Raw genomic sequence first — 212,686 nt, 5'->3', positions numbered from 1 at the left:
CTTGATTACAAGGGAAAGCGGCATTTCTTACCCACAGGGATGCCAGAAGAGCCATAAATTTAGGAACCGATGGATGTGTAAATACGTGGTTCAAGTATTCAGTAGGAGTATTGAGTGCTTGTTTTATAATTCATTTAGTTTATACGTTAGTAATGGATGAAAATATTAAACAATTGGATAATCCTTCTCGGATACTCATGTTCATGCCTTTAGCATTTTATGCGTGGAATAAAAAATCTACTTTATCTTTGCTGAGAGGAGCAACATGGGGAGCTATTATTGGTGGATGTATTGCATCGTATGGGGCATATGTTTTAGGTTCTTCACGAGGGTTCCCAAGGGGGTATATGGTAATACAAGCCGGTGATATGGCAATGTCCTTAGGTTTATTTGCATTGATAGGCTTTTGGTATGCATATAGAAAAAATATAAAGAGCAAGTATATATTCTTATTAGGATATTTCTGTGGTATTTGGGGAAGTTTATTGTCCGGATCTAGAGGTGGCTGGATAATTTTGGTTCCTGCATTAGTGATAATATTCGTAGCTTACCGCCAAATGGTTACTAAGTCCCTATTAACCGTAGTTATTATTGGAACGGTGGGGCTGGTCTTTATTAATGGAATAACATCACAACATAGTGCTATAGCAAGATATCAACAGATGGAGAAACAGGTTCAATCTTATGAGCATGAAAATAATTCTAAGACGTCTGTCGGAATACGATTTAATATGTGGAAAGCGGCCGCTTTGGCGATTAAAGAAAGGCCTTTAGTTGGTTGGGGGTATTCAGGTGCTCAGTCTAAAAAAGCCAAACAAGCCGAGGAGGGAATACTGGAAAAGGAAGCTGTAAAGTATAATCATGTACATAACCAGTATTTAAATGATTGGTTAGAAAGAGGCATACTTGGACTAGTAACCGGATTAGGCATATTTCTTGTACCGTTATGTTATTTTTGCCAAATTGTAAAAGAGAAATCTACTGAAAATTCATTATATGCAGTTGCTTTAATCGGAGTTGTTCATGTGCTTGCTACCTTTTCTTATGGATTAACCCAAGGATTTCTTGAGCATAACTCAGGAAGCGTGTTTTATTTTTTTGTACTAATGTTATTATTGGGGATTACAAGAAGTGTATACTCTAGTGATGAAAGATAAATGAGCGATAATAATGTTTTAAATGATTATGGGGGAATAGTTTATGAAAAATATTGATGGGAGTGTAAAATAGTTTGTGTAAACAGGTTAATATACTAGTCTCAATTATTCCCCTTATAATTGAGAAAACACATAGCAAGGATGGTACTCATGACAAAACGTAAAGAAACTATACTAACTCCCGGTGAAAAAATAGCTCAGCAAATTCTTGATAATTACGATCTAAAAAATACCCAGGATGTACAAGATGCTTTAAAGCAGGTGTTTGGCCCTATTTTTGAAGCTATACTAAAAGGTGAAATGCAAAATCATCTCGGTTATGAAAAGAATGGGCATACAGGAGAGTCTACAAATACTCGCAATGGATATTCAAAGAAAACATTGAAAACATCACTGGGAGAAGTCCCTATCTCTGTTCCGAGAGACCGTCAGGGGCAATTTGAGCCTCAAATAGTAAAAAAGTATCAGCGTAATGTATCCTCGATTGAAGGCAAAGTGCTGGCCATGTATGCGCGCGGGATGAGCCAGCGTGACATTGCTGCGACCATTGAAGATATGTATGGATTCCAGCTCTTGCATGAACAAATTTCGAATATTACCGACTGCGTTATGGAAGAAGTAGACCGCTGGCGTACGCGACCATTAAAGCCGTTCTATCCGCTTTCCTTCGTAGACTGCATCTATGTATCTATGCGGACAGAACGTGGCGTTCATCAGGTCGCTGTTTATGTGATGCTTGCTTACGACACCAATGGATACAAAGATGTATTAGGTCTTTGGATTAACGAAACGGAAAGCAAGCATGTATGGATGCAGATTTTTGATGAGCTCAAAGCCCGCGGTATTGAGGAGTTAGGTATTCTCTCGATTGACGGCGTATCCGGACTGGAAGAAGGTGCCAAGGCTATTTTCTCGAACATCACCGTGCAACGTTGCATCGTCCATCTCATACGAAACTCAATTCGTTATATTCCGCGAAAAGGATAGAGTTCTTTTACTAAGCAATTGAAAAGCATGTATGGTGCTGTAAATGTGGAAGAAGCACGACGTGCGTTCGAAAAGTTAAAAAAAGACTGGCAGAAGTATCCTGGTGCTATCGCTGTTTGGGAAAACAACTTTCAGCACGTGGAACAGCTCTTTCACTATGGTAGTGCAGTACGAAAGGCAATGTACACGACCAACGCCATTGAAAGCGTAAATGCCAGTTTTCGCAAGGTCACGAAGAAAGGTTCCTTCTCTAACGAGGATGCTATTTTTAAAATTTTCTATCTTCGTATTCAGGAACTCTATAAGAAATGGACTTCACATCGTCTGGCGAACTGGGCAATGATCCGTAACCAGATGCTTATTGATGAGCAGCTGGGACCTTTGATGGAAAAGTATGACAAAGATTTTTAAGAGTTTACACAAAATATTTGATATGCCCTACTATACTTCATTACAGGTATGTAGGATTTCTCATTTTGATTTGTACTATTTATATACTAGCTCCAATGTTGGGGAGATGGTATATGGTATGGTATAATTGCTATATTAGAAGGAGCATATTTTTATTATTACATTAAGACAATATTATAGAAAAAGACTTCTTCGTTGAAGAAGTCTTTTTTATTCTACTGGGAGGAGTAATAATCAGCATGGACAATGTAACTGTTGTTGTCTTGACTAAAAATGAAGAGCGTAATATACGTGAAGTAGTGAATAATGCTAAGGAATGCACTGAGTATGTTTTAGTTGTTGATTCAGGAAGTAATGATAATACGGTAGCTATCGCTGAATCATGTGGAGCTAAAGTTGTGTATAGACAATGGGATAATGATTTTGCTGCACAGAGAAATTTTGCTATAAATATGGTAAAAACTGATTGGATATTATATTTAGATGCAGATGAACGATTAAGTGCTAGTACCATACAAGAAATCAAAAAGGTTACTGCTCATAATGCTATTCCTTATGCATATGAAATTAAAAGAGAAGGATATGCCTTTGGTCAACGGTTTAAACATGGAAGTATGCGTCCCGATTATGTACAACGATTATTCCCTACAAAATCAGTAGAATGGGTTGGTAAGGTACATGAGCATCCAGAGACAGGGTTATCAATAAGACGTCTTAAAGGACATCTAAGACATTACACATATGAATCGTGGGAACAGTATTGGAATAAATTTAATTCATATACTACAATTTGGGCAAATGATGCATATAATAGAGGGAGAAAAGTTTCTTACCCATCTGCATTTGGGCATGCGGTATTTGGCTTTCTAAAAATTACGTTTTTTGATAAAGGTATTTTAGATGGCTGGCTAGGCATGGTTATGTGCTTGAATCATTTTATGTATACTTTGATAAAATATATTAAGTTGGCCGATTTGTATAAGGAACATGAGAGATAATGGAAAGAATTTCAGTAACTATGGCATGTGATTTGAATTATGCTCAACATACTATAGTAGTAGCAAAATCAATTTTAGAGCATACTAGCTCACCGGTAGATTTCTATATCTTAGGGGACAAGCTACCTCAAGAGCTAAAGCAGAGTATGGCTGATGCTATTGAGTCTTCTATTTCGCATGTCGTATTTTATGATATGGATAAATTTTTATCGGATGATATGTACACAAGTGATCATATTAGTAAGGCAGCTTATTTTAGGCTAGCGATAGGTAATATAATACCTCCTACGGTTAAAAAAATTATATATCTGGATGTGGATTTAGTAGTGTGTAAGGATATATCTATTTTGTGGAGTGTTGATTTGAAGGGAAAAGTAATTGGTGCTGTGCCGGATTATGGGATTTTATCTTCAAGAAAATCGTTAAAAGAAAAAGAAAAAAGCTTTGGATGGAAGCCTAGTCAAGGATATTTTAATTCGGGTGTATTGGTCATTGATCTAAATAAATGGAGAAAAGGGGATTACGGAAATTTGGTGTTAACTGCAGCAAAGGAAAAATCATTTAGGCATCACGATCAGGATGCGTTAAATGCTGTTTTAGGAAATAGTTGGGAAGCTTTGGATATATCATGGAATGTAATACCGCCTGTGTATATGATGAAATTTTCGATTCTATTTTCTAAGGAATTAAGGAAAAATGCATTAAGAGCAGTTAAAGATATCGCTATACTTCATTGGGCAGGCAGAAGAAAGCCATGGCAGTATAAACCTTATAAACCATTTAATGGAATATACTATAAATACGAAATGAACAGAGATAATGGCAAACCTGAATATCCTTGTAGAAAAAAAATAGCGTTTAAGTTTAGGAGTTTCTTATTACATATTATGTGCTAGAGGTATATTATGGGTAGATATCAAAATATATTAATAGAAGCTATTATGAATTTAGGCGATTTAGTGGCGCTTACAGCTGTTATCCCATTAATTAAAAAGAAAAATCCGACGTGTGAGGTCAGATTTTTAGTTAAACCAGGTTTTGATGATTTATTAGATAATGTTCCTGGATTAGATGGGTATATAGTATATGGCTATAAGAGTGGTGGAGGAATTGGTGGGGTCTGGAAGTTGTCTCAACTACTGAAATCATACCAATTTGATTGTTTTATATCATATGACTCCAGAAAGAGAACAGAAATTGCAGCCTTTTTGGCAAGAATTCCTAATCGATTTACAGTAGGCTCTGTTTTTGGATGGAATACCAGGACCCATCTTTTCACTAAAAGAAGTGATTTTACAGATTACAATTTAGATACTCATAGAACAGCAGAGGCATTTTTGGAAGCTACAAAAAGGATGTTGGATATATCTCTAAATATAAATAATAAGACATATATTCCGTTAGTTCGCTCCAAAAGAAAATCAGCTTTAATAGATTTTGAAAAATATATTGTCATTTCTATTGCAACAAAGTCAATTGAACGTTCTTGGGCTACTGCCAATTGGATTAAACTAATGAATTATTTATTACAACATAGTAACACTAATATTATCATTGTAGGAGTGCAAGACGATTTTGAACAAGCGAATGAAGTAGTACAATCGCTAGTAAGTAAAGAAAGAGTTAAAAATCTTTGTGGTAAAACTTCACTTGGAGAACTAATAGAAGTTCTTTCTCATTCAGATATATGTGTTAACATTGATAATGGAATAGGTCATTTAGCAGCAGCACTGCAAAGAGGTACTGTAACGCTGTTCCCAACAGCCAATCCACAGAGGTTTCTGCCAGTCGGTCCCGCCTCTCTCGCTGTATCAAAAGAAAAACAGGGAAATATAGATGTTGAATCTGTATGTAATGCTATTATAAAATCACTTTAATCTTCAGGCATGGTCTATTATGGATATAGTGATGATAATTAAAAAAGGTGGTATTAGCATATGTATAATCATTACGTAGTTAATTTAGAGACATCAATTGATCGAAGAGAGCATATAACTAAAATATTTGAAAATACATGTATAACTCCTCGATTTTTCAAGGCTATAGATGGTAAGTTTATAACAGATGATGATAGACGTGTTGATGATGATGGCTTATTGAGGTTAGGCGAAAAAGGATGTGCATTAACTCATTTGAAAATACTAGAAAATTTCTTAAATGGGTGTGAAGAGTATATTATTATTTTTGAAGATGATATAGAGCTTGATTCAAGGTTTGACACATATCTACCAATTTTAGTAGATTTTGTAAAAAAACATAAAAAAGCTTGTTCTTTGGCGCTGTATAATGGAAACAATCCTCATAAGATGCATAGCGTAGTTGATCAGCATCTGAGTATTCGTAGAAGTTTAGGCTTTTCAGGTACGTATGCATATATTATTAACAAGGAAGCTGCTAAAAATATTTTGTGGGCTCAACGGCCACTACATTTTGAAATAGATAGCTGGTATACATATATGAAATTGGGATTAATTAGACTCTATGATATTAATGTAAATCTTGTGACACCGGAGGCTCCCAATTTAGCATCTACTGTAGATATTAGAGGAACACGTACAGGTCAAGTAGCAGAAGACTTAGGTAGAATAAAGGATAGGAATATAAAAAAAATAGTTAATAAATTTACGTTTGAACAAAAGGTCCTATTTTATAGGCAGCGAATTAATAAATGGTTTTGGGAATTAATGTGGTGTAAATGATTAATTAACTTAATTTATTGTATGCAGGAAATATATATGAACCGGGTATTAAAATATAAAAATGGTAGCAAAATAATTTTATGGTTTCTTGTTGGGGTGATTTTTTTTCTAAGCATCAATCTATTTTTTTGGAGAGACTACCAAAGTATTAATGCGACTACAATGGCAGTTGTTAGTTCGTTATTGTTTTCGATGACACTATCCATCTGGAATTATGAGTCTCGGATTTTTTTTATTCTATTAGTAGGCATGCTATTTTTTGGAGGATTACCTCTTATTAATCTCTTAACAGGCTATGCTGTAACGCCGGGAGTGATAATCAATAACTTAGGAATAGGTCTGATACTAGTCGCAGTATTTCTTATGCTTTTGTATTTATTTCAGAATAGAAGAGGTGGAGTCGCCTCAATAATGACATTTTCTACTGTCCTCCTAGGGGGGGGCATTAATATTTATAGTTCTTCCGTTTTGGTTATATTTTATCGTAAGCCATGAAGCTTTGAGGGCAGATATTGTATTAACAGTATATCAGACGAATTATCATGAAGCGTTATCATATATTGCTGGTCAGTCCAAACTTTATCTTATAATAGCAGTGATTGTTGTGTTGTTGTTTGTATATGGATATATAAAATTTCTACAACTTACAAAGAGTATAGACCATACTGAAAAAAGCAAAAAATTAAACTATTTGGTGGTCGGATTCATTATTATGGGGATATTTTATGGATATAAATATTTTGTTTACTATGAAGTAAATACGGTTATAAATAGAGTGGCAGAGGCGGTGCATTCGTATGAAGCATTTAGGGATAATCGCGAGATTAGACTACAACGTTTAGCACAACTTAAAGGATTATATCAGGACGAGTCTAAAAAAGGTGTATATGTATTAGTTATAGGTGAGTCCCAAGCCCGTGACCACATGGGAATATACGGTTATTCACGACAGACAACACCGTGGTTGACTGGGCTTAAAGAAAAAAATGAAACGTTGCTATTTAGAAATGCATATTCCAATTATGTGCATACGGTTCCTTCACTGACATATGCACTTAGTGAAAAAAATCAGTATAATATAGTGTCTCTTGCTGAGGCTAACTCAATCATTGATATGGCTAATGCGGCCAATATGGATACATATTGGATTAGTAATCAAGAACGATATAGTGTTTTCGATACACCAGTTGCAGAGATTGCATCTATGGCTAAGCATCAAATTTGGATTAATGATAATATAGGAAATACGGCAGAAACAAGATTCCATGATGGAATGTTAGTTGAAAAATTACCTAATGAAAAAGAAGTAAAGAATGCACTAATCGTGGTTCACGTTATGGGATCACATGCAACATATAGGGACCGATATCCCAGCGGTTTTACTAGGTTCTCTGATGGAGATAAGTTAGTTGATAATTATGATAATGCTATTTTCTATGGAGATGATGTTTTAGGAAAAATTTATAATAAGATGAAGAATAATCCTAATTTTATGGGATTTATCTTTTTCTCTGATCATGGGGAAGAACCTCAAGGAAATCTTGCGCATGAAAGTAGCAAGTTTACTTTTAATATGGCTAGAATTCCGTTAATAATGAATTTCTCAGATACCTTCATACGTAATAATCCAGAAACATTTAATAGATTACGCCTCCATGAAGATTATTTTTGGACAAATGATTTATTGTACAATATGATGATTTCCATTCTGGGAATAGAGGGTGCACCGATAGTAGAGCCACAGCTTGATTTATCTAATGATACATATGATAGAACTAAAAACAATTTAACAACGTTACATGGAGAGAAGAGGATAGTTGATGATAATGAATAGGAGAATACCATAAGTGTGAACATTCAAGATACTAAGGAAAACAGACTCAGCAGACCTAAAGTTTATCTGAAAAGCATTGCGTTTAATGATGATACTCAACTAGAACTTGAACCGGGAAATATTATTGTGTTTACAGGAGCTAATAATAGCGGTAAAAGTCAAGTACTGAAAGATGTAGAAATCAATTTAGATCCTTCTGACCAAAGGCGCGGAATTGTTGCGAAAAATATTATTTTTGATTATTATGGAAAAATTAATGATAGCACTTTTCTTAAAGAAAATTTTATTCAATCTGGAAATGGTGGTTATCAATTATTGGGAGTAGGAAGTAGCTTTGAAGAGAATACTTTACAGGGATACTGGGAAAATCATACCACTGTATAGTGGTTTAGATAAGCTATTTATCAAACGTCTTAATACAGAAGCGCGTATGTTTTCATCAAATGCCTTAAATAGAAGTGATTTGCATGAAAAACATCCTATTTATAAGTTGAATAAAAGTGAACAGCTAGTAGATAAAATTTCAAATTTATTTCATCAGGCTTTTGGTGTTGATTTAGTTCTTAACAGTAATGAGATGAAAACAATCCTTTTACATATTGGGCAAGCTCCTGATAAGAAATCTTATACTATGGACATAAAGGATGAGTATTATAGTCAGGTTGATAGATTACCAAAACTAGAAGAGCAAGGGGATGGTATGCGTAGTTTTGCAAGTATTCTACTTGATATATTTACCTCCGAATATTCCATTACTCTTATCGATGAGCCGGAAGCTTTTTTACATCCACCACAAGCAAGAATTATTGGAAAAATGTTAGCACAAAATAATCCTGAGAATCGGCAACTGCTCATATCAACACATAGTGAGGATTTTCTTCAGGGGTTAGTTGACGCAGATAATAAAAATGTAATAGTTATTAGAATAGATCGTGAAAAAGATATTAATAGGATGAGAATCCTGGAAAGTAACAAAATCAAAGAATTATGGGGTAATCCTATTATGCGTTATTCAAATATTTTGAGCGGTCTCTTCCATGAGAAGGTTGTTGTTTGTGAAAGTGATTATGATTGCTTATTTTATCAGGCATTAATCGATGCAATGTATGAAAATAGAGGAGAAATTTCTCCTGATATATTCTTTACGCATTGTGGAGGTAAGTCACGTGTTAAAGATATTGTTAGTGCCTTAAGAGCAGTAGGAGTTCCAGTAGTTGCAATTTGTGATTTTGACTTGCTTAATTCTAGTTCAACTTTTAAACCTCTGGTTAAAGCGTTTGGTTTAGATTGGGAGACTGAGTTAGCCAAGGATATGAAAGTTGTTTATGATACTGTAAACTCTCAAAGTAATGTGGGGTGGGATATACTTAAAAATATAGGAAAACATGGGTTACCAAGAGAAGCATTAAGAGCATACGAAAACGTGGAAGCAACTTGTAAATCTAATGGATTGTTTATTGTGCCAGTAGGGGAAATGGAAGATTTTGATAAAACACTGGTACAGGAAAAGAAGGAATGGGTTTACAAGGCTTTAGAAGTGTATAACTTAGCCTCAGAAGAAAAACTTGAGGGTGCCCGTCAATTCGTACAATCAATCATTGATTATAAATTATAAATGAAAATATGATAAAATTAACTATATACCTTCATTTATAGTTTTAGTTTGCATTTTTATAGTAAAGGGGAGACAGTTATGTATATCTTATACATGCCAAAGGGACAATCAGAAAAAAAAGACTTTTTGATTACAGAGGCAATAAAAGTTTACATGCAAAATACTTGGTATAGATGTGGAATTATTTGCGCACCTGGATATAGAGGAACTACGGAAGAGACAATCAGAGAGTTTATGCACAATTTATCCAAACTTTTCAAACCAGGCGGCAAGCAATCTAAAGTAATAAAGTTTAAATCTGATTCCTCAAAAGAAGATATTAACAACTTGTACAATGAGATTGGATTTGATCCCTCTTTAGTCGAGCAAATTAGACGAAATCCTTGTTTGCGTGATACTATTAAAATAGGTATATTAAGAGGAATGGGGAAAATTTCAGCTGACAACAAAAGCGATATAATTGATGAATTATATAGCAGAGCCATATGTAGTATTAACAATTTAGAGGAAATACTCATTGTACAAAATGATAATAATAGAGACCATAGGAAAATGATGATTTTTTTTGAAATTAAAGAAGATATGGATTTTGCAAGCCATGGGCCATTATATTATGAGAATATTGAGCAAATATTAAATTCTATTAAACCAAAAGCTATTTTAATTGGTTCTAGTAATCAGAATTTAAATACATATTATGGTGGTAAGAATGGTACTGCAGATAAAGGAGAGGCTGATGTACTTTTATTTGATGACATAAATGTTTATAATGCAATACTTAAGGAAAAAGATGGATATTGTAAAAGGTTAATGGACGACGGAATCTTAGCAAAATCAGAAAAATTAAAAGATGGTGATACAGAATATCTAATAAGAATTTTAAAAAATATATTACGGCAAAATTTAGGGAAAAAGTCTTAAGATTGATTTATCACGGCGTGAGATAGATTCATCTCGTAAGTCGATAGACTTTCCCAGATGCTTTTTGTATATGCGTTCTCACCTTACAGGTTAAACGGCGCACCATTAGTGGCAAGTTGATAGCACCAGCTTTCAGAATGTTGAAAGAATCTTTCATAGATGTGTTATAAATTAGTGTAGTCCATGGTGGTACCTCGTGTGTTGGTTTTTGATTAGGAACTTTAACTATAACACGACGGTATCCACTGTGGATTTTTATGTGTTCAATTTCATTTTACAATTAACTATAAAAATATTATTTATCACTATAGGAGATTACATCATATGCCATGGAAAATTATAGCAGTTATTTATCTTTTAGAAACTATGCAAGTGATAATATTCGGAAAGAATGATCTATTTGAATTCGGAGCATACAAGAATAGAAGGAAGATAATGATAGCTATAAAGGAGAAAGATAGACTGACCTTATTAAGGTGTATTCCAATACTTGTGTTTTCAATTCTGTTATTAACTATGGTGATGGTAGCCGTCAAAGATAGTATTATAGCTGTAGTTTCTCCTTACACCTATATGAGTGTTTTTAAAGCTTTGATTGTATTAGGCATTATTTTTGAAAGTGTCTATTTATATTGGGGAACTAAGAATGGATTTACTATAGGAAATACTCGGTTTTATATTATATTCAGTAAAATTTTTATTTTTGTGATAATCACTATAGTTGGAATGTACGTTGATAAAGGAGCCTTAGAAGTGTTGAAGCAATCGTATAAATTAGTTGATACTTCGCTAAATATGACTAAGTTTGATGATGCAACGAAAATTGCTGCAGATATATTTAACAAAGATGCTTTATAACTACTAGATCTCCTAATAACAATACAAAATCGAATACGCCATTTAAGCCGCCAAGGCAGAGGTTATCTATATCCTCTCCGCCTTGGCGGTTTATTTTTATCGTATGTTAGAAAGGATATCTTTACTGCACAGAGAGCTACCGTACTGAGAATTTTAGCGTCGCGACACTATGGATTATCTTATTGCATATTGCAATTTAGGAAATTTTTTAAAAATTTTTGAATTTTGGTTTACAAAATCGCCTCTCGAGGGATTGTATATAGTAGAGGGGTATATAATTTCCCTGATTATGGAGGCGATATACAATGAATTATCTAAAAGAGGTTAATGCATTTCACGTGTGGAGTATGCTACATCCGGAGATGTCGATGTCGGCAAGAATCTTATGGTATGTGCTCATGCATTTTAACAATATAGGTTTTTGGCAGAAAACATTTTCGCTTTCAATGGACACATTGGCCTCTGCTACCGGTTTATCAAGAGCTAAGTTAACAGAAGCACATGTCGTTTTACAAAAAGCCGGTCGCATCCGTTACATGCTGTGCGATGACAAGAAGTCTGCGATATACGAAATCATTCCGCTGACAGATGGAGGAATACAAAGTACATCGCAAGAACCGTTGGAAGAAAAGTTAGAAGAGGAATTACAAAATCCGTTGCCGGATACGTCACATAATGAGTCATGTGATATACCAAAAGCTAAGCCGCAAGGTGAGCAACAAGATGGGCAGAAATGTGAGTCACAAGATGAGCGGCGAAGTGAATCACGAGATGGGCGGCAAAGTGAATCACGAGATGGGCGCATACATAGACAAGACAAGACTAGACAAGACATATCTAAAGAAACCACAGTAAAGAAAGGTGAAGTTGCGAAAGGCAAAATGAAGACAGAACCGAAGCGTTGTTTCCCACCGCCTTCGGTTGCGATGGTGCGTGCCGGCTGTGAAGAAAGGATCTGCTGTATTGTTGGACAGGGGATAGTAACTGCTGCGGAGTATAATCGATTCATGCAGAGGGAGACAAGAGGGCATGAGCCATAGCCTCTACAGAAGGAGGAGTGTAAGCCCTACTTGGCTTCACTGTACTCGAAATTCTAAAGGATTTGGGTGTGGTATAGGGGCATTGTTTGTACTAATCAATACAAAAAGCACGTAGTAGCACTGGAAGCACGTGGTAGTACCGGGAGTGCGTAATACTACTGAGGACATATATTAACACTGAGCGTAGAATAATGAACAGCTGAGAAGTTGGACAGGAAAGCCGTACTCCTTCCTCGTATTATTACGGCAAGGAGGGATTTTATGATTACCAAACAATTTTCTTTTAAAGCAGATAGCATTATATCTGATACGATAGACACAACATCAAATATATCCGCAGGTGAAGCCACCAACACCAATACCCATTTTTCTTACGCATGCCCTGCTGGATCATTATTAGTCCATGAAGATGTAATCGATTACGAAACGCAACTAGCCTTGCGCGAAAAATGGAGGAACCTAACCATTACAGATAATTTTCTTTTTGAAAAAGTAATGCGCAACAAACGGATTTGCAAACGACTGATAGAAAAAATTCTTGGCATGACTATCGCGGACATCAGCTTTCCCGAGTCGGAGAAAGTCATCGACATGCGTCGTGACAGCAAAGGGGTTAGACTAGACGTATATGTAACCGATATGGATGGCAACATTTATGATATAGAAATGCAATGTACTAATGAGGGACCGGAAGCGTTAGGTGGACGGACACGTTACTACTAAAGCATGATTGATGCCGATACGTTCAGCAAGGGCAGCGACTACCGAAATCTTCGCACGACGTATATCATTTTCATATGTACCTTTGATTTTCTTGATCATGGTGAGCCTTTATATGAATGCAAAACATGCTGGACGAAGAAATCACGAGATATTATTCAAGACAAATCAACCAAAATTTTTCTAAATAGTACGGTAGGGACTGCCGATGCTACACCGGATCAATATCCCGAGGTTGATAAAGACCTCTTTTATCTTTTACAATATATACATACCCATACTGTACATGGTGACTTTGTAAAAGAGATTGATGAAGAATTAACTAATATAAAATTCAGTGAAACACAGGAGGTGGCCTATATGACCTACGAAATGGAATTACTGGTGCGACATAATGATGGCATTCGTGAAGGAATCGCCATCGGACGCGAAGAGGGATTGTCTGCTGGCCGTAAGGAAGGATTAGCTGCTGGACGTAAAGAAAATTCAAGAGAAATAGCCGTATCTATGTTAAAGAAAGGACTAGCCATTCAATTGATCAGTGAATGCACTTCCTTGACTAAACAAGAAATTCTTGACCTCGCCAAAAAGCATAATCTGTTGTAAGGTAAAGAAATACCTTATACCGCCAAGATAGAGAGTAAGTAAGTATATTTTCTCCGTCTTGGCGGTTTATTGCATAGACGAAACGTTGTTTCACACCACCTTCGGTTGAGTTGGTGTGAGTCGGCGGTGAAGAAAGTAGTCATTGCATCGATGGACCGGCGATAGTAACGGCTGTGGTATATAATCGGTTAAGCTCGGTCTATCGAAGAGCATTTCTTATACTGATAGTCTACTCTCTTTTCTCTCCCTCCAGGGGAAAGAAGCGATGCCCATATATCGCAAGAGTGTCATTCGCAAGACCTGACCTCTGAGATATATGGACATCGCTTGTAAAAAATCTGTTTTATCTTTTACAATATATACATACCCATACTGTACATGGTGACTTTGTAAAAGCGATTGATGAAGAATTAACCAATATAAAATTCAGTGAAACACAGGAGGTGGCCTATATGACCTACGAAATGGAATTACTGGTGCGACATAATGATGGCATTCGTGAAGGAATCGCCATTGGACGTAAAGAAGGATTAGCCGCTGGACGCAAAGAGGGACTGAGTCAAGGGCTGCGGCAAGGGCTAAAGCAAGGCCAAGCTGCTGGCAGAAAAGAGGGATTATGTCAAACTGCTCTATCTATGTTAGAAAATAATGTGCCTGTCGAATTGATAAGTAAATATATTTCATTAACTGAACAAGAAATCCGTGCTCTCGCTAAAGAACATGATTTACTATAAGATATAAACTATACAACCAAGAGGACAACTCATGTCTCGGCAACCAAGTCCCACGAATGACGTGCCTACGACATGAGTTGCCCTCTTTTACTCCTTCCGAGAGAGAAAGACCCCTATGATAGTGATGTAGAATGCCCTTCGCAAGACCGGGCTTCAAAGCACTATCATAGGGGTCTTTTTGTATCATGGATTCCTTCGCAAGACCGGGCTTCAAAGAGCCATCGCAGGATGCTTTCAGTTCGCTATTCGTTTGTAAGACCGAACTTTTGAGATATAGGGATATCACTTTATTATTCTATGTGTACTACACTGGGACATCCTTTTCCAATTAGTAACGTTTATTTTTGAATTATTATTATCGTTTAAGCTATGACAACCATTACAAACATATATAAACAGTTATAAACAGTCGTTTGTAAACGCGTGGAAAATTCTTGTTATCTCTATGCAAAAGGAGTATAATCACGGTAAGAAATAGGGAAAATTTTTAGGCTTTGGGATTGAAATTTTGAAATTAATGGGTCGTGTATACAAGAAAACGACAATAGAGTGATGTAATTTGACAAATGTGTGTGGAGATTAGCAAGATGTATGAGAGAAGAGGTTCCTTTACGGAAAAGTTTTTGTTTGATCACCGGTATTGTGAGCGCGAAGTGCGCATGTTTGAAAAAGGGGTCATCCTATGAATAAGATATTTAAAGTTGTTTGGAGTAAAACGAAAAATTGTTATGTGGTTACGTCGGAGCTGGCGAAGAATCATACGAAGAACAACCAAACGAAAGCTGAGACGTCTGCAATAGGGCGTTTTTTTAATGCTGCCTTTGTTAGTAAACGCTGGAATACAATGACAGTCCGAGCGGTCGTGGCAGTGTTAGCATTAACCGGACTTACCGGTATTACCTTTAATGTGAGTGCAGCGGATACAGATGCTAACACGAATCCGACAAGCGAACATTTTGTGTCGGTTAACTTTCAGCCGACTACAACCTATAGTGGTGTGGCGTTTAACAAGGATTATAAAACCTTTGCCACCAATGTGTATACGGCCTATGTAAATAAAATAGTGCAGTACGAAACAGCGATTGCGCAGAATGTGTACAATGGGACAACTACCGATGCGGCTACGCTGGCTACTTACGCTACGGATTTGCAGAAGTATGAAACGGACTTGCTGAACTTAGGCTATAATCAGACGCAGATTAATAACCTTAAAGTAAATAACATTAAAGGGATTACTCGTACATATGATAATGGTAAGTTAATTTTAACTGTTGATGCCAATGCGATGAAAACAGCCTACGCAGATGCGAATACGGCAACCGGCGCAGTAACATCGGCACAGTCAAGTGATACGGATCAGACGGCGATAGATACTGCAACAACCACTATGTTGGGGAGCAGCAACTATGATAATAATCAAGCGATAGGCAAGCAGAGTATTGCTATTGGTTTTGCTGCGTTGGCGGACGGAAGTTCTCCCAATGCGGTTGCGCTGGGAGCGAACACACAGATTACCGATTCTGATTCTGCCGTTGCCTTAGGGGCGAATAATGCTATCCAAAAATCAAAAGGCGCGCTGGCGATGGGGAATAATGTCACCATATCTAACTCTTCCGGTGCCATTGTTTTTGGTGATCGTGTAGCGGGAGGCGATGGTAAACTGTGGGCAGCTGTTACCGACAATGCAAAGGAATCGGTTGCCATCGGCTTAAATGCCTATACAAGTAATGCACCATATGCGGTAGCCATTGGTTCGAATGCTCGAGCTTATAATACGGGTACCAAAAGTGATGGGCAAGAGTCAGTTGCAATCGGTTATAATGCGAGAACAAGAAATATGTCCTATTCTATAGCTCTTGGTTCCAACGCACAGGCAGAAGATACGAGTAATACCTCTGCTTACGGTAATAGTATCGCTATAGGTAGGCAGGCAACAGCAAATACTTCAAATTACTCGATTGCTATTGGTAGTGATCCAACACACCAACAGGGAGCTAATGCAACTGGCTCTACAAACTCAATTGCTATCGGTCATAAAGCTAAAGTAACTAATGCTACAGATTCTATTGCATTCGGAAGAGAGGCAAATGCAAATGGTAAAACAGGAGCTTTGGCAATTGGATCAGCTACAACAGCAAATTCGGATTACTCCATTAGTATGGGGTATAACACAAAGAATAATGGTACTTCTTCGATTGCGATTGGTAATAATGTACAGTTTGCTAATACTAGTAACGAAAGTATCGTTATCGGTAATAACATAAAATTAGAAGGTGGGAGTAAAACATCTACCAGTTCTATTTTGATAGGTGGAACTGCTTCGGATGGCTCGCGACCATCTATTACAAAAGTTAATGGTGGTGATATGAACTATTCCGTAGTCATCGGTGCCGGCGCAAGAGTATCTGATGCGCTACTGGGAACAGATGCAAAATATTGGATAAAAGGCATTGCTGATGAGACCGTTTTTCCTACTATGCAATCTGTTACTAATGATGATGACGGTATTATCGGTGGTAAAGGCGAAGGTACCGCCGTAGGTAACTCTACTTGGGCTTCCGGACAAGCAGCGGCTTTTGGTAATAATGCCTATGCTTTGGGTCGTTCTTCGATTGCCATCGGTAATGACGACAATGCCGCTTATTATGACTCTCGATATAACGTATCAACCTATGATGCAGAGCATTACTATAATAGCTTGTATAAGCAGATGTTACTGCAAAAGTCTAATCCATATGATGTAAATAGCTCTGTTAATGGGTATATATTAGATAAGAATGGTAATCTCATTCGAGCTAACGATAGTATGGGGCGTATACGATATTCTCCGACTATGGCAGTGGGACAAGGATCCATGGCTATTGGTTCTCGTTCCATGGCCTATGCGGATAATGCAACAGCCATCGGTGCATTAACATTCGCTATCGGGAAGGGTTCCACTGCCTTAGGTACCCTTACTCGTGCCGAAGGGGCTGCCTCCATGGCAATGGGGAATAACTCCTACGTATTTGCGAATAACGCCATTGCATCAGGTTCGAGTTCGCAGGTATTGAGTGAAGGTGGTAATGCCTACGGTTACAGAACATACGCCGGTGGTAAAAATTCATTAGCAGTAGGTAGTAATGCCTACGCGAATGTAAAAATAAACTTTGGTACAAAGGATGGTCATGCCGTTTTTGATGCTAATGGATTATATAACAGCGATCCCTCTCGCTATGCAAAATCAATTTTAACCGGCAAGGATTTAAAGGAGATTACTGCAAATGATGATTTAATTACTGCTGATGGACTTAATGGCGATAAAAGCTATCTGGATAACTTAGATGATTTGCTGACGGCGGATACCAATCCGGGGTTAACGACGGCGAAGGCGGAAACAACGACCTTCCACGGTGTAAGTGGTGTAGTCGTTGCTGCTAAGGGAGAAGATGATCCTAATAAAAATGCAGAGAACTCTATTGTAATCGGTAACAATGCGATTGCCACTGCCGGCAATGCCATTGCTATGGGTAAGGGGGCTATTATAACAGATGATGCCACCAACGGTATGGCTCTTGGTTCGTACTCCATGACGACAGGGCGTAACTCGGTGGCATTAGGCTTGGCCTCTCGCGCTACCGGTATCAACTCGATGGCAGTAGGCACCGCATCATCTGCCAATGCTGAAAATGCGTTGTCCGTAGGTATTGCCGCTATCAACGAAGGGAAAAACTCCTCAGTTATCGGCTTCTCCTCAGGTGTTGCTCATGATTCGGAAAACTCCATTATTTTCGGTACTAACTCTGTTATTGATGCCGGGGTAACGAATTCAATCGTAATTGGCACCGGCTCCAGCATCGGACGCTACTTAATGGATGATGGCCACTTGCTTCGAGAAATTAATACGGAAGTAGGCGGCGTGACCGGTGATTCCGTAGAATCTTTTAAGCAGGTTAAAACTGATGAAAATAAAAAGATTGACGGCGCTATGGCAATTGGTGTTAATGCGCGTGTATATAATGCTGAGTCAACGACAGATTCTACGGCAACGACACGTACCAGTGAAGAAGGGAAGACATTGGCCCGTGAAAACGGTAATAATGCTATGGCCATCGGTAATGGTGCGGAAGCATGGTTGGAAAATTCAGTTGCCTTAGGGGTAAATTCCGAAACGGATTACACACCTGAACAGATGGCGATGGTTGCTTGGCGTACGCCGGGGGCCGTAGCGGCTTCTACCGATGTAAATACAGGCATTATCTCTATCGGCAAAAAAGGAATGGAACGCCGTCTTGTTAATGTAGCAGCCGGTGCTTATGATACGGATGCCGTTAACGTGAGCCAGCTCATGCAGTTATGGGATTCCATACAGCGCGAAATGAATCCAATCGATTTAAATAACGGTGTTCACTTCGTGGCTACTAACTTCCAGCAGATTAATTCTACTCCAACGACTGACTATGCGACTAAATACGGGGCGCAAGTTACCTATGATCGCTTTATCAGAACATTAAGCGAATACAAAGGGTATTTGATCAAAGCAGAATATGGTGGATCTACCTTAACAGACAAAGCAAATACTAGCTATCGTAAAGAATTAACACAGTTGCGTAATGATTTAGTTAATACATATGGTATTTCCCTAGATCAATTAAATGCTGATTCGAAGTTAAGTAATTTCTACGGCACGTTGACAGAAAATACCACCGATCACTTGTTACAGGTAAATTTAGATGCCGATGGCTTACATGCAAAATTTGATTTGCCTGAGTATGCATTACAGGATTTAGTAAAAGCCCGTGATGCTGATATTAGTGTATTAACGCAAGATGGTAATTATATAACAGGGATGACGAGTGATGCACTTACTGCCAAGCTTACCGAAATCAACTACGATAACTCCCAAGCTCTTACCGAAGGTAGTATCGCCATCGGCTATAATGCGCGTGTCGGTGAAAAGACAACTGACAATACCGGTGCTACTGCAATTAAGGGACAAAAGGGTGGTGTAGCTATCGGTTACGAGGCGCGCAACATGGCCGAAACGGATAATTTGAACGGTGCCAGCGTAGCCTTGGGTGATAAGTCTATCGTTACCGAAGCTGATGCTACGACAACAACAAAAGGCGTTTACTACACTAATGAAGCCAAAGATGGTATTACCGCTACTCCGAATGCCGGTGTTGTATCCGTCGGTACAAGTGCTGAAACAAAGACGGCTGACGGTATTACCTACAATCCTAGTACACGCCGTATTATCAACGTGGCTGCCGGTGCTCTCGATACCGATGCAGTAAACGTATCGCAGCTGAAATCGTTGGCAGCGCAGACAATTAAATTTACTGCTAATGGTACAACGACTGCTAGTGGTGAAGGAGAAACTGCAACAACGACTTCCAATGCAGCAACGGATGCTGTTAAAGTAGGTACCGAAAACGGTATGAACTTCAGCTTAAAGGGTGCCGATAATGGTAAGGACATTACTACTACGGCTTCGGGAACGGATGTTACCTTTACCTTGAATAAGGCAACGACAGTAACCGGTACAGGTGACGATGCTGATAAGGCAGTAACCTCCGGCGCCGTTAATACCGCTATTACAACAGTTAAAAATACAATTAATGCCTTGGATGGTAGGGTTACAACCAATACTTCCAGTATCGGTACGTTAAATGATCAGATGGCCCATACGATTGGGGTAACCGGTAATACAACTCCGGCTGGTACATCGAATGCAAAATCCTTAACAACCGGAGATATTTCCTTTGCTATTAATGGCGATGGTACAGATGTTACAACAACGACTACGGCAACCGGTGTACGTATTGCTATAGATAAAACCGGTAAGGTTGCAGAAGGTGATACTAAGCTTGTTACCGGGGATACGGTCAACACAGCGATTACTAATGCAAAGAATGCCGCAACTACGACACTGACCGAACATGCAGATAGTCCTGTTACAGTAACTAAGACGACAGCAGCTGATGGCCACTTCAACTACAACGTAACCTTTAATGGAACAAAAGCAGCTGAGCAGATTCCACTTACTTATAAGGCAAATGGAACTAGCAGCACAACTACGCCTACAGTTATGTTGTCTGACGGTTTGAATTTTATAAGCACCGATAACCTGACAGCTTCCGTAGAAGCAAACGGCGTTGTGAAGTACACTTTGAACAAAGCCCTTACAGGCATTAGTTCTATTAGTAATACTGCTACATCCGGAGATACAACGACAGGTACTACGATTACATTGAGCCCAACATCCAAAGAGGTAAATGTTGGTGGTGCCAAGATTACCGGTTTGGCTAATGGTAGTGCTGATAGTGATGCTGTAACGTACGGTCAATTTAGTAATCGTAAAATTAGTTTGAAGGGTAATAGCAATTCTTCTACTACAGAAAAAACATTGGCCAATGATGTATCTTTCAATATTGTCGGAGCCGAGGCAGCACAGGGTTCTACCGGCTCAGATATTACTACCGCTGCCAATGGTGATAATGTAACTATTACTTTGAACAAGGCAACAAGTATTGCTTCCGGTAATACGCAGGTAGCTACGTCTGGTCAGGTGTATGATGCAGTAACTAAGGCTAAGACAAAAGTAGCAGTAAATCCTGCCGAAAACGGAATTTTAACGGTAACAAATACTCCGGGCGAAGGCACTGCAGCTGATACATATACATTATCTATTAATCAGAAAACATTGGAATCGAATACGCAGTTATCCTATCAAGCATCGGGAGATAGAAAGGAAGGAACAACGTTACCGGGGAAAACTTCGCTGGCTACAGGTTTGAATTTCAAAACTGCAAATAACAACCTTACTGCGACCACCGATACAGATGGTGTAGTTACCTATGGCTTGAGTTCTACCCTGACTGATATTACAAGTATTACAGGCCCTAAGGGCAAAGATGGTCAAACAACGACAATGACTTTCGGGGGAGATAAAGGTCAGACGATTACTCTTACGGAAGGTACAAAGCTAACCGGTTTAGCTGATGGTGAAAATGGTAGTGATGCTGTTAACGTATCGCAGTTGGATAACTTAAAAAATAAAGTAGGTGCTGAAAATGCCGTATCCAGCAAAACGGATGCAACTCCGGGCGCTGCCGGTAAGGACGGTCTTGATGGTAAAGACCTCGGTACTCAGATTGCTGCAATTCGTGAAGGCGAAGCGGGACCGATGATTTACACCGATGGAGAAGGTAACCGTGTTGTAAAAGACGGGGATAACCTCTACACGAAGGATAGCTTAGCCGGTGCTGAAAAAGCAGCTGACGGTGCATATTACAATACAAATAAGTTAGCCGAAGCCGGAGCTAAGATTGAAAACGGTAAAGTCGTAGGCACAGACGGTAATGAAATTACTGACCCAGCTATCTTGGATAAAGTAAATGCAGCTAAGGTAGAACAGGTAAAAGACGTACAGATTAGTGCAGTCGATCCTAAGACAGGCGAACCGAAAGCACCGACCACGATTGGTAATGTTCAAAGTACGTTAGTGGCAACAAATCCTGAAGCTATAAAAGATCCTAACAAGACAGCAGGCGACATAGCATCTACGGCTATGACCGGTGATTCAAATGCTGAGGCCGGTACCATTGCCAATACCGGTTTGTTAAAGGCTGAAGGTTCCGTATTGAACAATGCAGCAACGATTCGTGATTTACAAACAGTAGCTAATGCAGGACTTACTTTCCAAACAAACAATCTTAAAGAGGAAGGTAACGAAGCGGGTAAAGTGCGGACGGTTCATAAAGCATTAGGTGAAACCTTGAATATTGAAGGTAAATCAGGTGCTACATATAGCGATAGTGATTATAGCTTCGACAATATGGTGACAACCGTTGACAGGGATATAGTTCGTATCGGTATGAAGAAAGCTCCGGAATTTACCAGCATAACCTTGAAGAATGGTACAGAACCGGATACTAACACCGTTACATTAACACCGGGTAAGGATACTGAAGATGGTACAACCACATTAACGTTGAACAATGGGAAAGATTCGGACAATACTGGAAATGTAAACACCAGTGTTAAGATTACCAATGTAGCAGCCGGTACTGATGCTAACGATGCTGTTAATGTATCGCAGTTGAATAACTTAAAAGAAAAAGTGGGTGCTGAAAATGCCGTATCCAGCAAAACGGATAAAACTCCGGGTGCTGCCGGTAAAGACGGTCTTGATGGTAAAGACCTGGGTACTCAGATTGCCGCAATTCGTGAAGGCGAAGCCGGATCTATGGTCTATACCGATGGTGAAGGCAACCGCGTTGTAAAAGACGGCGATAAGTTCTACACGAAGGATAGCTTAGCCGGTACTGAAAAAGCAGCTGACGGTACGTACTACAATATAGATGAATTAGCCAAAGCTGGAGCCAAGATTGTAGACGGTAAGGTAGTAGATAAAGACGGTAAAGAAATTACCGACCAAACTATCTTGGATAAAGTAAATGAAGCTAAGGTAGAACCGAAGTCTGTAGAAAGTAAAGATGTACAGATTAGCGCAGTCGATCCTAAGACAGGCGAACCGAAAGCACCGACCACTATCGGTAATGTGAAGAGTACTATTGGTCTTGATGGAAATGTAGGTACTGATGGTAAGACTCCTGTGATTGGAGAAGACCAAGCTAAAACCAATGTGTCTAATTTAGTTAAGGGCGATAGCAAAACGTCTCTTAACACAGTAGCTACTGTTGGTGATTTACAGGCTGTTGCACAAGCCGGACTTGATTTCAAAGGAAATACCGGTGATGCTATTCATAAGGCATTAGGTTCCACCTTATTAATTAAAGGTGAAGAAAATGCTAATTTTGATGACGGTAGTTTTGAATCTAAAAACTTAGCGACTAAAAATGATAATGGTACTCTTCGTATCGGTATGAAGAAGACACCAACCTTTGACGGTGTTAAGGTAAGCAATGGAACAAATACGGTTGAATTGAAACCGGGGGAAGAAGCTAATACCTTAACATTGACCAATGGTACTGATGGCGATAATAGTGCAATTAAGGTTACCAATGTAGCCGCCGGTTCTAATGACACGGACGCAGTAAACTATTCCCAGTTGAAAGACCTCATTGATAAAGTAGGTGCTGAAAACACCAATGCCGGTACAGATGGTAAATCTCCATCTACAAATCCATCCGGCAATGATGGACTTGACGGCAAAGATATGGGTTCGCAAATCCAGGCTATCCGTGATGGTGAAGCCGGACCGATGGTGTATACCGATGGAGAAGGTAACCGTGTTGTGAAAGATGGCAACACTTACTACAAGAAATCTGATCTAGTCGGAATGGAAAAAGCCGGTGATAGCTATTACAATATCGAAGCGTTAGAAAAGACCGGTGCCAAGATTGTGGATGGCCAGATTGTTAACGCCGACGGTAAGGTGCTTGAAGGCGATGAACTGAAGAAAGTACAGGATGCTGCTAAGGTTACAACCATGCCTAAGGCTGTAGATGCTAAGGATGTACAGATTTCTACGGTTGATCCTAAGACAGGCGAACCTAAAGCACCGACCACTATCGGTAATGTGAAGAGCAACTACGGTTACGATGGTATTGGTGAAAATGCTGAGGGCGTTACTAAAGCAATTGATGCTGCTCATGCAAAAACAGCTATGGATGGCGAAGATGGAAAATCTGGCTTGCTCAATGCGAAAGGTGCTGACCTTAACAAAGTAGTGACTGTCGGTGATTTACAAGCAGCCGCACAAGCCGGTCTTGATTTCACAACGAATGATAAAGTTACAGATACAGCAGGTACTATTCATAAAGCCTTAGGTTCTGCATTGGCTATCGAAGGTAAATCTGGTGCTACGTATAAAGATACTGAGTATGGCTTCGATAACATGGTAACAACTATTGATGGTGATAAAGTTCGCATCGGTATGAAAAAAGCTCCGGAATTTACCGGCGTAACCTTGAAGGATGGTACAGATTCCAATGCTAACACTGTTATACTAACACCGGGTAAAGATACTAATAATAGAACTACCTTGAACTTAACCAATGGTACTGATGGAAAAGATAATCAAGTCAAGATTACTAATATAGCCGCCGGTACTGATGCTAACGATGCCGTTAACTACTCGCAGTTACAAAACTTGGATAATCAGGTTAAGGAGTTGCAGAACGGTGAAAACGGTCCGATGGTGTATACCGATGGTGAAGGCAATCGCTTGGTTAAATCCGGGGACACTCTTTATAAAGCATCTGATGTAAAAGCAAGTGACTTGGTAACAAATGATGGCACACATTATGATGCAACGAGCTTACCGGAAGGGGCTAAGTTGAGCGATGATGGTACGACAGTTGTATCTAAGGATGGTTCTGCTATTTCTGAAGATGAGTTGTCTAAGGCTAAGCTTACTCCTGTAACTTCCAACGTACAGATTAGTGCGGTCAATCTTACGACGGGTGAACCGAAAGAACCGACAACTATCGGCAATGTGAAGAGTACTATTGGTCTTGATGGAAATGTAGGTACTAATGGTAAGACTCCTGTGATTGGAGAAGATCAAGCTAAAACCAATGTAGATAAGTTAGTTAAGGGCGATAGCAATACATCTCTTAACACAGTAGCTACTGTTGGTGATTTACAGGCAGTTGCACAAGCCGGTCTTGATTTCACAACCAATGATACAGTTACAACTACAGCAGGTACTATTCATAAAACCTTAGGTTCTACATTGGCTATCGAAGGTAAAGATGGTGTTACGTATAGCGATACCAATTATAGTTTCTATAACATGGTAACAACTATTGACGGTGATAAAGTTCGTATCGGTATGAAGAAATCGCCGGAGTTTACCGGTATTACTTTAAACAACATTTCTAGCAAGGTTGTCTTCGCTCCTGTTAAAGATGGAGCAGGCAATACTAGTTTGAAGGTATCCAACGGAGATACAACACCAGATGCAGATACGCGCGTAATCATCGACAACATTAAAGATGGCGAATCTCTGAACTCGGCAGTAACGAAGGGCGCTTTGGATAAAGCTGTAGAAGAGTTACACAATCGTGAAGGCGTAGATAATGGCACCATGGTGTATACCCATGAAGGTAAAACGCTTGATCGTGATGGTAGGAACTTCTATGAAAAGGGGTCGATTGCTCCGGATAAAGCTGAAAAAATAGGTACTACATTCTACAGCAAGGACGCTATGGCCAAGGATGGGGTAACGATTTCCGTTGAAGGTAAGGTAATCGATAAAGACGGTAATGAAATTACCAATCCTGACATCTTGTCTAACTATCAAGTGAAACCGGTTGATCCGTCTACGATTGAAATTTCTACCGTAGATCCGGCAACAGGCGAGCCGAAAGCACCGCAGACGATTAGTAGCGTAAAGAGCAATTACGGTTATAACGGTATCGGTACGGAACTCAATGACAAAGGCGAAAAAGTTCCGGCGAAAGGTGCCAATACGTTTATTACTAAAGGCGATGCACAAAAAGCAATGGGCTCCGTTGATAAAGATGGCAAGGTTATTAGCGAAGGTTTATTAACTGCCAAAGGTGCCGACCTGAACAAGGTAGCTACTGTTGGTGATTTACAGGCAGCCGCACAAGCCGGTCTTGATTTTAGTACCAATAATGATAAAGATAACAAGGAACAGACGATTCATCGTGCCTTAGGCTCCAAATTATCTATCAAGGGCAAGTTAGATAGACAATACAGTGCTGACTATGACTCGGATAATCTGGTGACTACGGTAGCTGATGATAACACCATTCAGATTGCGATGCTTCGCAAACCGGCTTTCGAAGGTATTACGGTTGAAAACGGTACAGACGGTGGCAGCGGGAAAGTAGATATTACTGCCGTGCCGGTAAATGGTAAGGATGCTACCGAAGGCATGACAATCAATCTTGCCGGTAAAGATGGTAAGAATGGAACAGCAGGCAATAACGGCGATATTCGTATTTCCGGTGTAGCCGATGGTGTAAGCGGTAATGATGCTGTCAACTACTCCCAGTTGAAAGATCTTATCGACAAGGTAGGTGCAGTGAATGCAAACGCCGGTTCGGATGCTAAATCTCCGGCAAATACCCCGGCCGGTCAAGACGGACTTGACGGCAAAGACATGGGTTCGCAGATTCAAGCTATCCGCGACGGTGAGGCCGGTCCGATGGTGTACACCGATAAAGATGGCAACCGTCTTGTAAATGATGGCGGCACTTACTATAAGAAATCTGATTTAGCGGGAATGGAAAAAGCCGGCGATAGCTATTACAACACCGAAGCATTAGAAAAGGCCGGTGCCAAGATTGTGGGTGGCCGGATTGTTAATGCCGACGGTAAGGTGCTTGAAGGCGATGAACTGAAGAAAGTACAGGATGCTGCCAAGGTTACAACCATGCCTAAGGCGGTAAATGCTAATGATGTTCAGATTTCTACCGTCGATCCTAAGACGGGCGAACCGAAAGCACCGACCACTATCGGTAATGTAAAGAGCAATTACGGTTATAACGGTATTGGAACGGAAGCCGATGGCAAAACTCCGGCGAAAGGTATTGTCAACGCAATTACGCCTAAAGATGCTAAGACAGCTATGAACGGGGCAAAAGATACTGACGGAACAGTAACCGGTGGGCTCCTCAACGCAAAAGGGGCCGACCTGAACAAGGTAGTTACTGTTGGTGATTTACAGGCAGCCGCACAAGCTGGTCTTGATTTCACAGGCAATAGTTATACAACTACGCATGATGATGAAAAAAATCAGGATGTTAAGACTCTTGATACAGCCCATACTACCTTAGGTGGTACGATTGCTATCCAAGGTGGCACCGAGTACAATGCAAATGATTTCTCCGATAAAAATATTTCCACTAAGGTTGATCCGAAGACAAAAACAATTTCGATTAACATCAAGAAGAATCCGGAATTCGACTCGGTCATCCTCGGTCAGCCGGGAGAAAATGGTCAGCCGGATAAGCAGGTAACCATCAGTACTGCGAATGGCAACGAAGTCAACTTTACTTCAACACATCCCCAAGACGGAGATACGAATGTAGTTCTCTCCGGCATCAAGGATGATCCGGCTCGTCGCGATACGGCTATTACCCGCGGTGCGTTGGAAGATCTTGGTATTCTCGAAGGTGAAGTAGGACCGAGCCATATTGCCGGTTCGGATGTTGGCGGTAACCTTTCCAACGGAGATAACTTGAATGATTACTCCTTGACCAAACAGGTACAGGCGCAGCGTGAAGGGTTATCCGGTAACGTGGTGTACACCGATGCAAAAGGTAATCGTTTAGTCAAAGCCGGTACAGATTCTACAGTGCGGCACCGTTGAATAAGTATATCTTGGAAAGCAAGCTTCGTCAGGATCCGTTGACCGGAATGTGGTTTAACATTTCTGATTTCGATGAAGATAACAAAGTTAAGGAAGACGCTAAGAGCAACGGACTGACTGCCGAACAGTTAGCTAAAAAGGCAGGCGTGTCGGAAACGCAGGTATCCGATATCAAGCTGTCCGCAGTAAACATGTCCGGCGATACCAATACTCCGACCGAAATCGGTAATATCAAGAGCACTATCGGTCTTAACGGAACTTCGCCGAAGCTTGATGACAAGGGGCAAATTGTTCGTGATGATACAGACATGCCTGTTATGGTTCCGTCCGTGGCGATTAGTGCAAAGGATGCTAAGACGGCTATGGACGGTGGTACTGATAGCTTCGGTGTAGAAAAAGATGGTCTCCTCAATGTAAAAGGTTCGCAGCTTAACACGGTGGCTACCGTTGGTGATTTGCAAGCTGTGGCACAAGCCGGTCTTGATATTACTGCGAATGCGAATACCGAAAATACAAATGCAGATCCTGCTAAGGGTGAAGTAAGTAGCAAAACTCCGATGCATCGTACATTAGGTAGCCAATTCGCTATTAAGGGCTCTGATAATAATGATAATTCTGATTTCAAGACGAACTTCAGTACAGAAAATATCATGACCCAAGTAGAAGGCAATATTGTTCGCATCGGAATGAAGTCGACACCTGTATTTAAAGAAGTTCATTTTACTGATAATGGTAGTATTAAGCTAGGAACTAACCAGAACGGTAACTTGACGTTGACACAGAATGGGGCAACCTATGAAGTGGCTACAAAGAATGATGGCTTCTACATCAAAGATGCTAATGGAAATAAAACCTTAGTACACATTAACAATGAAGATGCTATCGAATTCAATAAGTACTTAACGGTAACAACAGCAAATCCTAAATCTGATGATACATCTGCTACCGGCAACACCGGCACAACAGGTAGTACCGGTTCCGGCACATCTACTGGCGAAAATGTAAATGCAGGTACCACTACAGGCGGTAATACAACAGGAGCCCCCACTTCTGATACAACACCGAAGGCGGTAGGCACTGTGGATGTAATCGTAAAAGATGTTCCTAAAGATGATAATGATATTGCCAATAAGAAGTATGTAGATAAGCAGATTGGCGATATTATTAATAACTTCAATACGAAAAATGAATTGGAAGGTCAAGGTACTATTGCTACCAATACGTCCACCGATAAATTGGCAGTATCCGGTGTTACGGTTAAGCAGTATTTAGATGATAACTACATGACGCGTCCGGAAATCAACCGTCGCTTTACGGAAGTATCCAAACAGGCAAATGCCGGAACAGCAGCGGCTATGGCTGCCGCCGGTATTCCGCAAGTAACCAATATGTATGATGATAATCTGATGATTGGTGCCGGTGTTGGTTCTTACGGTGGTGAATCGGCTGTTGCCATCGGTGTATCCGGTACGAATGACGATCGTGATATTACCTACAAGATTGCGACTACCTATGACAGCCGCGGTAAATGGGGCTTATCTGCCGGTATTGGCTTCTCCGTAGGTTCAGGTCGAGATAATCCGACGAAGCCGGAACGTAAGACGATGTCCGAACGTATCGATCGCTTGACCGCGGAAAATAAAGAGCTTCGCAAGGCTAACGAAGATACATTGAAAGCATTGGATGAAGCTAACAAGAATCATTTGATGTCCTTAGAAGCAGCGAATAAAGCACAGTTGGCTCAGCTTCAAGAATCCGGCCAAGCCAAGATTGATGTCATCAACGCCACCAGTCAGGCTAAGCTCGATGCGATGAAGAAAGCAAACGAAGCGGAACTCGATGCACTTCGCAAAGCAAATAAAGCAGAGCTTGATAAACTCCGCGCGTCCAATCAGGCTGAAATTAAATCATTGACGGAAAAGAACAATCAACTTCAACAGCAAGTTGAAAAATTAGAAGCAATGATGAATCAGTTGATGGCGCAGAATCAAGCAAAGGAAACAACCGCCGCACCAACAACTAAATAGGTATAATCATTAAAGGTATAGCCATTAAAGGCATAACCATTAGAAGATAACTATTAAAGGCGTAGCCGGTTCAGTAATGTTTCTAATTATAAAGGCCCTGTCCTATAGAAGTATCTATGGGGCAGGGCCTTTTGTGACGGTTCTGACACATCGGTAAAATAAAAACTGACCGAGCGATGAAGTGGTGGGCGTATAGTCCACCACTATTTTTTTGGAGAAGCCATGAATAGAAAACTATTCTATAAAAATAAATGTTCGGTTAAGACTCTTAGTGCTTAACCGAACATTTATTTTATTCTATCATTGTTTTATTGTTAGATGTGATCGCGGATAAGACCGATAACTTTTCCTTCGATAATACATTCTTTGGTAATAATCGGCTCAAAATCCTCGTTCTCCGGCTGTAGACGGATGTGATCTCTCTCACGATAAAACCGTTTTACCGTTGCTTCGTCATCAATACGCGCTACTACGATATCTCCGTTATTGGCAGTAGACTGATTGCGAACAATGAGCAAATCCCCTTCGAACATGCCCACATTCCGCATGGATTCTCCTTGTACACGCAGCAAGAAGCATTCCGAATTGCCAATTAACGAAGCAGGCAAGGGAAGAACGGCTTCTTGATTTTGAATAGCTGTTACCGGAGTACCGGCCTGAACGACACCGATAAGCGGTACATTTCGAAGCTGGCCACTGCGAAATTCATAGGGGTCGGACGATGTCACTTCATCATCCTTGGATATTTCCAGTTGCTTCGGCGTCGAAGACGGCGTCATGCCTACAATAGTAATAGAGCGATTCTTATTGCGATCGCGTTTAATATAGCCGAATCGTTCCAATGTATCTAAATGGCTCTGCACCGTAGAGGTGGAGCTGACACCGATATAATCACAAATTTCACGAACGCTGGGGCAGCGGAATTGAGTAAGCTGACATTCCTTGATAAAGTCTAAAATAACCTTTTGTTTTGTATTAATATCCGTAGCCGGTCGTCTCATGGGGATTCCTCACAATCTAAAAAACTATTTATTACTGTATACTAATCAATCACAATACATATGTTATATATATCTTATCATTCATTATAAAGCGCATCCCATAGCAATGTCAAATAATTGTTCGAACGAAACTATTGACCGAACATTTATTCTTGTGCTATACTAAGCACGTAAACAAACATACATACGTTGAATATGTTCGAAATATAATGGGGTGATTTCTCATGAGACGTAATTTATTAGCAATAAAGAGAGATATGACAGTTGTATTAGGGATGTGTTTACTTATGTTGGCGGGATACTTTCTTATTCCCGGCACGCCTACACTGGATACGACCAATACGCAGCAGATTACCGTACAGCGAGGTGATACGCTTTGGAGTATTGCTCAACGGGTAACGCATGATACGATGGACATTCGTCATTATGTATATACGGTAAAGCAATTAAATAATTTAGCGAATGAAGGTGATTTACAACCGGGTATGGTTCTTCAAGTGCCTAAGCTACTTAATCATTCCGACAAAGGCTCTACGTATATGGCTCAAAACTGACGAGAGCACATAACCTTAAATAAAAAAACAGCGCGATTTCCATGGTGACCGGAGACGCGCTGTTTTTTGTTTTATGTTACCGCTTATTAAAAATCGAGCTGATCGGATTGTCCACAAATTTATTGGCCTCGTTGATATAGCGGCGAACCATGGCCACGCTGTGATGACGGGTTTGACGCATAATGTTACGTTCTTCCACGCCAAAGGCGGCAGCCGTAGTGGCAAAGCCGTGACGCAAGCTATGCGCACCGTACATATCCGGGTTAAGACCGATAGCAGCGACATATTTTTTTACAATCTCCGCAATACTTTTATCGCTGATTGCCGTCTTGCGCAGGGTCATTGTCTTCGTAAAACCTCTGAAAATCGGGCCTTCTTTAATACCGGAATACCTAAGCCATGCCTTGAGGGCCCTTACAGCGCAAAATTCGGAATTTTCCACATAGGGGATAGCTACAACAGCGCCTTGACCTTCCTGGTCGGCTTTAGATGCCTTTACAAAGATTTCAACACCTTGCGGTGAGAAATGAAGGGTTTCTACGGTAATCTTGCTCAGTTCGCTGCGACGAAAGGCACCCATAAAGCCGATTAATAGAATCGCTTTATCACGAAGCAGTTGAATTTCGGACAGGCCCAGCTTCGGCATTTCTTCAAAGATATCTTCCAGATCTTCCAGGAGAATGGGTGTCTTACCTTGTTGATAGGTGCCTTTAAGGCGGCGAATCCCGCGAAGTGCTTGTTTAACCAAGATGGAGGCACAAGGGTTTTCGGCTATACCGGAGGCATTAAAATTTTCGGAAATAGCGCTGATGCGACGGGAAATCGTATTGGCTTTGGCGTAATCGGCCAAATCGTTGATATAGTTGACAATAGTTTCGGGAATCGCCGGAAAGGCCGTAACGTGATGGAAATTACACCAGTCAACAAAATCGTTCCAATCGGATTCGTACGCATCAATGGTATTTTCCGCTTTGGATAATAAAATACTTTGTTTAGCTTTGGCGGTTAGCTTTGAACTGGCGGCCAAGCTGTTGTGATCGCGTAAATAAAAATGTTTGGATGCATCAGTCATGGGGGAACCTCGTCAATTAACTTCTTATAAAGAATTGCATAATGTAATAAATGGACACCGATTTGTCTGTGTATATATGAACTTGGTTAAGTGCCCGATTTTATACAAAAAATTACTTCCGATAATATATCGTTATCGGAAGTAATTATAGCATATTCGGGAGAACCCGTCTATACGGTATATAATTTTATATGTGTTATCACGCATACATTACAGCTAATCGCAGTAATCTCCACTGCTATCTTGGCAGCTACCAATTCTATACTGATACATAACTAACACATATTCTAGTTATCCCATGTACCGCACGACCCCAATGCGTCAAGGTCAAGGCCATTATTGACCTTGACTGGTTTAATTAGCAAATGATCGGCAAATACATTTGATCTAGCAAATATGTTTTAGTTTGCAAATACATTATGAATTGTAGCAATTTCCGCACGTAACCGTTCTTCGTCAATCGTAAGCAATTCACGATGCTTCATAAGAACCTTACCGGCTACAACTACGGTATCGGCGTCGGACGAATTGGCTGCGTATACTAATGACGCTACATCGTTGTAACGTGGCATCCAATGCATGCCGGTTGTATTATATAATACAATATCTGCCCGCTGTCCGGATTTTAATACCCCTAAGTCATCATAACCGAGTACGCGCGCGCCTTCAATGGTTCCCATGTTCCAAGCCGTTTGTGCCGGAATAGCTTTGGGATCATAGAGTCGAGCTTTATGCAGTGTCGCAGCCAAACGTACTTCTTCCAGCATGTCCGCATTGTTGTTGCTGGCGGATCCATCCGTACCGAGACCTACTGTAATGCCTTTGGCAAGCATTTCCGGTACCGGCGCAATACCACTGGCCAGTTTAAGATTAGATTGCGGATTATGAGCCACCCGAACATTTTTTTCTCGCATAATGTCCATATCTTCATCGGTTACATGTACGCAATGAGCAGCCACACAACCGCGATCGAACAGGCCTAAGTCATTCATGTGTGCAATCGGTGTTTTGCCGGTTTGCTTCATCACATTTTCCACTTCGCCCTTCGTTTCGGACAGATGCATATGAATTTCTGCACCGATTTCTTCACTTAACGCAATGACACGGCGAATATAGTCGTCAGGACATGTATAGGGAGCGTGTGGTCCCAGCATTACCTTAATGCGATTATCGTCATAGCCGTTCCATGTTGTAAATAATTCCTTATTTTCTACTAAGGCTTTATCTGCTGTCGGTGCTACACCGGCAAGACCACGGGACAATACGGCACGAATGCCTGTTTCTTGTACGGCCTTAGCGGTTTGTTCCATAAAGAAATACATATCGCTAAAGCACGTAGTACCGCTGCGAAGCATTTCGGCAATGCCCAGCTGTGTTCCCCAGTATACGATATCGTCGGTCAGCTTGGCTTCGGCCGGCCAGATGGCATGTTCCAACCAGTCCATTAATTCCAAATCATCGGCGTAATTACGCAACAATCCCATGGCGATATGTGTATGCGTATTTACGAGGCCCGGTGCAGCCAGCATGCCTTTGCCGTCAATTGTTTCTTTGGCGGCTTCCTTCGGTGCTTCCGTTGAAATTTCGGCAATGTGTCCGCCATTAACCGAAATGTAGGCATCGCGTATAACCGTATCATCGGAGAGTACGTCTACATGTTGTATTACTAAATCTATCATTGATACATCCTTTATCTTCTTCGTTTATTGGTTATCTGCCTAACAGTAACTTTTGAAAAATAATTACCGAATTGAAATACTCCAAAACATAGTATTACTACTATTTCCGCAGTGTCAATTGCAGGATTGCCTACTTACGGAAAAGTGATTAGGTAATCGTAGTCAGGCAATTGTTTAGGTAATCGTAGTCAGGTAATTGATTAGTTAACCTTAGTCAAGCGATTGATTAGTTAACTTTAGTCAGGTAATCGATTTGTTCCTGTGTTAAATGATCGACTTCATATCCCATAGATGCCAATTTAATCGCAGCCATGCGCGTATCCAATTCATGAGGCAACACATGAACATCATGTTCCATAGTCGTACCGTGTTTCAGTAAGTATTCCGCAGCCAAGGCCTGCATCGCGAAGGAAAGGTCCATGATTTCTGCAGGATGACCGTCGCCGGCAGCCAAGTTAACAAGGCGCCCTTCTGCCAATACGTACAAAGTGCGTCCATCGGCCATGCTATAGCCTTCAATATTTTTGCGTACATTTTTATGGCTCTTCGCTACTTCGGCTAATTCTTTCGTGTTTACTTCGCAATCGAAGTGGCCTGCATTACACATGATAGCTTTATCCTTCATCACATCAAAGTGTTGACGGCGGATAACATCCTTGCAACCGGTTACGGTAATAAAGATATCGCCGATGCGCGCTGCTTCAATCATAGGTAATACTTTGAATCCGTCAAATACAGCTTCAATAGCTTTAATCGGATCTACTTCGGTAATATACACGTGAGCACCAAGTCCCTTGGCACGCATAGCTACCCCTTTACCGCACCAGCCATATCCGGCTACGACAACATTTTTACCTGTTACGGTAAGATTGGTGGTACGCATAATACCGTCCCATACGGATTGACCCGTACCGTAACGATTGTCGAAGAGATATTTGCAATACGAATCGTTAACGGCAATCATCGGGAATGCCAACTTCTTTTCATTGGCCAACGCGTGTAAGCGATGTACACCGGTTGTGGTTTCTTCGGAACCGCCGATCAAGCGTTCTCGTGCATCCTGACGCGTCGTATGCAGCAAATGAACCAAATCGCCGCCATCGTCAATAATGATATGCGGTTTATGATCCAATGCCTTATTAAGGAACATGGTATATTCTTCATCCGTGCAATTATGCCATGCATAGACGGTAAGTCCCATATCAACCAAAGCAGCTGCTACATCATCCTGTGTGGACAGCGGATTGGAACCGGTTACGATTACATCGGCACCGGCTTTTTTTAATATCGTAGACAAGTAGGCTGTCTTTGCTTCCAAATGAACGCTGACTACCACTGTTTTGCCTTCAAAAATTTTGCTGGCTTTAAAGTCATCTACCAAGCTGTTCAGGGCAGGCATGAAGTTAGACACCCATTCGATTTTTTTATGGCCTTCCGGGGCCAACGCAATATCTTTAATTAATGATTTCATCTCTCTTGAACCTCCTTGTGAAGTCTTGCAATGGACTTCGTATAATCGGGATATAACACACCGGCTTCGGTTATGATGGCGGACACGTACTCATGCGGTGTCACATCAAAGGCAGGATTGAGGACGGGCACGCCATCCGGTGCCGTCTGACATCTTTGAAAATGAGTAACCTCCCGAGAGTCGCGAATTTCGATAGGAATATCCTTGCCGGATGCCAGTGTAAAATCAAAGGTGCTGTACGGTGCTGCCACATAAAATGGAATGCCATGTGCTTTGGCCAGTACGGCTACGCCGTAGGTTCCGATTTTATTGGCCACATCCCCCTCTGTGGTAATGCGGTCGGCACCGACGATAACTGCATCGATAAGTCCTTGCTGCATCGCATAGGCAGCCATGTTATCCGTAAGTAATGTAACAGGAATACCATCTTGATGCAATTCAAAGGTGGTGAGCCGTGCACCTTGCAATAGCGGACGGGTTTCATCGGCATAGACCATGCTCAGCTGATTGTTCGCATGTAACTCACGTATTACGCCTAATGCAGTACCGATGCCTGCAGTAGCCAATGCGCCGGCATTACAATGCGTTAAGATACGCAGACCCCGGCGTCCTTCAAAAATACCGACTCCGGCTTTGGCCATAGCACTGTTTAACGCCAGGTCTTCCTTGTTTATGGCAATAGCTTCTTCTTCAATGCGATCCAGACAATCAGCCAGGTATACAGCATGATTATCGGCGCCATCATTGCCGTTGTTTTCTATGCAGGTGCGCACTAAGGTGCAAACGCGCTCTACCGCCCACGCTAAATTAATAGCGGTCGGACGGGTAGCCTTTAAGGTATTCGCAAATTCGAAAAAGGCAGAGAATTGTCCGTCCCTATCATCTTGAGCGGTCGCTTCGCGAGCAGCTAAAATCAATGCGTACCCGGCAGCAACGCCGATGGCCGGAGCGCCTCGAACACGAAGCATTTTGATGGCCTCCGCCACTTGTCGCCAATCGGTGCAATGTATGTACTCTTCACTGACGGGCAGCTTGGTTTGATCCAATAAAATCAAAGATTGTCCGTTCCATTCAATACTATTCATAACAGGCTGTTCAACTCCTATAAGGTAAATCCGCCGTATTCGGCCAAGCGATGATGACAACTGCAGTCCGCATTGGGATCTAAGCGATCGATAGTTTTAAGAATGAGTGCTTTAAAGCTATCGGATAATTGTTTCATCACTTCCGTTACCTCGTGATGAGTTAACGCTGTTTCGGAAATACCCGCAGCAAAGTTGGTAACCATGGAAATCGTAGCGTAGGCAATTTCAGCTTCCCCTGCTAAAGTAACTTCCGGCACATTTGTCATACCTACCGTATCGCCACCGAGCATGTGGAACATCTTAATTTCCGCCGGCGTTTCAAAACGCGGACCTTCGGTGCATACATAGGTGCCACCGTTATGCACGTTCAGTCCCAATTCCTTAGCCGCTGCTTCGATGTGGCCGCGCAATTCCGGACAGTACGGGTCTGTCACGTCAAGATGAACAACGCCCTTCTTTCCACCGTCATAGAAGGTATTAACCCGCGATTTTGTAAAATCCAAGAACTGATCGGTTAATACAAAATGCCCCGGTTTGAATTCCGGATTTAAGGAGCCTACGGCCGTAGTAGAAATAATCATGGTTACACCTAATTTTTTAAGGCCCCAAATATTCGCGCGATAATTAATCAAATGCGGCGGAATGGAATGCTTGCTGCCATGGCGTGCCATAAAAATAACCGGCTTGCCATGATAGCTTCCCTGTGTATATGTAATTTCCCCATAGGGAGTCATCAATTGCTTTTCTTCAATCGATTCTAACATGGACGGATCGTACACGCCGGTCCCTCCAATAATGGCAATGATTCCCATACTATCACCTCGAGTTACATAAAATAAAAAAACTCACTACCCTCTTATTATAACAGGCAGTGAGTTTTAATCAAGGCACGGTCGGCATATTGACGACTGTCATCACTTTATTTCATATCAAACAGCGAGGCTAACTCGTCACGGCTGAAGTGATAGGCATTATTACAATAATGACATACCAGCTCCGTCGTTTCATCCTCTAACAAATCTCGTTTATCCGTATCGGATAATGTCATAAGAACCTGTTCGAATCGCTCGCGACTGCAGGTACATTGAAAGCGCACCGGCGCATTATATACTTCTTGCACGGTCAATCCGTCAAGGACGTGTTCCACCAAACCTTCCCCGTCGGGATGTTCGGATAAGTAGGTCGTAATAGGACCCAAGGCATTAATGTTGGCTTCTACCTTAGCCAGTGCTTCATCGGTAGCATCCGGTAAAGCTTGTACGAGGAAGCCGCCGGCTACACTGACGGTGTTATCCGTTCCTACTAACACGCCGAGGCTGATGGTAGCCGGAATTTGTTCGGAAATATAGAGATAATATGCCAAGTCCTCAGCGACTTCGCCGCTTTGCAAGGGACTTTGCGATGTGTAATCTTGACGAAGCTTGGTAAAGCGCGTTACCTGTACTTCGCCGTTATGACCGACAGCACCGCCTACATCAAGCTTGCCGGCACGCTTTAGCGGAATATCCACGTGCGGATGATCCACATAGCCGCGTACCGTAGCATCGCTGAATGCATCAACATGGACAACGCCTATCGGCCCGTCACCTTTTAAGCGAATACTTACATTCTCTTCATTTTTAAAATCACCGGCCATCAGCAAGGCACCGGTCATGGTACGACCTAATGCAGCCGTAGCCACCGGCCACAAATCATGACGATGACGCGCTTCTTCTACGGTGGCTGTTGTAACAGCTACCGCCATGCGTACGCCTTCGCGTGTCATATACCGTTTAATATAATCCATATATTACTGTAATTCCTCCAATAAGTTAATCATTTCGATAGCACCCATAGCACAGTCAAAGCCTTTATTGCCTGCTTTCGTACCGGCGCGTTCGATAGCCTGTTCGATATTTTCCGTCGTTAAGATGCCGAACATAACCGGCACTTCGGTTTCCAAGCTAATATGGGCAATGCCCTTGGATACTTCGTTACATACATAATCATAATGTGAGGTAGCACCGCGAATAACGGCACCTACACAAATTACCGCATCGAACTTACCGCTTTTGGCTGCCTTTTTAGCAATTAACGGAATTTCAAATGCGCCGGGCACCCAAATTGTAGTGATGTCTTCATCCTTCACATCGTGGCGAATCAACGCATCTTTGGCACCGGCAATCAATTTACTGGTAATAAATTCGTTAAAACGAGAACCTACGATAGCAAAACGTTTTCCTGTTCCGACTAAATGACCTTCTTTAACCATGAGTATGGCCTCCTTATATTTCTTGCGTGGTGTACACAATATATAACCTAATTATATAGTATAGAGACATATATGTTGTTTCTATATATTTAAAACCAACATGTTCTTCTTATATATTAGAAACGAATCAGTTGTTCGTATGTTGCGCTGACATACAGAGCCGTGTGACGAAGCGATGCGTCGTTAGATTTGATCGAAGAGATGACCCATCTTTTCTTTTTTCGTACGCAAATACGCAGCATTAACACTGTTGGCTTTGACAATAACCGGCACGCGCTTATCCACCTGAATACCCCAATGTTCGAGGTTTTCTTTTTTCGATGGATTATTGGTAAGTAATTTAATACTCTTAATACCGAGGTAGCGAATAATCTGTGCCGCCAGAGAGTATTCACGCATATCTGCCGGGAATCCCAATTCCACATTCGCTTCTACCGTATCAAGGCCTTGTTCCTGTAGCGCGTACGCTTTGATTTTATTGGTTAAACCAATGCCGCGTCCTTCTTGACGCATGTATACCACAACACCGCGACCGGCTTTTTCGATAGTAGCCAGTGCATTAGCCAATTGCTCGCCACAGTCACAGCGTTTGGAACCAAATACATCACCGGTCAAACATTCGGAATGAACCCGTACTAATACGTCTTCCCCGTCTTTTACATCACCTTTGACAATGGCCAAGTGTTCCTTATGGTCCAAGTCGTTTTTGAACACGTAAATATGGAAGTCGCCGTACTTGGTAGGCATATTGGCATCGGCAGCCAATTTAATCAATGGTTCGTGAATTTTGCGATATTCGATTAAATCAGCTACGGAGGCCACCTTTAACCCATGTTTATCGGCAAAGGCCAACAAATCATCAAGGCGAGCCATGGATCCGTCATCCTTAGTGATTTCACAGATAACGGAGGCTTCCTTTAAACCGGCCAGACGGCATAAATCAATAGAGGCTTCCGTATGACCCTGGCGAACCAAGACGCCCCCTTCTTTGTAACGAAGCGGAAATACATGACCGGGACGACGGAAATCTTCCGGACGAGCATTATCGGCAATCAAGGTACGAATCGTCAAGGCGCGTTCGTACGGTGATACACCGGTAGTTGTCGTCACATGGTCTACCGTAACGGTAAAGGCCGTTTCATGATTATCGGTATTTTTTTCTACCATCTGGTCAATACCGAGTCGTTCCAAATCGGCGGCTAACATCGGGGTGCATACGATACCGCGGGCTTCTTTTACCATGAAATTAATATTTTCCATGGTCGCAAATTCTGCGGCAATCACCAAATCGCCTTCGTTTTCGCGTTTTTCATCATCTACGATGATCACCGGTTTGCCAACCTTCATATCTTCCAATACTTCTTCAATCGTATTCAACTTGTGTCCCATATGGATCACTCCTTTTTATATAAATCCGTTCTTTGCCAATAGTTCGCTGGTAATGCCACCGCTTTGTTTACCTGTTGCCGGTACGGCAGTGTTCTCTGCCGGAGGCAATGTCATAAACTGCCGTATATAGCGCCCGAATATATCGGTCTCGATATTCACCTTTGTGCCCGGCTTAGCATAGGCTAGAATTGTTTCCTTAATCGTGTGCGGAATGATAGAAATCGTAAACTGTGTATCGCTGCGTCCGGCTACGGTTAAGCTGGCGCCGTCGATAGCCACCGATCCTTTATAGACAATGTATTCCATAACCTCCGGGGCAGCCGCGATGGTGAAGACCACTGCATTGTCCTGTTTCTCTATGGTTCGTATCGTACCGATGCCGTCAACATGTCCGGCTACCACATGTCCACCGAAGCGTCCGCCTACGGCCATGGCCCGTTCCAAATTGACAGGACTACCCGGTTTTAAATCGGCCAGTGTTGTCATTCGTACGGATTCAGGCATTACATCTGCCGTAAAGCTATGCGCATCAAAGGTGGTTGCCGTCAGACAGACACCGTTGACCGCAATGGAGCAACCGATTTCTATATCGGATAAAATTTTATGGCCCGAAATTGTAATGCGCAAGGATTGCGCACCTGCAACGATGCGTTCTATGCGACCGGTTTCTTCAATAATCCCTGTGAACATAGCGTCCCTTCCTTTCCGTGTAGTAGGATTCTACGCGCACATTTCCATCTAACAGGCAAGCATCACAAATGGTAAGCGGCACTGCTTCGGCTAAGGTAGAAGCCCCTATGCCTCCGATGGCCGGTATGGCATCGCTTCCACCGATAAGCATGGCCCCCATATAAGTAATCAGCTTATCGAACAATCGTTGCTCCGTAAATGCAGCAATAACTTGGCTGCCTCCTTCAACGAGTAACGACTGATAGCCTTTTTCGCCGAGCATGTCCAACAAGGCGGTTAAGGAAAGCTGTGTTGCGTTAGCCTCCGTCGGTTCCGGCGCCGTGTCGTAAGGTAAGGTAACAATCTCGGCACCGGCCTTTTCTAATTCATAGCGATGGGACGGCGGGCAATCGGGACCGACCGCAATTAGCAAACGACGTTCCTTGTTACTAAACAAGGCAGCATCCGTCGGTGTCCGTCCGTGACTGTCCAACACAATAACATCCGGCTGAGCAAACTGCGCCGAGTCCGTTAACCGATGTGTCAAGGTTGGATTATCCGCCAAGACGGTACCGATACCAACCAAGATGGCGTCGTGATACTGTCGCAAGCGATGTCCGTCAGTCCTGGCAGATTCATTGGTAATCCATTGTGAATCACCGGTGCGTGTAGCAATTTTACCATCCACCGACATGGCCGACTTCAAGGTAACAAAGGGTCGACCCGTCAGCATGTACGTAATGAAAGCATCATTTAATGCTGAGCATTGCGTACCCAGTACACCTACCTCTACCTGAATACCTGCGTCGCGCAACATAGCAATGCCTTTACCGGCTACCAACGGATTAGGATCTACCATGCCAATCACAACGCGACTTACGCCGGATGCAATCACTCGTTTGGCACAGGGCGGTGTTTTACCGTAGTGTGCGCAAGGCTCTAAGGTTACATACAGCGTAGCACCTACTGCGTTCTCGCCGGCTTCGTCCAAAGCATACACTTCTGCGTGAGGACCGCCTGCTTTATGATGATAGCCTTGTCCGACGATGACGTCGTGTTTCACCACGACGGCTCCTACCATGGGGTTGGGAGCGGTATGACCTTTAGCTTTTTTGGCTAAGGATAAGGCAGTCGCCATATACTCTTCATCCGTCATGTTGCTCTCTCCTAACACTATACTAAAAAAGGACTACAGCATAGCCATAGTCCTTAAGATATCTTGAATATTACGGTCGCATCAAAACGACGCAATCAAACCGTGTCTTTTCCCATCCAGACTATACTGTCGGTCTCGGAATTCAACCGAGTCAACCCATCGCAGGGCTTGCGGACTTTACCGCCGGTCAGGAATTGAGGAAATCTCCTCGCACCTTGCCTCAAAGACTATCGTATGCAGTTACATTTTAAAACTAGCAAGCAATCACTAAACTAATCATTGCATGCGCAATACGTTTTACAATTTGATTATACTAGTAATGTACAAAAAAGGCAAATCGGGATTTATCTATTAAAAACGCTTACCCCGTTCGTAGGCTTCGTTGAATACCTTGTAATTGTTGATGGTGCCCAACTCACGCGCTGCATGCCACAACCAGTTCGGGTTGGATAAGAGAGGTCGTCCTAAGGCGATAAGATCGGATTGGTTGCTACGCAGAATATACTCTGCCAGCTCCGGCGAGCCTAAAATACCAACAACGCTAATCGGTATGCCGATTTCGTTTTTGATACGGTTACCCAACTGTACTTGATAACCCGGATAGATAGCATCCGGTACCCGATTGATAACACCGCCGGAGGATACATCGATGAGTTCAACACCATCTTCTTTCATCCATTGTGCGATAGTTACAAATTCATCCGTCGTAGTTCCCGCTTCGTCGTATTCGGCTCCGGAAATCCGTGCCCACACCGCACCGGTGAAGACGCTTTTCACCGCGTGAATCACTTCGTGGATAATTCGGTATCTATTTTCCAAAGAACCACCATAATTATCGGTGCGTTTATTTACCAGCGGAGTGATAAACTGGTTAAGCAAATAGCCGTGGGCTACATGAATTTCCAACACATCAAAGCCGGCTTTTTCAGCCAATGCGGCAGAGGTTTTAAATTGCTCTACTACCGCTTGAATATCCTCTACCGTCATTGCTTCCGGCTGACGGTACTCATCGCTATAAGCAATGGCGGACGGGGCAATGACACGGCCGGGCACCTCGGATTTACGACCGGCGTGACTAAGCTGTACGCCTACCTTACTGCCATAACCGTGGAGAAGGTCAACCAAACGTTTCATGCCGGCCATCTGTTCTTCATTCCATAATCCCAGGTCTGTTTCAAAAATACGACCTTCCGCACTAATGCCGGTGCCTTCCAGTAAAATAAGGCCGACACCGCCCAAGGCGCGAGCACCGTAGTGAATCATGTGAAAATCGGTGGGAACACCATCCCTTTTGTGTACTTCGTTCGTGAGCATGGACGGCATCATAACTCTATTTTTTAATTCTAACGACCCAATGGTAATCGGATCGAATAATATGCTTTTTCTCAAATTGTCTGCACCTTCTTTAACAATTCGTCTGCTGCCAAGATACCTAAATTGTTAGCTGCCAACGGGCTGTCACCGGTAAGTAACATACGATCCTTGTGAACAAAACCGGTAATATCGCTGTTGAGAATCTTAGCACCCAATTTTACCAAGCTGTCAGCTAATAACCATTTTAGACGACCCGGCATATATCCGATATCCTGATTGGCTCCTTCATCAAGCGCATCCGGGAATACGGCCATTTCAAATCCTTTAAACAAGAAATCTTCCGGTTTTTCATCGACAGCCGCTGCGAGTAATGCCGCCGGCCCGTGGCAAAGGGTAACAACAAAACGATCGTTTTTAACAGCCCACTGCAATAATGCTTTCACTTCACGGCTTTCCGGCAATGCATGCAAAGCACCGTGACCGCCCGGAATAAATACAGCAATATACGGAGAATCTTCGGCCGTAGCTGCTTCTAAGATATCCGCTAACTTTTTAGGCTGTTCCAATTTAGGAAGATAGGTGTTATATAAATCCATAACTGCCGTATCCTCTTCCGGCATAGCCCACATTTCTAATTTTACGGAGTTACCGGACAAGGTGGCAACGTCGATTTCAAAACCGGCTTCGTGCATATGAAGCATAGGCAATAACGTTTCTACCGGATGGTTACCCGTGGAAAACAGCTTGCTGTTTTTCATTTGTACGTACCGTTCATCGGACCCTACCATCAATACTTTATATTTTTTACCGGTATACGGCGCATCGAACTTTACACCGTCAAAATCCGTTGTTTTGCTGGTATATACACTTAACGAATAATCGGATGGGAAATACGCATTGTGTTCTGCACGATCTCGTACCGGTACTTTACTTAATTCTGCCATGATAAAAACTCCTTTTCTTTCATTACCCTATAATACACAAATCACACACTTTATTTGCTTGTGCATGCAAGTAAATAAGAAAAAAGAAAACTCTACTGCTTGTAGAGTTTCCCGGCCAATCCCCATTACAATAAATCTGCTTCGTAATTAGCCAGTACCTCATTTACTTTTTTTAGTGCTTCTTCTAATACATCCTGACCGACTTGTGTCAATCGCACTTCAACGCCGCGCTTATCATCGGCGCAGGCAATGCGTTCGATGACGTGACAATTCGTTTCAAAACGCGATAGTAAACGTGAAGTGGCACTCAAGCTAAGGCCAATCTTTTGACTTAAATCGGACATGCGAAGTTCTTCGCTTTCCGATTTATGCAGAAAGTACAACGCATAGAATTCATTAACACTAATGCCGTGGCTTACTCCCCGTAAGGCTTCTTCCAAAGCTGCAGATATTTCACGCTCTTTATCGCGTAAAGATAACCATTGCTTAATGTAATTACTCACGCAACATACCTCCTGCATTAAATTTGCTTGCACAAACAACTAAAATTATAATATCCAAAACTTTCTATCTTGTCAAGACATAAAAAATGTCTCGCCGATAAAAATATCTCGCTGATGAACATATCCTGCCGATAAAAATATTTTGCCGATAAAAATATTTTGCCGATAAAAATGCCTCGCCGAAGAATATTCCCGGTGTAACAAAATATATTGTTACAAACTCATTCGGAACATCTCCTGCGAGGCTATTACCAACGAAACGATTAAATTAATCCGATGCTGTGCTGTACCAACAAGGATACGGATGCAACGGCGAACCAACATACAAAGCCGAGAGCGATTGGCTTTACACCATTTTTCAATAGATGAATAAGATTAGTATTCAAACCGATGGCAACCATAGCCACGATAATGAAGAATTTACCGGCCTGTCCGAGAAAATGTGATACAGACGGAGCCAATATACCGGTGGTGTTAATGATAGAAGCGACTACGAACCAAAGAATAAACCACGGGAAGATCCGACTTACCTTAAAGTTGCTGTCTCCTGCTCCACCGGCTTTCTTTTTGGACCAAATAACAATACCGGCGATAATCACACAAATCGGTACAATCATGAGAGCCCGAGTCAATTTAACGATGGTTGCATAATCACCGGCTGCATTGCTGTAGGAATAACCGGCAGCGACTACCGAGGATGTATCATTAATGGCTGTGCCGGCCCACATACCAAAACCGGAATCACTCAATCCCATCCAATGACCAAGGAATGGGAAGATAAATACGGCCAGTACATTGAATAAAAATATGGTAGAAATGGAAAAGGCAATGTCCTTATCCTCTGCTTCAATAACCGGGGCTACCGCTGCAATGGCCGACCCGCCGCAAATAGCAGTGCCTGCTCCGACCAACGTGGTCATTTTCAAATCAAGACGAAGGAGACGCCCTACTACCAATGCTACTACGAAGGCGGTTAGTAAAGTAAAAATCATAACGCTGAAGGAGGAAGCACCGACGCTGATAACATTGTATAAATTCATTTCAAAGCCCAACAAAATAATCGAATATTGTAATACCTTTTTACCGGAATATTTAATCCCCGGCTCGAATGTGTCCGGCCGTTTAATACCTGCCAAAATCATACCTAACAAAATACCGAATACAGGACCGCCGATAATCGGAAAGGTGTTTCCTAACCAATAAGCGGGAATGGCAATAAGTAATGCCAGTATTATACCGCGAGCATATTTTCCCATAAACTCCACTCCTTATATACTAGTTACATAACGAATTTGTTTATTTCTTTTGATGCATCACTGAAAATTACAGGCTCATTGTACCATCTTAGCGAATGTACGTAAAATTGCATTGTATGATATAATCAATAGGTAATTACCTATCTTTATTTTTATATGCATTTGATTTATCTATAAAATCATAGTTGTTGTATGGGAATAAACCGATGCACTACTCAAATTCCGGAAATATACACTACCAAGGAGATGTCACCTATTATGACGTTACGCCACTTTACTATATTTTTAGCTGTTTGCGAAGAAATGAATATGACCAAGGCCGCTGCCAAATTACATATGACTCAACCATCGGTAAGTCAGGCTATCCGTGAGTTGGAAGACTATTACAACTCCCCTTTGTTCGAACGACTGGGACGCAAATTATATCTTAGCGAAAGCGGGAAACGATTACAGCCGTATGTCAGTCAAATACTCACTTTAAATCGATTTATTGATTCTATGATGCACGGTCATAATGAAAACTTTCCCATTCGCCTGGGGGCCAGTTTAACCATCGGTGAAACCTTATTGGTACAGGTGATGAAAGATATTACTACCTTGGCTCCGCAGCAGGAGATCGTTTCGGAAATACATAATACGGACGAACTGCAGGCAATGCTGTTAAATGATACATTAGACATTGCCCTCATCGAAGGACAAATCACCGCCCCAACCCTAGTGGCAGATCCCTTTATGATTGATGAATTGATATTGGTAGTTCCCCGTGCATGGCAATCGATGGTGCCATCGACAATTACAACGGAGGAACTTCCTTCCATTAAATTATTTCTCCGCGAAGAAGGCAGCGGTACCCGTAGCTTGTTCGAAGGTTTGATTAAGGAACGCCACATTCCTTTGCAAATCGTTGGCAACTATAACAACACAGCGTCACTCAAGCAAGCCGTCATTGCCGGTTTCGGCGGTACGGTTATATCTCGCCGTTTGGTTACCGAAGAGTTACAAGCGGGATTGATGACACACATCCCTATTACCGACTTATCACTGCAGCGTTTATTCAGCATTGTGTATCATAAAGATAAGTACATCAATAAAAGTTTGCAACGAGTGATTGACGTAGCCCATGACTTAATTAATAAATAAACATGTAATGAAGCTTTCTTATTCCATTGTATTGCAGTTACATCTATTGCAGTTACATATATTGCAGTTACATCTATTGCAATTACATCTATTTTAATTACATATAACAGTAATTTAGATCTTATAATAGGTAAACAATACCTGTATTCGAGTAATAAAAAGAAGCGTAGACAAAATTTCGTCTACGCTTCTTTTGTTGTCATCAACTATTCCACATATACATGCGATAGGCTGTTGGCATGTAATTATACGTGTACTATTTTATTTACGTTTTGCCGTGGAGCAACGATCCAGTAAGTAAGCAATGCTTACGAACGGAATACCACCGTTTTCTCCTAAGCCGATTTCGCAGGTTGAGCTGGAGCTTACACCCAGGGTGCAACCGTATTCTTTTACTTCCGCTGCTAAATCCTTAGTGGCACATTTATTTAATTCCGGCGTAAAGAACCCTTTCTGTCCGGCAAAACCATCGCAGGCAAAGCTCTTGATGTTGAATACTTTGTCCGTGCAAGCACGTGCCAACAATTCAATGTATTTCTGTTTGCCGAGAACCTTAACCTTACACTGTTTATGAACCAACACAGATTCATTGCATTTAGTAACTTCCAAATCAGGCAAAATGCTATACAAGAATTCGGAAATATCGAGAATCTGTAAGCCTTTTATATGTTTGAACGCATGATTGAAGCAAGCGGAGTGATCGATAACGATCGGATAAATACCGCCTTCGCTGGCTTTTGTCAAAGCTGCCGTCAAATCTGCCAATGCCTGACGATCGATATCTTCGTAATTTTCAAAGCTCAAGCCACAGCAGAGATTTTCAATGTGCGGCGGATAAATTACATTGTAGCCTGCTTTTTCGCAAAGACTTTCAAATACCTGCTGTAAGCTGCGGGTATCGTCATATCCCTGGTTCTGACGGAATGCACGGTTAGCGCATGTGCTGAAGTATACTACATTCTTATGGAATTCGGGACGACGTTTATTGCGTAATTTATAGGTATTTGCTTTCGGCATCGTCGTCGGCATGTACGGAGTTAAGCCGGTGAAGTCATGCGCATCTTCACTAATCTTAGCTAACAATGTCTTCGTAGCGATTTTACCGGCTACACCACCTAAGGTTACGCCAACACGAGCCGCATTGATGGTAGCGTTGAAGTTGTTGTAGATGGCATGAGCCAAGCTGGCTCCTTTAGCATTGATTTTACGCATGGACAACGCGATTTGTGCCGTATCGATGCCCAACGGGCAAAGCTGGCTACACATGGAACAAGCCGCACAAGTATCAACACCGTAGTATTCATAACCTTTGCGCAATTCTTCCGCCATTTCCGTGTTGCCATCTTTTAAGAGACGTTGTTCTTCACGAAGTAAAGAAATGCGTTGACGCGGTGTCAAGGTAAGATTACGGCTCGGGCAATTCTTTTCGCAGAAGCCGCATTCCATACACATATTGAAGAGCGGATCGATATCGCTCATGGCTTTTAAATTCTTTTTATAAATGTCCGGATCATCTGTAATCATTACGTCAGGATTCAACAAACCGGACGGGTCGAAGATGTCTTTAATCTTGCGATTTACCGCATAGGCCTTCTTGCCCCATTCCATTTCAACGAACGGTGCAACCATACGGCCCGTACCGTGTTCGGCCTTAACGGAACCTTCAACGGCGGATACGCGTTCAGCCATTTCTTTGACAAGACCGGTGAAGTTATCCATTTCCGTTTTATCGTTAAAGTTAGGTGTAATGATGAAATGAACATTACCGCTCAAAGCATGACCGAAGATGATACCGCTATCTACAAAACCGTATTTATGGAACAATTCGGTAATCATTTCGATACCGGATGTGAAGTCTTCAATCTTGAAGCATACGTCTTCCGTAATTACCGTGGTACCCGGTTTGCGCAGGCCTGCCGCAATCGGTAACAAGCCTTTACGGATAACCCACCATTTGTCATATTCCGCAGCATCCTTGGAGTACAAGCTTGGAATAACGGTCGGAATATCTTTTAAGGTTTCCTGAATGTACGCTAAGTTCTTATCCAAGGTAGCTTCATCATTGCTTTCGGACTGGAACAAAATGCAGCTGGTGCCTTCCGGAATGCCGCGAACAAAATCAGGTACTTCGTCAAGCTGCTGAACACTCTTCAAGCTGAGGTAGTCCATCATTTCTGCTGCCACCACAACATCGCGGGACATACCTGCCAAAGCAACAACGGCTTTCGATGCATCTGTCAATTTGCCGAAGAACAACAAACCACAGCCCTTGTATTTAGCATCATCCACGCAGTTATACGTAACTTCGCTGACGAAGCCCAACGTACCTTCACTACCTACAAAGAGGTGATTGATGATATCTACGATATCTTCAAAATCTACCAAGGAGTTAAGGCTGTAACCGGTGGTGTTTTTAATTTTGAATTTACGATTGATGAGGTCAACCAATTCGCTATCGGCCATAATATCCTTGCGCAAGGATACTAGCTGATCTACCAAGTGTTTCTTTTCTGTTAAGAAACGTTCTACACTGGCACGATCGGATGTATCGAGGATAGTACCGTCAGCCAATACAACGCGAATGGAACGAATGGTTTTATATGAGTTCTGTGCCGTACCGCAGCACATACCACTGGAGTTATTGTTTACAATCCCCCCAACAAGAGCCGTCGTAATCGTTGCCGGGTCAGGACCGATTTTTTTACCGTACGGTGCTAATTTTTCGTTAGCATCGGAACCGATAACACCGCAAGACAAGCGAATCGCATTGCCGTTTTCCAATACATGTGCATATTTAAAACCGTCATTAGCCACGATCAATACATCTTCACTGGATGCCTGACCGGACAAGGAACTGCCAGCAGCGCGGAAGGTTACCGGTGTACCACAACGATTAGCCAATAAAACCAATTCCACCACTTCTGCTTCGTTATTTGGTTTTACAACCACTTTCGGTAAGTAGCTATAGCAGGATGCATCAATACCGTAGGCATAACGACGTAAATAATCTGTAAATACTCTATTAGGGCAAATCTTTTTCGCCTCTTCAGCGAAGGTGTCATAATCCCTTGTTAGCATAGAACCCATGTTAGGACCTCCTAATACTTAAACGCATATTATATGCGGACATACACTTTATTAAAAGGATACCATATATCAAGCTACAATGTAAATCTAGCAATACATGTATATAAAATTAGTATAATCATTAGTTTCTTATCTCAATAGCGTATACCATTTATAACTTTATATAGTTCTATAATAATTATTGTTAAGTAGGGAGTCCATCATGTATAATAGATTCGATAGATGTTAGCGACACATACTATACCTAGTACAAATAGAAAGAAGGTGACATTGTGCCAGATTCGTTAGGCCATCATTTACTTATTGACCTATATGCTTGTTTGGAGGATGCTTTGTCATCCCCTGTTATTATTCAAGAAAGTGTAACAAATGCATTGGTAGCAGCTAATCAGGAAATTGATGAAATAAGTTGCCAGGTGCTGGATGATGAAGTTGTATTATTAGCGGTTTCGCCGCATTGTCATGTGGCTGTTCATGCGTACCCGCATATGGGATATGCCGCGGTAGATATTTATGCCTTTGCTATTGATGTACGCTCTGCCCTTCTCATGAAGGAGTTAAAGCAAGCCTTCGGCGCAGAACGTGTTAAGGCCACCAGTGTACAACGCGGTGATTTTGGTTCCGAACGCGATATGAAGCCCCGCAAACGAACCTCTCTTTCCCCAATGGCACGCGTGACGCGTACTCGTACCAGTCTTAAAAAGACGGGCACCAAATTAAAAACGACGGGAGCTAAGGTATTCCGTGTAATTGCTAAAAAAAATAAATAAGACACTTTGAACTGAACCCCTTTCGTTAGATTTTGTCTAACGAAAGGGGTTTTGTTATGTCAAGAAAAAGAAAAAGGACAGACACCAGTACAGTTATCTGTAGTAGTTCCTGTCCTTTTATATTATCTCTTTCTATGTTATATCTTCCTATATTATGTTCTTTGACATTGTGATACAGTAGTAAGCCCTACCTTCGAAGGGATTATAGTGAAGGATTACAACAAGGTGTCCACTGCGATATTCAATACTACATCGGACGGTGTATCACATATATAATCGGCACCGGCAGCTTCCAATTCTTCACGGCTGCCATATCCGTAGGCAACCCCTACTGCTTTACAACCTAATTCTTTGGCTGCCACCATATCATATTTACGATCGCCTACCATGTACCAACCGGTGATACGTTTCTTTGTACCGTCATCGGAAAATTCCTTCATGGCTCGTACGGCTTCTGCCAAAATCTGCGGCTTATGTACAATGCCCTTCGCTTGATCGGCACCTTTAATCACTTCAAAATATTTGGTAAGACCGAAATGCTCCAATACCTGTTCTGCCAAATGCTGCGGTTTTGCCGTAGCCACTGCTACATACGTATTGGTTTGACGCAAGGTTACCAACATGCGTTCCACATCTTCATATACTTTATTTTCAAATTTACCGATGGTATCATATTGTTCTTTAAAGAAGCCGTACATTTCCTCTGCTTCTGCCAAAGTCATGCCGCACTGCTCCTGCATAGAATCAATAATCGGCGGTCCGATAAATAAGCGAAGCGTATCTGCATCCGGCGTGGGAATCCCCTTTTTTTCAAATGCGTACTCCAAGGATTTATAAATACCTTCGGCGGAATCGGTCAACGTACCGTCAAGATCAAATAATACACAAATCATATAGTTATCCTTTCCTCTTACAAACTACGTCTTTATATGCTAAAATAGATACACCTATATTATATAGGAAAAAGTTTAGGAAGAACAAGTTATCAGGTGATATCGCTGTACATAAGGAGGTTATCATGGAGTTTGAAGAAAATAAAGTCCCTGATTCGATTTTAGATAAATACACTAAGGTTTGTACTTGTCGCAGCATTAGCCGCAAAACAATCAAAGAAGCTATTGCCGACGGCTGTGATACAATTCCCAAAATAAGAGAACGTACGGGTGCCGGCACCGGCTCATGCGGTGGAAAGAATTGCGGTGTGCGTATCGTTAAACTATTGCAGGACATGGGTAAGCTTCCCAAGCCTGCCTCCAAATAACTGTAATACAAAGCCCCTGCGGTTGCTTTTTATAAACAACCGTAGGGGCTTTTCTTATTGTTATATCTGTATACGTACTACTGGTATCGATATCAGTGCTGTTCTTTTTTCAATGCTTCCTTCAGTGTATGCCAAGCCAATACAGCGCATTTAACACGAGCCGGCATATTGGAAATATTTTTTAATGCAATAGCATCTTCCAATTCTTCCAACTCATCATCATCGGTAACTTCCTTTTTGATCATACCGAGGAAGAGCTCTACCAAGCGCATAGCCTCTTCCAATGATTTACCTTGAATGATATCAATCATCATGGAAGCGGATGCTTGGCTGATTGCACAACCGGAACCGGTATACGCTGCATCCTTTACAATGCCATCTTCCACATTAATCTGTAGGGTCAAATCGTCACCGCAGCTCGGATTGTGTCCGTGTTCGGATGTTGTAAATTCCGCTAACTCACGTTTATTTCGTTTATCCTGATTATGCTCCAAAATCAATTCTGTATACAGCTGATCCATTTCCATGTCGAACGATTCCTCCTTAGTCTTTAAAACCCATTGTCGGGCGTACCTTCTTCAAGGCTTCCAAGAAGGCATCTAAATCTTCCTTGCGAGTGTAAATATACATGCTCAGTCGGCTCGATGCAGGGACTTTGTAATACGCCCCCAACGGCTGCGCACAATGATGACCGGAGCGGACACAAACACCGTAGCTATCCATGATAGTAGCTACATCGTGCGGATGTACATCATCAACGGTAAAGGCCACTACACCATGCTTTTCTGCCGGATCGGCAGAGCCTAACAAATGAATATGCGGAATAGCTGTCATCTTAGGCAACAAATATTCTACTAATTCATGTTCATACGCCTGAATTTCATCCATGCCATAGCTTTCCAAATATTCAATAGCGGCCTTGAGCATAACAGCGCCGTGAGCATTTGGTGTACCGGCTTCGAATTTATACGGTACTTCGTTATACGTAGTAGATTGTTCCTGTACGTATTCGATCATATCACCGCCTAAAAGGAACGGAGGCATGTCTTCCAACAAGTGACGCTTGCCGTACATAACTCCAATGCCTTGAGAGGCACACATTTTATGACCGGAGAACACAAAGAAATCACAATCCAATGCTTGCACATCAATTTTCTTATGTGGTGTTGATTGTGCTCCGTCAAGCACTACTACGGCACCTACTTCATGGGCCCGGCGGATTAATTCATCCACCGGGAATTCCATGCCAAGCACATTGCTTACATGGGCAAAAGCTACAATCTTAGTAGTTGCATCAATTTTATCCATTTCACCGGGCAATAAATGGCCTGTTTCATCCAGATACATATATTCCAAGGTAGCGCCGGTGCGTTCAGCCACACGCTGCCAAGTTACCAGGTTAGCATGATGTTCTGCAATGGTAATGACAATCTTGTCACCCTTTTTCACATGGTTCATGCCATAACTGAAAGCAATTAAATTTAAGCTTTCAGTTGTATTTCGCGTAAACACGATTTCTTCGCGTTGTTTTGCATTGATGAAGCGTTGTACGGTATCTCGAGTGCTTTCATAGGCCTCGGAAGCCTCTACTGCCAATATATGTGCCCCTCGATGCGGATTACCGTTATGCTTTTTCAAATGGGTTTCTAACGCATCCATAACAGCCTGCGGAATTTGCGTAGTCGCACCGCTGTCCAAATATACGAGGCGATGGCCGTTATGCGTCTGATTTAAAATTGGAAAGTCCTTATAGGCCTCTGCAATCGATTTCATAGTACACCTTCTTTATAACTGTTAAATTTTTGCTCGAACAGCAGCCAAGGCTGTTTCTTCGATGTCTTCGTTGCCAATGCGATCGATAATCGGACGCAACATAGATTCTACGATGATATGTTTAGCTTCGGATTCGCTAAATCCGCGACTCATCAAATAGAATAACTTCGTCTGATCGAGCTGACCAGCGCTGGCAGCATGATTGCCTACTACATTGTCTTCTTTACAGAGCAATAACGGTAACGATACGGATTTAACTTCCGGATCGAGTAACAAGCATGTATCTTCTTCGGCACCTTCGGAAGCTACACTGCCGCGGATGAAATCAAGGGTGCCTCGGAAGGCTTTCTTCGATTTACCGCTGAGTGCACCTAAGGTGTGAATATCGCTGACTGTCTTCTTGCCAATGTGCGACATAAGCATTGAAATATCAAAACGTTGCTCTTTTTCGCCGAGATATGCTAAATCATGTACTAATTCAGCGCGTTCACCGATGAGGTCTTCGTCATAGTAAAGAATATTTTCCTTGCCACCCAATTCAACGTTAATATATTCTACTTTGCTGTCATCCTCGAATTTAGTGTAGCGATGTTCAATCTGCTGCACCCCTTCACTTAACAGCTGCACCTTCTTAATCGTTACGTTAGCCTGTTTTTTTGCCAATACCTCTGTCAACAAGGTAACATTACCGCTTTCGGCGCGCCCCTTCAAATGATATAACAATTCAAGTGTCGCATTTTCACCGACAGTGGCCACGATTCTCGTTTTTTCATTTACTGTATCAGCATCGGCATCAATAACAACTTCTACTTTTTCATGAGCTCCGTCCGGTACCGTTACCGCAAAGCCTGCTGTATAATGTGCAGTTACGGCTTCCAACGATTCCTTATTAGCGCCCAAAAAGCTTTCCTTTAATAATTCGCGTTTACCAAGCGGTGCTACAATTCCCTCTTCCGAGAAAACAGTAACCATTGCCGGATGTTGCCCTTCTTCAATCTGGCTTTCCGTATAATTTACCTTTAGCCACCGGAAAGTCGGTCTGGGCAATTCATTAAATATTGCACGTTTTTCCATCAGTACCTCCTAACCGATAGAGCCTTCCAGCTCTAAGGTAATCAAATTATTCATTTCAACAGCATATTCCAACGGAAGTTCCTTGGAAATCGGTTCAACAAAACCACGTACTAGCATAGCACGCGCTTCCTCTTCACTGATACCGCGTGTCATGAGATAGAAAATAGCTTCATCGGATATACGGCCGATTTTTGCTTCATGACCGAGGTCAACATTATCGTTTTCAACGGTAATGGACGGAATGGTATCGGACTGAGAAATATCGTCAAGCATCAAAGATTCACAAGATACGGTTGCTTTAGAATGTTCTGCTTTCTTACCGATGTTAAGAACACCGCGATAAATAGCAGCACCACCGCTCTTGGAAATAGATTTGGAGTTAACATTACTTGTTGTGTACGGTGCTGCATGAACAACTTTAGATCCCGTATCCAAGTACTGACCTTCACCGGCAAAGGTAACACCGGTAAATTCACAATGAGCGCCTTCACCGCTGAGGATACTCATCGGATACAAACAAGATACTTTGGAACCGAAGGAGCCGCTAACCCATTCGATTGTACCGTGCTTACCAACAACACAGCGTTTCGTATTCAAGTTATACATGTTCTTAGACCAGTTTTCGATGGTAGAATAACGCAATGTTGCATTGTCCTTTACAAACAATTCAACGCAACCGGCATGAAGGTTAGCTACGTTATATTTCGGTGCGGAGCATCCTTCGATGAAGTGTGCCTTCGCCCCTTCTTCTACAATAATCAATGTATGTTCGAACTGACCGGCCCCCGGTGCGTTCAAACGGAAATACGATTGCAACGGAATATCAACCTGAACACCGGCCGGAACATATACAAAGGACCCACCGGACCATACAGCACCGTGCAAAGCAGCAAACTTATGATCCGTAGGCGGTACCAATGTCATGAAATACTTACGAACAATGTCTTCGTAATCATGAAGCGCTGTTTCGATATCGGTATACACAACACCTTGTTTTACCAAATCTTCCTGAATACTGTGATAGACTACTTCAGAGTCATACTGCGCGCCTACGCCGGCCAAGGATGTTTTTTCCGCTTCCGGAATACCCAAACGATCGAAAGTGCTCTTAATATCTTCCGGCACTTCGTTCCAATCACCTTTCATATCAACCTTCGGCTTAACGTAGGTTACGATATTGGACATGTCCAAACCGCTAATATCTGGAATCCAACTAGGGATGTCCATTTCGTTATAAATTTTAAGAGATTTTAAACGGAAGTCCAACATCCATTCCGGTTCGTTTTTGTTTTCCCAGATTTCACGAATGATATCTTCCGTCAGACCGGCATCGGATTTATAGGAATATTCGAAATCATTTCGAATATCATAGACGCCACGGTCCATATCCTCCACATATGTTTTCTTTCTTGTTTCCATGAATGCCTCCTAGACTAAAGCCTTGTAAGCGTCATAGCCCTGTTTTTCGATTTCTGCTACCAACGAAGCGTCACCCGTTTTTACGATGCGACCGTTAATTAAAATGTGTACGAAATCAGGTTTTAATTTCTGTAAAATAGAATTGTGGTGTGTAATAATCAACACTGCATTATTTTCGTTATGGAAACGACTTACACCTTCCGATACGATACGAACAGCGTCAACGTCCAAACCGGAGTCTGTTTCATCGAGCATAGCTAATTTAGGATTCAAAATGGACATCTGCAAGATTTCATTCTTTTTGCGTTCGCCACCGCTGAAGCCGTCATTTACATAGCGCTGTGCATAGGAGCTGTCAAAGCTGAGTTCATCCATTTTGGACTTCAATTCTTTTTTGAAAGCCAATGCACGTTGCTGTTCACCGGTAATCGTGGTTTTAGCAGTACGGATAAAGTTTTCCACCGTAATGCCAGGAATAGAAATTGGACTCTGGAAAGACATAAAAATACCTGCTTTGGCACGATCGTTAACGGCATCTTCCGTAATGTCTTTACCATCGAAGACGATTTTACCTTCCGTCACTGTATAGGCCGGATTACCCATGATAGCATTAGCCAAGGTGGATTTGCCGGCACCGTTGGTACCCATTACCACATGAATTTCCCCTGTATTTATTGTTAAGTCAATCCCCTTGAGGATTTCTTTCTCCTCTACCGCTACGTGTAGATTTTCCACTCTAAGTAGCTCTGCCACAATACGTCACTCCTTCGTTTAGTTATATATTTGATATCGATTATGGTATAAAATCAGAATATAAAAAGCGGTACTCCACCAAAGTGGAATACCGCATAATATCTAGTAAAATCTTAGTACCACTTTGGTAAGTAATCATAAAGATGTTTATATCCATTTCCTATTATACAATCTAAATGATAACTCTGCAAGCTAATTTCTACTATTTTACTATGATTTTCTCTATAGTTTCTATTTTTTTTGAAATATCTAACGATTTCACTAAATGACGTAGAACATTATATCATAGAATTAATTTTTTCGATACCCTTTAGCAAGATTAAATTCTATGTTTTTGATAATTTTTTACAATTTACTAAAATCCAAGGTGGCAAATAAATCATCTAACGTTTCTGCACGACGGATGAGTTCTACCTGACCATCTTCGTGAAGCAACAGTTCCGCAGAACGAAGTTTACCGTTGTAGTTGAAACCCATCGCATGACCATGTGCACCGGCATCGTGAATAACAATGCGATCACCGATATCAATCTTAGGCAGCTTGCGATCGATGGCGAACTTGTCGTTATTTTCGCAAAGCGATCCCGTTACATCGTACACATGATCTGCCGGTGCCTGTTCCTTCCCCATTACAGTGATATGATGATAGGAACCATACAGCGCCGGGCGCATGAGGTTAGCCATACACGCATCCAAGCCAATGTAGTGCTTATAAATATCTTTGCGGTGAATGGCGGTAGCTACCAAATATCCGTACGGCCCTGTTACCATACGACCACATTCAAAGGCTAAGGAAATAGGACTGTGTCCGTTACCTTCGATTTTTTCTTCATAAGCTTTCTTAATACCGGCGCTTAATGCTTCATAGTCAACCGGTGTTTGCTCAGGTTTATACGCTACCCCAATACCGCCGCCAAAGTCAATGAATTCTACTTCCACACCTGTTTTTTCCTTCACGAGAAGCGCCAAATCAAACATGAGTTCCGCCGTACCGATGAGTCCGTTAATGTCAAGCTCGTTTGATACAACCATTGTGTGCAAACCGAAATGCGATACCCCATGATTCTTACAGTACGTTACAGCTTCAATAATTTGATCCTGCGTCATACCGTATTTAGCTTCTTCAGGCAAACCGATAATGGTGTTGCCTCCCTCTTTAAGTGATCCCGGGTTATAGCGGAAGCAAAGTCGTTCCGGCAAGCGCCCGTTATGTTTTTCAATATACGCAATGTGTGTAATATCATCAAGGTTAATAATAGCACCCATTTCCAATGCTTTCGCATACTCTTCATAAGGTGTATCATTGGAGGAAAAAATAATATCACTACCTGTAATCCCCACCTTTTCACAGAGTACTAATTCTGCCAAGGAAGAGCAATCGGCACCGACCCCTTCTTTTTGTAAGAGACGCATAATATATGGATTAGGAGTCGCCTTTACCGCAAAGTATTCTTTAAAATCCTTTGCCCAAGAAAAGGCCTTAATAAAACGACGAATATTTTCTACAATCCCCTTAGCATCGTAGATGTGAAAAGGCGTTGGGTACTGAGCAATGATAGTCTCCAACTGTTCACCGGTAAACGGTACTTTTTTTTCGTTCATAATCTCTCTCCTTATTTTTTATTCTGATTATTGTTTTTTGTATGCATGTAAGATTAACTATACTTATTATATTGATAAAGATTCACACTGTCAATTCTATAGAAAGTCATAATATGCATACTAACATCTCTTTTGTGCATACTCTATAGATAAATAAAAACCGTTGCCTGCTGTTAGCAAAGACAACGGTTTTTGTTTTATTTATATGAGTTGAATGAAACGGATCACTCAGCGAGACATTACATCATGCCACCCATACCGCCCATGCCACCCATTGGAGGCATTGCCGGTGCGGCAGCTGCGTTTTCTTCTACCTTATCAGCTACGATAGTTTCCGTAGTCAATACGAGAGATGCAATGGATGCAGCGTTCTGCAACGCAGAGCGAGTTACCTTAGCAGGATCCACGATACCTGCTTTTACCATATCCGTATATTCTTCGGTCAAGGCGTTGAAGCCGATACCTGCATCGGTATTCTTAACCTTTTCAACAACTACAGAACCTTCAAGACCTGCATTGTAAGCAATCTGACGAAGCGGTTCTTCAACAGCACGTTTTACAAGGTTAATACCTGTCTGAACATCGCCTTCTTCATGCAAGTTATCCAAAGCAGATACAATATCGATGAAAGTAGTACCGCCGCCGGCAACAATACCTTCTTCTACGGCTGCACGAGTTGCGTTCAAAGCGTCTTCAATACGCAATTTCTTATCTTTCAATTCCACTTCGGTAGCTGCACCAACTTCAATAACTGCTACGCCGCCGGACAATTTAGCAAGGCGTTCCTGTAATTTTTCACGATCGAATTCGGATGTAGTTTCATCCAACTGGCCGCGAATCTGGCTTACACGCTGTTTAATTGATTCGCTGTCGCCAACGCCGTCGATAATAACAGTTTCATCTTTAGTTACACGAACCTGACGAGCGCTACCTAAGTCAACTAAGTCTACACTATCCAATTTGCGACCCATGTCTTCGGTAATTACCGTGCCGCCGGTCAAGATAGCAATATCTTCGAGCATAGCCTTACGACGATCGCCGAATCCCGGAGCTTTTACGGCTACTGCTTTGAAAGTACCGCGCAATTTGTTAACTACTAATGTAGCCAATGCTTCGCCATCAAGATCTTCGGCAATGATGAGTAATTCTTTACCCTGTTTTACTACTTTTTCCAATGTCGGAAGCAAATCAGCGATAGCACTAATCTTACGGTCGGTAATCAAAATGTACGGATCGTTCATAACAGCTTCCATTTTATCAGCATCCGTTACCATGTATGGGGAAATGTAGCCACGGTCGAACTGCATACCTTCTACAACATTAAGGTCTGTCTGTAAGCCTTTGGATTCTTCTACGGTAATTACGCCATCATTACCTACTTTTTCCATAGCTTCTGCAATCAAACCGCCGATTTCGGTGTCGGCAGCGGATACGGAAGCAACTTGAGCAATATCAGCTTTACCGTTTACTTTGATAGCGCGTTTTTTAATTTCGTCTACCAATGTATTTACAGCCATTTCAATGCCTTTTTTCAAAATCATCGGGTTAGCACCGGCTGCTACGTTACGCATACCTTCTTGAATCATAGCCTGTGCCAAAACAGTTGCGGTTGTAGTACCGTCACCGGCAACATCGTTAGTTTTGGTAGCTACTTCTTTTACTAACTGTGCGCCCATATTTTCGAACGGATCGGCCAATTCAATATCACGAGCAATCGTTACACCGTCATTGGTAATTGTCGGTGCACCGAATTTTTTATCCAATACAACATTGCGACCTTTTGGTCCCAACGTAACTTTTACTGCATTTGCCAATGCATCTACACCGCGACCTAACGCACGGCGTGCATCTTCGTTAAAAAGAAATTCTTTTGCCATTTAAAACTACCTCCATTATTATCACCTCATCAATAGGTGATACCATTTATGTCAGTGTGATGTATCAAATCGTGTTGTTAATTATGTTACGCTTAGCCGATGATTGCCAAGATATCACGTTCGCTGATTACGAGATGATCAACGCCGTCAATCTTAACTTCTGTGCCGGCATATTTGGAGAACATTACTTTGTCACCAACTGCTACTTCTAAAGCCACACGCTGGCCATTATCGTAAACCTTGCCTGCACCGACAGCTACTACTTCACCTTCGGAAGGCTTTTCTTTCGCTGTATCCGGTAAAAAGATACCACTTTTAGTTTTTTCTTCTTTTTCAAGCACGCGAATGATAACTCGATCGCCTAACGGTTTCATCATTATGAATCTCTCCTTTGATTTATGTCTTTCAAGTTTGTTGTTAGCACTCAACAACCTCGAGTGCTAATCACAGTTATTATTATATCCAAAATGAAAATAATTGCAAGTCCTTTTTTGACTTTTTGACTTAAAACAATTACATAATTTGAATGCACGAATACCTATCACCCTCTATCTAGTACTTCGATGTACGAAATATGTGTAAGGAATATGTAACAGTATATACTCTAAAGGAACATACTATGAAACGCATACTATAAAAACCCTTTAATATAATAAGCACCATTACGATAGATGCCATTACATCAAAGGGTTTCTTCCTTCACAATAGTTAGCGTACTGTTTTCTTTTCTTGTTCTTTAATAATTCGTCGACACACTTCGATAACAGGCAGCCGTTTATCCATAGCAAAACCACGGATACGTCTGTAGGCAACGTCTTCATTGATTTTTAAATTTTCCATCAATATGGCTGTGGCCTTACGAACCCATTTTTGTTCTTCCAATGTATCTTCCAATTTATCAATCGTTTCGCGATGTAGCTGACTTTCTTGAAAGCGATTGTATGCCATTTCCAGAGTAGGAATGAGTTGTACTTCATTAAGAGGTTTGATCAAGTACCCGTACACGCCGGATTCGGCTGCCTTTTTTACCAAATCCTGTTGGCTATAAGCAGTAAGTAAAACGACCGGCGCAATTTGTAAATGTCGAATCTGGCGAGCCGCTTCGATTCCGTCGAGTTCAGGCATCTTAACATCCATCACGATAATGTCCGGTTGTAATGTTTTTGTTAACTGCAGTGCTTCAACTCCATTTTGCCCTTCACCTACTATCTCGTAGCCGGCTGCATCCAAGGCATCGCATATATCCATTCTGATTAATGATTCATCGTCAACAACAAGCACGCGCATGATTGGCATCCCCCTTTATCTCTACTTTATAATTGCTCTCTTATTTTGTCATCGGTATACTCTATCCCAATTATTATATGTTATGTTGTATTACAAATTGGTAAAGGTAATGCATACCGAAGCCCCACCGCTCGTACCGGACTCAAAGGTAATCTCACCGTGTAATTCATTCTCTACAAGGCTGTGAATAATTCTAAGTCCCAATCGTCGCGAACGCTTGCCATCAAAGTTTGCAGGAAACCCTATACCGTTATCCGTTACATGTAAGCGTACTCGACCGTCTTCTTCGCTTCCTTGAATGTGTACATACGAATGTTCTTGGATTGTTTTACCTTGCACAAAGGGCTCTATAAAACCATGCTCCAAGCTATTAGCGATCAATTCGTTAATTAACAGTGATACATAGCCGGCGCGTCGAGAATCTAAAAGGATTCGCTGCCCTCGATAATCGCAATGTACGTTAATATCTCTGGGGACCATAGACTGGATTAACAATCGCCCCAACTCTTCACATATGGTACGCAGTTCAATATAATCTTCTTCATATCGGGAAACAACTTCGTGGACTAAGGCCATACTTTCAATACGGCTGACCGCTTCTTGCAACGAGCGTTTTACTTCATCACTTTCCGAACGACGTGCATCCATTCGCAACAATCCGGCAATAATTTGTAAATTATTTTTTACACGATGGTGAATTTCTTTAATCACAGAGTTTTTTACTAATAATGCTTGTTCGGTTCGCCTGAGCACAGTAGTGTCTTTCAATACGAGAATATGACGTTGATGACGACCTCGCCCCGTTATAGGAATTAAGGTTTGTTCAATCGTAATATCTCCGTATGTTTCTTCAAAACGAACACCGCGATGAGCCAGTATGGAACGCTTTACTAAGGATAACTTCAAAGCGCCGCCGAATACACTGGTCCCTACCAGTCGTTTATCAAAGCCAAGTACATCTACCATTTGCGCTGCGGCATCATTAGCATATATGATGGTACCCTCTCCGCTAAAAATGATAATACCGTCTTGATAGGATACAGGTGTATAGAGATCCGGTTGTTCGAGTAGCGGAACCATAATAGCCATATAGGCCGATTCATTTAACAGATGTCGCCGTTCTATTTCTTCCGAAGTAACATCCGACTCATGGCGCTGTAAAAAAATAATACTGCCAATCGATTTTCCGCCGTTGTCGATAATAGGATAACCTTCTAGGTCGTATAAAGACGATTTCTTATCGCTCACCAGATTACGCACGGGCGATGACGTATCAGCCATTTCATACAACCTATCATTTTCATCTTTTGAAAGTATGCTAAACCCCTTCGAACCGTCACCGTCTCCAAGCAATCGTCCTTGCCCGTACAGTATAAGCCGATCATCGTCAGCGTTGGTAAGCACATAGGCTTCCTGATGTGTTAAGCTCGCCGCAAAGGGTAAATAACCAGCGGTTAACGCTAACAAACTAATTTGTGCTTCTGTCTTATCGGTATGAAGACGACAATACTCCTTATACTGTTCCATGCGCAAGCCTCCTCACTTTATCCGCGCCAGGATTCATCGCCTAATGGAATTGACGGTTTGGCGTTCAATGTTAACTTTGAAAATTTTCCTGCTTTCGCCATATAATAGGCTCGGCAACCAATCATAGCTGCATTATCCGTTGCTAAAATTCGTCCGGGACGATAGAATGTCAACTCTTCTTCTTCACACATCTGTGCTAATGCCCGTTGAAGACCTTGATTGGCTGATACGCCGCCAGCCACCGTAATTACCTTCTGCCCGGTCATACGTGCTGCTTCTCTGGTTTTTTCCACCAAACTATCTAATACTGCCTTTTGGAAGGAAGCCGCCACATCGGTATCGACGATAGGTGTCCCCTTTTGTTTAGCACTGTTCAAATAATTCAAGACTGCCGATTTAAGACCGCTAAAGCTGAATTCGAGATTTCCTTTTTCGTGTAATGCTTTCGGGAATTCGATAGCATTCGGATTTCCCTTGGCAGCCAAGGCATCAATGTGAGGTCCACCGGGATAGGGATATCCCATAACTCGCGCTATTTTGTCAAACGCCTCACCGGCTGCATCATCTCGTGTCTGTCCCAAAACTTCAAAGGTTTCGTAATCCTTTACTACAACCAGCATAGTATGCCCGCCGGATACGACTAAACTTAAGAACGGAGGCTCTAACTCCGGATTAGCGAGAAAATTAGCAAAAATATGGCCTTCCATATGATTGACGCCGATAAGCGGTTTCCCTGCGGCAAAGGCTAACCCTTTAGCAGCCGCTACACCAACCAACAAGGCTCCCACAAGGCCGGGGCCGTACGTAACCCCGATATGATCAATATCTTCCAATCGCACACCGGCGTCCTCAAGCGCCTGATCAACTACAGGTACGACTTGTTCAATATGATGACGTGACGCAATTTCGGGAACTACACCGCCAAATTTTCGATGAATGGGTACCTGGCTGGAAATAACATTTGAAAGCACGGTACGCCCGTCTCGCAATACAGCAGCTGATGTTTCATCACAGCTGCTTTCTATTGCCAATGTGTAGATGCTCATAGTGTTTCCTCCTTAACCAGCGACATGATATAGGCATCCTCAGTTGGATTGGTGTAATAGGATTTTCGTACTCCCTTCACCGTAAAGCCTAGACGACGATATAATGCCAGGGCAGCTATGTTAGAAATACGCACCTCTAAAAATATTTCCGTCATGCCGCGATTAAATAGTTCTTTTATTAGCTTACGCGTCACAATAGCACCGTAGCCTTCGCGGCGACTCTCGGGACGAACTGCAATATTCGTAATTTGCCCTTCGTCATATACCATCCAGGCACCGGCATAGGCAACTGCCTGTCCGTCTTCTTCCACCAAAAAATAAATACGTTCTTTCTGTTCTTCTAACTCGCGAATGACAGACTCCAACGACCACGGCGTTGAGAACGAATCAGTTTCAATGGTATAGATTGCTTCGGCATCTGCCTTGGTTGCCTGACGCACAACAAACATTATGGTTCCTCCTTCGCTGCATCCGTTACGATAACCGACGGTGTTTCTTCGTTACGCGCTGCATCGGGATGCTTTTTTTCCCACAATACCTCTGCCTCGGAGCGGCGGATATAGTAGGGTAATAACGTCATGGCATCGGTCGTATCACCAGCAGTAAAATGTGGAATGGCCGCCATTAAAAGCGACGAAGCTTTCGGCATGCGTAGTAAAAGCGGTGCCAGCGCAATCGACCCGCCTGCCTCCTCGATAGCCGTAGCCGCCTTCACGGCTCCATCACCGGCAACCATAGTTATATCCGTACCTTGCGACAATTCCTCGATAACTTCACTCCGAGCACGTACCTGTGGTAACTGATCGCATATGAGTTGTTCCTCTTCCCAATGATAGCGAGCTTCATAAACGTTCTTTTTTTGTGCATCGATTAATATACCGATCCGATGCTGTGAATTATAAAAATTGTACGCTAATGCATCCATTGTCATGATTCCTACCAAAGGAATATTAAGAGCGTATGCCATTGCTTTGGCTGTCCCCATGCCGATTCGTAAACCGGTAAAGGAGCCGGGACCAATGCTAACTGCAATGCCTGCTATATCAGCAGGCGTAATGTTACACTGCTTCATTAATCCTTCAATATGGGGAACTAATTGTTCGGAATGAGTTAATCCCGCCGATACTGTCAATTCACCGACAAAAGAATGTTCATCAGCCAAAGCTATGCTTGACACGGCACTGCTTGTTTCAATTCCCAAATACATAGGGGCCTCCAATCTGTACGAGCTCATTATAAGGGATATATGATGAAGAAAATATAAATTTTCGTTCTGTATCGCTAATGCGATTAATTGTTACCCACAATGTTTCTTCAGGCATAGTGTCCGGAAATTTATCGGCCCACTCAACAATGCTTTTCGTATCATCCGTAAATTCATCAAATCCGATAGGAGCTAACTCATCCTCTTCGTCAAGTCGGTACAAATCAAAATGATATAAATTGTCACCTGCTGTTTCATAGGTATTCATTAAAGCAAACGTAGGACTGGTTACTTCTTCATTAACACCGAATCCGATTGCAATGCCTTGAGAAAAATGGGTTTTTCCTGTCCCGAGATCACCAATCAACGCAACGCAAAGCGGTGCATCCAGGGATTTCATAAAGGTGCCTAACCGTTCACCTAAACGCCGTGTATCTTCTACTGATGAGGTTTGACACAGCAAACTTGCAGTACCTGTCATCATGTCACCTAACACTTTCTATTACTGTCTGTTTCTATTATTATCTATTACTATTTATTTCTATTATTGACTATTTTACACTATATGTACTGTCTGTTTTATTTTATGTAGCCTAATCAATCCCAATCACTTTGAAAAATGATTATATCCCTGTGCCGGAATGATCTTCTTTTCACCTTGTGCGGTTCGTAGGCAAACCCCGGAGGCACCGGAAACCACATGTCCAATCAGTTGAATTCCTTCCAACGCAGAAACTTCGTTGACTATATCCTCCGGAATGGTAAAGACAAGTTGAAAGTCCTCACCTCCATACAACGCGAATGACCAAGGAGAAATTTCTTTTTTCTTTGCCCATTGTATAACTTCCGGATGAAAACGCATAGCGGTTTCATCGATTTCAATGGCAACGCCCGATGCATGGGCTATTTCGTTTAACTCACTCCCCAAGCCATCGCTGATATCATTCATTGCGTGCGCTCCCAAACTGCGAAGCACATTTCCTAAATATACTTGAGGTTCCGGGCGTTGGTGTACTCGTTTACAATGTGAATAGCCACGTGCATTATCAAGTAGTGCCTCCAAACCAACTGCTGAATCACCAATGGTATTGGTAATGCCAACTACATCACCTACTTGTGCCCCACTGCGGTATAGCTCTGTTTCTTCCGGCACTTCACCGATAATTGTCAACGATACTGTCAACGGTCCATCGGTGCGTACCGTATCGCCGCCTATAATATTGACGTGATGTGTTTTACAAATAGATTTCAAGCCTTCATATATTTCTTGCAATCGTTGAGAATTACCGTCAGGTGGAGCAGCCACAGCGATAACGACCTGACGCGGCACACCACCCATAGCTGCTATATCACTAATATTTGCCGCACCTAAACGGTAGCCTATATCAAAAGGAGCCGTCGTCTTCGATGAAAAATGTATGCCTTCCACCATCATATCCGTACTGACTAATTGATGATATCCTTTTTTGGCTTTATATACGGCACAGTCATCTCCAATACCACATATTACAGTGCTCATATCGTATATAGTATCATCTGCTACAGATTTTATAAAATTAAATTCACCCATTTCACGCATCTGCATAGCTTACTCCTCCACATCATCCATCTTCTTATCGGGACGTATTCCTCATATACTTCTATGATGGTTCTGTTCTACTCCACTTCTATCCTAGCATTATATCAAAATTTACCAGTTGATGAAACAAAATCCCGTATCATACGTGGATACGGGATTTGCTTGACCCAGATATGCATGTCTAAGCCATTATTTTACAATTAAATTATCCATTCGACTCAACGGATCACTCAAATCATAAGCGCCGAAAGATGTTAGCGGCTTTCCATCAATTCGGAACAACACACCTTTTACATCTTTGAATTCCGTTACTGTGTTTACAATCGCCGCCAAACGTAATTGTGCGGTAAGCTCGCCGCCGTTATCGTTTGCCACAAAGGCCTTGTTCATGTCTACCGTGGCAATACCATCTTTAACAGTCACACCTTTTACAGCTGTGCCTTTAGCAAAAACAGGATATTTTTGACGAGCATCTTCTTCAAAAATCACAGACAATGCATATTTCACTGTCTTCTTATTACTGTCCAAGGTAACAGATTGTGGTCGTACACCGCGTCCGTCATCGGTCGGCACGTATACTACCATTTTACTCATCGGATCGTTGGCTGCTTCTTGTGTCGTAGCTTCAGCAGACATGGTTGCCTTTGCACCGCTATCCTTAGTTACAGCTGTGCTGTTAGCCGTTTCGCCACTGCAACCGGCTGCAATAGTCATGATAACGACCAAGGCCGCCATGAGGAAATTCCTTAGGTGCTTTGTCATAGTCGTTACCCCCTAAAATAATTTTCAATACCTGCCGCAATTTCATCGGCAAAGTTTTCCTGTGTTTTTTCCGTCTTTAGCAAGGCTTCTTCCGAAGGATTGGATATAAAGCCTAATTCAACTAATACAGCCGGCATTGCAGAGTGTCGCAATACATACAGGTTACCCGGTTGAATCCCTCGGTCACCGCCGAATCCGCTTTCCCCAGCAATTTGCGATTGTATACGGGAAGCCAGTTTTGTATCATATGGCGTCTTATCGTAATAATAAGTAGCAATACCGCCAACATTTGGATTTGTAAAAGAATTGATATGAACACTTACGAATAAATCGGACGAATTATAGTTACCCACATTGACACGGGCTTGTAATTCATCAGGACCGCTAGCATTCGGTGCGTACACATCTACATCGGTAGTGCGGGTCATAAATACTTTAGCCCCTTTTGCTTCCAATGCTTTTTTAAGAGCTTTCGCAATCGGTAAGGTTACATCTTTTTCTTGTACGCCGGTAGGTCCGATTGCACCCGGATCACTACCGCCGTGACCGGGGTCAATGGTAATAATTTTACCGGCAATACCACCGCTGGTACGATATTTCACTGTATTGGTAGTCGCCTGAGGGGCAACCGGTTTCTTCTTTGCCTCTCTGGTTGCTTTAGCTGCACGCCATTTATCACTGCCGTAATACATATCGGTCGGTGCTACGCCTTTCTTTTGAATATCAATAACCATACGATACGGTTTATTATTCACGGTATCTTTTGTTAAAGAAAATACTTTAACGTCATTTTCATCTATGGATGTCGGTGTCTTGATATTCACATTAACATTTTTGCCCTTCTCGGCCAAGCTTACCGATGAAGCAATGGATTTATCCATTTTTACCTGTGAAGGGGCGCCTTTAATTTCCGCATTCTTTAATACAATTGTTGTATTCAGTCCCGATTTATCAATCGTGGCTGTAGCATCGGTTGGGCTCGACAGGCTCAACACAACGCGTACGAAAGGTATCGGGGCATCTATGCGTGTTACCCAATGCACATCCGTTACCTCTGTCCGGGCCGCTACTGTAGTCATCAACATAGGTAAGCACATAACTACGGTAGCCAAGGCTAACCAAACTTTACGCAAATTTAATCACTCCTATCAAAGTAACAGTCACTCTCGATGCTTAACTACTGTATTATACCACACTTACCTGTTGATTACAAAACAACGAGAGCCACCGCTACTGCGATGACTCTCGTCATTTATCTACGTACCATATATATTTCAAATATATATTATCGTTCTGTCGTAACCGACCAGCTATCACCGTTCGTATGAATATGAATTTGTCCCATCGTATCCGTACGATATATAGTGATGGATTTTGTTGGTGAAACCGCCTTCCCATCATTTAGCAATCGTTGTAGGCTTTCTTTATGAGGATGACCGTAATCATTGTGTAATCCACAAGAAATAACCGCAATTTCCGGACGAACGGAACGAATAAAATCCTTCGATGAAGATGTTTTGCTGCCGTGGTGTCCCACCTTTAAGACACGACTGGAAAGCTTGGTGTTTTCTTCCTTAATAAGACGTGCTTCCTCTTCCTTTTCCGCATCGCCCGTAAATAGCATAGAGAACTTGCCGGCCACCAGTTTACCTACAATAGAATTATTATTGAGATCGGCTTTGCCCTTTTTATCCGTAAGTTCCGTATCCCATGGAGCGTATACTTCAAATACAGCACCATCGCCAAGGGTAACAATATCACCCTTCCGCAAAGCTTTAGGTGTAATTCCCATTTTATTTAACTCTTTTCGGTATGTCTTATATACCGTACTCTTAGCTTCAAAGCCATTATCGTATACATTTTCAATGGGAATCGCTTTGGCAATAGCATAAAAGCCACCAAGATGATCGGCATGAGGATGTGTGATAATCACATTTTTCAACCGATTGACATGAAGCGATTTCAATTGCTTGACAATGGCTTCACGATGGTCCACGTCGCCGGTATCAATCAATGTATATTCATCACCGATTTTTATTAAATGCGCATCTCCTTGCCCAATGTCTAATGTATACACATCGAGTGATTCACCATGCCATGTAGTAGCAGTATGCGAACTCCCGTTACTGATTGATGTAGAAGCTACGCTTGAGCTACACCCTGCCAAGGAAAATACAACGGCTATCATTATGCAAAGAAGAGCTAAATAATATTTAATTGTTTTCATACTGCGCCTCACTCTTCTTCAGTCATCAGCGCTTGTATGGAAGTACCAATTTCACGGGCCACTTCACTAGGCGTAAAGCCAAAGGGTTTTACCTCATGCAAACGGTCAGCTGCATTACCGTGGAGGAAAACACCTAAAACAGCAGCTCGGCTTTCGGGAAGACCTTGTCCAATCAAAGCTGAAATAATTCCTGTCAGTACATCGCCCATACCGCCTGTGCCCATGCCTTCGTTGCCACTGCCGTTGATATATACGTGACCACCGGGTAAAGCAACAACCGTCGGTGCGCCTTTTAGGACTAAAACTACATTGTGTTTTGTAGCAAATTCTCTGGCCACTTCTACGCGAGAGGCTTCAATATCCGCAATGGTCATTCCCGTTAGGGCTGCAAACTCGCCGGGATGCGGTGTAAGTACTGCTGGGCGTTCACGATCAATAAAAGTAGTTCCCATTGTTTCCATGCGTCCCAATGCAAATAAGCCATCGGCATCAATTACCAAAGGACCTTCAAAGGTACTTACAAAATTACGTACCATCTCTTTTGCTTCTTGATTTCTCCCTAAGCCCGGACCAATAGCGACTGCATCTTTATCGACGGTATGCATACGCACGTGCAACATATTTCCAAATGATCCTGTCATCACTTCAGGCATAACTTTTTGTGTAACGATATCCAAGCAGGATGTGGGTACTGCCAATGTCACCTTACCGGCGCCGCTATATACCGCTGCTTCGGCTGCCATTACGGGAGCGCCATACATCCCTTCGGAGCCGCCTAATATAACAACGTGTCCATTACTACCTTTATGCGCCGTAGCTGCTCGTTGTGGTAACAACTTTTTAGCAAATTCAGGTGTAACATACACGGTTCGACTCGGTTCAATAAATGTATCCCAAGATACACCTAATCCCTTTTCTACAATCGTCCCGCAATAACTGCGTCCCGGATACAGCAACATGCCTTGTTTTACAGCTCCCAATGTTACCGTCACATCCGCTGGTAGTGTTGCTGGATCCACAGCTCCTGTATCTGCTACGAGGCCTGTAGGTACATCAATAGCTACTACCAACGGTTCATACGTCATTTTCTGAATATGTGTTTGTATCACATCTAATTCCTGGCGTAGGTCATCTCGCAAATCACCTACTACACCGGTACCGGCAATAGCATCAACTATACAATCACAGGTAGGTAACATATCTAACGAGTCGGTAATCAACCCCAATTTCTGGCAGATAGCAAATTGTTCCTGACAAAGGCTTGTACCTTTGTCTATATCCCCAATGACATAGACAAATACTTCTTTGCCGAGTGCTTTTAAATGACGCGCTGCTACCATACCATCGCCGCCATTATTCCCTGTACCGCAAATAATGAAGATACTCTGTACATCTGCTTCAGAAATAACATCGGCCACCCCATGACCGGCATTTTCCATAGCATACCCCAAAGGCATTCCTAAATCTTCTTGAATACAATGATCTACATATTGCGCCTCGCTTTTACTCCATACACGCATAAAATATATCTCCTTTCATATAAACGACTCACATCATAACTACATTGGCCACTGCATATGCATGACAGTGACTAATGGAAAGACGTATCTTTGTTATATTCCTCTCTTCAACCATCTGTCCGAACACACCGCTGCACTCCAATTGCGGTGCGCCCCACTCATCGTGAATCACGCAGATATCTTGCCACGAACCATATCGCAAGCCCGTGCCCAATGCTTTAAGAAATGCCTCCTTAGCCGCGTAAATTCCGGCCATGGATGCGTATTGTTGCTTTCCTCGTCCCTTGCAATAGGCTTGCTCACGTTCCGTAAAAACGCGATGAACAAAAGAAGGACGCTTCACAGCGTTAGCAATTCTCTCTATTTCAATGATGTCAATTCCTATATGCATATTCCTGTAACCTCCCTTTGTCATCTTGTATCATCATAGCAAACAAATATTCGCAATTCAAGTCATTTTATATAAAAAGCAGTCTTACCCTACAGGAAAGACTGCTTTTGCTATATACTTTTAAAAATTTACGAAGCAAACATTTATAATGCTTGTAATCGATCACATACCACGTCGGCTACATCTTCTAATTTGCAGGTGAAGCTTTCCCCGTCTTTACGGATGCGCACTTCCACTTCATTTGTTTCCGCCGTAGTTTTGCTGATTGTCAATCGAATCGGATAACCGATAAGATCAGCATCTTTAAATTTGACACCGGCGCGTTCTTTACGATCATCTAATAATACGTCGACACCGGCCTTACGCAATGCGTCGTAAACCGTAGTTGCCATAGACATTAACTGTTCATCTTTAGCATTAATTGGTACTACCACAGCTTCAAAAGGTGCGATGGCGCGCGGCCAGATAATTCCGTTTTCATCGTGGGATTGTTCGATAGCTGCTGCCAATGTTCTCGATACCCCGATACCATAGCACCCCATTACCAACGGAGACGGACGACCGGACTGATTTAAGAAAGTGGCATGTAATGCTTCGCTGTACTTAGTCCCCAATTTAAATACTTGACCGACTTCAATGCCCTTAGCTAATTCCAACTCTCCACCGCAATAAGGACAACGATCGTCCTTCGTAATCAATCGAATCGGCGCGATACGCATATCCTTTGTATCAAAATCACGTTTCGGATTAATATTAATGTAATGGGCATCACGCTTATTGGCACCGCCGCATACATTGTACATTTCCATAACCGTTTCATCGACAACGATAGCAAAATCATCTGTCTGATGCAACCCTACCGGACTGATAAAGCCTGCTGTTAAGCCTACACGTTTTAAATCTTCATCCGAAGCCATTTCCGGTTCTACCGTAGATTCCATAGCATGCTGCAATGCAATTTCATTCACTTCGTGATCACCGCGAACAATAGCAAGTACGACTGTCCCATCTACATTGTATACAACTGCCTTGATGGTTCGTTCCAACGGCAAATCAAGCATAGTGGCTACAGCATCGATCGTTTTTGCATCCGGTGTATCTACGAGCGTCAATTTGCCTTCCGGTTCGGCCACAGCTGCTTTCAGCACCGCCGGTTTACCAATTTCAATGTTGGCCGCATAGTCACAATTTTTGCAATGAATCACATCAGCTTCACCGGCATCGGCTAAAGCCATGAATTCATGACTGTTACTTCCACCGATAGCACCGGAGTCTGCCTCTACCGGCTTAAAGTATAAACCGCATCGTGTAAACACGCGAACATATGCATCGTACATAGCTTTATACGATGCATCCAATCCTTCTTCATCCATATCAAAGGAATACGCATCTTTCATAATAAATTCACGACTGCGCATCAAACCGTAGCGAGGGCGACGTTCATCGCGATACTTACTTTGCATCTGAAACAGATTCAATGGAAGTTGACGATACGAATTAACTTCATTACGCACTAAAGTCGTAATCATTTCTTCGTGAGTTGGTCCCAAGCAATATTCACGGTCATGACGATCCTTAAGGCGAATCATTTCCGCGCCATATACTTTCCAACGACCCGATTCCTGCCAAATTTCCGCCGGCTGAACTATAGGCATCATGATTTCCTGAGAACCGGCACGTTCCATTTCTTCTCGCACAATAGCTTCAATTTTGCGAATGCTTTTCCATGCCAAAGGCAAGTACGTATACAGGCCATTGGCCATCTTGCGGATAAAACCGGCACGCAACATATATTGTTGACTGATAACATCTGTATCGGCCGGCGTTTCGCGCAACGTCGGGGCATACAACTTACTAGCTAACATCTTTAATTACGACTCCTTTGCTAAATATGCATCTATTTCTTCAAACAATGCATTAACTAATTCCGCTTCCGGAACAGTCTTTATAATTTCACCTTTACAGAACACGATTCCCTTACCGTCACCACCGGCAATCCCAAAATCAGCTTCTCTGGCTTCTCCCGGACCATTTACTACACAACCCATAACGGCAACGCGAATCGGTGTTTTGATAGATTTTAATCGTTCTTCGACAATTTCAGCCATGTCAAATAAATTTACTTGGCAACGGCCACAGGTAGGACAGGAAATCATAGTAGCTCCGTAGTTTCTCAGTCCTAAAGAGCTCAAAATTGTTTTTCCTACTTCTACTTCATGAATCGGATCACCGGTTAATGATACGCGTAAGGTATCACCGATTCCATCGGCTAATAACGATCCAATCCCAATGGCCGACTTAATTGTTCCTTGTGTAACCGTTCCTGCTTCGGTAACACCTAAATGAAGCGGATAATCCACTTTGTCTGATAATTTACGATACGCCTCAATCATAAGCGGTACATCAGTAGCCTTAATGGAAAGCTTCATTTCTCTATAATCCAAGCGTTCCAAAATCCGAACATGTTCCAAAGCTGCTTCTACCATACCATCGGCACAAGGATGTCCGCCATACTCTTTTAAAATATGTGCCGGCAAAGATCCGGCATTAACACCGATACGAATAGGAATATGTTTTGGCTTGGCTTTTTCAATGACGGCCAGCACATTTGCTTCGCCACCGATATTCCCCGGATTGATACGTAAACCGTCAACGCCGCTTTCGATTGCTTCCAACGCTAGGCGATAATCAAAATGAATATCGGCAATGACCGGTATATGAGCACCGGCCTTAACTGCTTTCAGCGCTTTAGCAGCTTCCATCGTCGGCACGGCAACGCGCACCAATTCACAGCCTGCCTCAGCCAAACGGTTGATTTCGGCAATAGCCTGTTCGGATTTAACAGGATTGGTGGTTATCATAGATTGTACACTAATCGGTGCGCCATTACCGATTTTTACAGTTCCCACCTGGATACCACGTGTTGGTTTTCTTGTAATCATCAGTTTCTCCTATATCATTAAAGGCGACTTATGTCATGGGTTGTTGCATATATGAAAATCAATAATAAAATGGTAAGACCTGCCATTTGAATATATTGCAACACACGCGGTGGCATACGACGTCTTGTTATTCCTTCAATCAGTAACATAATTAAGTGCCCACCATCCAACACCGGAATCGGCAGTAGATTGATAACACCTAAATTTAGACTAAGTATAGCGGTAAATTGCAACAAATAAACGAAGCCGGCTTGAGCAATTTGCCCCGCCATCTGAGCCACCCCTATGGGCCCAGATACTTCTGCTGCTGTCTTGCCGGTTATCATTGTCCATAAACCGGTTAGCATATCCCGCAAAATATCCCGCGTAACTACAACAGATTGAACTGCTGCCTCACCTATAGAATAGGACTGACTAATACTAGTCGGATTAATACCTATAACAGAAACACCCGTTTCGGCCTTCATCGGAATAACTGCTTTTTCCTGTATTTCACCGTTTCGTTCCACTACGATGGGAATCACTCTTCCCGCAGTACCTTCCAGATTTTTTGTAATATCACCCCAAACGGCAACGGGTTTACCGTCAATACTTGTAATACGATCGTTAATTTCAAAATGTGCCGCTTCTGCCGGAGATCCATTGACAATTCTTCCAATAATCGGTTCGTTGGAAGGTTGCATGGAACCAACGGTAGCAAATACGCCAAAGAAGATGACAATGGCGAGTAAAAAATTAAAAGTAGCACCTGCGGCAATCACGATAAAGCGTTGCCACACCGGTTTTGACAAAAACGATCGTTCATCGATGGGTTCCGACGGATCCATGCCGGCGATTTTATTATATCCGCCCAAAGGAATCATTCGAATAGAATAGAGTGTCTCTCCCTTTTGCTGTTTATATAATGCCGGACCAAATCCGATAGCAAACTCATCTACGCGCATTCGGCAAAGCTTTGCCGCTATAAAATGTCCTAACTCGTGAATAAATACAATGATGCCGAAAACGAAAATTGATGCCAATATAGTTATCATATACTCTCCTATATCATTAATTCTCGTGCTTTACGACGTGCCCAGCCATCAACGGCCAATAGATTTTCCAATGTAAACTCCGAATCACTTTCTGCTTGCTCCAGAACTCCGACAACGGTTTTATAAATATCACCAAAACGAATCGCTCCGTCAAGGAACGCATATACCGCTGTTTCATTAGCAGCATTGAAGATAGCCGGTTTAAATCCTCCCGCTTTTCCTACTTCGTAAGCCAGACGCAATGCCGGAAAATCATCGTACCGCGGTGGAAAAAATTCTAATTGCAATGCGTCTTCAAAGCGTAGGGTATCCATTTTTAACGGATAACGCTTCGGATACGTCAATGCATATTGTATAGGCTCGCGCATATCAGGATTTCCCAATTGTGCCAATATAGCACCGTCCTTCATCATAATCATGGAATGAACGATACTTTGCGGATGCACCGTTACCTTAATATGATCAAAATCAAAGCCAAATAACCAATGTGCTTCTATAACTTCCAACCCCTTATTAAACAGGCTGGCCGAATCAATGGTTATCTTGCTTCCCATGTTCCATGTAGGATGCTTCAAGCAATCGGCTGCCGTTGCAGTAGCGATTTTTTCCGACGGCCATAAACGTAACGGTCCGCCGGATGCAGTTATCAGTAAGGAATCCACATTGTCGCGTGTCTGTCCTTCCAAGCATTGAAAAATAGCACTATGTTCGCTATCAATAGGAAGTAATTCCACACCGTATTCCTTGCAAAGTGCCGTAATCAGAGGTCCACCGGCCACTAATGTTTCCTTATTAGCCAGACCAATTGTCTTTTTTGCTTTAATAGCCGCAATAGTCGGTTCAATCCCTACGGCACCTACTACGGCGGTTACTATCATATCGGCACTTTCACAGACAGCTGCGGCCATTAGTGCCTCATAACCGCCGATAAGGACAGTTTCCCCTTGATAACGAGCCTTTAATTGTACATATGCTTTTTCATCCACAACACCGGCAATTTTTGGGGAAAACTCCTTAATCTGTGCTTCCAATACATCGATATTACTATGGGCAACTAGTGCATCTGCCCTGAATAAATCGGGATGTTGTCTTATAACATCCAATGTTTGCGTGCCGATAGAACCGGTACTCCCAAGAATACTTATGCCTTTCATAGGGACTCCTTCTATTCTTATACAAGTAAATATACTAATGTAAGCGGTGCTGCAAAAAGGAGGCTGTCGAAACGATCCAATACGCCGCCATGCCCCGGCAAGAGAACACCAGAATCCTTTACACCGCTATCGCGTTTTAATTTAGATTCAAACAAATCCCCCAAAGGGGCTGTTACACCGACTAATGCTCCTATAGCTATACCATCATGTACAGCAATACCGGCAATAAACGCATACAGCAAACCGGTACATATACATCCGATAAAGCCTCCGATAAAGCCTTCCAGTGTTTTGTTCGGGCTGATACGAGGAACAATCTTTCGTTTCCCCCACAGCCGTCCCGCAAAATACGCAAAGGTATCGCTGGCCCATGTACATAACAATAATAGCCATAAATAGTATACACCCGGAGATGTCGGTATAAAGGATAGCCGGAATACTTCATATACTGTATGATCGCGCAAAAGAATCAGTGCAGCCATCCCCGATACCGTATATGTAAAGCCAAGGCAACCATAGGCAATCGCCGTTAACTCATTGCTACGCGCAGAAAATGTATAGTACACACCGAGCAGCAGATACAAAACCACCACAGCTGCCAAAGCAGTCGTATAGGCACCTGCCAGTAAACATCCCATGACTATGATAACAGCCGGATATCCCCACACATAAGGGAGTTCAATCTTGCGGCGTTTCATCATAACCAAAAATTCACGCCAACCGACGATAGTCAGCAATGCTACCAGACCATTATATAAAAGCCCGCCGTAGGTGATAGCTCCAATAGCGATACAAATTCCTACAATCGCAGTAATTACCCTGGTTTTCAGCATATTACTCCTCCGTTTTCAATCCGCCAAAGCGTCTTTCTCGTTGTTGATACGCTCGAATCGCATCGAATAATACACGCTCCGTAAAATCAGGCCAACATATATCGGTAAACCAAAATTCCGCATACGCCAATTGCCAAAGCAAGAAATTACTGATTCTAAAGTCGTTGCTGGGACGAATCAGCAAATCAACATCCGAAAATTCCGGTGTATACAAGGACTGTGCCATGCGCTCTTCCGTAATTTCTTCTGCTGTCATCTCACCGGCGCCGACTTTTTCAGCTAAATAGCGTGCTGCTCGTACCAACTCATCACGGCCACCGTAATTAATGGCTAACTGCAGCGTCAAGCCCGTATTATCTTTTGTCAATGCTTCTGCATCGGCTATAATTCTCTGTAATTGTTCATTAAGACCTTCTATGTGCCCGATAAAACGAATACGTACGTTATTGGCATGCATGTCCTGTACATTTCCGGTCAAATATTCACCAATCAAATTCATAAGCAGTGATACTTCTGATGCCGGCCGTTTCCAATTTTCCGTAGAAAAACCGTACACCGTTAATGCTTTTACACCTACAGAGTCAGCGGCGCGCACTATTTTCTTTAATACCTCCGCACCTGCTCTATGTCCCATTGTACGTGGCAATCCACGCCGTTTAGCCCACCTTCCGTTGCCATCCATGATAATAGCCACATGACGAGGTATATTATTTGGATCTAATGTAGTAGAGGCCACTCGTTCAGCCTTTTTCTTACCCAATAATCGTTTCAGCATATTGCACCTCTTTACACTTCTCAAACGCACTGTTAATCATGGGATGAAACAGTAATACTTCATAAGAAGTACCATTGTTTGTAATGCGTGCTACGTAATAGCCATCGCTATCTATCTTAAAAAATTTATTGTAATTTTGCCCGACAGATACCGTAAAAGGGACATTGGCAGCCCGCAAAAGTCCTTCTGCGAGCTGCCATGGCAAGCCGATTATATCCTCTAACACAATCATTAAACTTCCAATACGTCCTTTTCTTTTTTATCCTTCAAATCATCAACGGCTTTAATTTTTTTGTCCGTTAACTTTTGAATTTTTTCCTGACCGTCCTTGGAGTCATCTTCCGTAATCGTCTTAGCCTTTTCTTCTTTTTTCAGCACCTCATTAGCATCGCGGCGAATATTGCGGATAGCTACTTTGGCTTCTTCGGCTCTTTTATGAACCACCTTAACAAGCTCCTTACGACGTTCTTCCGTAAGCTGAGGAATAGCCAAGCGAATTACGGCACCATCATTGCTGGGATTTAATCCTAAATCAGATTGTAAGATTGCTTTTTCGATAGCACCAATCATAGATTTATCCCACGGTGTAATCAAAATCATACGCGGTTCCGGAGCAGATACATTTGCCACCTGATTTACCGGTGTAGGAGCTCCGTAATAATCAACGGTAATTTTGTCCAATAACGATGTGCTGGCACGTCCCGTACGAATGGAGGCAAACTCCTGCTTCAATGCTTCAATTGTCTTGTCCATACGAGTTTCTTGTTGTGTCAATAATTCTTGGATTTCCATTAGTTTTCACCTCTTACGATAGTACCGATGGCTTCTCCCTTGGCAGCACGAGTAATATTGCCAGGGATATCCATGCTAAATACAACAATAGGGATATTATTATCCTTACACAAGGTTGTAGATGTGGAGTCCATAACTTTTAACTCACGGCTAATTACATCCATGTATGTAAGTTCATCAAATTTCTTTGCATCCGGGTTAGTTCTGGGATCGGAATCATATACACCGTCAGCAAATTTTTTAGCCATTAAAATAGCATCCGCTTCAATTTCAGCCGCGCGAAGAGCTGCTGTTGTATCCGTGGAGAAGTAAGGATTGCCCGTACCACCACCGAAAATAACAATACGACCCTTTTCCAAGTGACGAATTGCTTTACGACGAATATACGGTTCTGCCACTTCCTGCATAGCAATAGCCGTTTGAACACGAGTAGCCGCGCCGGCGTTTTCCAAGGCATCCTGCAATGCCAAAGCATTCATAACAGTTGCAATCATGCCCATGTAGTCAGCCGAAGCACGATCCATGCCTTTTGCACTACCGGCCAAACCGCGCCAAATGTTACCGCCGCCAACTACAATGGCAATCTGTAAATCGGTAGTTCTGGCAATTTCTGCAATTTCATTGGCAATGCCTTCTACTACAACCGGATTAATACCAAACCCTTGATCACCGGCCAACGCTTCTCCGCTCAGTTTCAACACGATACGTTTAAAATGTCTTTCACTCATTGCTATACTCCTCTGCTTATTACAAAATAAGAGAACACAGCACGGTGTTCTCTTATTTTCTCTACTACTTATTTACCAACGGAAGCCATAACTTCGGCAACGAAGTCATCGTTACGTTTTTCAAGGCCTTCGCCCAAGCCGTAACGAACAAAACGACGTACGTTGATGTTTTCACCGATTTTAGCAATGTTTTCATTGATTACGTCAGTGATGGTCTTGTCGCCGTCTTTAATGAAAACCTGTTCCAAAAGGCAATTTTCTTTATAGAATTTTTCAATGCGGCCGTTAACCATTTTTTCTAATACAGCAGCCGGTTTCGGTTTTCTACCGTTTTTAACGTCTTCTTCCGCTTCCTGTTTAGCCTGTTCCAAAAGAACTGCTTTTTCATGTTCGATTACTTCAGCCGGAACTTCTTCACGGTTCAAGTAAGCCGGATTGGAAGCAGCAATCTGCATAGCAATATCCTTAGCCAAAGCCTGGAAATCATCAGTTTTAGCAACGAAGTCAGTTTCGCAGTTGATTTCTACGAGAACACCGATACGTCCGCCACCATGAATGTAAGATGTAACAACGCCTTCTGCAGCAATACGACCTGCCTTTTTAGCAGCAGCAGCCAAGCCTTTTTCGCGAAGAAGGTCAACCGCTTTATCGAGATCACCGTTAGTTTCTGTCAATGCTTTCTTGCAGTCCATCATACCTGCGCCAGTACGTTCACGTAATTCTTTTACCAATGCAGCAGTAATTGCCATGTTGTATATACCTCCCATACAGTAATTAAGGTAAGGACTTTGAGCCTTACCTTAATTTTATAGTGTATTACTCTTTTTATCAATCGTTAACGCTATTAAATTTATATTTTTTTAACAGCTTAAGTCCCACGATTTATCCTTGTAAGAAATGAATTAGAAACGACCGTCCTGAATCATTTCACGGGAATCGTCAACCATGTCGTTCAAAGCTTGTTCAGATGCTTTCTCAGCGTCAACCTGTTCGCCCTGACGGCCTTCCAAGATAGCGTCGGCAATTTTAGAAGTCAACAATTTAACAGCGCGAATAGCGTCGTCGTTTGCCGGAATCGGGAAGTCGATTTCATCCGGATCGCAGTTGGTATCAACGGTAGCAACTACCGGAATACCTAACTTCTTAGCTTCAGCGATAGCAATACGTTCTTTCTTCGGATCGATTACGAACAATGCACCCGGGAGTTTCGGCATTTCTTTAATACCGCCGAGGTATTTTTCCAATTTTTCCATTTCATGACGAAGAACGATAACTTCTTTCTTCGGCAATACTTCAAACGTACCATCTTCAGCCATTTTTTCAAGCTGTTTCAAACGTTTTACGCGAGTTTCAATTGTTTTGTAGTTAGTAAGCATACCGCCCAACCAACGTTCGTTTACATAGAACATGTTGCAACGTTCTGCTTCTTCTTTAATAGATTCCTGTGCCTGTTTCTTAGTACCTACGAAAAGTACGATTTCGCCGGACTGAGCTACTTCACGCATGAAGTCATAAGCTTCTTCTACTTTTTTAACGGTTTTCTGAAGGTCGATGATATAAATACCATTACGTTCAGTGAAGATGTACTTAGCCATCTTAGGGTTCCATCTTCTAGTCTGGTGACCGAAGTGAACACCAGCTTCTAATAATTGTTTCATTGATACTACTGCCATGTTGGCACCTCCTGTTGTCTCCTCCGCAGCATCATCTTTCGACACATCCGACAAGCGGACACAGAATCGAAATCAGTCTACGTGCGTAATTTATCATACTCATGTAGTATATCATATCGATTAATGAGCTTGCAATACTAAAATTACTGAATTCTCTCGTATAGCAAAAAAGTCAACCCCATTGTCAAGGTCGACTTTATTTTATCTATAATTATTAACGTGCATCACCGGGAATGTGCAGATGCGTAGCGCCATTTAAATTTATCTGCGTGAAACCGATGTGATCGGCCGGACCGGCTACTAACGACAAACCACCAACTAATGCTACTGCTACTAACCATGCTGCTACTGTTTTCATGTTTCTTCTACCCTTTCCTACCGGCATCTCATCTTCGCAGACACTACCAACATCACTGTGTCCCATCAATACAACGAAATCTACGAAATGAATACCTCGTCATTCATTAGATTTATTAATCCTCTTATTTCAACCTTGACTATTATAGGTATATAAACTTTTCTTGTCAACTGTAAGTTCGTACATCTATCATTAACTTTTTTAATCACTTCTATAAAATATTTTTTGATAGATGCTATATCAGCAATACACAAAAGAGCCTCTTCTAATGAAGAGGCTCTCACATTGTTCAGTAGAGTATGTTCTTATACAAAAAGACTTAACAATTCAACACCGATTAAACCACATACAGCAATAGCCGTTTCAACGGCACACCAAGTACGTACCGTTTGCTTAACCGTCAAACCAAAGAATTCCTTAAACAACCAGAAGCCTGGATCATTCGGAGGACTGAAGATAACACTACCCGCACCGACAGCCAATACCATCAGTTCAGGGCTGACACCGGTCAATGGAATCAATGGAGCCACGATACCACCAGCTGTCAAGGCTGCCACGGTAGCAGAACCGACAGCAATACGAATTACCGAGGCAATTATCCATGCCAACGTAAGCGGTGACAAATTCGCACCCATTACCAAGCTTCCGATATAGGTACCTACACCACTATCGATGAGCACTTGCTTCAAGGCACCGCCGGCACCTACGATAAAGAGAATCATAGCTACCGTCAAAATAGCCTTTTCCGACGTTTCCATGATTTCCTTCATAGTTTTGCCACGAGCAAAACCAAAAGTATAGAATGCCACTGCGATAGAAATTGTCAACGCCACACTGGGATCACCGATGAAGTTAAGAATATGCGTAATCGGTGCATCCTTAGGAAGCTGCATCATTTTACCGATAGCACTGATAGCCATCAAGAATACCGGCGTTAATGCGGTAAGAATACTGCTGGTAAAGGACGGCATTTCTTCATCGGTAAATACTTTATCATTATGTAACCCTTCGGGAATGGATGTCTTAATATCCTTTACCGTGTTATACAGTAACGGACCTGCAATGATAACCGTCGGAATAGCAATGATAATCCCATAAATAAGAGTTTTACCGATATCAGCATTAAAGATAACTGATATAGCCGTCGGTCCCGGATGCGGCGGCAAGAATCCGTGAGTTACAGATAACGCCGCTGCCATCGGAATACCAACTTCCAAAAGAGGAATATCTGCCGATACGGCAATAGTAAATACCAATGGAATCAATAATACAAAGCCGATTTCGTAAAACAGAGCGATACCAACAATAAAACCGGTTAAACATACAGCCCATTTTACATTTTTACGGCCGAACATATTGATTAGCGTAGTGGCAATACGCTGCGCCCCACCGCTGTCAGCCATCAATTTACCGAGAATGGCACCGAAGCCTACAACGATGGTAAGACCGCCTAAGGTAGCTCCCAATCCTTTTTGAATCGTCGGGAAAATTTTATCTACCGGCAACCCTTCACCGAAGGCTAACAAAATACACACTAAAATAAGAGACAAGAAACTGTTCATCTTCACTTTCACAATGAGGAAGAACAGGAGAATAATACCTAAAGCCAAAATTATAAGAGGCATTGTGGGTACTCCTTTCGATTATAGTCTGCTAAACGGATGTTCCTGCTGGAACCTCACGAGACGGGCTAAATCGTCTTTCATCTGTGTGTACAAGGATTCATAAATACTGAACAATGTATCATATACATCCCGATTGGCTTGTTTCGGGGTATACACATCCTGAGGCTGAATAAGCTCAGCCGTATCGCGAATGCTCTTTAAGGTACCATCGGAAATAAAACCGAGTACGGCAGCACCAAAAGAAGCTCCTTCACTGTTATTGGGAAGCGTAATATCTTCATTGAAAATATCCGCCATAATTTGTAACCATAATTCCGATTTTGTAAAGCTACCGCTAACCCGAATAGACTCTACGTTTTCAAAATCACGCAATGCTTGTAATACACAAAGCAAGCTATAACAAATGCCTTCCATCGTCGCACGAATCATGTAAGAGCGACTATGATTCAAAGACAACCCGATAAAGGCACCCCGCAAATCAGAATTCCAGTACGGTGCCCGTTCACCGGTAAAGAACGGCATCAACAGCAATCCGCCGGAACCGGCCGGTACATGGCGAGCCTTCATAGTCATCAAATCATAAGGATCCACATCAAGGTTTTCTATTTGTGAACCATGTAAATGCATGATTCGGTCACGAATCCAACGTAATATAATACCTCCGTTGTTAATGGCACCGCCGGCTACCCACATGTCATCCGTCAAGTTATAGCACCAAGTGCGTCCTTCCTTATCCATACGCGGTTTTTCCGTCAACATACGGATAGCCCCGCTGGTTCCGATAGTACAGCTTAACTGCCCCGGCGATACCGCTCCGATTCCGACATTAACCAAAACTCCGTCCGTAGCGCCGATAACTACCGGTAATCCTTCCGGCAGTCCCAGCCGTTGCGCCGTATCCTTTATGAGTTTTGCACTGTATGTGGTAGATACAACCTTAGGCAACTGTGTTTCTTCAATACCGATATACGCTAAAATATCACAATCCCAGGCTTCTTCCAATTCATTATAAAGGCCGCTGCTGCTGGCCACGGACTTATCCGTTACCCACTCGCCGGTCATCAGCCGGAACATGTAGTCTTTGATAGAACCGATATGTGCCATCCGAGCAAATAAGTTGGGTCTGTTTTCCTTCATCCATACTAACTTTGCCAGTGGATAACATGCATGAAGCGGGCAGCCGGTACGGAAATAAAAATCTCGGCACCGCTCTTCCTGTTCCATCCGACGAACAATAGCCGCACTTCGGCTATCTGCCCAAGTGATCATGTTTCCCAATAATTGATAGTCTCCGTCAAGCGGAATAAAACTATGCATAACTGTACTTAGAGCAATACCGGAAATGCTCACTAATTTATACTGTAATTCAGCTACCGTGGAGCGCACTACTTCTTCTACCGCATCATAAATTTGTTGCGGATTCTGTTCCGCCCAATCATATTGCGGTGTTTCCAACGGATAAAATGCTTCCGAAGAAGCTACCGCTTTACCGGTGGAAGTATAAGCCATGGCTCGTACACCAGTGGTCCCTACATCTACGCCGATCCATACCGGCTCTTTTACTTGGTTTGTCACAGGAATTCCTCCCTTACAACGATTATCCTTAACATTACAATAGTAAGGATGTCTTCATATTTATATAGTTATTATACGATAGGAAAATATATTCTTAAAATACGGAGATAGCATGACTGATTACATAGCGAAAAGACTCATCTGTTCATCATCAGGCAAATCACCGAAGCACCCTAACTCAGCCATCGTATCCAATATGGATTGTGAAATTTTACAGCGACGCTGTAAATCTTTAATCGAAGTAAACGGTCGCTTTTCTCTTTCCTCCACGATAACGTCGGCTACCTTTTCCCCTAAACTGTCAATAGCAAGGAACGGTGGCAACAACTTACCGTCACGAATGGTAAAGCGTCGTGCTTTAGAATATTCCAAGTCAACCGTACTAAACGTAAAACCACGTTGAATCATTTCCATAGATACTTCGAGAGCTGTCATCATATCCTTATCCTTTTGCGTTGCCTTATAGTCCAATGCTTTCAAGCGATTGAACTCGGCCTTTTGCCCTGCCAAATCCTGCGTCATAATACGCACGTCAAACGCTTTGGCACGAATGGAAAAGTACGATGCATAAAAGGCCAAAGGATAATTGATTTTAAACCATGCAATGCGGAATGCCATCATAACATACGCCACGGCATGAGCACGTGGGAATAAATAAGAAATCTTTTTGCATGACTCAATAAACCATTCGGGAATATGCCCCTTCCGCATTTGGTCTTCATAATCCGTAATGGCTTCGCCTTGCTTATTTCTCTTTTCAATACCTCGTCCCTTTCGTACGTTTTCCATAATGGAGAAACACGTCAGCGGCGCTATATCCCGATGCATCAAATAGTTCATGATATCGTCACGTGTCGAAATAGCTTCATTCAATTGACAGGTTCCTTCTTTAATTAAGGTCTGTGCATTATCCAGCCATACATTGGTACCATGAGAAAATCCAGAAATTCGTACCAAGTCAGAGAAGCATTTCGGCTTGGAATCTTCTAGCATGCGCCGTACGAAGCCGGTACCGCATTCCGGCACCCCTAATGTAGCTACCTTATCACCCATTAATTGTTCCGGTGTTAACCCAATCGCCTTGGTCGATGAGAAGAGACTCAATGTTTCCGGATCATCGAACGGAATAGTTTGTACGTCAATACCGGTAATATCTTCCAACATACGAATAATTGTCGGATCATCATGGCCCAGTATGTCCAGTTTGGTCATGCGTCCTTCGATAGAGTGATAATCAAAATGGGTCGTGATAATACCGCTTTCCCTTTTATTCGCCGGATACTGCACCGGCGTAAAATGATGCACATCCATATCACGAGGACATACCATGATACCGCCCGGATGCTGACCGGTCGTATTCTTTACTTTGGTAAAACCCTTTGCCAGTTCCTCGAGGAAACCTTGTCGCACTTGAATTCCGTTAATCTCCGCATATTTGCGAACATAACCGATAGCTGTCTTATCTGCGATTGTACCGATTGTACCGGCACGGAATACATTATCACGACCGAACAGTTCTTCCGTGTATTTATGAGCTCGCGGCTGATAGTCACCGGAGAAGTTAAGGTCGATATCAGGTACCTTGTCGCCTTCAAAACCCATAAAAATTGCAAACGGAATATCATGACCGTTCATTTCCAATTCGGTACCGCATTCTGGGCATTTTTTACGTGGCAGGTCAAATCCACCGGCATACTCACCTTTTAAGAAAAATTCACTATGCTTACATTTTGGACAAATATAATGCGGAGGCAACGGGTTTACTTCCGTAATATCCGCCATGGTCGCTACAAAGGAAGATCCTACCGATCCACGGGATCCAACCAGATAGCCGTCATCCAGTGATTTTTTTACCAACTTATGCGCAATGTAATACAGCACCGCGAATCCATGTCCGATAATTCGCGTCAACTCATAATCCAAACGATCCGCCACTACCTGTGGTAACGGATCACCATAAATGCGTTTCGCCTTGCGGTAACACATGTTCGTCAGCTCTTCTTCGGCCCCTTCGATTTTCGGAGAATATGTACCGTCCGGAATTGGACGAATCGCTTCGATTTGATCGTTAATATACCGTGAATTGGTCACGACGACTTCATAAGCTTTTTCTTCACCTAAATAGGCAAACTCCTTGAGCATCTCATCGGTGGTACGCAAATGAAGGTCCGGTTGATCCTTCGCATCCTTAAAGCCACTGGCTGTAAGCATGATTTCACGATAAATTTTATCTTCCGGATTCAAATAATGCACATCACAGGTAGCAACTACTTTTTTATTCAGTGCCTCACCCAATTCAACGATGGTCTTATTCATTTCCACCAAGGTTGCTTCATCAGGAACAATATTATGACGCACTAAGAACATATTGTTACACAATGGCTGGATTTCCAAATAATCGTAGAAGTCGGCAATTTCTAGCAACCGTTCCTTGGATTCACCGCGAACGATGGCTTGCATTAATTCGCCGGCTTCACAGGCCGATCCGATAATCAAACCTTCGCGATGCTCTTCAATAACAGCACGGGGCAAACGGGGACGCCGCTTGTAATAATTTAAGTGTGAAATCGTTACCAGTTTATACAAATTCCGTAATCCCACCATGTTCTTGGCTAGTAAGATAATATGATACCGCGTATCCGAGTCCTCGTCTTCAATCAGATACCCTTCGACGCCGTAAATAATCTTAACTCCTTTTTCTGCCGCAATGGCTTGTGCTTCCGGGAATGCCTGAACAACACCGTGATCCGTAATCGCCACCGCCGGATGTCCCCAATCTTTTATGGTGGAAATCAATTCCTTGACAACTACCAGCGCGTCCTTATCACTCATCTTAGTATGTAAGTGAAGCTCAACACGGGAATCCTCACGTTGTTCCGTACGCTTAGTATTTTTTTCTACAGCCTGCACGCTGCGTAAATCCAGAACATAATCTCGTTCAAAGCGATCATCGAAATCGACGTCGCCTTGTACGCGTACATGCTTAGCCCCCTTTAACGCTTTCATTAACTCATTGCCTTCCTCGGCAGAGTCCATAAATTTTTTAAAGCGAATACTGTTGGTCGTATCCACTACATTTCCGCTGATAATTGCCTTTCCCGTCTTGGTTTCTCGCATTTCAATTCCGTTGAGAACGCCTTCAAACACAAGACCGCGACCGCCATCATCAATACTCATAATGGATACAGGTTCTCCCGTAATCTTGGGACCTAACAGCATCCCCGGCTCTGTCACATCTCGTCTTCGACGTCCGCCACCTTTGCGAGCTCCGCCGTAAGCAGGCTTATCCGCCGGCAAGGGTTTTGCTTCCACATAATCGCATTCGACAGGCGTATTATCCAGTAATGTCATCGTTGCATCATCATCGGAAAAAGGAGCAAAGTCCGCATCATCATATTCTTCTATATAATCATAGCTATCGGAAAAGTCGGGAATATCCTCTTCATCGTAGCCTCGTTGTGCTTTACGTCGTTCCTCCAGCTCTTCGATTAACTCACCTACGCCACAACCGCCGGCATAATAGTATTCCGTCATGGTGTGATCGTGAATTTCATCGGCCACCCAAGAGTAGCAACAGCTATCGGAGGACGATAACGGCACCGGCGCAAAGGATACACCTTTTTGGGTATACCACTTTTCTAATTTTGCTTGTAATGCATCAAGTGCCTGTAATTGTTTACCCGCTTCGGCCAATCGAATCTCAATGGATTTTTTATCAGCCTCAATAAGATAGGACGCTTTCATCTGTTTACGCGGTACTACATGATAACGTAATTTCATTGCTTAGAGCCCTTTCTTTCAATTAATGTATATTCAATGCCATGCATCTGTTTATTCTAAATGTATAGTTATTACTATATATTTTTTATTACTACACATCCGCTTATTGCTGCATATCTGTCAACTACTCTATCCGTTAATTCTCGGATGTAGCCGGCTTCGTCGATTGTGCCTTAGGTTTTGCCGCCTCTTTTGGCTTTGTTCCGCGAATAATAACAGTATCCACCGGATCATAGACGGATTCAAAGCGATCTGTCTTAATCGAACCATCGGCTTTCGTTATATGGCGCAGCGTCATCATAGACATTCCGTTGTGCCCTTCCCTAATTTCATCCGTATCCTTGGTAGCATCCGTTTTTTCTATGGTTTTACGCATAATTGCTGTGCCTGCCGATGTTTCTACCGTCACCTGTTTCGGCTTATCCGCTTCCGTGCCGAACATGTAAATCACCAGACTATCACCTTCGGTAACAGCACGAATATATACGGGATGCGTATAAGGATTATGAAATACAAAATCCAAGTACCCATAGGCTACCGTTGCATCACGTCCGGCCGGTATATACCCTACCGGCTCAAAGTGCGGTGTGCGTTCATCAATAGTCATACCGCTAAGCAAGGCAGTATTAAATAAGGTGGAGCTTACCTGGCAAATACCTCCGCCGATGCCCGGAACAAGTTTGCCATCCATAAATACCGGCGCATCGTCATAACCGGCTTCTGCCGTGCGTTCACCTACCACATCATTAAAGGAAAATGTTTTTCCCGGGCCGAGGAGAACTCCGTTTATTTTATCTGTGGCCAATTGAATATTATGTGTTCTATTTTCATCACCCGGATTAAACTGCGTGGTATACACAGCAAGTAAGGTAGTAATAGGCGCTATATCACTGTCACCAATTTTAGGCTTTGCTTTTGTATCTATCACCAAAGGAAGCGTTTCTAGCTGACCGGCCCGTGCCTTTTCTTTCAATGTTGCCAAGGTTGCCTTTATATCCAGTCGCTTACCCGGTACGGCTTTATGATGGATAACCTTACCTCCTTCATAGGTAAGAAATGCATCCTTACCCGGCGCATCCAAGCGATTACCTAAGTCACGTAAAAAACTTTCTCCAGTAGGTTCGTTAATTTCGTACACCAAACGATACCGCACCGGCGATAGCAATGCCTGAAAACGATGAGTAACATATGTCCAAAAATCCTGCTCATAGCCATATGCCATGATAGCTTCCACCGTGGCTTCGCGGTTAGCCCGAATACCGATATCCTTAAAAGATACGGTCTGCTTTTTATTGGTATCATCCATAATAACCAATGTAGTTGGTCCCGACTCGAACTGACGATCGATTTCCTCGCGCAATTCATCCGGCGTATAGTGTGATACGTCCTTGGAATCCAGATATATTCCTTGTACAGCTCGTCCCGTGGGCGTGACTACTGCTGCAAAGGCCAAGCCGATAACAGCCACGCAGGCAGCTGAAGCCATCAGTATCTTTCGTTTCATATCTTCTCCTCTTCCGATAAACAATAGGTTAAACATGCATCTCTTACCCGAATCAACTGTCCTTCCCCCATACGACCTAAGCGTATAATTTCGTATAGCTGGCGCAGTAACCCGGCTAAGGCAGGAATAGTAACAGACCGCGCGGCACTGTAGGCCAGCTTAATCGGATAGGGCTTAACCGTAGAGCCGTTATCCTTCATATACGCTACCGTCTCCGCTTCACTCATGCCGTAGGCCCGACATTCACTTACCATCAACTGCAATCGCAACTGGCTTTCAATATAAGAAAGGGCTCTATCTATTTCCTTATAGCTTAGCATAAAAGGAAATAACTCCATTAACACAGCCGCATTTTTTTGTAGCAATGCATCCTTGAAGGCAAATATATTCTTTGCTCCGTAATCGCTACTGTTTTCCCTTAAAAAGTCTTCGGTAATTTTCTTTGTCTTACCTAACTGCAAGAAATAGCGATCAAACTCGGTACGCAAAAAACTAACCGGCACATCCTGCCACAGCTCCAGCACATGTTGCAGATACAGCATACCGTCTCGGGTTATGGTATAGCCATTTTTTTTGCAATACACCGTAACCCAAGTGAGTAATTCCTGTCCTTTTAGCTTATGGCATTCTTCATGACGAATCGCTGCCAACAATGCCTTATTGGCTTGAATACGTTTATCTATACTTTCGTGATACATGAGTAAAATTGGCGACTCACCGTTATAGGTCAATAATGCGTCGTACACCTGTTGCCATTCACCGAGAGATTGCTTGGCTGTTTTCTTTATAATCGGGGGATTAGCTATGTAGAGAACAGATACATCGCCAAAAAGAGATTGTTCATTCATCGCTTCACAAATAGATCGCGGCGATGATTCACTATCAAACATGCGCACATTAAGTTTGGTATATGATGTTAGGAAATTACTTTTTACCTCTTCCATACGCTGCGGCTCATCGCCGTACACTAAGAGAACTTCGCTCACCGCAACCTCCTCGTATATCACAACTATCGTTCGCCATTGGCAGTTAACCTACTGTATACATTACAACTCTATATCCGGTATCCTCTCATGCCCTACGACATAAAGTCCGTCCAATGCCGGATCGATTTCACGCAGCTTCCGTCCCGGCGGCCAATACACATACCCGTCACAGCGATTATCGTATTGCCTTAGCAAACCGTATTCATCGGCAGTTCCTATAATACAGGGGATCCTGTCTCGGCCGTACCGATGCACGTACATCTCCGTAGGGTTTCCTTTTAATTGTAAAACCTTTTGGCCCTTTTGTCGATAACCGCTGCTTTGCGACAAGAAGAAAAAGCTTCGATGCAAACCGGTTACCTGTATAACTCCATTCGTTTCCATCGTGATGGGGATATATTCCTCATTGCCGGCAGTAACATAACTATAACGCCCCTTTTTCACGGCATCAAAAGAAAAAGGAATTCCGAAATAAGAAGCCAACGCATTAACCGCATAAATATTCTCCGCATTTACACCATCAACGACAAGACCACGTAAACGAGCCGCTCCATAATAATGTACGTCGCTTTCAAGTGTATGTATCAGCCGCGGCGAGGGTACCCGTCCTCCCATATCACAATACAGCCACACATCGCGTCGACCCCAATGTGATTCTATCGCCAACCATGACGGGTGGGCAGTCGGAATAACATGAATATATGTCGTGCCCGATGCTTCTACAAAAGGCCCGCAAAACAGTACTACTATTATACACAATAAGGCTCCTTTTTCATAGACAGGGGCCTTATCCTTTGTGCCCTCTTCTGCCCAATAGTAATAATAACGACACAGCGGATAGTACAATACCATCTGCCACCACGCCGGAGCGGCTATCCAGTACGTCATCAAAGGCAATCGTGCAATAATATAGTTTATATATACAGCTATCCTTAACAAATAACCGACCATGTCCCATAAAAACGCAGGTGCATAGATAATGTTTAACAGAACAAGTATGACAATCCCGATAATGGCCAGATCCAATAGAGGTGCTACTAATATGGCTGCTACGAATGTCCCCATACCTATCATATGAAAATAATATAACTGTACCGGCCACATCAATATTTGTGCCGCCAAACAAAGCGCCAGCGGCATCGTCACTTTTGGCATTCCCCTGGGTATACGGCGGTACAACGGCTTCACGAGCAGTAAAATCCCATACGTTGCCCCAAAGGACAGTTGAAAGCTAACATCCAATAACAGCATCGGTTGATACAGCAACAACATAGCTGCGCTTATGGCAATCGCTTGGCGACTGCTGTACAGTGTTCCTCGAATAACACCGATGCCCATACAAATCCCCATGAGGGTGGCACGTATGACCGGTGGATTAAAACCTACCATACAGCAATAGAGAATAGCTACAATAATCCCCGCATAGGTGGAGCGTTCCTTACCAATGCCTCCTATGGCTCCTATCCCATACACCATGGCAAAGAGAAGAGCAATATGAGATCCGGAAACAGATAAAATATGAATCAAGCCTGTCAATGTAAAGGATGTCATCACTGTAGACGACAATAAACTATAGCTGCCACCCAACACTAAGGTCTGTGCCAAAGCAGCTACGGACGCAGGCAAACGGTTAGCAATCGCCTGTTTCACATAAGTGTGTATATTTCCTATATCTTGCATCAGCGCATTCAATATATATTCATACCAAGGCGGCCGTATTTCTGCCGGTAAAGACGCACCCGAAGTTACCACTGCCGTTACAGTTCCATCATATATAGTGCCGCGATAGAGGGACGCAATCATCCGCGCCCTTCGATCGATTTGACCATCCTCCACATTGCTACGACTGTGCAAGGGCGTGCCGTGTACCCATACATAGCTGCCCGGTAGTATAGATGACGTGTCATTTACGTACGCAATAATCTCTCCGTCGGCGTGTAGCAGTTCTTCGCCTACCATTTCTTTCTTAGCGTAAAGTCCCAATACATCACCGGTAAGCTTTATCGTTTCCGACGTACCACGGCGAATGCGCTCCGGCATAGACGTAATATGCATAATATAGGTTCCCTCTTGTCCTTCAAAAAAAGTATCGCTTTCACTGTAACTAGTAATTACCTGGGTAGCGCGCCCAAGCCCCAGCAGATATAAAGCAATACAAAGAATAGTTACACTGAAAATACGGTAAGGGTGTCCCTCCGATCGTTGCCACGCACGCCATAGCAGGAATAACGGATACCAAAGACAACTCATAAAAGCCGTCAGTAACGGAGAAAACTCATACACTCTGCCATAAACCGTAGCAATGCCCCACGCCGGTAACAGCCACAGCAGACTTCCCCATTCCGTGTAGGTAAGCAATCCTAAATCACGGCCGAAGCTCTGCATCATAGTAAGAAAAAAGTTAATTACCTTATACCGTGATTTTGGCTTTACACTTGTTGAAGAGCCCATTACCGATCCCCTTTACCTTTTTGATATCTTCGATACTCCCGAAATTTCCGTGCTCCGTACGATACTCAATAATGCGCTTGGCTATAGCCGGTCCAACACCGTTCAGTGTTTGTAATTCTTTATCGTCGGCAGTATTAATATTGATTTTTTGTTTTCGCAGCAGCACTTCCGGATTTCCTGTAAAGGAAAACGGCACATGAATATGTGTACCGTCCGGTATTTGCTCTGCTAAATTCAGTGTATCCGCCGCTGCATACGGTAAGAGTCCACCGCACGCTTTAATGGCATCACCTACATGAGGAACTCCGGGCAACTCATACAGCCCCGGTGATTCCACGGCACCCGTAACATATACCAATATGCCTTGCTGTTTCGCTTTGCTATGAATTGGCATTGCCTTAGAAGAGTCCTTAGAATCTGCCGTACCCATTTCTTTTTTCTCTGTCCCTTCCTTGGGTAATGCGCCCGACGATGCACCGCTGCGTGCAGTTTCTGTCATTTCATAATCAGCACTGCTTAGCTCTTTATTTATTTGTACCTCATTGTCTGCTATAATGGGGCGTAGAAGTAGGCATATGGCCAGTGCCGCCCCCATGCCTGCTAACCACTTTTTTCTTGTTGCGTTCATAGTATCGCCTCCTACATGAAAATGTTCTACAAGGATATTGAAACTCCTGTATAACTTTTCTACTGGTGCTACTACGCACGCTCAGTGTTGGCAATTTATAATCAATATAGATAAGGAGATAATCATATATGCAAACCGAACGATTGAAGGCATATGCCCATACACTATTAACAACAGGTGTTCATTTAAAAAAAGGTGGTACCTTAGTGGTATCCACCGATGTGGAGCAAAAAGATTTTGCCACTATCGTAACCCGTGAAGCCTATGCGCTGGGCGCTGCGGAAGTGGTCATCAATTGGCGTGCTCATGAAATTGCCAAGGAACGTCTTCTCCACGCCAGTGACGATGTTCTTTCACAGCCGGCACCTTGGATTCCTACCTATTACAAAACATACGTAGATAAGGGAGCTGTATTTCTTTCTCTTATCAGCGCTAATCCCTATGCTATGCAAGGTGTCAAACCCAATCGCATCGCCTTACAATCCCGTCATCTGAATAAGGTGTTGGATTTTTATCATGAAGCCATCATGGGATCGGCCGTACGCTGGTGTGTTGCTGCCGTAGCTACGTCATTATGGGCAGACCTACTCGGCTTTACCGGCACCGATGAAGAAAAGACGGATACCTTATGGGAACGTATCTTTACACTGTGCCGCATTGAAAACGTAACACCGGAAGAAGCTATTGATGCTCATCTGGCACGCCTGGCTAAACGTACAGCCAGTATGAATACACTTAATTTTGCGTCCTTGCATTATACCTGCCCCAACGGTACAGACCTTACCATTACCTTACCGGAAGGTCATATCTGGCAGGGCGGTAGCGAACTTGACAAATACGGAACGGAATTTGATGCTAACATTCCAACGGAAGAAGTGTTCTCTGCCCCACAGTATGATGGCGTCAACGGTATTGTCTACAGTACCAAACCACTCATCTACCAAGGTAATCGCATTGAACATTTCCACCTTACCTTTAAGGACGGTAAAGTCGTCGACTATGATGCGGAAGTAGGCAAAGACTATTTAACAATTCTGTTAGAAACCGATGAAGGTGCTCGTTATCTCGGTGAACTTGCTTTGGTAGACCACTATTCACCAATCAGCCAATCCGACACTATCTACTATGAAACATTGTTTGATGAAAATGCATCCTGTCATTTGGCATTGGGTGCGGCATATCCAACCTGTCTCAAGGATAGTGACGGATTATCCAAAGATGAACTAAAAGCCCGTGGCTTGAATCAATCACTTACACATGTAGACTTCATGGTCGGTCATGAACAAATGAAAATTATTGGTACTACCCACGACGGACGTCAGATAACTGTTATGGAAAACGGACGATTGCAACTATAAAAATAACGAATCTCCCTTCTGTTTTCCATTCGCCCCCGGTTTAAACTGGGGGTTTTATTATATCTCTTCACGTATAACAAAAGGTTTCCACATAAGGTAATTAAAAAGCCGCCTGATGTGCAGGCGGCTACATTTCCATTTCCATTTCCATTTCTAATATTCTATATCATGTTACTAGTTACCGGTTTAAATATATCCCTTTCATTTAGCATCCTTATATCTTTGACAATTTTTAATAGGTAGGATATACTAATCGCCAAATTAGGTTTATTAGTTTCAACAGAAGCTTTTGTTCCATTGAAACTGATAGACCTTTTTCCTATTTCCATACAACAAAATTTTATCGCAAAATATTAATTTTTCATGCAAAATAACCTACTTTTATTCCTCACCACAATATAATTTATCATACCATAAGATTACAGAGTACTAAAAACAGTCATCCCCTCCATATAGGAGGTATTTATAAACAATGTATTACAACTACCATACATACCGCTATAAATATAAAACAAAGGTTACTAAAACAATACCTCCTATAAATTTAGAAAATCTATTTATTCTTGACTACATTCTAAATCTTAAGAAGTATTTATCCCTATACGACCATTCACTAACAATCCTATTCCACATAATGTGTGTTCTCGACATATTGTCTTATTTTAGTAGATCCTTTAATCGCGTACAATCTTAATCTTCACCAAAAGTCAATAATTTTTTGATATGCCAATAATAAGAAGGCTCCTATATCGTAAGCGCGTCATTCGCTAGACCTGACCACTGAGATATAGGAGCCCTTCTTTTATCTTTTATTTTATCATTTTTAACGCTGCGTCAATAACAGCGGCTTCTTCTTCGGACGGTTCGCACATCGGCAGATGGAACGGCCCCGCCGGTAAGCCCAGCCTGCGCACCGCATATTTTACGGGAATCGGGTTTGTAGTTACAAACATAGCATCGAATATCGGCAACAGGCGTGCATGAATTTCACGAGCCTTCGTCACTTCGCCGCGTTCAAAGGCTTGAATCATTTCATTCAAGTCCTTACCTACTACATGAGCTGCTACGGAAATAATCCCGCAACCGCCAACGGCCAGAATTGGCAAGGTCAATCCATCGTCACCACTGTAAATCATAAAATCTGTTGGGATACGGCGATAAATTTCAGAAGCAACGTTTACATCACCGGACGCTTCTTTTACGGCAGCGATATTCGGGAAGTCACGGTGCAACTGTTCGATCGTAGCCGGTACGATCTTACCGCCAGTTCGTCCCGGCACATTATACACGATAATCGGCAAAGTTGTAGCTTCGGCAATGGCTTTAAAATGTACATACAAGCCCTTTTGATTAGGTTTGTTATAATACGGTACAACCGCCATCACTGCGTCTACGCCGGTAGCTGCCGCTTGCTTTGTAAATTCTACGGAGCGCAGCGTATCGTTAGAGCCTGTGTTGGCAATAATGCTCCCTTTATCACCGCATGCATCGACAATGCGGCGGAATAATGTTAATTTATCTTCATTAGCAATTGTCGGGCTTTCACCGGTAGTACCGCAAACGACAATGCCGTCGGAACCGTTCTCCAGTAAATGATTAGCCAATGCTACCGCGCCGTCAAAATCAACGGAGCCGTCTGCATGAAACGGTGTAATCATAGCTGTCAAAACACGACCTAATGTTTTCATGTAAAGTCCCCCTTCATAGGTAAGGTGTATTAAAAGGATTGTTTTTCAATTAAGTATTCGGCAATCTGCAATGCGTTCAGTGCCGCCCCTTTGCGAATCTGGTCCCCCACAATCCAGAAGTTCATGCCTCGTTCGTTATATAAGTCCTTGCGAATACGACCAATTTCACAATCGTTTTGTCCGGATGTGTACAGCGGCATCGGGTATACCTGTTCTGCCGGATTATCCCGTACAACGAGTCCCGGGAACGCATCGCAGGCTGCGCGGAAGGCATCTACGCTTACCGGTTCTTCTGTTTCTACCAATACCGATTCGGAATGCGAACGGTATACAGGGATACGGATAGTCGTCGGCACGATTTGAATGGAATCATCATGAAGAATTTTCTGTGTTTCGTTAACCATCTTCATTTCTTCCTTAGTGTAGTCGTTATCAAGGAAAACATCAATCTGCGGGATTACGTTAAAGGCGATAGGATAGTGTTTCGCCAAGGATGCACTGGGAAGAATATGAGCTTCCATTTCTTCGCCGGCTAAATGCGCCTTTGTCTGATTAGTCAATTCATCAATGCCTTCTTTACCGGCACCGGATACAGCCTGGTATGTACTTACTACAATTCGTTTGATGCGGGATAAGTCATGCAACGGTTTTAATCCCAACGCCATGATAATCGTGGAGCAGTTCGGATTAGCAATAATGCCTTTATGCGTATCGATATCTTCCGGGTTAACTTCCGGTACAACCAGCGGCACATTCGGATCCATGCGGAAGGTACTGGAGTTATCAATGACGATAGCACCTCGTTTTACCGCTTCTGGTGCCAAGGTTTTGGAAATCGAACCACCGGCAAACAATGCAATATCTACACCTTCGAAGGATTCTGGTTTTGCTTCTTCTACCACATAGGTCTTACCGCATACAGTAAGCTCCGTCCCGGCAGAACGAGCCGATGCCAATAGCTTCAAGCTTTCAAAAGGGAAATTGCGCTCTTCGATTAAGGTAATAAATTCTTGACCTACCGCACCGGTAGCTCCTAAAATGGCAACATTTGGTTTTCTCATGTGTGTTCCTCGTTTCTCTCTTATCATTGACGATGGCCATAGTCTGCTGCGCCCTATAGTTCTACAGCTTCGACTATCGTCATATCGTCGTGTATTGATGGCTACGCTCTCTATCGTAGCACCCTCTCTTCTTTATTCAAAATTAGTTTGTACTGCTATATGTTAAATTACATCACTAACGCTTAATTCTAAATATTCTACTGTAGTATCTAGAGCAGATAGATAATCTAGTACGCTGGCAGATACACACTCTCTTATAAGTAATGTTCCAATCCATAAGTAAGTCCCGGTTTGGAAGCAATCTTCTTACATGCAAGGACAACGCCAGGCATAAAGGACAAACGACTTAAGGAGTCGTGACGAATTGTTAAGGTTTCATCATAGCCGCCAAACAATACCTGTTGATGGGCAACATATCCCGGTAAACGAACGCTGTGAATAGTAACATCGTCCACCTTAGCACCGCGCGCACCTGGCAAGCTTTCCCGCGTTAAGTCTTCATCAGCTATGGCACCGGCCGATGCTTTGGCTTCATTAATCAATTTAGCCGTTAAAATTGACGTTCCGGATGGAGCATCGTATTTATGATTGTGATGAAGCTCGATAATCTCCACATTAGGGAAGTACGGAGCCAATTCGGCCGACACCTTCATCATCATCACCGCGCCTAAGGAGAAATTCGGTGCTACTAAGCAGTTGGCATGGTGTTCTTTACCGATAGCCGCTAATTCATTGCGCTGTTCTTCGGTTAAGCCCGTCGTACCAATCACCATGTGAACACCTGCACTCAATACGGTTTTAGCATTTTCAAAGATAACCGCCGGCGATGTGAAATCGACAATTACATCCGGTTTGTCTTTTACTAATGCATTTTCCAATGAAGCGTACACCGGCAGATTCAAAGCACCGATACCGGCCACTATGCCTAAGTCTTCACCGGCTTGTTTAGGATCGATACCGCCGATAAGTGTCAACGCTGTATCATTATGAACCGCTTTTACTACTTCGCGGCCCATTTTGCCCGATGCACCGCATACCATAACTTTTGTCATGTCAATTCCTCCTAAAAAAAAGACCAGCGGATGCTAACCACTGATCTTATATGTTCCATGCATGTACGATTATCAGAACCGTTGCACAATTCATACGATGAGCTAGCACTCCATCACAAAGTGATGACAGTCATACATCTCTTAAATGCATGACCAGAATCGGATGCTCGGTACACCCGACCTTCGGCAAAAGCCCCTTTTTGTACAGATCAACGTCTACCACACTCCCTGTACATACTCTTGACATTCGCACCTCTATCTCCGCATATTCGATTTGTTGTTTACCGCTATTCGTAAACATATCAATTTGATGGTATTAGTATACCTTGTATCCGGCATATCGTCAACAGGGAAAACAAAGTTATCCTCCCTGTCTATACTTCAATTACACTGATATGCCTATGATTCGATTGCACCGACTGGTCCATTCTATGATTGCACTGACATGCCCTTTTAGGCCTATGCTAAGATGCTCATTCTTTAATTACACAGACCTACCTATCCCTCAATCACACCGATTCCTCCGTAGACATATAGGGATTGCCGAAATGAGCAATGAGCTCCTTCGCTGTTTCCACTGCCGTATGAGAAAAACTGTTACCCGACATCATGCCCGCAATTTGACGGATATGTTCTTCTTCGGACAACTGCCGGATGGTTGAAATTGTTCGCCCTGCCTCTTCATGCTTGGCCAAATGATAATGATGCTGTGCAATGCTGGCCGTTTGCGGCAAATGGGTAATACAGAATACTTGTGTACTCGTGCTGAGTTGCTGTATTTGTGCCGCCACTTGCAGAGCAACATCGCCGCTGATACCTACGTCAATTTCATCGAACACCAGTGTCTTCTGCGATTCCTGATTAAATACGGCGGAAAAAGCTAAGGCAATACGCGACAGCTCGCCGCCGGACGCAACTTTATGAAGGGGTAACGGCTTCTCACCCGTATTGGCTGTAAAGAGCAATTCGATATGCTTGGCTCCCAACGGTGTCAAACCGTCTGCCTCTTCAATAGCAAACCCGATACGTGCCTTGGACATGCCCAATGACTGCAAGCGCTGTTGCAAGGCGTCTGCGATTATACGGCGATTTGTTTCCCGTATGATCCGTAAACGTTGAAGCGCCTGTATGGCCGCTTCTTCTTTTGCTTTTACGTCCGCTTCTATATCTGCTTGCGCATAGGTTTCCTTTTCTAAGGCTTCCAAGCGAGCCTGCGCCTTTTCTTCGTATGCTAAAACAGCTTCAATACTTTCACCGTATTTCCGTTTCAAACCGTAAATCAGCGAATCCCGTTCCTGACAGTACACATACCTTTCTTCATCGTAAGAAATGGCATCACGATATCTGTCCAAGGATTGTGCCGCTTCTTCCAATTGAAAATACGCGGAATCCACTAATTCGGAAATATCCTTTATGCCCTCATCGTAGCGCAGTAAATCATGCACTTCCGTTTTTATGGTATTCACCGTATCCAAAATAGGATTACGCTGTGTATAGAACGCTTCATAGCAGGCACCGAGTACTTTGTCTACATGTTCAAAGCTGTCCAATCGCTTTAACTCTGCGCTAATAGCTACGTCTTCTCCCGGCGTAAGCCGTGCTTCTTCAATCTCGTCGATTTGAAAACGCAACATATCCAGTTCACGGGCCCGCTCCGCTTCGGCTTCGGCCAAGCTGTCCAATTTACGCTTGGCTTCACGATATGCATTGTAGGCATCGCAATAGGTATAATACGCTGTTTTCGATTCTGCCGTATAAAAGTCTAAGTATTCATGATGAATATCCGGGTTAAGCAATAATTGATTGTTGTATTGTCCGTGAATATCCGCCAGCTGTTCCCCGATTTCACGCAATGCTTTTAAGGGAATCGCTTGATCGTTAGCTAAAATCGTCGATTTTCCTTGCCGATTAAAGGAGCGTGACAGAATTAGTTGATTATCTTCCACAACGATATTTTTACTTTCCAATAATGCCTGCAACTTAGAGTCGTCGGTTATGTCAAAGACGCCTTCAATTACAAAGGCGTCTTTTCCGTGACGGATAAACTCATTGCTGGCACGTTCGCCTAAAAGAATACTGAACGCGTCCATTAGAATTGATTTACCGGCACCTGTTTCACCGGTAAAAATAGTAATCCCCTTATGAAATTGAAGATTCATATGCTCAATAAGAGCAAAATTCCGAATGCCCATTTGTGTCAGCATAGTTTAGTCCTTCATCAAATCGGAAATACGTTTTAATACAGCCTGTACGTCAGCCTCAGATCGTGCAATAAGAAGTATCGTATCATCACCGCCGAGGGTACCGATAATTTCATCCCATTTTGCATGATCAATAGCAAAGGCCACGGACTGTGCCGATCCCGGCAAGGTATGCAAAACAATCTGATTTAAGCTGTAGTCTACTTTTGTAATGGAGTCCTGAAACAAACGGTTGATGCGGCTGCGCGATAGAAGTACGTTTTCCTCCGGCGATAGAGCATAGCGATAATGACCGTCACCGGTAGGAATCTTAATCAACATTAACTCTTTAATGTCGCGAGACACGGTGGCCTGCGTAACTTCAATGCCTTCTTTCAAAAGTGCCGCAGCTAATTCTTCCTGCGTTTCGATGGAACGGGACTGTACAATTTCTTTGATTTTATTATATCTGTATCGTTTCATAGTTATCGTCCTCTAAGTATATAAAGCGTAGGCGGCTGATTGCGTTGATTCAACGGCCGCCATGTACTAACATCATAATCTCGTTGCGGTAGGCCGGTAATATATTCCAGCACAGCTGCTTCTTCCGCTGCACCTTCCGGCGTTCCCGGATAGGCTACAACGGTAATCATCCCCTGCGGAGTCAAATGCGATAATGCCCCTTGTAAGGCGCGAATCGTTGTGTCCACTTTAGTCATTAACGAATGGTCACCGCTGGGTAAATACCCTAAATTAAATACGGCTAAGTCAATGGGATAATCCAGCGGTGTGTCCTGTCCGAGAAAATCCGCATGATCTCCCAGACTTAATTGCCAGCTAATATCTCTTCGGCTGCATTCTTTCATTCGCTCCTGCGTCGCTTTAATAGCGGCCAACTGTATATCAAAGCCGAATAAAGCTGCATGTGGTGCGCAATGATTGGCCAAATATAGGAAGTCATGACCATTCCCCACGGTGGCATCCACTATACAGTGGGCCTTGGCCAGCGCATCCTGCCATAAATTGTGCTGAAATTGTACAGCGTGATTCAGATTTATCATAATAACTCATTCCTTCGCGCCGACAATTTGCGGAACAAAGTAGCAAAAAATTTCTGGTCATGGAAGCGGACATAGCGACAATACATAGGACTGGCTTCGATATGCAGCGATTCTTCATTAGTAAAATCATAATCAAAGGTGCCGTCAATACAAATATGTAACGATGCCTGTCGCTTCGGCATGGTCAAATCTATTTTAGCACTTTCCTTCAGCACCAACGATACACCTTGTAATAAATGAGGCGCTATAGGTGTTACGATAATCGAGTGATTATCCGGTGCCATGATGGGCCCACCGGCCGACAAATTATAGCCGGTAGATCCGGTAGAGCAAGCTACGATAATCCCGTCTGCCGGATACATCTGTGTATGACCGCCGTTAATGGCTAAATTGACACGCGCCATTTTTCCTGGCTCAGACCGTGTAACTACCACTTCATTGATGATTGGCGTTAATTTTTTAACGGTCCCATCAGCGCCATGTATTTCCGCGGCTAAATGCACACGGTTTTCTATGCGAATATCTCCTTTGGCAATGCGTTCGATTCGATCATCTAAATTATCTAATTCAATTTGATTTAAAAATCCTAACTCGCCAAGATTAATGCCGCATACCGGCACATCATATGTATGAATCTGTCGGGCCAAATGAATAATCGTACCGTCCCCGCCAAAGCTAAAGGCCATATCCAAATGTTTGAACACTTCCGGCCTGGGCATAACTAATTCATCCGGTACATCCAACAAATTTGGTACATCGTAATGACGTAAATCTGCGGGCAATACAACATCCATACCATTCTTACGACATACTTGCGCCGTACGTTTCATTACATCCCTTATATTTTCTTTTCCCATATTAGGGAAAAAGCCTACACGCATTCCATTCACCACCTATAATGTATGAGCTTCCTCCACTACATTATCAAGAAGCTCCGGCGTAATCGCTACCGCGTTCGCCGCTTGTTTTGTAAAAAATCCTAAAAACTCTATATTTCCTTCCGTACCTTTAATAGGCGAATAGGTAAGGCCGTGTAAATACAAGCCCACATCTTCGGCAACATGTAAAATGCGATCGAGCACTTCTGTATGCACTGCTTTGTCCCTGACGATACCGCCTTTACCTACCTTCTCGCGACCTGCTTCAAACTGAGGTTTAATAAGTGCCACCAATGAGCCGCTGTCCTTAAGCAGTGTAACGGCTACCGGCAATACTTTGTCTAAGGATATAAAAGCAACGTCAATAGAAATAAAATCGCTTAGCTCACCCAATTGCTCCGGCGTTACGGTTCGAATATTTTGTTTCTCCATATTGATGACCCGCGAATCTTGACGAAGCTTCCAAGCCAATTGATTATAGCCTACGTCGATAGCAAATACCTTTTGCGCTCCGTTTTGCAAAGCGCAATCCGTGAAGCCTCCCGTAGAAGCGCCGATATCTACCATGACTGCATCCGTTAAATCAATAGGATACATGGACAATGCCTTTTCCAATTTCAAACCGCCGCGGCTGACATAGGGAAGTGTATTGCCCTTTACATGTATATCTGCATCAATGGCAACCTTTGTCCCCGCCTTATCAACACACACGGTGCCGATAAAAATCTGACCTGCCATAATTGCCGTTTTTGCTTTCTCACGGCTTTCAAAAAGTCCCCGATTTACCAGGAGAACATCCAATCGTTCTTTCGTACTCATAACTCCGCCTACTAGTTTGTTCGACTTATCAAATAATCTACCAACGCTGTTAGCACTGTGGTATCCGCTTTTGTATCTACCAAAGCCGCCTTAGCCGCCTCGGCTGTTTCTTGGGCTTTCGCACGTGCACCGTCCAGGCCCAACAAAGATGTATAGGTAGACTTATCCAAACGTTCATCACTGCCCGGCATTTTACCAAGCTCTTCAATGGTACCTACCACATCGAGAATATCGTCGGTAATTTGGAACAGCAATCCCAAGTAATCGGCATATGTCTGAAAGGCCTTTGTCGTTGCTTCATCGGCACGACTCAACAACAATCCGATGGTAACGGCTGCCGAAAAAAGTGCTCCTGTTTTACCTCGATGTAACACCTGTAATTCTTCCAACGGTAATGCCTTTCCCTCGGAAGATATGTCCATCGCCTGACCGCCTACCATACCGGCCGGACCTGCTGCATCGGCTAAGACTTTGATACATGCCATTTGCTGAAATGCATCCGCAGCTGATGGACGCCCGATTAAGCTAAAAGCTTCCGTCAACAATCCGTCACCGGCTAAAATTGCCATGGCTTCACCGAATTTTTTATGATTGGTCAACTGACCGCGACGATAATCATCGTCATCCATCGCCGGTAAATCATCATGTATTAATGAATAGGTATGCACCAGTTCAATGGCACAAACTACATTTTTATACGCATCGGCTGATACACCCAAGGCTTCCATAACCGCCTTTGTTAAAATCGGACGTATGCGTTTACCACCGAGCAGTAAGCTGTAACGCATTGCGTCGTAAAGAGTTTGATACTCCGGTAAACTGTCTTTCAAGACATCTGCCAAATACGTATCTACCCATACTTTATTATCGTGTAAATAGTTTTTAATCATGGCATCCTCACTTATCATCTAATACCTAGTACCATTTTACACTATTTTGTAAAATTATGCACATTATATGCGAACTTCTTCTATAATCTGTTGGATTTCTTCTTCTACCGATGCCAGCATATCAGAACATTCTTTTACCAGGGTAAGCCCTTTCTTGTAATGTGTTAACAATTCGTTTACCGTTAACTCGTTTTCATCCAACTCTTTAACAATCGCTTCCAAAGCGGCGTATTTTTTTTCATAACTTTTCAATGAAGCTGCCATTGGCTTTAACCTCCTTGACTATTGTCGTAATCGTGCCGTCAGATACATGTACCGTTAGTGTATCTCCGCCGGCCACCTGAGAAATTGATGTAACCGGAACTCCCTTGGCTTCGGCTTTGGCGTATCCTTTTAAAAGAGGTGCTAACGGATTGTTGGCTTCCAGCCGCTGCGCTATTATCATTAATCGGTTACGCGCTCCGTCCACACCTCGCTTAACACTTGTATGAAGTTGATGTGTATAACCATCAAGACGGGATTGCTCGCGATGGATCAACGTTAATGCCGGTACCCCTAACTTACGATTAAAAAGAGCAAACAGCTGCTGTCGTCGTGACTCCACTTCTTCCGTCATACGGGTATGTAAAAATTCAGCTACAGTAGCTACCTCATTTTGTAACGATACGAGAGGATAGACAGCCATTTCCGCCGCATGACTGGGTGTGGCACCGCGTACATCGGCAGCAAAATCACATAGCGTATAATCGGTTTCATGGCCCACTGCCGATATAATCGGTGTATGACATGCATAGACCGCTTCTACTACCGATCTATCGTTAAAGCACCACAGGTCTTCCATGGAACCACCGCCGCGACCAACGATAATCAAATCTACATCCGGATCGGCGTCAGCTTTGCTCACACCTTTGGCAATGACAGTGCCGGCAGCTTCGCCTTGTACGGGAACTGCAAACAGTTTAAAGCGCACCAATGGGTTTCGCTGTTTAGCGACGTGCAAAATATCGTGTAGCACTGCTCCCGATTGTGATGTAACGATACCGATACAGGAAGCTAATCGAGGCAATGGCTTTTTATGTTCTTCCGCAAAATATCCCAAGGATTCAAGCTCGCGCTTCAATTCTTCAAATGCCATTTGATACGGACTCTTGGTACCTACCTGCAAATCATTACATATAAGGCTGAGGCGTCCCGTTTTTTCGTAAAAGTTTATAGCTGCTCGCATTGTTACCAGCAGTCCGTTTTCCAATTTCCCTACCAGACCCTTACGCTGCGCCGTGCTCGACCATAAAGCAACATCAATAGCTGCCTCTTCATCTTTTAGAGTAAAGTAATAATGCCCCGCACTGTGACGTTTCAAATTTGAAATCGTTCCGGCTACGAAGCAATTTTTCAAAATAAATTCTCGTTCCAATGTCCGTTTAATACATTGATTTAAACGACTGATTGTAAAGACGTCCATAGGCACCTCCTAACTACACGGTTAATCATTCGCCTCTCTGCATCCTACTATGCTACATTTCTTATTATTTTATTTGCTGAAACATCATTTATTTGCGGTGGCATCAGCTGCGTGCGAGCTTATAACACAAAGAAGCCCCAAAGGCCACACCCGTTGCATTATCGGAGCTATACTTTGCCTCCGCCAGACGAAGCATAACCTTATGTCTCTTACAGGTGTCTTCTATAACCGATCGCAGGTAAGCATTAGACATAACACCGCCAACGGCGATAAGTCGATTCGCCGGTTTTTGTTGCCAGTGATATTCCAGCATCTTAGCCAAGGACTGTCCTATACATGTAAAAATGCCTTTCGCCAATACCGCCGGATTTACACCACGCTCAATGCGTCTCATAGCTTCACTGCAAGGGCCGCCAAAACTGATGAGACCTTCTTTAACAGCTACCGGTAGTCGTTCTTCACTGTCTGCGGTCTCTGCCAAGCGCTCCAATGCCGGACCTGCCGGAAAGGACAAGCCCAATGCCACACCTACGCGATCGACGAATTGACCGCCGTGTAAATCCATGGTACCGCCACACAATGTAGTTTCCATCGTCCCGTCAGACTGCGGTATACAATATATAAGTTCTGTTGTGCCGCCGGATACATGTAATCCGTAAAAAGGTTCATCTCCTATCTCACCATCTAAACGCAAAGCTGCCAGCATATGATTTTCCTGATGTGAGAACGTGTATAGCGGACAAGACAGCAGCGTACTCAGCGTGCGCCCCTGTCCGTAACCGACAAGAAAGGCCGGCATGTAAGATCCTTCTTCACGACGCGGAAACGCACTGACCCCGACAGCCGCAACAGGGCCGGGAATTGTTAAACTCTCTATAAGTTCGGGAAGCGCTCGGGTATGCTGAAACACCATGTTTGATTGCTGTAATCCCCGCGCCCCCGGTTTGACCGATAATAAACGCCTAGCTTCGCTGACAATAGTTCCCTCTTTATCAACGACAGCACAAGACGTAGTATAGCAACTGGTATCAATGCCGAGAAAATAGGCTTTCTCCTTTTCCATTGTCCTATGCCTCCTATCGCTGTTCCTTTGCTACAGCATCAAGAACGGCATGGATAAATTTATACGCATTTTCACCGGCATATTCTTTGGCCAGTGTTACCGCCTCGTTAATAACAATACCCGGTGCAAGCTTTTCGTCTGACATTGTCATTTCCCAAATCGCCATGCGCAAAATATTTCTGTCCACACCGGCTAATCGTTCTACCTTGCGTTTTGCCGAATGTGCCTGAATCACGGCATCAATATCCGCCAATGAAGATCGCACTCCTTCAATCAATGTCTGTGCATAGTTCTTGTCTAAATTTTCTTCAACTTCGCCTTCGGGAAACTGAATTCTGGTTGCCCCTTCATGAAATTCCAAAGCATATAAATTTTGAAAAGCATATAAACGTGCCTGATGGCGATTATTCTTCTGTTTCATCGAGAGACTCCTTATCTGCGTCAGCCGCTTTCTCTTCACCTTGTACGTAAATATTTTCAAAATGTACATCAACCCGTACATCGTCCAAATCGAGCATAAGCTTCATTTGTTCGCGTATGGTACTGCGTAGTTCACGAGCCATATCCCCCATTTTGGTGCCGTACCAAACATTGATATAAATATTAATCTCAAGACATTCTTTTTTATGTTTTACATTCATTCCGGCAATACGTTTTTGTCCGAAATTTTTGGATAACTCATCCATGACGCCATCATAAAAACGACTGCTCATAGAATGAAATCCCGGTGTTCCCGCAATGGCACGCCAAGCAATGTCCAAAATCACCGCATCGGAAATTTCTATGCGATTGCTTTCATTCGTTGCTTCCTTCTCCATGATGTACCTCCTTCGCACCACCTGTAGCAGTTACGACTTCATCTTCAAAGATAATTCCTTGAATAAATACGTTGACTCCGTCTACCGGTGTTTCCGTATCTTCCTCAATACCGGATTTTACATGTTCCTGCAATCGCAACGCTAAATCCGGAATGCGATAACCATAGTGTACGATAACATACAAATCTACCGTCAGACGTCCTTCGTCGGAAAGCTCGATATGAACGCCTTCATCATCGTTTTTGATACCTACTAAGCTGGCAATACCATCACCGATAGTACTGCTCATGCCTGCAATACCACGTACCTCTTTTGCTTTTATAGCTGCCAAGGCACTGTAAATATCTTCACTGATTTTAGTCAATCCTTCGAAAAACTCTTTTTTTTCTTCTGCCATAACGCGTCCTCCAGATAGAAAAAAGCATTTGTCCTAGGCGAAGTACCGGAGACAAATGCTTTTTATATTACGATTATGCACGTTCGATGTACTGGCCGGTTCTGGTGTCAATACGAAGCACATCATCCACTTCAATAAAGAGCGGAACTTTTACAACGTAGCCTGTTTCGAGTTTAGCCGGTTTGTTACCGCCTGTAGCCGTATCGCCACGGATACCCGGGTCGGTTTCAACAACACGAAGTTCTACTGCTACCGGCAAGTCGATACCGATAACGATGCCTTGGAAGAACATAATTGTAGCTTCCATGTTTTCGAGCAAGAAGTTTTTAGCGTCGCCTAACTGTTCTTCATTCAATTCGATCTGATCGTAGGTTTCGTTATCCATGAACGTGTAAGCGCCATCTGCTTCATAGAGGTACTGCATGCGACGACGATCCACATGTGCCTTCGGAACTTTTTCACCGGCATTGAAGGTACGTTCTACTACAGCACCGGTCTGCAGGTTCTTCAATTTACAACGAACAAAGGCTGCCCCTTTACCCGGTTTAACGTGTTGGAAGTCAACTACCTGCCATACGTTACCATCGAGTTCGATAGTCACACCTGGACGAAAATCATTACTGGAAATCATTTAAATCCCTCCGTTTAAACATCTAGTTCTATTAATTCCTTCGGGGTCTTTGTGAGAATCTCACAGCCCTCGTTGGTAACGATAACACTATCTTCTATGCGAAGACCGATTTCACCCGGAATATATACGCCAGGTTCAATCGTAACAACCATCCCCGGTTCCAACACTGAATCCGAACGCGGTGACGCCACCGGTTGTTCGTGAATATCTAAACCTACACCATGACCGGTGCCGTGCTCAAAATAGGAACCGTACCCGGCTTCAGCAATACTATCCCGGCAAATGGCATCCAATGCCTTGCCTGTCAGTCCCGGCTTTACGGCGGCAACACCTTTCTTCTGTGCGGTCAGAACAATATCATATAACTTCTTTTGAAGATCGGATGCGTTTCCCATTACAATGGTTCTGGTAATATCCGAGTGATATCCCTTATATACAGCACCGAAATCAAAGGTAACAAAGTCACCTTCTTCGATAACCTTATCCGATGCCACGCCGTGGGGCATACAGGAACGCTTTCCCGAAGCAACAATCGTTGCAAAGGATGGTTCCGATGAACCGCGAACCAGCATTTCCTTTTCTAAAATAATACGGGCTTCGTTTTCCGTCATACCCGGACGTAATTGTGTCAGCAATACGGCAAAGGCTTCATCGGCAATTTCTGCGGCGCGCCGCATGAGTCCCAATTCATCTTCCCTCTTTACCGCACGCAGTGCAGCAAGCTTGGCAGATGCAAAGCTTGTACCATCCAACTTTCCTGCTATCGCCGTATATGTATCAACCGGAACGTAGTCACCTTCAAAGACGCATGTCTTCAGCGAAATACTTTCTTCATCAACTACCTGCCGTAGGCTGTCCCATACGGTGGTGCTATATTGAATAACCGTATATCCTTCACATTGCTCTTTTGCTTGTTCCGTATAACGACTATCCGTGAATATATATGCCTGTACAGGCGTTACAAACGCAACTGCCGTGGTTCCGCTAAAACCGGCAAAATAGTTTAAATTTGTCGGACTTAGGAGTAACACACCGTCATAGGCATTGCTGCGCAAAAACGCTTGCAAGCGTGTCAATCCATTCATGTCAAACTCCTTTTAGTCATAAATTCACTTTATAATACCACAATTTTATACATTTGACTACATAAAATAGTCTATGAATTTATAGATTAGTATTGAATCGGTGAATCTCTTCTTCTGTAAGAAAGTCATATTGGCCGACCTCTTCAATACCGGACAACGTAATCGTTCCTACCGATAAGCGTTTGAGATACGTAATTATCCCTCCGGCAGCGCCTATCATCCGCTTCACTTGATGATATTTTCCTTCTTCCACTGTGATGCGTCCCCTATTATCATCCAGCAACGTAATCTCTGCCGGTTTGCAAATCGTGCCGTCTCCCAGTGTGATTCCTGTCCTAATTCGATGGAGTCCCTCCTCACTGAGTATCCCTTCATATGTGAAGGTATACACTTTGGGAACTGACTTGCGTCCATTAATCACTCTATGTCCCCACTGCCCATCATTGGTAAGAAGCAACAATCCTTCTGTATCCTTGTCAAGGCGTCCAACGGGAACAACCCCCATAGATGCGTATTCTTGCGGCAGAATATCCATCACTGTCGGTCGCGAATCCTTTACAGCCGTGATGTAACCAGCGGGCTTGTGCAATTTAACGTAATATATTGTCTGCGAAGAAACAGGCTCACCATTGACGGCCACACAATCCTTCTCGGGATCAATCGCCGTTTCTTTAGCAGTGACTACGACATTATTCACCGTAACCACGCCTTGTTTTAACAGGCGATGCACTTCTTTACGACTTCCCCGTCCCTTATTAGCCAACCACTTATCAATTCGCATATTTCTTGTACCTCTACATTTTACCCGATTGTAACATTTGCCAAATGCTTCGTATCATTTAGCAGGCTCAGCGTATTGTGGTCATTTTCTGTTAAGCCATAAAAATCAACGCGACTGATGGAAGTGTTACCTTGGCTTAAATTCCATGCATAGTGAAGCGATAGATTTAACATTTTACAGATAAGTGTTCTGTTCGTACCGCCGTGAGCTACGACGAGAATAGTCTCTCCGTCGACGGCCTTTTCCATTTCATCCTCTAAAGCACTCCATGCACGATGCTGAACTTCAAAGAAGGATTCTCCCCCGGAAATTTTAACTTTTTCCGGACTGCAATACATGGTGTGTACCGCTTCCGGCCAGCGTGCCTGAATTTCATCGTAAGTCAATCCTTCCCAATGGCCGAAGTTGATTTCACGTAATCGTGCATCGACGGTAAACGGGATGTCCCGATTGCCAAGAATCGCTTCCGCTGTTACCTTTGCCCGTGACAAATCACTGCAAATAATACGGTCTATATGAATATCAGCCATTGCTTCAGCGCATGCCTTTGCCTGGGCAATGCCTACTTCACTCAAAGGGATGTCCGTATTCCCCTGATATCGTCCAATCGAATTCCATTCAGTCTGTCCATGTCGTACTAAATAAATTGTGTTCATAGGCAAACTCCTTTATATAATGAATGAGTAAATTATTAGCATCTCTGTCCTTAACGGCTACTCGAAACCATCCCGTCCCGAGTCCTTCATACGCAGCACAATCGCGTATAAGTAACGCTTTGTCGGCCAGATACTCTATTATATCATAGATGGACGGTGTTGTGGGCAGCCAGCGGCAAAGCATGAAGTTAACACTGGGGTGACTCGTTTTAATAAAAGGAAAGGCATTGAATGCATCATGCAAATATTCTTTTTCAGTCATTACTGTGGTACGCGATAATTCTTGATAGCGTGTGTCCAGTAATGCTGTCTGTCCGTAACATTGTGCCAAATGATTCACCGACCAAGCGGGGATATAGGATGTCAGCTCATCACGATGTGCCCGGCCGCCATAAAAAAGCATCCCCAAGCGCAAGCCCGGTATGGCATAAAATTTTGTCAACGAATGTAGTACCACCAGTTGCGGATGCGTAGTAATATACAATCGCATAGATGTGCTGCTATCGGTAAATTCTATAAATGACTCATCCACCATAATCAAGCTGTTTGTCTTAGTCGCTGCTTTTGCTAAGCGCAGTACTTCTTCCGGTTGTACCAAGCTTCCGTCCGGATTGTTTGGGTTACCTAAAAATACAATCACCGGCTCCCTTTCTTCCGTCAGTTGTTTTTCCAGGTACTCGTAGTCCGGCGTAAATCGATAGCCTTGCTCGTAGCTTTCTCTTTTCATGGCATACCCGACAACAGTCAGTCCCGCCGTACCGGCGGCTTCACGGTATTCCGAAAAACCGGGTTCCGGCACATAGGCTTTCCGCAAAGTATGAAGTCGTGTCAGCGCATATAAAAGCTCTGCTGCACCGTTACCGAAATAAATCATATCCGCCGACACACCAAATACATTGGCAGCCACGCGGCGCAATGATTCCTCGCCCGGATCGGGATAGTGAATACAACCATCAACCCCTGCGAGCAATGCTTCTTTAGCAACAGCACTCATTCCCAACGGATTGATATTGGCACTGAAGTCAACAACAGACGACGGTACAATACCCTTGGCCGCAGCAAATTTATAAATATTACCGCCGTGTAAGTTTTTCCTTTCCATCCTTGCCTCCTCAAAAGCCATGTTTAACGTTTCATAAATGTAATACCTTCATTTGTCGTCTCTACGGTATCTAAGTAACGCACATGAGGTACGGTTGCTTTCACTTCGGCAATGCATGCCTCTTCACCGCTGAAATCAATGGGAAACAGCAATCCGATAATAGTTCCGCTATGTGCAATAATCGTACCTACACTATGGAATTGATCGCCGATTTCATGTAAAGTGTATAAGCTTTGCTTAGGCAAAATGCGCTGATTGGCAAACGAGCTGATAGTGGCCGCTTGTCCGATAAGGGAGATATCGTGCATAGCCATTCCCTCTTTAAAGAGATGGAGTGCTTCTTTTATAAGCTCTTCCTTTTCGGCAATTAAAGTACGCAAATCAGCGCGGGCATTAAAAGTCAATGTGTCTACGCTGCCCCCTTCATCAAAAATAATAATTTTCAGCGGCGGACAATGCCCTAACGGATTTGCCATCGTACCGTGAATATAGTCAAACTGAACAATCCCCGGATAAAAGGAAGCATCACTGGGTTCGATTGATAAGCAAATTGTCGCAAGCTCATCTAATGTCAACCGATGTCCATGTGCTAACCCGGTTGCCATAGCCGTAGCACCAATATCGGCACTGCTGGAAGCCATTCCTTTTCCCTGGGGAATTTCAGATCGTGTATATACGGAATGACCCCAAGCAACGGGAATGCGAAGCAAATCGAGTACCCGCTTTCGAGCCAATGCCGCTTTTGGTTGTAACGAACAAAACATATGGGGGAACGGCTGTGCTACCTTACTGATAGCATACGAATACCGATTAATCGGGCAGGTCACCAAAAAAGGGTGTCCATCGATAGAACCTTGAATAAATTCACCACAGGTTCCGGGGGCACGCACAAAATAGGCCATACCTCTTTCCTCCTATTTATTACTATACATCATTTACTCTTAATCGCCTTACTACGATGCGAAGGGTCCAACAACAGCTATTAATACTACAGCGATAAAGAGTAATATAATTTCTGTTGATTCTACAACAAAACCGTAGGTATCACCGGTAACACCGCCTAAATGCTTAGAAATATATGCATTTAAAATAAGATTTATACCTATCGTCAATCCTAGAAACAAGACATAATCCCACGTAAAGAGAAATGTTGGTAGCAATGCAAATATCGTTGCCACCAACAATGTGTATGATGGTGAATATACGGCAAAGGCCTTTCCCATTCCTTCCGGTCGGGCATAGCGGAACAGACGAATGCTGAGTACCAAAGAATAACGGCTGAGTATAGGCATACAAAGCAATACCGGTATCATACTTTCCGCCGGAATATGCGTTAATAGCTGCCATTTTAAAGCTGTCAGGAACACAAAGCCGACCACACCGTTGGATCCGACACGACTATCTTTCATAATCTCCAGTTTACGTTCTCGATCCCTTCCCGAAAACAAACCATCACAGGTATCCATAAATCCGTCCGCATGAAGACCACCGGTAAACGAAAACTCAAATACAACCAACAGCAATGCCATTAGTGACGGATCCAGATAGCCCCCCAACAGCATATATACCAAAGCCATGCAGCCACCGATAACGGCGCCAACCCAAGGGAAAAACAGTACGCTGCGGCCAAAGCTTTCCACAGTCCATTCCGTTTGATTTACTAATTTTAGACGCGTCAAAAATTGAAGGCCTATAAAAAATGCATTCATATCATCACCACTACTCTTGAAATTATCGTAGCCGTAATCACGGCCAATATCGTGCAAATATACATCATGCCGATTGTCTTCTTAATGTGAATACCGCGCATGGGAATATCCGCATCTCCCATATATGCGCGGAATGTCATGGTATCACCATATTTATTAAAACCACCTAAACGTATATGAAGTGCTCCGGCCACCGGTGCTTCTGCGTAGCCGCCGTTAGGGCTTGGATGCTTGGCTGCATCACGCTTAGCAATACGCCACGCATTTTTCGCATCATGTCCTGTAATCAATGCAGCGACCAAGTATAAAAATAAAGTAATCCGCGCCGGAATAAAGTTAACTACATCATCGAATCGTGCAGCAGCTCTACCAAAATACAAATATTTTTCATTCTTGTATCCCAGCATAGAGTCCATCGTGTTAGCCGTCCGATAGAATAAGGCACCCAAAGGGCCGAAGAACCCGAAAAACAACAGTGGAGATACAATACCATCCACGGTATTTTCCGCAATCGTCTCGATAGTAGCTCGCGTAATCTCACTTTCGTCAAGCTCCGTCGTATCGCGCCCCACTATCCAGCCTACACGCTGACGTGCTTTAGCTAATTGTTTACGTGCCAACAAACCGGCCAACTCGGCACCGGCCTCCGCCAATGAACGAGGGCTGATGGTAATGTACACAATGAGTATTTCCAATACATAGGCAACCCAGAAATGAATAGAGCCGGCCAACATTAGCAGCAAAAAGGCGACGCCTGTTACCGTAACCAGCGTAAGTATAACTGTAGCCCCTCCGCACAGTAATTTACGCTCCGGCGAATCTTCTGCATGGTATAACAGCTTCTCGTAAAAACTAATAACGCGTCCGATAAGAACAACGGGATGCCACGAGGACCGAGGATCGCCGACAAGACAATCCAGCAAGAATGCCCACAAAGGAATAAAATAGTAGGCATTAATTGTAAACCACTCCATTACTTCAGCCCCACAATTCTATCAATGTAGTCCATATCAAGATGCTTTTCTACAATATCTGCCAGGCGATCGTAGGAGGCATTTTTATGTTCAAAGTAATGGAATACTTCCGGTAATAGTTCCAAACCTTTTCGTTTGCGCAATCCATTGATAATATGGCGACGCAAGCCGTCATTGTCAAGAATACCGTGAATATATGTGCCCATCACATTGCCGTCCGTCGTAATAAAACCGTCGATTACATCCACCGGCTGTTCGCTTCTCGTCTTAATGTTAAAACAACGCGTCGCTTCACCGGTAGGAACCGTATCCCCCATATGAATTTCATAGCCTCTAAGACCCGTACCGCTGTAAGGTTCGCCGAGGAACATCAATTCTTTTGCATCGAATTCTACTTGATGTGTTGTCTTTGTCCCCTTCATTGTCGTAGCCGTTGGCAACAAACCGAGACCTTTCATTTCATCCACATCGCCTTCCATATGTTCCGGATCGTAAATCACGGTTCCCAACATCTGGTTACCGCCGCATACGCCCAGTACCGGTACGCCGCTAGCGGACAATGCTTTAATCTCGTCTGCATAGCCCTGTTCATACAGATAGGTTAAATCAGCGATTGTATTTTTAGATCCGGGGAGAACCACCAAATCAGGTGTACCGATAGGCTCTCCCGGTTTAACGAAACGTACGGCTACATCCGGTTCATAGGCCAATGCATCAAAATCGGTAAAATTGGAAATCTTCGGCGTTTGAATAACAGCAATTTGTATATCCCGATTCGTTGCCGTGTGCTTATATTCCAGAGCAACCGAATCCTCTTCATCAATATCCAATCGATTAATTGCCGGAATAACACCAACCACTTTAACACCGGTCTTTTCTTCAATAAAATCCAATGCCGGCTGCAACAAGGTTACATCACCACGGAATTTATTAATTACAATTCCTTTTACCAACGCCCGTTCATCCGGTTCCAGCAATTCCAACGTCCCCACTACGGAAGCAATGGCCCCGCCGCGGTCAATGTCAGCGATGAGCATAACCGGTGCATTTGCCATTTTAGCCACCCGCATATTGACAATATCATTCGCCTTCAAATTTACTTCGGCCGGACTGCCTGCCCCTTCAATAACAATCATATCGTAATTGTCATCAAGGAAGGCCAAACTCTCTTTGACCTTATCCAACGCCGTCAGCGAGTAGTGTGTATGATATTCCTTAGCGCTGTAGACACCTACCGGTTTCCCCATAAGCACCACCTGCGACGATTGATTCCCCGTAGGTTTTAAAAGTACGGGATTCATCTGTACAATAGGATCTATACCGGCAGCTTCTGCCTGTGCCACCTGCGCACGACCGATTTCATCGCCCCATTTAGTGACATAGGAATTTAAAGCCATGTTCTGTGCCTTAAAAGGAACCGTCTTTAAACCGCGACGATAAAAAATACGACATAGCGCCGTTGTTAAAATACTTTTTCCTACATTTGAACTAGTGCCCTGAAACATGAGCTTCTTAGCCATTTACATCTACCTCCAACGCTTTTATATCTATGCTGATACCACTGAGAGTCATATACACATGATCTGCTTCCTCGGCCACGGTTTGATTTACCTTGCCTGCCAAATCGCGAAACAGTCGTGCCAATCGATTTTCCGGGACTACACCCAATCCTAATTCATTAGTAACAAATACCACCATACAATCGTTGACGTTCCTTGTGGCGGTCAATACTTGTTTTATATCCTGCAGTACCTGTGCTTCCAATCTATTATAGTCTTCCTGTGTTTCTAAATCACCGGCCGCCAACATGGCATTGGTGCAATACATCGTAAGACAATCGACAAGAATGCGTTCGCCGCTGTGTAGTATCTTTGACCAAACTGCCGGTAAATCCGCCGGTACTTCAAAGGTTTTCCATTGCGTACCACGGCGCTTTCGATGTCGAGCGATGCGGTCGCGCATTTCATCATCAAAGGCTTGACCGGTAGCTACATATACATAGTTTCCTTTTTTTGCGGTAATCAAACGCTCTGCAAATTCACTTTTGCCACTGCGTGCCCCGCCGGTACATAAAATAATCTTACTCATAAAATCTACCTATCGTCTGTACAAGCTTACTCATTTTGAGTATTATAATACATGCACGTACTATTATAAACCTAAATCAAGGCTCCCTGCCACCCCTAATCATGAAGACTGTTCATATCACAATTGTTACCGATTACATGCAGAGAGCCGTTAAGGAGAAGATCTATGGAATTAACAAATGTAAATGTAAAAATGATGGCTACCTTATGGGAGAATACTTATCGCATGATGGTTACCGATCAAAACAATAATTATTTAGCCAGCGCCCGTCTTATTGTCTCTATTCCCCTTCCGCCGGAAGCATTACCTGAAGGAGCACCCGAAGTGGAGCCACAACTGACCGTTTTGGTAGAAGACGGTGTGATGAGTTCCGATGACATCATTCAATTTGAAACCTTATTATCCGCTAAAATCAGAGAAAAATTCCAATATGAAATTAATACCCTCTTCTTCTTCTACCCCAGCCCGGAAGATGTGTTAAGCAAGTAATAATGCAACACCGAAACAAAAAAGCTATGGCCGTATAAACAGCCATAGCTTTTTATTTTCACTATACAATGATATCTTCCGTATGTGATTACTTTTTTACAATTCGAACTCTGCCCGTGCCAACATGTAGCAACAATCGGACAAGCGATTCAAATAGCGAATATCTACGGCATGTACCGGTTCATCATTATCGACTACACGCCACAACGCACGTTCGGCACGACGGGTTACCGTGCGGCACTGATGAAGCAACGCAGAGCTCTTCTTATCGCCGGGAACGATAAATTTAGTAAGCGGTTCCATCTTAGCTTCATAGCTATCAATGATGTGTTCCAACTCAGTAATATTATCTTCCGTAATATTAGGCTCTTTACCCATGCTGGCAATATCTGCCATCAGCAACCACAAGGTCTTTTCTATATTGTAGATAACCTGCTGAATATCTTCATGTTCGGAAAAAGCTCTTGCCACACCGAGACATGATTGCAATTCATCAATAGTGCCGTATGCATCAACACGAAGCGATGATTTGCGAACACGTTCACCTGTATAAAGACTGGTGGAACCTTTATCACCTGTTTTAGTATATACATTAGAAGCCATAGGTCATCCCTCCTAATCACAACGTCTTTGGTACGTATTACTCCGTGAATTCCGGAAACCAAAGAGCTATTTCACGCTGTGCGGTAGCAACCGCATCGGACGCATGAACCACATTTTCATTAATGGCAAGACCAAAGTCACCGCGAATGCTCCCCGGTACAGCTTCCAACGGATTCGTAGCGCCATTGAGTTGCCGAACCGCAGCCACTGCGTTTTCACCGCTCAAAATCATTGCCAACACCGGACCGGACGTAATAAAGTCAACCAATTCTCCGAAGAACGGTTTCTCCGCATGTTCCGCATAATGTTTTTCCGCTAATTCGCGAGGCACCTGCATAAGCTTTAACGCGCTGATTGTCAAGCCCTTTGCCTCATAGCGTGCCAATATAGTACCGCAAAGATTGCGCCGTACTCCATCCGGTTTAACTAAAACCAATGTGTGTTCCATGCCGTCATCCTCCTAACGCATGCGTTGAGCCAGTTCTTTTAATCGCGCTATACGATCCATCGTGCGTGGATGCGTACTGAAAAGCGATGCCGAGAAAGAACGTAAACTCCCCAACGGATTAATAATAAACATATGTGCTGTTGCTTCTGCCTGCGAAGTACTTACCTGCGGCAACGTGCCGTATTTAGAGTAATGTTCAATCTTAGCCAATGCAGATGCTAACGCCAATGGTTTGCCACTCATATAGGCACCGCCTTCATCGGCTAAATATTCACGGGAGCGGGATATAGCCATCTGAATCAGTGCTGCAGCTAAAGGAGCAAGAATAATCGTTGCAATCATAGCAATCGGATTAGCTCCTTCTTCACGGTCATCACTTCGTCCGAATATAGCAAAAAATTGAAGCATGTTTGCCACCATACTGATTACACCGGCCATACCGGCAGCAATCGTACTAATAAGCGTGTCGCGATGTTTAACATGCGTCAGCTCGTGGCCCAAAACACCTTCAATTTCATCATCCGTAAGTAAATCCATGATTCCCGTTGTAACAGCCACTGCAGCATGCTCCGGATTACGACCGGTTGCAAATGCATTAGGAACTTGCGAATTGATGATGTATACCTTAGGCATAGGCAAACCACCGTTCTTGGCCAACCGCTGTACCATGTGATACAAATTAGGATTGTTAGCCTCGCTGATTTGCTTAGCATCATACATACTCAAAACAACCTTATCACTGTTCCAATAGCTGAAGAAGTTAATCCCCATGGAAACGACAAACATGGTAATCAAACCACCTCTGCCGCCGACAAACTGCCCGATTACCATCAACAACGCCGTCATCAATGCTAGCAACACAGCCGTCTTTACATTGTTCATTTGTTTCTTTGCCTCATTTCTTTTGTTCGTAATATAAAAATGGTCGGAACGACAAGATTTGAACTTGCGACCTCTACCACCCCAAGGTAGCGCTCTACCAAACTGAGCTACGTCCCGATGAAATTATTATATCACAAAATCTATGAAAACGTTATGAATTTTTTAAAAAAATTTTTTCAAAAACAAGAAGCCTGTAACGGCAGCCGATTAAATATAATCGGCGCCGTTTGCATCTGCCGTAAGCACTTCCCCGATACACTCAATACCGTTTCGCAAAAATACTTGTACCATAGCCTCTACTACCTGATGAGCCGTGGATTCGTTGCAATAGGCAATCAATGTCGATCCGGAACCGCTGATAGTACTTCCGTAAGCGCCGGCTTCCCGTGCTGCTGCAAAAACCTCATCGCAACAAGGGATTAATTCCTTACGGTACGGCACATGAAGCATATCCTCCAAAGCCACAGCCAACAGTTCAGGCTTGTTTTGTTGCAAGGCTGTAACCAATAAAGCCGCTCTCCCTACATTGGCTACTGCTTTTTTATGAGCAATCTGCGTAGGTAATACACTACGTGCATACTCGGTTGATACCAACACATCCGGCACGACTACGGCAAAGCGCAAGGAATCCGGTACCGAAATCTTTCCATAGCAAAGCCCTGCTGCTCCATCCTGAACAGCACAAATTAAATCCCCCAATAAAGCCGGTGCTACATTATCCGGATGCCCTTCCATTTCGTTGGCAAGCTCCAACATGGCCTCCTTACTGAGTGGCTTTTTAACTAATCGATTCGCCAGCATTAAACCAGCCACGATAGCGGTAGAGCTACTGCCCAAACCGCGTGCCGGAGGAATGGCAATCGACACATCGATGCGTCCGAACACACCTTCCTCACCTACGACGGCAAACAACTTCTTCATAGATTCGCCGATCAAGTTATCTTCCGGATTTTCTTGCTCCAATATATCGGCACCTAATCCTTGAAAGGTATAGCTGTATGTATCAGCACCCTCCATCGGTGTAAATGTAAATGTATTGTACATGGCCAGCGCCAACCCCAACGAATCAAATCCGGGCCCGCAGTTTGCACTGGTAGCAGGCACTCTAACAGCGATAGACATCATAATTCCTCCTAGTCCGCCATAATGCGGATGACACTACCGACTTCCTTGACTACACGCAATTTATTAAATGCATTAATAACATTCAGGATGTACGAACGCGGGCAGATAGATGTGACGATGGCCAAGGTAGCTGTTTGTGCATCCTCATTACGTTGAATAACCGCTTGAACGGAAATGCGTTGCTCCGCTAATTTAGATGCTACCTTAGCCAATACACCGGTAGAGTTATCGACTAAGAGACGCATATAATACGATGATTCGATTTTGCCCGATGCATACAGATTCTTATCCGGGTAAAAGAACGGCGTCAATTTTCCCGTAGCCTGTGCCGCTTCATTTTTGGTTACTTCCATAATATCGCTGACTACGGAACTGCCCGTAGGTAAACTACCGGCGCCGCGACCGTAAAACATAGCATCATCAATACCATTCCCCTTTACATATAGCGCATTGTACGAACCACGTACCGCTGCCAACGGATGTTGCTGGGAAATAAATGCAGGATGCACATTTAAGGAAAGACCTTTTTTCGTTTCCTTCGCAATACCTAATAGCTTAATCGTATATCCGAATTCCTCGCCGAAGGCAATATCGGTAGAGTCAATTTTAGTAATCCCTTCCACATGCACATCTTCAAAGAATATACGGCGATTAAACGCAATCGATGATAGGATAGCCAACTTACGTGCGGCATCAAGCCCTTCTACGTCAGCTGTGGGGTCCGCCTCCGCATATCCTAACGCCTGCGCTTCGGCCAATACTTCATCATAGTTACTACCATCTTCGGTCATTTTAGACAAAATAAAATTTGTCGTACCGTTCATGATCCCTACGAGCTCGCTAATCTTGTTACCACCCAGGGAATCATATAATGTGCGAATAATAGGAATGCCACCTAATACGCTGGCTTCATATCGTAAGTCTACTCTGTTTTTGGAAGCTAAATCCAACAAATATGGTCCTGCCTCTGCCAGCAAATCTTTATTGGCAGTCACTACATTTTTCCCAGCCTTAAGTGCCTTTTCCACGCATTCTCTGGCAAATGTAGTTCCCCCCATAACTTCAACAACAATACGAATCGTTTCATCACCCAATACATCGTCTACCGAATCGGTAAATACCGTTCCTTCCGGCAATGTAACATCCGTATACTTCTGTGGGTTACGAACATAAATTTTAGATACATGAGGGCGTACCCCCAATCGATTTTCAATCAATTCGGCATTGGTCTGCAACAACGAAAACGTTCCGCTTCCCACCGTACCGAATCCTAACAGAGCTACCTCGACTTCTTTCATATACAAAACCTCTCTCTTCTTTTACAATTTTATATACATAGAAACCCCGGCCGGTTCCGGTCGGGGCCTCTACGCCGTAAATGTACTCATGATGGTTACACATCATCAAAGTACTGCTCACTATTTACGCTTGACCTAAAATTTCAACACGAATGATACCGCGCATAGAGCGAATGCCGTTGAGCAAATCCTCCAAAGAACCACGCATATCTTTCGTTTCAAAAGCGATGCTTACATTTGCAATTCCCTGCAACGGAATATCCTGATTGATTGTCAAAATACTACCGTTTGCTTCCGCAATAGCACGAAGAATGCTGGAAAGCATGCCGGATTCATTAGACATGGAAATCGTAATGGACACAATTTTTCCTTGCGCAATTTCATAGAACGGGAATACGTAATCCTTGTACTTGTAGTATGCGGAACGGCTTAAGTCCATCATTTCCACGGCTTCGTTAATGGTACGCACTTCACCGAGCTTTAAAATTTCCTTAACTTTAATGGTTTTCTTAATTGCTTCCGGAAGAATATCCTCCTGAACTAAGTAAAACTTGTCTTTCTTTTGCTTTGCCATACTCGTTCCTCCACTTTCTTACGAATGATCTGCACCTTCGGCGTCCGTAATTGTCCCCGCCACGAATTGACGGCCGTACAGGGTAAAGACTGAATACATACCGATAAAAAAGGGTATATACTCCGCTACAATACGCCAACCTACAGCCACTAACCCAACTGTCCCGACAGGTAAATACGCCGTAAACAAATATATGAATAATCCTTCCGCCACACCTGTCCCCCCGGGTGTCGGTGCAAAATAAAGGATTAAATTTAACAATATCATACGATTTAAAATCGCGATTATATCAATTTGATGCGTAAACGCCACCATCAATGCCGGTGCTATAGCATATAAGAACAACAGACTTGCACCGGATTCGACAAACACTAACAATGATTGCCACGGCTTAGCATAAATTAGGCTAAATCCTTCATTCAATTCTGATAGCTTAGCCAACCATCCCTTTGGAGATCCTCGCCCTGTCATGGTAGCCAACCGGTATACCAATTGCTTCATTAGATTTGTTTGCAATATGTATAAACCAGCAATAGCACATACCATCAACACAAACGAAATGCGCACTAAGGCCTCCTTCGAAATATAGGGTATGGATATAGCATCATAAATAAATATAATGGGCAGCATAACTACCAAAAATAAAATTGAAAATACAGTACGTATCAAAACAATCGGAGCACCCTTCATCACCGGCACGCCATAGCTTTTTAGTATTAATACCTGTGCTACTGCACCACCGCTAGCTCCCGGTGTCAACATCGCCATAAAATAATTGCCGAAAATAACACGGAGCACCGCCGGCAACGGCAAGGAATATCCACCGATTTTTACTAACCGCTGTAATCGCAAGCCATCAAAATACATACCTATAGCCAACGCTATAGCAGCAAATAACAGCGATTCCCAATTGAACGTACCCAATGTTTTTAGAGAATTGATATCAACCGTTGCATAAATAGTAATTGCAGAAATGCACACCAACACGCCACCGAGTATACAACCTCGCTTGGCTACTTTATTCATTCCAATTCTCCATACGTTATTAATTCCACACCGCACGTGTTAAGACGGGCACGACAACGAGCGCTGCACATAGCTGCCAGCTCATCATCCCAATGATAGCCCCAATTAAAGCGATGTCCTAGTATATCTTCGTCCATACCGGGATGTGTCATAATCTCATGCGTTCCTGGCAAGGAGGTCACTTTATCTATGATTGTTACCAGACGCTCCTCATTCAACTGACCTCCGGCCATCATACCCCAGAAATATACGGTAGAGCATAAACCAAACCGATTAAAAGTACAACGCGCCCGTTCGGCCATTTCCGTCAACGCCAGTTTTCCTGCATAGCGCCCCCAATCCTTGATACCATTCATGAAAAGTCGCTGTTCCGACGGTACTCGCACTCGGGACACACCATACTTAGCAGCCAACTCCGCAATCATAGGTGCCACCTGCGGCAATACATGTAAATGTTGATGTCCGTCAATATGAGTTATCCTCAATCCCGTATCAACGATACGCTTGCATTGTGCCTCCAACTCCCGATGTACTTCATTAAAATTAACAAGACCTTCGGCTACACGCTTCATAAATGTTGTATAGGTGTCGGGAAAACGTCCGTTAACTAACAAGGAGGGAACCTCGTCCGGTGCACACACCGGACGCAGTCCACCGACTAATGCCGCGTGTATACCAATACCCAGCGTAGGCACTTCCTTAACCAACTCCACTGCTTCATCAAAAGCATCTCCGGAAGCCAACAATGATGTACTTGTAATAATTCCTCGCCGATGTCCTTCAACAATAGCTTTGTTAACACTGCTGTGAAGACCGAAATCATCGGCATTTACAATAAGCTTAGAATGATTCATGCTAATGCCTCCTCTATCTTTGTTCATTCAAAGAGGATATATGTTATTCTATCAAACACAAACAGAATTGGCAATATATCTTTGCAAATAACTTTGTATATTTTTATTTTCTTATAGAAGATAGGCTGTAACAAAGTATGTCTTTGTTGTACCGGCAGCCTGTCCACCTCTTATATACAACACTGGATAATTGTACACTATAACGACAATAAACGCCATACCTTTTTTTCGATTTCTTTTATCGGTTTATCTTCTTTTTCGGCAATAGCTGCTAAATCTTCGTATTCAAGCGATATATTAACGCGCTTTCCTTGCCAAAATGCTTCCTTCACATGCACCACATCGTGACCTAATGTAACGGTGCGAAACTCCCTTTCACATACAAAGCGCTCATACGGGGTATACCGCATACCGATTGTCGTGGTGTGTCGAAACGTAATATCACGCATAGTATCCAGTAATTCCTTGCGACATAAAATGCTTAGCATAATCGCCGGTCGTCCTTTTTTCATAATAATCGGTGTCATCCATGCATCATTTGCACCTGCTTGTAAGTAACGCTCCAATAGACCGCCGTATTGTTCCGGGTTCATGTTGTCTATATTGGCTTCCATCTTGATTAAGGCATCTTTACTCGTATCACTCATCATAGGTACACATCCTTTTCTTTTATAAACTATTATCATAGCATACGGATAATTTTAACAGATTACAATGAAACCGCCCATCCCAAGACGAGCGGTCATCCTATAATCTACCTATTAAATTACACAACGGTCACCGATGAAATTATCTGGCAGCCAATACGGTCAGATACATTTCTATTACAACAGCCAATGCCGACAAACGTATCTTCACAGCATTATCGGCAGCTGTTTATAACATGAGCCATACGCCCCGCACCGAAACCATTATCGATATTAACAACACCTACACCGGCGGCGCAGGAATTAAGCATGGCCAGCAGTGCCGTCATGCCTTTAAAACTGGCTCCGTATCCTACGCTGGTTGGTACGGCAATAACCGGCTTGGTCACAAGACCTCCTACCACACTGGCCAGCGCACCTTCCATACCGGCTACGACAATAACCACATTAGCCGATGTAATATCATCCAATCTATTGAACAGGCGATGAATACCGGCTACGCCCACATCATATACGCGGCGTACCGTATTCCCCATAAGCTCTGCCGTCAAGGCAGCTTCCTCCGCTACCGGAATATCACTGGTTCCTGCAGTGACTACAGCAATCACTCTGTCTCCGTTTACATTACGTGTATTGCGCTGCACATACAAAATACGACTGATTTCATCGTAGCGAATATCCGGGATTTCATCTTTCAACAGCTCATAAAGAACCGGTCGTGCTCGCGTTCCCATAAATGTATCATAACGTTCATTAAGAGCCTTAAAGATAGTCACACATTGCTCGTCTGTTTTGCCTTCGCAGTATACCACCTCCGGAAAACCTTGTCTGGACGCGCGCTGCAAATCAAGGACAGCACCTTCCAAATGTATTTCTTTTGGTATCATCAGTTGCTGCTTCGCCGCTTCGATCGACATATCACCTGCCTTGACAGCCGCCAATATAGCTTCTATGCTTTCATCCTTCATTCCATACGCTTCCTTTCCTCTATGGATTCTCTGATAGCAAATAGGCACAGTCCCGTAGCCACTGCCAGGTTTAACGATTCAATGGGGCCGTACATAGGAATAGTGATACGCCGATGTGCCAATGCAAAGAACTCGTCGCTTACGCCGCGTCCTTCATTTCCCATCATAAGTAACACCGGCGTTTCATAATCGACTGCACGATATGGCTCTGCTTCATCTAACGCAGTGGCATATACAGTTAAATGATGTGTTGTGCAAAGTGATTTAATATCCTCTACCGTCACTTGCTCAAACAAGGTTACCTTGCTTAATGCACTCATCGTACTGCGAACGGTCTTCGCATTATACGGATCCACACAACCCTTGGTTAACAAAATCTGCGTCACCCCGGCGGCCAACGCCGTTCGTAAAATTGTTCCCAAATTGCCGGGATCCTGTACCTCATCAATAAGTAGACTGCATGCATCCGGCCGGAACATAGAAATATCTGCCGACTGCTGCGCCATTACAGCCAATACCCCTTGCCCGTTTTCCGTCTCTTCCAACATGCGATACAATCCGGCAGCGACACGTACTATGCGGCACTGTGCGTCATGTGCCGCATCTACCATGGCTTGCACCGCTTCATTGTTAACTTCGTCGGATATAGCAATCAGTTTAACTTGCCCTGTTGTCAGCACATCCAAAACAGACCGCCAGCCTTCTACGATATATTCTTTATATTGTCGCCGAAACTTTTTTCGTTGTAACGAAGCAATATGCTTCACCGTTCCGTTATCTTTAGACTGTATATATTCCATATTTACTCCATGCCCTTCATACGATCATCTACGCATTGCGCAGTTGCGTCGTCCATAATGTATAGAAAACACCTTTGATACTCATCAAATCCTCGTAAGTTCCTCGCTCCGAAATTTCTCCGTTTTCAATAATATAAATACAGTCGGCACCGCGGATAGTCGATAAGCGATGTGCAATACTGATGATTGTTTTTTCGCCGCGAATACGTGTTATCGACTCCTGAATCAGCCCTTCGGTATGACTGTCGATATTCGCCGTCGCTTCATCAAAAATAAGAATGCTGCGCGCCCGCACCAATACACGGGCCAATGCCAGTAGTTGCTTTTGTCCTGTCGACAGCAAGGATCCCAAATATCCTACCGGCGTGTCATAGCCATTGGGCAACCGTTCGATAAGATGATGCAAATGCGCCTGTTCGGTAGCCTTTTGAATATCCGAATCCTTTATGCCCGTATCATATAATGTTATATTCTCACGAATCGTTCCTTTAAACAAGTGACTATCTTGAAATACATATCCCATTATCTCACGAATTACGGCCGGTGCATAGTCGGCAATGTCATAGCCGTTAATGCGAATGGACCCCTTCGTAGGTCGGTAAAATCCCATCAGCAAACTCATCAGCGTCGATTTCCCACCACCCGAAGGACCGGCAATACCGATAAAATCGCCGCCGTGTATAGTAAAGTTAATATCTTTTAACACGTAGTTATCATCATTATTGTATGAAAAATAAACGTGTTCAAAGGAAATTGTCTTTACCGGAATCAATTCATCCGGCACCGTTACCGATTCAATCGGTACATCTTCTATTTCATTAATAATCGGCACTAATCGTTCCGCACCGGCTAATGAACTTTGCAGCTGATTATATTTATCCGCAATGTCTTTTAACGGTTGAAAAAATTTATTGATATATCGCAGGAAGGCAAATACCGTCCCCGCTTCCGTTACACCGTCAAACCAGTTCGTAAAGCTGAAAATAGCAATGATAGCTACAAATAAAAGACCATCCACGATGGGGCGAAAAATGGCAAAGGTTTTTACTTCGAATAATCCCGCTGCCAAAAATTCTCGGCTTACCGCATCGTAGCGTTTAGCCATAATCTTTTCGCCTAAGTACGACTTTATGATGACAATGAAATTCAGCATTTCTTGTACCGATGTATTGGAGGCTGCCAATTTACTGCGTACACCGCGAAATGCCTTGCGTGCGTATTTTTGGTATACAAAGATAATCACGGCCATCAGCGGTAACAACACGGATACCACCAATGCCAACGGAACACTGAGGAAATACATGGAAATCAATATACCTATAATCATAAGGCTACTGCTGCAAAGTTTGAGCACCACATCGGTATAAAGTGTCCGCAATGCTTCGGTATCATTAGTAACGCGCGTAACCAAATTACCGATCGGCAGCTCATTAAAATGTGCCGGTGATCGACTGATTAGCTTAGTGAATACCACATTTCTGATTTCATAAATAATCTGCTGACCAAAAGATTGTAATGTATAATTTTCAATAAACAGCGCGATCATACTGATGATAACCGACCCGAAATATAAGCCTGCATATTTCATGATAATGCCTACATTCCGTTCCGGGAAAGCTTCATCAATAACTCCTTTCAAGAGTAACGGACGAATCAATTCCATCGCCAATGATACGGCCAGAAACAAGGCAGCCACAATCAGAAGCTTACCGTGAGGCTTAATATACGAACCCAATCTACGCAACATCAACCAATCGCCGCTTTGTTTAGGTCGTTCTTCTTTATAATGTATCACGGGTTCACCTCCGTTTTGCCAGACGCACCTTCACTGTTCCCCTGTGTTGCTCCTTGTAGTTGTTGCGCATAAAGGCGACAGTATTCACCATTACGGCTCAACAATTCTTCATGAGTACCGGCTTCCACAATGCGTCCTTCTTTAAATACTAAAATTCGATCGGCTTCACGTAAGGCTTCCAGTCGCTGCGAAATAAATAGCAACGTTTGACGTCGGCCTCTGCGCAATGTCTTGATAATACCTGCCGCACTCACCGTATCTAAAGCCGAGAAGCTATCATCCAACAATAAGTACGGTGCATTTTTATATAATCCTCTCGCAATATTAATTCTCTGCTTTTGCCCGCCGGATAAATCCGCTCCGCCTTCACGCAATGCCGCATTGTCGTGAATACGATTCCATAAATCACGACGCAGCGCCGAACGATTAGCTGCTTCTTCCAAGGTAATATGACGAGATGCTTCTTCACCAAAGGTAATATTATCGGCAATGGATGTACCTAACAAAAAGGTTTCCGCCGGTACATAGGCAATGCTGCGTCGAAGTACACTGAGAGGAATTGTCGTAATATCTTCATTGCCGATATACAGTGTTCCCTGCGGCGTATCATACAAACGCAACAGCAACTTGAACAATGTCGATTTTCCCGATCCCGGCCCGCCTACAATACCGATAAACGCGCCTTCCTCAATATCGACCGTCACATCCTGCAATACCGGTGCCGTCGTTTCCGGATATGCAAATGTCAGGTGCCGCACCTGTAACGGTGCCGGATTCAACTCATCCGTTTCATCACCCGGTACTTCCTCCGGCAATGCTAAAAAATCGGACAGACGATCCAAAGACGCAAAGCCTTTTTGCAGCACCGATGCTAAGGAACCAATCCCCATGATTGGACCGATGATAAGAATGAGATAGCCATTAATGGCAACAAAATCACCAACCGTTATCTCGTTGGTAATAATAAGATTACCACATACATAAATGGCAATGGCATAACAAATAAAAGGAGCCACATAGGTAACCGGTGCCAACAACGCATCGAGTAAAGCTACCTTCATATTTTTTTCGTAATTTGTACGGTTGGTACCTATGAAGCGATGTAAACTGGTAAGTTCTCGATTAAATGCCCTGATTACCGGCATACCTAAGAATAACTCTTGGGCAAACTCCGTCAAATCGCTATACGTATTTTGCGCTTCCCGTTGCTTACGACGCATACGACGGCTTAACACCAGCATGGCTACCACGATAAACGGCATGGGAGTCAATATGGTCATGGCCAATTGCGCCGATACCTGCTTCGCCATGAGAAAGAATGAAAAGATACCAAAAAAAATGGCATCTACGAAAATCATTACGCCCAACCCTAAGGATACGCGCAACGTGGTAACATCGTTTGTCATCAAGGCCATTACCTTGCCGGGACCGTTCTTTTCGTAATACGCAGTCGGAATATATAAGGCATGATCAAATAAGCGACGACGCAACAAAAATTCAAAACGCCGTATGGATCCTAACAGTAAATGCCGGGATGAAAACTTTAATACAGTAACCACAACGGCGACAAGCACAAACAACCAAATGTAATGTGTCAGTCCTTCCTTACCATAATACAACGTATTAATGGCATCCCCGGTCAACCTAGGTACCCACAAGAATAAAATATCAATGGCTATCAGCATACATACCCCTAAAAGATATATGTGCCCATAGCCTTTAAAGAATTGATTAAACAAAGAAAACTTGCTCATTTTAACTCCTCGTTTATCAGTAAGTTTATTATATCGTTAAATTCCGATTTACTTTTCTATTCTATCATGCTACACTATCAATTGATAGAGGATATTGTATTCTTTTCTAAGATGTGAAATATAGGAGGTTTAGTAACCATGGAAAAACGTACTGGTGTAATTACTTTTGTTGGCAACCCGATGACTCTCGTAGGCAAAGAAGTTAAAGTAGGCGACAAAGCCCCTGACTTCACTTTGCTTGATAATGGTTTGGCAGTAAAAACCTTAAAAGACTACGAAGGCAAGGTTAAAATTTTCTCCGTTGTACCGTCTCTTGATACCGGCGTATGCGATGCTCAGACTCGTTGGTTCAATCAGAATGTAACGGCTCTTTCCGATGACGTTGTTGTATTGACTGTATCTATGGACTTGCCGTTTGCACAGAAACGTTGGTGCGGTTCTGCCGGCGTTGACAACGTTGTTACCTTGTCCGACCACAAAGATGCAAGCTTCGGTACTAACTATGGTTTCTTAATTGAAGAACTTCGTCTTTTGACTCGTGGTATCGTTGTTGTTGACAAAAACGACAAAGTTACTTACGTTGAATATGTTCCGGAAGTAACTAATGCTGTAAACTTCGATGCTGCTGTAGAAGCCGCTAAAGCTGCTCTCTAATTTATAGGGTAACACATATCGCCGTCATGCATATTACGGCTGATTAACAATTAGTACAAATAAAAAGAGATGTAACACATGGAGCCTGTTCTCCGTTGTTACATCTCTTTTTTATATATTCTTTTTGTACAATCTTTTTACAGAATCTTTTTTACAATCTTTTCGCTATACATTCACGTATCTATGTAATTAAATTATATCTTGCTATATGTAGTTGACTAGCTCTGCGACGTACGTCTCCGGCGTATCCTCATTTGTCTAACACGCCGTATACTGCTTCGCGCAACGCTTTTACTGCACAACTTACATTGTCCGCGCGACTGATAGCGGAAATAACCGACACACCGTCTGCGCCGGCACGAATGACATCAGCCGCATTGCCAGCCGTAATTCCCCCAATACCTACTATGGGGATTGTTGCATCTAATTGTCGCACACATGTAATTCCCGCCGTCCCTGTTGCCGGTGATGCATCGTCTTTTGAAATTGTAGGATACACCGGTCCGGTACCGATATAATCGGCTAACGCTACATTTGACTGTCTATACTCTTCTTCGTTACCTACAGACAAGCCGATGATTTTATCAGGAAATAATCGACGGGCCTCGACAATATCCATATCATCTTGGCCAATATGAATACCATCTGCATTAAGCTCTAAGGCTAGGTCAATATCATCGTTTACTAAAAAAGGAATGTCATAGGTTTTACAAAGTTGCTGTACCTTCTTGGCAAAGATTCGCTTTGCATCTCCGGTTAACGAGCCCTGCCCTTTTTCGCGCAGTTGAAACATCGTCACTCCACTGCGCAAGGCCGTTTCTATGGTATCCAACGGATCGTGCGGACAATCTTGGGTGCCGCAAATAAAATAGACTGCCAATGCTGGTCGTACGGGAATTCGTTTATATTCCATGCTATGCCTGCACCTCCTTATACAAACGTTGACGAACCGCTTCGTCCGTTACTGTATACAGTGCATCAATAAAATGTACCGCATAATGACCGGGACGATGTCCCAAAGGTGCTTCCGCCGCAAGCTCGCCGGCTACCGCATACATGCCCAGTGCTTCAGCACAGGCTTCATACGTATCATCAGCGGCCACACCTACATAAGCAGCTACGACTGCCCCTAACAGACAACCGGTTCCTACGACTTTCGGCATCATCGCCGATCCGTTGTGCAACAAGCAAACTTCCTTTCCGTTTGAAACTGCATCGGTTTCACCGGTAACAGCCACGGTGAGTCCATAGGTCTTGGCAGCAGCCCGAGCAATAGCTGCTACGTCCTCCGCAGCTTGCGAATCCACCCCTTTACTTTGTACCCTTTCCCCGATTAGGGCTGCCACTTCGCTGGCATTACCGCGAAGAACGGCAAAGCTATGCTGTTCTAATAATTCCAGGGCAATGCGTTTTCTAAATGCCGATGCGCCGCAGGCTACCGGATCCAACACAGCCGGCACGCCATACGCATTAGCAATCGTCATAGCCGCATGATACAACGCTTCCGACCGTTCATCGGCAGTACCTATATTAATTAACAGTGCTCCTGCATAACGCAATAAATCTTTTAAGTCATCGGCATGCGCGCTCATAGCCGGTGATGCACCGACTGCGATAAGACCGTTTGCCGTAAAATTTTTCACTACATCATTCGTCAAACAAATAACCAATGGCTGTTTGCTGCGAACGAGGTCCATATACTTCATGTACGTGTGTCCTTCTTTCTTGTTATCTCTTCTTTAACTCTAATCAATCGATGTATAACCGGCTTACCGGTGTATTCCTACATCACTCGTGATAAGCCATGTGATTTACCGGTCCGTGTCCCTTACCTAAGCCCGGATTTTCTTTGATGGCTGTCGTAATGAAAGCCTTGCCTACCGCCACTGCTTCGGCAATTGATTTGCCCTTTGCCAATTCCGCAGCAATTACGGCCGAGAAGGTACAGCCTGTACCGTGAGTATGCGGTGTATCGAATTTGGGCGATGTCCAGGTTCTTCGTTCTTCTCCCTTGACATATAAATAGTCGGTAGCATCCGCTCCGATATGACCACCCTTTATAATTACTGCCTTCGGCCCCATCTCCGTCAAAATTTCATGAGCCGCTTTATCAATATCTGCTTCTGTTGTAAGCTTGCGTCCTACCAAAAATTCCGCTTCCGGTAAATTAGGTGTAACCAATGTGGCCAGCGGCATAAGTTCACTAATCAAATGGTGACGGGCCTCTTCATCAATCAATGCATCTCCGCTGGTTGCCACCATAACAGGATCCATTACATATGGTGTTGCCCTTGATAAAAACGGTTTAATAACACGCATCATATCTGCCGTAGCCAACATACCGGTCTTAACCGCCATAGGGGAAATATCATCATACACCGCTTTTAGCTGTGCCTCCAGCATATCCAGTGAAATATTTTCAATGGCACGTACCCCCATCGTATTCTGCGCAACCACACTGGTCACCACAGCCATCCCGTAGACACCACGCGCCGTAAACGATTTTAAATCGGCCATAATACCTGCACCGCCGGTCGGATCCGTACCGGCTATTGTCAACGCTGTTGCTAATTTCATACTGTTACCTCCTTGCTTCACATCGTTTATAACGAATACAATCCATGGCGTAAACGTTCCAACATTCCTTTACGCTCTAATACATACAAAATCAGAACGGCCATGAACGAACCGGCTGCCGTACTTGCCGTAAAGGAAATAATCAACGTCATAATCGCCATTTCTTTTCCCAATAAAAATGCAGCAATAGGATAGCTGATGATAGCTCCGATAATTCCGGTACCCACCACCTCTGCACAGGCCGTCAACACAATATTATTTGTGTATCGATATGTAAGTCCCGCTAGAAATGCACCGACCATGCTCCCGGGAAAGGCTAATGGTGAACCCAGCCCCAATAGATTTCTTAAGCATGATGTGCCAAAGGCGGCCGACACATTGTAGCGTGCACCTACCAACACTGCGAGTATAACATTAATCATATGCTGCACCGGAAATATTTTGGCACCGCCAATAGTAACATGAAATGTTGACAGCGCCACACCGATGGCAATAAACATAGCTGCGATAATACTTTTCTTCATACAACACACCTCCAAATAAAAAACACCTCCGCCGGAATGGTGAGGTGTCCCTACTGTACGGTACACCACTTTCCTACGCCGGCATTATCCGGATCAGGTCAAAGGGATTTGACTGGTGTCAATCTCAGCAGTTAGCACCCCTAGTGGCTTATCCTATGAATTTAATTCAATTATAACAACAGCCGTCTAATCTGACAAGGTACAGAGGCATTACAAAAAGGGCTCCCCCTCATTACGAGAAGGAACTCTTTCGTGTAATCTATGACTTATTACAGAATGTTACGCACATATTCTGCATATTTTGCTTCCAAGAGAGGCATTTTTTCATTCATTTCTACCTGTAAAGCAGAAGCCGTATCATAGTCTTTCGCCGCAATGGCTTCGGTGATACGAGTAAACAAGCTCTTAGCCGTAGCAGTATCCTTAGCCAAATAGATGCGCAATTCGTTTACAGCATCCCAACGAGCTGTATCTACTACATCGTCCGTAGTATGAACCGGCTTCATAGCACGTACCGCCTTGATGTTAGCCGGTACAATACGATTAGCCAATTCCAACGTCCAACGAGTCATGACACCGGCGATGAAAGAATCCATCAAACGACGGCTGAATGCATTCCCGCGGCTGAGTACATCCACTTTTTCCGGATGGTTTTTATAGCCCAACACATTTTCCCATACCGTTGCCGGCGGTTTACCAAACATCACATCGCGTTCTTCCTGCGTGTAATCTTCGAACACATCTTTTTCGGAACGATATGCACGACCGGTTTCCAGGTAATCCGTTACATCTTCCGGTGCCTTGGACAATTCATCAAGAAGCTGTGCCGGAGTCTTACCGGAGTTAATTACATAGCTCATGCCGTCAAAGGCAGCTAAGTACATCAACGCCAAAGCAGTGTATGTATTAGTGTACGGATTCGGGGAACGCAATTCAAAACGCGTTGCCATCGGATTATCGATATCACGAATCAGACCGCAAAGAATGGTACGGTTACGGCTCGGCACGCTGGGATCTTCACCGATAGAGGTTACGATACAAACCGGTGCTTCGAAACCGGGTTTCAAACGATTCAAAGAGTCTGTCGTAGAGGAAATGAACGGGTTAATAGCTTCATAGTTTTTAAGAAGACCCATGATAGCGCCGATGCCCAACGGACTCAAGGCAGCCTTTTTCATATCTTCCGGCGAGAAGAGATTAACCATCTTGCCGTTCTTCAATTTAGCCATCAAACCAAAATGAGTATGTTCACCGGAACCGGCTACGCCAATAATCGGTTTTGCCTGGAAGGTTACATCAAGACCGTTTTCGCGGAATACTTCGCGAACAATGATACGCGCCTGCAATTCGTTATCTGCCGTCTGCAAAGGGTTGCTCGTATATTTCCAGTCGATTTCCAACTGTTCCAATACATGATCCATGTGACCTTCGTCATCGATTTTACCCTTAACGCCGCCTACTTCTTTGTGCCCCATTTCTGCGTGTAAACCATACTGATCAAGGCGTTCTACCGCCTGTTCCATCGCAGTACGTACGGCACCATGCGTACGCTGCCAATATTGTTCCTGCAATTTCTGAGACGTAGACAATTCTTTTGTGCTAACCACCTTAGACGGTGTTTTAACCCAGAATTCCAATTCCGTAGCTGTAGTGAAGTAAATATCAGCGATGTCTTCGCCCTTTACATGATCCATGCCCGGAACATAGTTATTTTTAAGCATAGCCAACAATTCGGATTTTACGTAATCTACACTGCGTTTTAAAATAGAGCGAGAGTCTACATATTCATCGCAGTGCATAAGGAAGGCCGGAATGCGAAGAGTACCTGTAGGCAATCCTGTCATAGGGTCGAGGTTTTCATAATTATAATCAATAAACCAATTTACACTGGCATCGGCCCACATATCAACGCGCGCATTATTGAGCGTAGCAATGTCCGTTAACACAACGGAGGAGCCGTCGGTTTGTACCATGCGTCCTTCGAAGAAATCTTCGTAGTCATCAAAGAACATGGAAATTGGAATTTTTTCATCCGTATCGTTACCTGCCAAGTCAACACCTACCAACGATACAAATTTAATTTCCGGGTGCTGTTCCAGTAAAGCCAAAACCCCTTCTTTACCATACTGCCCTGCCGGAATGTAATACAATAATTCGTTTGCCATAATAGCTCCTCCATTCACTGTTTTCTCAACTGGTCAAATAGCAAAAAGACCCCTTACCCATTGCATTACACAATAGGCTAAGGGGTCTTCATTGACCAGTATTATCTTTTACGGAAATACTATCATATTTCCTAACTGTATGTCAATAGCTTAGCCGTTAATTTTCGCAATCTCCTGACGAACAATGGTATTAACCAATTTCCCGTCAGCTCTGCCTTTTGTTTGCGGCATAACCTTTGCCATTACATCTCCCATCTTAATCGGTGCAGTCATTTCACTGAGCACAGCCGTTACGATGTCGCGAATTTTATCTTCGCTAAGCTGTTCCGGCAAATATTTGGTAAGCACGGCCATTTCGGCTTCTACCTGAGCTATCAAATCATCACGATGTCCTTTTTTGAATTCTGCCAAAGAATCTTGACGAAGCTTCATTTCCTTTGCCACGATCCCCATAACATCCGTGTCATCAAGTTCTCGTTTTTCATTGATTTCTACATTTTTTATTGCGCTATTAACCATTCGGATAACCGATAATGCTGTCTTGCCCGCTTCGCGAGCCTTCATAGCGTCTTTCATATCCGCTTTAAGCTGATCTTTTAAGGACATACAATGCCTCCAAGATAAATCTTATCCTCTGAATTTGCGTTTGCGCGCTGCTTCAGATTTTTTCTTTCTCTTTACGCTCGGTTTTTCGTAGTGTTCGCGTTTTCTTACTTCAGACAAAACACCCGCTTTTTGGCAGGAGCGTTTAAAACGACGAAGAGCACTTTCAAGCGTTTCGTTTTTACCGACTTTAATTTCAGACATCTATATCCCTCCCTCCAAAATGTTTTATGGAAGTGCAGGTATTTATATATACGCACATAAGCTTATTATAATAACTTGAACTAAGTTTGTCAATATTAGCAGCCTATATCCGCATAGCCTACACCTTTCTCATTAGGACAGGAGTACATGTATCCGAAGATGGTTATTACCTGTGATTATGCATCAGGCCAACCGAACTCTTGACCGCCCAATACGTGGGCATGCAGATGGAATACCGTCTGCCCTGCTTTCGCACCGGTATTCAAAATTACACGGTATCCGTCGGCAGAGATTCCCAGTTCCTTCGCTACATCGCGAATAAAACTGAGCATGCCGTCAACATACGATTCATTTTTATCTGTTAGGTGCGCGATATTCGCTACATGTTTCTTCGGAATAACCAATACATGTACCTTCGCCACCGGATTTATATCGTAAAAGGCAATGAAATTTTCATTTTCCAGAACTTTATTGGACGGTATTTCTCCGGCTGCAATTTTACAGAATAGACATTCGCTCATGTGTCAACCCTCCTTATGCTATGCAATCGTTACAAACTCGCCATCTACGGAGACAACCGTACCACCGACAATATCGCCTATCTGATACTCGGCATCTCCCTTTTTTATTCTACCGTGAATGTACTCATTAGTAAAGCCTTCGTACCAACCGTCTTCCTCACGTTCAATAAGAATTTCTGCCGGTTTACCTACAAGATTCGCGGCAAATGTTTGTAATCCTAAACTGCCTTGTTCGTTTAAAAGAGCAACGCGTGTTTTCTTAACGGCTTCCGGTACTTGATTATCCATAACGGCTGCCGGTGTACCTTCGCGTTTTGAATACGGGAAGGCATGAATATGAGTAAATCCAATTTCTTTTACCGTATTTAATGTTTCTTCAAAAAGCTCATCCGTCTCACCGGGGAATCCCGCAATAATATCCGTTGTCACCGAAAGACCGGGGATGCGCGCCCGTAAATTTCGTATAAGCGCCTTGTATTCATCCAATGTATAGTGGCGATTCATCGCTTTTAATATCGCATCCGATCCGGCTTGTAACGGTAAATGCAAATGGGAACAAAAGCGTTTTTCCGTCGCCATAAGTTCTACCAGCTCCGGTGATACCTCTACCGATTCGATGGATCCCAAACGAATGCGTTCCAATCCATCGATAGTAAGTAATTCTTTTACAACGGCAGCCAGATTAGGACGCCCCGGTAACTCCACGCCGTAATTTCCCAAGTGAATGCCGGTAAGTACAATTTCATGGTAGCCATGATCTACCAAACGCTGTGCTTCTTGCTTGATATCGTCAACACGCCGCGATTTCAGCTTACCTCGCGTGTAAGGAATTATGCAGAAGGAGCAGTAGTTATTACAGCCTTCTTGAATTTTCATAAAGGCACGAGCCTTATCGATTTCATTACCGTACAAAGGCATTTCCTCGAACGTAGCTTGCTCCATAATATTGCGCACCGCATTGATTTGCTTTTCCGTTGTTTCCAGCTGTTCCACCAATTCTACAATTTTATGGCGGTTGTTCGTTCCGATAACCAGGTTAACCCCATCAATGGCTGCAATCGCATCAGGTGCCAGCTGTGCATAACAACCGGTAACTACAATGTACGCATCTTCATTGGTTCGCTTTGCTTTCCGAATCAGTTGTCTTGATTTTCGTTCCCCCATGTTCGTTACGGAACATGTATTAATCACATAAATATCAGCCTTGCTGTCAAAATCAACCGGCTCATATCCTTTTTGAATAAATAATCCTCGCATAGCATCCGTGTCATATTGATTAACACGACAGCCCAGCGTTGTAAATGCTACTGTTTTCATCTCAGCTCCTTATACATCAAACTCTCATCGACTGACAGTTTATACATACCTTATCTATTTCTGCCCGCTTAGCTTCGTTGGCTCTCATTTCATATAATGATAAGAAATCATACTCACCGCAGCAACAGCCGCTGTTTCGGCACGCAAAATATTGGAACCCAACGATACAGGATATGCACCTACAGACATCAACGCCTCAATCTCGGAAGCATCAAAGCCGCCTTCGGGCCCGATGATAATCCCGATACGGTCACAGCCTGCGAGAGTAGCCTCTTCGAGACGTTCCCGCAACGTATGTTTATCTTCGTCTTCATAGGCAACCAGCCACCGAATATTCTCTTCTTCCGCGCAGACATTATGCATAGACTCAGGTATTACTAACGACGGCAACGCCATTCTCCCACATTGCTGCCCTGCTTCGCGAATAATTTTTTCCCAACGAGCCGTTTTACCTGCTAGTTTATCGGAGGTATATTTTGCAACGCAGTTTTCGGTTTTTACCGCATATATGCGATTTACGCCAAGCTCAGTTGCCTTTTGCAATACCCATTCAAAGCGATCACCTTTTAGAAATGCTTGCATCAATATGATTTCGGGCCCATCAGCCATGTCTTCGTCACAATAGCGAATACAATGTGCACGGGCGCAACCATCTTCAACCGCTATAATTTGGTAAACCCCACTGCGACCGTCACTACCGCCTACAACAACGGGCTTGTCCTGTGGATGTCGAAACACGCGCAATAAATGATGGGTCTCTTCGCGTGGGATAACAATAGCATCGGCCAATGGCGTAGGTATAAAAATCTTCTTCATAGGTAATTACTTTGCCTGCACAAGTGCCAACGTATGCCACGGCCCTTTAACAAGCTCCTCCTTTATTTGCCAATGCGCCGTAATATACGGCATGATTTCTTCATAGCGTTCATCAATAATCCCGCTGACAATAAGTATACCATCTTTAGTCATTTTTTTGCTAATCCCGGGCAATACAATTTTCAACGGATCTACAGTAAGATTGGCCATGACTAAATCAGCTTTACCATGAAATTCACTATCTAAATCACCGCAATAAATGGTAGCGTCCACAGCATTGGCCTTGCAGTTTTTTTGTGCCTGTACAGCTGCTTCCGGATCAATGTCAACACCAATTAATTCGGGAATTCCCAACACATGTGCAATTAACAATAATACAGCCGTACCCGTACCGATATCCAAACATACCTTCTTTTCTTTACCGTATTTTGCCATCAGCTCCGCACAAGCCTGCGTCGTCTCATGTGCGCCCGTTCCAAAAGATAACTCCGAATCAATTTCAATAATCGTTTCTCCCTCGGAAGCCTCATACGCTTGCCATGCCGGTTTAATAATTACGCCAGGTAAAATTTCCGTGGGCTGTATGTATTGCTGCCAACTGTTATACCAATCATCATCGGTAACCGTCTTAGTAGTTACTTCATCATAATTAATCTTCGCTCGGCTCAACTCATTTTCAACACGTTCTTGCCAAGCAGCTTCCGGTATATTCGCATCACCGTAAAATACTAAACGAACCTTGTCAGGCTCCTCCGGTACATCCTCTTCAATACTTCCGTTTACCGTCAGAGTATCAAAAAGAGTAGTCACCTCATCGATGACTACTCTATCTGCGGTAACGGAGATTTCAATCCATTTCATCCGTTCACCTCATGTGTCATTTATCTAAATCCAGTGCATCCTTTAATTTCTCACCGAGATTTTTCAATAAACTTTTACTTACCTTAAGTACCGAAACATCCTCTTTACCTTCCTTGGCAAATTGAAGCAATAGCTGGCGCTGCTTATCGCTAAGCTTCTTCGGTGTTTCTACAGTAACGCGAATATGTTGATCCCCTCTTTGCTTAGGATTACGCAAGTACGGAATACCTTTGCCCTTAATACGGAATACGGTACCGGTTTGCGTTCCTTCAGGAATCTTCAATTCTACTTTACCATCCAAGGTATTAACTAAAATCGTAGCTCCTAGTGCTGCCTGTGCAAAGGTAATGTTGGCCTTGCTTACCACTTCATTACCTTGTCGTTCGAACTCGCGATGCGGGCGTACGTAGATATATACGTACAAATCACCCTTCGGGCCGCCTTTTGTTCCCGGTTCGCCTTCACCGGCTACACGCAGGCGTGAACCGTTATCCACACCGGCAGGGATTTTGATTTCAATTTTACGTCGTGCCACGGTTTGACCGGAGCCATGACATTTCGAACAAGGTTTTTCAATGTGTTTACCGCTGCCATGACAAGCCGAACAGGTTCTTGCTGTCCTAATCTGACCAAACGGTGTATTCTGAACAACCGTTTCCTGCCCCGTACCATGACAACGCGGGCAAGTTTCTACCTTGCTTCCCGGTTCGCCGCCGGTACCATGACAATGATCGCAATCTTCATGACGCTGAATTTCGATAACCATTGACTTACCGAACGCAGCATCTTCAAAGCTGATATCAACGTCTTGACGTAAATCGGCACCTTTCTGCGGACCTTGCGGTTCATGCCCGCCACCGCCGAAAAACATATCAAAAATATCGCCGAAGCCGCCACCGCTGCCAAAGCCTCCGAATCCGCCTTGACCACCAAAACCACCAAATCCACCGGCACCGGCGCCTCCACCTTGGGTGAAGGCTTCGTGCCCGTACTGGTCGTATTGTGCGCGTTTAGTTTCATCGGACAAAACTTCATACGCTTCATTGGCTTCTTTAAAACGTTCTTCCGCTTCTTTCGGATTATCACGATTCACATCGGGATGGTATTGACGTGCCTTCTTGCGGAAGGCCTTTTTTATTTCATCTTGTGATGCATTTTTATCTACGCCAAGGACTTCATAGTAGTCTTTTGCCATCGTCTACCAGCCCTTCTTAGTTCTTTTTATCGTCTTTAACTTCGGTGTAGTCTGCATCAACTACATCATCCTGTGCCTGCTGCTGAGCACCGCCGTTTGCCTGAGCACCTTCAGCTCCGGCTGCACCGGCAGCCTGTGCCTGTTCGTACATCTTTGTAGACAACTCATACAACGGTTTCGTCAATGCTTCGCTGTCTTTCTTAATTGCTTCCACATCATCGGCTTCGATAGAAGCTTTCAATTTATCTTTTGCCGTCTTAACCTGTTCAAGCACAGCTGCATCGGCCTTACCTTCAAAGTCCTTCAATGCTTTTTCAGCCTGGTAAACCAAGGAGTCTGCATTGTTTTTAACTTCGATTTTTTCTTTTCTAGCTTTATCTTCAGCTGCATGTGCTTCTGCTTCTTTTACCATGCGATCGATTTCATCCTGCTGCAATCCGCCGGAGGAAGTAATCGTAATAGCCTGTTCCTTACCTGTGCCGAGGTCTTTAGCTTTTACATTAACGATACCGTTAGCATCGATGTTGAAAGTAACTTCAATCTTCGGTACCCCACGCGGAGCTGCCGGAATTCCGGTCAATTCGAAACGACCCAACGTTTTGTTATCTGCCGCAAAGTCGCGTTCACCCTGCAATACATGAATATCTACGGACGGCTGATTATCTGCGGCCGTGGAGAATACCTGACTCTTGGAAGTCGGAATTGTCGTATTGCGGTCAATAATACGGGTAAATACGCCACCCAATGTTTCAATGCCAAGGGACAATGGAGTTACGTCGAGAAGCAATACGTCCTTAACTTCACCAACCAATACGCCGCCTTGAATAGCAGCACCGACAGCTACGCATTCATCCGGGTTAACATTCTTCGTAGGTTCTTTGCCCAATACGCGCTTGATAGCTTCCTGAACAGCCGGAATACGGGAAGAACCGCCTACCAAAAGAATCTTATCAATTTCATTTACAGACAAACCGGAATCAGCCAATGCCTTACGGGTCGGTTCGATAGTTGCTTCTACAAGGTCACGAGTGAGTTCTTCGAACTTAGCACGGGTTAAGGTCAAGTCCAAATGTTTCGGGCCGGTAGCGTCGGCGGTAATGAATGGCAAGTTGATGTTTGTGCTCATAACGCCGGATAATTCAATCTTAGCTTTTTCAGCAGCTTCTTTTAAGCGTTGATCGGCCATTTTGTCGTTGGATAAATCAATACCTGTTTCCTTCTTGAATTCTTCAATCATCCAATTCATAACGCGTTGGTCGAAGTCATCGCCGCCTAAGTGGTTATTACCGCTGGTTGCTTTTACTTCAAATACGCCGTCGCCTAATTCCAAAATGGACACGTCAAAGGTACCGCCGCCCAAGTCAAATACGAGCACTTTACCTTCTTCATCTTTATCTACTCCGTATGCCAAAGCTGCTGCTGTCGGTTCGTTGATAATACGGAGTACATCAAGACCGGCGATAGCACCTGCATCTTTAGTTGCCTGACGCTGGCTATCGGTGAAGTATGCCGGAACCGTAATAACAGCCTGCTTTACTGTTTCACCTAAGTATGCTTCTGCGTCAGCTTTCAACTTCTGCAATACCATAGCAGAAATTTCCTGCGGCGTATAGCTCTTGTCATCAATCGTTACTTTATAATCACTACCCATGTGACGTTTAATGGAAGAAATCGTACGTTCCGGATTGGAAACAGCCTGACGTTTCGCCAACTGACCTACCAAGCGTTCGCCATTTTTGGCGAAACCAACTACGGACGGAGTCAAACGAGAACCTTCCTGATTTGTGATTACGACCGGTTCGCCGCCTTCCATAACAGCAACAACCGAGTTTGTTGTCCCTAAGTCAATACCAATTACTTTTGCCATGTTACATGACCTCCTACTACATTTTTACTTTATATCAAACAATTTGTGTATTTACATTATCCATTGTGAACTACCTTAACCATAGCCGGGCGCACGGTGCGACCATCTACGGTATAGCCTGTCTGCAATACTTCACACACAGTATCATCCGGATATTCATCGGACTCAACACGCATGATAGCCTGATGGAAATTAGGATCAAATGGCTGTCCTACTGCTTCGATAACGGCCAATCCGTGTTTACTGAGCATAGCCATGAGATTCTGATGAATCATAACAAAACCATCCAAGAACGCCTTCGTTTCCGGTGTAGTCGGTACTGCCAAAGCCCGCTCGAAATTATCCAGTACACTGAACAAATCTTTCATTACGTCGCCTTTTACAAAACCTGCCAACTGCTCCTTCTCCTGAGCGGTCCTGCGTTTAAAATTCTCAAAGTCAGCTTGCAAACGAGTATACCGTTTTTCCCACTCCGCCAAAGCTTCTTCTGCTGCTTGTGCTTCCGCTTCCACAGCCTCTGCCTCCGGAGCTTCGTCAGTAATTTCCGGCATTTCGTCTGCCTGCACCTCTTCGACTACCTGTTCTTTTTCCTTCATTTCCTCTGTTGACATTCGGTGAATCACCTCATTACTTTCTATTCGTCGATGATGCCAATGCATCTATAAACTGTTGCATATACGTTAAGATTCCGATGATTCGACCGTACTCCATACGCGTCGGTCCCAAAATTGCCAATGTGCCAATTTTTTCTTTATCCCCACCGAAATCCGCTTGTATCAAACTCAAATCTTTTAACGGCTCCGCCTCGTTTTCTTCACCAATGCGAATATCAATACCATCATGAGATTTGCCTTGCAACAGCCGGCTCAACTGATCCTGTTGTTCCAACATTGACAATATCGGCTGTACCTTTTTTATATCTTTAAACTCCGGCTGTTCCAACAATGCTGTTGTTCCCACGGAGTAAAATAGCTTGCGTTTAGCAATGGCACGGTGTAATGCCGCCGCCATTTCTTCGAGCAATCGCTTCGGTCCTTCGATAATTCGAACCGTTGCCTTTAAGCTGTACAGGCTCAATTCACTGATAGGCGAATCCTTTAATGCATTGGCAAAACGCATTGCCGCAGCATGTAACTCTTCCTCAGCCACCGGTTCTTCGAAATACATAGGTTCATTATCCAATGCACCTCGATCGGTTACGACCACCATTACTGCCCGTTGTGAATCAATAGGCAAAATGTGTATAAACTTGATGGTTGAAGAATCATGCGCCGGTGCCAAGAACAAGCTCATATTGTGACTAATGTTAGATATTAGCTTTGCCACATTTAAAAAGAACTCATCAAAGCTTCCCGGTTTAGCTTGCCAAAGTCTGTGAATTTCTTCAGCATCTCCTCGCTCAGTACCTGTTCCATGAATCATCGAGTCTACATAATATCGATATCCTTTTGCGGAAGGAATACGCCCCGCCGAAGTATGAGGCTGTTCCAAAAAACCTAAGTCCTCCAAATCGGACATCTCGTTACGAACCGTGGCCGGGCTAATTCCCAGATCATAGTTCTTAGCTAATGTTCGGGAGCCTACCGGCTCGGCCGATCGTATGTAGTCTTGAATGATAGCGTGTAAGATGCGTCGTTTTCGTTCATCCATAATCACACCTCACTTATTAGCACTCACTACCATCGAGTGCTAACTACAGGTAATATATTATCATATAACATTAAAATGTCAAGGCTATATTTTTCCGAAACTCTGCATTGCGACTGTTTAGTCAAAAGGGCAAGACAACTCTTTGCCCTTTACAGATTTCTGTTCTAACGCCTTGACATCTATGCTTCATATTAAATTCTTACATACCTTGTGACGCAGCACCTTCTACACATGTAAGCTTCTGCCACAATTTATTTGATTCCGCTGCCTGTTAAGAATATATTGTAGTTTACGTTTTCAACTTCAAAGACGAATTCTTCATTCCGCGAAAGGATTTCCCAATCGTTCTAAACAATGATCAAATTTTTCTTTCGGTAATGCATTCGCCTTATACCACGATAGGAGCTCTGCAATTTTTGTTTCCGCTTCTTCGGGACTTAATCCCTTCAGCAATACTTCACCACCCTTTGGACGATTTCCGCTTTTGCCGCCGGCTACCAACACAAATCCATCGGGCAATCCATACACACCGATATCTTTAATCATCGATTCGGCACAGCACCTTGTGCATCCGCTAATGCCAATACGAATTTTATTAGGCATTTCTTCCCCGAAATAGTTTGTGTCGATAGCCTTTCCCAAAGGTATGGTCTGCATAAAAGCATGACTGCATCCATCCGTGCCGCGACAAGCGACTACGGAGTTCACTGCATTATGCTTGACCGGATACACGCCTTCCGGTAATGCCGCCAGAATAGCAGGCTTATCCTCTTTTTCTATATCGTAAATTTGAATTCCCGTTACAACTACACGAAGCTTGCCATTGTATCGCTCCGTCAAATCCATAATCCCCTTCAGCTGTTCCATCGAAAACTCACTGAATAACGAATGAAGAATAACTGATGTCTTCATAATGTAACTCCTTAGTCAACCACTGTACTTACCGTAAATCCATAGCACAATCCATAAAAGGTAGAGAACGCACATACAGAGACAGTCTATATAATGTACTTCCTATCTATTGCTAGCCTCTTGATGATTCGCTATGAGCAATCATTTTTACTTGTAACATACTTCTATTGTACAGTTTAGTGACCTAAGTCACATAATAACTATTTTTCATAATAATATCGAATAGCAGCGACAGCCATAATCTTTGCCCCGATAACAGCGCGACGATACCCCTCATCAGATCCTGCGGCTGCTGCAAAAGCAGGTGTATGAATCTCTAAACCATCCCCGATATTTAATGTCGGTTGTACCGTAGGAATATCATGTGATACATTGCCTACATCGGTACTGCCATCGGCTTCATCCTCCGGTAGCAGACGTGGCTCAAAGCCAAACTCTTTCATCGTATCTCCTACAATGGAACGCAGGGTCAAATCTTCTTTCATTTCTTTAAACAAAGGCTCGTAATGCTCTGTTTCAACAGCAGCCCCTATTTCCGCGGCCGCCTCGGCCGCTGCGTTACGAATACGTGGTAATACAACCTCTTCCAAATGGTCAACCGTATGCGATCGTACCGTTAAGCGAACCGTTGCCTTGTCAGGAATTACATTCGGAGCTTGTCCTGCTTCCGTAAAAATCGCGCCGATAACGGCTGCACTGCCAAATTCATTTTTAATATCCATAACCTTACGATAGAACACAACCGCCGCATCCAATGCATTAATTCCCCTGTCGACTAACGAAGCTACATGAGCCGAACGTCCGGTAAAACGTACTTCTAAGGGATGCGTAGCTAACGAAGTCCCACCTAATTCATTACATCCGCCGGGATGAATAATAAGTGCCGCATCATAGGGTTTAAATAAGCCTGCTTCACTCATAAACACCTTGCCGCCAACCGTTTCTTCTGCCGGACAACCGAAAAAGGTAGTCACTACCTCCGGCATAGCTTCACTAAAACCAACAGCTGCGCCGATACTCATCATAGCAATAAGATTGTGACCACATCCATGCCCCAGCCCCGGTAATGCATCATATTCCCCGAGAAAAGCCATTTTATATGCATTATTCAACAACCGACCCTGACTAGAGATATCATTACTATCATACTGTCCCTGTTCTGTGCCGCCTTTATCGGCACGCAGCGCGGTTTTCAATATGGGATAGTGTCCGTTCTCGCTAAGATCTTCACGTACAGTAAATCCTTGTTCATCTAAATAGGCACTAACCGCCGTCACCGCATAATGCTCTTCGCCCCCCAGCTCCGGATGGGCATGTAATCGTTTAGATACATCAATCAAGCCTTCCGCAATACGGTCAATCGTCCGAACGGCAATTTTTTCTCGCTGTATACGCTCTGCTTCTTTTTTATTATCAACAATATAGCTCACCGGTATTTTACCTCCTATCCATTATTTTATGTCCATGAAATACATCCGTTTTCAATATGTACCCATTGCCCGATAGGCAACGCCTTATGAGGTGCTCCGTGGCCCAAGGGGATATGCCCGATAAAAGGAATATCGCCCGTGGTACGTCCCTCCATTGCATACGTAATGATCATGCGTTCCATATCATAGATTTCATTAGTATCTTCATCCTTGCAATCGGTAAAAGTACCTAGCAAAATTCCTCGAACAGATCGTAATATTCCCTGCAGACGAAGTTGTTGTAATAACCGATCCAATTTATACGGAGGCTCACCAATGTCCTCCAATATAAGAATCGCTTCTTGCCATTCCGCCAAGCTAGGCATATATGCGGTACCGCTAATACTGCAAAGCACCGTAGCATTGCCGCCCCAAAGGCGACCTTCAATCCTACGAGGGAATAAAGAGGGACGCTCCTGTAACTCCGATAACTCATCATTACCCGAAGCATCTCCATCGTTACTCAGTAGGACTTGTTCTTTTTTTCGTCCTTCCAAAAGGTCCCATAAATCAGCCACATCACTTTCGCGACCTGAACGTAGCCAATCCACCCCCATCGGCCCGTGATACGTAACTAACCGGCTATGCACACCGATAGCTTGCAACAATGACGTACAGTCGCTATAGCCTACCAAAGGCTTGGAGGCACGCCGTATTCCGGTATAATCCAATCGATCCAAGTAGCGCGCACAACCATAGCCGCCGCGAACGGCCACTACGGCATCACAAGACGCGTCCGTCAAAAAATAATTTAATTCATTTGCCTGTTCTTCCGGTGTTCCCCCATATTCGCCACGGCGAAAACAAGACTCACCGAATACAGCCCGGTAACCGGCTGCCTCCACCAGTGCGCGTAATGCATCCATATCTTCTTCACTGGCTGAAGCCGGTGCGGTGAAGGCAATTGTCATGCCCGGTTTTATTTTTGCCGGATAACACCAGTCCATGTAAATCTCCCTTCTACCTGTTGTACTTTTATTTTCTATACGTATGTTTAAAATCCACGGTACCCAGTATTGACCAATTATATCCATCAATAGCTTCGTTTGCCACATAAGGCGTAGTCGTGAAATAAATAGGAATAATCAGTGATTCATCAAACATCATTTTCTCTGCTTCGTGCATAAGCGCCATGCGCTCGCCTACATCCGTTGTGGCATGAACACGGTCCATCAATGCATTATAAGCCTCACTGTGGTATTGCGCATCATTGGCCGGATCGGAGAATACGTCAAAGAAGGTTTGCGGATCCGCATAGTCACCAATCCAAGATGCTCGTGCTACCTGATAGTGTCCGGCTTCACGGTTGGCCATAAATACTTTTGTTTCCTGATTCTGTAACGACACATCCAGACCTAATTCATTACTCCATACGGCTTGAATTGCCTCAGCAATGGCTTTATGCATTTCATTCGTGTTGTACAAAATCGTAATCGGCGGTACCGGATGGCCGGGACCGTAGCCGGCCTCTGCTAATAGTGCTTTTGCTTCTTCTACATTTTTGGAAACTAAATTACCGCCTTCATGGCGAAAATCTTGTCCTGTTGCTTCGTTCGTAAGTCCCGGCGGTACAAAGGCAAACGCCGGAATTTTACCGCCATGTACAATCGTGTCGACAATTGCTTTGCGGTCGATAACCATAGACAATGCACGCCGTACCTTAGGATTATCAAAAGGAGGCGCTGTCACATTGTACACATAATAGTAGGTGCCCAATGAAGGTTTTACTTTAAACAAACCTGCCTTTGTCAATCGTTGTTGATCGGCTACCGGCGGCTCCGTCGTCATGTCCGCTGCCCCGCCTTCCACTAAAGTAAGGCGCGTACTCTGTGATTCACTGACAGGCCACTCCATTGATTTCAATCGCACTGCCTTAGCATCCCAATAGGTTTCGTTCTTTACAAAATCCAACTCTGCATTATGCTGCCATTTAGTGAGTATAAACGGACCATTGCCTACAATAGTTTTAGCATCGGTTGCCCATGTATCGGGGTGCGCTTCTACTATATCCTGCCGTACCGGATAGTACGCGTGAAATGCGGTAAGCCCGATAAAATAAGCCGCCGGTGCTTCCAACTGCACCACTAACGTTCTATCGTCAATAGCTGTTACCCCTACATCTGCTGCGGTTGCTTTTTCCGTATTGTAAGCTTCACCATTTTTAATGACATATAACATATATGCATTGGAGGCAGCAACGGTCGGATTCAATACACGCTTCCAAGCATATTCAAAATCATGAGCCGTCAAAGGCTTTCCGTCGGACCAGGTAAGGCCTTCACGCAGCCGGAAGGTGTAAGTCATTCCATCATCGGATACCGTCCAACTTTCAGCAGCCGCCGGCTCCGGCAAATCCTTAGCATTCAGACGCGTAAGGCCTTCAAAGATAGCCAGCTCCACATCCGACTCAGGCAATGTTGATGACTTAGCCGGATCCAACGTAGATGGCTCTTGCTCCAGTGCAAAACGCAGGGAATCGGGAGCTATGTCACTGCTGCGACCGCATCCTCCAAGAAGCAGCGCCGTTGCCAACAGCATAGTTGCCACTAATTGCCACCATTTCTTCATAATCATACCTCCCAGAGTCACACGGGTAATTTTTCTTCAATAAATGCTTTACAACATCGTCCCATACGCGCTGTTAGCTGAATGGCTTCATCATTATCCATATTTGAAATGAGAACAACCAAACCAAAGTTGCCATTCATCAGCGGCAGTATCCCACCATCGTGTTCCACTCTATCAAGACAACCTGTCTTATGATGAAACGGTACTTCTTCGCCCCAATGAAACGGAAGCTTATCCCGAAATTGTTGACGGCCCAATATTTGCCACATTTCGTGGCCGCCTACGGATTGTTCCCGTATTTGGAAAATAGCATCCAACAATACAATCATATCGTAGGCAGTAGTGACATTCTCTTCACCGCGTGCCGCCGCTGCCGTATCCATCATGTATCGTTTCAAGCTTGTCTTTGCCGCACCGTACTTTTTAGCGGTGTCATTAATAAAGGTCATGCCCAGTGTACGAATCAACAAATTGGTTGCCCAATTATCACTGAGCACCATCATTAAGCGGCAAAGCTCCAACACAGAAAATGTATGATTTCCCTGCAACTCCTGTAATGCACCGCCACCTTCAACGCGCGGTGTAGCCGTCAATGCAATTTGATCGGTCAAAGCCAACTTCTGCTGCGACACAGCTTCAAATACGGAAAGCATAATTAAAATTTTTATCATACTGGCCGATGCATGAACAGTATCTTCATTGCGCGCTGCCACATAGCGCACCGGCTCTTCGTCATCATGAATGGTCACCATATACGATATCGTCGCCTGCGGAGCATATTCTTTGATTATGTCATCCAACTCTGTTTGCAGCCCTTTTCCGGCTAACATACATTCCATATCCTCACTCCTATCTTTTCCAGCACGCTACTCTGTGAACATCATTGCCCGTTAACTGCGGCCACGCTTCCATGCACCGTTCCTCCTTCTCGGGACAACGCGAAACAAACGGACATCCTTTTGGTTTTTGTAGAGGGCTCGGCACCTCACCTTGCGGTACCGGACCGATGGGCATCCGCGGTGCAATGGGTTGGTGCAGACGTATCAACGCTTGTGTATAGGGATGCAACGGATGATTGTATAACTCTTCCGTCGTTCCTTCTTCTACCACGTACCCTAAATACATGACCGCAATGCGATGGCTCAGATAACGTACCATGGATAAATCGTGTGAAATAAACACATAGGATATATTAGTATCTGCCTGCAGTCGCTCTAGTAACGTAATAATTTGCACCTGAATTGATACATCTAATGCTGAAATAGGCTCGTCACAAATAATACAAGACGGATTACTGATTAAGGCCCGTGCAATTCCCACACGCTGTCGTTGCCCGCCGCTGAACTCATGGGGATAGCGCTCGCTGTATGACGGTCGTAATCCAACTTGCTCCAATATGCCTCTAATTCGCTCACTGCGCACTGCTGCCTCCTTCACTCCCATACGCCGTAACGGCTCTTCCAAGGTCTGTCGCACCGTCATGCGCGGATTTAGCGATGCGTAGGGATCCTGAAATACCATTTGAAAGGTATGATGTAATGTTTTCCGCGCCGTTTCCGTATCTATCGCCCGATCACCGACGCGAAGTATACCCGACGTCGGTGCGTATAATCCCATAAGAACACGGCCGAACGTAGATTTACCACAACCCGATTCGCCAACAATGCCCAATGTTTCTCCCGGAGCTTGCTGCAAGGAAATACCGTTTAATGCATATACGGTTTTTTCTTTACCCGAGAATATACCACCCGGTGTATTAAACTCCTTGGTAATTTCCTCCGTTTGCCATATATAATCCATCTATTTCACCTCCGGACGATACAGCCAGCATGCAACTTGATGCGGACACTCCCTTGTTTGTTGATGCTCCCGAACATGCTGTACCCTCTCTCTTTTTGAATATTCATCAGATACATTACTGTTTGTCGGCGCTATTCGAGCACAAATGCGCATTGCTTTATGACAACGCGGATGAAACGCGCAACCGGTTGGCATGTGGTAACTATCCGGCGGCTGCCCTTCTATAGCAGTTAGCGTGCCGTCGGTTTCACTTTCCGGCAAAGAAGATAACAACCCCTGCAAGTAGGGGTGTGCCGGCGAAGTTAACACGGCTTCAATACTACCTTCCTCAATAACAGTTCCCGCATACATAACAGCGACACGATCACATAAACGGGCTATGACGCGCAGATTATGCGAGATAATAATCATCCCCATTCCCTCTTCGCGGACTAACTTCTGCAAGAGTAATAAGATTTGTGCTTCCGTTGTGACATCTAATGCTGTCGTTGGTTCATCTGCCAATATAATTTTCGGTTTACCTGCCAGCGCCATAGCAATCACCACGCGCTGCCTCATACCACCGCTTAACTCGTGCGGATATTGATTACGGCGCCGTTCCGGTTCGGGGATTCCCACCTGTCGCAATAAATGAATCACCTCTTCCGCAATCCCTTCCGTCATTGACCCCTTCTGATCCGATCTGCGCCGCTTCTGACGTAGCCGAATCACTTCTTCCAACTGCTTGCCAATAGTTACGATAGGATTTAACGCCGTCATGGGGTCCTGAAAGACCATGGCTATGTCCGTTCCCCGTAAGGTACGCCAATCACTTTCTGTAAAAGACCGGCAGTCATGCCCCAGCACCGTATGCTCCGCCGCCTCTACCGTTGTAATAGCTGTAGGCCAAAGCCCCATCATCGCCTGTACCGTTACGGATTTACCACAGCCCGACTCACCGACGATGCCCAAGATTTCACCGGCCGCCAACCGAAGTGATACATCACGCACCGCCTGCACCGGACCGTTGAAGGTAGAAAAGGTTACATGCAATCCTTTCACACGTACAATATCACTCATTTTGTACCTCCTTCCTTCGGATCCAGCGCACTGCGCAAACCATCACCAAAAAAGGTAAAGCCTAACATGGTAATGCCGATAGCCAATGCCGGAAACAACAGTTGATACGGATACGAACGCATCGAATTAATACCTTCTGCCGCTAACACACCCCAACTAGCCATAGGTGCATTAACACCAAGCCCGATAAAACTCAAAAAAGCTTCTGTAAAAATAGCCTCCGGAATTGCCAGTGTCATAGTAATAATAATCGGTCCCATACAGTTAGGTAGAATGTGGCGGAACAAGACTGTCATAGGAGATGCTCCCATAGAACGCGCCGCCAACACATATTCTTCTTCTTTCAATTTAATAATTTGACTTCGCACAATACGTGCCATAGTCAACCAATATGCAATACCGAGAGCAATAAAAATAGATGTTAATCCCGGTGATAACACAACCATCAATAAAATAACATACAGCAACAATGGGATGCCGTATAAAATATCTACGATAGACATCATCAAGCGATCGACACGTCCGCCCAAATAACCGGCCACCCCACCGTACACTACGCCGATAACCAGATTGATAGCCGCTGCAACGAAACCGACCGCTAAGGAAATACGCGCTCCGTACAAAACGCGAGTATATAAATCACGGCCCAGCGTATCAGTGCCAAACCAATGACTGGCAGACGGTCCTTGATTTGCTTCCAGTAAATTTTGTTGCGCATAGGTATACGGCGAAAACCATGGTCCGATAATGGCGGCTACAACCATGATACAAACAATGATCATACCTAATACGGCTAACTTATTTGCTTTTAACCGTTGCCACGGGCCGGGGCGTGTGATAAGCTCAGCCGATTCATCACAACGCATTGGCTGCAACGGTAAAAAATCTTCCTTACTATACATATTAATCACGCCTCCTTCCTACGGTAACGCGCGGATCGATAAGAGGATAAACAATATCCACTAACAAATTAAACGCCACTACCAAAGCACTATAGAACATCGTAACTCCGAGGATAACCGTATAATCACGATTGTAAATAGAGGTAACAAAATATTTACCCAAACCGGGAATGGCAAAAATAGTTTCTACGATAAAGCTGCCTGTAAACAAAGCCGCTGCCAACGGTCCGATATAGGTAATAACCGGAAGGATTGCATTGCCCAGTGCATGATGCCATACAATCTGAAATTGACTTAGCCCTTTGGCTCTGGCTGTTTTAATGTATTCCTGCTGTAGTACTTCGATCATGGTAGTTCTGGTAAGGCGCGCAATAAATGCCATCGGCTGTGCTGCCAATGTAAGGATAGGTAATACCATATAGGACGGCCCCTTCCACAAGGCTACCGGAAAAATGGGCCATACAAATCCCAACCAATAGACAAGTACAGCGCCGATAATGAAGGTAGGTACAGATATGCCTAATGTTGAAAAAAACGTCACGCCGTAATCAATCCAAGAGTTGGGTCGTAATGCGCTGATAACACCGGCTATTACACCGCCTACGAGCGCCACCACCAATGCACCAAGGCCCAGCTGTGCCGATACGGGAAAGGATTCCGCGACAATATCATTTACGCTGCGACCGATATATTTATAAGACGGTCCCAAATCACCCTTAACAATCTGTCCCATGTACTCCGTATACTGTTGCCACACCGGTCTGTCCAAATGGTAGGTAGCTTCTATACTCGCCTTAATTTGCGGAGGCAATTTCTTTTCTTCCGTAAAAGGACCGCCGGGGATAGCATGCATTAATAAAAAAGTAATGGTTATGATAGCCCACATGACTACTATCGCACCGGTCAATCGTTTAACCAAGTACATACCCATTTGTTTCACGCTCCTCATCTTGGTAATGCTCTGATACTTTTAGTTTTTACTATTGTACCATATTATAGAACATTATCATCCTAGCTTTATCAAACACCTCTCATGTATACATTATGCGTTTTGTGTCTCTTGCGTCTTGCATCTGTCCTCTCTTGAATTTTCTTTCTGTATATTTACCGTTGGCATCAATTCTCCTATAATAGCAACATGCCTAATAAAGGAGGTCGTATATATGAATCTATCTGTTCGTGATATCGTTTATATCGGTGTTCTTTCCGCACTATGCGCCATCGCCACATCAATATTAATTCCCTTACCCAATGGCGGCATGGTCCACCTTGGATCAGCGGCACTCTTCACCATCGCTGCTCTGTTCGGCGGAATGTACGGAGCCTTAGCAGGTGCCATCGGTTCGGCCCTGTTCGATCTTGTTATGGGGCACTCCGCCTATACTCTTTTTTCTATCGTAATTAAAGGCCTTGCCGGATTATTTGTAGGACTTATATTGGTAGGTATGCGTCCCCGTCCCTTTTATCAACTCACCTATAGCCTGGGAAAGCTTATCCTGGCTCTTATCATCGGTTCCGTTTGGACTGCCTTTGGATATTGGATTGCTTGGGCCTATGTCCTCAACAGTATGACGGCTGCCACCATCCGTTTGCCCGCTTCTTTTCTCACCAGCGGTGTAGGTTGTGTCATCACCTTATTTTTAGTGCGCGCCCTATTGCGACAGTTCAAAAAACATTGATACAGTTCAAAAACCATCAATCGTTAATTTCTATTTAAATATAGCCATTACAGATAGTAATTACCGATTATGTATCCCATGGCAGTAATTGCTATGTATACTATGACTGTAATTGCTATGTATACTATGACTGTAATTGCCGGTCATAGTATACACTGTATTATAAATTCTTATTGTGAATACTGCTCTCCCTATTGACACCATTTCATAAATTTAGTATTATGTACGAGTAACACATGGGGGTATAGCTCAGCTGGGAGAGCGCTTGAATGGCATTCAAGAGGTCAGCGGTTCGATCCCGCTTATCTCCACCATCAGTTAAAAAGAAAAAGAACGGTATTGCATATACTTGCAGTACCGTTCTTTTTTTCAAATAAATTCTGCAAACACATGATTTCCGTATTTAGCACCGAGCCGTGTTAAATGCCAAGAATCCTCACGCCGTTCGAGAAGTTGTTGTCTTGTCAATCTCTCCAATATCTCGCCGTACGTGTCTTCCAATGATCGGCGAAAGATTTCTTCAAATGTCTTGGCATTCAATCCCCATTTAGTCCTAAGCGCAAGAAAACAAAAATCTCCCATCGCACGTGCTACATCAATAGCAACCTCTTCTATAAGGGGAAGCCGATGATTGCGCAAACGATTGACATAAGGTACTACATACCCTTCGTTTTCACGACGCACTCCCTTGTAAAAGGAATGGGCCCCGGCACCGAATCCCAAGTAGTCCTTATACTGCCAGTACCGTAAATTATGGCGGCTGTATGCACCACAGTTTGTAAAATTAGAAATCTCATACCGTTCAAAGCCGGCCTCGGCCAATGTATCCAGCATGCAATCATACATAGACTCGGCAGCATCCTCATCGGGTAAGCAAATTCTCCCCTGCTCTACCTGTGCATGCAAATTGGTTCCCGGCTCCAATTGTAATCCGTAAATCGAAATATGCGTAATCGGTAACGCAACGGCGGTCCGCACTTGTCTGCGTATATCTTCCACCGATTGTCCCGGTAAACCGTAAATCAAATCAATATTAATATTCTTAAATCCTGCCTCAACCGCTTCATATACTGCCCGGTGTGCTTCTTCAGCCGTATGGCCTCGACGCAAAAGCTCTAACAAGGCATCGTCAAAACACTGCACGCCATAGCTAATCCGATTATATCCCAGCTCACGTAATCCCTTCACATACGCGAAAGACAATTCTCCGGGATTGGCTTCAATCGTCGCTTCTACATTGGGCTTCCATGTAAAATACTGCGATACCGCGCTCAAAATCTTACCCAACTGCTCCAATGATAATTGCGTCGGTGTACCCCCGCCAAAATAGATGGTATCCACCGGAATCTTCGTGCATTCCGGATATTGCTCAACCCATAATTCAATTTCGTGACAAAGGGCTTCCACATACTCATCATAATATGCCTGCAGTCCTTCATAAGCCGCAAAATCGCAGTACGCACATTTATGTCGACAAAACGGGATATGAAGATAAATCCCCATATCCCGTCCTGTCGAGTCGGTCGTTACACAGGGTGTATCCATTACCGTACTCCTTATTATGTAATCCACATTATAGTTTCTTTTTATTTATCGTCTACCTTAAGGATAGCCATAAACGCTTCCTGCGGAATTTCTACACTGCCTACCGCCTTCATGCGCTTCTTGCCTTCCTTTTGTTTTTCCAAAAGCTTACGCTTACGGCTGATATCACCGCCGTAACATTTGGCCAATACGTCTTTGCGCCATGCTTTTACCGTTTCGCGGGCTACGATTTTATTTCCCACCGCAGCTTGGATAGGAATTTCAAACATTTGACGCGGAATTAGTTCCTTTAGCTTTTCGGCCAATGCTCGACCGCGCATAGCAGCTCTGTCCTTGTGAACGATAATACTCAACGCATCCACCGGATCGCCGTTAAGCAAAATATCCATCTTCACCATCGGCGATGCTTTGTAACCGATCAATTCATAATCAAGCGATGCATAGCCTTTGGTAGCCGACTTCAACTTATCGAAGTAATCATAAATGATTTCTCCCAACGGCAAGTGATATACGATAGACACACGCGTTTCATCCAGGTATTCCATACTCTGGTACTCGCCGCGTTTATCCTGAGACAATTCCATAATGGCCCCGACGTAATCCTTCGGCACGATGGTCGTTGCTTTTACATACGGTTCTTCGATGAAATCAATTTCCGTCGGTGGCGGCAGCTTGGACGGGTTGTCGATTTCCAGTACATCGCCGTTTGTTTTATGTACTTTGTAGTTTACACTCGGCGCCGTAGTAATAAGTGATAGATTATATTCTCGTTCCAATCGCTCCTGGATAACATCCATATGCAATAAGCCGAGGAAGCCGCAGCGGAAACCAAAGCCCAAAGCAATAGACGTTTCCGGCTCGTACTCCAAAGCGGCATCATTAAGATTTAACTTTTCCAGCGCATCGCGCAGATTGTCGTAATCCTTGCTGTCAGTAGGATATAAACCGCAGTATACCATCGACACTGCTTTGCGATATCCCGGAAGCGGTTCCTTAGCTGGATTATCCGCCTTTGTTACCGTATCGCCGACGTGACAATCGCGCACGTTTTTAATGCTCGCCGCAATACAACCAACAGACCCACAGGTCAGTTCTTCTACGGGGAGCAAATTCGGTGTAAACACTCCTAACTCCGTAACTTCAAAATCCTTGGAGTCGTGCATCATGCGAATGATGTCTTTTTTCTTAATGGAACCTTCCTTAACGCGTACGTAAGCGATAGCTCCTTTATACGAATCAAAACGAGAATCGAAAATCAATGCCCGCGTCGGTTCATCGGATTTATCCGGCGGTGCTGGAATTCGTTCAACAATAGCCTCTAAAATATCCTGAATGCCTATGCCCGACTTCGCACTGGCGAGAATGGCATCAGATGCATCGAGACCGATAATATCTTCGATTTCACGCTTTACCCGTTCCGGATCGGCGCTGGGCAAATCAATCTTGTTGATAACGGGAATAATCTCCAAATCATGCTCCAAGGCCAGATACACATTAGCTAATGTCTGTGCTTCTACGCCTTGCGCTGCGTCCACTACGAGCAGTGCCCCTTCGCAAGCTGCCAGCGAACGGGATACTTCGTAACTAAAATCTACATGGCCGGGTGTATCAATCAAGTTAAGCGTATATTGCTTACCGTCCTTTGCCGTATGCAGCAACCGAACGGACTGCGCCTTAATGGTGATGCCTCGTTCACGCTCCAAATCCATGGAATCCAACACTTGCGCTTCCATCTCGCGCTTAGTGAGTGTACCGGTTTCTTCGATAAGTCGATCGGCTAACGTGGACTTGCCATGGTCTATATGAGCAATAATACAAAAATTGCGAATGTGTTCAGTCGATGCCATAGACTACCCCTCTCAAAGAATATTTTCGATGACACCGCCACCCAGGACTTGCGTTCCGTCATAGAACACTACGGACTGTCCCGGAGTAATCGCACGCTGCGGCTCATCGAATACAACCTCCATCGTTGTATCATCTAAAATACGTGCCGTGCACGGCGACGGATTGGCAGCATACCGAATTTTTCCGGTAGCGCGCAATTCCTTCGGAATCGTGCCGGACAAGAAATTATAATGTTTACAAATCATCTTATTGGTAAATAAGCTTTCGTTCGGTCCTACGATGACTTCATTTGTTTGACCATCGAGGCGCACCACGTACAGCGGATATTTATAAGCAATCCCCAGCCCTTTACGCTGACCGATCGTATAGTTGAAGAGTCCGTTGTGTGTGCCCAGCACTTCACCGTTCTCATGCACAATGCGTCCCGGCTTCGGTGTTTCCGTTAGCTGACCGGCTACGAACTTCTGGTAATTATGATTCGGCAAGAAGCAAATATCTTCGCTGTCCGGCTTATTGGCTACCGGTAAATCACGGTCCGATGCCATGGAGCGGGTCAATGTTTTCTTCTGCGCCCCCAAGGGGAACATGAGATGACTCAAGATATGCTGATTCAAGGTGTACAGCACATAGCTTTGATCCTTGCTGGGGTCATCCCCCTTATGAAGTTCGTACAAACCGGTATCCTCATTGTAACGCACCTGCGCATAATGACCGGTTACCATATGCGTGGCCCCTAATTCCAAGGCCTTATTTAACAATAAATCAAACTTTATATTCTTATTGCAGAATACACAGGGATTCGGTGTACGCCCGGCGGCATACTCATTAACAAAATAATCGACTACGTTTTCATAAAAGGTATCGCGAGCATCGACTACATGATGTTCAATGCCGAGAAAATCACACATTTTCTTAGCGTCCGTCACAGCTAACGGAATATCATCAGGATCCGTATCGCTCACCCATAGACGCAATGTAATACCAAATACCTTATACCCTTGTTCTAACAGCATCGCTGCCGTTAAGGAGCTGTCAACGCCCCCACTCATTGCTACTGCAACAACTTTTTCCATGCTTTCTCCTTCTGTTACCGGCCGGTTACCAACCGACGGCACTGTAAAACTACATATACATGATACAGAGTGAAAGTCCGAATATGTATATACAAACAATAAAACAAATAAAGTATACCACAACTCATCGATAAAAGGCTATTTACGGTATTTCAAAATTTCTTCGGCCGCACCTAAAATGCCCAGCATCGAATGCTCAAATACCAAGCCGCCTTGCATAAAAATAGTGTATGGCGGACGAATCGGTCCATCGGCACTGAGCTCGATGGAGGACCCTTGTACAAAGGTACCACCGGCCATGATAATCTTGTCCGCATACCCCGGCATGTCACCCGGTACCGGACGTACATGAGCATCTACCGGCGAATACGCTTGCATGCCTCGGCAGAACTGTTCCATTTCTTCGGCGGAGTGCAAATTAATAGCCTGAATCAAATCGAATCGCTGCGCATCCACCTTCGGGAACACGTCATATCCCAAAAGCTCGCCTACAGCCGCCGTATACACAGCCCCCTTCAACGCCTGCAACACTACATGAGGTGCCAGGAACAAGCCTTGGAAGAATAAGCGATACCCCGGCGTGTACGATCCCATATGGTCCCCCAAGCCGGGTGCCGTCAATTCATAGGCTACTCGTTCCACCAAGTCTTCGCGCCCCACTACATAGCCACCGGTCGGAGCAATACCACCGCCGGCATTTTTTATTAAGGACCCGGCCATAATGTCCGCACCGTGTTCCAGCGGTTCCGTTGTTTCCGTAAACTCGCCGTAGCAATTATCCACAAAGCAAATCGTCTTCGGGTTGACCGCTTTAACGGCTTTACAAATACGCCCGATATCATGTACCGACAAGGGTTCACGTGTACTGTATCCGCGAGAACGCTGAATGACTACGACGCGCGTATCGGAAGTAACCGCTGCGGCAATGCCTTCTAAATCATACGTACCCTCCTTGAGCGGTACCTCCTTGTATATAAATCCCTTTTCGGTAAGTGACGCCGGAACGTCTCGGTCTGCGCCGATAACGGATTGCATCGTATCGTACGGTGCGCCAACGGCATACACAAATTCGCGTCCATCCTTACCGCTGCCTAACAACGCGATAAGTGTCGTAGCCAATGCATGGGTACCGGATACGAAATGAGCCCGTACCAACGCCTTTTCACCACGGAACACATGAGCAAACACTTCATCCAATTTCTCGCGTCCACTATCGTTATACCCGTAACCGGTAGTACCGTTAAAATGGTAATCCGACAACTGACACTCTTTAAACGCTTCCAGTACTTTTTTTGTATTTGCCAACGCAATAGGTTCAAATTTTTTAAATTGCGGCTCCGCCATAGCAAGGGCTGTAGCGCGTAATTCTTCCATATTCATGTAGTACAACTTCCTATCTTCTTTACTTCTATTTTTACTTCTATTTTTACTTCTGTTTTTTTTAGTTATTTTTTTGTTCTGTTATCACATATGCTGTATAGATACGCATAGTATATTTCTATGAGTTTTATTTTTACTCATATTCATATACGTTTAAACACTTTATGCATCATTCTCTTAGAACTACATGTTCCGTGTATATTACCTTCCAAAAGTAAACACATTACCTGTATTCAAAATAAGATTTCACTATGTCCATAGCCTTCTCATAAATATCATCACCGGTCATAGCCGCATCAATGTCTATCCATTCAATATAAGGCATTCGTTTATACCACGTAATTTGCCGTTTAGCAAAACGCCGCGTATTTTGCTTTATCGCCGCCACCGCCTCTTCCTTGGTGGCTTTGCCGGCAAAATAGTCTAGCGTTTCCTTGTAGCCGATGCCCTTAAAGGCTTGCGAATGCGGTGACACACCGGATGCCAGTAAGTGTTCTACCTCTTCGAACAAACCGGCCTCCACCATGAGATCCACACGCAAATTAATTCGTGCGTACAACTCTTCCCGCGGTCGTCTAAGTCCGATTACAGGCCCCTCATAAGCAAGACCCGCCTTTGTCTGTGTCGTCAGCGCCGCATAGTCGCCGCGCTCCATCAATTCGATGGCTCGATATAAACGGTGCTTATCCGTAAAGCGCAACGTAATCCGTCCCTTGGCCGCCAGCGACATAGCATAGGCCTTGAGTGCCTCTTCGCCTTCGGTAGCTACCAATACATCCAGGCGCTGTCGCAAGGATTCATTAGGCTCTGCCGTTGCAAAATCGTATTGCTCCAGCAACGACTGTACATAAAAACCGGTGCCGCCGGAAAGAATGGGAATCTCTCCCTTCGCCGCACAGCCTTTGATAATAGCTGCTGCCTGTTCCTGAAAAACAGCTGCACTGTACGGTTCATCGGGATCGAGAATATCAATAAGATGATGCGGTACCCGCGCCAATTCCTCTGCCGAGGGTTTAGCCGTTCCGATGGAAAGCCCGCGATAAATCTGATAGGCATCACCGGAAATTACCGACGATGACAATGTCTCGGCAAGGCGGAGCGTTAATTCCGTCTTGCCCACCGCAGTAGGTCCCAAAATGGTAATCAATCGTTCCACATTGTCGCTCCTTTCTCATATACGCCGTAAGCTACGCGACTGTACTTACCGCCTAACAACCGTGTAGGACGCATCGTTTGAAACAGCTGCGCAAAGGGTCGTTCCTTTACGATGACCTTGCGTCGTGCCACCGCCAGCGCCCGCCGTAACGTATCCGCGGTAAACCCGCTTTCTACCAAATGACCGCGCAGTCCCGTAAACTGAGGACTTTCCTTCACAGGCACCTCAAACATGGGATCGAAATAAATAACGTCAATACTATCCTCCCGTTGCTGCGCCAGAAATTGTTCGTAACGCATCGCCACAATCTGCAGCCGTCGCAGCGCCGCCGTAACAGCGTGCTCTTTATGCGTAAAGTGACGACAACCGTAATTTGTAATATACGCCAATGCCGGTACCCCCTCGAGCCCGATATACCTAGGGCACTCCGGATGTACGTACGACACAATGAGACTGTCTGCCCCAAGACCTACGGTACAATCCAGGAACGATTCCAACGGCTCATCGCCTACTGCCTCTGCCAAATGATCCACACCGCCGCGCTGCAATCGCAATAGCCTAAGCTGTGCCATAGATAAATGAAAGATATGCTCCTTGCCTTCGCCGGTATATAGTTGCGGTCCCTTCTTAGTAATTACCAAAATATCGTCTGCCCCGTATATTTTCTGCATGGTCGGCAACGATCGCTCCCGTCGCTCCTCATAAGGCAAGGCCAAGCATTTCGCTACCGCCTCGGCTTCCTTGCGTTCCTCTACTGTTGCTTTCTGCGATACCGTAACTATCGTCATACATCCTCCTAGCTACGCTTAAACAATTTTCCCAGTTCATCCGGAGTAAAACGGATAATAGTAGGACGTCCGTGAGGACACACATACGGTTTATCGGTAGCAAATAAATCTTCGATTAACACGGAAATTTGGTACATGTTAAGACTATGTCCGGCTTTAATAGCACCGCGGCACGATGCATAGGCCAGCATTTCATGACGCAGCTGTGCCTTAGTGGGCATTTCGCCGTCCAGCATATAGGTAAAGGTGTGACGCAGTACATCAATAGCCTTGTTTTCCACCAAATCACCGGGCACACCGTCAACGCGAATTTGTGTAGGACCGCCTAAGGCAACGGCAAAGCCTAAATCCGCAAAGGCCTCCGCCTGCTCTTCAACCAATGTTTGCTCCTCATCGGTAGCATCAAATATCAAGGGAATCAACAGCTCCTGCATAGGGATAGCCGCTGCCGATTTACAAAGCTTGTCATAGCGTATTCTCTCATGCGCCGCATGCTGATCGATAATATATAAATCGCTTCCCTTTTTCGCTACGATATAACAATCGGCCACTTGCCCCAACGGAATCAATCCGCTGTTGGCAATCACCCGTTGCGGTAATCCGTCAGGTGCTACCACCGTTGCTCCGTTGCCGCTGTCTGCTGTCATCAAGGCAGGTATCTCTTCAGCTGTAATAGTCTCTTTACCGTCCGGTCCTTGACCGGTACCTTTCAGTGCCACGCCGGCAGTGTCGCCTTCACGTTTGCGCCGTTGCTCTTCACCGTAAAATCCGTCTTGACGATATGCTTCCTTCAAGGAAGAAAATTGCTGTATCTCTGCCGGGGTATATGTCGAAGGCTGGGCATTCGTTACAAAGGAATCATCCCCCAGCTGCTCCTGTTCGTAGCGAACCGGCCGCTGCGGCACATATTCACCGCTGCGAATTTTTTTTACCAATTCATTGGTTTTCTCGCGCCGACGCTCCCAGGCAGCCTTGCCTGCACCTTGATTAGATTCGCTGTTGTCATATATCGACGCGGTCTCGTTATGCGTAAATGCCGTTCCGTTATGCGTAGATTCTATTCTGTCATGCCCGTATCCTGCACCGACATTCCCCGATAACTTGCCATCAGCACCTGTCGACAGATTCCCTTCATCCGGCCGTAAGGACAAGTTGCGTCGTCCTTCGAATACCTTTTCATACCGAATATCCGTGGCGATGACCGACTCCGTTTCTTGGTGTAACCTACCGCTTTCTACTTGGCGCAATGGATTCTCCAATGCCTGTAGAACACCGTAATACACAGCCTTAAAAATAGGCTTGTCATCGGAAAACTTAACCTCGCTTTTGCGTGGGTGCACGTTGATATCCACGACCTCCGGCGGCACAACAATGCTGAGCACCACCAAGGGGTAACCCCCTTTCGGCAACAGCGCATGGTACGCATTGTCGATGGCTTTGTTAATAGCCTTATCACCGATAACGCGATTGTTGACGATTACCGTCTGCCATATGCGACTGCTTTTTAACAATGTCGGTTTAGATACGACACCGTCCACACGGACGCCTTCGATTTCATACGCTACGGGGAACAGATCCTCCTTAACCTTGTAACCGTACAAAGCAGCAATAGTATCCGTAATATCTCCGCTACCCGGCGTAATAAGACTGACCTTGTCATTACTTACCAATTTAAAGGCAATGTGGGGATTGCTCAAAGCCAGCTTCCCCACCATGTCCTGTATCTTTGCTGTTTCCGTACGTTCTGTTTTTAAAAACTTGCGCCGCGCCGGCGTGTTGTAAAATAAATCCCGCACTTCGATGGTCGTCCCCGGCTGTGCGCCGTAAGGCATGCACTCCATATCATGACCGCCATCAATCGTGATGCGGGTCCCCATTTCATTATCTGCCGTGCGCGTAGTCAAACTAAAATGCGATACCGACGCAATACTGGCCAGTGCTTCACCGCGAAAGCCTAAAGACGCAATGGCAAACAAGTCGTCTACGGAAGCAATTTTACTGGTAGCATGACGGAGCACCGCCAAGCGCGCATCCTCCTCGGTCATACCGATGCCGTTATCCGTAACGCGCATATAGGCTACGCCGCCTTCGGCAATTTCCACATCGATGGAAGTCGCACCGGCATCCACCGCATTTTCCAGAAGCTCCTTAATAACCGATGCCGGACGTTCTACTACCTCGCCGGCAGCAATTTTATTAATTGTCGCTTCATCCAATACGTGAATATGTGCCATTATTTACCGCCTCCCTTACGCGCGCTTTCCTGTAATTTGTACAATACATTTAACGCTTCGATAGGCGTAAGACTCATTACATCCACCGCTAACAAATCGTCGATGACGGAAGAAGTAAACAAATTACCGCTGCCAAACCCGGCTTCTTCCGCTGCCGCCTGTTGGCGACTCGCCTTCGATACCTTCTTCGCCGGTTCCGCTACCTGTGCCGGTAAGGTGCGCATCGCATCCTCACCGTCACGATGACTGCCGGCTTCCAATGCCTGTAATAATTCCTCCGCACGGGTCAATACATCGGCAGGCAGTCCTGCCAAGCGCGCCACGTGAATACCGTAACTGCGATCGGCACCGCCTTTTACAATGCGTCGCAAGAAAGCAACATCCTTACCCTTCTCCTTAACGGCTACCGTATAATTTTTAAGGCGCGGATACACCTCTTCCAAGTGAATCAATTCGTGATAGTGCGTAGCAAATAATGTCTTGCCATGAATATGGCGATAAATATATTCCACCACGGCTTGCGCAATACTGAGCCCGTCAAAGGTACTGGTCCCCCGTCCGATTTCATCGAGAATGAGCAAGCTCTTCGACGTAGCGTTTTCCAAAATGTATGCTACTTCCTTCATTTCTACCATGAACGTACTCTGTCCGGTAGAAATATCATCGCTGGCCCCGACGCGAGTAAAGATTCTATCCACCGGCGAAATCGTCGCTTCCCGCGCCGGAATAAAGGAACCGATTTGCGCCATGATCATGAGCACCGCTACCTGGCGCATATATGTTGACTTACCGGCCATGTTCGGCCCGGTAATCAGTAAAAATTCTTCCTCATCATGATTCAACGTTACATCATTCGGCACGAACACTTCATGCTTTAAATATTTTTCAATCACCGGATGACGGCCGTCGCGAATCATGATTTGACCATTCATCGTTACGGTAGGGCAAATGTATTGCTCTTCGTAAGCTACCGTTGCCAATCCGGCCAATACATCAAGCTGTGCCAAGGCTCGCGCCGTTTCCTGTATGGGGCGCACCACCGCTTTAATTTGATTGCGCAACTCTTGGTACAGCTGCTGCTCCAGACTGATAATTTTTTCCTTGGCACTGAGGATTTTAACTTCAAACTCCTTTAGCTCCGGCGTAATGTATCGCTCCGCATTAGCCAAGGTTTGTTTGCGCACGAAATAAGCCGGCACGGCATCCGTGTGAGAATGGGGCACTTCAAAATAATAACCGAACACCTTGTTATAACCGGTGCGCAGTCGTATACCCGTCTTTTCTTTTACATCCTCTTCTAACCGATGAAGCCACTCCTGGCTATTTGTTGCCAATGACCGAAGCTCATCCAACTCTTCATTGTAGCCGTCGCGAATCACGCGTCCGTCCTTTAAGGTAAGTGCCGGCTGATCGGCAATAGCCGTAGCCAACAATTCATACACAGCATCGTGCGTATCAATACGTGAAGCCACCTCTTGTAGGGCCGATGCTTCAAAGTCCTCCGTAAGCCCTCGCAAAGCCGGCAATGTCCGCAATGATTCGCGTAGCGATGTAAAATCGCGCGGCGATACGGAGCCTGTTTCCACACGACTTAGGATGCGCTCGAAATCAAAGACCGTTCGCAATGTATCCCGAATACCGTCACGCAGCGCCGGCTTTGCCACCAATTCCGCAATAGCATTTTGACGACGCTGTATGTGATATACATCCATAAGCGGGCTTTCCACCCATTGCTTTAACAGGCGTGCCCCCATAGGTGTAAGCGTACGATCCAATATGCTCAGCAGCGTGCCCTTAGTGCCGCCGTCGCGCAAATTGTGAGTAACCTCCAAATGGCGAAGACAGGATGTATCGAGTATCATCCGATCCCCCAGGCTCCGCTGATGCACATAGTTAATATGGGAAATATCCGCCTTGATCACCGACTGATAATACAACAGCAAATACCCCAGTGCTTCCAGTACATCTTCCTCAACCAAGCCGATATCGACAAACTGGGCTCGCGCCGTACTGCGCAGCGCGTCCACATCCACATCCGGGTGAAACGGAGATTCCACCAAACGGGAAAACTGATTGCTGATAAATCCGGACATGTCCTTCGTCAATGTCGTCTCTCCGGCCAACACCAACTCCGACGGGCGATACATGGACAGCGCATCCAGCACCGGTCCCATCCGATCGTCCGTATCTGCCAGGCGATCCCAAATGATTTCCCCTGTGCTGATGTCACTGTATAGTTGTACAAAGGCTTCCTTCGTGCGATAGAACAAGGCTAAGAAATTATTTTCCCGCGAATCCGTACCGTTCTCCGTCATAAGCGTCCCCGGCGTAACCACGCGAATCACATCGCGCTTCACAATGCCCTTCGCCGCCTTAGGATCCTCCACCTGTTCGCAAATCGCTACCTTGTAGCCTTTTTGAATCAGCTTCTCAATGTAGCTTTCCGCCGCATGATACGGTACACCGCACATAGGCGCCTTATCGCTTTCCCCGGAGTTGCGTCCGGTTAAGGTTATATTTAATTCTCGTGATGCCGTAATGGCATCGTCGTAAAACAATTCGTAAAAATCGCCTAACCGATAGAACAACAATTCATTGGGATATTGATCCTTAATGCTGAAATACTGCTCCATCATGGGCGTTTGCTTTTTCGCCATTACCGTCCCTCTCATCAATGATATATGCCTATGCACCACATAGCCCCGCCGTTATAAGCAGATGCCATGCAGTGCATTCAACTAGCAGCGCCGATTACAGAATCTCTCCGTAAAGCACCCAGGTCTGTCCCTTCGTAATGCGTGCCTGCACCGTATCACCTACATGTAAGCGATCTTCCCGCGGGAACAGTACCATCTTATTGCCGGAGGTACGACCGAACCACATAGTTTCGTCCGTACGGCTCGGGCCTTCTATAATAATGTCGTACACATGCCCTTCCATTTCCTTATTAAGCGCTAAGGAAATTTCGTTTTGCACATCCATGAGCTTTTGCAAACGTACACGCTTTACTTCCTCCGGCACCTGATCCTCCATGGTAGCCGCCGGCGTACCGGAGCGCTTCGAGAAAATAAACGTATACGCCATATCGTAGCGCACATCTTTTAAGAGTTGCACCGTTGCTTCGAAATCCTCTTCCGTTTCTCCCGGGAAGCCTACAATAATATCCGTCGTCAACGTCAGACCGGGAATCATCTTGCGGCAGTAAGCCACTAAGCCCTTGTAATGCTCCACTGTATAATGGCGATTCATCTTGTGCAAAATGCGGTCGGACCCGGACTGTACCGGCAAATGCAGCTGTGTTACCACATTGGAAGAACGTCCCAACGCATCAATCATTTCCTTATTCATATCCTGCGGATGACTCGTCATATACCGAATGCGTTCAATCCCCGGAATCCCATCCAGTGCATCAATAAGCGTACCGAAATGCGTGCCGTCTTTAAAATCGAGACCGTAGGAATTGACATTCTGTCCGAGCAATGTAACTTCCTTATACCCTTGCGCACCTAACTTACGTACATCTTCAACGATGGCCGACACGGGGCGGCTGATTTCACGACCGCGCACATGCGGCACGATGCAGTACGTACAAAACTTATTGCAGCCGTTCATAATCGGTACCCACGCAAAGAACGTACCGTTTGGCTTTGCTTCTAACTCCGGCAATACGGTGTTATCCATGTCCACATTGAGCTGATGCGTATGCGTACGCTGCACTTCCGCAATCATTTCGTTAATATGCTGAATGTTATGCGTGCCCAACACGATATCGATGTGCGGTGCCCGTTTGAACATATCCGCCTGATTCTTCTGCGCCATGCAACCGGTGATGGCCAAGATGAGATCTTTATTCTTCTCTTTTAAATGCTTTAACTCACCGATGCGACCGTAAATTTTATTCTCTGCTGTTTCACGAACACAGCATGTATTGAGGATGATCAAATCTGCCTCCTCTACCGCATCCGTCGCTGTGTAGCCTGCCGTCTCCAACTGATGCGCCAAGCGCTCCGAATCACTTTCATTCATCTGACAACCGTACGTATAAATATAATACTGCTTCATGCATACGCTCCTTTATACTCTATCGTATTCGCCAAGTTACGCCTTGGCATCCTTAATATCTTTAACAACTATCGACAATCGCTCTACAGACATGCCGGTAATGTATTCGATTTCATTGCGAATCGCTTTGTTAAGCTCGCCCATGATATCCTTAACCGGTCGCCCGTAATACACGGACACATCCATGTTGAGCAATAAGGCATTCGTTCCTTTATTACTCTTTTTAATCTTAATGTCCGAACCGCCCGCAATGCCTTGTACCTTTTTAAAACTATTCTTAATCAAGGCCATGATGACATTGTCCGAAAAGGTGAGCTTGCCGTAATAACTGAAAACGGGGCGAATGACAGACTTTTCAAAATCCTCTTCGGCCCCCTTCTTATGCACCCGTTTCCGTCGCCAAATCGACTTGATGGGATCAATTAAATACCCTTTAAAATGCGGCTTCAATTCCATGGTCGGCACCGGAATAATATGCTTACCTTCCTTTAGCCGCGCATACTGCGCCTTTTCAATATCCCGCGCCGAAGCCACATCCTCTATGTGAATAAATCGCGCCGGTGCCGGAATCTCCAATGCTTTGGCAATCTTTCGCACCATATTTTCCGACGTTCCCAAAATCATAATGCGTTCGGGATTAATCTTGCGCAGCTGATCCTGCACGGACTTTACCTGTACGGGATCCTGAAAAATAGCGCGGCGCACCGCTTTCAAACGGCTTTCCTCCTTCTTGGCGGAAAACCCGGCTACGATGCGATTGTTATGAATTAAAATACCGTCATCAATAATACATTGTGCGTTGTTTTCGTGTGCTACCACCAATGCGCGGTGACTCTTACCGGTACCGCTGGGGCCGACAAATGCAATTACTTCCATAGGACACCTCTACACTCCGGGCCGCAAGCCAAGGGCCCTCATAAATTCACTCACCATGGACGGCGTAATTAAAAATTCACCTAATGTAGACGGATAGCGATTGGGAATGCCGTGAAAGTCCGAACCGCCGCTAATGAGTAGCGACCGTTCCTTTGCCATAGCCAGATAACGGGCCGTCGCTTCTTCATCCTGCTTCGGATGATAACACTCCATGCCGTCAAAGGGCATGTCCAGTAGTTCCGTCACATACTCATCATTGCGAATCAACACTGGATGCGCAAGCACGCCGATACCGCCGGCCTCCCGTATAATATCTAAAATATCCGTGGGATGCGCGGTGAACTTCGGCACATAGCAAGGACTTTTAGGATGAAGCACCGTGGCAAACGCCTCGTTAATATCTGTTACATATCCCTTGCTGATGAGAAGTCGTGCCAAATGAGGACGGCCGTATGACGCATGCTCGCCGCAGGTTGTCATAAGGTCCTCCACACTCACATCATACCCTGCCTGCTGACACTTCGTTATCATCTTAATAATACGTGTTCGCCGTTCTTCTTTAAAAAAACGAATATAATCTAAAAGCCGCTTATTCGCGGTATCAATCGCATAACCTAATATATGTACATCCTTCCCGTGAAACGTGGCGCTAAACTCCACGCCCGGCACTACTGTCACACCGTCTACGGGATGCTCGTGTAACCATACACCGCCGCCGATTTCATCATGATCCGTGATGGCTATCGTCGTTACCTGTCGCTTACGCGCCAACGACGCCAACGCCTTCGGACTCATGGTTCCGTCGGAGTACGTTGTATGCATATGAAAATCTACCGCCATACACTCACCTCATTTCATCAGTCGGTATGTCTAGCAAAATCGGTTACATTCTTCGTATCTAATCTATTATGACGTAAAAATAAAATTTCATCAAGTAGGAATGCATTTCATTTGCCCAAAGCAGATTGTCTTTTCACATTCCTTTCACTGCAGTTCATTATGGTTAACCATGCTCTGCGCATCGATGGCTTTAACGGTACGATAAAAAAAGACCTCATTACATGAGGTCTTTTTCACTTAATAAGAAAAACTCGGCTCCATCACAGTAATCAACGTCTCCTTTTCTAGCAAACGTCTTCAATACTTGTAAGTCCATTCGGCGGTATTTATTTTCTATCTCTTTAGTGAAAGAGGTGGAGCGTTTTTCCATAATTTCACATAGTGCTTCAAAACGTTTGGGACTATATGTATCGGGATCAAATTCATATAAATCTATCAATTCCTTGCGTCGTTCATCGCTAGTAACACCGGTGGCAAGCAGATAGCCTTCTCTCCACCATTGATGCAAGGTACGTGCGTCTACCTTCGTGCCATCTTGCATGACCATTTGTCCGTCGTTACTTGCTTTCACTTCTTCACATATACAGCGAATCATATCAAGCAACGTCCTAGGAGAAAATATAAATCCCCCTACTGACAAATGGTCACTATTAATAAATGCAAAGAGCTCAGAAAGTACAGATGAACACTCCTGTATCCATTGGTACTCAAGTTCTACTACCGGGCAAGAGCGAAAATCATCCAACTCCTCTATATCGCTTACCTCGCCAAACTTATCTCTGTACATGGCATCCAACTTTTCTCCTAACCTCTCTTTAAACATATCGCCATGTTCAACAAAATACGCTCCGGACGTAACATCTCTGTAAGTGTTTATCGCCAGCGATATCCCCCAATCATACAAGAACAATTCCGTAGGTTCCTTAACTAACTGACTCTTCTTCTTTTCAAAAAACTCGTCACATGAGAAGCAGCCTTTTATTTGCTTCATTCCATCACCTTCATATATACCAATCGTGATCCACCAACATATACACCTTTACAGAAAATATATTTGGTTTTCAAAACTATTTTATATAGTAACAAAACAGGCGCATAATTTCAATTGTTTATTTGCGGAAGGGATGGAATTACAAAGAAATGGAAAGCTATCCTTTATGAAACTATTAATAAAATTCAGTGGTTTAATGTCTAAAATGGGTTGCAATGATTGACTTTATACGGTAGCCCAATGAGATAATCATACCTAATTTATAATACGGGATTTCTCTTGTAACCTGCCGACTACCTTTCGTACGAACCTGTCGGAATCTCCGATAGATTGAAATTTCGTTTAAGATTGCGAAAAGTGTCATGTAAAAATGCAAAATTAAAAACCGTAGGCATAAAAACCTACGGTTTAATACTTGTTGGTATGTAATTATTGTTGGTTATCTTGCGGTTTCTTGGTTGGCTCCTTAGGGACTACAATTCCACCGTAGCCATTCGCCCGAAGCCTATCTTCGGGTGTTTCAGTGTTTTCAGGGATGGGTGAATGACAATAACGACAAACCTTGGCTCCAAGCTTAACCCATTCAAGACAAGACGGACATTGAATAAGTCCTTTCTCGTATGCTTTAATAGGAGTAATTTCTTGCTCATCCTTTGATAACAGCGCATGTAAGAACGCCCATGGGAACAGAAAAAACCCATAAATCAACCACAAGAAATAATTCTTACCCTTACCGCTTGCAATCCATGCTGTAACAAAAGCCATGATGATTGCCCCAAGAATCATAAAAAAGAACAAATCATCCAACATTCTAATTAATCCGAACATATCATATTCCCCTTTCCGGCACTACACTTTACTCAAATATAGCACCGGAATTGAGAACCGTCAATACTATTTTAACTTACCCATTCGTTGCATTTTTTGAAAGTGGTCCTATGTCAATATTTAGTACAACCTAAAATGAAAATATCTCCTTTGCATCAGCTAGCAAGTGATTTAGAGTGTTTACAGCGCGCTTTATACAATCGTTCAAATTCATCAGGAGAAAGAAAGTTGCAGTGGCTATGTGTTCTCACTGTGTTATAAAAGGCTTCTATGTACTCAAATACCAAACAGTATGCCTCGTGAAAATTATGAATTCTAAAACGATTAAGCCACTCTCGTTTTATCAAGGCATGAAATGATTCAATGCAGGCATTATCCCAAGGATACGCTTTTTTAGAATAACTACGTTGCATTTTCTTCGTTGCTTTCTTGTACTCATCTGCCACGTATTGGCTACCGCGATCGGAATGAATAAGTAGTGGGCTCGTAATGTTTCGCCGTTCTTTTGCTTTCGTAATTGTCTTGACGACACAAGATACATCAAGTCGCTTGGAAAGAGTCCAAGCGACAATCTTGCGGGAGTACAAGTCCATAATGCTCGTCAAGTATACAAATCCGTTGACCGTCCAAATATATGTAATATCGGAACACCCAACAGCATTAGGTGTATCTGGGTTGAACTGCTCTTGTAAAATATTCTGTAGTTCTCCGCCAAAGCGTGCTATTTTCCCAGAATGCCGATGGCTTTTTTTAACACATCAAGTGCGTCCTTAGTATCACGGAGTTCGCGGCGGAGTCGAGCATTTTCTTTTTCTTCATCTGAGGCATAATTACCAGAACCACGAACAACAATATCTCCAGATTCTCTGAATTCCTTTACCCATTTGCTTAATGTGCTGTAACTAATTCCAAGATTTTGCGCACATCCTCGCATTCGAAGGTCTTGATGGTCCTCATAATACCGGACCGCATCCAGTTTAAATTGTTTGTCATGTTGTTTTGCCATTGTGAAATCCTCCTGAATAATCTATATCTATTATACTTCAATACATGTATGTAGGATTTCTCATTTTGACTTCTACTATTTATATACTAGCTCCAATGTTACCACGCAACACACAGGCTGCATCCCAAATCTCTTTTTCAAAACCAATATCTGCTGTACTCTTTGCTGCCATTTAAGTTCTACCTTCCCTTGCACGTTTATACCAATCCAAAATATATTGAACCTTATCTCTTGGAGTCCTTCAATTATAGTTCATGCTATTTTCATTTTATTATAGCACACCTCATCTATTATTCCTTGAGTTCCCCTCGCCTTGATTAACATTTTCTTGGAAAGAAAAAAATCGTACATTCCTCTTACCCGATTATGGTGGGATAATTGAAATTTCTACAACAACTTGTCTAAACAAATTATTTTACACTCCCAAGAAAGTAGACTATCAGTAACGAAAGCCCAGTCTATCGAAGAGCATTTCTTGTACTGATAGTCTACTTTCTTCTCTCTCCCTCTAGAGGCAAGAAAGCGATGACCATATATCGTAAGAGTGTCATTCGCAAGACCTGATCTCTGAGATATATGGACATCGCTTGTAAAAGACCTGTTAATATATACATACCCATGTAATTCATGGTGACTTTGTAAAAGAGATTGATGATGAATTAACCAATCTATTTCCCTATAGGGGCTACTCATGGTATGCCATATGCTCATACAATAGCGTATCTATACCATGGATAGCCCTCTTTTTTTCTGCCATCTTCACTACTCACGCTGATTATCCCGTAAGCATCCCCTCGCCTTGATTAACTCTTTCTTGCTCTCTTAATAGTAGCCATTCTCCCTATACTCTGCATCGTATTTTTCCCATGACCGTACAGCTGCTTTCCAATCCTTCATAGGATATTTACCTCGCACCCATCCGATAGAGTCGTAATAGGCAACAAACATCTCCGGATCAATCACATTGCCTCGTTCCTTACAATACGCCTCTACCATCTCTACCGTAGGCGGAACAAATTCCTCTTCTTTTATTTTCTCTTCACACATGTTGTCGTTATGCATGTTGTCATCATACACTTTGTTATCATGCATGTTATTGTCATGCATGGTATCGTCACACATGGTGTCATCATACATGGTGCCAGCATGCATTTCATCATCATACACGATATTACCATGCATATCAGCGTTGTCCGAACGGTAAGCATTTTCTTTTTTTTCTTTTTCTTTTTTTTCACCCCCTGAAAAAGAAAATTCAGAAAGACTGTCTGGTCTGGTTTGATTATCTTGTCTAGTGTTGGTGTCTTGTATAGTATTAGTTTGATCTTGTCTAGTCCGGTCTAGTCTAGGTATATGTCCGTCCTGTGTATCATGCGCTATGTCACAGGTGTTGTCATACACTATATCATGCGGTGTATCATAGACCGTGTCATCCTTTGTGTCATGCCATGTGTCATATACTGTGTCATGCAGTGTGTCACGTTCTGTGTCATGCAGTGTGTCACGCTCTGTGTCATAGCCTGTGTCACGTCCCGTATCACGCCGTGTATTATAGGTATCATAGCCTGTAGCAATTCACTCATAGGCAGTAATTCGTATTCCGTTGCTTTCATGTCGGATCGTGTTGTATAACGAATACGTCCTGACTCTTGAAGAAGTTTGCGTGCCCGTACAATTGACGATCGTGATAAACCGGAATCCCCCATAAGTAAACTGATAGGTACATTAAATACTCGCTTCCATCCACAGCTGTTATTGTAATGCATCAACGTAAACCAGAGTATCCGCGCTGATGTAGGAAGCTCCGGATGTGTTTGTACCCACTTGTGAAATCCATTAATTTCATTAATATAAGACATACTAATTCCTCCTTATACACATAACCAATCATCCCAAACTCATACCGACTCATTTCGGTTCATACTTCGTTATTGCAACTTACACTTCTTTCTTACTACTGTACTTCTTTATTACCACTTGTACTTCTGTATTGCCACTTGTACTTCTGTATTGCCACTTGCACTTTTGTATTGCCACTTATATTTCATCGTTGCCCTTCGTACTCACTCATATTCATGCTGACCCACAGTACCTATACACGATATGCCCCTCTTTCCTTTACAGCAGTATTCGTTGCCAACACCTTCAGATAAACATACAATTTCTTACGATGTTTTTAACAAAAATGTAAATTTAATTATTTTGTAACATAGTTAATTATTATATCACTTTTATAATAAATAGATAGTGAAAATTTGCATACAAAAAACGGGCCTCCTTTCGGAGACCCGTTAAAAGAGCAATCGCTCTCAGTGTTCAATTATGCTTTTACTACGTTAGTCGCCTGGGGACCACGAGGGCCATCTACGATTTCGAACTCAACTTCCTGACCTTCAGCCAAGGAGCGGAACCCGTCTTCTTGGATAGCGGAATAATGCACGAATACATCGCCACCATTTTCTCTTTCAATAAAACCATAACCTTTTTCTGCACTGAACCACTTAACTTTACCAAGCATACAAATTCCTCCTAAACTGTCCAAGCAACCGGCATCCTCGATGCCTATGGTCATAGTAGCACGCATGCGTACATGTGTCAACAAATTTATACCTATCGCGGACATGATTATGCGTTATCAGTATATAATCAAAAAATTATACTACCATTATGAGAAAATAGCGTGACTTTTTTCAAATTCTTGAATAGCAAAATCCTCTGCATCAATTCCTATTTGACGCAGAGGATTTTTTATCATTGATTAAATTCTATAAGGGAAACACGGATATGCAACTATCTATTTTTCCCTATCACTATACACCGTCAAACAGTGATAGCTAAGAAAGTAATCACCTATAATATTTTCGATAAGAATAATTTTGTTCTATCGTTTTGCGGATTGTCAAATACATCCGCCGGCGAACCGGATTCCAAAATCTGACCGCCGTCAACAAAGAGTACGCGCGTACCTACTTCTTTGGCAAAGCCCATTTCGTGTGTAACTACAACCATGGTCATGCCTTCTTCGGCGAGGCTCTTCATAACATCCAATACTTCGTGAACCATTTCCGGATCAAGGGCGGATGTAGGTTCGTCGAAAAGCATTACCTTCGGCTTCATTGCCAACGCGCGGGCAATGGCAACACGCTGTTGCTGACCGCCGGACAGCTGTTCCGGGTAAGCCTTAGCTTTATCCGCCAAACCTACTTTTTTCAAAAGTTCCATAGCGGTTGCTTCCGCTTCTGCCTTGGATACTTTACGAATTTTTTGCGGCGCCAAGGTAATGTTATCCAATACCGTCATATGCGGGAACAGGTTAAATCGCTGGAACACCATACCTACTTCGGCACGAACGTTATTAATATTTTCTTTAATATTAAGGTTCATACCATCAACGATAACATCGCCGGAGGTTGGTTCTTCCAAATAATTCATGCAGCGAAGCACCGTACTTTTACCGGAACCGGACGGTCCGATGATAACAACTACTTCCCCCTGTTCGATATCTAAATTAATTCCTTTCAGCACTTCCAGCTTGCCAAAGCTTTTATGTACATCGATCATCTGAATCATTTGATTTTATATCTCCTTTCCAGATAGCCTACCAGCTGAGAAATACTCAATGTCATAATAAGGTAAATAATAGCAACGGCAGACCAAATTTCAAAGGAGCCGTACGTACGAGCAATGATGAGCTGGCCGCGACGTGTCAATTCTTCGAAGCCGATAACGGATACCAAGGAAGTATCTTTCATCATGGCAATAAATTCATTTCCCAACGGCGGGATGATGGCTTTAAATGCCTGCGGCATAACGATATAACGCATCGTCTGTCCCCAAGTTAGCCCCAAGGAACGACCGGCTTCCATTTGACCTTTATCGATGGATTGAATACCGGCGCGGAAAATTTCGGATACGTACGCACCAGAGTTAATACTACATGCCGTAACGGCTGCAACGTACGGATCGATGCGATGCCCGATTACCATCGGCAATGCAAAGTAAATCATAAAGATTTGTACCAACAGCGGTGTGCCGCGGAATAATTCCACATAGCATTTTACCAACAGGCGAATCGGTTTAAATCGCGACATATTCGCCAGCGATGCAATCATACCAATTAAAAAGCCGCAACCTACACTCATAATCGTAATCTGGATGGTTACGACAGCCCCTTGCAATAACAGAGGCAAATTGTCCCAAATCAGGCTCCAATTAAAACTCATGTTTCTACCTTCCCTTTTCCAGTGTGCTCTGCCATCATCCGTACGCCTTGTAACGGCATCCGATCATCGATGACAACTGACAATGTATAATAATAGCTTAATATGTATAAACAATTATAGTTGCATTATTATACAATGTCAATGCTCATTCTCTATTAAATTTGTAAATTATAGTTTCCTAGCCGGCTGCGCTTATTTTAACCCTATACTAGTCCCGGTCCTGCTGATACAAGCTGCATTAACCCCGACCCCGCTGATACAAACTGCATTAACCCCGGCCCTACTTATACAAGATGTGCATACGCCTTAGCCATGCGCTGTACGGCACGCACCAAATCTTCTTCGTTAAGCCCCGTAAAGTTCAGACGCATAAACTCATGGTTATCCTTATTTGTGTAGAACGGTGTCCCCGGCACACAGGTAACTTGTTCTTCCAAACAAGCGTCAAAGAATTTCATGCAATCCACGCCGGCCGGCATGCGAAGCCACAGGAAAAAGCCCCCTTTAGGCACGGTAAAGGTAAAGTCCGGCAAGTAGGTACGCAACGCTTCAACAAAGGCATCGCGCCGTTTTTTGTATACGCCGCACATGTATTTCACATGGTCATCATAGGAATAAATATTCATGTAGGTAGCGGCAATGCTGTGATCTGGAATCGAACTGTGCAAATCGCAGTGTTCTTTCACTAGCTCTAAGGCATCAATAACCGATTGTTCTCCGGCCAACCAACCGATACGAATACCAGGGCTAAAGGTTTTGGACAGGCTTCCCATGAAGATAACTTGGTCCTTGGTGTCATAGGATTTAACGGCTTGTTGGTACGCTTCGCCATAGGTAAGCTCGCCGTACGGATTATCTTCCAAGACAACTACATTGTACTGCGCTACCAATTCCATGAATGCTTTACGCCGTGCCTGTGTCCAGGTCAGCCCCGTTGGGTTCTGGTAATCCGGAATAATATAAATAAGTTTAATGCGAGGATTGGTGCGCAGTTTCTCTTCCAACACGGCAAGGTCCATGCCTTCTTCGTCGAGAGGCACGCCTTCAATGGTACCGCCGGCAAAGGCCAAAATATTCATGGCGTCGATAAAGGTAGGATCTTCTACCAATACCGTGTCCCCTTCTTCCAAGAAAAGACGGGCACATAAATCCAGCGACTGCATGGATCCGCTGGTAATTTGTACTTGATCCGGCCGCACGTGAATATTATATTTTTCCATAATATGCGCAATGTGTATACGCAATCCTTTGTCACCGCGACAATCACCGTATTGCAGGATGCGCGCTCCATCTTCGGAAATAATTTTATAAGCCGCTTTCGCAATTTCTTCCGTTGGGAACAGTTCCGCCGCCGGAACCCCTTCCGCTAAGGAGAGAATGTCCGGCTTACCTGCGGCACGGCTTTTGAGTTCACCGATTTCCGATCGCTTCAGTTTTGATGCTGCTTTGCTGTATAACTGTTTCATATCCATATGTATCACCTCATAGAATCACATAGTAGCGAACAGGCCGAGGCACAATGTGCCCCGGCGCCGTTAGTTTTGCTTATTTACTGGTACCAAACCATTTTTTTGTCAACTTGTCGTATTCACCGTTTTCTTTAAGCTTGGCCAATGCTTTGTTCATATCAGCCAACAGCTGTTTGTCGTCTTTGCGAAGACCGATGGCCACTTTGTGATGCTGCAAGCCGATGTCGACTACTTTAAGGTTGTCCATATTCATCTTCTGGATATAGTAACGCGCTACCGGTTCGTCCAACATTACGATTTGTACGTTGCCGTTTTGCAAATCCTGAAGCATGTTCGGAATCGCATCAAACTCTTTTACCGTAGTACCCGGTTTTTCTTTGGCCAGCATAGCACCAGTCGTACCGATTTGCGCAGCTACCGTCTTACCGGCAATGTCTGCTTCGCTTTTAATATTATTTTCATCCTTACGAACAACCATCGTCAAGGATACTTCGTAGTACGGATCGGTGAAAGCAATTTTTTCTTCCCGTTCCTTAGTGATAACTAAGCCGGATGCAATGGCGTCAATCTGTTTACCCTGCAATGCCGGAATCAAGGCATCAAAGCCCATGCTTACGAATTTAGCTTCGGCACCCATTTCCTTGGCCAATGCATTACTAAGGTCAACATCGAAGCCTTTGTAATTGTCGCCTTCTGCATATTCAAAGGGCGGGTATGTAGTTTCCGCAGCAAAGGTAATTACTTTTTTACCGTCTGTTTTACCACCGTTGTCTGCCGAGTTACCGCAACCGGCAATAAGTCCTACTGTAAGCATTGCACCCAGTAACAGGGCCGCTCCCTTTTTCCACTTCATCGTGTTCTCTCCTTTAATCAACACTTGATAACGCGTCTGTTATTCACTGATGACGCATATGTATTCACCAGTACAATATAGCAAATGTCAAAAAATTATTCAACTACTTTCTTAGTTACCCTGCCATTCCGTAGGCATGTCAGCCGGTGCATCGGTATTAAACCATTTTTTGTAAATCGTATTAAATTCGCCACTCTTCTTCATTTCTGCCAAGGCCTTATTCACTTCGGCTTGTAACTCCTTGTTGTTCTGGTTCATAGCAAAGCCAAAGTATTCCTTGGTATTCGGGAACGGAATTACTTTGAACCCTTCGTCCTTATGCTTGGATACATAGTACTGCGCTACCGGTAAGTCGATAACGGCTGCCACAACACCGCCGTTCTTTAATTCCAAAAGGGCTTCGTTACTGTGATCGAATTGTTTCAACGTTACCCCTTCGATTTTTTTCGCCATGTCCGCACCGGTGGTTCCCATCTGGGCGGATACGGTTTTACCGTTCAAGTCTTGTAAGGTGTTGATATTGGCATTGGCCGGTACGACTACGCCGAGACCCGATTCATAATACGGCGAGGAGAACAATACTTTTTCTGCTCTCGCTTTCGTAATGGTCATTCCCGATGCGGCAAGGTCGATGTCCTTATTCCCTAAGCTCGGAATTAACGCATCAAAGGATACGTTTTTAAATTCTACCTTTGCATTCATATGCTGCGCTACGGCTTTAATCATATCAATGTCAAAACCATTCAGGTCCTGCGTCTTTTCGTCTTTGAATTCAAAAGGTACAAACGTTGCATTCGTACCGACATGGATAACCTTCTGCCCGGCGGCTGCTTGTTTGGAATCATTGTCGCTGCCGCATCCGGCAATCATAGTACCGATGGCCAAAGTGGCTACGGCTGTAATGGTTAATTTCTTTAACATGTGTGTATTCATTGTCCTCATCCTTTTCGCATAACTATACTGATTTTGATGCATCCTTGCGATAGTGAATCTACTTTTGATCCTTCCCTTACACATATATGCAGCAGTACCAAGAATCGCTTAGTTACTGTATATACAATGTATCTTCTATCTATTCTCTACCCTCTATTCGTTCATTACCGTCATTAGGAAATACATCCTTGCATCTCATTTTGATGGAATAATTATACAATCAGATTCCCCTGTAGTCAATAGTGTTCGTGAATATTTTATTTAATTTTACGAATATTTTTACACACCATTAGTTCATATACGTCAATCTGTTATTACACTGTAAACCGTCATCTCTTTGTTACACTGCAAACCGTTATACGTTATTTCACTGCAAATCATCTCTGTATTACTGCACTACAAACCGTCCTCTCTTTATTACACTGCAAACCATCCTTGTGTTGCTGCACAACGAAAACCGAATCGTTACAGGCAATAAAAAATAGCCACAATGAAAGGAGATGTTCTCCTTCATCATGACTATATCGTACGGCTGACCTGGTCTTTGCCCCCACACTCGCCTGCTGGAGGGTTCGCTCCTAAGCCCGTGGCTCCCCACTACTACCTCTCTCGACATTATTTTTTCGGCAGGACTTACTTCTAAGCCGCACCATGCTCACAACGACTTTGCATTGCTTACGTGGATCGTTTTGCCTGCGACTGGCCTCGACTTTCAACCACAGACCCGTACACTGTGATTATACGGTAAGACTCTCTTCTTTGTCTATAGAGAAATCGCATAGCACTTTTTAAATTTCCTATTGATACTTTCATACATAAAAGTTAGAAAGCTTAAAAAGCCTTATTTTATCTATATTGTTTATAACATCATACGTTTGTACTATGAGAAGATGAGATACGTCGCCTTTCCCTCTACATACACAAGGAGCGTAAAATGTTGTATAATATTTTTACTGCGAGTCACAAGTGTTAGGCTGACTCTGTTCATCTTACAATCACTAAATATCTACTAGGGGATATTTAAAGGGAAGGGATTTTTTTTCATGTTTATGTTATCGTTGATGCAGCCGTCGGGACTGTATGAGCTGGAGGAAGACAGCTTAGAGGCCATTAGTGCTCAGCTATTACAAATGATTCAAATGAAGAGTCATGAGCTGTATACACATTCCATTCAAGTGGCTAACTACTCCGTTAGTATTGCTGCCAAGATGGGCTTACCGCAAAATGAAATCATACAGATCAAGCACGCTGCACTTCTCCACGATGTAGGACTGTTAACGATGCCAAATTCGGTACTGAAGAAAGCACCTTATTTCAATCGTCAGGAAATGTCTCGTTTCCGTCAGCATCCGGTAAACGGAGCTAACATGATTGAAAATTATCCGTGCTGTCAAGAAATCCTGCCATATATTCGCTATCACCATGAACGTTGGGATGGCTCCGGGTATCCGAAGCATTTGCGCGGTGCCAATATTCCGTTAGGGGCTCGCATCATCGGCATCGCCGATTATTACGACTCCGCCATCAATCCGTCTACGGAGTTGTGGTCCAAAACACGGAAAACGGTTAAACAGGAATTATTCAGCGGCTCCGGGATTTATTTCGATCCCGATGTGGTTCGTGCCTTCATCGAAATCTTATCATAAGAAGCATCACCGGTTATGGTGGTGCTTTTTTTCTTAACGACCGCTGGCTAATGTGAGTACATTAACAGAGTCGGCACCCATGGCCGCCAGTACGTCTGCTGCTTCACTGACGGTAGCTCCGGTAGTATAAATATCATCGAGGAGGAGTACGGATTTTCCGTTTAGAATATGACTTCGTTTCACCGCAGCTATAGGCAGGAATGCGCCCTTAGTATTCAGCTGTCGTTCCCGTTTCGTCAGTCCCCACATGGGACGCGTGGAATCAACCTTTACCAGAGCCTCCAGCCAATGCCATTTTCCTATATCACGTTGGCAAAACATAGACATATAAGGTTTAAATAATATATCCACCTGATTATAACCGCGTAACTCTCTCTTTCTCTCGCTGACAGGAATGGGGATGACATAGTCCGGCAACCATTGCCATGTAGCCGTAGCATGATAAAACGAATACAAAAAAGGAGCGGCCCCACGGGATCGCTCCTTCTTTTTATTAAATTTTACATCATGTAGCAGCTGCTTCATACCCTTATCGTAATGACTCAACGTCCAAACATGTTGCACGAAGCGTCCGGGGCAACCGGTGATTTCTCGTATCTCGGCCACCGCTTCGTAACAATCCCGGCACCACTCGCCATTTACATGTACGGCTTGTCCGCATCCCGGGCAACGCGGTGGATATAGAAAATCAAATAACCAGTCAATCACTCTATCATCCCCTGTAGACGTTCTTTAAATAATGTATATCGTTCATCGCCACGCACCGTATCTACTGCCCGTTGCACCGCACTTTTCGTCCCAATAAGAATCACTCGACGCCGCGCCCTTGTTACCGCTGTATATAAGAGACTGCGTTGCAGCATAATACCATACGGCGGAATAAAAGGAATAATCACGACGCTATATTCACTGCCCTGGCTTTTATGAACCGTAATCGCATAGGCAGGCATAATAGACTCCGCCTCATCCAAAGGCAGCGATACATCTTTATCGGTAAAACGAATTCCCATATGTGTCTTGGAAATAGCATAGATACTTCCAATCTCACCGTTAAAAATTTCATACTCGTAGTTGTTGAGTACCTGGATAACCTTGTCCCCTACGCGATAGGTGATACCATTGATAACTACCTCTGCTTTTTTAGGACTTTGCGGGTTCACTGCCTGTTGTACGGCTTGCGAAATTTTTAAACTGCCGTAAGCATTGCGGCGCATAGGAGATAGAATTTGTATGTCCAGCTCATCCTCTACGTCATCGCGCAAGCTGTTATAGGCATTGATGATGGCGGACATCATATCCCGTAACGTGTGTACCTCGATGAATGTAAAGTCGCCGTCACCGCTGAGTACCGGCATCTGTCCCTCATTAATGCGATGCGCATTTTCTACGATGGCATTGCCCTTTTCTTGGCGGTAAATATGTGCCAGCCTAGTATACGGTATCGTTTCTGCATTTAGCATATCCCGCAAGACAAAGCCGGCTCCGATAGGCGGTAATTGATCCACATCGCCGACAATAACGAGATGGGCCGTTGCCGGAACAGCCGCTACCAATGCGTAATATAATTGAATGTTCAGCATGGAGGCTTCATCGACAATAACTACATCCGCTTCCAACGGATCATCTTCGTTTTTTGAAAAGTCGTACGCATCGCTGCCTTCCACCGGCATGAGCATGCGATGAATTGTTGTGGCTTCAAAACCGGTAGCTTCCGTCAAGCGCTTCGCTGCACGGCCCGTAGGCGCACATAACAAAATGCGCTGAAGATTGGTTTGCTGAAAAGCTTCCACAATTGCTTTCACGATTGTCGTCTTCCCCGTACCCGGTCCGCCGGTAATGACCGTCACCTTATTCGTCAGTGCCATATCGATGGCTTCGCGCTGCTCATCGCCTAGGCGTATGCTGTATCGTTCTTCAAATCCGTCGAGAAAGGCTTCCGTGTCCAGCGCTGTCAATACCGGTTCCTGCATCAACAACTGCGTCAGCGCTACCGATTCCGTTTCCGCCATGTAAAGCTCCGGCGTATATACATATAAAATGCCATCGTGTTCGGTGGCTGCCAGCTGTCCGTACTCCAGCTGTTCTTCTACGGCGGCGGCAATTTCATCGGCACAGCCATGCAACAGATCAAAGGTTTTCTGTATTAATACATCCACAGGCAAACAGCTGTGTCCGTTATCGCCGATGCCGGTGAGGCAATCCCGAAGTCCCGCTTCGATTCGATTCGGGTCGTCAGGTTCGATACCTAATGACGAAGCTAAGGTATCCGCCATCGTAAAGGAAGGGCCGCCAGGAATATGCAGCAATGTATAAGGATTATCCCGCAGTACATCAATGGCAGCTCCGCCGTAAATATTGTAAATATCACGGCTCCACTTGGCACTGATCCCGCCGGCTTCCAGGAAACGGTTCAATTCCTGCAGTGCCCCTTCCCCGATGAGTGTATGATACAAGTCTTCCTTAATGCTTTTACGCAATCCGGGAACTTCCAACAGCTCTTTGGGATCATCGGATTTTAAAATATCGATAATCTCGTCTTCAAAATAGGCAATAACCTTCTCCGCCGACTTTTCGCCGAAGCCCTTAACGCCTAAATTCATTAAATATTGTTTGGCACCGCCTATTGTATCGGGCTTACATTTCTCCAACGTACGCACGTCAAACTGTGTGCCGTATTTCGGATGCTCCACAAAACGTCCCGTCAGTTCCAGTTCGTCCCCTTCCTTGGGGGCCTCACATTTACCGGTACAAGTAATGCGTTCTTCGTTGTAATCGTACAACAAGAAAACGCAATACGAATTCGACTCATTCGCAAAAATAAGTCGCTGCACCGTTCCTCGAATCGTTTCCATCAGCGTTCTACATTCGGCAAGGCATCGATAATTTCATTTACCGCATCGCCAATGCTGGACGCATTTTGAATTTTCACATGGCAAACCTTTTCATATAACGGGTACCGTTCTTCGTAAAGACGGAAAATGTATTCGATGCTTTCCTTCAAAAGCGGTCTGATTTCCATATCCAAATCATCCAAGATACGTGTTACATCGCGATGGATAAATACCACAAAGCCGGAGTCGCGCATTAATTTAACCGTTTTTTCTGACAGTACCGTACCACCGCCGGTAGCCACAACACTGGGCTTTTTATTGGTAACGATATCGCTGATTACTTCGTATTCCAATTCGCGGAAGGCTTCTTCCCCTTCATAGATAATAACATTCTGAATGGACTTGCCCGTCTTTTCCTGAATCAATGCATCCACATCGTAGAAATCCATATCCTGACGCTGTGCCAAGGCTTTGCCTACTGTCGTCTTGCCGGCACCGGGCATACCTACCAGGAAAATGTGCTGCTGAATATGATCCTTTTGATAGCTGCGGCTTACGGCCATCACATCATTGAGGAAGCGTTTTACATAATCGCGCAACGACGGATCGTTTACATAGGCCAAGCCTTTTTCCAATACCTTGGTTTCTCGTTCCGGATCGTAAATTTTAATATTTTCCGCTTCTTTAATTTTGGCAATATTCAAAACCGCGGCCAACCGTTTTTCAAAGGTCTCTACCAATATCTGATCTAATTCATCTATTTGTTTACGTGTTTCTTCTAAATTCATATGTCAATCCTCTTATCTGTTAAATTGTAGTAGTTGACGATGCTACTCTACCCTATGTATCATATCATATTTTTTATACACACTAAAGGGGCAGTGCCGCAAAGCCTCATTGGCATGGCACTGCCCCTTATGTACTCGTAACGAAAACAACGGAATCGAACGCTAACCGTTAACACTAGTAATGCTAACTGTTAACACCATTAATGCTAACTGTTAACACCATTAATGCTAACCCGTCAAGACCGTTAATAACGATAACAGAAACAAAGTGCTATCTATCAACGGAGTGAAGCGATAAGCAAACTTATTTTAAATTTGCTTTCAATACTTCGGCGATGCGTTGAATACCGGTGCGAATTATTTCTTCGTCATTACAGGAGTAATTCAAGCGCAGGAAGTTTGTGTTGCCTTCCGATGTAAAGAACGGATCCCCCGGTACGAAGGCTACTTTCTTTTCGATGCACTGTTTCAAAATATCGCGGGATACCATATACTCCGGCAACGTACACCAAATGAAGAGTCCCCCTTCCGGACGTGTATAGGTTACTTCTTTCGGGAAGAATTCATCCATAGCGTTAAGCATCGCATCGCGACGACTGCGATATAAATCGCGTACGCTGGTAACATGCGCATCGAAGTCAAAATTATCCAGCCATGCTTCACACACATGCTGCGAGAACGGTGATGTGGAAAGGTCCATGTTCTGTTTCAACAAATCGCATTTTTCGATAAACGTAGTGTTCGCTGCAATCCAGCCGAGACGCATGCCCGGTGCAAAGGTTTTGGAGAACGTTCCCAAGGAACATACGAGGCCCTTCTTGTCGAATGTAGTCAACGACGGTAAGAACTCGCCTTCGTAACGAAGTTCGCCATACGGATTGTCTTCGATAACCGGAACTTCATAACGATCAACCACTTCCATGAACTGCTCGCGACGTTCGCGCGTCCAAGTAATGCCTGTTGGGTTTTGGAAATCGGTAACTACATAGATAAGGCGCACTTCATTTTCCTTAAGAGCCTTTTCCAGTTCTTCGATAATCATCCCTTTGCCATCGCCGGGAATTTCTACGTAATTAACCTGACTTAAATTAAAAGCCGTAATCGCTCCCAAATAGGATGGCTTCTCTACCAGTACCGTGTCACCTTTGTTGCAGAATAGACGACACAACAGGTCAAGCCCCTGCTGAGAGCCGCAGGTTACCAACACATTGTCCTTCGTATAATTTGTTTTAACCATGCGATTCATGCGCTTCGCAATGCTTTCACGAAGCGGATCGTAACCGAGAGACGGACCGTATTGCAAGGCCTTACCGGGTGTATTCTTCAATACGATTTCCGTAGCCTTTGCAATTTCTTCTGCGGGAAATAATTCTTCTGCCGGAAGACCGCCGGCAAAGGAAATCATATCCGGTTGTGCAATCAATTTTAAGATATCTCCGGTATCGGAATGTTTAATCGCGTTAACCGGGTCTGAATAACGTATAGCCATGGTTAGAACCTCCTATTTCATCTGTGATGTTACTATAGTACTATTCTATAGAAGAAAAGTCAATAAAAATAAACACATCAGTCTATTCTAAACAGACAATTCATCGGTGCCTTCTCCGGCATGACGGCACAAAAAAAATCGCTTTTAAAAGGTATCCATCATTGGCAACGTCTGCCTACGATGAATACGTTTGTAAAAGCGATTTCATCATTCATATGTAATTAGTCCATGCTTGCGAGATAGTCTCGTGCTTGCTGCTCATCGATCTTCATCTGTGTAATAAGCTCGTCCAAAGAAGAGAATTTTACTTCTCCCCGTAAAAACTGCAAAAACTCTACCGTTGCCGTCGCACCGTACACATCGCGATCAAAATCAAACAGATGCACTTCAAAGCGATGATATTGATTGGCAAAGGTAGGATTGTCACCCATGTTACCTACGCCGCCGAACCATTCACCGTCAATGCACACTCGATTGACATACACACCGTCTGCCGGCAAGGCCATCTCCTTGGGAAACAGGAAATTCAATGTAGGAAAGCCTAAGGTTCGTCCTCGCTGATCTCCCATAATCACCGTACCGGTAAAGCGATACGCCCGTCCTAACAATGTGCGAACCAAGGCAACATCGCCTCGCGCAATGGCACCGCGAATATACGTGCTGGATACGTGTCCCGGTACTGCTTCGTGACCTTCCAATCGCATAACTGTAACATTGATGCCCTTTGGCTCCAATGTATCCCGAATTAACGCCGGTGTACCGATACCGCCTTTGCCAAAGGTAAAGTTTTCACCGACTACAATGCCTCGTACCGTCACCCCTTGCGTTAAGTACACCAAAAAGTCCGATGCCGCAATTGACAGTAAATCAGCATTCATCGGCAGCTCCAGCATATAGTCAACACCCAAGGCTTCCAATATCTCCGGGCGATGCTCGCGCTGTAACAGCTGCGGCGGCACTTTTTGCGGTGCCAATATAGACAATGGATGTGCATCAAAGGTAACAACCACCGTAACCGCCTCACATGTGTGAGCCATGTCTACGGCTCGTCCGATAACGGTTTGATGCCCCAAATGAATACCGTCAAATGTTCCCAAAGCATATACAATATTGGCTTGTATAGTACGTAACTCGTCAAAAGAGGTTAAAATCTTCATACTACATCCTTATTCCAAAAATATATTTTTCTCCGCTTTCAATGCCCCGTCTATCCCCTTGGCAATTCCCATAAATCCGCGTTCGCCATAAGCCCGATACAGCTGTCCGGATACAACCTCATCAGCGGCAAGCAGCGGCAAGCGCAACTGCTTACCTTGTAGTAATGCCAAGCGTTCTTTTTCGCTAAGTCTTACCGCTGGCATATGCTGCAATGCCGTATCCACCGGTTGCAGCAGCGCTTCACCGGACACGGCTAACTCTTCCGCCGTAACCGCATCGGCAATTCGCATTGTTCCCACTTGCGTACGTGCCAGCTGTGTCATCGTAGCCGGGATTCCGACGGCGTTCGCTATATCGCGAATCAAGGCTCGAATATAGGTGCCTGACGAACAGTGGACCCGTATAGTGAAAAAGGGATACTTGTATGCCAAAAGCTTGCAATCGTAAATGGTAATCGGTCGCTCCGGCAATACAAACTCTTCACCGGCACGAGCCAACTCGTATGCGCGCTTCCCATTAATTTTTATAGCCGAATACTTAGACGGTCGCTGCATTTGTTCACCGACAAACGTTGATAACACATGTGCCAGCTCCTTCGCTGTCGGTTCCGCATCGCTTGATGCTACCGATGTAAGTATGTGTCCGGTACTGTCTTCCGTATCCGTACTAAAACCAAATTGGCCTTCTGCCACATATGTTTTTGTTTCGTGACCGGTATATTCGATAAGCCGCGTTGCCCTACCGACAAAGATAGGTAACACACCATAGGCTAAGGGATCTAGCGTACCGCTATGACCGATGCGCCTTTCGTGTAACAATCGTCGGCATATACCTACTGCATCATGGCTCGTTATCCCCGGCGGTTTGAGAAATGCAAAAACGCCATCCATTAGGGCAGCTCCTTGAGTAATTCTGTTTTTGCCACTTCCAATGGTAACTGTATAGTACAACCGGCTGCCCGAATATGTCCGCCACCGCCGAAATGTCCGGCAATTTGATTCACGTCGGTTGCCTTTGAACGCAGACTTACCCGCGTCGTCTTCGGACCTACCGCTTTAAGAAGCACAGCTATATCAACGCCTTCGACATTGCGTACCAAATCAACATAACCGTCTGTATCATCACCGGCTAAGGCCATCAGCTCTTCATCCAACGCAATAATACCTACGCGACCATCATGAGGAAATTCCACATTGGCCAGTGCTTTTCGCATAATAGCCAAACGGTTCATAGATGTCAATTCCACATGCTCCGAAACTACCTGCGGTCTTGCCCCGCACTGCACGCACAAGGCTGCCATTCTCAAGGTATGCTCCGTGGTGTTGCTGAATTTGAAGAATCCGCAATCCGTAGCAATGCCCAAATACAGAGCATCCGCCATAGAAGGGGTGATCGGCCAATGCCACTGCTCACACAAATGGGCAACGATTTCACCGGTTGCCGCAAATTCCGGCACCAAGTAAAGCCCTGCGGCAAACTTAGTATTGGAAATATGATGGTCGATATTGTAAATCGGTGCCTTACATAATTCGCCTACTTTGCCGATGCGTTCAAACGTACTGGCATCTAGTACGAGCAATATATCCGGTTGCTCCAACGATTGTAGTGCCTCCGGCAGCTGAACCCGATCCGCATACTTCAAAAAGGAAAACTTATGCGGTACCGGGCTGTCCACTACCATCTGCACATTCTTGCCTTGCTGTAGCAATGCTTCATACATGCCGAGCATAGATCCTATGGCATCGCCGTCGGGATTGACGTGCACCGTAAGAACAATGGATTGAGCATCATCGATGACAGCTTTCAGGCTATCAATGTTAAGCATCTCCATGGTTCTTCTCATCCTTCTTTATATCATTTAACAGTGACTCAATATGCATGCTGTAATCCAATGAGGTATCATTGGCAAATGCAATCTCCGGCGTATAACGCAAGCGGAGTACCTTTCCCAGTTCGGAACGCACATGACCGGCTGCATGCTTCAATGCCTGCAAGGACGCCTTCTTTTCTTCGTCCGAACCGAATAGGCTTACATAAATCGTGGCTTGTCGCAAATCACCGGTGACTTCCACATCGGTTACCGTCACAAAGCCGATACGCGGATCCTTAAGACCGCGCATCAACATATTGCTGACTTCCTGCTTGATGAATTCCTGTAATTTACGAACTCGTACGTCACTCATAGTCACACCTCCTGTTGAGAGCGATTATAGCTGCGGCGTAATTTCTTCCATAACATAGGCTTCAATAACGTCGCCTTCCTTAATATCGCGATATTTTTCAATGGAAATACCGCATTCAAAGCTGCTCTTTACTTCTTTCACTTCATCCTTAAAGCGGCGCAACGAATCAACCTTGCCTTCGTGAACAACAATACCGTCACGAATCAAGCGAATTTCCGAATTATTAGTAATCTTACCTTCCGTTACATAGGAACCGGCTACGATTGCCTTCGGCGTAGAAATAACCTGGCGTACTTCGGCACGACCTAAAATTACTTCTTTAAATTCCGGAGTCAACATACCGCGCATGGCGTTTTCTACGTCATTGATAGCATCGTAAATAACGCGATAGGTGCGAAGATCCACATTTTCTTTTTCCGCTGCCTTACGAACCAATGCATCCGGGCGTACGTTAAAGCCAATGATAATCGCATTGGATGCCGATGCCAGCATAACGTCGGATTCATTGATGGCACCAACAGCGGCATGAACAATCACGATGCGTACTTCCGGATTCTTAATTGCTTCTAGCGATTGACGCAATGCTTCTACGGAACCCTGTACGTCCGCTTTAATAATAATATTTAAATCCTTCAACTCGCCTTGCTGAATCTGATTGAAGATATCATCCAAGGTAACCTTGTGAGTTTTCTGCATTTCGGATACACGCTGTTTTTCAATACGTTTTTCCGCAATGGTACGTGCTTCGTTATCATCGACAGCGTCCATAATTTCCCCTGCCTGCGGTACATCGGACAAACCGAGAACTTCCACCGGCATAGACGGACGGGCTGCTTTTACCTTTTCGCCTCGTTCGTTAGTCATGGCACGCACTTTACCGAAAGCGGTACCTGCGATAATGGTATCGCCTACGCGAAGTGTCCCCTTCTGTACGAGTACGGTACATACCGGACCACGTCCTTTATCGAGTTTTGCTTCGATAACAACGCCTTGCGCATGGCGATTCGGATTGGCCTTCAGTTCCATAACTTCTGCTACGAGCAAGATATTTTCCAACAAGTCATCAATACCCTGACGTTTCTTAGCGGATACGGGAACCATGATTGTATCGCCGCCCCATTCTTCCGGCAATAAGCCATGTTCGGCTAACTGTTGTTTTACATGATCCAGATTTGCCCCCGGCTTATCCATCTTGTTAATGGCTACCAATACCGGCACATTAGCAGATTTAGCATGGTTGATAGCTTCGATTGTCTGTGGCATAACACCGTCATCGGCAGCAACGACGAGAACGGCAATATCCGTCGACTGTGCACCGCGCAGACGCATAGCGGTAAAGGCTTCATGACCCGGGGTATCCAAGAAGGTAATCTTATTTCCTTTGTAACGTACCATGTACGCACCGATGTGCTGCGTAATACCGCCGGCTTCATGGGCTGTTACATTGGTCTGACGAATTACGTCCAACAACGAAGTTTTACCATGGTCAACATGCCCCATGATAGTAACAACCGGCGGGCGCGGCTGCAATGTTTCCGGCGCATCCTCGATTTCCTTGATTTCTGTAGGATCTTCTGCCGGTTCCACTTCGGTTACTTCCACACCAAAGTCTTCTGCTACGATAGTTGCCGTATCAACATCGATTTCCTGATTAATCGTAGCCATAACGCCGAGGAACATCAACTTTTTAATAATTTCGCTGACTTCACGCCCCATTTTATCTGCCAACTCTTTTACAGTAAGCGGGCCGTCTAATTCGATGGCTGTCGCAATGGCTGCTTCAGCGCGGCGTTTTTCTTCTTCCTTGTGCTGACGATTCTGTTCGTTACGCTGTTTTACCTTATTCTTGCTTTTTGCTAAGGATGTGGACAAGAGGGATTGCGGACGATTGCCGTCACGTCTGTTCTTTTTATCTTTTTTATTGCGACGATCGTTGCGATTATCGTTTTTACCACGACGGTCATCGCCATGATTATCACCGCGTTTATTGCGGCGATCGTTTCGTTCATTGCGATTAGTATCGTTGCCGCGATTAGAATCATTGCTGCGGTTATTGTCATGACCGTTACCATGGCGGCCATCGTTTTTCGCATTGTCGTGCTTGCGATTGCCATCGCGATTATTATCGCGTTTTTCATGACGATCATTATGACGGGCCTCCTGCTTTTCAGACTGCTTGCGATGATTCTGTTTACCGCCGTTATTGCGGTTATCGTGGTTGCGGTCTTCGTTTGCACGCGTGTCATGTGCGCGATTGTTCTGCGCTGCGTGTCCGCCTTTATCCTGGTGTCCGCTCTGTTCCGTCTTAGCCTTCGGCTTATCGTTACCTTTCAATGCTTTTTTTACAATGTCAATAGCTTTTTCGTCAATGGCATTAAAATTATTTTTGGCCTCAATATTATGTTTTTGCAGCACATCGATAACCTGCTGATTTTTTACGCCCAATTCTTTTGCTACTTCATAAATTCTTTTTTTGGACATCTGCATACCCCCTTGAGTCATTACTGATCTATTTCAGCTAACAGCGCCTTGGCAAATCCGCTATCATTTACCAAAACTACTGCACGCAATTCTTTTCCAATAGCCTGTCCCAGTTCCTCCTTCGTCAATAATGTACGCAACGGAACTCCATGAGTTTCGGCCATTTGAGTATATTTTTTTGTATTATTTACAGCGCAATCCATTGCTAAAATTACCAACGGTGCGCCACCGCGTTTCACGGCTTTTTCAACGGCAAAGTCTCCGGAAATCAACTTGCCCGCACGCTGTGCCAAGCCGAGAAGATTTTTAATTTTCTGCTCATTCATGTAATAATGCATCCTTCAGTGCCGCATAAACTTCGGCGGACACACTTTTTTTCAATGAACGCTCCAAACGTTTTGCCTTGTATGCCTCTTCGAAGCAAGACTCCTTCGGTTCGATATATGCACCGCGACCGGCGGCTTTTCCGGTACGATCCAAGGAAATCTCTCCTTCCGGCGAGCACACGATTCTGAGCAACTCCTTTTTGGGGCGAAGCTCACCACAGCCTACGCAAACACGCATGGGCGGGGTTTTCTTTTTCATTCCGCATCTCCTGTGGATTCTACAACAGAATCATCGGCTGCACTTACAGCATCATCTGCTTCTTCAGCCTGTGATTCACTCTTAATATCGATTTTCCAGTTTGTCAGTTTAGCGGCCAAACGTGCATTTTGACCGGCTTTACCGATAGCCAAGGACAACTGATAATCCGGTACAACAACACGGGATGCTTTTTCGTCTTCCTGAACGGTAACGGAAATTACCTTCGCCGGACTCAATGAATTAGCAATGTATACCGCCGGATCTTCGTCCCATTTTACAATATCGATTTTTTCATCCTGCAATTCATCAACGATGTTCTGTACACGCTGACCACGCGGTCCTACGCAAGCACCTACGGCATCGATGGTTTCGTCGCGAGAGAACACGGCAATTTTAGAGCGCATGCCCGGTTCACGTGCCACCGATTTTAACTCGATAACGCCTTCCTTAATTTCCGGAACTTCCAATTCAAACAAGCGCTTTAATAATCCCGGATGGGTACGGGAAATCATAATCTGAGGACCTTTGGTGGTTTTCTTTACTTCCACAATATAGCATTTCAAGCGATCGCCGACCTGATAGGATTCTCCGGGAATTTGTTCTGCCGGAGGCAAAATAGCTTCCGTTTTTCCCAAGTTGATGAACGCATTACGACCTTCCACGCGTTCGATAACGCCGGTAATGATATCGCCTTCGCGGCTGAAGTATTCTTCGTATACAATGCTGCGCTCTGCTTCTTTAAGACGCTGCGTAAGCATTTGCTTTGCCGTATGGGCCGCACTGCGTCCAAAATTCGACGGCGTTACGTTAACAGCTACGATATCGCCGACTTCGTACCGCAAATCCTGCATCCGTGCATCATCAAGACTGATTTGTGTGGCATCATCGGTAACGTCTTCCACAACCTGTTTTTTAGCCAGCACACGATAGTCACCGGTTTCGCGATTAATTTCTACATAAGCTTCGGGGTTAAATCCCGGCTCTTTGCGATACGCTTGCAATAAAGCAACCTCCAAAGATTCAAAGATAACCTCCGGTGCCAATCCTTTATTCTTTGTTAACACCGAAACCGCTTGTACTAATTCTTGACTCACTGTCTATTCCTCCAATAATTATTCTTCAGTTGTTATGTGATTCACTTCATTAAAATTCAAAATGAAGTCGAATCTGAGCAATGGCGCTGCGTTCCAACGTCATCGTTTCCTTTTCGGTAATAATAGTAATGGTTGTATCAGTATAATCACCGAGTTCACCGGTAAATTGTTTGCTGCCATTTACCGGTTTAAAGAGCTGGACATCTACCTTACTGCCTTTGTAACGGATAAAGTCCTTTTCTTTCTTCAATACGCGATCAAGTCCCGGCGAAGATACTTCCAATAAATAATTTTCCTTAATCGGATCCTTCTTATCCAATACTTCGCTTAACTTTTCGCTGACCATTTGGCAGTCGTCCAAATCAACGCCGCCTTGCTTATCGAGATATACCCGTAAGTACCAGTCGCGCTCACGCACGTATTCTACGTCGACCAGCTCCATATCGGTATCTGCAATAATGGTCTCCACAATCGAAGTAACCAACTCTTCTACTGCTTCTCGTTTCATCGCTGTCGCCTCCTTTATATAGTTTTCTATCTATGCTGCGATGGTTAACTCTCGTCAGTATAAATTAAAGAGTGAGCCAAAGCCCACTCTTTTAACAGTTTATATAAAAGTCATGTAACATTATATCATCAAACACATAGATGCGCAAATAAAATGTACATCGCTCATGTTCATTAACCGACCTTGTATCCGCATGCATGTGAAACGGTGATAAAGTCATTTCGTAAAAGTGATTACAGGCGTCCTGCCAAGTCCGTCAAGATATCTTCCAAATGCTCGCGAAGCACCTGCTCCAGCTTTGGAAGTGTCTTCGCATCTAAGCGATGGCTGATTTCCGGGAAGTTATGTCGTCGCAGCTCTGCGAAAAATTCATCGCGCAGCACATTGTAAAACAATAATAAGCCGGACCGATCGTCGGGACGACAATACTCACAGATAATATAGGAGCCGTTGATCATGCGTATCGCTTTATCCGGCGTAATGTCCCTTACAAATTCACCGATGCTCGGCGGTAATATGTCTTCATACTTCCAAGTAGGTAATTGTTTGTTCTTATACGCGTAGGTAAATCCTTTTTCCGGAGTGATCAGCAACGACGTCAATCCCTCTACACAACGCGCTTTCATGCCATCCCAATAGGATGTTACCTCTTCGCGGACAAAGCTAATGTCAGTAAACTCAAATAACGGCATGCGTACATGCACGGTATAATCCTCGACTTCCTTATCGTACAAGGCTTCCCATCGCCATCCCTTGTCATTTTCATAAGAGAAGAGATGATAGCCCGCATCATCCGCCGTGCATTCGACAGTAAGCGTAAAATCCGCAATTGTCGGTGGCAACCAGGAAAAATCCAGGTCTTTGCATGCTTCAATAATTTTTTCCACTGTTACCTACCTCTCTACTTGCCATCAGTTACATCTTCATACAACTCGGTGTATCGTTTTTGGTTGGCCAGTACACTGCGTACATAATTGCGCGTTTCTCCGAAAGGAATCGCATCAATATCATTAAAGCTATCGTCCCAACCGTATTCCTTCATCCATTCTTCCACGTGACCGCGACCGGCATTGTACGCAGCCAAGGCTAAAATTTCATTGCCTTTAAACTCATCCAACAGATATGCTAAATACCATGTTCCCAGTTTAATATTGGTAGCCGGTTCCTTAATATCTTCATCAGTCATCTTGGGCTGATTCAGTTGTTCCGCAATCCAATGCGCCGTATCCGGCATGAGTTGCATAAGCCCCATAGCGCCCGGAGCCGACTTGGCATCTTCTTTGAACTTACTTTCTGCCAATATCACACCGGCTACTAATGACGGCGATACCTTATTTTCCTGTGCTGCCGTCACTACGATTTCTCTGTGATCGAAAGGATACGCGTAAAGCCTTGCCAAACATGGCATGCCATAGCTGTAATAATACAGTCCTACAATAATGGCTGTCCAAGCCAAAAAGGTCTTACCTCGCACCGTGTCCCTCCTTTACCGCGCCTGTAACGCAAAAAGATGTTTCTTTCCATTCCATAATACACGTAACTTCTGTTCTAATTCTTCCGGTGTACCGTTATTATCGATAATCTGATCACTGTACGGACGCTTCTCATCGAATGACATTTGACTGGCGATTCGGTGACTTGCTTCTTCCTCCGAATAGCCGTTGCGCTCCATCAAGCGATGCAGCTGCGTTTCCGGCGATACATAAACCAGCCATACTTCATCCATGTCTTTATACCATTCCGTTTCGATTAAAAGCGGAATATCATAAATAGCCGCCGCATAGCCTTGAGCCTCCAGTTGCTTTGCTTTTGCATCAATCGCCTCTTTGATAAAACCATGCAACAATGCATTCAGCTGTTTGCGCTTTGCTTCATCGGTAAATACGATAGCACCGAGGGCCGCTCTATCCAGCGTTCCGTCCGTTGTTACTATATCATCTCCGAATGCGTCGCGCAAGGCTGCCAGCCCCGGCGTACCGGGTTCCACCACTTCTCTCGCTACCAAATCCGCATCGATGGCTACCGCACCATGCCGTAAAAGCCAATTAACAACTGTGCTTTTCCCAGAAGCGATGCCGCCGGTTAATCCGATTTTATACATACCTGTTCCTCGATTCTTTATTTTTGGCAATGTGAACAATACACTGTATGACGACCGCCCAATACAGTGTCTTCCAATATGCGCTTGCATCGTACGCAAGGTTTACCGGCACGGCCGTAAACAGCAAGATACTCTTGATTATGTCCCGCTTTGCCTTCCCCGTTGCGATAATCCCTAAAGCTTGTGCCACCACGTTCCAAGCTGTCCCGCAACACCTTTCGAATGGCCCTGTGCAAAGAAGCACACTCTTTTTCGGTCAAGCTGTCTGCCCGGCGGCGCGGATGAATCCGCGCCAGAAACAGCGCCTCATCCGCATAGATATTACCAATGCCGGCCACATATTTTTGGTTGAGCAAAAATACTTTAATCGGTGTACTGTGACGCGAAGTCATAGCATACAGCTTTGCTCCCGTAAATGCCGTACTCAGCGGTTCAACGCCCATCTGCAATAAGCCGGGTAAATCAATGTCCTTTGACGAAGCAAAAAGGTATAGCGCACCTAACGTGCGGATATCACCAAAGGCCAACACACTGCCATCGTCCAAATAAAACAGCACTCTGTCAAAGCGTTCCGTCCTCGGCGTACTGCGATAAATTAAACGTCCCGTCAGTTTTAAATGAACAATAAGCAAAGTCCCGTTTTCCATGGAAAGCACTAAATATTTCCCGCGACGCTTCACGCCGGTAATCACAGCATCGGTCAATACTTGCGATGCAACTTCAGCTGTTGTATTACGCCACATCCGCGGCAGCAAGGAATCGATCCTACCGATGCGTTTCCCTGCTACTTGGCTGTCGATGTAGCGTCGTATCAATTCCACTTCCGGTAATTCAGGCATAGTACCTCCTATTTTACATCCGCCCATGTAGTGGCACTATGTACATCGACAATAAGCGGTACTGCCAGCTGTACTACCGATTCCATACATTCTTTCAGCAGCGCTTCTACGGCATCCTTTTCCTCATTGGTAACTTCCAGCACCAATTCATCGTGCACCTGCAATAAAAGTCGTGATGTATAACCGTCGTCACGGAGCCGTGCCTCTACCTTATTCATGGCTAGCTTAATAATATCCGCCGCCGTCCCTTGAATCGGCGTATTCATCGCCGTGCGTTCCGCAAAGGAGCGACGATTGAAATTACGACTATTAATATCCGGCAATGCACGCAAACGACCGAACATAGTCCGTACCATTCCGGTTTCATGAGCCATCGCTACCATAGCATCCATATAAGCTTTAACCTTCGGATAGCGGCTGAAATATAAGGAAATATAATTCTTAGCTGCTTCGCGCGTAATTCCCAAATCACGTGACAAACCAAAATCACTGATGCCATAGATAATCCCAAAGTTAACAGCCTTTGCGTGCGATCGTTCTTCCGATGTTACCTCTTCCGGGGATTTTCCCAGTACCTCGGCCGCCGTGAAGCGATGGATATCCATACCATCGTTAAATGCCTTGATCAACGCCGGATCTTCGGATAAATGGGCCAATACACGCAATTCGATTTGTGAATAATCCGCGCTTACCAACCAATCATAGCCTTCGCCGGGTAAGAACAAGCCGCGAATTTCTTTTCCCTTTTCCGTCCGCACCGGAATATTCTGTAAATTCGGATTGGAACTGCTCAATCGTCCCGTCGCCGTGACCATCTGATTAAAGCTGGTGTGAATACGTTTCGTATCGGGATTGATCAAGTCCTCCAGACCATCAATATATGTAGATAATAGCTTGGCTACCGTGCGATATGCCAGGATATCTTCCACAATCGGGTGTTCCGCGCGCAGCATATCAAGAACCTCCGCATCTGTGGAGTAACCTGTTTTTGTCTTTTTAATCACCGGCAGTTGTAAGGTTTCAAACAAAATATGTCCCAACTGTTTCGGCGAGTTAATGTTAAAGGTTTCGCCGGCTTCCTCGTAAATACGTTGACGAAGTGTTTCTACTTCCTCGGTAAAACGCTGACGCAGTGCTTGCAATCGTTCCGGATTAATATAAATGCCATTCTTTTCCATCACAGCCAGGGTATACACCAACGGAAGCTCTACATCCTTATATAAGTCCCACAGCTGCTGTTCCTTCAATAGATGTACCGCCGGACCATACATAGCCTGTAACGCCACAGCCGTCCCGGCCAGTTCCATCGCACCGCCGTCGGGCACGGCGGGCACCTCGAAGCGTTCACACAAATAGCCGATGCCATAATTGGTACGCGTCGGATCGGCCAGATACGCCATTAGCGTAACATCATAAAGACGAACGGCTTCGGCCTCATCCTCTGTATTTGATGCCGCAGTATAAATAGCAATATCTGCCGGTGCCGTCACACCCAACATTTCCAGTAGCATTTTGCTATCCGTTGTTATGACGGCTTTTGCTTCATTGCAGGCACGCAATACTGTTTCACGATTGGCATCATCACCGCCCAAACGAATCACGTCATCACCATTACTGATGAATACTACCTTAGGATCCCAAAACGGAGATGTCCCGGCAGCCTCAAAAGCGATGGATATCACTTTATCCTGCCAGAAACTCGGCACAAAGGCTTCCTTTTCCTGCCAAGTAATCTCCGGCGGATTGGCAAAATCAGCAAACAGCGAATCACTGTCACCGGTATGCGTTGCGCTTTCCTCCAGTCCCATTGCCCGCATCAATCGCGGCGTTACGGCGTGAAATCCCAGCTTATCAAACAGGGGAATAAATTCCGTAGTATGTGCATGTTGTACAAAATCATTCAATGTATAGGGCAAATCCATGTCCGTCTTAATCGTTGCCAATTCACGGGATAAAAAGGCCAAGTCCTTATTTTCCGTTAACCGTTCCTTCAACTTTTTTCCGCTTACTGCTTCAAGATTATCATATACGCCTTCCAAGCTACCGAACTGGTTTAATAATTTCAATGCCGTCTTTTCACCGACGCCGGGAACGCCGGGAATATTATCCGAGCTGTCCCCCATAAGCGATTTCATTTCGATGACTAACTCCGGACCGTATCCGTAAATTTCCTTCATCGTATCCGGCGTTACCGTCAGCATGTCGGAAATTCCTTTTTTGGTAAGCAGCACACGACTGTACTCATCAACCAATTGCAGGCTGTCACGATCCCCCGTAATAATATACACATCGGTGTCCGCATTGCCCAGGGACTTACTGAGAGAACCGATAATATCGTCCCCTTCGTACCCTTCCTCTTCGATAACTTTAATCCCCAATGCCTCTAACACTTCACGGATTAACGCAAACTGCGGTCGTAAATCGTCCGGCGCGTTGGGACGGTTTCCCTTATAATCCGGATATAGTTCCGTACGAAATGTTTCTTTTCCTTTATCAAATGCCACCGCAATATAATCGGGATGGATTTCATCATACAATTTTGTTAGCATGGTTAAGAAGCCGTACACTGCATTGGTAGGAACACCTAATGCATTATTCAGCGGCGGAAGCGCAAAAAAAGCGCGATACAGTAAGCTACTGCCGTCTATAATCATTAATTTACTCATAACACACCTCGCATTTCATATCTTCCGCTATTATACCACAAATCCTGTACTATAAGGTATTGCGCAACGCTAATCTCTATGCTATAATTATTCGAGTATAATGTTAGTACATAAGGAGGTGACTCAATTGCCGAATATCAAATCCAGTATTAGAAGCGTAAAAACGGATGCTGAACGTCGTGCGAAAAATGCCGCTGTGAAATCCCAGATTCGTACAGTAACCCGCAAAACGGTTGAAGCTGTTCAAGCCGGCGCAGTAGAAGATGCTAAAAAAGCACTTGTTCAAGCTACTAGCGTAATTGATAAAGCAGCCTCCAAAGGCGTTCTTCATAAAAACACGGCAGCCCGTAAAAAATCTAACTTGGCTGCTAAGGTTAATGCTCTTTAATCAGCTGCAGAAAAGACTATCGAATACCGATAGTCTTTTTTTATTCCCTAAAAAGATTATATAAAAAAAGAGTTATAGGACAAAACAAAACCTCCGTCCCGTATCGGTACCATAACCCATACAAGACGGAGGCTTTTATTTTATGTACGTTCTACTATTTTATATATGTTCTACTGTTTTATGTACGTCTACTATGTGGAATACGTTCTACCCGTCTACTATATAACAGACCTTACATCGTATTCACAACATACTCAGATATTATTGCGGCAGCGCCACTACCGTATCAAATACATCGGCAGCCGATTTAATTTTCTGTTCACCGCCCATAACACTGACGTGATTATCTTTCATGACAGACTCTACAACATCAGCCAATGCACGGATATCCTCTTGCGTACAAGCAATTACCTGCTCGCGGAATTTGCGTTGTTTTTCTTCGCTGCCTTCTCCGAAGTAAATACCCATAGCTCTGGCACCGCGCAAAGACGGTGTTACCGGCAAATCGAGATTACTCATGGTGCCGATAATATATTTACGCATTTCACGTTCCGATACGCTGAACTGACGGAGATACGCCGGCAATTCATCATAAACATGCAAGGACTCCGTTAAGTTAGGATCGCGGTAGCTGCAGAATACCATATTGCCGTTGTTATAGAAATTAGCAAAGGCGCCGTAGGCTCCGCCTTGAACGCGGATGCGAATCCACAAATATTCATAGCGCAGGATATTTTCCAAGACACTCATGGCACCTACATGGGTATAGCCATGATCCTTGAAATTACCGCCTTTCGCTACATACTGTACCTTACCGCTGGTGATGATGCCTTCGTTTTTGTAATCACCTGTAAATGTCAACACACCGGTAGGCAATGTAGCATCCGGCCATGCGCCGATAACAGGTGTTACTAATTCCTTAAAGCGCGCATACTCTTCTTCTTCACCGACGAACATCACATTTAAATTGGACGTACGGAATAGCTTGGAAGCTACGGCTGCCATCTTTTCACCTAATCGGGAAAGACCTTTTTCATCTTTTACCAATTCCGCTAATTGCGCAAAGTAACCTAGGCCATCAGCCTGACGAAAACGTCCGATGTCGGATACCTGCGCCGTTACCTGTGTGGAAACCAGCGTATGCCCGCGGCGGAAGGCTTCCGTATCCCATACGGCCTTTTCTTCTTTTACAAGTTCCGTCAAGCGCACCGCATCCGTATAACGACTGTGATACAAGAGTTCATCAATAATACGAACCAACTCTTTTAGTTTACTGTGTAATGCTTTTGCACGCACCACCATCAACGGTGTGTATACATCGCGATCACCGCTCTTACCGATGGCTGCCATATCAATACTGAAACCGCCCAGGTTTAAATTAATATCGTTGGCAATCGCTTCATAGCTGTGTGCGTCCGTATCGACCCGACCGATACAATCGCTGAGCACTTCCGCATAGAACAGTTCCTCTTCCGTCAAGCAGTCTACGCCAAAGTAGAACGCCGTATAGTTAATCCCCTTGGCTGCCGTCGGGATAAAGTGAAGTCTTGCGGCCCCCAATGTTTCTTCGCGGCGTTCGATATGTTCTACTTCGGGACTTAAATCGCTAAGCTCCAACAGCGGAATCGTCGCCAAGGCTTCCGGAGAGTCCGGTGCTTCCTGCCGAGCCTTCAAGGCTTTTGTCTGTTCTACAATGGTTTCCAATTCTTCCTTGGACATGGATTCTTTAAGAGCCGCCAACTTTTCTCGCTCTGCCGCTTCCTTCTTTTCCTGCATCCCCTTTTCCGGATAAATGGATACCAATGCTTTGTGAGTATTTGTAAGAATATAGTCAGTAATCAAAGTTTCAAAATAATTACCGTTCAAGCCTTCACGAATTGTACGCAATGCTTCTTCATACGCTAAAATTTCAATCGGATCACGATCGTAAATCCAATTATCCATAACGCGAATGCCGTAAGCCAACCCGATCGGACGACCGCCGAAATCGGCTTCACGCAAAGAAAATTCCGTACTGTTTAAGGATGCTTCCAACATTGTCTTATCAAGACCCTTCGCCACCATATCGCGGAGGGTATCTTCTACAATCGTCTGCAGCTGCCTTTGTTTATTCATGTCGGAGCCGGTAGCCGTAATGTTCCAAATCGGCTGACGCAAGCTGTCCAAATAATAACCGCTGATGTCCGTGCCGATACCTGCTTTTACCAACGCTTGTTTCAACGGTGCTGCCGGCGATGTCAGTAAGGCATGGGTAATAATTTCAAAGGCCAAGCTTTTTTCCGGCGTCATCTCCGGCATGACATAGGTCAAGGAGTGCATGCTCCGTCCCGCTTCGTCTTCATCCTTGCCGATGCTGTACGGATACGATGCTACCTTGCCGGCTTTGAACGGTGCTTGTAAACCGATTTCGGAATCTACCGTAATCGCATCAAAGTCGGACAGGTACTCATCATTAATAAAATCCAACTGTTCCTTGATATTCATCTGTCCGTACAAGAACATATAGCTGTTGGACGGATGGTAATAGCTGTGGTAAAACGCTTTGAAGGCATCGTAGGTTAAATCCGTAATATAATCGGGATCACCGCCGGATTCTACACCGTAGGTAGTATCCGGAAAGAGTTCCGACATCATATGACGTTCCAAAATAGAATCTGCCGAAGAGAATACACCCTTCATTTCATTATATACAACGCCTTTGTACGTCAATTCGTCATCTACGGAATCCAGTTCGTAATGCCAACCTTCCTGCATAACAATCTGCGGATCTTCAGCTACACGCGGATGGAATACCGCATCAAGGTATACATCCATTAAATTGTGGAAATCCTTGTCGTTCTTGCTGGCTACCGGGTACATCGTTTTGTCCGGATAGGTCATGGCATTAAGGAACGTATTCAACGAACCTTTTACCAATTCCACAAAAGGCTCCTTCAGCGGGAATTTTCTAGATCCGCACAATACGGAGTGTTCCATAATATGAGCTACCCCGGTACTATCCTTCGGCGGCGTCCGGAACGAAACGGAAAAGACCTTATTCGTATCCGGCGCATCAATATATAACAAACGTGCCCCCGATTTTTCGTGACGCAGCAAGTACGCTACACCATTGACTTCTTTTACCGTCTCTACACGTTCTACGCGAAAGCCGGCATATGTATCGTTAACTTTCATTAAGCTATCCCTCACTTTTAAATTGTTCTTCTTAGCGTAGGCTGTAAATACATTTTAAATTGCTTTCACTCTGCTTTTAAATTGTTAGCAATTATCATTTTCACAACCTAACATCTGTATTATAACACGAACGGATATTCTTTGCTACCGCTTTCCGGAACGAGCTTTTTTACCATTTTTATGCGTAGCTTCTTTTTTCTCGCCCTTATCCTTTGTATCGACTACGGACTTTGCCAGCGCCGGATAGGATCGATACAGCCAATCGCGAACACTGTCCGACTCGAAGCCCTTGCGCCATGCAGCAAAACCTGCAATTCCTTCTTCGCCTACAAGAGCCAGCTTCTTTTGTAAAGAGGTACTGTCTTCAAACCAAATATCCGTGCGCATATACGCCGTTCCATGTTTACGCATAGGACTATTGTGTGCTATAGCAGATGTGTTGGATGCTTCAGCCGTATCGGATGTATCGGATACATCCTCCTTAACTCTATCCTTATTTACAACGATAGCTACTCCGTCCGCATTCGATGCCGTTTCTGCCGGAGCGCGCACTACCTGTATCGGCACTATACCGAACGGTGTTTCTTCCGCATCCGTTTCCTTTGTTACTGTTATTACAGATGAGCTTTTAGCCGATAGCCCGGATAAACTCTTAGCCGATGCTCCAGACGAACCTTTAGCCGTCGCTCCTGTAGGATGACTCGCATAGGCAGATACCACATCGGCTATATCTTCCTTTAAGGCGTTACGGATATCCGCATTCTCTGTAGAGGTATCCGAAAAGGCAACATGGTACAATCCTTTTTTATCATCCCATGTAACCGATTTGGCATGTGTGGTGCGAATCACTTCGCTATCCGGCATCGCCAATGTTTTAGAGCTTGCCTTACCCGGTTTGCCATCGGCACCGATAGGCGTTGTCCATGTACGCATGTAAAACGGTACCCCCAGAACAGTTTTCTCCGCCGGAATTTCCTTAATGAGCCGTTCCAAATTACGCTTAACCCAAGGATAGCTGGCCACTGGTCCCGCTACGGGACTGGCTGCCCACGTTTCATCATAAGCCATAAGAACCATGTAATCCAACGACTTTGCCAGCGCCGGACGATCATATACCAATGACCAGTTAGGGCTGTTCGAGTATCCCGTAACATCCATAGAGGTATATAGATTATACGCCTGCAGTCCTTTACTCAAATGTTCTACAAAAGCTGTCAAGCGATCCTTGTCTTTAAACTCAATATTTTCAAAATCAAAATTATAGCCGTCATAGCCATACGCCAAGGCATAACCTGCCAGCTCGCGCACATATTCGTCCCAATGACCGGGGTCGGATAAAATGGTATGTGTCAATGTAGGATTAAATTGATTTGTAATCAACGGCCACACCCGATAGCCTAAGGCCGTGTAATTCATGACGTACTCTTCACTGGGTATCCCCGTGGTCTCCACCGTTCCTTTATGGCTTAATTGGAACCAGCTGGGAGAAATAATAGATGTACCAGCAGCGGTCAATGCTCGTTTATACGGTGTACCCGTCGTAGCCGTAGGGTCGAACGCCCAGGCCAACGGTGCCTCTAATGCCTGTTTTACCGGTTTTTCCACTGCGCCTAACTGCGGTGACAGAAGGATACCTTTTTTATTCCGTTGCATAACAACGCCTAATGCCGAAGACGTACGACTAAGATTGACATACTCCTTGCCATTGCGTTGTACAACCGGCAACGGAACCGTACGTTGACCTGTACCGTTGTTGAAAAGCATATCGCCGGCAGGACGCAACCCTTGTAAACGTACTGTGTATCCTCGTTTTGCTTTCACAATGTGGTTTAAATTTGCTTTTTCATATACCGTGAAAGGCACCAAAACCTCATTGTTTTCAACAAGCGCTCCTTCATCAGCCGTCTCTATCGATCCGAAGGCACCTGCCACCGAAATCGGTAATTGCGGCATCATCGTCTGTTCATTGTCCGAATCGACATCCGCACGCTGTGTATGCTTCGGAGCTTCTTCCGCACGGACTACCGTTGTCACTGCCTGCGGCGTTGTTTTGTGCTGTCCTGCTTTTACCACTGTTATTGTTGCGGCCTGTACAGACATCATCGAGCCGATGCCTAGCCCCAGTGCCGTTACTATCCATGTCTTGGTCATGCGTTTTTTCTGCATGAAATATCCTTCCTTATTCTACGGCTATCGATTGATACATGCCAAACAGCTGTACTGCCGTTGCCGTTTGCCGTAATTCTTCGACAGCGGCCGACACATTATCGTAGCCTGTACTCATATCCAAATCAAAGAAAAATTTATATTCCCCCAATCGTCCCTTTGTGGGACGCGATTCGATGCGAACCAAATTAATACCGCGCTTGGCGAAAATGGCTAAACCTTCGTAAAGCGATCCCGGTCGCAAGCCATCCAATTCGCACAGCAGAGATAACTTATGTACCTCTCCCTCCGGCTTTGCCAGCGAAGCCGCACCATGTCTGACCATGATAAACCGCGTTACGTTTAACGTATTATCCTGAATCTCATCGGTCAATCGCTTTAAACCATACGTTTGCCCCAACGCCAATCCGCCGATAGCCGCCATGGCAGTATCGCCTTTATCTGCTACCCATCGCCCGGCCTCCGATGTGGATGCCGTTTCGTGACAATCTGCCTGTGCCAAACGATCCGTAAGAAAACGTTTACATTGTCTAAGTGCTTGCGGATGAGAATAGACTTGACGAATACCGGCCAACTCACTCCCCGGGATCCCCCATGCATAATGGCGAATAGGCATAGTAATCTCACCGCAAATGGCAACATCATTATGCTCCGTCAAATAATCCATCGTAGTAAGCACGCTACCGCCCAGTGAATTTTCTACCGGCACAAACGCAACATCCGCTTCATCGAGCATGCAGGCTTCAATGGCACCATCAATCGTACTTATGGGCTGACGTTTACCTTCTATACCGTGGATAGTACAGTAACGCTGCAACGCCTCTTCCGTAAATGTTCCCTGCGGACCTAAATAACTGATTCGCATGTGTGTCCCCCTTTTCTCTACTGCACAGAATGATTTTATTATAGCACAGGTCTCTTTTCATTGTCATAATGCCGTCACTTAGTTATAATAAACTACAACCGAATAAAAGGAGGGCATTATGCATCAATATTTATTTTTTATCGGGGGATTCCCCGTTCGCGCCTACGGTCTGTTGTTGGCCTTAGGCATTATCTCCGCCGCTTGCGTGGCCTATTATCTAATGAAGAAAGATGGCCGCGGTTGGCACACTCACGTTGTTGATTTCTCTATTTACACAGGTGTAGCCGGTCTTATCGGTGCCAGGTTATGGGATGTATTCTTTTTCGACTGGGCATACTACCACAATCATCTGTGGGAAATTCCCTTTGTCTGGCAAGGCGGCATGGCCATCCAAGGCGGTGTTGTTTTAGGCACGCTGGTAGGCATTTGGTATACGAAGAAGCACGGCATCGATACATGGGCCTTTGCCGATTTATTTGCACCTGCCATAATTCTTGGTCAATCCGTAGGACGTATGGCTAATCTAATGAACGGTGATGCGTTCGGACATCCCACGGGAGGTAACTTCGGTATTCTCTATCCCGAAACCACCTTAGCCTATCGCACGTACGGAGCACAACCGTTATGGCCGGTCGAAATTTGGGAAGGACAAATTGATATTCTCATCTTTGTCGTACTGCTTCTCTTCAGCAGCTTTAAACATGCTAAAGGCCAAGTGTTCGTATTGTATGCCATTCTCTATTCTGCCGCTCGCTTCTGCTTAGAATTCCTTCGCGGTGATTACGTCTCCCTTACCTTAGGATTAAAATCGGCACAAGTAACCAGCCTAACCGTTATGATTATCGGCATCGCTGTCTTTATTTACCTAGGGTGGGCTGACAAACGACACAACCAATCTGTGTAAGACGCAGCTACTACACATATGACACAAGCATAGCGCAATAAACGATCAAGAGGGCCTTCCATGTGTACCACATGAGAGGTCCTTTTCGCTTGGCAGATACCTACCAATGTCTCCGAATCGATACGATGGCCCCTCTCCTTGCCACAGGCACATACCACCGCAACCGAAGGCGGTGTGAAACAACGCTTCGGTTCTTTCTTCATTTTTCCTTTCGCAGCTTCACCTTTCTTTACTGTGGTTTCTTTAGATATGTCTTGTCTAGTCTTGTCTTGTCTATATATGCGCTCGCCTTGTGATTCACTATACGGCTCACTATATTGTTCATCTCGTGATTCATCTCGTACTACATCCTGTACGTCATCCGATTGAACAGTCGATGTATCCTCCTTTGATTCAACCGACGTCGTTACGTGGTTAGGATTCATTTCTTCATTCGATGGTTTCGTATTACCAACATATGCTGTTCTAATTCCTTCATCTGCCAACGAAATGATTTCATATAATGTAGCTAGTCTACGATTGCGCGGCGTATAGCGAATACGTCCGGCACGTTGTAACACAGAACGTGCTCGTTTTACCGCAGAGACAGATAACCCTGTGGCACTGGCTAACGTTGATATAGAAACAGAAAATACCCGCTTCCAACCAAACATATTATTATACTGCATGAGTACAAACCATAATACTCTTGCCGATGAGGACACATCCGGATGTAGCGCAATCCATACGTTAAATTTATTCAACTCTTCCATGTACTTCATGGTATATCGCCTCCATACTCAGAAATCGTAAAGGATTAATCATTTACCCCTCTACTATATACAATCCTTCGGGAAACGATTTTGTAAACCAACATGCAAAATAAATGTAAAAATTTTTCAATTCGTCGAAATGAACGAATGAATATATGATGCAAAAAGACACCTATGATAGTGCTTTGAAGCCCGGTCTTGCGAAGGGCATTCTACATCACA

General features: G+C 44.0%; 191 protein-coding genes, 2 tRNA genes, 1 pseudogene and 3 riboswitches. Of the genes and pseudogenes, 29 read left to right on the top strand and 165 right to left on the bottom strand.

Features of this window, described 5'->3' with window-relative positions; translation table 11 throughout:
- Window positions 1–110: 110 nt before the first annotated feature.
- The 17 genes and pseudogenes from Q5873_RS02470 to Q5873_RS02390 all read left to right on the top strand — a co-directional run bounded on the left by Q5873_RS02470 (window position 111) and on the right by Q5873_RS02390 (window position 29,901).
- Window positions 111–1,157, top strand: coding sequence for an O-antigen ligase family protein (locus Q5873_RS02470; protein WP_303059113.1), 1,047 nt, complete (start codon window positions 111–113; stop codon window positions 1,155–1,157).
- 150 nt (window positions 1,158–1,307) lie between these two features.
- Window positions 1,308–2,555, top strand: a pseudogene (locus Q5873_RS02465) (IS256 family transposase).
- Between the two features lie 239 nt (window positions 2,556–2,794).
- Window positions 2,795–3,553, top strand: a complete 759-nt coding sequence (locus Q5873_RS02460; protein ID WP_028255817.1) for a glycosyltransferase family 2 protein — start codon at window positions 2,795–2,797, stop codon at window positions 3,551–3,553.
- A complete protein-coding gene (locus tag Q5873_RS02455) occupies window positions 3,553–4,449 on the top strand; it encodes a glycosyltransferase family 8 protein (protein WP_051245883.1) in 897 nt (298 codons plus the stop codon). The genes Q5873_RS02460 and Q5873_RS02455 overlap by 1 nt, the downstream gene beginning before the upstream one ends.
- A 9-nt stretch (window positions 4,450–4,458) precedes the next feature.
- Complete coding sequence (locus tag Q5873_RS02450; RefSeq protein WP_028255818.1) at window positions 4,459–5,430, top strand: glycosyltransferase family 9 protein; 972 nt, start codon at window positions 4,459–4,461, stop codon at window positions 5,428–5,430.
- A 60-nt stretch (window positions 5,431–5,490) separates the two neighbouring features.
- Window positions 5,491–6,252, top strand: coding sequence for a glycosyltransferase family 25 protein (locus Q5873_RS02445; protein WP_028255819.1), 762 nt, complete (start codon window positions 5,491–5,493; stop codon window positions 6,250–6,252).
- Between the two features lie 499 nt (window positions 6,253–6,751).
- Window positions 6,752–8,086 (top strand): phosphoethanolamine transferase, encoded by a 1,335-nt coding sequence (locus Q5873_RS02440; RefSeq protein WP_303059112.1) that lies wholly within the window; start codon window positions 6,752–6,754, stop codon window positions 8,084–8,086.
- 15 nt (window positions 8,087–8,101) lie between these two features.
- Window positions 8,102–8,470 (top strand): AAA family ATPase, encoded by a 369-nt coding sequence (locus Q5873_RS02435; RefSeq protein ID WP_211219564.1) that lies wholly within the window; start codon window positions 8,102–8,104, stop codon window positions 8,468–8,470.
- Window positions 8,421–9,701: an ATP-dependent nuclease gene (locus tag Q5873_RS02430; protein ID WP_303059111.1), complete on the top strand. Its 1,281-nt coding sequence runs from the start codon at window positions 8,421–8,423 to the stop codon at window positions 9,699–9,701. The genes Q5873_RS02435 and Q5873_RS02430 overlap by 50 nt, the downstream gene beginning before the upstream one ends.
- Before the next feature lie 78 nt (window positions 9,702–9,779).
- Window positions 9,780–10,622, top strand: coding sequence for a hypothetical protein (locus Q5873_RS02425; RefSeq protein WP_028255820.1), 843 nt, complete (start codon window positions 9,780–9,782; stop codon window positions 10,620–10,622).
- 324 nt (window positions 10,623–10,946) lie between these two features.
- Window positions 10,947–11,480, top strand: a complete 534-nt coding sequence (locus Q5873_RS02420) for a hypothetical protein (RefSeq protein WP_028255821.1) — start codon at window positions 10,947–10,949, stop codon at window positions 11,478–11,480.
- Between the two features lie 305 nt (window positions 11,481–11,785).
- The gene (locus Q5873_RS02415) at window positions 11,786–12,520 is read left to right on the top strand and encodes a hypothetical protein (RefSeq protein ID WP_303059110.1); all 735 of its coding nucleotides are present in this window, start codon (window positions 11,786–11,788) and stop codon (window positions 12,518–12,520) included.
- Between the two features lie 261 nt (window positions 12,521–12,781).
- Window positions 12,782–13,243 carry a PD-(D/E)XK nuclease family transposase gene (locus Q5873_RS02410; RefSeq protein ID WP_303059109.1) on the top strand — a complete coding sequence of 154 codons (462 nt, stop codon included), beginning with the start codon at window positions 12,782–12,784 and terminating at the stop codon, window positions 13,241–13,243.
- 3 nt (window positions 13,244–13,246) lie between these two features.
- Entirely contained in the window at window positions 13,247–13,846 is a 600-nt protein-coding gene (locus tag Q5873_RS02405) for an Rpn family recombination-promoting nuclease/putative transposase (RefSeq protein WP_303059108.1), read from the top strand.
- Window positions 13,847–14,298: 452 nt separating this feature from the next.
- Complete coding sequence (locus tag Q5873_RS02400; protein ID WP_303059107.1) at window positions 14,299–14,580, top strand: FliH/SctL family protein; 282 nt, start codon at window positions 14,299–14,301, stop codon at window positions 14,578–14,580.
- 682 nt (window positions 14,581–15,262) lie between these two features.
- A complete protein-coding gene (locus tag Q5873_RS02395) occupies window positions 15,263–27,874 on the top strand; it encodes an ESPR-type extended signal peptide-containing protein (protein WP_303059106.1) in 12,612 nt (4,203 codons plus the stop codon).
- On the top strand, window positions 27,871–29,901 hold the full coding sequence (locus tag Q5873_RS02390; protein WP_303059105.1) for a YadA-like family protein: 2,031 nt from the start codon (window positions 27,871–27,873) through the stop codon (window positions 29,899–29,901). The genes Q5873_RS02395 and Q5873_RS02390 overlap by 4 nt, the downstream gene beginning before the upstream one ends.
- Window positions 29,902–30,215: 314 nt before the next feature.
- Here the strand turns inward: Q5873_RS02390 and lexA are convergent, their stop codons facing one another.
- A complete protein-coding gene (gene lexA, locus Q5873_RS02385) occupies window positions 30,216–30,902 on the bottom strand; it encodes a transcriptional repressor LexA (RefSeq protein WP_205087243.1) in 687 nt (228 codons plus the stop codon).
- 224 nt (window positions 30,903–31,126) lie between these two features.
- Here lexA and Q5873_RS02380 point away from each other — a divergent pair, with 224 nt between their 5' ends.
- Window positions 31,127–31,456: a LysM peptidoglycan-binding domain-containing protein gene (locus Q5873_RS02380; protein WP_288191195.1), complete on the top strand. Its 330-nt coding sequence runs from the start codon at window positions 31,127–31,129 to the stop codon at window positions 31,454–31,456.
- 76 nt (window positions 31,457–31,532) lie between these two features.
- On the opposite strand, the gene Q5873_RS02375 is transcribed toward Q5873_RS02380, so the two are convergent.
- From Q5873_RS02375 to Q5873_RS02310, 14 genes are all read right to left on the bottom strand, one after another.
- The gene (locus Q5873_RS02375; protein ID WP_276788706.1) at window positions 31,533–32,528 is read right to left on the bottom strand and encodes a site-specific integrase; all 996 of its coding nucleotides are present in this window, start codon (window positions 32,526–32,528) and stop codon (window positions 31,533–31,535) included.
- Window positions 32,529–32,929: 401 nt separating this feature from the next.
- A complete protein-coding gene (locus Q5873_RS02370; protein WP_303059104.1) occupies window positions 32,930–34,207 on the bottom strand; it encodes an amidohydrolase in 1,278 nt (425 codons plus the stop codon).
- A 226-nt stretch (window positions 34,208–34,433) separates the two neighbouring features.
- A complete protein-coding gene (locus tag Q5873_RS02365) occupies window positions 34,434–35,678 on the bottom strand; it encodes an adenosylhomocysteinase (protein ID WP_303059103.1) in 1,245 nt (414 codons plus the stop codon).
- On the bottom strand, window positions 35,675–36,763 hold the full coding sequence (gene mtnA / locus Q5873_RS02360; RefSeq protein ID WP_303059102.1) for an S-methyl-5-thioribose-1-phosphate isomerase: 1,089 nt from the start codon (window positions 36,761–36,763) through the stop codon (window positions 35,675–35,677). The genes Q5873_RS02365 and mtnA overlap by 4 nt, the downstream gene beginning before the upstream one ends.
- Before the next feature lie 17 nt (window positions 36,764–36,780).
- Complete coding sequence (mtnP, locus tag Q5873_RS02355) at window positions 36,781–37,575, bottom strand: S-methyl-5'-thioadenosine phosphorylase (protein WP_205087160.1); 795 nt, start codon at window positions 37,573–37,575, stop codon at window positions 36,781–36,783.
- A gap of 107 nt (window positions 37,576–37,682) precedes the next feature.
- Window positions 37,683–38,549, bottom strand: coding sequence for an Hsp33 family molecular chaperone HslO (gene hslO, locus Q5873_RS02350; protein WP_303059101.1), 867 nt, complete (start codon window positions 38,547–38,549; stop codon window positions 37,683–37,685).
- A 3-nt stretch (window positions 38,550–38,552) separates the two neighbouring features.
- Complete coding sequence (gene ribH, locus Q5873_RS02345) at window positions 38,553–39,014, bottom strand: 6,7-dimethyl-8-ribityllumazine synthase (RefSeq protein WP_205087158.1); 462 nt, start codon at window positions 39,012–39,014, stop codon at window positions 38,553–38,555.
- Window positions 39,015–39,197: 183 nt separating this feature from the next.
- On the bottom strand, window positions 39,198–40,403 hold the full coding sequence (locus Q5873_RS02340; RefSeq protein ID WP_303059100.1) for a bifunctional 3,4-dihydroxy-2-butanone-4-phosphate synthase/GTP cyclohydrolase II: 1,206 nt from the start codon (window positions 40,401–40,403) through the stop codon (window positions 39,198–39,200).
- A 15-nt stretch (window positions 40,404–40,418) separates the two neighbouring features.
- On the bottom strand, window positions 40,419–41,093 hold the full coding sequence (locus Q5873_RS02335; protein WP_288190067.1) for a riboflavin synthase: 675 nt from the start codon (window positions 41,091–41,093) through the stop codon (window positions 40,419–40,421).
- Complete coding sequence (gene ribD, locus Q5873_RS02330) at window positions 41,074–42,228, bottom strand: bifunctional diaminohydroxyphosphoribosylaminopyrimidine deaminase/5-amino-6-(5-phosphoribosylamino)uracil reductase RibD (protein WP_303059099.1); 1,155 nt, start codon at window positions 42,226–42,228, stop codon at window positions 41,074–41,076. Before ribD ends, Q5873_RS02335 begins: the two co-directional genes overlap by 20 nt.
- 100 nt (window positions 42,229–42,328) lie before the next feature.
- A riboswitch (FMN riboswitch) is annotated at window positions 42,329–42,460 on the bottom strand.
- 119 nt (window positions 42,461–42,579) lie between these two features.
- Window positions 42,580–43,617 carry an NADH:flavin oxidoreductase/NADH oxidase gene (locus tag Q5873_RS02325; protein ID WP_303059098.1) on the bottom strand — a complete coding sequence of 346 codons (1,038 nt, stop codon included), beginning with the start codon at window positions 43,615–43,617 and terminating at the stop codon, window positions 42,580–42,582.
- Window positions 43,614–44,486, bottom strand: a complete 873-nt coding sequence (gene hchA / locus Q5873_RS02320) for a glyoxalase III HchA (protein WP_288190070.1) — start codon at window positions 44,484–44,486, stop codon at window positions 43,614–43,616. The genes Q5873_RS02325 and hchA overlap by 4 nt, the downstream gene beginning before the upstream one ends.
- A gap of 125 nt (window positions 44,487–44,611) precedes the next feature.
- Window positions 44,612–44,989, bottom strand: coding sequence for a MarR family winged helix-turn-helix transcriptional regulator (locus Q5873_RS02315; RefSeq protein WP_276625191.1), 378 nt, complete (start codon window positions 44,987–44,989; stop codon window positions 44,612–44,614).
- A gap of 263 nt (window positions 44,990–45,252) precedes the next feature.
- A complete protein-coding gene (locus Q5873_RS02310; protein ID WP_303059097.1) occupies window positions 45,253–46,245 on the bottom strand; it encodes a YeiH family protein in 993 nt (330 codons plus the stop codon).
- Window positions 46,246–46,503: 258 nt separating this feature from the next.
- On the opposite strand from Q5873_RS02310, the gene Q5873_RS02305 reads away from it, so the two are divergent.
- Window positions 46,504–47,385 carry a LysR family transcriptional regulator gene (locus Q5873_RS02305; protein WP_303059096.1) on the top strand — a complete coding sequence of 294 codons (882 nt, stop codon included), beginning with the start codon at window positions 46,504–46,506 and terminating at the stop codon, window positions 47,383–47,385.
- Between the two features lie 261 nt (window positions 47,386–47,646).
- Here Q5873_RS02305 and Q5873_RS02300 read toward each other — a convergent pair whose 3' ends face one another.
- Entirely contained in the window at window positions 47,647–50,472 is a 2,826-nt protein-coding gene (locus tag Q5873_RS02300; protein ID WP_303059095.1) for an FAD-binding and (Fe-S)-binding domain-containing protein, read from the bottom strand.
- Between the two features lie 272 nt (window positions 50,473–50,744).
- On the opposite strand from Q5873_RS02300, the gene Q5873_RS02295 reads away from it, so the two are divergent.
- Window positions 50,745–51,242, top strand: a complete 498-nt coding sequence (locus Q5873_RS02295) for an S-adenosylmethionine decarboxylase family protein (RefSeq protein ID WP_303059094.1) — start codon at window positions 50,745–50,747, stop codon at window positions 51,240–51,242.
- 215 nt (window positions 51,243–51,457) lie between these two features.
- Here Q5873_RS02295 and Q5873_RS02290 read toward each other — a convergent pair whose 3' ends face one another.
- Window positions 51,458–52,135 (bottom strand): HAD hydrolase-like protein, encoded by a 678-nt coding sequence (locus Q5873_RS02290; protein WP_303059093.1) that lies wholly within the window; start codon window positions 52,133–52,135, stop codon window positions 51,458–51,460.
- Between the two features lie 125 nt (window positions 52,136–52,260).
- Here Q5873_RS02290 and Q5873_RS02285 point away from each other — a divergent pair, with 125 nt between their 5' ends.
- Complete coding sequence (locus Q5873_RS02285) at window positions 52,261–52,503, top strand: (2Fe-2S)-binding protein (protein WP_028255849.1); 243 nt, start codon at window positions 52,261–52,263, stop codon at window positions 52,501–52,503.
- A gap of 92 nt (window positions 52,504–52,595) precedes the next feature.
- Here Q5873_RS02285 and sufU read toward each other — a convergent pair whose 3' ends face one another.
- From sufU to Q5873_RS02090, 39 genes are all read right to left on the bottom strand, one after another.
- Window positions 52,596–53,030 carry a Fe-S cluster assembly sulfur transfer protein SufU gene (gene sufU / locus Q5873_RS02280; protein WP_028255850.1) on the bottom strand — a complete coding sequence of 145 codons (435 nt, stop codon included), beginning with the start codon at window positions 53,028–53,030 and terminating at the stop codon, window positions 52,596–52,598.
- Window positions 53,031–53,046: 16 nt separating this feature from the next.
- Window positions 53,047–54,276 carry a SufS family cysteine desulfurase gene (locus Q5873_RS02275; protein WP_028255851.1) on the bottom strand — a complete coding sequence of 410 codons (1,230 nt, stop codon included), beginning with the start codon at window positions 54,274–54,276 and terminating at the stop codon, window positions 53,047–53,049.
- Window positions 54,277–54,297: 21 nt separating this feature from the next.
- Window positions 54,298–55,350, bottom strand: a complete 1,053-nt coding sequence (locus tag Q5873_RS02270) for a SufB/SufD family protein (protein WP_303059092.1) — start codon at window positions 55,348–55,350, stop codon at window positions 54,298–54,300.
- Window positions 55,351–55,359: 9 nt separating this feature from the next.
- A complete protein-coding gene (gene sufB, locus Q5873_RS02265) occupies window positions 55,360–56,769 on the bottom strand; it encodes a Fe-S cluster assembly protein SufB (RefSeq protein WP_303059091.1) in 1,410 nt (469 codons plus the stop codon).
- Between the two features lie 9 nt (window positions 56,770–56,778).
- Complete coding sequence (gene sufC, locus Q5873_RS02260; RefSeq protein WP_028255854.1) at window positions 56,779–57,522, bottom strand: Fe-S cluster assembly ATPase SufC; 744 nt, start codon at window positions 57,520–57,522, stop codon at window positions 56,779–56,781.
- Between the two features lie 345 nt (window positions 57,523–57,867).
- Entirely contained in the window at window positions 57,868–59,124 is a 1,257-nt protein-coding gene (locus Q5873_RS02255) for a diaminopimelate decarboxylase family protein (RefSeq protein ID WP_303059090.1), read from the bottom strand.
- A gap of 239 nt (window positions 59,125–59,363) precedes the next feature.
- Window positions 59,364–61,001 (bottom strand): chaperonin GroEL, encoded by a 1,638-nt coding sequence (gene groL, locus Q5873_RS02250; RefSeq protein WP_303059089.1) that lies wholly within the window; start codon window positions 60,999–61,001, stop codon window positions 59,364–59,366.
- A gap of 92 nt (window positions 61,002–61,093) precedes the next feature.
- Complete coding sequence (gene groES, locus Q5873_RS02245; RefSeq protein ID WP_028255857.1) at window positions 61,094–61,378, bottom strand: co-chaperone GroES; 285 nt, start codon at window positions 61,376–61,378, stop codon at window positions 61,094–61,096.
- Window positions 61,379–61,709: 331 nt separating this feature from the next.
- Complete coding sequence (locus Q5873_RS02240; RefSeq protein WP_288301078.1) at window positions 61,710–62,288, bottom strand: ANTAR domain-containing response regulator; 579 nt, start codon at window positions 62,286–62,288, stop codon at window positions 61,710–61,712.
- A gap of 90 nt (window positions 62,289–62,378) precedes the next feature.
- A complete protein-coding gene (locus Q5873_RS02235; protein ID WP_303059088.1) occupies window positions 62,379–63,815 on the bottom strand; it encodes a sensor histidine kinase in 1,437 nt (478 codons plus the stop codon).
- A 17-nt stretch (window positions 63,816–63,832) separates the two neighbouring features.
- Window positions 63,833–64,861 (bottom strand): tRNA (adenosine(37)-N6)-threonylcarbamoyltransferase complex transferase subunit TsaD, encoded by a 1,029-nt coding sequence (tsaD, locus tag Q5873_RS02230; protein ID WP_288190418.1) that lies wholly within the window; start codon window positions 64,859–64,861, stop codon window positions 63,833–63,835.
- On the bottom strand, window positions 64,858–65,310 hold the full coding sequence (rimI, locus tag Q5873_RS02225) for a ribosomal protein S18-alanine N-acetyltransferase (protein ID WP_303059087.1): 453 nt from the start codon (window positions 65,308–65,310) through the stop codon (window positions 64,858–64,860). Before rimI ends, tsaD begins: the two co-directional genes overlap by 4 nt.
- Window positions 65,310–66,068 (bottom strand): tRNA (adenosine(37)-N6)-threonylcarbamoyltransferase complex dimerization subunit type 1 TsaB, encoded by a 759-nt coding sequence (gene tsaB / locus Q5873_RS02220; RefSeq protein WP_303059086.1) that lies wholly within the window; start codon window positions 66,066–66,068, stop codon window positions 65,310–65,312. Before tsaB ends, rimI begins: the two co-directional genes overlap by 1 nt.
- Window positions 66,052–66,546: a tRNA (adenosine(37)-N6)-threonylcarbamoyltransferase complex ATPase subunit type 1 TsaE gene (gene tsaE, locus Q5873_RS02215; protein WP_303059116.1), complete on the bottom strand. Its 495-nt coding sequence runs from the start codon at window positions 66,544–66,546 to the stop codon at window positions 66,052–66,054. The genes tsaB and tsaE overlap by 17 nt, the downstream gene beginning before the upstream one ends.
- Before the next feature lie 126 nt (window positions 66,547–66,672).
- Complete coding sequence (gene thiL / locus Q5873_RS02210; RefSeq protein WP_303059085.1) at window positions 66,673–67,650, bottom strand: thiamine-phosphate kinase; 978 nt, start codon at window positions 67,648–67,650, stop codon at window positions 66,673–66,675.
- Between the two features lie 183 nt (window positions 67,651–67,833).
- Window positions 67,834–68,406: a GerMN domain-containing protein gene (locus tag Q5873_RS02205; protein WP_303059084.1), complete on the bottom strand. Its 573-nt coding sequence runs from the start codon at window positions 68,404–68,406 to the stop codon at window positions 67,834–67,836.
- A gap of 5 nt (window positions 68,407–68,411) precedes the next feature.
- A complete protein-coding gene (locus Q5873_RS02200) occupies window positions 68,412–69,539 on the bottom strand; it encodes an N-acetylmuramoyl-L-alanine amidase family protein (protein ID WP_303059083.1) in 1,128 nt (375 codons plus the stop codon).
- 152 nt (window positions 69,540–69,691) lie between these two features.
- Entirely contained in the window at window positions 69,692–70,633 is a 942-nt protein-coding gene (locus tag Q5873_RS02195) for a ComEC/Rec2 family competence protein (protein ID WP_303059082.1), read from the bottom strand.
- 8 nt (window positions 70,634–70,641) lie between these two features.
- Window positions 70,642–72,153, bottom strand: a complete 1,512-nt coding sequence (locus Q5873_RS02190) for an NAD(P)H-hydrate dehydratase (protein WP_303059081.1) — start codon at window positions 72,151–72,153, stop codon at window positions 70,642–70,644.
- Window positions 72,154–72,181: 28 nt separating this feature from the next.
- Window positions 72,182–72,544: a holo-ACP synthase gene (gene acpS / locus Q5873_RS02185; protein ID WP_205087134.1), complete on the bottom strand. Its 363-nt coding sequence runs from the start codon at window positions 72,542–72,544 to the stop codon at window positions 72,182–72,184.
- Between the two features lie 143 nt (window positions 72,545–72,687).
- Window positions 72,688–74,409, bottom strand: coding sequence for a proline--tRNA ligase (locus tag Q5873_RS02180; protein ID WP_303059080.1), 1,722 nt, complete (start codon window positions 74,407–74,409; stop codon window positions 72,688–72,690).
- Between the two features lie 6 nt (window positions 74,410–74,415).
- Entirely contained in the window at window positions 74,416–75,486 is a 1,071-nt protein-coding gene (gene ispG, locus Q5873_RS02175) for a flavodoxin-dependent (E)-4-hydroxy-3-methylbut-2-enyl-diphosphate synthase (protein WP_303059079.1), read from the bottom strand.
- A gap of 17 nt (window positions 75,487–75,503) precedes the next feature.
- The gene (rseP, locus tag Q5873_RS02170; protein WP_205087131.1) at window positions 75,504–76,520 is read right to left on the bottom strand and encodes an RIP metalloprotease RseP; all 1,017 of its coding nucleotides are present in this window, start codon (window positions 76,518–76,520) and stop codon (window positions 75,504–75,506) included.
- A gap of 8 nt (window positions 76,521–76,528) precedes the next feature.
- Window positions 76,529–77,674: a 1-deoxy-D-xylulose-5-phosphate reductoisomerase gene (locus tag Q5873_RS02165; protein WP_303059078.1), complete on the bottom strand. Its 1,146-nt coding sequence runs from the start codon at window positions 77,672–77,674 to the stop codon at window positions 76,529–76,531.
- Window positions 77,675–77,691: 17 nt separating this feature from the next.
- Window positions 77,692–78,507 carry a phosphatidate cytidylyltransferase gene (locus tag Q5873_RS02160; RefSeq protein ID WP_288190364.1) on the bottom strand — a complete coding sequence of 272 codons (816 nt, stop codon included), beginning with the start codon at window positions 78,505–78,507 and terminating at the stop codon, window positions 77,692–77,694.
- Between the two features lies 1 nt (window position 78,508).
- Window positions 78,509–79,282 (bottom strand): undecaprenyl pyrophosphate synthase, encoded by a 774-nt coding sequence (locus tag Q5873_RS02155; protein WP_205087128.1) that lies wholly within the window; start codon window positions 79,280–79,282, stop codon window positions 78,509–78,511.
- A complete protein-coding gene (locus Q5873_RS02150; protein ID WP_288190362.1) occupies window positions 79,260–79,514 on the bottom strand; it encodes a hypothetical protein in 255 nt (84 codons plus the stop codon). The genes Q5873_RS02155 and Q5873_RS02150 overlap by 23 nt, the downstream gene beginning before the upstream one ends.
- Complete coding sequence (gene frr / locus Q5873_RS02145; protein ID WP_028255876.1) at window positions 79,514–80,074, bottom strand: ribosome recycling factor; 561 nt, start codon at window positions 80,072–80,074, stop codon at window positions 79,514–79,516. The genes Q5873_RS02150 and frr overlap by 1 nt, the downstream gene beginning before the upstream one ends.
- A complete protein-coding gene (pyrH, locus tag Q5873_RS02140; RefSeq protein WP_028255877.1) occupies window positions 80,074–80,802 on the bottom strand; it encodes a UMP kinase in 729 nt (242 codons plus the stop codon). The genes frr and pyrH overlap by 1 nt, the downstream gene beginning before the upstream one ends.
- Window positions 80,803–80,870: 68 nt before the next feature.
- Window positions 80,871–81,551: a translation elongation factor Ts gene (gene tsf, locus Q5873_RS02135; protein ID WP_028255878.1), complete on the bottom strand. Its 681-nt coding sequence runs from the start codon at window positions 81,549–81,551 to the stop codon at window positions 80,871–80,873.
- Window positions 81,552–81,704: 153 nt separating this feature from the next.
- Window positions 81,705–82,475, bottom strand: a complete 771-nt coding sequence (gene rpsB, locus Q5873_RS02130; RefSeq protein ID WP_028255879.1) for a 30S ribosomal protein S2 — start codon at window positions 82,473–82,475, stop codon at window positions 81,705–81,707.
- Window positions 82,476–82,689: 214 nt separating this feature from the next.
- Complete coding sequence (locus tag Q5873_RS02125; RefSeq protein ID WP_156886175.1) at window positions 82,690–82,833, bottom strand: hypothetical protein; 144 nt, start codon at window positions 82,831–82,833, stop codon at window positions 82,690–82,692.
- A 305-nt stretch (window positions 82,834–83,138) separates the two neighbouring features.
- Window positions 83,139–84,458: a gluconate:H+ symporter gene (locus tag Q5873_RS02120; RefSeq protein WP_028255881.1), complete on the bottom strand. Its 1,320-nt coding sequence runs from the start codon at window positions 84,456–84,458 to the stop codon at window positions 83,139–83,141.
- A gap of 18 nt (window positions 84,459–84,476) precedes the next feature.
- Entirely contained in the window at window positions 84,477–86,033 is a 1,557-nt protein-coding gene (locus Q5873_RS02115; RefSeq protein ID WP_288760001.1) for a gluconokinase, read from the bottom strand.
- Between the two features lie 120 nt (window positions 86,034–86,153).
- Window positions 86,154–89,813, bottom strand: a complete 3,660-nt coding sequence (locus tag Q5873_RS02110; protein ID WP_303059077.1) for a PolC-type DNA polymerase III — start codon at window positions 89,811–89,813, stop codon at window positions 86,154–86,156.
- A 136-nt stretch (window positions 89,814–89,949) separates the two neighbouring features.
- Window positions 89,950–91,317: a VanW family protein gene (locus Q5873_RS02105; RefSeq protein ID WP_303059076.1), complete on the bottom strand. Its 1,368-nt coding sequence runs from the start codon at window positions 91,315–91,317 to the stop codon at window positions 89,950–89,952.
- On the bottom strand, window positions 91,314–92,303 hold the full coding sequence (gene holA, locus Q5873_RS02100) for a DNA polymerase III subunit delta (protein ID WP_303059075.1): 990 nt from the start codon (window positions 92,301–92,303) through the stop codon (window positions 91,314–91,316). Before holA ends, Q5873_RS02105 begins: the two co-directional genes overlap by 4 nt.
- Window positions 92,304–92,363: 60 nt before the next feature.
- Window positions 92,364–94,754, bottom strand: a complete 2,391-nt coding sequence (locus Q5873_RS02095) for a ComEC/Rec2 family competence protein (protein WP_303059074.1) — start codon at window positions 94,752–94,754, stop codon at window positions 92,364–92,366.
- Window positions 94,714–95,382, bottom strand: a complete 669-nt coding sequence (locus Q5873_RS02090) for a ComEA family DNA-binding protein (RefSeq protein ID WP_288760008.1) — start codon at window positions 95,380–95,382, stop codon at window positions 94,714–94,716. Before Q5873_RS02090 ends, Q5873_RS02095 begins: the two co-directional genes overlap by 41 nt.
- Window positions 95,383–95,510: 128 nt before the next feature.
- Between Q5873_RS02090 and Q5873_RS02085 the strand changes: the two genes are divergently transcribed.
- Window positions 95,511–96,740 carry an aminopeptidase gene (locus Q5873_RS02085; protein WP_303059073.1) on the top strand — a complete coding sequence of 410 codons (1,230 nt, stop codon included), beginning with the start codon at window positions 95,511–95,513 and terminating at the stop codon, window positions 96,738–96,740.
- 809 nt (window positions 96,741–97,549) lie between these two features.
- Here the strand turns inward: Q5873_RS02085 and dapA are convergent.
- From dapA to cobU, 25 genes are all read right to left on the bottom strand, one after another.
- A complete protein-coding gene (dapA, locus tag Q5873_RS02080; protein WP_303059072.1) occupies window positions 97,550–98,428 on the bottom strand; it encodes a 4-hydroxy-tetrahydrodipicolinate synthase in 879 nt (292 codons plus the stop codon).
- Between the two features lie 29 nt (window positions 98,429–98,457).
- A complete protein-coding gene (locus Q5873_RS02075) occupies window positions 98,458–99,489 on the bottom strand; it encodes an aspartate-semialdehyde dehydrogenase (protein ID WP_303059071.1) in 1,032 nt (343 codons plus the stop codon).
- 254 nt (window positions 99,490–99,743) lie between these two features.
- On the bottom strand, window positions 99,744–100,541 hold the full coding sequence (gene dapB, locus Q5873_RS02070) for a 4-hydroxy-tetrahydrodipicolinate reductase (protein ID WP_028255895.1): 798 nt from the start codon (window positions 100,539–100,541) through the stop codon (window positions 99,744–99,746).
- A gap of 95 nt (window positions 100,542–100,636) precedes the next feature.
- A riboswitch (Lysine riboswitch) is annotated at window positions 100,637–100,807 on the bottom strand.
- A gap of 243 nt (window positions 100,808–101,050) precedes the next feature.
- A complete protein-coding gene (recN, locus tag Q5873_RS02065) occupies window positions 101,051–102,745 on the bottom strand; it encodes a DNA repair protein RecN (protein WP_303059070.1) in 1,695 nt (564 codons plus the stop codon).
- Between the two features lie 3 nt (window positions 102,746–102,748).
- A complete protein-coding gene (argR, locus tag Q5873_RS02060; RefSeq protein WP_288189920.1) occupies window positions 102,749–103,204 on the bottom strand; it encodes an arginine repressor in 456 nt (151 codons plus the stop codon).
- 2 nt (window positions 103,205–103,206) lie between these two features.
- Window positions 103,207–103,782, bottom strand: a complete 576-nt coding sequence (locus Q5873_RS02055) for a tRNA 5-(aminomethyl)-2-thiouridylate-methyltransferase MnmM (protein WP_303059069.1) — start codon at window positions 103,780–103,782, stop codon at window positions 103,207–103,209.
- On the bottom strand, window positions 103,779–104,663 hold the full coding sequence (locus Q5873_RS02050; RefSeq protein ID WP_288760016.1) for an NAD(+)/NADH kinase: 885 nt from the start codon (window positions 104,661–104,663) through the stop codon (window positions 103,779–103,781). The genes Q5873_RS02055 and Q5873_RS02050 overlap by 4 nt, the downstream gene beginning before the upstream one ends.
- A gap of 12 nt (window positions 104,664–104,675) precedes the next feature.
- Window positions 104,676–105,479, bottom strand: a complete 804-nt coding sequence (locus tag Q5873_RS02045; RefSeq protein WP_303059068.1) for a TlyA family RNA methyltransferase — start codon at window positions 105,477–105,479, stop codon at window positions 104,676–104,678.
- A gap of 11 nt (window positions 105,480–105,490) precedes the next feature.
- Entirely contained in the window at window positions 105,491–106,369 is an 879-nt protein-coding gene (locus tag Q5873_RS02040; RefSeq protein ID WP_303059067.1) for a polyprenyl synthetase family protein, read from the bottom strand.
- A gap of 63 nt (window positions 106,370–106,432) precedes the next feature.
- Complete coding sequence (gene xseB / locus Q5873_RS02035; protein WP_028255901.1) at window positions 106,433–106,633, bottom strand: exodeoxyribonuclease VII small subunit; 201 nt, start codon at window positions 106,631–106,633, stop codon at window positions 106,433–106,435.
- Window positions 106,608–107,831, bottom strand: a complete 1,224-nt coding sequence (xseA, locus tag Q5873_RS02030) for an exodeoxyribonuclease VII large subunit (protein WP_303059066.1) — start codon at window positions 107,829–107,831, stop codon at window positions 106,608–106,610. Before xseA ends, xseB begins: the two co-directional genes overlap by 26 nt.
- A gap of 103 nt (window positions 107,832–107,934) precedes the next feature.
- Window positions 107,935–108,894: a Kae1-like domain-containing protein gene (locus Q5873_RS02025; RefSeq protein ID WP_303059065.1), complete on the bottom strand. Its 960-nt coding sequence runs from the start codon at window positions 108,892–108,894 to the stop codon at window positions 107,935–107,937.
- Between the two features lie 13 nt (window positions 108,895–108,907).
- Entirely contained in the window at window positions 108,908–109,315 is a 408-nt protein-coding gene (gene nusB, locus Q5873_RS02020; protein WP_205087110.1) for a transcription antitermination factor NusB, read from the bottom strand.
- On the bottom strand, window positions 109,299–109,712 hold the full coding sequence (locus Q5873_RS02015; RefSeq protein ID WP_288189912.1) for an Asp23/Gls24 family envelope stress response protein: 414 nt from the start codon (window positions 109,710–109,712) through the stop codon (window positions 109,299–109,301). Before Q5873_RS02015 ends, nusB begins: the two co-directional genes overlap by 17 nt.
- Window positions 109,690–110,109 carry an Asp23/Gls24 family envelope stress response protein gene (locus tag Q5873_RS02010; RefSeq protein WP_051245892.1) on the bottom strand — a complete coding sequence of 140 codons (420 nt, stop codon included), beginning with the start codon at window positions 110,107–110,109 and terminating at the stop codon, window positions 109,690–109,692. The genes Q5873_RS02015 and Q5873_RS02010 overlap by 23 nt, the downstream gene beginning before the upstream one ends.
- Window positions 110,110–110,182: 73 nt before the next feature.
- Window positions 110,183–110,740 (bottom strand): elongation factor P, encoded by a 558-nt coding sequence (gene efp / locus Q5873_RS02005; protein ID WP_028255905.1) that lies wholly within the window; start codon window positions 110,738–110,740, stop codon window positions 110,183–110,185.
- A 14-nt stretch (window positions 110,741–110,754) separates the two neighbouring features.
- Complete coding sequence (locus Q5873_RS02000) at window positions 110,755–111,825, bottom strand: M24 family metallopeptidase (RefSeq protein ID WP_303059064.1); 1,071 nt, start codon at window positions 111,823–111,825, stop codon at window positions 110,755–110,757.
- A gap of 79 nt (window positions 111,826–111,904) precedes the next feature.
- Window positions 111,905–112,606 carry a pseudouridine synthase gene (locus tag Q5873_RS01995; RefSeq protein ID WP_303059063.1) on the bottom strand — a complete coding sequence of 234 codons (702 nt, stop codon included), beginning with the start codon at window positions 112,604–112,606 and terminating at the stop codon, window positions 111,905–111,907.
- Between the two features lie 20 nt (window positions 112,607–112,626).
- Window positions 112,627–113,262 (bottom strand): alpha-ribazole phosphatase, encoded by a 636-nt coding sequence (gene cobC, locus Q5873_RS01990; protein WP_303059062.1) that lies wholly within the window; start codon window positions 113,260–113,262, stop codon window positions 112,627–112,629.
- Window positions 113,225–114,364, bottom strand: coding sequence for a pyridoxal phosphate-dependent aminotransferase (locus Q5873_RS01985; RefSeq protein ID WP_303059061.1), 1,140 nt, complete (start codon window positions 114,362–114,364; stop codon window positions 113,225–113,227). Before Q5873_RS01985 ends, cobC begins: the two co-directional genes overlap by 38 nt.
- Before the next feature lie 23 nt (window positions 114,365–114,387).
- Window positions 114,388–115,266, bottom strand: coding sequence for a GHMP family kinase ATP-binding protein (locus Q5873_RS01980; protein ID WP_303059060.1), 879 nt, complete (start codon window positions 115,264–115,266; stop codon window positions 114,388–114,390).
- A 51-nt stretch (window positions 115,267–115,317) separates the two neighbouring features.
- Window positions 115,318–116,073 carry an adenosylcobinamide-GDP ribazoletransferase gene (cobS, locus tag Q5873_RS01975; RefSeq protein WP_303059059.1) on the bottom strand — a complete coding sequence of 252 codons (756 nt, stop codon included), beginning with the start codon at window positions 116,071–116,073 and terminating at the stop codon, window positions 115,318–115,320.
- The gene (gene cbiB, locus Q5873_RS01970; RefSeq protein ID WP_303059058.1) at window positions 116,070–117,047 is read right to left on the bottom strand and encodes an adenosylcobinamide-phosphate synthase CbiB; all 978 of its coding nucleotides are present in this window, start codon (window positions 117,045–117,047) and stop codon (window positions 116,070–116,072) included. Before cbiB ends, cobS begins: the two co-directional genes overlap by 4 nt.
- Window positions 117,047–118,567, bottom strand: coding sequence for a cobyric acid synthase (locus Q5873_RS01965; protein WP_288760037.1), 1,521 nt, complete (start codon window positions 118,565–118,567; stop codon window positions 117,047–117,049). The genes cbiB and Q5873_RS01965 overlap by 1 nt, the downstream gene beginning before the upstream one ends.
- Complete coding sequence (cobU, locus tag Q5873_RS01960; protein WP_303059057.1) at window positions 118,560–119,135, bottom strand: bifunctional adenosylcobinamide kinase/adenosylcobinamide-phosphate guanylyltransferase; 576 nt, start codon at window positions 119,133–119,135, stop codon at window positions 118,560–118,562. The genes Q5873_RS01965 and cobU overlap by 8 nt, the downstream gene beginning before the upstream one ends.
- 165 nt (window positions 119,136–119,300) lie before the next feature.
- Between cobU and Q5873_RS01955 the strand changes: the two genes are divergently transcribed.
- A complete protein-coding gene (locus Q5873_RS01955; RefSeq protein WP_205087101.1) occupies window positions 119,301–119,624 on the top strand; it encodes a hypothetical protein in 324 nt (107 codons plus the stop codon).
- Window positions 119,625–119,720: 96 nt separating this feature from the next.
- On the opposite strand, the gene Q5873_RS01950 is transcribed toward Q5873_RS01955, so the two are convergent.
- From Q5873_RS01950 to Q5873_RS01885, 14 genes are all read right to left on the bottom strand, one after another.
- Window positions 119,721–120,227, bottom strand: a complete 507-nt coding sequence (locus tag Q5873_RS01950) for a cob(I)yrinic acid a,c-diamide adenosyltransferase (protein ID WP_205087100.1) — start codon at window positions 120,225–120,227, stop codon at window positions 119,721–119,723.
- Between the two features lie 37 nt (window positions 120,228–120,264).
- A complete protein-coding gene (gene ndk / locus Q5873_RS01945) occupies window positions 120,265–120,675 on the bottom strand; it encodes a nucleoside-diphosphate kinase (RefSeq protein ID WP_303059056.1) in 411 nt (136 codons plus the stop codon).
- A gap of 12 nt (window positions 120,676–120,687) precedes the next feature.
- The gene (gene htpX, locus Q5873_RS01940) at window positions 120,688–121,557 is read right to left on the bottom strand and encodes a zinc metalloprotease HtpX (protein ID WP_028255917.1); all 870 of its coding nucleotides are present in this window, start codon (window positions 121,555–121,557) and stop codon (window positions 120,688–120,690) included.
- A gap of 40 nt (window positions 121,558–121,597) precedes the next feature.
- A tRNA-Pro gene (locus tag Q5873_RS01935) sits at window positions 121,598–121,674 on the bottom strand.
- 90 nt (window positions 121,675–121,764) lie between these two features.
- Window positions 121,765–122,682 carry a homoserine kinase gene (gene thrB, locus Q5873_RS01930; RefSeq protein WP_288189899.1) on the bottom strand — a complete coding sequence of 306 codons (918 nt, stop codon included), beginning with the start codon at window positions 122,680–122,682 and terminating at the stop codon, window positions 121,765–121,767.
- A gap of 8 nt (window positions 122,683–122,690) precedes the next feature.
- Window positions 122,691–123,980: a homoserine dehydrogenase gene (locus Q5873_RS01925; RefSeq protein WP_288189898.1), complete on the bottom strand. Its 1,290-nt coding sequence runs from the start codon at window positions 123,978–123,980 to the stop codon at window positions 122,691–122,693.
- A 124-nt stretch (window positions 123,981–124,104) separates the two neighbouring features.
- Complete coding sequence (locus Q5873_RS01920; protein ID WP_028255920.1) at window positions 124,105–124,554, bottom strand: ACT domain-containing protein; 450 nt, start codon at window positions 124,552–124,554, stop codon at window positions 124,105–124,107.
- An 18-nt stretch (window positions 124,555–124,572) separates the two neighbouring features.
- Window positions 124,573–125,580, bottom strand: a complete 1,008-nt coding sequence (locus Q5873_RS01915) for a lysylphosphatidylglycerol synthase transmembrane domain-containing protein (protein ID WP_303059055.1) — start codon at window positions 125,578–125,580, stop codon at window positions 124,573–124,575.
- Window positions 125,577–126,434, bottom strand: coding sequence for a ChbG/HpnK family deacetylase (locus tag Q5873_RS01910; RefSeq protein WP_303059054.1), 858 nt, complete (start codon window positions 126,432–126,434; stop codon window positions 125,577–125,579). The genes Q5873_RS01915 and Q5873_RS01910 overlap by 4 nt, the downstream gene beginning before the upstream one ends.
- A gap of 197 nt (window positions 126,435–126,631) precedes the next feature.
- A complete protein-coding gene (larC, locus tag Q5873_RS01905) occupies window positions 126,632–127,084 on the bottom strand; it encodes a nickel pincer cofactor biosynthesis protein LarC2 (RefSeq protein WP_303059053.1) in 453 nt (150 codons plus the stop codon).
- 212 nt (window positions 127,085–127,296) lie between these two features.
- Window positions 127,297–128,049 (bottom strand): nickel pincer cofactor biosynthesis protein LarB, encoded by a 753-nt coding sequence (gene larB, locus Q5873_RS01900; protein WP_303059052.1) that lies wholly within the window; start codon window positions 128,047–128,049, stop codon window positions 127,297–127,299.
- Entirely contained in the window at window positions 128,046–128,849 is an 804-nt protein-coding gene (locus Q5873_RS01895) for a TrmH family RNA methyltransferase (RefSeq protein WP_288301153.1), read from the bottom strand. The genes larB and Q5873_RS01895 overlap by 4 nt, the downstream gene beginning before the upstream one ends.
- Before the next feature lie 28 nt (window positions 128,850–128,877).
- Window positions 128,878–130,596, bottom strand: coding sequence for an ABC transporter ATP-binding protein (locus Q5873_RS01890; protein ID WP_438364089.1), 1,719 nt, complete (start codon window positions 130,594–130,596; stop codon window positions 128,878–128,880).
- 44 nt (window positions 130,597–130,640) lie between these two features.
- On the bottom strand, window positions 130,641–132,398 hold the full coding sequence (locus Q5873_RS01885) for an ABC transporter ATP-binding protein (RefSeq protein ID WP_303059050.1): 1,758 nt from the start codon (window positions 132,396–132,398) through the stop codon (window positions 130,641–130,643).
- A gap of 138 nt (window positions 132,399–132,536) precedes the next feature.
- Between Q5873_RS01885 and tpx the strand changes: the two genes are divergently transcribed.
- Window positions 132,537–133,052: a thiol peroxidase gene (gene tpx / locus Q5873_RS01880; RefSeq protein WP_303059049.1), complete on the top strand. Its 516-nt coding sequence runs from the start codon at window positions 132,537–132,539 to the stop codon at window positions 133,050–133,052.
- 250 nt (window positions 133,053–133,302) lie between these two features.
- On the opposite strand, the gene thiE is transcribed toward tpx, so the two are convergent.
- The 24 genes from thiE to Q5873_RS01760 all read right to left on the bottom strand — a co-directional run bounded on the left by thiE (window position 133,303) and on the right by Q5873_RS01760 (window position 156,993).
- Window positions 133,303–133,965 carry a thiamine phosphate synthase gene (gene thiE / locus Q5873_RS01875; RefSeq protein ID WP_303059048.1) on the bottom strand — a complete coding sequence of 221 codons (663 nt, stop codon included), beginning with the start codon at window positions 133,963–133,965 and terminating at the stop codon, window positions 133,303–133,305.
- A 1-nt stretch (window position 133,966) separates the two neighbouring features.
- Window positions 133,967–134,758 (bottom strand): hydroxyethylthiazole kinase, encoded by a 792-nt coding sequence (thiM, locus tag Q5873_RS01870; protein ID WP_303059047.1) that lies wholly within the window; start codon window positions 134,756–134,758, stop codon window positions 133,967–133,969.
- An 82-nt stretch (window positions 134,759–134,840) separates the two neighbouring features.
- Complete coding sequence (gene thiD, locus Q5873_RS01865) at window positions 134,841–135,629, bottom strand: bifunctional hydroxymethylpyrimidine kinase/phosphomethylpyrimidine kinase (protein WP_288190627.1); 789 nt, start codon at window positions 135,627–135,629, stop codon at window positions 134,841–134,843.
- A gap of 26 nt (window positions 135,630–135,655) precedes the next feature.
- Window positions 135,656–136,153, bottom strand: coding sequence for an energy coupling factor transporter S component ThiW (gene thiW, locus Q5873_RS01860; protein ID WP_288190626.1), 498 nt, complete (start codon window positions 136,151–136,153; stop codon window positions 135,656–135,658).
- 53 nt (window positions 136,154–136,206) lie between these two features.
- Window positions 136,207–136,305, bottom strand: a riboswitch (TPP riboswitch).
- 117 nt (window positions 136,306–136,422) lie between these two features.
- On the bottom strand, window positions 136,423–138,318 hold the full coding sequence (locus Q5873_RS01855; protein ID WP_303059046.1) for a type I glutamate--ammonia ligase: 1,896 nt from the start codon (window positions 138,316–138,318) through the stop codon (window positions 136,423–136,425).
- Window positions 138,319–138,468: 150 nt separating this feature from the next.
- Window positions 138,469–138,924 carry a GatB/YqeY domain-containing protein gene (locus Q5873_RS01850; protein WP_288190624.1) on the bottom strand — a complete coding sequence of 152 codons (456 nt, stop codon included), beginning with the start codon at window positions 138,922–138,924 and terminating at the stop codon, window positions 138,469–138,471.
- A gap of 21 nt (window positions 138,925–138,945) precedes the next feature.
- Window positions 138,946–139,125: a 30S ribosomal protein S21 gene (gene rpsU, locus Q5873_RS01845; RefSeq protein WP_028255933.1), complete on the bottom strand. Its 180-nt coding sequence runs from the start codon at window positions 139,123–139,125 to the stop codon at window positions 138,946–138,948.
- Window positions 139,126–139,301: 176 nt separating this feature from the next.
- Window positions 139,302–139,646 (bottom strand): histidine triad nucleotide-binding protein, encoded by a 345-nt coding sequence (locus tag Q5873_RS01840; protein WP_303059045.1) that lies wholly within the window; start codon window positions 139,644–139,646, stop codon window positions 139,302–139,304.
- A gap of 18 nt (window positions 139,647–139,664) precedes the next feature.
- Window positions 139,665–140,963 carry a tRNA (N(6)-L-threonylcarbamoyladenosine(37)-C(2))-methylthiotransferase MtaB gene (gene mtaB, locus Q5873_RS01835; RefSeq protein WP_303059044.1) on the bottom strand — a complete coding sequence of 433 codons (1,299 nt, stop codon included), beginning with the start codon at window positions 140,961–140,963 and terminating at the stop codon, window positions 139,665–139,667.
- An 84-nt stretch (window positions 140,964–141,047) separates the two neighbouring features.
- Window positions 141,048–141,779 carry an RsmE family RNA methyltransferase gene (locus Q5873_RS01830; RefSeq protein ID WP_303059043.1) on the bottom strand — a complete coding sequence of 244 codons (732 nt, stop codon included), beginning with the start codon at window positions 141,777–141,779 and terminating at the stop codon, window positions 141,048–141,050.
- Between the two features lie 6 nt (window positions 141,780–141,785).
- Window positions 141,786–142,640 (bottom strand): 50S ribosomal protein L11 methyltransferase, encoded by an 855-nt coding sequence (locus Q5873_RS01825; protein ID WP_303059042.1) that lies wholly within the window; start codon window positions 142,638–142,640, stop codon window positions 141,786–141,788.
- Window positions 142,641–142,656: 16 nt separating this feature from the next.
- Entirely contained in the window at window positions 142,657–143,835 is a 1,179-nt protein-coding gene (gene dnaJ, locus Q5873_RS01820; protein ID WP_303059041.1) for a molecular chaperone DnaJ, read from the bottom strand.
- Window positions 143,836–143,851: 16 nt separating this feature from the next.
- Window positions 143,852–145,702 (bottom strand): molecular chaperone DnaK, encoded by a 1,851-nt coding sequence (gene dnaK, locus Q5873_RS01815; protein ID WP_028255939.1) that lies wholly within the window; start codon window positions 145,700–145,702, stop codon window positions 143,852–143,854.
- A 56-nt stretch (window positions 145,703–145,758) separates the two neighbouring features.
- Window positions 145,759–146,313, bottom strand: coding sequence for a nucleotide exchange factor GrpE (gene grpE / locus Q5873_RS01810; RefSeq protein ID WP_028255940.1), 555 nt, complete (start codon window positions 146,311–146,313; stop codon window positions 145,759–145,761).
- A 16-nt stretch (window positions 146,314–146,329) separates the two neighbouring features.
- Window positions 146,330–147,352, bottom strand: coding sequence for a heat-inducible transcriptional repressor HrcA (gene hrcA / locus Q5873_RS01805; protein ID WP_205087083.1), 1,023 nt, complete (start codon window positions 147,350–147,352; stop codon window positions 146,330–146,332).
- Between the two features lie 318 nt (window positions 147,353–147,670).
- Window positions 147,671–148,264, bottom strand: a complete 594-nt coding sequence (locus tag Q5873_RS01800; RefSeq protein ID WP_288760076.1) for an NAD(P)/FAD-dependent oxidoreductase — start codon at window positions 148,262–148,264, stop codon at window positions 147,671–147,673.
- Between the two features lie 200 nt (window positions 148,265–148,464).
- Window positions 148,465–149,694, bottom strand: coding sequence for an amidohydrolase (locus tag Q5873_RS01795; protein WP_303059040.1), 1,230 nt, complete (start codon window positions 149,692–149,694; stop codon window positions 148,465–148,467).
- Window positions 149,695–149,720: 26 nt separating this feature from the next.
- Complete coding sequence (locus Q5873_RS01790; protein ID WP_303059039.1) at window positions 149,721–150,680, bottom strand: S66 peptidase family protein; 960 nt, start codon at window positions 150,678–150,680, stop codon at window positions 149,721–149,723.
- Window positions 150,681–150,708: 28 nt separating this feature from the next.
- Window positions 150,709–152,301 carry a peptide ABC transporter substrate-binding protein gene (locus Q5873_RS01785; protein WP_438364088.1) on the bottom strand — a complete coding sequence of 531 codons (1,593 nt, stop codon included), beginning with the start codon at window positions 152,299–152,301 and terminating at the stop codon, window positions 150,709–150,711.
- A gap of 17 nt (window positions 152,302–152,318) precedes the next feature.
- Complete coding sequence (locus Q5873_RS01780; RefSeq protein WP_288190175.1) at window positions 152,319–153,140, bottom strand: serine hydrolase; 822 nt, start codon at window positions 153,138–153,140, stop codon at window positions 152,319–152,321.
- Between the two features lie 10 nt (window positions 153,141–153,150).
- Window positions 153,151–154,101, bottom strand: coding sequence for an ABC transporter ATP-binding protein (locus Q5873_RS01775; RefSeq protein WP_303059037.1), 951 nt, complete (start codon window positions 154,099–154,101; stop codon window positions 153,151–153,153).
- Window positions 154,102–155,160, bottom strand: a complete 1,059-nt coding sequence (locus tag Q5873_RS01770; protein ID WP_303059036.1) for an ABC transporter ATP-binding protein — start codon at window positions 155,158–155,160, stop codon at window positions 154,102–154,104.
- On the bottom strand, window positions 155,157–156,062 hold the full coding sequence (locus tag Q5873_RS01765) for an ABC transporter permease (RefSeq protein WP_438364087.1): 906 nt from the start codon (window positions 156,060–156,062) through the stop codon (window positions 155,157–155,159). The genes Q5873_RS01770 and Q5873_RS01765 overlap by 4 nt, the downstream gene beginning before the upstream one ends.
- A gap of 1 nt (window position 156,063) precedes the next feature.
- Window positions 156,064–156,993 (bottom strand): ABC transporter permease, encoded by a 930-nt coding sequence (locus tag Q5873_RS01760; RefSeq protein WP_288301181.1) that lies wholly within the window; start codon window positions 156,991–156,993, stop codon window positions 156,064–156,066.
- Between the two features lie 232 nt (window positions 156,994–157,225).
- Here Q5873_RS01760 and Q5873_RS01755 point away from each other — a divergent pair, with 232 nt between their 5' ends.
- Both Q5873_RS01755 and Q5873_RS01750 read left to right on the top strand, forming a co-directional pair.
- Window positions 157,226–157,741: an ECF transporter S component gene (locus tag Q5873_RS01755; RefSeq protein WP_303059035.1), complete on the top strand. Its 516-nt coding sequence runs from the start codon at window positions 157,226–157,228 to the stop codon at window positions 157,739–157,741.
- A gap of 238 nt (window positions 157,742–157,979) precedes the next feature.
- Window positions 157,980–158,055: transfer RNA gene (locus tag Q5873_RS01750), tRNA-Ala, on the top strand.
- 55 nt (window positions 158,056–158,110) lie between these two features.
- Here the strand turns inward: Q5873_RS01750 and hemW are convergent.
- The 24 genes from hemW to Q5873_RS01635 all read right to left on the bottom strand — a co-directional run bounded on the left by hemW (window position 158,111) and on the right by Q5873_RS01635 (window position 183,846).
- Complete coding sequence (gene hemW, locus Q5873_RS01745) at window positions 158,111–159,286, bottom strand: radical SAM family heme chaperone HemW (protein WP_303059034.1); 1,176 nt, start codon at window positions 159,284–159,286, stop codon at window positions 158,111–158,113.
- A 41-nt stretch (window positions 159,287–159,327) separates the two neighbouring features.
- Window positions 159,328–161,133 carry a translation elongation factor 4 gene (gene lepA, locus Q5873_RS01740; protein ID WP_028255953.1) on the bottom strand — a complete coding sequence of 602 codons (1,806 nt, stop codon included), beginning with the start codon at window positions 161,131–161,133 and terminating at the stop codon, window positions 159,328–159,330.
- Between the two features lie 12 nt (window positions 161,134–161,145).
- Window positions 161,146–162,207 (bottom strand): tRNA 2-thiouridine(34) synthase MnmA, encoded by a 1,062-nt coding sequence (gene mnmA, locus Q5873_RS01735; RefSeq protein WP_205087070.1) that lies wholly within the window; start codon window positions 162,205–162,207, stop codon window positions 161,146–161,148.
- A 138-nt stretch (window positions 162,208–162,345) separates the two neighbouring features.
- The gene (locus tag Q5873_RS01730; protein WP_028255955.1) at window positions 162,346–163,587 is read right to left on the bottom strand and encodes a methionine gamma-lyase family protein; all 1,242 of its coding nucleotides are present in this window, start codon (window positions 163,585–163,587) and stop codon (window positions 162,346–162,348) included.
- 223 nt (window positions 163,588–163,810) lie between these two features.
- Complete coding sequence (miaA, locus tag Q5873_RS01725) at window positions 163,811–164,743, bottom strand: tRNA (adenosine(37)-N6)-dimethylallyltransferase MiaA (protein WP_303059033.1); 933 nt, start codon at window positions 164,741–164,743, stop codon at window positions 163,811–163,813.
- Complete coding sequence (locus tag Q5873_RS01720; RefSeq protein ID WP_303059032.1) at window positions 164,731–165,531, bottom strand: class I SAM-dependent methyltransferase; 801 nt, start codon at window positions 165,529–165,531, stop codon at window positions 164,731–164,733. Before Q5873_RS01720 ends, miaA begins: the two co-directional genes overlap by 13 nt.
- 8 nt (window positions 165,532–165,539) lie before the next feature.
- On the bottom strand, window positions 165,540–167,765 hold the full coding sequence (mutL, locus tag Q5873_RS01715) for a DNA mismatch repair endonuclease MutL (protein ID WP_303059031.1): 2,226 nt from the start codon (window positions 167,763–167,765) through the stop codon (window positions 165,540–165,542).
- Complete coding sequence (gene mutS, locus Q5873_RS01710; RefSeq protein WP_303059030.1) at window positions 167,765–170,422, bottom strand: DNA mismatch repair protein MutS; 2,658 nt, start codon at window positions 170,420–170,422, stop codon at window positions 167,765–167,767. The genes mutL and mutS overlap by 1 nt, the downstream gene beginning before the upstream one ends.
- A gap of 94 nt (window positions 170,423–170,516) precedes the next feature.
- Window positions 170,517–171,827: a tRNA (N6-isopentenyl adenosine(37)-C2)-methylthiotransferase MiaB gene (miaB, locus tag Q5873_RS01705; RefSeq protein WP_303059029.1), complete on the bottom strand. Its 1,311-nt coding sequence runs from the start codon at window positions 171,825–171,827 to the stop codon at window positions 170,517–170,519.
- 36 nt (window positions 171,828–171,863) lie between these two features.
- Window positions 171,864–172,703, bottom strand: coding sequence for an Asp23/Gls24 family envelope stress response protein (locus Q5873_RS01700; RefSeq protein WP_028255961.1), 840 nt, complete (start codon window positions 172,701–172,703; stop codon window positions 171,864–171,866).
- 9 nt (window positions 172,704–172,712) lie between these two features.
- Window positions 172,713–173,543, bottom strand: a complete 831-nt coding sequence (locus Q5873_RS01695; RefSeq protein ID WP_028255962.1) for a PHP domain-containing protein — start codon at window positions 173,541–173,543, stop codon at window positions 172,713–172,715.
- 217 nt (window positions 173,544–173,760) lie between these two features.
- A complete protein-coding gene (locus Q5873_RS01690; protein ID WP_303059028.1) occupies window positions 173,761–174,534 on the bottom strand; it encodes a hypothetical protein in 774 nt (257 codons plus the stop codon).
- A gap of 193 nt (window positions 174,535–174,727) precedes the next feature.
- A complete protein-coding gene (rhuM, locus tag Q5873_RS09655; protein ID WP_367997313.1) occupies window positions 174,728–174,898 on the bottom strand; it encodes a RhuM family protein in 171 nt (56 codons plus the stop codon).
- Between the two features lie 65 nt (window positions 174,899–174,963).
- On the bottom strand, window positions 174,964–175,362 hold the full coding sequence (locus tag Q5873_RS01685; RefSeq protein ID WP_303059027.1) for a hypothetical protein: 399 nt from the start codon (window positions 175,360–175,362) through the stop codon (window positions 174,964–174,966).
- A gap of 155 nt (window positions 175,363–175,517) precedes the next feature.
- Complete coding sequence (locus Q5873_RS01680) at window positions 175,518–176,057, bottom strand: IS3 family transposase (protein WP_303059114.1); 540 nt, start codon at window positions 176,055–176,057, stop codon at window positions 175,518–175,520.
- A gap of 26 nt (window positions 176,058–176,083) precedes the next feature.
- Window positions 176,084–176,368 carry a transposase gene (locus tag Q5873_RS01675; RefSeq protein ID WP_028255174.1) on the bottom strand — a complete coding sequence of 95 codons (285 nt, stop codon included), beginning with the start codon at window positions 176,366–176,368 and terminating at the stop codon, window positions 176,084–176,086.
- A gap of 822 nt (window positions 176,369–177,190) precedes the next feature.
- Window positions 177,191–177,550, bottom strand: coding sequence for a hypothetical protein (locus Q5873_RS01670; protein WP_303059026.1), 360 nt, complete (start codon window positions 177,548–177,550; stop codon window positions 177,191–177,193).
- Between the two features lie 218 nt (window positions 177,551–177,768).
- Window positions 177,769–178,227 carry a hypothetical protein gene (locus tag Q5873_RS01665; protein ID WP_303059025.1) on the bottom strand — a complete coding sequence of 153 codons (459 nt, stop codon included), beginning with the start codon at window positions 178,225–178,227 and terminating at the stop codon, window positions 177,769–177,771.
- Window positions 178,228–178,688: 461 nt separating this feature from the next.
- Window positions 178,689–178,886, bottom strand: a complete 198-nt coding sequence (locus Q5873_RS01660; RefSeq protein ID WP_028255972.1) for a cold shock domain-containing protein — start codon at window positions 178,884–178,886, stop codon at window positions 178,689–178,691.
- A gap of 332 nt (window positions 178,887–179,218) precedes the next feature.
- Window positions 179,219–179,938 carry an amino acid ABC transporter ATP-binding protein gene (locus Q5873_RS01655; protein ID WP_276625375.1) on the bottom strand — a complete coding sequence of 240 codons (720 nt, stop codon included), beginning with the start codon at window positions 179,936–179,938 and terminating at the stop codon, window positions 179,219–179,221.
- A complete protein-coding gene (locus Q5873_RS01650) occupies window positions 179,935–180,591 on the bottom strand; it encodes an amino acid ABC transporter permease (protein ID WP_028255974.1) in 657 nt (218 codons plus the stop codon). Before Q5873_RS01650 ends, Q5873_RS01655 begins: the two co-directional genes overlap by 4 nt.
- 284 nt (window positions 180,592–180,875) lie before the next feature.
- A complete protein-coding gene (locus Q5873_RS01645) occupies window positions 180,876–182,063 on the bottom strand; it encodes an aminotransferase-like domain-containing protein (RefSeq protein ID WP_303059024.1) in 1,188 nt (395 codons plus the stop codon).
- Between the two features lie 73 nt (window positions 182,064–182,136).
- Complete coding sequence (locus Q5873_RS01640; protein WP_303059023.1) at window positions 182,137–182,913, bottom strand: basic amino acid ABC transporter substrate-binding protein; 777 nt, start codon at window positions 182,911–182,913, stop codon at window positions 182,137–182,139.
- Between the two features lie 111 nt (window positions 182,914–183,024).
- Window positions 183,025–183,846: a basic amino acid ABC transporter substrate-binding protein gene (locus Q5873_RS01635; RefSeq protein ID WP_303059022.1), complete on the bottom strand. Its 822-nt coding sequence runs from the start codon at window positions 183,844–183,846 to the stop codon at window positions 183,025–183,027.
- Between the two features lie 1,043 nt (window positions 183,847–184,889).
- On the opposite strand from Q5873_RS01635, the gene Q5873_RS01630 reads away from it, so the two are divergent.
- A complete protein-coding gene (locus Q5873_RS01630) occupies window positions 184,890–185,492 on the top strand; it encodes an HD-GYP domain-containing protein (RefSeq protein ID WP_288301814.1) in 603 nt (200 codons plus the stop codon).
- 33 nt (window positions 185,493–185,525) lie between these two features.
- On the opposite strand, the gene Q5873_RS01625 is transcribed toward Q5873_RS01630, so the two are convergent.
- The 18 genes from Q5873_RS01625 to polA form a co-directional block, all read right to left on the bottom strand.
- Window positions 185,526–186,200, bottom strand: a complete 675-nt coding sequence (locus tag Q5873_RS01625) for a ComF family protein (RefSeq protein WP_303059021.1) — start codon at window positions 186,198–186,200, stop codon at window positions 185,526–185,528.
- Window positions 186,197–188,344 (bottom strand): SF1B family DNA helicase RecD2, encoded by a 2,148-nt coding sequence (gene recD2 / locus Q5873_RS01620; RefSeq protein WP_303059020.1) that lies wholly within the window; start codon window positions 188,342–188,344, stop codon window positions 186,197–186,199. Before recD2 ends, Q5873_RS01625 begins: the two co-directional genes overlap by 4 nt.
- The gene (locus Q5873_RS01615; RefSeq protein ID WP_303059019.1) at window positions 188,344–189,111 is read right to left on the bottom strand and encodes a chorismate mutase; all 768 of its coding nucleotides are present in this window, start codon (window positions 189,109–189,111) and stop codon (window positions 188,344–188,346) included. Before Q5873_RS01615 ends, recD2 begins: the two co-directional genes overlap by 1 nt.
- Window positions 189,112–189,415: 304 nt before the next feature.
- Window positions 189,416–190,600, bottom strand: a complete 1,185-nt coding sequence (locus Q5873_RS01610; protein WP_288760361.1) for an aminotransferase-like domain-containing protein — start codon at window positions 190,598–190,600, stop codon at window positions 189,416–189,418.
- Between the two features lie 221 nt (window positions 190,601–190,821).
- Window positions 190,822–191,757, bottom strand: coding sequence for a bifunctional riboflavin kinase/FAD synthetase (locus tag Q5873_RS01605; RefSeq protein ID WP_288190862.1), 936 nt, complete (start codon window positions 191,755–191,757; stop codon window positions 190,822–190,824).
- 9 nt (window positions 191,758–191,766) lie between these two features.
- Entirely contained in the window at window positions 191,767–192,648 is an 882-nt protein-coding gene (gene truB, locus Q5873_RS01600; protein WP_303059018.1) for a tRNA pseudouridine(55) synthase TruB, read from the bottom strand.
- Window positions 192,648–193,589, bottom strand: a complete 942-nt coding sequence (locus Q5873_RS01595) for a DHH family phosphoesterase (protein WP_303059017.1) — start codon at window positions 193,587–193,589, stop codon at window positions 192,648–192,650. Before Q5873_RS01595 ends, truB begins: the two co-directional genes overlap by 1 nt.
- Complete coding sequence (gene rbfA, locus Q5873_RS01590) at window positions 193,576–193,941, bottom strand: 30S ribosome-binding factor RbfA (protein WP_028255987.1); 366 nt, start codon at window positions 193,939–193,941, stop codon at window positions 193,576–193,578. Before rbfA ends, Q5873_RS01595 begins: the two co-directional genes overlap by 14 nt.
- A 24-nt stretch (window positions 193,942–193,965) precedes the next feature.
- Window positions 193,966–196,422 carry a translation initiation factor IF-2 gene (infB, locus tag Q5873_RS01585; protein WP_303059016.1) on the bottom strand — a complete coding sequence of 819 codons (2,457 nt, stop codon included), beginning with the start codon at window positions 196,420–196,422 and terminating at the stop codon, window positions 193,966–193,968.
- A 20-nt stretch (window positions 196,423–196,442) separates the two neighbouring features.
- A complete protein-coding gene (locus Q5873_RS01580) occupies window positions 196,443–196,748 on the bottom strand; it encodes a L7Ae/L30e/S12e/Gadd45 family ribosomal protein (RefSeq protein WP_303059015.1) in 306 nt (101 codons plus the stop codon).
- Window positions 196,741–197,007: an RNase P modulator RnpM gene (gene rnpM / locus Q5873_RS01575; RefSeq protein WP_028255990.1), complete on the bottom strand. Its 267-nt coding sequence runs from the start codon at window positions 197,005–197,007 to the stop codon at window positions 196,741–196,743. Before rnpM ends, Q5873_RS01580 begins: the two co-directional genes overlap by 8 nt.
- A complete protein-coding gene (gene nusA, locus Q5873_RS01570) occupies window positions 197,004–198,101 on the bottom strand; it encodes a transcription termination factor NusA (protein ID WP_303059014.1) in 1,098 nt (365 codons plus the stop codon). Before nusA ends, rnpM begins: the two co-directional genes overlap by 4 nt.
- Window positions 198,102–198,150: 49 nt before the next feature.
- On the bottom strand, window positions 198,151–198,609 hold the full coding sequence (gene rimP, locus Q5873_RS01565; RefSeq protein WP_205088301.1) for a ribosome maturation factor RimP: 459 nt from the start codon (window positions 198,607–198,609) through the stop codon (window positions 198,151–198,153).
- A gap of 233 nt (window positions 198,610–198,842) precedes the next feature.
- Complete coding sequence (locus tag Q5873_RS01560) at window positions 198,843–199,496, bottom strand: hypothetical protein (protein WP_303059013.1); 654 nt, start codon at window positions 199,494–199,496, stop codon at window positions 198,843–198,845.
- A 14-nt stretch (window positions 199,497–199,510) separates the two neighbouring features.
- Entirely contained in the window at window positions 199,511–200,083 is a 573-nt protein-coding gene (locus Q5873_RS01555; protein WP_028255994.1) for a lytic transglycosylase domain-containing protein, read from the bottom strand.
- A 12-nt stretch (window positions 200,084–200,095) separates the two neighbouring features.
- Entirely contained in the window at window positions 200,096–200,710 is a 615-nt protein-coding gene (coaE, locus tag Q5873_RS01550; protein WP_288301823.1) for a dephospho-CoA kinase, read from the bottom strand.
- Window positions 200,711–200,727: 17 nt separating this feature from the next.
- On the bottom strand, window positions 200,728–201,549 hold the full coding sequence (gene mutM / locus Q5873_RS01545) for a bifunctional DNA-formamidopyrimidine glycosylase/DNA-(apurinic or apyrimidinic site) lyase (RefSeq protein ID WP_303059012.1): 822 nt from the start codon (window positions 201,547–201,549) through the stop codon (window positions 200,728–200,730).
- 8 nt (window positions 201,550–201,557) lie between these two features.
- Window positions 201,558–204,215 carry a DNA polymerase I gene (gene polA, locus Q5873_RS01540; protein ID WP_303059011.1) on the bottom strand — a complete coding sequence of 886 codons (2,658 nt, stop codon included), beginning with the start codon at window positions 204,213–204,215 and terminating at the stop codon, window positions 201,558–201,560.
- A gap of 127 nt (window positions 204,216–204,342) precedes the next feature.
- Between polA and rpsT the strand changes: the two genes are divergently transcribed.
- Window positions 204,343–204,603, top strand: coding sequence for a 30S ribosomal protein S20 (gene rpsT / locus Q5873_RS01535; protein ID WP_205088306.1), 261 nt, complete (start codon window positions 204,343–204,345; stop codon window positions 204,601–204,603).
- 261 nt (window positions 204,604–204,864) lie between these two features.
- On the opposite strand, the gene Q5873_RS01530 is transcribed toward rpsT, so the two are convergent.
- The 3 genes from Q5873_RS01530 to pheA form a co-directional block, all read right to left on the bottom strand.
- A complete protein-coding gene (locus tag Q5873_RS01530) occupies window positions 204,865–207,777 on the bottom strand; it encodes an insulinase family protein (RefSeq protein WP_303059010.1) in 2,913 nt (970 codons plus the stop codon).
- Window positions 207,778–207,921: 144 nt separating this feature from the next.
- Entirely contained in the window at window positions 207,922–209,943 is a 2,022-nt protein-coding gene (locus Q5873_RS01525; RefSeq protein WP_303059009.1) for a glycosyl hydrolase family 18 protein, read from the bottom strand.
- A 13-nt stretch (window positions 209,944–209,956) separates the two neighbouring features.
- Window positions 209,957–210,808 (bottom strand): prephenate dehydratase, encoded by an 852-nt coding sequence (gene pheA, locus Q5873_RS01520; RefSeq protein ID WP_303059008.1) that lies wholly within the window; start codon window positions 210,806–210,808, stop codon window positions 209,957–209,959.
- A 118-nt stretch (window positions 210,809–210,926) separates the two neighbouring features.
- Between pheA and lgt the strand changes: the two genes are divergently transcribed.
- On the top strand, window positions 210,927–211,712 hold the full coding sequence (gene lgt / locus Q5873_RS01515) for a prolipoprotein diacylglyceryl transferase (RefSeq protein ID WP_303059007.1): 786 nt from the start codon (window positions 210,927–210,929) through the stop codon (window positions 211,710–211,712).
- Here the strand turns inward: lgt and Q5873_RS01510 are convergent.
- Entirely contained in the window at window positions 211,670–212,473 is an 804-nt protein-coding gene (locus Q5873_RS01510; protein ID WP_303059006.1) for a helix-turn-helix domain-containing protein, read from the bottom strand. The genes lgt and Q5873_RS01510 overlap by 43 nt on opposite strands.
- Between the last annotated feature and the right edge of the window lie 213 nt (window positions 212,474–212,686).

The sequence above is a fragment of the Veillonella magna genome, assembly GCF_959600285.1.
Lineage (GTDB): Bacteria > Bacillota > Negativicutes > Veillonellales > Veillonellaceae > Veillonella_A > Veillonella_A magna.
The sequence above is the reverse complement of the archived record's forward strand: the minus strand, read 5'-3'. Positions and strand labels throughout refer to the sequence as shown.

Excerpts from the sequence above, each read along its gene's own strand:
- Q5873_RS02460 (WP_028255817.1), top strand. The coding sequence starts at position 2,795 with ATGGACAATGTAACTGTTGTTGTCTTGACTAAAAATGAAGAGCGTAAT.
- Q5873_RS02455 (WP_051245883.1), top strand. The coding sequence starts at position 3,553 with ATGGAAAGAATTTCAGTAACTATGGCATGTGATTTGAATTATGCTCAA.
- Q5873_RS02450 (WP_028255818.1), top strand. The coding sequence starts at position 4,459 with ATGGGTAGATATCAAAATATATTAATAGAAGCTATTATGAATTTAGGC.
- Q5873_RS02445 (WP_028255819.1), top strand. The coding sequence starts at position 5,491 with ATGTATAATCATTACGTAGTTAATTTAGAGACATCAATTGATCGAAGA.
- Q5873_RS02425 (WP_028255820.1), top strand. The coding sequence starts at position 9,780 with ATGTATATCTTATACATGCCAAAGGGACAATCAGAAAAAAAAGACTTT.
- Q5873_RS02420 (WP_028255821.1), top strand. The coding sequence starts at position 10,947 with ATGCCATGGAAAATTATAGCAGTTATTTATCTTTTAGAAACTATGCAA.
- Q5873_RS02415 (WP_303059110.1), top strand. The coding sequence starts at position 11,786 with ATGAATTATCTAAAAGAGGTTAATGCATTTCACGTGTGGAGTATGCTA.
- Q5873_RS02410 (WP_303059109.1), top strand. The coding sequence starts at position 12,782 with ATGATTACCAAACAATTTTCTTTTAAAGCAGATAGCATTATATCTGAT.
- Q5873_RS02405 (WP_303059108.1), top strand. The coding sequence starts at position 13,247 with ATGATTGATGCCGATACGTTCAGCAAGGGCAGCGACTACCGAAATCTT.
- Q5873_RS02400 (WP_303059107.1), top strand. The coding sequence starts at position 14,299 with ATGACCTACGAAATGGAATTACTGGTGCGACATAATGATGGCATTCGT.
- Q5873_RS02395 (WP_303059106.1), top strand. The coding sequence starts at position 15,263 with ATGAATAAGATATTTAAAGTTGTTTGGAGTAAAACGAAAAATTGTTAT.
- lexA (WP_205087243.1), bottom strand. The coding sequence starts at position 30,902 with ATGAGACGACCGGCTACGGATATTAATACAAAACAAAAGGTTATTTTA.
- Q5873_RS02380 (WP_288191195.1), top strand. The coding sequence starts at position 31,127 with ATGAGACGTAATTTATTAGCAATAAAGAGAGATATGACAGTTGTATTA.
- Q5873_RS02375 (WP_276788706.1), bottom strand. The coding sequence starts at position 32,528 with ATGACTGATGCATCCAAACATTTTTATTTACGCGATCACAACAGCTTG.
- Q5873_RS02370 (WP_303059104.1), bottom strand. The coding sequence starts at position 34,207 with ATGATAGATTTAGTAATACAACATGTAGACGTACTCTCCGATGATACG.
- Q5873_RS02365 (WP_303059103.1), bottom strand. The coding sequence starts at position 35,678 with ATGAAATCATTAATTAAAGATATTGCGTTGGCCCCGGAAGGCCATAAA.
- mtnA (WP_303059102.1), bottom strand. The coding sequence starts at position 36,763 with ATGAATAGTATTGAATGGAACGGACAATCTTTGATTTTATTGGATCAA.
- mtnP (WP_205087160.1), bottom strand. The coding sequence starts at position 37,575 with ATGGGAATCATTGCCATTATTGGAGGGACCGGCGTGTACGATCCGTCC.
- hslO (WP_303059101.1), bottom strand. The coding sequence starts at position 38,549 with ATGGATTATATTAAACGGTATATGACACGCGAAGGCGTACGCATGGCG.
- ribH (WP_205087158.1), bottom strand. The coding sequence starts at position 39,014 with ATGGTTAAAGAAGGTCATTTAGTCGGAACAGGAAAACGTTTTGCTATC.
- Q5873_RS02340 (WP_303059100.1), bottom strand. The coding sequence starts at position 40,403 with ATGGGACACAAGTTGAATACGATTGAAGAAGTATTGGAAGATATGAAG.
- Q5873_RS02335 (WP_288190067.1), bottom strand. The coding sequence starts at position 41,093 with ATGTTCACAGGGATTATTGAAGAAACCGGTCGCATAGAACGCATCGTT.
- ribD (WP_303059099.1), bottom strand. The coding sequence starts at position 42,228 with ATGACGGATGAAGAGTATATGGCGACTGCCTTATCCTTAGCCAAAAAA.
- hchA (WP_288190070.1), bottom strand. The coding sequence starts at position 44,486 with ATGGCAGAATTAAGTAAAGTACCGGTACGAGATCGTGCAGAACACAAT.
- Q5873_RS02310 (WP_303059097.1), bottom strand. The coding sequence starts at position 46,245 with ATGGGAAAATATGCTCGCGGTATAATACTGGCATTACTTATTGCCATT.
- Q5873_RS02305 (WP_303059096.1), top strand. The coding sequence starts at position 46,504 with ATGACGTTACGCCACTTTACTATATTTTTAGCTGTTTGCGAAGAAATG.
- Q5873_RS02300 (WP_303059095.1), bottom strand. The coding sequence starts at position 50,472 with ATGGGTTCTATGCTAACAAGGGATTATGACACCTTCGCTGAAGAGGCG.
- Q5873_RS02290 (WP_303059093.1), bottom strand. The coding sequence starts at position 52,135 with ATGATTTGTGTATTATTTGATCTTGACGGTACGTTGACCGATTCCGCC.
- Q5873_RS02285 (WP_028255849.1), top strand. The coding sequence starts at position 52,261 with ATGGAGTTTGAAGAAAATAAAGTCCCTGATTCGATTTTAGATAAATAC.
- sufU (WP_028255850.1), bottom strand. The coding sequence starts at position 53,030 with ATGGAAATGGATCAGCTGTATACAGAATTGATTTTGGAGCATAATCAG.
- Q5873_RS02275 (WP_028255851.1), bottom strand. The coding sequence starts at position 54,276 with ATGAAATCGATTGCAGAGGCCTATAAGGACTTTCCAATTTTAAATCAG.
- Q5873_RS02270 (WP_303059092.1), bottom strand. The coding sequence starts at position 55,350 with ATGGAAAAACGTGCAATATTTAATGAATTGCCCAGACCGACTTTCCGG.
- sufB (WP_303059091.1), bottom strand. The coding sequence starts at position 56,769 with ATGGAAACAAGAAAGAAAACATATGTGGAGGATATGGACCGTGGCGTC.
- Q5873_RS02255 (WP_303059090.1), bottom strand. The coding sequence starts at position 59,124 with ATGAACGAAAAAAAAGTACCGTTTACCGGTGAACAGTTGGAGACTATC.
- groL (WP_303059089.1), bottom strand. The coding sequence starts at position 61,001 with ATGGCAAAAGAATTTCTTTTTAACGAAGATGCACGCCGTGCGTTAGGT.
- groES (WP_028255857.1), bottom strand. The coding sequence starts at position 61,378 with ATGATGAAACCGTTAGGCGATCGAGTTATCATTCGCGTGCTTGAAAAA.
- Q5873_RS02240 (WP_288301078.1), bottom strand. The coding sequence starts at position 62,288 with ATGCGCGTGCTTGTTGTTGACGATGAATCATTAATCAGAATGGATATA.
- Q5873_RS02235 (WP_303059088.1), bottom strand. The coding sequence starts at position 63,815 with ATGGAACAGTATAAGGAGTATTGTCGTCTTCATACCGATAAGACAGAA.
- tsaD (WP_288190418.1), bottom strand. The coding sequence starts at position 64,861 with ATGAGCATCTACACATTGGCAATAGAAAGCAGCTGTGATGAAACATCA.
- rimI (WP_303059087.1), bottom strand. The coding sequence starts at position 65,310 with ATGTTTGTTGTGCGTCAGGCAACCAAGGCAGATGCCGAAGCAATCTAT.
- tsaB (WP_303059086.1), bottom strand. The coding sequence starts at position 66,068 with ATGTATTTGGGAATTGAAACAAGCAGTGCCGTGTCAAGCATAGCTTTG.
- tsaE (WP_303059116.1), bottom strand. The coding sequence starts at position 66,546 with ATGACAGGTACTGCAAGTTTGCTGTGTCAAACCTCATCAGTAGAAGAT.
- thiL (WP_303059085.1), bottom strand. The coding sequence starts at position 67,650 with ATGCAGATGCGTGAAATGGGTGAATTTAATTTTATAAAATCTGTAGCA.
- Q5873_RS02205 (WP_303059084.1), bottom strand. The coding sequence starts at position 68,406 with ATGACAAAGCACCTAAGGAATTTCCTCATGGCGGCCTTGGTCGTTATC.
- Q5873_RS02195 (WP_303059082.1), bottom strand. The coding sequence starts at position 70,633 with ATGAAAACAATTAAATATTATTTAGCTCTTCTTTGCATAATGATAGCC.
- Q5873_RS02190 (WP_303059081.1), bottom strand. The coding sequence starts at position 72,153 with ATGCGTGTATGGAGTAAAAGCGAGGCGCAATATGTAGATCATTGTATT.
- acpS (WP_205087134.1), bottom strand. The coding sequence starts at position 72,544 with ATGCATATAGGAATTGACATCATTGAAATAGAGAGAATTGCTAACGCT.
- Q5873_RS02180 (WP_303059080.1), bottom strand. The coding sequence starts at position 74,409 with ATGTTAGCTAGTAAGTTGTATGCCCCGACGTTGCGCGAAACGCCGGCC.
- ispG (WP_303059079.1), bottom strand. The coding sequence starts at position 75,486 with ATGATTACAAGAAAACCAACACGTGGTATCCAGGTGGGAACTGTAAAA.
- rseP (WP_205087131.1), bottom strand. The coding sequence starts at position 76,520 with ATGATAACTATATTGGCATCAATTTTCGTTTTCGGCATCATTGTATTT.
- Q5873_RS02165 (WP_303059078.1), bottom strand. The coding sequence starts at position 77,674 with ATGAAAGGCATAAGTATTCTTGGGAGTACCGGTTCTATCGGCACGCAA.
- Q5873_RS02160 (WP_288190364.1), bottom strand. The coding sequence starts at position 78,507 with ATGCTGAAAACCAGGGTAATTACTGCGATTGTAGGAATTTGTATCGCT.
- Q5873_RS02155 (WP_205087128.1), bottom strand. The coding sequence starts at position 79,282 with ATGCTGAAACGATTATTGGGTAAGAAAAAGGCTGAACGAGTGGCCTCT.
- Q5873_RS02150 (WP_288190362.1), bottom strand. The coding sequence starts at position 79,514 with ATGATTGTGTTAGAGGATATAATCGGCTTGCCATGGCAGCTCGCAGAA.
- frr (WP_028255876.1), bottom strand. The coding sequence starts at position 80,074 with ATGGAAATCCAAGAATTATTGACACAACAAGAAACTCGTATGGACAAG.
- pyrH (WP_028255877.1), bottom strand. The coding sequence starts at position 80,802 with ATGAGTGAAAGACATTTTAAACGTATCGTGTTGAAACTGAGCGGAGAA.
- tsf (WP_028255878.1), bottom strand. The coding sequence starts at position 81,551 with ATGGCAATTACTGCTGCATTGGTAAAAGAATTACGTGAACGTACTGGC.
- rpsB (WP_028255879.1), bottom strand. The coding sequence starts at position 82,475 with ATGGCAGTAGTATCAATGAAACAATTATTAGAAGCTGGTGTTCACTTC.
- Q5873_RS02125 (WP_156886175.1), bottom strand. The coding sequence starts at position 82,833 with ATGAAAACAGTAGCAGCATGGTTAGTAGCAGTAGCATTAGTTGGTGGT.
- Q5873_RS02120 (WP_028255881.1), bottom strand. The coding sequence starts at position 84,458 with ATGCCTCTTATAATTTTGGCTTTAGGTATTATTCTCCTGTTCTTCCTC.
- Q5873_RS02110 (WP_303059077.1), bottom strand. The coding sequence starts at position 89,813 with ATGAAATTACGTTATCATGTAGTACCGCGTAAACAGATGAAAGCGTCC.
- Q5873_RS02105 (WP_303059076.1), bottom strand. The coding sequence starts at position 91,317 with ATGAAACGAAAGATACTGATGGCTTCAGCTGCCTGCGTGGCTGTTATC.
- Q5873_RS02095 (WP_303059074.1), bottom strand. The coding sequence starts at position 94,754 with ATGGGCTCTTCAACAAGTGTAAAGCCAAAATCACGGTATAAGGTAATT.
- Q5873_RS02090 (WP_288760008.1), bottom strand. The coding sequence starts at position 95,382 with ATGAACGCAACAAGAAAAAAGTGGTTAGCAGGCATGGGGGCGGCACTG.
- Q5873_RS02085 (WP_303059073.1), top strand. The coding sequence starts at position 95,511 with ATGCAAACCGAACGATTGAAGGCATATGCCCATACACTATTAACAACA.
- dapA (WP_303059072.1), bottom strand. The coding sequence starts at position 98,428 with ATGAAAACATTAGGTCGTGTTTTGACAGCTATGATTACACCGTTTCAT.
- Q5873_RS02075 (WP_303059071.1), bottom strand. The coding sequence starts at position 99,489 with ATGAGAAAACCAAATGTTGCCATTTTAGGAGCTACCGGTGCGGTAGGT.
- dapB (WP_028255895.1), bottom strand. The coding sequence starts at position 100,541 with ATGACAAAAGTTATGGTATGCGGTGCATCGGGCAAAATGGGCCGCGAA.
- recN (WP_303059070.1), bottom strand. The coding sequence starts at position 102,745 with ATGCTGACACAAATGGGCATTCGGAATTTTGCTCTTATTGAGCATATG.
- argR (WP_288189920.1), bottom strand. The coding sequence starts at position 103,204 with ATGAAACGATACAGATATAATAAAATCAAAGAAATTGTACAGTCCCGT.
- Q5873_RS02055 (WP_303059069.1), bottom strand. The coding sequence starts at position 103,782 with ATGATAAATCTGAATCACGCTGTACAATTTCAGCACAATTTATGGCAG.
- Q5873_RS02050 (WP_288760016.1), bottom strand. The coding sequence starts at position 104,663 with ATGCGTGTAGGCTTTTTCCCTAATATGGGAAAAGAAAATATAAGGGAT.
- Q5873_RS02045 (WP_303059068.1), bottom strand. The coding sequence starts at position 105,479 with ATGAGTACGAAAGAACGATTGGATGTTCTCCTGGTAAATCGGGGACTT.
- Q5873_RS02040 (WP_303059067.1), bottom strand. The coding sequence starts at position 106,369 with ATGATTAAAAACTATTTACACGATAATAAAGTATGGGTAGATACGTAT.
- xseB (WP_028255901.1), bottom strand. The coding sequence starts at position 106,633 with ATGGCAGCTTCATTGAAAAGTTATGAAAAAAAATACGCCGCTTTGGAA.
- xseA (WP_303059066.1), bottom strand. The coding sequence starts at position 107,831 with ATGGACGTCTTTACAATCAGTCGTTTAAATCAATGTATTAAACGGACA.
- Q5873_RS02025 (WP_303059065.1), bottom strand. The coding sequence starts at position 108,894 with ATGGAAAAGGAGAAAGCCTATTTTCTCGGCATTGATACCAGTTGCTAT.
- nusB (WP_205087110.1), bottom strand. The coding sequence starts at position 109,315 with ATGAAACAGAAGAATAATCGCCATCAGGCACGTTTATATGCTTTTCAA.
- Q5873_RS02015 (WP_288189912.1), bottom strand. The coding sequence starts at position 109,712 with ATGGAGAAGGAAGCAACGAATGAAAGCAATCGCATAGAAATTTCCGAT.
- Q5873_RS02010 (WP_051245892.1), bottom strand. The coding sequence starts at position 110,109 with ATGGCAGAAGAAAAAAAAGAGTTTTTCGAAGGATTGACTAAAATCAGT.
- efp (WP_028255905.1), bottom strand. The coding sequence starts at position 110,740 with ATGATTTCCAGTAATGATTTTCGTCCAGGTGTGACTATCGAACTCGAT.
- Q5873_RS02000 (WP_303059064.1), bottom strand. The coding sequence starts at position 111,825 with ATGAATGGATTGACACGCTTGCAAGCGTTTTTGCGCAGCAATGCCTAT.
- Q5873_RS01995 (WP_303059063.1), bottom strand. The coding sequence starts at position 112,606 with ATGCGAATTGATAAGTGGTTGGCTAATAAGGGACGGGGAAGTCGTAAA.
- cobC (WP_303059062.1), bottom strand. The coding sequence starts at position 113,262 with ATGAACACAATTTATTTAGTACGACATGGACAGACTGAATGGAATTCG.
- Q5873_RS01985 (WP_303059061.1), bottom strand. The coding sequence starts at position 114,364 with ATGGAAAGGAAAAACTTACACGGCGGTAATATTTATAAATTTGCTGCG.
- Q5873_RS01980 (WP_303059060.1), bottom strand. The coding sequence starts at position 115,266 with ATGGCCTATTTTGTGCGTGCCCCCGGAACCTGTGGTGAATTTATTCAA.
- cobS (WP_303059059.1), bottom strand. The coding sequence starts at position 116,073 with ATGAATGCATTTTTTATAGGCCTTCAATTTTTGACGCGTCTAAAATTA.
- cbiB (WP_303059058.1), bottom strand. The coding sequence starts at position 117,047 with ATGGAGTGGTTTACAATTAATGCCTACTATTTTATTCCTTTGTGGGCA.
- Q5873_RS01965 (WP_288760037.1), bottom strand. The coding sequence starts at position 118,567 with ATGGCTAAGAAGCTCATGTTTCAGGGCACTAGTTCAAATGTAGGAAAA.
- cobU (WP_303059057.1), bottom strand. The coding sequence starts at position 119,135 with ATGAGTAAGATTATTTTATGTACCGGCGGGGCACGCAGTGGCAAAAGT.
- Q5873_RS01955 (WP_205087101.1), top strand. The coding sequence starts at position 119,301 with ATGGAATTAACAAATGTAAATGTAAAAATGATGGCTACCTTATGGGAG.
- Q5873_RS01950 (WP_205087100.1), bottom strand. The coding sequence starts at position 120,227 with ATGGCTTCTAATGTATATACTAAAACAGGTGATAAAGGTTCCACCAGT.
- ndk (WP_303059056.1), bottom strand. The coding sequence starts at position 120,675 with ATGGAACACACATTGGTTTTAGTTAAACCGGATGGAGTACGGCGCAAT.
- htpX (WP_028255917.1), bottom strand. The coding sequence starts at position 121,557 with ATGAACAATGTAAAGACGGCTGTGTTGCTAGCATTGATGACGGCGTTG.
- thrB (WP_288189899.1), bottom strand. The coding sequence starts at position 122,682 with ATGATGTCTATCGCTGTTAGAGTGCCTGCTACCAGTGCAAACTGCGGG.
- Q5873_RS01925 (WP_288189898.1), bottom strand. The coding sequence starts at position 123,980 with ATGAAAGAAGTCGAGGTAGCTCTGTTAGGATTCGGTACGGTGGGAAGC.
- Q5873_RS01920 (WP_028255920.1), bottom strand. The coding sequence starts at position 124,554 with ATGGCAAAGCAAAAGAAAGACAAGTTTTACTTAGTTCAGGAGGATATT.
- Q5873_RS01915 (WP_303059055.1), bottom strand. The coding sequence starts at position 125,580 with ATGAATAAAGTAGCCAAGCGAGGTTGTATACTCGGTGGCGTGTTGGTG.
- Q5873_RS01910 (WP_303059054.1), bottom strand. The coding sequence starts at position 126,434 with ATGAATCATTCTAAGCTTATTGTAAATGCCGATGATTTCGGTCTTCAC.
- larC (WP_303059053.1), bottom strand. The coding sequence starts at position 127,084 with ATGATGAGTGATACGAGTAAAGATGCCTTAATCAAGATGGAAGCCAAT.
- larB (WP_303059052.1), bottom strand. The coding sequence starts at position 128,049 with ATGAAGGATGAAAGCATAGAAGCTATATTGGCGGCTGTCAAGGCAGGT.
- Q5873_RS01895 (WP_288301153.1), bottom strand. The coding sequence starts at position 128,849 with ATGGAATATATACAGTCTAAAGATAACGGAACGGTGAAGCATATTGCT.
- Q5873_RS01890 (WP_438364089.1), bottom strand. The coding sequence starts at position 130,596 with ATGTTGCGTAGATTGGGTTCGTATATTAAGCCTCACGGTAAGCTTCTG.
- Q5873_RS01885 (WP_303059050.1), bottom strand. The coding sequence starts at position 132,398 with ATGAGCAAGTTTTCTTTGTTTAATCAATTCTTTAAAGGCTATGGGCAC.
- tpx (WP_303059049.1), top strand. The coding sequence starts at position 132,537 with ATGGAAAAACGTACTGGTGTAATTACTTTTGTTGGCAACCCGATGACT.
- thiE (WP_303059048.1), bottom strand. The coding sequence starts at position 133,965 with ATGGAATATAAACGAATTCCCGTACGACCAGCATTGGCAGTCTATTTT.
- thiM (WP_303059047.1), bottom strand. The coding sequence starts at position 134,758 with ATGAAGTATATGGACCTCGTTCGCAGCAAACAGCCATTGGTTATTTGT.
- thiD (WP_288190627.1), bottom strand. The coding sequence starts at position 135,629 with ATGAAATTAGCAACAGCGTTGACAATAGCCGGTACGGATCCGACCGGC.
- thiW (WP_288190626.1), bottom strand. The coding sequence starts at position 136,153 with ATGAAGAAAAGTATTATCGCAGCTATGTTTATTGCCATCGGTGTGGCG.
- Q5873_RS01855 (WP_303059046.1), bottom strand. The coding sequence starts at position 138,318 with ATGGCAAACGAATTATTGTATTACATTCCGGCAGGGCAGTATGGTAAA.
- Q5873_RS01850 (WP_288190624.1), bottom strand. The coding sequence starts at position 138,924 with ATGTCCTTAAAAGATCAGCTTAAAGCGGATATGAAAGACGCTATGAAG.
- rpsU (WP_028255933.1), bottom strand. The coding sequence starts at position 139,125 with ATGTCTGAAATTAAAGTCGGTAAAAACGAAACGCTTGAAAGTGCTCTT.
- Q5873_RS01840 (WP_303059045.1), bottom strand. The coding sequence starts at position 139,646 with ATGAGCGAATGTCTATTCTGTAAAATTGCAGCCGGAGAAATACCGTCC.
- mtaB (WP_303059044.1), bottom strand. The coding sequence starts at position 140,963 with ATGAAAACAGTAGCATTTACAACGCTGGGCTGTCGTGTTAATCAATAT.
- Q5873_RS01830 (WP_303059043.1), bottom strand. The coding sequence starts at position 141,779 with ATGAAGAAGATTTTTATACCTACGCCATTGGCCGATGCTATTGTTATC.
- Q5873_RS01825 (WP_303059042.1), bottom strand. The coding sequence starts at position 142,640 with ATGAAATGGATTGAAATCTCCGTTACCGCAGATAGAGTAGTCATCGAT.
- dnaJ (WP_303059041.1), bottom strand. The coding sequence starts at position 143,835 with ATGGCAAAAGACTACTATGAAGTCCTTGGCGTAGATAAAAATGCATCA.
- dnaK (WP_028255939.1), bottom strand. The coding sequence starts at position 145,702 with ATGGCAAAAGTAATTGGTATTGACTTAGGGACAACAAACTCGGTTGTT.
- grpE (WP_028255940.1), bottom strand. The coding sequence starts at position 146,313 with ATGTCAACAGAGGAAATGAAGGAAAAAGAACAGGTAGTCGAAGAGGTG.
- hrcA (WP_205087083.1), bottom strand. The coding sequence starts at position 147,352 with ATGGATGAACGAAAACGACGCATCTTACACGCTATCATTCAAGACTAC.
- Q5873_RS01800 (WP_288760076.1), bottom strand. The coding sequence starts at position 148,264 with ATGAAGACATCAGTTATTCTTCATTCGTTATTCAGTGAGTTTTCGATG.
- Q5873_RS01790 (WP_303059039.1), bottom strand. The coding sequence starts at position 150,680 with ATGGACTGGTGTTATCCGGCAAAAATAAAACCGGGCATGACAATTGCC.
- Q5873_RS01785 (WP_438364088.1), bottom strand. The coding sequence starts at position 152,301 with ATGAAGAAATGGTGGCAATTAGTGGCAACTATGCTGTTGGCAACGGCG.
- Q5873_RS01780 (WP_288190175.1), bottom strand. The coding sequence starts at position 153,140 with ATGGAATGTATGTTAGCCGGAAAAGGGCTGCAAACAGAGTTGGATGAC.
- Q5873_RS01775 (WP_303059037.1), bottom strand. The coding sequence starts at position 154,101 with ATGGATTATATATGGCAAACGGAGGAAATTACCAAGGAGTTTAATACA.
- Q5873_RS01770 (WP_303059036.1), bottom strand. The coding sequence starts at position 155,160 with ATGAGTGATATTGTACGTGTGAAAGGATTGCATGTAACCTTTTCTACC.
- Q5873_RS01765 (WP_438364087.1), bottom strand. The coding sequence starts at position 156,062 with ATGTATAGTAAGGAAGATTTTTTACCGTTGCAGCCAATGCGTTGTGAT.
- Q5873_RS01760 (WP_288301181.1), bottom strand. The coding sequence starts at position 156,993 with ATGGGTATGTACTTGGTTAAACGATTGACCGGTGCGATAGTAGTCATG.
- Q5873_RS01755 (WP_303059035.1), top strand. The coding sequence starts at position 157,226 with ATGAATCTATCTGTTCGTGATATCGTTTATATCGGTGTTCTTTCCGCA.
- hemW (WP_303059034.1), bottom strand. The coding sequence starts at position 159,286 with ATGGATACACCCTGTGTAACGACCGACTCGACAGGACGGGATATGGGG.
- lepA (WP_028255953.1), bottom strand. The coding sequence starts at position 161,133 with ATGGCATCGACTGAACACATTCGCAATTTTTGTATTATTGCTCATATA.
- mnmA (WP_205087070.1), bottom strand. The coding sequence starts at position 162,207 with ATGGAAAAAGTTGTTGCAGTAGCAATGAGTGGGGGCGTTGACAGCTCC.
- Q5873_RS01730 (WP_028255955.1), bottom strand. The coding sequence starts at position 163,587 with ATGAATATGGAAGAATTACGCGCTACAGCCCTTGCTATGGCGGAGCCG.
- Q5873_RS01720 (WP_303059032.1), bottom strand. The coding sequence starts at position 165,531 with ATGACGATAGTTACGGTATCGCAGAAAGCAACAGTAGAGGAACGCAAG.
- mutL (WP_303059031.1), bottom strand. The coding sequence starts at position 167,765 with ATGGCACATATTCACGTATTGGATGAAGCGACAATTAATAAAATTGCT.
- mutS (WP_303059030.1), bottom strand. The coding sequence starts at position 170,422 with ATGGCGAAAAAGCAAACGCCCATGATGGAGCAGTATTTCAGCATTAAG.
- miaB (WP_303059029.1), bottom strand. The coding sequence starts at position 171,827 with ATGAAGCAGTATTATATTTATACGTACGGTTGTCAGATGAATGAAAGT.
- Q5873_RS01700 (WP_028255961.1), bottom strand. The coding sequence starts at position 172,703 with ATGGAAGTAATTGCATTTGTCGGCCCCAGCGGTACCGGTAAGAGTCAC.
- Q5873_RS01695 (WP_028255962.1), bottom strand. The coding sequence starts at position 173,543 with ATGGCGGTAGATTTTCATATGCATACAACGTACTCCGACGGAACCATG.
- Q5873_RS01690 (WP_303059028.1), bottom strand. The coding sequence starts at position 174,534 with ATGAAGCAAATAAAAGGCTGCTTCTCATGTGACGAGTTTTTTGAAAAG.
- rhuM (WP_367997313.1), bottom strand. The coding sequence starts at position 174,898 with ATGACACTTTTCGCAATCTTAAACGAAATTTCAATCTATCGGAGATTC.
- Q5873_RS01685 (WP_303059027.1), bottom strand. The coding sequence starts at position 175,362 with ATGTTCGGATTAATTAGAATGTTGGATGATTTGTTCTTTTTTATGATT.
- Q5873_RS01675 (WP_028255174.1), bottom strand. The coding sequence starts at position 176,368 with ATGGCAAAACAACATGACAAACAATTTAAACTGGATGCGGTCCGGTAT.
- Q5873_RS01670 (WP_303059026.1), bottom strand. The coding sequence starts at position 177,550 with ATGCATGGTAATATCGTGTATGATGATGAAATGCATGCTGGCACCATG.
- Q5873_RS01665 (WP_303059025.1), bottom strand. The coding sequence starts at position 178,227 with ATGTCTTATATTAATGAAATTAATGGATTTCACAAGTGGGTACAAACA.
- Q5873_RS01660 (WP_028255972.1), bottom strand. The coding sequence starts at position 178,886 with ATGCTTGGTAAAGTTAAGTGGTTCAGTGCAGAAAAAGGTTATGGTTTT.
- Q5873_RS01655 (WP_276625375.1), bottom strand. The coding sequence starts at position 179,938 with ATGATTCAGATGATCGATGTACATAAAAGCTTTGGCAAGCTGGAAGTG.
- Q5873_RS01650 (WP_028255974.1), bottom strand. The coding sequence starts at position 180,591 with ATGAGTTTTAATTGGAGCCTGATTTGGGACAATTTGCCTCTGTTATTG.
- Q5873_RS01645 (WP_303059024.1), bottom strand. The coding sequence starts at position 182,063 with ATGGATATGAAACAGTTATACAGCAAAGCAGCATCAAAACTGAAGCGA.
- Q5873_RS01640 (WP_303059023.1), bottom strand. The coding sequence starts at position 182,913 with ATGAAGTGGAAAAAGGGAGCGGCCCTGTTACTGGGTGCAATGCTTACA.
- Q5873_RS01635 (WP_303059022.1), bottom strand. The coding sequence starts at position 183,846 with ATGAATACACACATGTTAAAGAAATTAACCATTACAGCCGTAGCCACT.
- Q5873_RS01630 (WP_288301814.1), top strand. The coding sequence starts at position 184,890 with ATGTTTATGTTATCGTTGATGCAGCCGTCGGGACTGTATGAGCTGGAG.
- recD2 (WP_303059020.1), bottom strand. The coding sequence starts at position 188,344 with ATGGAAACGATTCGAGGAACGGTGCAGCGACTTATTTTTGCGAATGAG.
- Q5873_RS01615 (WP_303059019.1), bottom strand. The coding sequence starts at position 189,111 with ATGAATTTAGAAGAAACACGTAAACAAATAGATGAATTAGATCAGATA.
- Q5873_RS01610 (WP_288760361.1), bottom strand. The coding sequence starts at position 190,600 with ATGGCTATACGTTATTCAGACCCGGTTAACGCGATTAAACATTCCGAT.
- Q5873_RS01605 (WP_288190862.1), bottom strand. The coding sequence starts at position 191,757 with ATGAAGATTTTAACCTCTTTTGACGAGTTACGTACTATACAAGCCAAT.
- truB (WP_303059018.1), bottom strand. The coding sequence starts at position 192,648 with ATGGATGGCGTTTTTGCATTTCTCAAACCGCCGGGGATAACGAGCCAT.
- Q5873_RS01595 (WP_303059017.1), bottom strand. The coding sequence starts at position 193,589 with ATGGAGATGCTTAACATTGATAGCCTGAAAGCTGTCATCGATGATGCT.
- rbfA (WP_028255987.1), bottom strand. The coding sequence starts at position 193,941 with ATGAGTGACGTACGAGTTCGTAAATTACAGGAATTCATCAAGCAGGAA.
- infB (WP_303059016.1), bottom strand. The coding sequence starts at position 196,422 with ATGTCCAAAAAAAGAATTTATGAAGTAGCAAAAGAATTGGGCGTAAAA.
- Q5873_RS01580 (WP_303059015.1), bottom strand. The coding sequence starts at position 196,748 with ATGAATGAGCAGAAAATTAAAAATCTTCTCGGCTTGGCACAGCGTGCG.
- rnpM (WP_028255990.1), bottom strand. The coding sequence starts at position 197,007 with ATGAAAAAGAAAACCCCGCCCATGCGTGTTTGCGTAGGCTGTGGTGAG.
- rimP (WP_205088301.1), bottom strand. The coding sequence starts at position 198,609 with ATGAAACGAGAAGCAGTAGAAGAGTTGGTTACTTCGATTGTGGAGACC.
- coaE (WP_288301823.1), bottom strand. The coding sequence starts at position 200,710 with ATGTATAAAATCGGATTAACCGGCGGCATCGCTTCTGGGAAAAGCACA.
- mutM (WP_303059012.1), bottom strand. The coding sequence starts at position 201,549 with ATGCCTGAATTACCGGAAGTGGAATTGATACGACGCTACATCGACAGC.
- polA (WP_303059011.1), bottom strand. The coding sequence starts at position 204,215 with ATGAGTAAATTAATGATTATAGACGGCAGTAGCTTACTGTATCGCGCT.
- Q5873_RS01530 (WP_303059010.1), bottom strand. The coding sequence starts at position 207,777 with ATGAAAGTTAACGATACATATGCCGGCTTTCGCGTAGAACGTGTAGAG.
- Q5873_RS01525 (WP_303059009.1), bottom strand. The coding sequence starts at position 209,943 with ATGCAGAAAAAACGCATGACCAAGACATGGATAGTAACGGCACTGGGG.
- pheA (WP_303059008.1), bottom strand. The coding sequence starts at position 210,808 with ATGCGAATCAGTTATTTAGGTCCGCAGGGAACATTTACGGAAGAGGCG.
- lgt (WP_303059007.1), top strand. The coding sequence starts at position 210,927 with ATGCATCAATATTTATTTTTTATCGGGGGATTCCCCGTTCGCGCCTAC.
- Q5873_RS01510 (WP_303059006.1), bottom strand. The coding sequence starts at position 212,473 with ATGAAGTACATGGAAGAGTTGAATAAATTTAACGTATGGATTGCGCTA.